This is a genomic window from Streptomyces sp. Y309, assembly GCF_056712025.1.
On record NZ_CM160048.1, the window covers coordinates 7,851,959 to 8,072,678 of the forward strand.

The 220,720-nt window shown below is 72.8% G+C and carries 211 protein-coding genes, 5 pseudogenes and 1 riboswitch (2 of these 217 cut by a window edge); of the genes and pseudogenes, 107 read left to right on the top strand and 109 right to left on the bottom strand.

The features are described from left to right. Positions 1–453, bottom strand: partial view of a pyridoxamine 5'-phosphate oxidase family protein gene (locus AC0KTA_RS32720; RefSeq protein WP_481051797.1) — the 5' portion only. 15 nt of this gene lie to the left of the window's left edge; the window shows 453 of its 468 coding nt (coding positions 1–453); its start codon is at positions 451–453; its stop codon lies off the left edge, out of view. Between the two features lie 191 nt (positions 454–644). On the opposite strand from AC0KTA_RS32720, the gene AC0KTA_RS32725 reads away from it, so the two are divergent. After that, entirely contained in the window at positions 645–1,289 is a 645-nt protein-coding gene (locus AC0KTA_RS32725) for a cysteine hydrolase family protein (RefSeq protein WP_481051798.1), read from the top strand. Positions 1,290–1,354: 65 nt separating this feature from the next. On the opposite strand, the gene AC0KTA_RS32730 is transcribed toward AC0KTA_RS32725, so the two are convergent. Both AC0KTA_RS32730 and AC0KTA_RS32735 read right to left on the bottom strand, forming a co-directional pair. After that, positions 1,355–1,909 (bottom strand): Rieske (2Fe-2S) protein, encoded by a 555-nt coding sequence (locus tag AC0KTA_RS32730; protein ID WP_481051799.1) that lies wholly within the window; start codon positions 1,907–1,909, stop codon positions 1,355–1,357. 32 nt (positions 1,910–1,941) lie between these two features. Further along, positions 1,942–4,089 (bottom strand): prolyl oligopeptidase family serine peptidase, encoded by a 2,148-nt coding sequence (locus AC0KTA_RS32735; protein ID WP_481051800.1) that lies wholly within the window; start codon positions 4,087–4,089, stop codon positions 1,942–1,944. A 153-nt stretch (positions 4,090–4,242) separates the two neighbouring features. Between AC0KTA_RS32735 and AC0KTA_RS32740 the strand changes: the two genes are divergently transcribed. The 7 genes from AC0KTA_RS32740 to AC0KTA_RS32770 all read left to right on the top strand — a co-directional run bounded on the left by AC0KTA_RS32740 (position 4,243) and on the right by AC0KTA_RS32770 (position 10,496). After that, complete coding sequence (locus tag AC0KTA_RS32740) at positions 4,243–5,019, top strand: HipA family kinase (RefSeq protein WP_481051801.1); 777 nt, start codon at positions 4,243–4,245, stop codon at positions 5,017–5,019. Positions 5,020–5,162: 143 nt separating this feature from the next. Next, a complete protein-coding gene (locus AC0KTA_RS32745) occupies positions 5,163–5,516 on the top strand; it encodes a DUF3037 domain-containing protein (protein WP_481056646.1) in 354 nt (117 codons plus the stop codon). A 247-nt stretch (positions 5,517–5,763) separates the two neighbouring features. Then, positions 5,764–6,525 (top strand): 3-oxoacyl-ACP reductase FabG, encoded by a 762-nt coding sequence (fabG, locus tag AC0KTA_RS32750; RefSeq protein WP_481051802.1) that lies wholly within the window; start codon positions 5,764–5,766, stop codon positions 6,523–6,525. 47 nt (positions 6,526–6,572) lie between these two features. Beyond that, positions 6,573–7,328: an SDR family oxidoreductase gene (locus tag AC0KTA_RS32755; protein WP_481051803.1), complete on the top strand. Its 756-nt coding sequence runs from the start codon at positions 6,573–6,575 to the stop codon at positions 7,326–7,328. 151 nt (positions 7,329–7,479) lie between these two features. Further along, entirely contained in the window at positions 7,480–9,066 is a 1,587-nt protein-coding gene (locus AC0KTA_RS32760) for an ABC transporter substrate-binding protein (protein ID WP_481051804.1), read from the top strand. 67 nt (positions 9,067–9,133) lie between these two features. Continuing rightward, on the top strand, positions 9,134–9,817 hold the full coding sequence (ung, locus tag AC0KTA_RS32765) for a uracil-DNA glycosylase (RefSeq protein WP_481051805.1): 684 nt from the start codon (positions 9,134–9,136) through the stop codon (positions 9,815–9,817). Positions 9,818–10,001: 184 nt separating this feature from the next. Further along, a complete protein-coding gene (locus AC0KTA_RS32770; protein ID WP_481051806.1) occupies positions 10,002–10,496 on the top strand; it encodes a hypothetical protein in 495 nt (164 codons plus the stop codon). Positions 10,497–10,573: 77 nt separating this feature from the next. On the opposite strand, the gene AC0KTA_RS32775 is transcribed toward AC0KTA_RS32770, so the two are convergent. Further along, the gene (locus AC0KTA_RS32775; RefSeq protein WP_481051807.1) at positions 10,574–11,095 is read right to left on the bottom strand and encodes a hypothetical protein; all 522 of its coding nucleotides are present in this window, start codon (positions 11,093–11,095) and stop codon (positions 10,574–10,576) included. A 282-nt stretch (positions 11,096–11,377) separates the two neighbouring features. After that, the gene (locus tag AC0KTA_RS32780) at positions 11,378–11,971 is read right to left on the bottom strand and encodes a TetR/AcrR family transcriptional regulator (RefSeq protein ID WP_481051808.1); all 594 of its coding nucleotides are present in this window, start codon (positions 11,969–11,971) and stop codon (positions 11,378–11,380) included. A gap of 161 nt (positions 11,972–12,132) precedes the next feature. Between AC0KTA_RS32780 and AC0KTA_RS32785 the strand changes: the two genes are divergently transcribed. Next, a complete protein-coding gene (locus AC0KTA_RS32785) occupies positions 12,133–13,371 on the top strand; it encodes an FAD-dependent monooxygenase (protein ID WP_481051809.1) in 1,239 nt (412 codons plus the stop codon). A 10-nt stretch (positions 13,372–13,381) separates the two neighbouring features. Continuing rightward, on the top strand, positions 13,382–14,287 hold the full coding sequence (locus AC0KTA_RS32790; RefSeq protein WP_481051810.1) for a Gfo/Idh/MocA family protein: 906 nt from the start codon (positions 13,382–13,384) through the stop codon (positions 14,285–14,287). On the opposite strand, the gene lnt is transcribed toward AC0KTA_RS32790, so the two are convergent. Continuing rightward, positions 14,211–15,893, bottom strand: a complete 1,683-nt coding sequence (gene lnt, locus AC0KTA_RS32795; RefSeq protein WP_481051811.1) for an apolipoprotein N-acyltransferase — start codon at positions 15,891–15,893, stop codon at positions 14,211–14,213. The genes AC0KTA_RS32790 and lnt overlap by 77 nt on opposite strands. 69 nt (positions 15,894–15,962) lie before the next feature. Then, positions 15,963–16,553, bottom strand: a complete 591-nt coding sequence (locus tag AC0KTA_RS32800) for a nuclear transport factor 2 family protein (RefSeq protein ID WP_481051812.1) — start codon at positions 16,551–16,553, stop codon at positions 15,963–15,965. 81 nt (positions 16,554–16,634) lie between these two features. Between AC0KTA_RS32800 and AC0KTA_RS32805 the strand changes: the two genes are divergently transcribed. Then, the gene (locus AC0KTA_RS32805; RefSeq protein WP_481056647.1) at positions 16,635–17,306 is read left to right on the top strand and encodes an HAD-IA family hydrolase; all 672 of its coding nucleotides are present in this window, start codon (positions 16,635–16,637) and stop codon (positions 17,304–17,306) included. Between the two features lie 83 nt (positions 17,307–17,389). Here AC0KTA_RS32805 and AC0KTA_RS32810 read toward each other — a convergent pair whose 3' ends face one another. The 3 genes from AC0KTA_RS32810 to AC0KTA_RS32820 all read right to left on the bottom strand — a co-directional run bounded on the left by AC0KTA_RS32810 (position 17,390) and on the right by AC0KTA_RS32820 (position 20,128). Further along, a complete protein-coding gene (locus tag AC0KTA_RS32810; RefSeq protein ID WP_481051813.1) occupies positions 17,390–17,539 on the bottom strand; it encodes a hypothetical protein in 150 nt (49 codons plus the stop codon). A 242-nt stretch (positions 17,540–17,781) separates the two neighbouring features. After that, positions 17,782–18,369 (bottom strand): DUF2165 domain-containing protein, encoded by a 588-nt coding sequence (locus AC0KTA_RS32815; RefSeq protein WP_481051814.1) that lies wholly within the window; start codon positions 18,367–18,369, stop codon positions 17,782–17,784. A gap of 256 nt (positions 18,370–18,625) precedes the next feature. Further along, a complete protein-coding gene (locus tag AC0KTA_RS32820) occupies positions 18,626–20,128 on the bottom strand; it encodes an MFS transporter (protein WP_481051815.1) in 1,503 nt (500 codons plus the stop codon). 91 nt (positions 20,129–20,219) lie between these two features. On the opposite strand from AC0KTA_RS32820, the gene AC0KTA_RS32825 reads away from it, so the two are divergent. Continuing rightward, positions 20,220–20,906, top strand: a complete 687-nt coding sequence (locus AC0KTA_RS32825; RefSeq protein WP_481051816.1) for a TetR/AcrR family transcriptional regulator — start codon at positions 20,220–20,222, stop codon at positions 20,904–20,906. Here the strand turns inward: AC0KTA_RS32825 and AC0KTA_RS32830 are convergent. Beyond that, entirely contained in the window at positions 20,818–21,861 is a 1,044-nt protein-coding gene (locus AC0KTA_RS32830; RefSeq protein ID WP_481051817.1) for a LysR family transcriptional regulator, read from the bottom strand. The two genes, AC0KTA_RS32825 and AC0KTA_RS32830, sit on opposite strands and share 89 nt — an antisense overlap. A 156-nt stretch (positions 21,862–22,017) precedes the next feature. Here AC0KTA_RS32830 and AC0KTA_RS32835 point away from each other — a divergent pair, with 156 nt between their 5' ends. Beyond that, a complete protein-coding gene (locus tag AC0KTA_RS32835) occupies positions 22,018–22,554 on the top strand; it encodes a cupin domain-containing protein (protein WP_481051818.1) in 537 nt (178 codons plus the stop codon). Here AC0KTA_RS32835 and AC0KTA_RS32840 read toward each other — a convergent pair. Beyond that, entirely contained in the window at positions 22,526–25,360 is a 2,835-nt protein-coding gene (locus AC0KTA_RS32840; RefSeq protein WP_481051819.1) for an alpha/beta hydrolase, read from the bottom strand. The genes AC0KTA_RS32835 and AC0KTA_RS32840 overlap by 29 nt on opposite strands. Positions 25,361–25,586: 226 nt before the next feature. On the opposite strand from AC0KTA_RS32840, the gene AC0KTA_RS32845 reads away from it, so the two are divergent. The 4 genes from AC0KTA_RS32845 to AC0KTA_RS32860 all read left to right on the top strand — a co-directional run bounded on the left by AC0KTA_RS32845 (position 25,587) and on the right by AC0KTA_RS32860 (position 29,757). Then, complete coding sequence (locus tag AC0KTA_RS32845) at positions 25,587–26,144, top strand: GNAT family N-acetyltransferase (RefSeq protein ID WP_481051820.1); 558 nt, start codon at positions 25,587–25,589, stop codon at positions 26,142–26,144. Positions 26,145–26,599: 455 nt separating this feature from the next. After that, the gene (locus AC0KTA_RS32850) at positions 26,600–27,619 is read left to right on the top strand and encodes an ATP-grasp domain-containing protein (RefSeq protein WP_481051821.1); all 1,020 of its coding nucleotides are present in this window, start codon (positions 26,600–26,602) and stop codon (positions 27,617–27,619) included. Between the two features lie 151 nt (positions 27,620–27,770). Beyond that, a complete protein-coding gene (locus AC0KTA_RS32855; RefSeq protein WP_481051822.1) occupies positions 27,771–28,937 on the top strand; it encodes an acyl-CoA dehydrogenase family protein in 1,167 nt (388 codons plus the stop codon). Between the two features lie 247 nt (positions 28,938–29,184). Next, positions 29,185–29,757 (top strand): hypothetical protein, encoded by a 573-nt coding sequence (locus AC0KTA_RS32860; RefSeq protein ID WP_481051823.1) that lies wholly within the window; start codon positions 29,185–29,187, stop codon positions 29,755–29,757. A 387-nt stretch (positions 29,758–30,144) separates the two neighbouring features. Here AC0KTA_RS32860 and AC0KTA_RS32865 read toward each other — a convergent pair whose 3' ends face one another. Both AC0KTA_RS32865 and AC0KTA_RS32870 read right to left on the bottom strand, forming a co-directional pair. Further along, on the bottom strand, positions 30,145–31,662 hold the full coding sequence (locus AC0KTA_RS32865; protein ID WP_481051824.1) for an aminotransferase class I/II-fold pyridoxal phosphate-dependent enzyme: 1,518 nt from the start codon (positions 31,660–31,662) through the stop codon (positions 30,145–30,147). Positions 31,663–31,757: 95 nt separating this feature from the next. Beyond that, positions 31,758–32,303: a phospholipase A2 gene (locus tag AC0KTA_RS32870; protein WP_481051825.1), complete on the bottom strand. Its 546-nt coding sequence runs from the start codon at positions 32,301–32,303 to the stop codon at positions 31,758–31,760. A 334-nt stretch (positions 32,304–32,637) separates the two neighbouring features. On the opposite strand from AC0KTA_RS32870, the gene AC0KTA_RS32875 reads away from it, so the two are divergent. Further along, entirely contained in the window at positions 32,638–32,820 is a 183-nt protein-coding gene (locus AC0KTA_RS32875) for a hypothetical protein (protein WP_481051826.1), read from the top strand. Between the two features lie 24 nt (positions 32,821–32,844). Next, positions 32,845–33,108 (top strand): hypothetical protein, encoded by a 264-nt coding sequence (locus AC0KTA_RS32880; RefSeq protein ID WP_481051827.1) that lies wholly within the window; start codon positions 32,845–32,847, stop codon positions 33,106–33,108. A 76-nt stretch (positions 33,109–33,184) separates the two neighbouring features. Here AC0KTA_RS32880 and AC0KTA_RS32885 read toward each other — a convergent pair whose 3' ends face one another. After that, entirely contained in the window at positions 33,185–34,060 is an 876-nt protein-coding gene (locus tag AC0KTA_RS32885; RefSeq protein WP_481051828.1) for an undecaprenyl-diphosphate phosphatase, read from the bottom strand. A gap of 643 nt (positions 34,061–34,703) precedes the next feature. Beyond that, entirely contained in the window at positions 34,704–35,411 is a 708-nt protein-coding gene (locus tag AC0KTA_RS32890; RefSeq protein WP_481051829.1) for a TVP38/TMEM64 family protein, read from the bottom strand. Positions 35,412–35,460: 49 nt separating this feature from the next. Between AC0KTA_RS32890 and AC0KTA_RS32895 the strand changes: the two genes are divergently transcribed. The 3 genes from AC0KTA_RS32895 (at position 35,461) to AC0KTA_RS32905 (ending at position 38,780) form a co-directional block, all read left to right on the top strand. Then, complete coding sequence (locus AC0KTA_RS32895) at positions 35,461–36,165, top strand: DNA alkylation repair protein (protein WP_481051830.1); 705 nt, start codon at positions 35,461–35,463, stop codon at positions 36,163–36,165. Between the two features lie 355 nt (positions 36,166–36,520). Continuing rightward, a complete protein-coding gene (tuf, locus tag AC0KTA_RS32900) occupies positions 36,521–37,696 on the top strand; it encodes an elongation factor Tu (RefSeq protein ID WP_481051831.1) in 1,176 nt (391 codons plus the stop codon). A gap of 211 nt (positions 37,697–37,907) precedes the next feature. Further along, on the top strand, positions 37,908–38,780 hold the full coding sequence (locus tag AC0KTA_RS32905; RefSeq protein ID WP_481056648.1) for a spermidine synthase: 873 nt from the start codon (positions 37,908–37,910) through the stop codon (positions 38,778–38,780). A 122-nt stretch (positions 38,781–38,902) separates the two neighbouring features. On the opposite strand, the gene AC0KTA_RS32910 is transcribed toward AC0KTA_RS32905, so the two are convergent. The 3 genes from AC0KTA_RS32910 to AC0KTA_RS32920 form a co-directional block, all read right to left on the bottom strand. Continuing rightward, positions 38,903–40,024: a DUF8017 domain-containing protein gene (locus tag AC0KTA_RS32910; protein ID WP_481051832.1), complete on the bottom strand. Its 1,122-nt coding sequence runs from the start codon at positions 40,022–40,024 to the stop codon at positions 38,903–38,905. A 201-nt stretch (positions 40,025–40,225) separates the two neighbouring features. Further along, entirely contained in the window at positions 40,226–41,248 is a 1,023-nt protein-coding gene (locus AC0KTA_RS32915; RefSeq protein WP_481051833.1) for a DUF8017 domain-containing protein, read from the bottom strand. Positions 41,249–41,305: 57 nt separating this feature from the next. Continuing rightward, the gene (locus AC0KTA_RS32920) at positions 41,306–42,250 is read right to left on the bottom strand and encodes a DUF8017 domain-containing protein (RefSeq protein ID WP_481051834.1); all 945 of its coding nucleotides are present in this window, start codon (positions 42,248–42,250) and stop codon (positions 41,306–41,308) included. A 115-nt stretch (positions 42,251–42,365) separates the two neighbouring features. On the opposite strand from AC0KTA_RS32920, the gene AC0KTA_RS32925 reads away from it, so the two are divergent. Then, the gene (locus tag AC0KTA_RS32925) at positions 42,366–42,824 is read left to right on the top strand and encodes a DUF4442 domain-containing protein (protein WP_481051835.1); all 459 of its coding nucleotides are present in this window, start codon (positions 42,366–42,368) and stop codon (positions 42,822–42,824) included. A gap of 91 nt (positions 42,825–42,915) precedes the next feature. Then, positions 42,916–43,377: a DUF6234 family protein gene (locus tag AC0KTA_RS32930; protein WP_481051836.1), complete on the top strand. Its 462-nt coding sequence runs from the start codon at positions 42,916–42,918 to the stop codon at positions 43,375–43,377. A 7-nt stretch (positions 43,378–43,384) separates the two neighbouring features. Here the strand turns inward: AC0KTA_RS32930 and AC0KTA_RS32935 are convergent, their stop codons facing one another. Further along, positions 43,385–44,566 carry an MFS transporter gene (locus AC0KTA_RS32935; RefSeq protein WP_481051837.1) on the bottom strand — a complete coding sequence of 394 codons (1,182 nt, stop codon included), beginning with the start codon at positions 44,564–44,566 and terminating at the stop codon, positions 43,385–43,387. A 266-nt stretch (positions 44,567–44,832) separates the two neighbouring features. On the opposite strand from AC0KTA_RS32935, the gene AC0KTA_RS32940 reads away from it, so the two are divergent. From AC0KTA_RS32940 to AC0KTA_RS32960, 5 genes are all read left to right on the top strand, one after another. After that, the gene (locus AC0KTA_RS32940) at positions 44,833–45,285 is read left to right on the top strand and encodes a winged helix-turn-helix transcriptional regulator (RefSeq protein ID WP_481051838.1); all 453 of its coding nucleotides are present in this window, start codon (positions 44,833–44,835) and stop codon (positions 45,283–45,285) included. A 205-nt stretch (positions 45,286–45,490) separates the two neighbouring features. Beyond that, entirely contained in the window at positions 45,491–47,986 is a 2,496-nt protein-coding gene (locus tag AC0KTA_RS32945) for a beta-glucosidase family protein (RefSeq protein ID WP_481051839.1), read from the top strand. After that, entirely contained in the window at positions 47,983–49,656 is a 1,674-nt protein-coding gene (locus AC0KTA_RS32950) for a carboxylesterase/lipase family protein (RefSeq protein ID WP_481051840.1), read from the top strand. Before AC0KTA_RS32945 ends, AC0KTA_RS32950 begins: the two co-directional genes overlap by 4 nt. 81 nt (positions 49,657–49,737) lie before the next feature. Further along, positions 49,738–50,460, top strand: coding sequence for a DedA family protein (locus AC0KTA_RS32955; protein ID WP_481051841.1), 723 nt, complete (start codon positions 49,738–49,740; stop codon positions 50,458–50,460). A 134-nt stretch (positions 50,461–50,594) separates the two neighbouring features. Further along, the gene (locus tag AC0KTA_RS32960; RefSeq protein ID WP_481051842.1) at positions 50,595–52,214 is read left to right on the top strand and encodes an alpha/beta hydrolase; all 1,620 of its coding nucleotides are present in this window, start codon (positions 50,595–50,597) and stop codon (positions 52,212–52,214) included. A 62-nt stretch (positions 52,215–52,276) separates the two neighbouring features. Here AC0KTA_RS32960 and AC0KTA_RS32965 read toward each other — a convergent pair whose 3' ends face one another. Beyond that, entirely contained in the window at positions 52,277–52,807 is a 531-nt protein-coding gene (locus tag AC0KTA_RS32965) for a gamma carbonic anhydrase family protein (RefSeq protein WP_481051843.1), read from the bottom strand. 178 nt (positions 52,808–52,985) lie between these two features. On the opposite strand from AC0KTA_RS32965, the gene AC0KTA_RS32970 reads away from it, so the two are divergent. After that, a complete protein-coding gene (locus AC0KTA_RS32970; RefSeq protein ID WP_481051844.1) occupies positions 52,986–53,759 on the top strand; it encodes an acyltransferase in 774 nt (257 codons plus the stop codon). Positions 53,760–53,899: 140 nt separating this feature from the next. On the opposite strand, the gene AC0KTA_RS32975 is transcribed toward AC0KTA_RS32970, so the two are convergent. Beyond that, complete coding sequence (locus AC0KTA_RS32975; RefSeq protein WP_481051845.1) at positions 53,900–54,766, bottom strand: EamA family transporter; 867 nt, start codon at positions 54,764–54,766, stop codon at positions 53,900–53,902. Between the two features lie 102 nt (positions 54,767–54,868). Between AC0KTA_RS32975 and AC0KTA_RS32980 the strand changes: the two genes are divergently transcribed. Both AC0KTA_RS32980 and AC0KTA_RS32985 read left to right on the top strand, forming a co-directional pair. Continuing rightward, the gene (locus AC0KTA_RS32980; RefSeq protein ID WP_481051846.1) at positions 54,869–55,453 is read left to right on the top strand and encodes a helix-turn-helix domain-containing protein; all 585 of its coding nucleotides are present in this window, start codon (positions 54,869–54,871) and stop codon (positions 55,451–55,453) included. Between the two features lie 14 nt (positions 55,454–55,467). After that, complete coding sequence (locus AC0KTA_RS32985) at positions 55,468–56,022, top strand: YbaK/EbsC family protein (RefSeq protein WP_481051847.1); 555 nt, start codon at positions 55,468–55,470, stop codon at positions 56,020–56,022. 82 nt (positions 56,023–56,104) lie between these two features. Here the strand turns inward: AC0KTA_RS32985 and AC0KTA_RS32990 are convergent, their stop codons facing one another. Next, positions 56,105–57,304 (bottom strand): CaiB/BaiF CoA transferase family protein, encoded by a 1,200-nt coding sequence (locus AC0KTA_RS32990; RefSeq protein WP_481051848.1) that lies wholly within the window; start codon positions 57,302–57,304, stop codon positions 56,105–56,107. Position 57,305: 1 nt separating this feature from the next. Next, a complete protein-coding gene (locus tag AC0KTA_RS32995) occupies positions 57,306–57,719 on the bottom strand; it encodes a VOC family protein (protein WP_481051849.1) in 414 nt (137 codons plus the stop codon). 378 nt (positions 57,720–58,097) lie between these two features. Between AC0KTA_RS32995 and AC0KTA_RS33000 the strand changes: the two genes are divergently transcribed. The 3 genes from AC0KTA_RS33000 to AC0KTA_RS33010 all read left to right on the top strand — a co-directional run bounded on the left by AC0KTA_RS33000 (position 58,098) and on the right by AC0KTA_RS33010 (position 60,920). Continuing rightward, entirely contained in the window at positions 58,098–58,913 is an 816-nt protein-coding gene (locus AC0KTA_RS33000; RefSeq protein WP_481051850.1) for a GNAT family N-acetyltransferase, read from the top strand. Further along, positions 58,910–59,701, top strand: a complete 792-nt coding sequence (locus AC0KTA_RS33005) for a lysophospholipid acyltransferase family protein (protein WP_481051851.1) — start codon at positions 58,910–58,912, stop codon at positions 59,699–59,701. Before AC0KTA_RS33000 ends, AC0KTA_RS33005 begins: the two co-directional genes overlap by 4 nt. Positions 59,702–59,882: 181 nt before the next feature. Then, positions 59,883–60,920, top strand: a complete 1,038-nt coding sequence (locus tag AC0KTA_RS33010; RefSeq protein WP_481051852.1) for a phytase — start codon at positions 59,883–59,885, stop codon at positions 60,918–60,920. Between the two features lie 12 nt (positions 60,921–60,932). Here the strand turns inward: AC0KTA_RS33010 and AC0KTA_RS33015 are convergent, their stop codons facing one another. Next, positions 60,933–62,321 carry a hypothetical protein gene (locus AC0KTA_RS33015; RefSeq protein ID WP_481051853.1) on the bottom strand — a complete coding sequence of 463 codons (1,389 nt, stop codon included), beginning with the start codon at positions 62,319–62,321 and terminating at the stop codon, positions 60,933–60,935. A 206-nt stretch (positions 62,322–62,527) separates the two neighbouring features. On the opposite strand from AC0KTA_RS33015, the gene AC0KTA_RS33020 reads away from it, so the two are divergent. Further along, on the top strand, positions 62,528–63,880 hold the full coding sequence (locus tag AC0KTA_RS33020; RefSeq protein ID WP_481051854.1) for a molybdopterin-dependent oxidoreductase: 1,353 nt from the start codon (positions 62,528–62,530) through the stop codon (positions 63,878–63,880). A 115-nt stretch (positions 63,881–63,995) separates the two neighbouring features. Here AC0KTA_RS33020 and AC0KTA_RS33025 read toward each other — a convergent pair whose 3' ends face one another. Genes AC0KTA_RS33025 through AC0KTA_RS33040 form a run of 4 tightly spaced genes read right to left on the bottom strand, consistent with a single transcriptional unit; the run spans position 63,996 to position 66,603 of the window. Then, positions 63,996–64,226 (bottom strand): hypothetical protein, encoded by a 231-nt coding sequence (locus tag AC0KTA_RS33025; protein ID WP_481051855.1) that lies wholly within the window; start codon positions 64,224–64,226, stop codon positions 63,996–63,998. 15 nt (positions 64,227–64,241) lie between these two features. Next, a complete protein-coding gene (locus AC0KTA_RS33030) occupies positions 64,242–65,126 on the bottom strand; it encodes a class I SAM-dependent methyltransferase (RefSeq protein ID WP_481051856.1) in 885 nt (294 codons plus the stop codon). Continuing rightward, positions 65,123–65,785: a TIGR04282 family arsenosugar biosynthesis glycosyltransferase gene (locus AC0KTA_RS33035; protein WP_481051857.1), complete on the bottom strand. Its 663-nt coding sequence runs from the start codon at positions 65,783–65,785 to the stop codon at positions 65,123–65,125. Before AC0KTA_RS33035 ends, AC0KTA_RS33030 begins: the two co-directional genes overlap by 4 nt. Continuing rightward, a complete protein-coding gene (locus AC0KTA_RS33040) occupies positions 65,782–66,603 on the bottom strand; it encodes a glycosyltransferase family 2 protein (protein ID WP_481051858.1) in 822 nt (273 codons plus the stop codon). The genes AC0KTA_RS33035 and AC0KTA_RS33040 overlap by 4 nt, the downstream gene beginning before the upstream one ends. Positions 66,604–66,718: 115 nt before the next feature. Here AC0KTA_RS33040 and AC0KTA_RS33045 point away from each other — a divergent pair, with 115 nt between their 5' ends. After that, positions 66,719–67,567 carry a response regulator transcription factor gene (locus AC0KTA_RS33045; RefSeq protein ID WP_481051859.1) on the top strand — a complete coding sequence of 283 codons (849 nt, stop codon included), beginning with the start codon at positions 66,719–66,721 and terminating at the stop codon, positions 67,565–67,567. Next, positions 67,564–68,679, top strand: a complete 1,116-nt coding sequence (locus AC0KTA_RS33050; RefSeq protein WP_481051860.1) for a sensor histidine kinase — start codon at positions 67,564–67,566, stop codon at positions 68,677–68,679. Before AC0KTA_RS33045 ends, AC0KTA_RS33050 begins: the two co-directional genes overlap by 4 nt. Before the next feature lie 109 nt (positions 68,680–68,788). On the opposite strand, the gene AC0KTA_RS33055 is transcribed toward AC0KTA_RS33050, so the two are convergent. The 3 genes from AC0KTA_RS33055 to AC0KTA_RS33065 all read right to left on the bottom strand — a co-directional run bounded on the left by AC0KTA_RS33055 (position 68,789) and on the right by AC0KTA_RS33065 (position 73,448). After that, complete coding sequence (locus AC0KTA_RS33055) at positions 68,789–69,838, bottom strand: NAD-dependent epimerase/dehydratase family protein (RefSeq protein ID WP_481051861.1); 1,050 nt, start codon at positions 69,836–69,838, stop codon at positions 68,789–68,791. 53 nt (positions 69,839–69,891) lie between these two features. After that, on the bottom strand, positions 69,892–71,085 hold the full coding sequence (locus AC0KTA_RS33060; RefSeq protein WP_481051862.1) for a winged helix-turn-helix transcriptional regulator: 1,194 nt from the start codon (positions 71,083–71,085) through the stop codon (positions 69,892–69,894). A gap of 368 nt (positions 71,086–71,453) precedes the next feature. Next, positions 71,454–73,448, bottom strand: coding sequence for a P-loop ATPase, Sll1717 family (locus AC0KTA_RS33065; protein ID WP_481051863.1), 1,995 nt, complete (start codon positions 73,446–73,448; stop codon positions 71,454–71,456). A 325-nt stretch (positions 73,449–73,773) separates the two neighbouring features. Between AC0KTA_RS33065 and AC0KTA_RS33070 the strand changes: the two genes are divergently transcribed. Both AC0KTA_RS33070 and AC0KTA_RS33075 read left to right on the top strand, forming a co-directional pair. Next, entirely contained in the window at positions 73,774–74,511 is a 738-nt protein-coding gene (locus AC0KTA_RS33070) for a hypothetical protein (protein WP_481051864.1), read from the top strand. A gap of 155 nt (positions 74,512–74,666) precedes the next feature. After that, positions 74,667–75,734, top strand: coding sequence for a PucR family transcriptional regulator (locus tag AC0KTA_RS33075; protein WP_481051865.1), 1,068 nt, complete (start codon positions 74,667–74,669; stop codon positions 75,732–75,734). 19 nt (positions 75,735–75,753) lie between these two features. Here the strand turns inward: AC0KTA_RS33075 and AC0KTA_RS33080 are convergent, their stop codons facing one another. Next, positions 75,754–76,167: a CoA-binding protein gene (locus AC0KTA_RS33080; protein ID WP_481051866.1), complete on the bottom strand. Its 414-nt coding sequence runs from the start codon at positions 76,165–76,167 to the stop codon at positions 75,754–75,756. Positions 76,168–76,269: 102 nt separating this feature from the next. After that, positions 76,270–76,845 (bottom strand): TerD family protein, encoded by a 576-nt coding sequence (locus tag AC0KTA_RS33085; protein ID WP_481051867.1) that lies wholly within the window; start codon positions 76,843–76,845, stop codon positions 76,270–76,272. A 234-nt stretch (positions 76,846–77,079) separates the two neighbouring features. On the opposite strand from AC0KTA_RS33085, the gene AC0KTA_RS33090 reads away from it, so the two are divergent. Both AC0KTA_RS33090 and AC0KTA_RS33095 read left to right on the top strand, forming a co-directional pair. Continuing rightward, entirely contained in the window at positions 77,080–77,487 is a 408-nt protein-coding gene (locus tag AC0KTA_RS33090; protein ID WP_481051868.1) for a BlaI/MecI/CopY family transcriptional regulator, read from the top strand. Between the two features lie 8 nt (positions 77,488–77,495). Beyond that, positions 77,496–78,467 (top strand): M48 family metalloprotease, encoded by a 972-nt coding sequence (locus AC0KTA_RS33095; protein ID WP_481051869.1) that lies wholly within the window; start codon positions 77,496–77,498, stop codon positions 78,465–78,467. A 60-nt stretch (positions 78,468–78,527) separates the two neighbouring features. On the opposite strand, the gene AC0KTA_RS33100 is transcribed toward AC0KTA_RS33095, so the two are convergent. Continuing rightward, positions 78,528–78,983: a tellurite resistance TerB family protein gene (locus tag AC0KTA_RS33100; protein WP_481051870.1), complete on the bottom strand. Its 456-nt coding sequence runs from the start codon at positions 78,981–78,983 to the stop codon at positions 78,528–78,530. Positions 78,984–79,115: 132 nt separating this feature from the next. On the opposite strand from AC0KTA_RS33100, the gene AC0KTA_RS33105 reads away from it, so the two are divergent. After that, positions 79,116–79,823, top strand: coding sequence for a transcriptional regulator (locus tag AC0KTA_RS33105; RefSeq protein WP_481051871.1), 708 nt, complete (start codon positions 79,116–79,118; stop codon positions 79,821–79,823). Between the two features lie 58 nt (positions 79,824–79,881). Here AC0KTA_RS33105 and AC0KTA_RS33110 read toward each other — a convergent pair whose 3' ends face one another. Then, entirely contained in the window at positions 79,882–80,571 is a 690-nt protein-coding gene (locus tag AC0KTA_RS33110; RefSeq protein ID WP_481051872.1) for a 4'-phosphopantetheinyl transferase family protein, read from the bottom strand. Between the two features lie 127 nt (positions 80,572–80,698). Between AC0KTA_RS33110 and AC0KTA_RS33115 the strand changes: the two genes are divergently transcribed. Genes AC0KTA_RS33115 through AC0KTA_RS33130 form a run of 4 tightly spaced genes read left to right on the top strand, consistent with a single transcriptional unit; the run spans position 80,699 to position 85,468 of the window. Next, a complete protein-coding gene (locus AC0KTA_RS33115) occupies positions 80,699–81,325 on the top strand; it encodes a YigZ family protein (protein WP_481051873.1) in 627 nt (208 codons plus the stop codon). Positions 81,326–81,381: 56 nt separating this feature from the next. Further along, a complete protein-coding gene (locus AC0KTA_RS33120) occupies positions 81,382–83,790 on the top strand; it encodes an FHA domain-containing protein (RefSeq protein WP_481051874.1) in 2,409 nt (802 codons plus the stop codon). An 11-nt stretch (positions 83,791–83,801) separates the two neighbouring features. Next, positions 83,802–84,449 (top strand): hypothetical protein, encoded by a 648-nt coding sequence (locus AC0KTA_RS33125; RefSeq protein ID WP_481051875.1) that lies wholly within the window; start codon positions 83,802–83,804, stop codon positions 84,447–84,449. After that, positions 84,449–85,468 carry a serine/threonine-protein kinase gene (locus AC0KTA_RS33130; RefSeq protein WP_481051876.1) on the top strand — a complete coding sequence of 340 codons (1,020 nt, stop codon included), beginning with the start codon at positions 84,449–84,451 and terminating at the stop codon, positions 85,466–85,468. The genes AC0KTA_RS33125 and AC0KTA_RS33130 overlap by 1 nt, the downstream gene beginning before the upstream one ends. Positions 85,469–85,473: 5 nt before the next feature. Here AC0KTA_RS33130 and AC0KTA_RS33135 read toward each other — a convergent pair whose 3' ends face one another. Next, positions 85,474–86,775: a streptophobe family protein gene (locus AC0KTA_RS33135; protein WP_481051877.1), complete on the bottom strand. Its 1,302-nt coding sequence runs from the start codon at positions 86,773–86,775 to the stop codon at positions 85,474–85,476. Positions 86,776–86,973: 198 nt separating this feature from the next. On the opposite strand from AC0KTA_RS33135, the gene AC0KTA_RS33140 reads away from it, so the two are divergent. From AC0KTA_RS33140 to AC0KTA_RS33150, 3 genes are all read left to right on the top strand, one after another. Next, on the top strand, positions 86,974–88,179 hold the full coding sequence (locus AC0KTA_RS33140; protein ID WP_481051878.1) for a DUF6777 domain-containing protein: 1,206 nt from the start codon (positions 86,974–86,976) through the stop codon (positions 88,177–88,179). A 145-nt stretch (positions 88,180–88,324) separates the two neighbouring features. After that, entirely contained in the window at positions 88,325–89,491 is a 1,167-nt protein-coding gene (locus AC0KTA_RS33145) for an exonuclease SbcCD subunit D (RefSeq protein WP_481051879.1), read from the top strand. Beyond that, entirely contained in the window at positions 89,488–92,517 is a 3,030-nt protein-coding gene (locus tag AC0KTA_RS33150) for an AAA family ATPase (RefSeq protein ID WP_481051880.1), read from the top strand. The genes AC0KTA_RS33145 and AC0KTA_RS33150 overlap by 4 nt, the downstream gene beginning before the upstream one ends. Positions 92,518–92,587: 70 nt before the next feature. On the opposite strand, the gene AC0KTA_RS33155 is transcribed toward AC0KTA_RS33150, so the two are convergent. Next, positions 92,588–93,034 (bottom strand): Lrp/AsnC family transcriptional regulator, encoded by a 447-nt coding sequence (locus AC0KTA_RS33155; protein ID WP_481051881.1) that lies wholly within the window; start codon positions 93,032–93,034, stop codon positions 92,588–92,590. Between the two features lie 217 nt (positions 93,035–93,251). Between AC0KTA_RS33155 and AC0KTA_RS33160 the strand changes: the two genes are divergently transcribed. After that, a complete protein-coding gene (locus AC0KTA_RS33160; RefSeq protein ID WP_481051882.1) occupies positions 93,252–93,722 on the top strand; it encodes a rhodanese-like domain-containing protein in 471 nt (156 codons plus the stop codon). A gap of 90 nt (positions 93,723–93,812) precedes the next feature. Further along, positions 93,813–94,658, top strand: a complete 846-nt coding sequence (locus AC0KTA_RS33165; RefSeq protein ID WP_481051883.1) for an SDR family oxidoreductase — start codon at positions 93,813–93,815, stop codon at positions 94,656–94,658. 94 nt (positions 94,659–94,752) lie between these two features. On the opposite strand, the gene AC0KTA_RS33170 is transcribed toward AC0KTA_RS33165, so the two are convergent. Beyond that, positions 94,753–96,465, bottom strand: a complete 1,713-nt coding sequence (locus AC0KTA_RS33170; RefSeq protein ID WP_481051884.1) for a DUF885 domain-containing protein — start codon at positions 96,463–96,465, stop codon at positions 94,753–94,755. Between the two features lie 145 nt (positions 96,466–96,610). Between AC0KTA_RS33170 and AC0KTA_RS33175 the strand changes: the two genes are divergently transcribed. Then, entirely contained in the window at positions 96,611–97,195 is a 585-nt protein-coding gene (locus tag AC0KTA_RS33175) for a TetR/AcrR family transcriptional regulator (protein ID WP_481051885.1), read from the top strand. A gap of 166 nt (positions 97,196–97,361) precedes the next feature. Continuing rightward, positions 97,362–98,246, top strand: a complete 885-nt coding sequence (locus tag AC0KTA_RS33180) for an NAD(P)-dependent oxidoreductase (RefSeq protein WP_481051886.1) — start codon at positions 97,362–97,364, stop codon at positions 98,244–98,246. Between the two features lie 58 nt (positions 98,247–98,304). Here the strand turns inward: AC0KTA_RS33180 and AC0KTA_RS33185 are convergent, their stop codons facing one another. Further along, complete coding sequence (locus AC0KTA_RS33185; RefSeq protein ID WP_481051887.1) at positions 98,305–99,837, bottom strand: GNAT family N-acetyltransferase; 1,533 nt, start codon at positions 99,835–99,837, stop codon at positions 98,305–98,307. Between the two features lie 185 nt (positions 99,838–100,022). Continuing rightward, on the bottom strand, positions 100,023–101,603 hold the full coding sequence (locus AC0KTA_RS33190; RefSeq protein ID WP_481051888.1) for an alkaline phosphatase D family protein: 1,581 nt from the start codon (positions 101,601–101,603) through the stop codon (positions 100,023–100,025). A 333-nt stretch (positions 101,604–101,936) separates the two neighbouring features. Between AC0KTA_RS33190 and AC0KTA_RS33195 the strand changes: the two genes are divergently transcribed. Continuing rightward, the gene (locus tag AC0KTA_RS33195) at positions 101,937–102,347 is read left to right on the top strand and encodes a VOC family protein (RefSeq protein ID WP_481051889.1); all 411 of its coding nucleotides are present in this window, start codon (positions 101,937–101,939) and stop codon (positions 102,345–102,347) included. A 28-nt stretch (positions 102,348–102,375) separates the two neighbouring features. On the opposite strand, the gene AC0KTA_RS33200 is transcribed toward AC0KTA_RS33195, so the two are convergent. Further along, entirely contained in the window at positions 102,376–103,224 is an 849-nt protein-coding gene (locus tag AC0KTA_RS33200) for an alpha/beta fold hydrolase (RefSeq protein ID WP_481051890.1), read from the bottom strand. A 207-nt stretch (positions 103,225–103,431) separates the two neighbouring features. Here AC0KTA_RS33200 and sigJ point away from each other — a divergent pair, with 207 nt between their 5' ends. Further along, positions 103,432–104,322, top strand: coding sequence for an RNA polymerase sigma factor SigJ (gene sigJ, locus AC0KTA_RS33205; RefSeq protein WP_481051891.1), 891 nt, complete (start codon positions 103,432–103,434; stop codon positions 104,320–104,322). A gap of 288 nt (positions 104,323–104,610) precedes the next feature. After that, complete coding sequence (locus AC0KTA_RS33210) at positions 104,611–105,372, top strand: GntR family transcriptional regulator (protein ID WP_481056649.1); 762 nt, start codon at positions 104,611–104,613, stop codon at positions 105,370–105,372. Positions 105,373–105,476: 104 nt separating this feature from the next. Here AC0KTA_RS33210 and AC0KTA_RS33215 read toward each other — a convergent pair. Together AC0KTA_RS33215 and AC0KTA_RS33220 are read right to left on the bottom strand one after the other, a co-directional pair. Then, positions 105,477–106,635: pseudogene (locus AC0KTA_RS33215) on the bottom strand (ROK family transcriptional regulator). 155 nt (positions 106,636–106,790) lie between these two features. Next, positions 106,791–107,532: pseudogene (locus tag AC0KTA_RS33220) on the bottom strand (transposase); the annotation flags it as partial. Between the two features lie 464 nt (positions 107,533–107,996). Here AC0KTA_RS33220 and AC0KTA_RS33225 point away from each other — a divergent pair. Beyond that, a complete protein-coding gene (locus AC0KTA_RS33225; protein WP_481051892.1) occupies positions 107,997–108,827 on the top strand; it encodes a transglutaminase-like domain-containing protein in 831 nt (276 codons plus the stop codon). Positions 108,828–109,244: 417 nt separating this feature from the next. On the opposite strand, the gene AC0KTA_RS33230 is transcribed toward AC0KTA_RS33225, so the two are convergent. Beyond that, the gene (locus AC0KTA_RS33230; protein WP_481051893.1) at positions 109,245–110,405 is read right to left on the bottom strand and encodes an alkene reductase; all 1,161 of its coding nucleotides are present in this window, start codon (positions 110,403–110,405) and stop codon (positions 109,245–109,247) included. After that, on the bottom strand, positions 110,402–110,827 hold the full coding sequence (locus AC0KTA_RS33235) for a RidA family protein (protein WP_481051894.1): 426 nt from the start codon (positions 110,825–110,827) through the stop codon (positions 110,402–110,404). The genes AC0KTA_RS33230 and AC0KTA_RS33235 overlap by 4 nt, the downstream gene beginning before the upstream one ends. Before the next feature lie 146 nt (positions 110,828–110,973). Between AC0KTA_RS33235 and AC0KTA_RS33240 the strand changes: the two genes are divergently transcribed. Next, positions 110,974–111,570 carry a TetR/AcrR family transcriptional regulator gene (locus tag AC0KTA_RS33240; RefSeq protein WP_481051895.1) on the top strand — a complete coding sequence of 199 codons (597 nt, stop codon included), beginning with the start codon at positions 110,974–110,976 and terminating at the stop codon, positions 111,568–111,570. A gap of 444 nt (positions 111,571–112,014) precedes the next feature. On the opposite strand, the gene AC0KTA_RS33245 is transcribed toward AC0KTA_RS33240, so the two are convergent. The 3 genes from AC0KTA_RS33245 to AC0KTA_RS33255 all read right to left on the bottom strand — a co-directional run bounded on the left by AC0KTA_RS33245 (position 112,015) and on the right by AC0KTA_RS33255 (position 114,231). Continuing rightward, entirely contained in the window at positions 112,015–112,401 is a 387-nt protein-coding gene (locus AC0KTA_RS33245; RefSeq protein ID WP_481051896.1) for a hypothetical protein, read from the bottom strand. Positions 112,402–112,799: 398 nt separating this feature from the next. Continuing rightward, positions 112,800–112,952, bottom strand: a complete 153-nt coding sequence (locus AC0KTA_RS33250; RefSeq protein ID WP_481051897.1) for a hypothetical protein — start codon at positions 112,950–112,952, stop codon at positions 112,800–112,802. Between the two features lie 655 nt (positions 112,953–113,607). Then, the gene (locus tag AC0KTA_RS33255) at positions 113,608–114,231 is read right to left on the bottom strand and encodes an HAD family hydrolase (protein ID WP_481056650.1); all 624 of its coding nucleotides are present in this window, start codon (positions 114,229–114,231) and stop codon (positions 113,608–113,610) included. A gap of 180 nt (positions 114,232–114,411) precedes the next feature. Here AC0KTA_RS33255 and AC0KTA_RS33260 point away from each other — a divergent pair. After that, positions 114,412–115,167: pseudogene (locus AC0KTA_RS33260) on the top strand (transposase); the annotation flags it as partial. A gap of 27 nt (positions 115,168–115,194) precedes the next feature. Here AC0KTA_RS33260 and AC0KTA_RS33265 read toward each other — a convergent pair. Continuing rightward, complete coding sequence (locus AC0KTA_RS33265; protein WP_016639509.1) at positions 115,195–115,857, bottom strand: response regulator; 663 nt, start codon at positions 115,855–115,857, stop codon at positions 115,195–115,197. Between the two features lie 73 nt (positions 115,858–115,930). Next, positions 115,931–117,169 carry a sensor histidine kinase gene (locus tag AC0KTA_RS33270; protein ID WP_481051898.1) on the bottom strand — a complete coding sequence of 413 codons (1,239 nt, stop codon included), beginning with the start codon at positions 117,167–117,169 and terminating at the stop codon, positions 115,931–115,933. A 108-nt stretch (positions 117,170–117,277) separates the two neighbouring features. On the opposite strand from AC0KTA_RS33270, the gene AC0KTA_RS33275 reads away from it, so the two are divergent. From AC0KTA_RS33275 to AC0KTA_RS33285, 3 genes are all read left to right on the top strand, one after another. Continuing rightward, complete coding sequence (locus AC0KTA_RS33275) at positions 117,278–118,216, top strand: ABC transporter ATP-binding protein (protein ID WP_481051899.1); 939 nt, start codon at positions 117,278–117,280, stop codon at positions 118,214–118,216. Then, positions 118,213–118,956, top strand: a complete 744-nt coding sequence (locus AC0KTA_RS33280) for an ABC transporter permease (RefSeq protein WP_481056651.1) — start codon at positions 118,213–118,215, stop codon at positions 118,954–118,956. Before AC0KTA_RS33275 ends, AC0KTA_RS33280 begins: the two co-directional genes overlap by 4 nt. Before the next feature lie 187 nt (positions 118,957–119,143). After that, positions 119,144–119,599 (top strand): hypothetical protein, encoded by a 456-nt coding sequence (locus AC0KTA_RS33285; RefSeq protein ID WP_481051900.1) that lies wholly within the window; start codon positions 119,144–119,146, stop codon positions 119,597–119,599. A gap of 7 nt (positions 119,600–119,606) precedes the next feature. On the opposite strand, the gene AC0KTA_RS33290 is transcribed toward AC0KTA_RS33285, so the two are convergent. The 8 genes from AC0KTA_RS33290 to kdpB form a co-directional block, all read right to left on the bottom strand. Beyond that, positions 119,607–120,656 carry an enoyl-CoA hydratase/isomerase family protein gene (locus tag AC0KTA_RS33290; RefSeq protein WP_481051901.1) on the bottom strand — a complete coding sequence of 350 codons (1,050 nt, stop codon included), beginning with the start codon at positions 120,654–120,656 and terminating at the stop codon, positions 119,607–119,609. Next, the gene (gene meaB / locus AC0KTA_RS33295) at positions 120,649–121,716 is read right to left on the bottom strand and encodes a methylmalonyl Co-A mutase-associated GTPase MeaB (protein ID WP_481051902.1); all 1,068 of its coding nucleotides are present in this window, start codon (positions 121,714–121,716) and stop codon (positions 120,649–120,651) included. The genes AC0KTA_RS33290 and meaB overlap by 8 nt, the downstream gene beginning before the upstream one ends. A gap of 12 nt (positions 121,717–121,728) precedes the next feature. Further along, the gene (gene scpA / locus AC0KTA_RS33300) at positions 121,729–123,969 is read right to left on the bottom strand and encodes a methylmalonyl-CoA mutase (protein WP_481051903.1); all 2,241 of its coding nucleotides are present in this window, start codon (positions 123,967–123,969) and stop codon (positions 121,729–121,731) included. Continuing rightward, complete coding sequence (gene mutA, locus AC0KTA_RS33305; RefSeq protein WP_481051904.1) at positions 123,966–125,822, bottom strand: methylmalonyl-CoA mutase small subunit; 1,857 nt, start codon at positions 125,820–125,822, stop codon at positions 123,966–123,968. Before mutA ends, scpA begins: the two co-directional genes overlap by 4 nt. Positions 125,823–126,027: 205 nt before the next feature. Continuing rightward, positions 126,028–126,927, bottom strand: a complete 900-nt coding sequence (locus AC0KTA_RS33310) for a GNAT family N-acetyltransferase (RefSeq protein WP_481051905.1) — start codon at positions 126,925–126,927, stop codon at positions 126,028–126,030. A 204-nt stretch (positions 126,928–127,131) separates the two neighbouring features. Next, complete coding sequence (locus AC0KTA_RS33315) at positions 127,132–127,209, bottom strand: 50S ribosomal protein bL37 (protein WP_376729081.1); 78 nt, start codon at positions 127,207–127,209, stop codon at positions 127,132–127,134. A 17-nt stretch (positions 127,210–127,226) separates the two neighbouring features. Then, entirely contained in the window at positions 127,227–128,036 is an 810-nt protein-coding gene (locus AC0KTA_RS33320; protein WP_481051906.1) for an SDR family NAD(P)-dependent oxidoreductase, read from the bottom strand. A gap of 361 nt (positions 128,037–128,397) precedes the next feature. Next, on the bottom strand, positions 128,398–130,563 hold the full coding sequence (gene kdpB / locus AC0KTA_RS33325; protein WP_481051907.1) for a potassium-transporting ATPase subunit KdpB: 2,166 nt from the start codon (positions 130,561–130,563) through the stop codon (positions 128,398–128,400). Between the two features lie 665 nt (positions 130,564–131,228). Between kdpB and AC0KTA_RS33330 the strand changes: the two genes are divergently transcribed. The 3 genes from AC0KTA_RS33330 (at position 131,229) to lysA (ending at position 134,476) form a co-directional block, all read left to right on the top strand. After that, entirely contained in the window at positions 131,229–131,921 is a 693-nt protein-coding gene (locus AC0KTA_RS33330) for a response regulator (RefSeq protein ID WP_481051908.1), read from the top strand. Positions 131,922–132,217: 296 nt separating this feature from the next. Continuing rightward, positions 132,218–132,793, top strand: coding sequence for an SAV_915 family protein (locus AC0KTA_RS33335; RefSeq protein WP_481051909.1), 576 nt, complete (start codon positions 132,218–132,220; stop codon positions 132,791–132,793). Between the two features lie 312 nt (positions 132,794–133,105). After that, positions 133,106–134,476: a diaminopimelate decarboxylase gene (lysA, locus tag AC0KTA_RS33340; protein ID WP_481051910.1), complete on the top strand. Its 1,371-nt coding sequence runs from the start codon at positions 133,106–133,108 to the stop codon at positions 134,474–134,476. Between the two features lie 153 nt (positions 134,477–134,629). Here lysA and AC0KTA_RS33345 read toward each other — a convergent pair whose 3' ends face one another. Beyond that, positions 134,630–135,265, bottom strand: a complete 636-nt coding sequence (locus AC0KTA_RS33345; protein WP_481056652.1) for a response regulator — start codon at positions 135,263–135,265, stop codon at positions 134,630–134,632. Continuing rightward, complete coding sequence (locus tag AC0KTA_RS33350; protein WP_481051911.1) at positions 135,265–136,416, bottom strand: sensor histidine kinase; 1,152 nt, start codon at positions 136,414–136,416, stop codon at positions 135,265–135,267. Before AC0KTA_RS33350 ends, AC0KTA_RS33345 begins: the two co-directional genes overlap by 1 nt. A gap of 156 nt (positions 136,417–136,572) precedes the next feature. Here AC0KTA_RS33350 and AC0KTA_RS33355 point away from each other — a divergent pair, with 156 nt between their 5' ends. After that, on the top strand, positions 136,573–137,364 hold the full coding sequence (locus AC0KTA_RS33355) for a DedA family protein (RefSeq protein WP_481051912.1): 792 nt from the start codon (positions 136,573–136,575) through the stop codon (positions 137,362–137,364). Positions 137,365–137,489: 125 nt separating this feature from the next. On the opposite strand, the gene purB is transcribed toward AC0KTA_RS33355, so the two are convergent. Together purB and AC0KTA_RS33365 are read right to left on the bottom strand one after the other, a co-directional pair. Continuing rightward, positions 137,490–138,932, bottom strand: a complete 1,443-nt coding sequence (gene purB, locus AC0KTA_RS33360; RefSeq protein ID WP_481051913.1) for an adenylosuccinate lyase — start codon at positions 138,930–138,932, stop codon at positions 137,490–137,492. Between the two features lie 125 nt (positions 138,933–139,057). After that, positions 139,058–139,921 carry an SDR family oxidoreductase gene (locus tag AC0KTA_RS33365; protein ID WP_481051914.1) on the bottom strand — a complete coding sequence of 288 codons (864 nt, stop codon included), beginning with the start codon at positions 139,919–139,921 and terminating at the stop codon, positions 139,058–139,060. Between the two features lie 176 nt (positions 139,922–140,097). Between AC0KTA_RS33365 and AC0KTA_RS33370 the strand changes: the two genes are divergently transcribed. Together AC0KTA_RS33370 and AC0KTA_RS33375 are read left to right on the top strand one after the other, a co-directional pair. Beyond that, a complete protein-coding gene (locus AC0KTA_RS33370) occupies positions 140,098–140,664 on the top strand; it encodes a TetR/AcrR family transcriptional regulator (RefSeq protein ID WP_481051915.1) in 567 nt (188 codons plus the stop codon). A 152-nt stretch (positions 140,665–140,816) separates the two neighbouring features. Next, positions 140,817–142,175: a carotenoid oxygenase family protein gene (locus AC0KTA_RS33375; protein ID WP_481051916.1), complete on the top strand. Its 1,359-nt coding sequence runs from the start codon at positions 140,817–140,819 to the stop codon at positions 142,173–142,175. Positions 142,176–142,185: 10 nt separating this feature from the next. Here AC0KTA_RS33375 and AC0KTA_RS33380 read toward each other — a convergent pair whose 3' ends face one another. Next, the gene (locus tag AC0KTA_RS33380) at positions 142,186–143,031 is read right to left on the bottom strand and encodes an SGNH/GDSL hydrolase family protein (RefSeq protein ID WP_481051917.1); all 846 of its coding nucleotides are present in this window, start codon (positions 143,029–143,031) and stop codon (positions 142,186–142,188) included. 59 nt (positions 143,032–143,090) lie between these two features. Then, entirely contained in the window at positions 143,091–143,747 is a 657-nt protein-coding gene (locus AC0KTA_RS33385) for a maleylpyruvate isomerase family mycothiol-dependent enzyme (RefSeq protein ID WP_481051918.1), read from the bottom strand. Between the two features lie 70 nt (positions 143,748–143,817). Between AC0KTA_RS33385 and AC0KTA_RS33390 the strand changes: the two genes are divergently transcribed. Further along, entirely contained in the window at positions 143,818–144,837 is a 1,020-nt protein-coding gene (locus tag AC0KTA_RS33390; RefSeq protein WP_481051919.1) for a LysR family transcriptional regulator, read from the top strand. A 49-nt stretch (positions 144,838–144,886) separates the two neighbouring features. Then, on the top strand, positions 144,887–145,135 hold the full coding sequence (locus AC0KTA_RS33395) for a holin (RefSeq protein WP_481051920.1): 249 nt from the start codon (positions 144,887–144,889) through the stop codon (positions 145,133–145,135). 27 nt (positions 145,136–145,162) lie between these two features. Here AC0KTA_RS33395 and abc-f read toward each other — a convergent pair whose 3' ends face one another. From abc-f to AC0KTA_RS33430, 7 genes are all read right to left on the bottom strand, one after another. Further along, complete coding sequence (gene abc-f / locus AC0KTA_RS33400) at positions 145,163–146,773, bottom strand: ribosomal protection-like ABC-F family protein (RefSeq protein ID WP_481051921.1); 1,611 nt, start codon at positions 146,771–146,773, stop codon at positions 145,163–145,165. A 74-nt stretch (positions 146,774–146,847) separates the two neighbouring features. Then, positions 146,848–147,861 carry a hemolysin family protein gene (locus AC0KTA_RS33405; protein ID WP_481051922.1) on the bottom strand — a complete coding sequence of 338 codons (1,014 nt, stop codon included), beginning with the start codon at positions 147,859–147,861 and terminating at the stop codon, positions 146,848–146,850. Beyond that, positions 147,858–149,198, bottom strand: a complete 1,341-nt coding sequence (locus AC0KTA_RS33410) for a hemolysin family protein (protein WP_481051923.1) — start codon at positions 149,196–149,198, stop codon at positions 147,858–147,860. The genes AC0KTA_RS33405 and AC0KTA_RS33410 overlap by 4 nt, the downstream gene beginning before the upstream one ends. 254 nt (positions 149,199–149,452) lie before the next feature. Beyond that, the gene (locus AC0KTA_RS33415) at positions 149,453–149,878 is read right to left on the bottom strand and encodes a GNAT family N-acetyltransferase (RefSeq protein ID WP_481056653.1); all 426 of its coding nucleotides are present in this window, start codon (positions 149,876–149,878) and stop codon (positions 149,453–149,455) included. Positions 149,879–150,005: 127 nt separating this feature from the next. Continuing rightward, the gene (locus AC0KTA_RS33420; RefSeq protein ID WP_481051924.1) at positions 150,006–150,896 is read right to left on the bottom strand and encodes a TIGR03621 family F420-dependent LLM class oxidoreductase; all 891 of its coding nucleotides are present in this window, start codon (positions 150,894–150,896) and stop codon (positions 150,006–150,008) included. Positions 150,897–151,018: 122 nt separating this feature from the next. Next, entirely contained in the window at positions 151,019–153,583 is a 2,565-nt protein-coding gene (locus AC0KTA_RS33425) for an ABC transporter permease (RefSeq protein ID WP_481051925.1), read from the bottom strand. A gap of 10 nt (positions 153,584–153,593) precedes the next feature. Next, on the bottom strand, positions 153,594–154,448 hold the full coding sequence (locus tag AC0KTA_RS33430; protein ID WP_481051926.1) for an ABC transporter ATP-binding protein: 855 nt from the start codon (positions 154,446–154,448) through the stop codon (positions 153,594–153,596). A gap of 174 nt (positions 154,449–154,622) precedes the next feature. Here AC0KTA_RS33430 and AC0KTA_RS33435 point away from each other — a divergent pair, with 174 nt between their 5' ends. Next, positions 154,623–154,850 carry a hypothetical protein gene (locus AC0KTA_RS33435; protein WP_016643343.1) on the top strand — a complete coding sequence of 76 codons (228 nt, stop codon included), beginning with the start codon at positions 154,623–154,625 and terminating at the stop codon, positions 154,848–154,850. Positions 154,851–154,886: 36 nt separating this feature from the next. Beyond that, entirely contained in the window at positions 154,887–155,225 is a 339-nt protein-coding gene (locus AC0KTA_RS33440) for a fic family toxin-antitoxin system, toxin component (protein ID WP_481056654.1), read from the top strand. A 60-nt stretch (positions 155,226–155,285) separates the two neighbouring features. On the opposite strand, the gene AC0KTA_RS33445 is transcribed toward AC0KTA_RS33440, so the two are convergent. Continuing rightward, positions 155,286–155,636 (bottom strand): VOC family protein, encoded by a 351-nt coding sequence (locus AC0KTA_RS33445; protein ID WP_481051927.1) that lies wholly within the window; start codon positions 155,634–155,636, stop codon positions 155,286–155,288. Positions 155,637–155,833: 197 nt separating this feature from the next. On the opposite strand from AC0KTA_RS33445, the gene AC0KTA_RS33450 reads away from it, so the two are divergent. Then, positions 155,834–156,196, top strand: coding sequence for a VOC family protein (locus AC0KTA_RS33450; RefSeq protein ID WP_481051928.1), 363 nt, complete (start codon positions 155,834–155,836; stop codon positions 156,194–156,196). Between the two features lie 53 nt (positions 156,197–156,249). Here the strand turns inward: AC0KTA_RS33450 and AC0KTA_RS33455 are convergent, their stop codons facing one another. The 4 genes from AC0KTA_RS33455 to bioB all read right to left on the bottom strand — a co-directional run bounded on the left by AC0KTA_RS33455 (position 156,250) and on the right by bioB (position 160,296). After that, entirely contained in the window at positions 156,250–156,975 is a 726-nt protein-coding gene (locus AC0KTA_RS33455; RefSeq protein ID WP_481051929.1) for a class I SAM-dependent methyltransferase, read from the bottom strand. A 117-nt stretch (positions 156,976–157,092) separates the two neighbouring features. Next, complete coding sequence (gene bioD, locus AC0KTA_RS33460) at positions 157,093–157,800, bottom strand: dethiobiotin synthase (protein ID WP_481051930.1); 708 nt, start codon at positions 157,798–157,800, stop codon at positions 157,093–157,095. Continuing rightward, positions 157,797–159,140, bottom strand: coding sequence for an adenosylmethionine--8-amino-7-oxononanoate transaminase (locus AC0KTA_RS33465; protein ID WP_481051931.1), 1,344 nt, complete (start codon positions 159,138–159,140; stop codon positions 157,797–157,799). The genes bioD and AC0KTA_RS33465 overlap by 4 nt, the downstream gene beginning before the upstream one ends. Beyond that, positions 159,133–160,296: a biotin synthase BioB gene (gene bioB, locus AC0KTA_RS33470; protein ID WP_481051932.1), complete on the bottom strand. Its 1,164-nt coding sequence runs from the start codon at positions 160,294–160,296 to the stop codon at positions 159,133–159,135. The genes AC0KTA_RS33465 and bioB overlap by 8 nt, the downstream gene beginning before the upstream one ends. A 197-nt stretch (positions 160,297–160,493) precedes the next feature. On the opposite strand from bioB, the gene AC0KTA_RS33475 reads away from it, so the two are divergent. Beyond that, on the top strand, positions 160,494–161,630 hold the full coding sequence (locus AC0KTA_RS33475; protein WP_481051933.1) for an 8-amino-7-oxononanoate synthase: 1,137 nt from the start codon (positions 160,494–160,496) through the stop codon (positions 161,628–161,630). A 57-nt stretch (positions 161,631–161,687) separates the two neighbouring features. Here the strand turns inward: AC0KTA_RS33475 and AC0KTA_RS33480 are convergent, their stop codons facing one another. Together AC0KTA_RS33480 and AC0KTA_RS33485 are read right to left on the bottom strand one after the other, a co-directional pair. Then, positions 161,688–161,912, bottom strand: a complete 225-nt coding sequence (locus AC0KTA_RS33480; RefSeq protein ID WP_481051934.1) for a DUF397 domain-containing protein — start codon at positions 161,910–161,912, stop codon at positions 161,688–161,690. 9 nt (positions 161,913–161,921) lie between these two features. Continuing rightward, a complete protein-coding gene (locus AC0KTA_RS33485) occupies positions 161,922–162,782 on the bottom strand; it encodes a helix-turn-helix domain-containing protein (protein ID WP_481051935.1) in 861 nt (286 codons plus the stop codon). Between the two features lie 262 nt (positions 162,783–163,044). Here AC0KTA_RS33485 and AC0KTA_RS33490 point away from each other — a divergent pair, with 262 nt between their 5' ends. Beyond that, entirely contained in the window at positions 163,045–163,476 is a 432-nt protein-coding gene (locus tag AC0KTA_RS33490) for an ATP-binding protein (RefSeq protein ID WP_481051936.1), read from the top strand. 75 nt (positions 163,477–163,551) lie between these two features. On the opposite strand, the gene AC0KTA_RS33495 is transcribed toward AC0KTA_RS33490, so the two are convergent. The 4 genes from AC0KTA_RS33495 to AC0KTA_RS33510 form a co-directional block, all read right to left on the bottom strand. Further along, entirely contained in the window at positions 163,552–164,187 is a 636-nt protein-coding gene (locus tag AC0KTA_RS33495; protein WP_481051937.1) for a DUF6328 family protein, read from the bottom strand. A 100-nt stretch (positions 164,188–164,287) separates the two neighbouring features. Continuing rightward, positions 164,288–164,761, bottom strand: a complete 474-nt coding sequence (locus tag AC0KTA_RS33500) for a C40 family peptidase (protein WP_481051938.1) — start codon at positions 164,759–164,761, stop codon at positions 164,288–164,290. Between the two features lie 3 nt (positions 164,762–164,764). Further along, positions 164,765–164,934: riboswitch (cyclic di-AMP (ydaO/yuaA leader) on the bottom strand. A 473-nt stretch (positions 164,935–165,407) separates the two neighbouring features. Next, entirely contained in the window at positions 165,408–165,740 is a 333-nt protein-coding gene (locus AC0KTA_RS33505; RefSeq protein WP_481051939.1) for a hypothetical protein, read from the bottom strand. A gap of 7 nt (positions 165,741–165,747) precedes the next feature. Continuing rightward, entirely contained in the window at positions 165,748–166,377 is a 630-nt protein-coding gene (locus AC0KTA_RS33510; protein WP_481056655.1) for an ATP-dependent Clp protease proteolytic subunit, read from the bottom strand. Positions 166,378–166,539: 162 nt separating this feature from the next. Between AC0KTA_RS33510 and AC0KTA_RS33515 the strand changes: the two genes are divergently transcribed. Beyond that, a complete protein-coding gene (locus AC0KTA_RS33515; protein WP_481051940.1) occupies positions 166,540–166,845 on the top strand; it encodes a type II toxin-antitoxin system Phd/YefM family antitoxin in 306 nt (101 codons plus the stop codon). 72 nt (positions 166,846–166,917) lie between these two features. Here AC0KTA_RS33515 and AC0KTA_RS33520 read toward each other — a convergent pair whose 3' ends face one another. Continuing rightward, complete coding sequence (locus AC0KTA_RS33520) at positions 166,918–167,928, bottom strand: ABC transporter permease (RefSeq protein WP_481051941.1); 1,011 nt, start codon at positions 167,926–167,928, stop codon at positions 166,918–166,920. A gap of 121 nt (positions 167,929–168,049) precedes the next feature. On the opposite strand from AC0KTA_RS33520, the gene AC0KTA_RS33525 reads away from it, so the two are divergent. The 13 genes and pseudogenes from AC0KTA_RS33525 (at position 168,050) to AC0KTA_RS33585 (ending at position 179,022) form a co-directional block, all read left to right on the top strand. Continuing rightward, positions 168,050–168,670, top strand: a complete 621-nt coding sequence (locus AC0KTA_RS33525) for a TetR/AcrR family transcriptional regulator (RefSeq protein ID WP_481051942.1) — start codon at positions 168,050–168,052, stop codon at positions 168,668–168,670. A 254-nt stretch (positions 168,671–168,924) separates the two neighbouring features. After that, positions 168,925–169,227, top strand: a complete 303-nt coding sequence (locus AC0KTA_RS33530) for an urease subunit gamma (protein ID WP_481051943.1) — start codon at positions 168,925–168,927, stop codon at positions 169,225–169,227. A 106-nt stretch (positions 169,228–169,333) separates the two neighbouring features. Continuing rightward, complete coding sequence (locus tag AC0KTA_RS33535) at positions 169,334–169,645, top strand: urease subunit beta (RefSeq protein ID WP_481056656.1); 312 nt, start codon at positions 169,334–169,336, stop codon at positions 169,643–169,645. Continuing rightward, on the top strand, positions 169,638–171,359 hold the full coding sequence (locus tag AC0KTA_RS33540; RefSeq protein WP_481051944.1) for an urease subunit alpha: 1,722 nt from the start codon (positions 169,638–169,640) through the stop codon (positions 171,357–171,359). The genes AC0KTA_RS33535 and AC0KTA_RS33540 overlap by 8 nt, the downstream gene beginning before the upstream one ends. A gap of 14 nt (positions 171,360–171,373) precedes the next feature. Next, positions 171,374–172,048, top strand: coding sequence for an urease accessory protein UreF (locus tag AC0KTA_RS33545; protein ID WP_481051945.1), 675 nt, complete (start codon positions 171,374–171,376; stop codon positions 172,046–172,048). 484 nt (positions 172,049–172,532) lie between these two features. Beyond that, on the top strand, positions 172,533–173,243 hold the full coding sequence (ureG, locus tag AC0KTA_RS33550; RefSeq protein WP_481051946.1) for an urease accessory protein UreG: 711 nt from the start codon (positions 172,533–172,535) through the stop codon (positions 173,241–173,243). Positions 173,244–173,266: 23 nt separating this feature from the next. Continuing rightward, positions 173,267–174,067: an urease accessory protein UreD gene (locus tag AC0KTA_RS33555; protein WP_481056657.1), complete on the top strand. Its 801-nt coding sequence runs from the start codon at positions 173,267–173,269 to the stop codon at positions 174,065–174,067. 595 nt (positions 174,068–174,662) lie between these two features. Then, positions 174,663–175,061, top strand: coding sequence for a DUF5994 family protein (locus AC0KTA_RS33560; protein WP_481051947.1), 399 nt, complete (start codon positions 174,663–174,665; stop codon positions 175,059–175,061). A gap of 126 nt (positions 175,062–175,187) precedes the next feature. Continuing rightward, positions 175,188–175,739 (top strand): DUF5994 family protein, encoded by a 552-nt coding sequence (locus tag AC0KTA_RS33565; RefSeq protein ID WP_481051948.1) that lies wholly within the window; start codon positions 175,188–175,190, stop codon positions 175,737–175,739. Between the two features lie 348 nt (positions 175,740–176,087). Continuing rightward, positions 176,088–176,297, top strand: a complete 210-nt coding sequence (locus AC0KTA_RS33570; RefSeq protein WP_481051949.1) for a hypothetical protein — start codon at positions 176,088–176,090, stop codon at positions 176,295–176,297. A gap of 5 nt (positions 176,298–176,302) precedes the next feature. Beyond that, positions 176,303–176,575: a hypothetical protein gene (locus AC0KTA_RS33575; RefSeq protein WP_481051950.1), complete on the top strand. Its 273-nt coding sequence runs from the start codon at positions 176,303–176,305 to the stop codon at positions 176,573–176,575. Positions 176,576–176,672: 97 nt separating this feature from the next. Continuing rightward, positions 176,673–177,137: pseudogene (locus AC0KTA_RS33580) on the top strand (GNAT family N-acetyltransferase). A gap of 265 nt (positions 177,138–177,402) precedes the next feature. Then, positions 177,403–179,022: an alpha/beta hydrolase gene (locus AC0KTA_RS33585; protein ID WP_481051951.1), complete on the top strand. Its 1,620-nt coding sequence runs from the start codon at positions 177,403–177,405 to the stop codon at positions 179,020–179,022. Positions 179,023–179,051: 29 nt separating this feature from the next. Here AC0KTA_RS33585 and AC0KTA_RS33590 read toward each other — a convergent pair whose 3' ends face one another. Both AC0KTA_RS33590 and AC0KTA_RS33595 read right to left on the bottom strand, forming a co-directional pair. Further along, complete coding sequence (locus AC0KTA_RS33590; RefSeq protein WP_481051952.1) at positions 179,052–179,537, bottom strand: YbaK/EbsC family protein; 486 nt, start codon at positions 179,535–179,537, stop codon at positions 179,052–179,054. A gap of 95 nt (positions 179,538–179,632) precedes the next feature. Continuing rightward, on the bottom strand, positions 179,633–180,376 hold the full coding sequence (locus AC0KTA_RS33595; protein ID WP_481051953.1) for a lysophospholipid acyltransferase family protein: 744 nt from the start codon (positions 180,374–180,376) through the stop codon (positions 179,633–179,635). Between the two features lie 274 nt (positions 180,377–180,650). On the opposite strand from AC0KTA_RS33595, the gene AC0KTA_RS33600 reads away from it, so the two are divergent. Next, positions 180,651–181,049: a subtilase-type protease inhibitor gene (locus AC0KTA_RS33600; RefSeq protein ID WP_481051954.1), complete on the top strand. Its 399-nt coding sequence runs from the start codon at positions 180,651–180,653 to the stop codon at positions 181,047–181,049. Between the two features lie 41 nt (positions 181,050–181,090). Here AC0KTA_RS33600 and AC0KTA_RS33605 read toward each other — a convergent pair whose 3' ends face one another. The 5 genes from AC0KTA_RS33605 to AC0KTA_RS33625 form a co-directional block, all read right to left on the bottom strand. Next, a complete protein-coding gene (locus AC0KTA_RS33605) occupies positions 181,091–181,249 on the bottom strand; it encodes a hypothetical protein (protein WP_037656815.1) in 159 nt (52 codons plus the stop codon). Between the two features lie 97 nt (positions 181,250–181,346). Then, a complete protein-coding gene (locus tag AC0KTA_RS33610) occupies positions 181,347–182,306 on the bottom strand; it encodes a cytochrome c oxidase assembly protein (protein ID WP_481051955.1) in 960 nt (319 codons plus the stop codon). Between the two features lie 111 nt (positions 182,307–182,417). Continuing rightward, positions 182,418–183,443 carry a 6-phosphofructokinase gene (locus tag AC0KTA_RS33615; protein WP_481051956.1) on the bottom strand — a complete coding sequence of 342 codons (1,026 nt, stop codon included), beginning with the start codon at positions 183,441–183,443 and terminating at the stop codon, positions 182,418–182,420. Positions 183,444–183,604: 161 nt separating this feature from the next. Beyond that, on the bottom strand, positions 183,605–184,336 hold the full coding sequence (locus AC0KTA_RS33620) for a type 1 glutamine amidotransferase (RefSeq protein ID WP_481051957.1): 732 nt from the start codon (positions 184,334–184,336) through the stop codon (positions 183,605–183,607). Positions 184,337–184,375: 39 nt separating this feature from the next. Further along, complete coding sequence (locus tag AC0KTA_RS33625; RefSeq protein WP_481051958.1) at positions 184,376–185,623, bottom strand: MurT ligase domain-containing protein; 1,248 nt, start codon at positions 185,621–185,623, stop codon at positions 184,376–184,378. A 169-nt stretch (positions 185,624–185,792) separates the two neighbouring features. Here AC0KTA_RS33625 and def point away from each other — a divergent pair, with 169 nt between their 5' ends. Then, positions 185,793–186,338 carry a peptide deformylase gene (gene def / locus AC0KTA_RS33630; RefSeq protein ID WP_481051959.1) on the top strand — a complete coding sequence of 182 codons (546 nt, stop codon included), beginning with the start codon at positions 185,793–185,795 and terminating at the stop codon, positions 186,336–186,338. Positions 186,339–186,375: 37 nt separating this feature from the next. Here def and AC0KTA_RS33635 read toward each other — a convergent pair whose 3' ends face one another. Continuing rightward, positions 186,376–187,032 carry a TetR/AcrR family transcriptional regulator gene (locus tag AC0KTA_RS33635; protein ID WP_481051960.1) on the bottom strand — a complete coding sequence of 219 codons (657 nt, stop codon included), beginning with the start codon at positions 187,030–187,032 and terminating at the stop codon, positions 186,376–186,378. 165 nt (positions 187,033–187,197) lie between these two features. Here AC0KTA_RS33635 and AC0KTA_RS33640 point away from each other — a divergent pair, with 165 nt between their 5' ends. From AC0KTA_RS33640 to AC0KTA_RS33660, 5 genes are all read left to right on the top strand, one after another. Continuing rightward, complete coding sequence (locus AC0KTA_RS33640; protein WP_481051961.1) at positions 187,198–188,433, top strand: acyl-CoA dehydrogenase family protein; 1,236 nt, start codon at positions 187,198–187,200, stop codon at positions 188,431–188,433. A 119-nt stretch (positions 188,434–188,552) separates the two neighbouring features. Next, complete coding sequence (locus tag AC0KTA_RS33645) at positions 188,553–189,701, top strand: isoaspartyl peptidase/L-asparaginase family protein (RefSeq protein ID WP_481051962.1); 1,149 nt, start codon at positions 188,553–188,555, stop codon at positions 189,699–189,701. Positions 189,702–189,773: 72 nt separating this feature from the next. Beyond that, complete coding sequence (locus AC0KTA_RS33650; protein ID WP_481051963.1) at positions 189,774–190,223, top strand: MarR family winged helix-turn-helix transcriptional regulator; 450 nt, start codon at positions 189,774–189,776, stop codon at positions 190,221–190,223. Between the two features lie 17 nt (positions 190,224–190,240). Next, positions 190,241–191,731, top strand: a complete 1,491-nt coding sequence (locus AC0KTA_RS33655; protein ID WP_481051964.1) for an MFS transporter — start codon at positions 190,241–190,243, stop codon at positions 191,729–191,731. Between the two features lie 95 nt (positions 191,732–191,826). After that, positions 191,827–192,381 (top strand): isochorismatase family protein, encoded by a 555-nt coding sequence (locus AC0KTA_RS33660; protein WP_481051965.1) that lies wholly within the window; start codon positions 191,827–191,829, stop codon positions 192,379–192,381. 47 nt (positions 192,382–192,428) lie between these two features. On the opposite strand, the gene AC0KTA_RS33665 is transcribed toward AC0KTA_RS33660, so the two are convergent. The 6 genes from AC0KTA_RS33665 to AC0KTA_RS33690 all read right to left on the bottom strand — a co-directional run bounded on the left by AC0KTA_RS33665 (position 192,429) and on the right by AC0KTA_RS33690 (position 198,028). Next, positions 192,429–193,214 carry a GNAT family N-acetyltransferase gene (locus tag AC0KTA_RS33665; protein ID WP_481051966.1) on the bottom strand — a complete coding sequence of 262 codons (786 nt, stop codon included), beginning with the start codon at positions 193,212–193,214 and terminating at the stop codon, positions 192,429–192,431. A gap of 41 nt (positions 193,215–193,255) precedes the next feature. After that, positions 193,256–193,882 carry a trimeric intracellular cation channel family protein gene (locus AC0KTA_RS33670; protein ID WP_481051967.1) on the bottom strand — a complete coding sequence of 209 codons (627 nt, stop codon included), beginning with the start codon at positions 193,880–193,882 and terminating at the stop codon, positions 193,256–193,258. Further along, positions 193,882–194,349, bottom strand: coding sequence for a hypothetical protein (locus tag AC0KTA_RS33675; RefSeq protein ID WP_481051968.1), 468 nt, complete (start codon positions 194,347–194,349; stop codon positions 193,882–193,884). Before AC0KTA_RS33675 ends, AC0KTA_RS33670 begins: the two co-directional genes overlap by 1 nt. Positions 194,350–194,653: 304 nt before the next feature. After that, a complete protein-coding gene (locus AC0KTA_RS33680; RefSeq protein ID WP_481051969.1) occupies positions 194,654–195,694 on the bottom strand; it encodes a PhlD in 1,041 nt (346 codons plus the stop codon). Between the two features lie 115 nt (positions 195,695–195,809). Then, positions 195,810–196,631 (bottom strand): MmyB family transcriptional regulator, encoded by an 822-nt coding sequence (locus AC0KTA_RS33685; RefSeq protein ID WP_481051970.1) that lies wholly within the window; start codon positions 196,629–196,631, stop codon positions 195,810–195,812. Between the two features lie 452 nt (positions 196,632–197,083). Beyond that, a complete protein-coding gene (locus AC0KTA_RS33690; RefSeq protein WP_481051971.1) occupies positions 197,084–198,028 on the bottom strand; it encodes a Gfo/Idh/MocA family protein in 945 nt (314 codons plus the stop codon). 497 nt (positions 198,029–198,525) lie between these two features. Here AC0KTA_RS33690 and AC0KTA_RS33695 point away from each other — a divergent pair, with 497 nt between their 5' ends. Continuing rightward, entirely contained in the window at positions 198,526–199,122 is a 597-nt protein-coding gene (locus AC0KTA_RS33695; protein ID WP_481051972.1) for a TetR/AcrR family transcriptional regulator, read from the top strand. Here the strand turns inward: AC0KTA_RS33695 and AC0KTA_RS33700 are convergent. Then, positions 199,070–200,077, bottom strand: a complete 1,008-nt coding sequence (locus AC0KTA_RS33700) for a DMT family transporter (protein ID WP_481051973.1) — start codon at positions 200,075–200,077, stop codon at positions 199,070–199,072. The two genes, AC0KTA_RS33695 and AC0KTA_RS33700, sit on opposite strands and share 53 nt — an antisense overlap. A gap of 140 nt (positions 200,078–200,217) precedes the next feature. Here AC0KTA_RS33700 and AC0KTA_RS33705 point away from each other — a divergent pair, with 140 nt between their 5' ends. Both AC0KTA_RS33705 and asnB read left to right on the top strand, forming a co-directional pair. Then, on the top strand, positions 200,218–200,877 hold the full coding sequence (locus AC0KTA_RS33705) for a TetR/AcrR family transcriptional regulator (protein WP_481051974.1): 660 nt from the start codon (positions 200,218–200,220) through the stop codon (positions 200,875–200,877). Positions 200,878–201,194: 317 nt separating this feature from the next. Further along, the gene (asnB, locus tag AC0KTA_RS33710) at positions 201,195–203,036 is read left to right on the top strand and encodes an asparagine synthase (glutamine-hydrolyzing) (protein ID WP_481051975.1); all 1,842 of its coding nucleotides are present in this window, start codon (positions 201,195–201,197) and stop codon (positions 203,034–203,036) included. A 55-nt stretch (positions 203,037–203,091) separates the two neighbouring features. Here asnB and AC0KTA_RS33715 read toward each other — a convergent pair whose 3' ends face one another. Further along, positions 203,092–203,403 carry a hypothetical protein gene (locus AC0KTA_RS33715; protein WP_481051976.1) on the bottom strand — a complete coding sequence of 104 codons (312 nt, stop codon included), beginning with the start codon at positions 203,401–203,403 and terminating at the stop codon, positions 203,092–203,094. A gap of 426 nt (positions 203,404–203,829) precedes the next feature. Here AC0KTA_RS33715 and AC0KTA_RS33720 point away from each other — a divergent pair, with 426 nt between their 5' ends. From AC0KTA_RS33720 to AC0KTA_RS33730, 3 genes are read left to right on the top strand one after another with little or no spacing between them, the layout of a single operon-like run. Further along, on the top strand, positions 203,830–204,720 hold the full coding sequence (locus AC0KTA_RS33720) for an ABC transporter ATP-binding protein (RefSeq protein WP_481051977.1): 891 nt from the start codon (positions 203,830–203,832) through the stop codon (positions 204,718–204,720). A gap of 3 nt (positions 204,721–204,723) precedes the next feature. Next, positions 204,724–206,061 (top strand): FtsX-like permease family protein, encoded by a 1,338-nt coding sequence (locus tag AC0KTA_RS33725; protein ID WP_481051978.1) that lies wholly within the window; start codon positions 204,724–204,726, stop codon positions 206,059–206,061. 39 nt (positions 206,062–206,100) lie between these two features. Further along, on the top strand, positions 206,101–207,096 hold the full coding sequence (locus AC0KTA_RS33730; protein WP_481051979.1) for a LysR family transcriptional regulator: 996 nt from the start codon (positions 206,101–206,103) through the stop codon (positions 207,094–207,096). A 6-nt stretch (positions 207,097–207,102) separates the two neighbouring features. Here the strand turns inward: AC0KTA_RS33730 and AC0KTA_RS33735 are convergent, their stop codons facing one another. Together AC0KTA_RS33735 and AC0KTA_RS33740 are read right to left on the bottom strand one after the other, a co-directional pair. Continuing rightward, entirely contained in the window at positions 207,103–208,341 is a 1,239-nt protein-coding gene (locus tag AC0KTA_RS33735) for an RNA polymerase sigma factor (protein ID WP_481051980.1), read from the bottom strand. A gap of 45 nt (positions 208,342–208,386) precedes the next feature. Then, positions 208,387–208,815, bottom strand: coding sequence for a YciI family protein (locus AC0KTA_RS33740; RefSeq protein ID WP_481051981.1), 429 nt, complete (start codon positions 208,813–208,815; stop codon positions 208,387–208,389). 161 nt (positions 208,816–208,976) lie between these two features. Between AC0KTA_RS33740 and AC0KTA_RS33745 the strand changes: the two are divergent. Then, positions 208,977–209,790, top strand: a pseudogene (locus AC0KTA_RS33745) (peptidoglycan recognition protein family protein). 32 nt (positions 209,791–209,822) lie between these two features. Here AC0KTA_RS33745 and AC0KTA_RS33750 read toward each other — a convergent pair. Further along, positions 209,823–210,494, bottom strand: coding sequence for a class F sortase (locus AC0KTA_RS33750; RefSeq protein ID WP_481051982.1), 672 nt, complete (start codon positions 210,492–210,494; stop codon positions 209,823–209,825). 126 nt (positions 210,495–210,620) lie between these two features. Further along, the gene (locus AC0KTA_RS33755) at positions 210,621–211,121 is read right to left on the bottom strand and encodes a hypothetical protein (protein WP_481051983.1); all 501 of its coding nucleotides are present in this window, start codon (positions 211,119–211,121) and stop codon (positions 210,621–210,623) included. A gap of 255 nt (positions 211,122–211,376) precedes the next feature. Between AC0KTA_RS33755 and AC0KTA_RS33760 the strand changes: the two genes are divergently transcribed. Together AC0KTA_RS33760 and AC0KTA_RS33765 are read left to right on the top strand one after the other, a co-directional pair. Next, on the top strand, positions 211,377–212,204 hold the full coding sequence (locus tag AC0KTA_RS33760) for an isocitrate lyase/PEP mutase family protein (protein WP_481051984.1): 828 nt from the start codon (positions 211,377–211,379) through the stop codon (positions 212,202–212,204). Positions 212,205–212,265: 61 nt separating this feature from the next. Continuing rightward, a complete protein-coding gene (locus AC0KTA_RS33765; RefSeq protein ID WP_481051985.1) occupies positions 212,266–213,588 on the top strand; it encodes an MFS transporter in 1,323 nt (440 codons plus the stop codon). Positions 213,589–213,663: 75 nt separating this feature from the next. Here AC0KTA_RS33765 and AC0KTA_RS33770 read toward each other — a convergent pair whose 3' ends face one another. Next, positions 213,664–215,838 (bottom strand): MMPL family transporter, encoded by a 2,175-nt coding sequence (locus tag AC0KTA_RS33770; RefSeq protein ID WP_481051986.1) that lies wholly within the window; start codon positions 215,836–215,838, stop codon positions 213,664–213,666. Between the two features lie 147 nt (positions 215,839–215,985). Beyond that, positions 215,986–217,389 (bottom strand): dihydrolipoyl dehydrogenase, encoded by a 1,404-nt coding sequence (gene lpdA / locus AC0KTA_RS33775; protein WP_481051987.1) that lies wholly within the window; start codon positions 217,387–217,389, stop codon positions 215,986–215,988. Positions 217,390–217,690: 301 nt separating this feature from the next. Here lpdA and AC0KTA_RS33780 point away from each other — a divergent pair, with 301 nt between their 5' ends. Further along, positions 217,691–218,644 carry a TauD/TfdA dioxygenase family protein gene (locus tag AC0KTA_RS33780; RefSeq protein ID WP_481051988.1) on the top strand — a complete coding sequence of 318 codons (954 nt, stop codon included), beginning with the start codon at positions 217,691–217,693 and terminating at the stop codon, positions 218,642–218,644. A gap of 225 nt (positions 218,645–218,869) precedes the next feature. On the opposite strand, the gene AC0KTA_RS33785 is transcribed toward AC0KTA_RS33780, so the two are convergent. The 3 genes from AC0KTA_RS33785 to AC0KTA_RS33795 form a co-directional block, all read right to left on the bottom strand. Next, positions 218,870–219,427, bottom strand: a complete 558-nt coding sequence (locus AC0KTA_RS33785) for a GNAT family N-acetyltransferase (RefSeq protein ID WP_481056658.1) — start codon at positions 219,425–219,427, stop codon at positions 218,870–218,872. A gap of 23 nt (positions 219,428–219,450) precedes the next feature. Further along, entirely contained in the window at positions 219,451–220,227 is a 777-nt protein-coding gene (locus tag AC0KTA_RS33790) for a cupin domain-containing protein (protein ID WP_481051989.1), read from the bottom strand. 210 nt (positions 220,228–220,437) lie between these two features. Next, positions 220,438–220,720, bottom strand: partial view of a subtilase-type protease inhibitor gene (locus AC0KTA_RS33795; protein ID WP_481051990.1) — the 3' portion only. The gene runs 167 nt beyond the window's last position; the window shows 283 of its 450 coding nt (coding positions 168–450); the start codon falls outside the window, past its right edge; it ends in the stop codon at positions 220,438–220,440.

The window sequence follows — 220,720 nt, forward strand, 5'->3', positions numbered from 1 at the left end:
CTTGCGGAAGTCCCAGGAGGCGACCGCGTCCGGAGTGAGCCGCAGCCACGCGTGGCGGCCGTCGTGCACCATCTCCTCCAGGCCGAAGTTCTTGCGGGCGAACAGCCGCTCCGGCGCGTCGAGTTCGGGGCAGGGCTCCCCGGTGCGCGGTGATTCGCCCACGAAGTGCGCGGTGCCGGTCAGCTCCACGCCGCGCAGTTCCCCGTACTGCTCGCCGGCGTCCACGACCACGGCGATCCGCGGGTCGCGCCGCAGCTCGGCCCAGCGCCTGCTGCGCGTGATCGAGTACAGCCACAGGGACGTGCCGTCCCACGCGAACCACAGCGCGCTGACGTGCGGGGCGCCGTCGGCGGACACCGTCGCGACCCGGCAGGTGCGCTCGGCGGCCAGGAAGGCGTCCAGCTCGCCCGGCGTCATCATGATCCTGCGGCCGCGGCGCTGTGTGGTGGCCATGCGTCGTCCTCCCCTTGCCCGTCCCGTGACTGACTACGCGTCATAGCTGACTACGCGTCAGAAGAGCATGGGGCGTCTTCCGCCGCGACGCAATGCCGGTTAGCCTCCCGCGCACCGCGATCGCCCGCACCGCGCGGGGAACAGCTTCCGGCGGGCCCGGCTCGGGAGCCATGACGTCGACAGGGAGAGCCATGCCGTCGCACGAACAGCTCAGGGACATCCTCGACCCCGCCACCACCGTCCTGATGACGGTCGAGTGCCAGCAGGGCGTCGTCGGGGCGGAGAGCGCGCTGCCCGAACTCGCCGCGGAGGCACGCTCGTCCGGCGCGCTCGCCAACGTCGCCCGCCTGGTCGCCGCGGCCCACCTCGGCGGTGTCCAGGTGCTGCACGCGGTCGCCGAGCGGCGACCCGACGGGCGCGGCGCCAACCGCAACGCGCGGCTCTTCCGCGCCGCCGAACGGCTTCCCGTGCAGCAGCTCTCCGGCACGAAGGCCGTGCGGATCGCGCCGCCGATCGAGGTCGCGGAGGAGGACTTCGTCGTACGCCGCCTGCACGGCCTGTCGCCGATCGCGGGCACCGACGTGGACGCGCTGCTGCGCAACCTGGGCTGCCGCACGCTGATCGTCACCGGTGTCTCGGCCAACGTGGCGATCCCGAACGCGGTCTTCGACGCGGTGAACCTCGGCTACACCGTCGTCGTGCCCGCCGACGCCATCGCGGGAGTCCCCTCCGACTACACCCCCGCGATGGTCCGCCACACCCTCGCCCTGGTCGCCACCGTCACCTCGACGGAGGAGGTCCTGGGCGCGTGGAAGCGACCGCGCCGCGCCGGGTGAGACCCAGTGCGGCGCGGCCAGTGGCCCGTCGCGCCCAGAGAGAACGCGGGTCGGCGCGGAGCGCGTCAGGCCAGCTTGATGGAGTCGCCGTCGACCGTGATGTCCTTTGCGGGCAGCGGCTTCGGCGCCGGCTTCTGTTTCACGCTGCCGTCGGTGATGTCGAACTTGCTGCCGTGACAGGGGCAGTTGATGGTGCCGCCCTCGACGCTCGACACGGGGCACTGCTTGTGCGTGCAGATGTTGGAGAAGGCCTTGAACTGGCCCTCCGTCGGCTGTGTGACCACCACGCCCTCGTCCTTGAAGATCTTGCCGCCGCCCACGGGGATGTCCGCCGTCTTGGCGAGGACGGCACCGCCGCCGCCCTCCTTCTCCGAGGCCTCGCCGGCCGGTTCCGAGTCCTTGTCGTCGTCCGAGCCGCAGGCCACGAGCGCGGCGGCCAGGCCCGCGGCACCCACCGCGGTGACGACGGTGCGGCGGGTGGGGCTCGGGGAGCGGGTGGGGTGGGAGGAGGTGCTCAGGCAGAGACCTGAGGGGCGTGCGGAGAGGGCTGTGGTGGGGCTGTCCGCCGTCGGCAGGAGCGGCTCGGCGGTGTCTGCCCTGTCTTCCCTGGAAGCAGTCATGCCGGATGGTACGGACGGCGGCTGCGTGTTGTTCAGGCGTTCAAGGACTTTTTCAGGAAGTCGAGCTCCAGATTCAGCAGATTGGCGGCCACGTCCTCCCGCGCGACCATGTGGCTCGCCCCGGGCAGCGGCAGGACGGTGTGCGGTCGGCCCGCGGCGAGCAGCGCCGCCGAGAGCCGCAGGGTGTGCACGGGCAGGACGTTGTCGTCCGCCAGGCCGTGCACCAGCATCAGCGGCCGCGTGAGGCGGTGCGCGTCGGCGAGCAGGGAGCAGCGCTCGTAGTGCTCCGGCTGGACGTCCGGGTGCCCCAGGAAGCGTTCCTTCCAGTGGGTGTCGTACAGCCGCAGGTCCGATGGCCCCGCCCCGGCCACGGCCGCGTGGAAGACGTCCGGCCTGCGCAGCACCGCGCCCGCCGCGAGATAGCCGCCGAACGACCAGCCGCGGATGCCGACCCGTCCCAGGTCGAGATCCGGGTGCAGCTCGGCCGCGGCACGCAACGCGTCCACCTGGTCGTCGAGAACGGGCGTCAACTGATCGCCGTACACCGCGTGTTCCCAGCCCCGCCCGCGCCCCGGCGTGCCCCGCCCGTCCGCGATCAGCACCGCGAAGCCCTGCTCGGCGAACCACTGGGCGACGACCGTCCACCACGCGCGCGCGTGCACCACGAGCTGGATCCCCGGCCCCGAGTAGGGGCACAGCAGGACCGGCAGCTTCCCGGATCCCGGTGTGTGCCAGGACGGCAGGAACAGCGCGCCGCGCACCGCGCGCTCCCCGAGCGTGAGGTGGCGGGGCGCGGGCGTCACGACGGGCTCTTCGGAGAGCACGGTTATGTGCCCGTCCGGCTTCCCCGCGCGCAGCACGGTCACCATGTGTCCGTCCGGCGTCCTGCTGTCGAGGACCACGGTGTCGCCGCCGACCGCGGCGGTGTGCACGCCGGGGCCCGCACTGACACGCTCCGGTTCGCCGGTGCGCGGGCTGCCCGGTTCGCCCCGCTCGTCGAGCGCCGACAGCGACCACACGTGGACGTCCGTGGGCTCGTCCGACGCGGTGAACCACACGCGTTCGCCCACGACGGCGAGCACGTCGCGCACGTGCAGCCCGGGCGGCGTCAGCACGTCCCCCACACGCAGGCCCGCGGTGTCGCCGTCGACGTGCCAGTGCTGGACGGGCCGGCCGCTCGCCAGGCGGGCCGGGGTGCCGGGCACGAGGTCGAGCCACGGACTCTCCCGCTGGTGGCCGGCCGGGGCGGACTCGCCGGTCTCCGGGTCGACTTCGAGGACGTACGCCGATCGCTGGTCGCGGGTCTGGAGCGTGACCAGCGGTCCGTGGGCGTCCCAGTCCGCCCGCAGGACGTACTCCGGTGTGGCGTCCGTCCACACGCCCGCCGGGTGGTGTTCCGGCACCTTCTCCGGCGTCAGGACGGCCACGCGCGAGCCGTCCGTGCGCAGGATGTGCAGCGTCGTCTCGGCGTTGGCGGTGCCCGCCGCCGGGTAGGGCACGGAGCGCGGCGGCCGCTCCGGGTGGGCGGGGTCCGACAGCCACCAGCGCCGCACGCGCGCGGTGTCCACGCGCGCGACGAGCAGGGCGTCCCCGTCGGGCGACCACCAGAACGCCCGGTGCCTGCCCATGGATTCGGCGGCCACATGATCGGCGAGTCCGTACGTGACGCCGTCGCCCTCGGGCTCGGCGAGCGCCCGGTCGTCCGTGCCGTCGGCGCCCACCACGCGCAGGGCGCCCCCGGTGACGTACGCGATGAGCGAGCCGTCGGGCGAGGGGCGCGGGTCGACCACGGGGCCCGCCGTGTGGATGCGGCGGGGCGCGCCGCCGTCCGTACGCACCGTCCACAGGGCGCCGGACACCGCGAAGGCGACCACGCGCGCGTGGGCGTCGGCGGCGAAGGCCACCACTCCTTGAGAGGCCTCCCGCGCGCGTTCCCTGCGGACGAGTTCGGCCTCGGGCACCGGGCCGGTGGCACCGAGCGCCGGCGGATCCACGAGCAGCCGCTCGGCGCCGTCGGTGTTGGTTTCGTACAGCCAGAGCCTGCTGACCGGGTCGTCGCCCGCTGTCGAGCGCAGGAACAGCACGCGGTCGCCGTCCCGCGACACCGTGAAGCCGCGCGGGACGCCGAACGCGAAGCGGTGCGTGCGGGCGAACTGGGTCGGGAGATCAGGGGAGTTCATGGGGTGACTGTAGGCACCACGGAGGCCGGTGCGGCAAGGTCGGGCTGCCGCTGCACGGCGGCCGGGCGGGACGCGGGTGGGGCGCGGCTGGGGCGCGGGTCGCGCCTCGGGGGAGCGGTCGGGTGTGTCGGACCCCGGCAGTAACCTGGGGCAATGCTCACCGAAGTCACCGCCGTCCGCTATGTCACGCCCCTGCGTGAGGGCGGATCACTGCCCGGACTCGTCGAGACGGACGACGGCCGGGGGACGTACGCGACGTACGTCATGAAGTTCACCGGCGCGGGCCAGGGCCGCAAGACGCTCGTCGCCGAGGTGATCTGCGGGCGGCTCGCGCACCGGCTCGGCCTGCGCGTGCCGGGGCTCACCGGGATCCGGCTCGACCCGGTGCTCGGCCTCGGCGAGCCGGACCAGGAGGTGCAGCAGCTCCTGAAGTCCAGCGGCGGGCTGAACCTGGGCATGGAGTACCTGCCGGGCGCCCTCGGCTTCGACCCGCTGGCCTTCGTGGTGGACCCGCTGGAGGCCGGACGCGTCGTCTGGTTCGACGCGCTCATCAACAACGTGGACCGCTCCTGGCGCAACCCCAACCTCCTGGTGTGGCACGGCGACGTCTGGCTCATCGACCACGGCGCGACGATGATCTGGCACCACAACTGGCCCACGGCCCCCGCCGCGGCCGCCAAGCCGTACGACGCCGCCGACCACGTCCTCGCCCCCTACGGCCCCGACGTCGCCGCCGCGGCCGCCGAGTTCGCGCCCCTGGTCACCAAGGAACTGCTCGCCGAGGTGACGGCGGACGTCCCCGACGCGTGGTTGGCGGGCGAGCCGGGCTTCGACAGCGCCGACGCCGTGCGGCGCGCGTACGCCGACGCGCTGCTCCCGCGCGCGGAGAGCATTCACGAACGGATCACCCTGGAAGGCGCCGCGAAGTGAGCGACATGACTGACGCGAACGATGCTCCTGGGCGGGAGGTCTCCGAGCGGGCCGTCTCCGAGAGCGAGGTCCCCGCGCGGGAGGCCCCCGCGAGCGAGGTCCCCGCGAGCGAGGTCCCCGCGCGGGACGTCTTCGAGTACGCCCTGCTGCGCGTCGTGCCGCGCGTGGAGCGCGGTGAGCAGTTCAACGCGGGCGTCGTGCTCTACTGCCGCGCCAAGTCCTTCGTGGCCGCACGCACGCACCTGGACGAGGCGAAACTGCGGGCCCTCGACCCGGCGGCCGACGCGGCCGGCGTGCGGGCGGCGCTGCGGGCCGTCGAGGGCGTGTGCGCGGGCGGGGACGCGGCGGGGCAGGCGGCGGGGGACGACGCGGGTCGGCGCTTCCGGTGGCTGATCGCGCCGCGCTCCACCGTCGTCCAGCCGGGACCCGTGCACACGGGCCTCACCGGGGATCCCGCGGCGGAGGTGGAGCGCCTCATCGAGCTGCTGGTGCGCTAGGGCGGGTCCGCCGAGGCCGTGCGGCGTTGTGGCATCGGGATGCCGGGGCATTGCGCTCCGGCCCTCCGGGCGACGTAATGAGTCACAGCACGCCCGGGGTGCCCGTTGACACCGCGTGCCAGGGCTTCTAGCGTCTCGTCTGCTGAAGGTACTAAGCGGTCGCTCACCCGAGGTCACGTCGTGGAACCGCGCCTCCGGAAGATCCGTACCGCACAAGAGCCGCATCCCAAGGGCGAGGAGAGCCAGCATGTCCACCACTGAGCAGCGCGTCGCGGTCGTGACCGGAGCAGCGCGAGGCATCGGCGCGGCGACCGCCGTCCGGCTCGCCGCCGAGGGCCGCGCCGTCGCCGTGCTCGACCTCGACGAGGCCGCCTGCAAGGACACCGTCGAGCAGATCACCGCCGCCGGCGGCAAGGCCGTCGCCATCGGCTGCGACGTGTCCGACGAGGCCCAGGTCGAGGCCGCCGTCACCCGGATCGCGGCGGAGCTCGGCGCGCCCACGATCCTGGTGAACAACGCGGGCGTGCTGCGCGACAACCTGCTGTTCAAGATGAGCGCGAGCGACTGGGACACGGTCATGAACGTGCACCTGCGCGGCGCCTTCCTGATGTCCCGCGGCTGCCAGGCGCACATGGTGGACGCGGGCTTCGGCCGCATCGTCAACCTCTCCAGCTCCTCCGCGCTCGGCAACCGCGGCCAGGCGAACTACGCGGCCGCCAAGGCCGGCATGCAGGGCCTCACCAAGACGCTCGCAAAGGAGCTCGGCAAGTTCGGCATCACCGCCAACTCCGTGGCGCCCGGCTTCATCGTCACCGAGATGACCAAGGCCACCGCCGAGCGCGTCGGCATGGGCTTCGAGGACTTCCAGGCCGCGGCCGCCACCCAGATCCCGGTGCAGCGCGTCGGCAGGCCGGAGGACATCGCCAACGCCATCGCCTTCTTCACCGGCGACGCCGCGGGCTTCGTGTCCGGCCAGGTCATGTACGTGGCCGGCGGCCCGCTCAACTAGCGCCCCCCGCTCGAACCGGCACCAGCACCAGCGCAAAGGACACACAGATGGCAGTGCAGGACAGCGGCAAGGCGGCGCTCATCACGGGGGCGAGCCGCGGCATCGGCTACGGCATCGCGGAGGCCCTGGTCGCCCGCGGCGACCGGGTGTGCATCACCGGACGCAACGAGGACGCGCTCAAGGAGGCCGTGGAGAAGCTCGGCGCCGACCGCGTCATCGGCGTCGCGGGCAAGGCCCACGACGAGGCGCACCAGGCCGTCGCCGTGGAGCGCGCCATGGAGGCGTTCGGCCGCGTCGACTTCCTCGTCAACAACGCCGGTACGAACCCGGTGTTCGGGCCGATGGCCGACCTCGACCTGAACGTGGCGCGCAAGGTCTTCGAGACCAACGTGATCTCGGCGCTCGGCTTCGCCCAGCTCACCTGGAAGGCCTGGCAGAGCGAGCACGGCGGCGCGATCGTCAACATCGCCTCGATCGCCGGGATCGCGCCGTCCCCGTTCATCGGGGCGTACGGCATGAGCAAGGCCGCCATGGTCAATCTGACCCTGCAGCTCGCGCACGAGTTCGCGCCGAAGGTACGGGTCAACGCGATCGCCCCGGCCGTGGTCAAGACCAAGTTCGCGCAGGCGCTCTACGAGGGCCGCGAGGAGGAGGCCGCGGCGGCCTACCCGCTCGGCCGGCTCGGTATGCCCTCCGACATCGGCGGCGCGGCGGCCTTCCTGACCTCCGAGCAGTCCGACTGGATCACCGGCCAGACGCTCCAGGTCGACGGGGGCATGTTCCTCAACGCGGGCGTCGGCTGACTGACCCGGACGAAGCCGCGCACAGGCTGAGGAACCGTACGTATGTGACGTTCTCGCCCATGAAGTGCCCCGCCGGTGAGCCGAGTTGGCATGGCGGGGCACTGCGGTATGGTCTGCCGACCCATGGCACGGCAGACCGAGGAGCGTGCACGTGTTCAGAAGAGTTCACCTGCGGGGCCTGCGGCCGTTCACGCTGCTGGCGTCCATGTCCCTGGTCGCGGGATGCGGTGTGCTGTCCTCCGAGGGCGCGGACGGCGAGGACGCGATCACCGTCGGCACGACGAGCGCGCCGAGCACCCTCGATCCCGCCGCGGCCTACGACGGCTCCTGGGAGCTGTACCGGAACGTCTTCCAGACGCTCCTGAGCTTCCCCTCCGGCGCCACCCAGCCCCAGCCCGACGCGGCGGAGCGCTGCAGGTTCACGGACGGCTCCAGCATGGTCTACACGTGTACGTTGCGCGACGGGCTGAAGTTCTCCGACGGCGACGAGCTGGACGCGCGGGCCGTGAAGTTCTCCATCGACCGGATGCGGCGCATCGACGTCAAGGGCGGTCCCGCCGGGCTGCTCGGCGCGCTGCGGACGGTCGAGACCAAGGGCGACCGGACCGTCGTCTTCCGGCTGCGCAAGCCCGACGCCACGTTCCCGTTCGTGCTCGCCACGCCCGCGATGTCGATCGTCGACCCCAGCGAGTACCCGGCCGGCAAAATACGCGAGGGCAACGAGATCAGCGGCTCCGGGCCGTACGCACTGAAGGACTACCGCGCGGGCGACCGGGCCGAGCTCGTCAGGAACAACCACTACGAAGGCGCGGCCGACCGCAAGAACGACGCCGTGACCATCCGCTACTTCCGCGACTCCGACGCCATGGTCGACGAGCTGCGCGCCAAGGAACTGGACGCCACCTTCCGCGGCCTCGGCGCCCAGGACATCGTGGAACAGCAGGGCCCGGAGAAGAAGAGCGGCATCCGGCTCGTCGAGGGCGCCGGAACCGAGATCCGCTACCTGGTGTTCAACCCCGAGGACCCGTGGGCGCGCAAGCCCGCGGTGCGCAAGGCGTTCGCCCAGGTGATCGACCGCGGAGCCATCGCCCACAAGATCTACAAGGACACCGTCGAGCCGCTGTACTCGATGGTCCCGCGCGGAGTCACCGGGCACGCGACGAGCTTCTTCGACGAGTACGGCAACCCGAGCGCCGCCAAGGCGAAGCGGATCCTCACGGCGGCGGGCATCACCGAACGCGTACCGCTCACCCTCTGGTACACCACCGACCGCTACGGCTCGGCCACCGCGCCGGAGTTCGCCGAGATCAAGCGGCAGCTCGAGGCCTCGGGCCTGTTCCGGATCACGATCAAGGGCGTGCCGTGGCAGCGGTTCGACAAGGGCTACAAGAACGGCGAGTACCCGGTCTTCGGACGCGGCTGGTTCCCGGACTTCCCGGACGCGGACAACTTCATCGCGCCCTTCGTGGGCGAGCGCAACGTCCACAACCTGCCCTACCCGTCCCCGGAACTCACCGAGGAGGTGCTGCCGCGCTCGCGCCGCGAGGCCGACCGGAGCAACGTCGTGGACCAGTTCGAGCAGGCACAGCGGATCCTCGTCGACGACGTGCGGCTGCTGCCGCTGTGGCAGGGCAAGCAGTACGTGATGGCGAGCGAGGAGATCTCCGGCGGGGAGCGGGCCCTCGACCCCTCGGCGATCATGATGATGTGGGAGCTGGGGCGCAAGACGAGCTGGTAGGCCGATTGTCAGTGGCCGCCGGTAGGTTCTGTGGTGCAGAACTGAACGCACCCCGGAGGTTGTTGACGTGACCGACATCGCCATGCTGCCCGCGTCCTGGCGCGGAGTCCTCGGCGAGGAACTGCAGAAGCCCTACTTCAAGGAGCTCGTCGAGTTCGTCGAGGAGGAGCGGGCGAAGGGGCCGGTCTATCCGCCGCGCGAAGAGGTGTTCGCCGCGCTGGACGCGACGCCGTACGACGAGGTCAAGGTCCTCATCCTCGGCCAGGACCCGTATCACGGCGCGGGCCAGGGCCACGGCCTGTGCTTCTCGGTCCGCCCCGGAGTGAAGACCCCGCCCTCGCTGCGGAACATCTACAAGGAGATGAAGGAGGAGCTCGGCCACCCGGTGCCGGACAACGGCTATCTGATGCCGTGGGCCAAGCAGGGCGTGCTGCTCCTGAACGCGGTCCTGACCGTCCGCGCCGGCGAGGCCAACTCCCACAAGGGCAAGGGCTGGGAGAAGTTCACGGACGCGGTGATCCGCGCGGTGGCCGAGCGGCCCGACCCCGCGGTCTTCGTCCTGTGGGGCAACTACGCCCAGAAGAAGCTGCCTCTCATCGACACCGAGCGGCACGCCGTGGTCATGGGCGCGCACCCCTCGCCGCTGTCCGCGAGGAAGTTCTTCGGCTCCCGGCCCTTCACGCAGATCGACAAGGCGGTGGCGGCCCAGGGACACAAGGCCATCGACTGGCGCATCCCCGACCTGGGCTGAGCAGGCGGGAGCGCCCCGCTGCGCACCGCGCCTGACCGTGATTGTCAGTGGTGCCCGCTAGCGTCGGCATCGGCTCGTGGGACTGCCGACGGCAGCCCCACGGGCGACGGACGGCTGACATCCGATGACTGACATCTGACGACGGACCGGCGCCGGTGGTCCGGCGGACGTGGAGGGCGACGCGGTGGCGGAGCAGCAGGAACAGACGGCGGAAGACGAAGACGCCACGATGACCCGGATCGGGCAGGCGGTCATGCTGCAGCACGCGGGCGACCGTGAGGAGGCCCAGGCGCGCTTCCTCGCGCTCTGGTCGGAGATCGGTGAGGACGGCGACCCCCTGCACCGCTGCACCCTCGCGCACTACATGGCCGACACCCAGGCCGACCCGGCCGACGAACTCGCCTGGGACCTCAGGGCGTTGTCGGCGGCGCACGAGCTCACGGACGAGCGCGTCGGCGCCCACGACCAGTCCCTCGCGGTGCGCGGCTTCTACCCCTCGCTGCACCTGAATCTGGCGGCCGACTACGTGAAGCTCTCCCGCCCGGCGGCGGCCCGCAGCCACCTGCGGCTGGCGCGCGGCGCGGTGGGCGCGCTCGGGAACGACGGTTACGGAGACGGCATCCGGGCGGCCCTGGACCGGCTCGAGGCGCAGGTGGGGGAAGGGGCGGTCGAGGAGTAGGCAGGGGAGGGGCTGCCGAGGGTCAGGTGGGGGAGGAGGCTGCCGGGTGCAGGGCGAGCCTCGGCGGCTTCCCCGGCTCAACGCCCGTACGCCTCCAGGCAGATGACCGCCTGCTTGCTGTCCGGCTCCCAGCGCCCGTGCCTCTTCCCGAGGAGGCACAGATCCACTTCGGTGCGCGTGCGCGGCGGCGCGGCATGCCGGGATGCCGACTTGTCGCCGTGACCATGGTGGCGCCCCCGGTGGCCGCCGCCGTGCCGGGGCCGGTCCGGGCGTTCGCGGTGCGCGGGGCGTGTGCGCGTGGAGGTGGCGTCGGCGCTGGGCGAGGCGGACGTGGCCGAGGGGCGGGCGTCCGGGCTGCCCGTCGCTCGCGGGGACGCAGCGAGGGGCGGCGCGCCCGGAGGGCCCACGCGCTCCAGGGAGTCATGGCCCGGGGCCTCCACGGCTCGCGACGGCCGGGGCGACGGCGTGGACGTGGGAATCGCCGGATCCGCGGCCGCCCTGCCGTCGGCCGCCGTGCCCCGCCAGTCCGTGCGCTCCACGCCGGTGCATCCGGAGAGCGTCAGCACGGCCACGGCCACGGCCACGGTCGCGAGGAGCACGGAGGTGGATGTCCGAAGCGCTGCGGTGGTCGTCGATCGCTGCACCCGCGCCACTCTGCTGCGCCCGGCGCACCTCGCGGCGATGAACCATCCCGTGTCCCCCGCACGGGTGACACCGGCGCGCGCGACACCAGGTCACGCGCGCCCCCCGGGAGGCCCGGCCGCCCCCGCGCCAGCCGTCCGCGCGGCCCCCCCCACGAACGCCGTCGCCCGCAGCACCTCCGGCGGACACAGCGGCCCCCGAGGCACCAGCGGCCTCCGAGGCCCAGCGGCCGCGTCGTCCTAGTCGAGCATCCCCCGCAGCAACTCCCGGAACCCGTCCCGCAGTTCGTCCAGCGTCGGGTCCGCCGCGTGGTAGGAGCCCGCGACGCACGAGAACATCATGCCGTCGCACCACGCCACCAGCGACAGCGTGTGCCGCTCCGGCTCCGTGGAGCCCGCCGCGACCATCAGCGCGGCCAGCGGCTCACGGAACAGGGCGCCCCGCGCGTCGTAGTACGACCGCAGCTCGGGGCGCCGGGTCGCCTCCAGGGCCAGCTCGTAGCGGGACAGCAGCAGGTCGCGGTGGTCGTCGTCGGTGAGGAAGCGGTGCAGGGCCTCGGCGAGGCCGGTGGCCAGGGAGTCGCGGTCGCCCGCCGGGGCGGGTAGATCGCTCGGGGCGAGGACGTCCTGCTCCCGCTCGGCCTGCCTGCGGACCGCGGCCTCCAGGAGGGCCTGCCGCGTCCGGGCGTGGTTCGACGTCGACCCCGGCGGCAGCCCCGCCGCCTCGTCGACCGCGCGATGGGTGAGGCCCCGCATCCCGCGCTCGGCGAGCAGGGCCAGGGCGGTGTCGGCGATGAGTTCGGTGCGGGCTGACCCCGTGGCGCGTACGGACATGAGCCGCAGCCTACCGCTGAAACTACAGGTGTAGTACCGTCATGTCGCAGGTACTACACCTGTAGTTGCCGGTATCGGTCTCCGCGTGGTTGCCGATATCGGGCCCCGCCTCACATATGTGCGCGACCCCGCTCCACATCCGCGCGCGACAAGGAGAGATCATGGCCGAAACAGCGAATCCTCCCCGGCCCCACGCCGTCGTCATAGGCGGCGGCATAGGCGGGCTCACCGCAGCCATCGCCCTGTATCAGTCCGGCTGGCGCGTCACGGTCCTGGAACGTGCCGAGACCCTGGAGCCCGTGGGTTCCGGCATCGGCCTCGCCCCCAACTCCCAGCGCGCCCTGGACGTCCTCGGCCTCGGCGACCGGGTGCGCGAACTCGCCGCGTGGCAGGGGGCGGGCGGGATGCGGGCGCAGGACGGCCGCTGGCTCGTGCGGACCAGCGCCGCCGCGGCGGAGCGGGCGTTCGGCGGCTCGCTCGTGCTGCTGCACCGCGCCACCCTCGTCGACCTGCTCGTCGCCGCCCTGCCCGGCGACTGCCTGCGCACCGGCGCCGGGGCCCGCCTCACCGACCCCGGCGGCCCCGGCCGCAAGGCCGTCGTCACGACCGGCGACGGCGACATCGAGGCCGACCTCGTCGTCGGCGCCGACGGCATCAACTCCGCTGTCCGGACGGCCCTGTTCCCCGCCCACCCCGGGCCCGCGTACACCGGCTTCACCGCCTGGCGGCTCATCGTGCCCGCGCCCGAGCGGCCCTTCGAGCCGCACGAGACGTGGGGCCGCGGCGGCGTCTGGGGCACCCAGCCGCTGAAGGACGGCCGGGTGTACGCGTACGCCACCGCGCTCGTCCCCGAGGGCGGCCGCGCGCCCGACAGCGAGCAGGCCGAGCTGGAACGCCGCTTCGCGCGCTGGCACGATCCGATCCCCGAGATCATCGCCGCCGCGCGGCCCGAGGACGTCCTGCGCAACGACGTGCGCCACCTCGTCGAGCCGCTGCCCGCCTACCACCGGGGCCGCACGGCCCTCCTGGGCGACGCCGCGCACGCCATGGCGCCGACGCTCGGTCAGGGAGGCAACCAGGCCATCGAGGACGCCGTCGTGCTCGCCCACCACGTGCATCCGCGCGGCGACCTCTTCGCCGGCCTGGCCGCGTACAGCGCGGTACGGCTGCCGCGGACCATGGCGATCGTGCGGCAGGCCGCCCGCACCGCCCGCCTCAACCACCTGACCAACGGCGCGCTGCTGACCGTACGCAACACGCTGATGAGCACGGCCCACCGGCTCGGCCCGGACATCGTCATGCGCGGGTTCGCCTCGATCGCCGACTGGCAGCCGCCGGGGCCCCCGTATGCTGCGGGAACGGACGCGGGGGCGCAGCGGCGTCCCGCCGCACGACGGTAGGGAGACAGTGGTGAAGGTCGGCTGCATCGGACTCGGAGACATCGCGCGAAAGGCGTACCTTCCGGTGCTCGCCTCGCAGCCCGGCGTCGAACTGCACCTGCAGACACGCACGCCGGCCACCCTGGAGCGGGTCGCGGAGGCCCACCACATTCCCGCACCGCGCCGCCACGCCGACCTGGACTCGCTGCTCGCCCAGGACCTCGACGCCGCCTTCGTGCACGCGCCCACCGCCGTCCACCCCGAGATCGTCACGCGCCTGCTCGAGGCGGGCGTGGCGACGTACGTGGACAAGCCGATCGCGTACGAACTCGCGGACTCCGAGCGTCTCGTGGGCCTGGCCGAGGAGCGCGGCGTCAGCCTCGCCGTCGGCTTCAACCGCCGCCACGCGCCCGGCTACGCCCAGTGCGCGGAGCACCCGCGCGAGCTGATCCTGATGCAGAAGAACCGCGTGGGCCTGCCCGAGGACCCGCGCACCATGATCCTCGACGACTTCATCCACGTCGTGGACACGCTGCGGTTCCTCGTGCCGGGGCCGGTCGACCACGTGGGCGTGCGCGGCCGGGTCGCCGACGGCCTGCTCGAACACGTCGTGCTGCAACTCGCGGGCGACGGGTTCACCGCGATCGGCGTGATGAACCGGCTGAGCGGGTCCACCGAGGAGATCCTCGAAGTCTCCGGGCAGGACACCAAGCGGCAGGTGCTCAACCTCGCCGAGGTCGTCGACCACAAGGGCCAGCCCACCGTGCGGCGGCGCGGCGACTGGGTGCCGGTGGCGCGGCAGCGCGGGATCGAGCAGGTCGTGCTCGCCTTCCTGGACGCCGTGCGCGCGGGCAAGGTGCTCAGCGCCCGGGATGCGCTGGAGACCCATGAGCTGTGTGAGCGGGTGGTGCGGGCCGTTCAGGAGCAGGCCTCCTGAGGCGATACGCCCGCACGCCCTCGGCCAGGCACAGCAGGGCGAGGACGCCGAGCGCCGCGTGCACCGGCCAGTCGCCGTACCGCACGTACGGAGTGGTGCCCGTGGCCAGTGGAACCTCGTACTCCGCGGTGCTCGACGCGGAGGTGCCGAGCGGCTCGCCGACGGGCTCGCCGCTCGGGCCGTAGACGGCCGAGACGCCGGTGAGCGTGGCGTGCACCATGGGGCGGCCGGTCTCGGCGGCCCGCACCGCGGCGAGTGACGCGTGCTGCTCCGGCGCCCAACTGTCCTGGAACGTCGACGTGGCGGACTGCGCGAGCAGCACCTGCGCGCCCTCGCGGGTGAGGTGGCGGCTCATGTCGGGGAACGCCGACTCGAAGCACACCAGCGGGCCCACCCGCAGTCCCTGCCCGACGTTCATCACGACGGGCCGCTCGCCCCGCCTGCGGTCCTCGCCCGCGGCCTTGCCGACGGACGTCGCCCAGCCGAGCAGCGAGCGGGCCGGTACGTACTCGCCGAAGGGGACCAGGCGCATCTTGTCGTAGCGTTCGCCCGTCGGTCCTTCCGGGCCCACGAGCACCGTGCTCTTGAAGATGCCGGGCCGGTCCGAGCGGCGCGCGTCGACGTTCACCAGGATGTCGGCGTCGACCCGCCGGGACAGCGCGGTGATGCGCTCGGCCAGGTCGGGCCGGTCGGCCAGGTCGTGGGCGACACTGCTCTCGCCCCACACCACGAGGTCCAGGTCGCGTCCCGCCAGCGCGCGGGTCAGGTGCTCCTCGCGGGCGAACCGCTGGTCGGCGGCGGCGCCCAGGCCGTTCATGACGCCGGGCTGGACGACGGCGACGCGGACGTGTCCTGCCGGGTCGGGGCGCGGGGACCAGGCCCAGGCCGCGGAGGTGGCGGCGGCCACGGCGACGAGGCCGGCGAGCGCCGGGACGCGGGCGGCGCGGCTCGCGACGAGCGCGGCGACGCCCGTGTTCACGGCCACGACCAGGGCGCTGACCAGCCATACGCCGCCGACCGAGGCGAGCCGCAGCGCGGGCTCGACCTGCCACTGGCTGGAGCCGAGCAGCCCCCAGGGCCCGCCGAGGCCCTCCCAGGACCGCACCAGTTCCACCATCAGCCAGCCGGACGGCAGCACGAGCAGCGCGGCGGCCGCCCGCCCCGGCGAGGGCACACCGCCCAGGAGATGGCGCACGAGCCAGCCCCACGGCGCCCACAGCAGTCCGAGCAGCGCGGCGATGACGAGCGTGAACACGTGCAGGCTCGGCAGCAGCCAGTGGTGCACCGCCACCATGAAGCCGAGACCGCCGAGCCAGCCGTCGAGCGCGGCCCGGCGGCCCGTCGGCGCCGAGCGGGCGAGCAGGAGCCACGGCACGAGCGCCACGTACGCGAACCACCACCACGCGAGGGCCGGGAACGCCAGAGCGGGCAGCGCGCCGCACAGGGCGGCGAGGACGCCGCGCCGCCACGGCGACGCGAGGACCGCGGTGAGCACCGCGCGCCCCCGGCGCGCGTCAAAGACGGGTCCCGGGCGCCGGCGCCGGACCACCGCGTCCACCCGGAACGGCACCCACCGGTGCCGCCGGCTGCCGCCCAGCACATCCATGCAGCGCGCCTCCCTGCCCCGACTCGGCTCCGAGTCCGCCGTACGTCCAGTGTGCGCGTCCCCGACGATCTAGGACAGGGGGCGCCCGGTTCGCGTCGCCGGGGCGGACCAGTGCTGTCTGCGCCACTTCTCCTGTACGAGGACCTGGCGCAGCCGCCAGCCGCTGTGCGTGCGCACGGCGGTGAACTCGTAGCGGCCGCCGCATTCGAAGTCCGGCGCGGTGTCGGCCGGCGTATCGGGTCCGTCGGACTCGGCGGCCTGGTCCGTGGCGTCGGCCTCGTGCGTTCCGTGGGTCCCGTCCGTTCCGGGGGTCCCGTCGGGCCGGTGCCGGTTCGCGAGCCGCATGGGGTTGGCGTAGTCCGCCTGTATGTGCGCGGTGTCGCCCACGTCCTGCTCGCGGATGCCGAAGCGGATCCTGCGGTTGACGACGAGGTGCTGGCGCATCGCGAACATCCGCAACATCTCCGCCAGCCAGTCGGCGACCTCCGCGCCGGTTCCTTCGATGCCGCCCGCCGAGCGGTAGTCGGCGCGGCCGCCGGGGGCGAACAACTGGCGATAGCCGTCCCAGTCGCCGTCGTCGACGGCGATGGCGTAATCGGTGATGAGGCTGTCGATGGCCAAACGGTCAAGGACTGCGGCGAGTTCCACGCGCTGCGTCATCGGCTCAGTCTTGGGTACGGGGAGTGCGGAGCCAAGAGGCAGTACGACAGTCGTCGTCCCGGGTGAGGTGGGGGTGGCTTGATGTGTCCGTCCGGAGCGCGTCCTGATCCGTCCGGTGCGAGCGCTGAGCGGTCCGGGACCTGTAGGGCGTCGCGGGCGCTGCTCGTCGACGTCGGCGGCGTGCTGGTACGCGAGTACCTGCCGGCGGCCGCCGCCGACTGGGGCGCGCGGTTCGGCCTCACGCCGGGGCGGTTTCTGGCCGCGCTGTACGACGGCGGCGACGACGGCGTGCTCATCGGGCGCGTCAGCGAGGAGGCGTGGTGGAAGACCGTGGGGCAACGGCTCGGAGCGGATCCAGGGGTGATCGCCGAGCTGCGGCGGGACCTGGACGCGCGGGAGACATGGGACGGCGAACTGGTCGGCCGCCTGCGGAGGCTGCGCGGGACGCCGGGGGTGCGGACGGCGATCGTCAGCAATACCTGGCCACGGCTGCGTACGAGGATGGCGCGGGCCGGGCTGCTCGATCTGGTGGACCACCTCGTCCTGTCCTGCGAGGTGGGCTGCGCCAAGCCGGACCCGCGCATCTTCGAGCTGGCGCTGCGCGGGACGGGTGTGGCGCCGTCGAGGGCGCTGTTCGTCGATGACACGCCCGGTTATGTGGCCGCGGCGCGGGAGTTGGGACTTGTGGGTCATGTGCACACGAGCGTGCGGGGCACGCTCGCGCGCGTGGATGAGTTTCTCGACGAGGGATGACGTTCTCGACGAGGAGCGACCGACCTCGCGGGTCGACTGGCGGCCTGCACAAGGAAGACTGTGGCTGTTCCCCCGCCCGCCGCTTACGCGGCCTGCACGATCTCCGCGCGCACCGCCTCGGCCCACTCGGTCACGAGCTGCTCGTACTCCCGGCGCTGCTCGACGGAGAGTCGGCCGCCGGCGCGCAGCCAGAGGCCTCGTATCCGCTCGTTCAGCTCGGCTGACGACCGCACGGAACCATGGGGTTGAGGGGTTAAGGGCATGCGGTCAAGCCTAGGGGATAGCTCTCACAATCGGAACTGTCAGCTACCGCATACCTGCGGCACGTGATCGCGCCGCGGCGCCGCAAGGCGCGTGCGCCCGGCGCGAGTTGACGCTTGCGCGCTGGTCAGCGGGGCGGGTGGGGGCCACTGGGGCGGCACGTGTTCCGGCCTGCGGGACGTCTGTTGCCGTTTGGCAGTGACGGACGGCACGTCTACTCGTGGGGCGGTGCCGAGCCGGGTGCGGGGGCGGCCGAGGTGCGCGCCGTGAACGGCAGGTGGATGAAGAGGAGCACGATGCCGCAGAGGGTGAACACGCGGGTGGCGGCGTCGAGGCCGTTCCAGTCCTTCGACTGCCACATGGCGAACCACTCGCCGCCGACGCCGATGAAGCCGCCGCCGAAGAGCAGCATGAGCATCAGCAGGCCCACGGTGCTGAGCCGCCGCGCGCGGCCGTGGCCGCCGCCCCGGCCGCGCAGCGCCATGCCCCACAGGACCGTGGCGGTGATGAGGACGAGCGCCGCCAGCGTCTCCCAGGCGATGATGGCGACGTACGCCGTGTCCTGGAGGGCGCGTGACTCGATGGCGCGCCACATGACGTCCTCGTCCTTGAAGGTCGTGTCCATCGCCAGGACGTGCCGTACGAACTGCTGGTTGCTGTCGAAGTCGGTGATGTTGCCGAACGCGACGAGGGCGATGTAGAGGGCGACGACTCCGGTCAGCACGGCCGCCGCCACGGCCGGCGCGCCCAGGGCGGGGCCCCGGTCGTGTTGTTGCTTGCGATTGGCTGGCGTGGCGGTCATGCCGGGGCTCCCTCTGGGACGGTGGGTGCGGCTGGTCGGGCCGGACGGGTGGTGCCGGTGGACCTGGTAGTGCCGGTGATTCTGGTGGTGCGGATGGTCATGGTGGTGCGGATGGTCGGTCGGCACATGATCTCAGGGACCGGGGGCCGGTACGGGGGCGCGGTCCGGTTTCGCGTGCCCCCTTTCGCGTGCCCCCGCCCTGACGCCGCTGTCGCGACACCCCTCGCGCAACGCCCCTCGCGCAACACCCCCTGCGTCAGGCCGTGGTGGGCCGGATGCGCCGCGCCGCGAGCACTCCGGCGGCCGCCAGTGCGGCGGTGAGCGCGAACGTCGCCGTGAGGGCGACCGACACCGAGCCGCCATGGGTCGAGGACAGGGACACGGCCGCGCCGCCGAGCCCGCTGAGGACCGCGACCGCGAGGGTCTGCGCGAGCTGCATCGAACCGCTGGCCTCGCCCTGCCGGTCGGCCGGTGCCTGCTCCATGGCGTCGGTGGTCGCCGCGTTGAAGGCCACGCCCATGCCCGCGCCACCGATGGCCCAGCCCGCCACCGCCGTCAGCGCGGGCACCGCGTCGACGAGGACGCCGAGCGCCATCACGACGATGCCCACGAGCAGCACCGCGAACCCGGCCGCGATCGGCACGGCACGCGAGCGCCCGCTCCACCGGCCGTCCGCCCTGCCCTGCCACGCCGCCCCGAGCACCCACGTGATGGCCCCCGCGGAGAGCCCCAACCCGGCCTCCGAAGCGCTCAGTTCGCGCAGCCGGACGAGCCCGAGGGGCAGGAACGCCTCGCTGCCGAAGTAGGCACCGCAGAGGAGGAAGCGCAGGACCACGCCCGCGGGCAGGCCACGGCGTACGGACAGGGTGCCCGCCGGTGTGACCCGGCGCAGGGCGACGACCGCCGTCACGGCGCCCAGCACGACCAGCGGCACCAGCAGGGCGAGTTGGCGCAGTTGCAGTCCGGCGAGGAGGATGCCGGTGCCCGTCGCGAGCAGGACGCTCCTTGCGACCGGGGTGGACCACCACCGGTCCTTCTCGGCGGCCGGGTCCGGAGCCGCGTACGGGCCCGCGTCCGGGTGCCCGGTGCCGCCCGGGCGGCCGAGACGCCGGAGCTGCGGCAGCGCGAGCACGGCGGCGACCGCGATCAGGGGCAGCAGGAGCACGAACACGCCCCGCCAGGAGACGTGGTCGGAGATGACGACCGCGACCGTCGGGCCGACCAGCGACGGCACGGTCCAGCCGCCCGACACGAGCGCGAACATCCGCGCGCGCAGGTGCTGCGGATAGGCCAGCGAGATCGCCGTGTAGGCCAGCGCCATGACCGCCCCGACACCGAGCCCCTGGAGGAACCGCCCGGCCAGGAAGAGGGGCCAGTTGCCCGCGGAACCGGCGACCGCGCAGCCGACGGCGAAGACCGCGAGGCCGACGGCCAGCGGCCGCGCGGGGCCGCCGCGGTCGGCGGCGCGGCCCGCGGCGACGGTGCCGATCAGGTTGGCCAGCATCAGCGCGGACAGCCCCCAGCCGTAGGCGTTGAGGCCGCCGAGCCGTCCGGCGATCTCCGGCAGCACGGTGGCGACGCCCATCGACTCGAAGGCGACGAGCGCGACGGACAGCACGATGCCCCAGGTCAGCGCGGTGTAGGGGGCGCCGAAGACGCTTTCGGGGCGGGTGGCGGGACCGGGCGGGGATTCTTGCGCCGCCGCTTCGTGCCCGGCCCCCTCCTGTCGGGCTGTCGCTCCCGCGGTCGATTCCTGCACGGACGCTTCCTGCTCGGACGGCAAGGTCGGCCCCCTTCTTCTGTTTCGATCCGGAACGGAACGAAAGTAGATGCTACCTATACTTGCCGTCATGGCAACCCCGGACCCCACAGCCAGCGCCGCCAACTCCTCCCGCACGACGGGACGGACGGGCCGCCCCCGAGACGCACGGCTCGACGAGGCGATCCTGAAGGCGACGCTGGAACTCCTGGAGGAGGCCGGTTATCCGAACCTGACGATGGAGGGCGTCGCGCGCCGCGCCGACACGACCAAGCCGGCCATCCGCCGCCGCTGGCCGTCCCGCCAGCACCTCGTGATCGCGGCGCTCGCGGAGAGCATGGGCACCGCGCCCACCCCCGACACCGGCTGCACGCACTGCGATCTCATCCTGGGCATCGAGACCCTCAGCCAGGCGTTCGGCGGCACGCTGGGGCGCCGTACGCTGCCCGCGCTGGTGGCCGAGCTGGCCGACGACCCGGAGCTGGACCGGGTCTTCACCGAGACCCTCTTCCGCCCCCGCAGGGCCACGACCGAGGCGGCGCTGCGGCGGGGTATCGAACGGGGCGACATCCGGCCCGACGCGGACATCGACCTGCTCCTGGACATGCTCGGCGCCACCACGTACCACCGCGTGCTGTTCGGGCACCTGCCGGTCACGGACTCGCTCGCCCACGACGTCGTGATGGCGGTCATGGAAGGGGCGGCGACTCCCCGTTGGCGCGGTCACTATCAGCAGCATCACGAGGCGGAGCGGACGCCGTCTCGCGCAGCGCGCTGAGGAGCTGCCGCAGCGCTGGACTCGGCGGCCCCGGCGGTGCGGCCAGCGACGTGGTGAGGGCCGGGGCGGCGAGGCGTCGTACGGTCACGTGGGGGACCGGCGGCAGTCCCGTGACCTCGTAGAAGACGGTCCAGGACGGGGAGTCGACGCCCTGCTCGGCGAGCCCGGTGAGGGTTTCCTGGAGGGTGGTGAACGGCGGGCCGAGCAGCGGTTCGGTACCGGCCGCCGCCCGCACCGCGCCCGTCACCAGGTCGTGGAAGGGCGGGTTGTGCTCGCGCGGGGCGAGGCGCAGAGGCAGGTGGGCGAGCTGTGCGAGGCGCAGCGGCGGAGCGCTGCTCGTGGTGCCTCCGGACGTGGGCCCTCCGGTGAGGCCGGACCCGGCTTCCCGTCCGTCGCCTGACCCGGCCTTCCGCCCGTCGCCCGACCCGCCCGCCACCGGATGCTCCGCGGGCAGCGCCACGTACAGCGGATCGCTCCACACCGGCAGCAGCTCGAGCCCCGGCGCCGTCCGCGCCGCCCGCACCAGCGCCGCGTCCAGTTCACCGGAACGCACCGCGGCCAGCCGCTCGGTGAGGGGCAGCCTCCGCAGCCGTACACGGAGTTGAGGAGCCGTACGCCGCAGCGCCTCAAGGAGGCGGTACGTCCGGTCGCCCGGCCCCTGGACGGTGCCCAGGCGCAGCAGCCCCTCGGTGCCCGCGGCGATGGCGGACGCGACGTCCCGCGTGCGGCGCGCCGCCGCGAGCACGGCGTACGCCTCGGGCAGCAGCCGCTCCCCGGCACCGGAGAGCCGGACGTGCCGCGTGGAACGGTCGAACAAGGAGATCCCGAGCTCCCGCTCCAGGCGGCGGACCTGCTGGCTGACCGCCGACTGCACGATGCCGAGGCGCTCGGCGGCACGGCTGAAGCCGCCCTCTTCGGCGACGGCGGCGAAATACTGGAGCTGGCGCAGTTCCACGAGGTCCCCTCCTGCCGCACCGATCCGAGACTCATCACGATCGGTGATTTCTGCAGGGAACAACTGCTTCTGGTTCGCGCCTTCTTCCCGGGCTCGAATGGGAGCCGCGGACAGACAGCGGTTCGCGGAACGAGACTCCCAAGGAGAGCGACCGACATGACGACCTATGAGACCCGGAACGCCTCAGCCCTGATCGTGCCGCCCGGCGCGGCCGAACACGTACCCCTGCCGCACGGCGGCGGCTTCGACCTGCTGGCCGACGCCGCGGACACCGGCGGCGCCCTGGGCGCCAACCGCCTCACCCTCGGCGAGGGCGCCGACGGGGCCAGGCCCCACCAGCACGCGCGGTCGACGGAGCTCTTCTACGTACTCGACGGAGTGGTGGAGTTCTTCCTGGACGGCGGGATGACGACGGTGGCGCGTGGCGGACTCGTCGTCATCCCGCCCGGGATGCCGCACGCGTTCGGCGCGGCACCGGGTGCGACCGCCGATCTGCTGGCGGTCCTGACACCGGGCGTCGACCGGTTCGGCTACTTCCGTGCCCTGGGCCGCATTCAGCACGGTTTGGACACGTTCGACAGCCTCCTGCCCGAACAGGACCGGTACGACGTGCACTTCCTCGGCGGCGCGGTCGCCGCGGACTGGGCGACCGCGCGCGGCCGGGCTACGACGGGTCGCGCACGGTCCCGGTGACCTCCGGGCCCGGGTGCGGCTCCCACGCCTGGTCGTAGGTGACCAGGCGCAGCCGCAGGGTCTCCTTCGGCTCCCGCACCCGGTCCTTGACCGTGGGCACGGTCACCTCGACGCTCCGCTTGCCCGCAGCGATGGCCGCCGGGATGTACGGCATCTCCGAGACCTTGGACAGCGGGCGGGCCGGGTTCGGCGAGCTCCCGAAGACGTCCTTCAGCCAGCGCTTGCCGACGTCCTTGGTGGACAGCTCCTTGCCGCCGCTCACACGCCGGATGTCGAAACCGGCCTCGATGTCCGTGTCGGCCGCGGCGGACAGCGTGACGCGCCACTTGAGGGCCTTCCCCTCCGTGACGCGGTCCGCGACCGGCTTCACGGTGACCTTGGGCATCGGGTCGTCCTCGGTCACCCGCACACCGCCGTGGTACGAACCGACCACCGCGCCGCGGACCGCCTTGGCCAGCACGTCGTGCGAGACGTCGGCGCCGTAGCGCTTGTTGCCCCGCACCGTCACCGGCACGTCGACGGGCTCGCCGCCCGGACGCACCGTCACCGTCCTGTGCGCCGTCTTCTGCGTCCGCGGGTCCGTCACGAACAGGCGCACCTTGCCGCTGCCCTGCCCCGACACCCGTACCGGCACCTGGTACTTCCGGACTCCGGAGTCGCCTTCCTTCACCTTGAGCTGCCCGATGTCGACGCGCGCCAACTCGGCGGCCCCGGCATCCGGGGTGCCCGGGCGCCAGCCCCACGCGTCCATCAGCCAGGCACGCCCGGACCGGCTGCGCGGGGTGAGCTCCAGGGAGGTCACGTTCTTGAGGTCGAGCCCCGCGCGGGCGGCCGCGGACAGCGGCACGCGTACCTCACGCCCCCAGTAGGACGCGGTCATCTCGGTGCCGGGCAGGCCGTCGACGCGGACCTTGCCGAGCGTGGCCCGGCGGCCCGAGGCGTCGGTGACCGCCACGTCGAGCTTGGTGCCGGAGCTGTTGGGCGGCACGATCACGCGCAGCGCCAACGCGTCGGCGCCCGCTAGGGAGACGGGCTTGTGGGGACGTATCTTCGTCGCGGCACCCGCCTGCGACCAGCGCAGCGCGACCGCGTGGCGGCCCGGCTCCGGCGAGGTCTCCCAGGCGGCGAAGTGGGGCGAGGCGCCCCGCGTCCCGGAGGGGAGACAGGCACGCGACGCCCTGTCGTCCACCTGCGCGCACAGCCGGCCGCCGGACACGGCCGTCGAGGAACTCGGCACGAACCCGGGCGTGCGACGGCCGCCGACGGCGTGGGTCAGCACGCGCGCGGGCTTCGCCGAGGGGGCGCGGCGGCCGGAGCCGTCGAGGAGCGGGCGCACCCGGTCGTCACCGCCGACGAACAGACGGGCCGCCGCGGCGATGTACGTGGAGCCCGCCGTCTGCTGCTGCTTGGCGGTCAGGCGGGTGTCCTTGCCTGGCGCGCACACCGGGTCGGGCCGCTCGCCGGACTGGAAGTCGTCGTCGGCCGGGGCCTGCGCCTGCCCCGGCGTCCACTCGGTGTTGAAGAAGTTGTGGTTGGCGCCCACCACATAGACCGCGCTGTGCAGGGCGGTGCCGCGGCCGACGCCGCGCGTCCCGTCGGCGTAGATCTGGCCCTGGAGGTCGGACACGTCGCCGTCGCAGCCCGGCAGGATCGTCGTCGACGGCACGTCGGGGACCGGGTTCTGGCCGAAGATCGTGGGGCCGATGAGGACGGTGCCGCGGATGGTCCAGCGCGCCGGGCCCGGGGCGCCGTCCTCGGCGGCCGGCGGCGGCGTCAGGCTGTCGAGCGCGGCGCGGTTGACGCCTTCGCCGCCTCGCGAGTGGCCCACGAGCAGGACCCGGGACAGGTCGGCGGGCGCGGTGGCGCGCACGGCCTTCGGCGCGTCGCCGCGGCCGGCGGACCAGTCCGCCCAGCGGGCGAGGTGCTGACGCACCAGCGACGAACGAGCCTGCGCGCCGCCGTCCTGGACGTCGCCGTCCTGGCCGTTGATGCCGTTGGCGGAGATCGACACCGTCACATAGCCCTGTGAGGCGAGGAGTTTCTGGTCGTGCAGATAGCCGCGGTGGCTGGGCACCGGCTTCATGCCGGACTTGCAGGGCCAGCCGCCGTCCCGGGCGCCGCCGGACTTGAAGCACGTGTAGTGGCGGCCGTGCAGGAACAGCGCGAGCGGCCGCTTGCCCGGCGCGTCGGCCGGGCCCACCACGGCGGCCCGCATCTCCACGGGCTCGGGGAAGCCGGGCAGGCGCACCGACTTCTGGGTGTACTCACCGCTGACGGTGCGGTACTTGCCCGGGACACCGGGGTCGACGCGGTTCGCGGGCTGGGGGGCCGCCGACTCGGCGGGCGGCGCGATCCGCAGCGGCGGGGCCGTGTCGTCCGCGCCCTCGTCGAGACGGCGGCCGCCGGCCTGTGCCTGCAGCTCCGCGGCCGGTCCGATGCGGGCGCCGTCGAGCCGTAGCCGGAACGTCCGCTGGTCGTCCGTGGGTACGGGAACGCCGAGGAGCCGGTCGCCGGCGTAGAACTCGACGCGGGCGTCGCCCATGGGCACCGGCTCGGGGGCACGCCAGACCAGGTGCTTCTCGGCGCCGGACCCGTCGACCCGCCAGCCCTTGGGTAGTTGGCCTTCGGCGTCTCCCGGCGGTGTGGGGTCTCCCGGTGCCGCGGGGCTTCCCGACGGCAGCGCGTCTCTCGGTGACGCGGACGGTATTCGGTCGCCGGACGGCTGCGCGTGCGCCAGGCCCGGCACCCCCACCGCCAGCGCGAGGACCGCCGTGGCGGCGGTCACCGAGCGCGGGACATGGATCAAGACGTTCTCCAGTTCATCCAGTTGCTCACTGCGTTGGCAGTTGCTGCAGTGCGTTGGTCGTTGCTGCACTGCGTTGGCAGTTCCACTGCATGGGCCGCCCCAGAAACCCGGAAAGATCGCTGGGCCCCCGGACCTGGAGGATGCCGACGGGCGCGCGGGGGTTGCTTCGTGGGGCTAGTTGGGACTCCCCTTGTCCCCGAGTTCCGCCGCCGCGCATGATGCCTGGATGGCTGATCATCTTTCCGCGCCCCTGACCGCGGTCCGGCTCACCGCGTACACGCGGGCCGACCAGAACGAGATACTCGGCGACGGCCCCGACCCCTTCGGCGTCGCGGAGACCGGTTTCACGTGGCTGCCCAAGGACGTGCACTTCGGTGTCAGGGCGGAGGGCCGACTCGTGGCCCACGCGGGCCTGTTGAGGGTGCCCGTGTCGATCGGCGGTACCGAGGCGGAGGTGGTCGGCGTCGGCGGCGTGGCCGTCGCGGCCGGTCTGCGGGGCCGCGGCCTCGCCAGGACCGTCATGACGGCGGCACTCGACCACGCGCGCACGATGGGCCCCCGGCACGCGCTGCTGTTCTGCCGCCCGCCCCTGGTCGCCCTCTACGAACGCCTCGGCTGGCGGACGCTGGAGCAGGAGGTCCACGTCGAGCAGTCAGGGGGCCCGGTGGTCATGCCGCTGCGGACGATGTGGACGCCGCTGGTGGAGGGGACGGAGGGCACGGAGGGCATGGAGGGGTCGGCGTGGCCCGCGGGGGAGGTTCGGCTGCTGTCGTTCCCGATGTGAGCGCGGATTCCCCCGACGCCGAGGGGCCGCCGCCCCGGCAGAGCCGGGGCGAGGCACTGCGTGACGCACAGGGCGCACGAGGGAGGCAGGCGGCGCAGACTTGGAGCAGGAGCAGGGCGCGCCTGCGCCCTGGCAGGGTGTTGGGCCCGCGCCTACAGTGTGGGCCCAAGGCTCTGCGGCACGGCAAGGCAGGGCCTCGGCCCTGCGGCACGGATCGCGGAAAGGGCGCAGCGGCAAGGGCGCGGCCCCGTCCCGTGGTCACCAGCATCCCCGGCCGGGCGTCGCCCCGGTCCGCCACCGCCGGGACGACCGGCGGGCGCGGCCGACGCGGCGCCGTACGGGGCGCGGTGGCCTCCTGCCGCGGGGCAGACACCATCCCGCCGTGATCTCCACCCGGGTCCGCGCCGCGACGTGCGCGCGGGCCGAGTGCGCGTCGAGAGCCGCTGGAGGCAGCCGTGTCCGGACCGTGCGTCGCCCTGATCGCCGACCCCACGTCCCCCGAGGGCTGCCGGGAGTACCTCGCCCGGGCCGTCGAAGTCCTCACGGGCGCCCCGCCCCACCGCATCGACGCCCGGCACTTCGCCCCCTGCGGCACCGGCCGCGTCCGGGACCGCGACGGCGTCCGCTTACGCCTTCACGTCCCCGACCAGGGCCTGGAGGTGGTGCCTGACGTGGTCGTGCTGTACGAGATACCGCCGCACCGGCGCCGCGCCCTCGCCGCCTTCCAGCGCCTCCTCGCCCACCACCACGCGGTGACGCTGGGCGCCGGTGTGACGGCGTGGCGGACGGCCACCGAGAAGGACCGCACGGTCGCCCACTTCGAGCGGGACGGCGTCGCCCACATGGACACCGTCGTCCTGTCGCGGCCGGACCCGCGCGAGGCCGCCGCCGCGTTCGAGCGGCTCGGGCGCGACGCATGGGCCCGACCCGTCGTCGGCACCGGCGGCAGCGACACCTTCCACATCACCACCGAGGCCCAACTGGCCGAAGCCACCGAGTACTACGCGCGTCGGCGCAGCGCCTGGCTGCTCTCCCGCGACGCGGGCAACATCACCGCCGACGGCGACCGGCACCAGTTCCGCGTGTTCGTGCTCGGCGGCCGCGTCATCCACGCCCGCGAGCACATCCAGCCCGCGACGGACACCCCCTGCAACACCTGCCAAGGGGCGACGGCCATCCCCATCGCCCCGCCCGACCTGCCACGGCGCCTCACCGAACTGGCCGTGGCCGCCACCGCGTCGATGGGGCTGCCCTTCGCCGGGGTCGACCTCGCCATCGAGAACGGCGGGGTCGTCTTCGAGGTCAACGTCCAGCCGGCCTTCATCGACGGCGAGTTGGAGACGGTAGCCGTCCCCTACATCCAGGCCCACCTCGACGCCCTCGCCCAGACGGCGGCCGGCCGCCGCGGCCGCCATCCGGCACGGGGCAGGCGGCGCGGCAGCCAGGTCCACGGACACTCGCCCCGGGTGGCGTAGGCCCGGCCCGGCCGGCGCCGCCGACTGCCCCAGCGGCCACTTCTGCATCTGGGCCATGACCTGCTGAACGAACGCGTCCCGTACGGGCCTGCCGCCTTCGGGCGGCGGGCCCGTACGTTTGGCGGACCGTCGCGAGAAGGAGCGTCCCAGCGTGAGCACTCTCGGCATCCTGCCCCCGGACGAGCAGCTAGTCGTCACCACCGTGCGCGACTTCGTGGACAAGGAGGTGAAGCCGGTCGTACGGGAGTTGGAGCACGCGGACACCTACCCCGAGGCCCTGATCGAGCGGATGAAGCAGCTCGGGGTCTTCGGTCTCGCCGTCCCGGAGGCGTACGGCGGCACTCCCGTCTCCACCTCCTGCTACGTCCTGCTCACCGAGGAACTCGCCCGCGGCTGGATGAGCCTGGCCGGTGCGACGGGCGGCCACACCGTGGTCGCCAAACTGCTGCAGCACTTCGGCACCGAGGAGCAGCGCCGCCGCTATCTGCCCCGGATGGCCACGGGCGAGATCCGCGCGACCATGGCGCTCACCGAGCCGGGCGGCGGCTCCGACCTCCAGGCCCTGCGCACCGTCGCCCACGGGGACGCGGACGGCTATCTGGTCAATGGTACGAAGACGTGGATCACGAACTCCCGCCGCTCGGGGCTGATCGCCCTGCTGTGCAGGACCGACCCCCGGGCCACCCCGGCGCACCGGGGCATCTCCCTCCTGCTCGTCGAGCACGGCCCCGGCCTGACGGTCTCGCGCGACCTGCCCAAACTCGGCTACAAGGGCGTCGAGAGCTGCGAGTTGACCTTCGAGGACCACCGGGCCCCGGCCGACGCCGTGCTCGGCGGTGTCGAGGGCCGCGGCTTCGCCCAGATCATGAAGGGCCTCGAGACGGGGCGGCTCCAGGTCGCCGCCCGCGCGCTCGGAGTCGGCCGGGCGGCTCTGGAGGACGCGCTGTCCTACGCGCGCGAGCGGGAGTCGTTCGGCAAGCCGATCTGGCAGCACCAGTCGATCGGCAACTACCTCGCCGACATGGCCACCTCCCTCACCGCCGCCCGCCAACTCACCCTGTACGCCGCCCGCGAGGCCGACGCGGGCCACCGCGTCGACATGGAGGCGGGCATGGCCAAACTCTTCGCCTCCGAGACCGCCATGAAGATCGCCCTCGACGCCCTGCGCATCCACGGCGGCCACGGTTACTCCACCGAGTTCGACGTCGAGCGCTACTTCCGCGACGCCCCTCTGATGATCGTCGGCGAGGGCACCAACGAGATCCAGCGCAATGTGATCGTGAGCCGGCTCGTGGAGCGGGGCGGCCTGGACGTCTGACGCGGAGTACGAGCCGAGGGCCACGGCAGCGCACGAGTGGGGTCGGGCCGCGCACGAGCGGAAGCGGACCGCGCATAAGCGGAGCCGGACCGCGCATAAGAGAAGTAAGGCGTCGTGGCCTTTCGGCCGACGGCGCACAGTGCCCCGGACCCTGGCGCGCCCCCTCGTGGGGGCGTCATCCCTGTCCGTCCGCGACCCTTCCGGGACGTGCGGCAAGAGGAGGTCGGCTGTGGGGAATGTGCGCTGCATGACGGAGGCGGAGTGCCGTGAGGTGCTCGCCCGGGCGTGGGCAGGGCGGCTGGCGGTGGCGCGGCGCGGGCGCCCGTATGTGGAACTGGTCAGCCTCGTCGTCCGTGACGGGGCGCCGGTGGCGCTGGTCTCGGACGCCGGGCCGGTCGCCCGGGCGCTGCCTCCCGTGGTGGCCCCCCGGCAGTTGGTCGTCCTGGAGGCCGACGACGCCCAGGACATGGACGGCGCCCGCCGCGCGGTGCGGGCGGTCACCGCGCTGGGCAGGCCCCGCTGGGTCGTGGCGGCCGACGAGGTCGGCGCGTGCCGCCGTGCCGCGACGGCGCGCGGCCTGGACGTCGCGCCGGACATCGGGTTCCTCACGCTGACCGGGCCGGTCCTGAGCGGCGAGCAGCATCTGCTGCGGTGCGGCCCCGGCCAGGAAGCACTCGCGAGCGAGGCGCCTGCGAGCGTGGGTGAGGCGCCGGTGAGCGGCGGCGCGACCGGTGGAGCGGGCCAGCGCGGACGCGTCGGCCGCCGCCGGGGCATCGCCTCCCGTATGCGCCCGCGCTCTTCACCGCGCGGCCCGGGGTGACAGCCGCGGTGGCGTACGAAACCGTCGGCGGCGTACGAAGCCATGGGCGGCGTACGTAGGGGGGGGGCAACAGGCAGCCGGGGCCGCGCTCCACGGCGGCGGACACCGCGGTCCCGGCTCCTCCTCTCCTCGGGGGTGGCTCCCGCCCGCCCCCGAGGAGAGGGCAGCGGTGCGAGGACGCCCGGCGGAGGGGGAGCCGCCACGTCCTCGCACCTGCGGCCGCCGCCCCCGCCGACGAACCGGCGGCGACCGACCGGGGGATACGCCCGTCCCACCAGCGTGCACCCATTCGGCGGAAAAAGCGCCACCCTTGCCTACACAACGTGCTGAGACGGCCTTTTTAGGTAAGACGGGGGCTGATGGGGCGTAAGTGACTACATACCGTGACTAGTTGGAGGCCTGCTCGGCGGCCTTGGGGGCTCGCCCGGCGGTCGCGCCGTCCGCGACGACACGTACGCGGCCGAGGCGCGGATCCGCGGGATCGGGGAGGTTCATGCCGGCGGCGACGCCCGAGCGGAGATAGTTCAGGACGGGCTGTGTGAGGCGCTCGCCGGGCAGGACGGCGGGGATGCCGGGCGGGTACGGGGTGAGCATCTCGGCGGCGACGCGCCCGTCCGCCTCGGCGATCGGTACGTCCTCGACGGGCCCGAAGAAGGCGTCGCGGGGCAGAGCGGCCTGCTCCAGACGCAGCTCGGCGGGGGAGGGGACCTCGACGGGGACCGGGCGCGGCAGCTGGTTCGCGGCACGGGCGAGCGCGCCGAGCGCCTGGATCAGCGGGCGTGTGGTCTCGTCGCTGTCGGCGTGCGTGAGCTGCGTGCTGATGCGCCGGTGGTCGGCGATGTGGGCGTCGACGGCGTGGTGTTCGCGCAGCCAGTCGGCCGCCTGATAGCCGCTGATGCCGAGGCCCGTGACGTCGATGACCACGGGCAGGGGGTCGAAGTCGTCGGCGAGGCCGGGGCCGCAGAAGTCGGCCCGGTCGTTGACGTGCAGGCCGTCGATGTCCTCGATCTCCGCCCGCACGTCGTGGGCGAGCCGCAGGGCCCGGCCGATCAGCTCACGGCCGTGCAGCGCCATCTGGCGGCGCCAGCCGTCGAGCCCGGCGTAGAGGAGGACGGAGGGGCTGGTCGTGCCGAGCAGGTCCGCACGGCTCTCCAGGACGTGGGGTTCGATCAGGTCGCCCTGGAGGTGGAAGACGGACCCCTGCTCCAGGCCGCTGCCCATCTTGTGGATGCTGGTCACGCAGACGTCCGCGCCCGCGTCCATGGCCCAGGCCGGCAGCTCCGGGTGGAAGGGCAGATGCGCGCCCCAGGCCTCGTCGACGATGAGGGGCAGGGAGCGGCGGTGGCAGACCCGCGCGATCCCCTCCAGGTCGGCGCAACTGCCGTACGGAGTGGGGCTGGTGACCAGGGCGCCCCGCGCGTCTGGGTGGGCGTCGAATGCCTTCTCGAAGTCGGCGGGCGCGGGCGGATGGGCGAGGTGGCGCTCCGCGTCCCAGCGCGGCTCCACCCACACCGGCCGGATGCCGGACAGGACCAGGCCGGAGACCACCGACTTGTGGGCGTCCCGCCCGATGAGGAGCTCGGTGTGCGGGCCCGCGGCGGCGAGCATCGCGGCCTTCACCGACAGCGAGCTGCCGCACGTCGAGAAGAACGTGTGGGACGCGTGCACCGCGTGCGCCATCAGCTTCTCCGCGCGCCGCAGCACTCCCGCCCGGGTCAGCCGGTCGTCGAGGCCCCCGGAGGCGAGCAGGTCACCGTGGAAGACGGCGTCGCCGAGCACCGAACGCACCGCGGGGTCCGCGCCCCGGGCCTGCTTGTGGCCCGGGGGCGTGAAGGCCACGTGCCCGCGTTCGCGGTAGTCGGCGAGGGCCTCGAGGACGGGCGCCTGGGTGTGATCGACCGGCATGCCGTACGCCTTCCCTGACGGCGCCGCGCACAACCAGGCCGTCACCCCGACCCCACGGTGCGGGTCCGCTGATCAGGCCTGCCTGCGGCGGACGGTCAGAAGAAGGAGCTGTCGCCGCCGAACCGCACGGCGAGGTAGTACGCCTCGGCGGCGTTGGTGCAGTTGAGGTGGGCGAGCGGGGTGCGGTAGCGGTCGTCGCAGACGCGTCGCATCTCGGTGCGGAACCGGCCGTCGATCCAGTTCTTCGTCGCCCTGGTCGGATCGAGCTTCAGCTCGTACTTGGCGCCGTAGTTGCGGTACCCGAAGTCGTGCAGGACACAGGCGGGGCGGAACACCTCGCTGTACGGGGCGTAGCCCGTGGGCACGGAGCAGCCGTCGTTGGTCCAGTTGAACGGCGGGTTGTGCGGGGTGGTGGAGAACTGCTGGTACGTCAGGTTCATGATGCGGTCCGCCTCTTCCCTGACCGTCGGTTCCGCGAGTCCGCCCGCCGCCGGTTCCGCGGGCGGGATCGGTGCCGCGGCGGCGACGGGCCGTTCAGGGGCGGCGGCCGCGGCCGTTCCCGCGGTGCCGGCCGACACACCGAATCCGCCGACGGCGACGAGCGTCAGGGCGGCGGCGGTCGTCGAGATTTTCCTGCGCATGAGGGTCTCCGGATCACGAGTCGCTGGGGCCGACTTGGCCTTCCAGACCGGGCAACGAGCCAGGTGGCCGGGGGTTGCAGAGGGTCCCCTGAACGGACGGCGGTAAATCCGTGAAAGGTCTCGGCGACAGGGATCACGTAATGACTCGCACAAGGGTTCGCCAATTCGGGTGACTGCCCGTGCATTTGATGGTCGACGGCCGTGGAGTACGGGTCCAATTGCGCCTGCCGAGTGTGGCCATTTATCGGTGTGGACGAAGCGACTTCACGGCGGGACCATTGAATTCGACCGGTCATGTCCGGTGATCGGAAATGCCGGAGAAAGAGAGGTCCGAGTGAGCGGCACGGAGGCAGGAAGCGGTGCTCCGAGGGTGGTCGCCGTCGGCCAGGACGAACCGGCCGACCATGGTGCGGCCCCGGTCAGGGCGTCGATGGCGGCCGACGACCGGGCCGCGGTCGCCGGCGAACCGGGCGCGGCGCCGCAGGTGCGCGAGGCGCAGGACGATGAGGAAGCGTGATCGGCTCTTGGCCAGGGAGGGCAAGTGAGCACAGTCATCCGGCGTGTTTTCAACGGCAGGGGACACGGCAGTTTCGTCCAGCCGATTAACTCGCCCGTCGCTTTCACGACGAGCAGCATCGTCGCATCGATCTCCGAAGTCGACGGGAGCGGAAATCCATTCGTCGGCAGTGCCCGGATGACGGTGCACAACGTGGCGGCGGGGAACCAGCAATACGTCATCTGGGTAAATATCGAATGGCCCGACGACTTGAACTACCGGCTCAACGTCCTGGTCAGCAACGACTGAGCCGCGCGGCGCCGGAGCCCACGCGTGGTCGACCGACTCGTGGTCGACGTGCGGGGACTCCGGCGCCGCCGCGCCGTCAGCCCGCCGACTCGCCCGCGTGCGGGCTCAGCGTGCCCGCCCCGACGAGGATGAACAGCACGATGCCGAGCAGGATGCGGTAGTAGACGAACGGCATGAAGCTCTTGGTCGTAATGAACTTCATGAACCAGGCAATTACCGCATAGCCGACCACGAACGCGATGATCGTGGCGAAGATCGTGGGGCCCCAGGAGACATGGCCCCCCTCGCCCGCGTCCTTCAGCTCGAAGACACCCGAGGCGAGGACGGCCGGGATGGCGAGCAGGAACGAATAGCGGGCCGCCGCCTCGCGGGTGTAGCCCATGAGCAGGCCGCCGCTGATGGTGGCGCCGGAGCGGGAGACGCCGGGGATGAGCGCCATGGCCTGGCAGACGCCGTAGATCAGGCCGTCCCTGACGCCCAGTTCCTTGAGGCCCTTGCGGTCGCGTACGGCACGGTGCTTGCCGCCGGTCTCGTCGCGCGCCGCGAGGCGGTCGGCGAAGCCGAGGACGATGCCCATGACGATCAGCGTCGTGGCGATCAGGCGCAGGTCGCGGAACGGCCCCTCGATCTGGTCCTTGAACGTGACGCCGAGGACCCCGATGGGGATCGAACCGACGATCACGAGCCAGCCCATCTTCGCGTCGTGGTCCGACCGCGGCACCTTGCCGAACAGCGAGCCGAACCACGCCGAGACGATCCGGCCGATGTCCTTGCGGAAGTAGATCAGGACGGCGGCCTCGGTGCCGATCTGAGTGATAGCGGTGAAGGCGGCACCCGGGTCGTGCCAGCCCGCGAACGCCGCGGTCAGTCGCAGATGCGCGCTGGATGAGATCGGAAGGAACTCGGTCAGTCCCTGGACGAGTCCGAGAATGAACGATTCGAGCCAAGACATGAAAACTGCGCCGTCCAGTAACTGATCGTGCGCTGACCCGTGAGATGGCGGTCAGAAGCGTTGGAGGGGGACCAGGAGCGGCGAGGCGTGGTGCGTGCGTGCGCGGGTCGTGTGGTGGGCCGGGGAGGGGTGATCACGTGCCTCGCCGGGGGCAGCGTAGCGTCACAAGATGAAGGCCTTGCGTCAGGGCTGTCGGTTACGGCTTGCCACTCCTGGTCGTCGGCCCTCCGGTGGTGCTGGTGAGTTCGGGACCGGCCCGCGCGGCGGAGCTTGAGGATGGCGTCGGCGCGGGAGCCGGGCCGGCCGTCGGGGCCGGGCACCTCGCGGGTGAGGAGCTCGTCGCTCTCGACCGTCCACCCGTCCGGCGCGAGCCCATCCCGCCCGAGCCCGAGCCCCTCGCGGATCTCCGCGTTCGTCGGGAAGTGGTAGTCGAACGGCGGCTCCTGCTGCCACGACGGCCATCCGGCATGGCTGACGCGAGTCCATCCTCGCCCGGGCGTCCCGCGCCGCCGCGCCGGGCGGTGTCCTGCTGGTCGTCCCTTTCCCTGCCCTTTCGGCGCTCCGCGCCTCGTCCTCAAACTCCCCCAAGCTCTTAAGGAGCAGGGGGTACCCCCTCGACGGGCTGAATCCAGCGCGTCCGGCGCTATGGGTGACCGCGAAGACCGTGGCGCTTGCGCCATGCCACCGTTGCGCCCGCCGCTGCCGTCACCGCGATGAAGCCCATCGCGATGAGGAACGCGGGCGACGTGGGCGTCGACGCGCGGGCGCCCGCTATGACGTACGCCGCCGTGTTCGGGATGGAGCCGACGGCCGTGGCGAGCAGGAACGGCAGCCAGCCCATGCGGGACACCGCCGCGCAGTAGTTGGCGGCCGCGAACGGCACACCCGGGAACAGCCGGGCCGCCAGCATCGAGCGGAACCCGTGCCGGCTGAGCTGGCCGTCGGCCGCCTTCAGCCAGCGGCCCCGCAGCAGCGGCCGCAGCGCGTCCTGCCCGAGGACCCGGCCGAGGCCGAAGGACACCCCGGCCCCGACGACCGTGCCCACGATGGCCGCGGGCAGCCCGGCCTGCGAGCCGAACAGCGCGCCCGCCGCCAGGTTCAGCAGCGGCCGCGGCACGAACGCGACCGTGCACGCGCCGTACGCCGCCGCGAACACGCACACCGCGGCCGTGCCGCCGACCTGCGGCGGCCAGCCGTCCGCGAGGAGCCGCTGCGGCTCGAAGAGCAGCACGCACGTGGCGGCCGCGGCGAGCAGCAGCACGAGCAGGGACAGCCGCGCCCACGGCGATAGGAGCGCCCGCGTGCAGCGCACGGCGAGGCCCGGCGTCGGGGCGGCGGCGGTGTCGAGCATCCGGAGAGACTAACCGGCTCATGTGTCTGATCGCCGTATGGTGCGTCTCATGGGCGTCACAGTGCCGAGAAGTGCTCTCGCCGACACCGTCGTCGGGCGGCTCACGACGACGTACACGGAAGCGGCCGATCCGGTGCGGGCCGCGGACATGCGCGCGTACATGAAGGACATCGCGCCGTTCCTCGGCCTCACGTCCCCGGTCCGGCGGGACCTGGCCCGCGCCGTCCTCGCGGGGACGCCGCGCCCCGACGAGGCGGACTGCGCCGCGATCGCGCTGCGCTGCTGGGAACTGCCGGAACGCGAGTACCAGTACTTCGCCGTGGACTATCTGCGGCGGCACGTGAAGCGGTGCTCCTCCGCGTTCCTGCCGGTGGCCCGGCACCTGGTGACGACGGTCCCCTGGTGGGACACCGTCGACGCGCTCGCCGCGCACGTCGTCGGCGGGCTCGTCGCCGCCGACCCCGGGCTGCGGGCGGCCATGGACGAGTGGATCGAGGACGACGACCTGTGGGCCGCCCGCACCGCGCTGCTCCACCAGCTCCGCTTCAAGGACGCCACCGACACCGACCGCCTCTTCGCGTACTGCCTGCGCCGGGCGGACCACCCCGACTTCTTCATCCGCAAGGCGATCGGCTGGTGTCTGAGGGAGTACGCGAAGACGGACCCGGACGCGGTACGGGAGTTCGTGGGGCGGCACCGGGACGTGCTGGCGCCATTGTCGGTGCGGGAGGCGCTGAAGAACATCGGTGACTGACGAGGCGCCACTGGCCTGATGAGTCTGGCGAGTCTGACGAGGCGCAACTGTCGTACGCGGCCCCTGTGTCAGGGAAATTCACTCGACGCCGGGCAGGGCGTCGGCAATGATCGGCGGCATGTTCCGGCACGCCTTTCACACAGCTTTGTCCGCAGTCGCGGACGCTGTTCGGGCTGCCGTCCTTCCGCTCGCAGCACAGCACGCCGCCCTTCCTTGCGACGGCGCCCGAAGCTGACCCTCCCCGGACACTCCGGCGGACCCCGCAGGGGGAGGGTCGGCCAGGCCCCAGGGGTCCCCGTCCGCCGGCCGTCCGTGCCGCGGGCCACACCTTTCGAGTTCCGGAGCAGGAACCACCATGTCCAAGACGGCTTACGTCCGCACGAAGCCCCACCTCAACATCGGCACGATGGGCCACGTCGACCACGGCAAGACCACCCTGACCGCCGCCATCACCAAGGTCCTCAGCGAGCGCGGCACCGGCACGTTCGTGCCGTTCGACCGCATCGACCGCGCGCCGGAGGAGGCGCAGCGCGGCATCACCATCAACATCGCGCACGTCGAGTACGAGACCGACACCCGGCACTACGCCCACGTCGACATGCCGGGCCACGCGGACTACGTGAAGAACATGGTCACGGGCGCGGCCCAACTGGACGGCGCGATCCTCGTCGTGTCCGCGCTCGACGGCATCATGCCGCAGACCGCCGAGCACGTCCTGCTCGCCCGGCAGGTCGGCGTCGACCACATCGTCGTGGCCCTCAACAAGGCGGACGCGAGCGACCCCGAGCTCTCCGACCTGGTCGAGCTGGAGGTCCGCGAGCTGTTGTCCGCGCACGGGTACGGCGGGGACGCCGTGCCCGTCGTCCGGGTCTCCGGCCTCAAGGCCCTTGAGGGGGACCCGCGTTGGACGGCGGCGGTCGAGGCGCTCCTGGACGCCGTGGACACGTACGTCCCGATGCCGGAGCGCTATGTGGACGCGCCCTTTCTGCTCCCGGTGGAGAACGTCCTCACGATCACCGGCCGGGGCACGGTCGTCACGGGCGCGGTCGAGCGGGGCACCGTCCGCGTCGGGGACCGGGTGCAGGTCCTCGGCGGCGCCGACGGCACGGAGACGGTCGTCACCGGCCTGGAGACCTTCGGCAAGCCGATGGACTCCGCGCAGGCGGGCGACAACGTGGCGCTGCTCCTGCGCGGCATGGCGCGCGACGCCGTCCGCCGCGGCCATGTGGTCGCCGCGCCCGGCAGCGTCAGTCCGAGCCGTCGCTTCACCGCGCAGGTGTACGTCCTGTCCGCCCGCGAAGGAGGCCGCACCACGCCGGTGTCGACCGGCTACCGCCCGCAGTTCTACATCCGCACCGCGGACGTGGTCGGTGACATCGACCTGGGCGGGGCGGCCGTCGCCCGGCCCGGCGACACGGTCACCCTGACCGTCGAGCTCGGCCGCGACATCCCGCTGGAGCCGGGGCTCGGCTTCGCGATCCGCGAGGGCGGGCGGACGGTGGGGGCGGGGACGGTTACGGAGGTCGGCTGAGGTCGGCCTGTGGTGAGGCGGGGCACGCCGACTGCGGCGCGCCCCGCCGCCCCGCCCGGGGCGGAACCGCCTCCACCGGGCAGCGGTCCGGGGGGGAGGCGGGCACAATGGACCGGTGAACGAGCCCGCCGACCGAACCATCCCCGAGGGACCCGAGTCGCCGAAGGAGCCCGCAGTGCCGCCCGAGGCGACAGCCTCAGCGCCGCCCGCCGTGCTCCCCGAAGCGGAGCCGATACCCGTCACCCGCGTCGTCGACCACGGCACCGCCAAGCTGCTTCCCGACGTGGACCGGCCGCGCGCCTGGCTGCTCACGGTCGACGGGGCGCCGCAGTCGTACGTCGATCTGGACGCGCCCACGCACCTGGAGTTCGAGTACGCCCGCAGGCTCGCGCACATACTGGACACCGTCGCCGCCCCGGGCAGGCCGCTGGACGTCGTCCACCTCGGCGGCGGCGCGCTCACGCTGCCCCGCTATGTCGCCGCGACGCGGCCCGGTTCCCGGCAGGACGTGGTCGAGGCGGACCGGGGACTGCTCCGGCTCGTCCTGGAGAAGCTGCCGCTGCCCTCCGGATCGGGGATCACGGTGCACGGCGCCGACACCCGGACCTGGGTGGAGGCGGCGCCCGCGGCGAGCGCCGACGTGTTCGTGGGCGATGTGTTCGGCGGCTCGCGGGTGCCCGCGCACCTGACGTCGGACGCGTACGCCCGCGCCGTCCGCCGCGTACTGCGCGCGGGCGGCTGCTACGCCGCGAACCTCGCCGACGGCGCGGGCAGTGGGTCCGGCGCCCGGTTCGCCTTCCTCCGCTCCCAACTGGCCACCTTCGCCGAGGCTTTCGACGAGCTGGCGCTCATCGTCGAGCCCGCCGTGCTGCGCGGCCGCCGCTTCGGCAACGCCGTGCTGCTCGCCGCGCACGCGCCGCTCGACGTGGCCGCGCTCGTCCGCCGCACCGCGGCGGACGCGTTTCCCGCCCGGGTGGTGCACGGCGACGCGCTGCGCAGCTTCATCGGTGACGCCCGTGCCGTACGGGACGCGGACGCCGTGGCGTCGCCGGAGCCACCGGACGGGGCGTTCAGCGTCGGCTGATCGGGGCTGAGCGGGCTCGGCTCGGGGCGGGAAACGGTTTCCCCGGCCGCGAAGGGGCGACCGGGGAAACCGACTTACGACTCAGGAGTCACGAGTCAGGGCTCATGACCACGACCCGCCGCTCAGGACTCCTCGGGGTCCCCGTGCAGCCGCACCGTCGCGAGGATCTTCTTCACCTGGGCGTCGGAGACCTCTTCCTTCACGCCCTTGGCGCCGTACAGCGTCCACGCCACGTAGTCGCCCGCCGCGTTCTTGAACGCGAACGTCGTCGCCTTGCCCTCGGAGTCGCACTTGTCCGAGCCGGCGGCACCGGACGTCGTGGACGTCGTGACGCTGCCCTTGATGCCGGACTTGGTGGTGTACGACTCGATCTTGCCGATCTTGATCTTTTTCTTGTCGGACTTCTTCTGGTCGGTGTAGCCGCCGAAGACCCACCACGCCGAGTCGTTGCGGGCGACGTCCTTGGTGTTCTTGGCGCCGTTCTGGCCCTTGGTGCCGACGGTGGCGAGCGAGGTGTCGTCCATCTGCCCGTCCTTGTCGTCGTCGGACGTGCACCACTTCTCTTTGAAGATGGCGGGCGCGGACATGATGATGAGCGGCTTGGTGCCGTCGCCCTTGTTGTCCTCGAAGCCGATGAACGTGTCCGGGGACTTCACCACCCAGTCCGGCGGTACGTCGAATGCCGTGCCCCACTTGGGGTTCACCACGACCTGCCAGCCGGGAACGGTCGGCTTGGGGTCGCCGCCGGTGCCGCGCGGGTTGTCCTCCTCCGACGGCTTGGGGCTCGGCTTCTTGGAGACCGACTTGGACGGCTTGGTATCGGCCTGGTCGGACTTGCCGCCCTTGTCGTCGCCGTCACTGCCGAGGACCAGGAAGCCGGTGACGCCAGCGGCCACGACCACGGCCGCGGCGGCGACGATCGCCGTGATCTTCGTCTTGTTGCCGCCGCCGTTGCCGCCGCCGCTCGGGTCCGACCCGCCGGCCTGGGGCGTACCCATGGGGAACGTGGGCGCGCCCCACTGCGGCTGCCCGCCCGTCGGCTGCCCCGGCTGGCCGGGCTGGCCCGCGGGGGGCTGCCCGGTGGGCGGCTGCTGGTACGGATTGGGCTGCTGGTATCCCGGCTGCTGCTGGTATCCAGGCTGCTGGTACGGATTCGGCTGCTGGTACCCGGGCTGCTGGTACGGGTTGGTGCTCGGGTCCTGCGGGTTCTGCTCGCCCCCGGGCGGCTGCTGTTCTGGCCACATGGCCAGTAACCATAGAGGGGCGGGGGCCCCGGTGCCACGCCCGGCCACCAGCCGGACCGGGTCCGGGGCAGGGGGCGGACGCAGCGGTGACGAAGTGGTGAAGAAGTGGGGTGGGCGGTGGGGTGGGGGCGCGTGGTGCGCCGTCGTGAACCCGTGCGGCCCCGTCGTGAACCCGTGCGGTCCCGTCGGCCCGTGGGCGCGTCAGCCCGTGGGTTCGCCGTACAGCCGCACCGTGGCGAGGATCTTCATGATCGTCGAGTCCGGGACCTCTTCCTTGACGTCCCTGGCGCCGTACAGACTCCAGGACACGAATTCGCCCTCGGAGTTCTTGAAGCCGAAGGTGATCGCCTTGCCGTCGGACGCGCACTTGCCCTTCTGCGGCGTATTCGTCGAACGGCCCCAGGCGATGCTGCCCTTGACGCCCGACTTGGTGGTGTAGGGCTTCGCCTTCTCGTCGTACGTCATGGTCTTCTTGTCCGGCTGGGTGTAGGCGCCGTAGATCCACCAGCCGACGGTCTTCACCGCGACCTCGTCGGTGTTCTTGCCGCCGCGCGCGCCCTTGGTGCCCGCGGCGCTGAGCTCGACGTCCTCGGTCCGGCCGTCCTTGTCCTCGTCGGAGGTGCACCACTGCGGCTTCAGGACCGCGGGTGAGCCCATCGTCGCGATCGGCTCGCCGGTCTTGTTGTCCTCGAAGTTGATGGCCCTGCTCGGCCCCTCCACCTGCCAGTCGGGCGGTACGTCGAAGGCGGTGCCCCACTTGGGGTTCACCACGACCTGCCAGCCCGGGACGGTCGGCTTGGGCCCGCCGCCCGTGCCCCGCTCGTCGTCGTCGCCGTCCGACGGGGCCGACGGCTTCTCGGACGCCTGCTCCGAGGAGCCTGCCTTGTCGCCCTTGCCTGCTGCCTTGTCGTCGTCATCGCCGCCGAGCATCAGAAAGCCGGTGACGCCCGCGGCCACGACCACGGCGGCCGCGGCGACGACGGCGATGACCTTGGTCCTGTTCCCGTTCCCGCCGCCGCTTCCGCCCGTCGGCTGCGGCGCGCCCAGGGGCGTCGGGGCGCCGCCCCACTGCCCCTGCTGCCCGGGCTGCTGCTGATACCCGCCTTGCTGATATCCCGGCTGCTGATAGGGATTCGGCTGCTGGTACCCGGGCTGCTGGTACGGGTTGGCGCTCGGGTCCTGCGGGTTCTGCTCGCCCCCGGGCGGCTGCTGTCCTGGCCACATGGCCGACAACCCTACGGGTGCTGCCCGCGGGTGATCACAAGGCCCCTCTGGAGGCGGTCAGTTCTCGCCCGAAGCCTTGTACTCGCGCACTGTGCTGAGGATTTTCCGGACCGTTGTGTCCGGGATCTCCTCCTTCACGCCCTTGGCGCCGTGGAAGGCCCACGAGACGAATTCGCCTCCGGCCTCCTTGAACGCGAAGACCGTCGCCTTGCCGTCCGTGTCGCACTTCTCCCGTTTGGTGACACCGGACGACTCGGCCGACGCGAGGCTGCCCTTGATGCCGGACTTGGTGGTGTAGGACTCCACCGCACCAGCCTTGATCTTCTTTCGTTCCGGTTGCGCGTACGCGTACACCCACGCGGTCGAGTTCTCCCGCGCGATGTCCGCGGTGCTCTTGAAGCCTCTGTTGATCCTGGTGCCCGCGCCGCCGAGAGGCGCGTACTCGGTGGTGCCGTCCTTGTCCTCGTCGACGGCGCACCACTGCTCCTTGAGGTAGGCGGGCGCGGCTATCGCGGCGAGCTTGTTGTCCTCGGGGCCGGCGTCGTCCGAGACCCACGAGACCCAGTGGACGGACTTCAGCGACCACTGCGGGGGAACGTCGAACGCGATGCCTCGCTTGGGGTTCACCACCGTCTTCCAGCCCGGGACCGTGGGCTTCGGGTCGCCGTCCGTGCGGCGCCGGTCCGTGTCGGTCGGCGTCGGTGACGAGCTCGACCGTGCCGGGCCCGGCTTCGCGGAATCGTCCTCGTCGCCGCCCAGCAGCACGAAGCCGGTGACGACCGCGGCCACGACGACCGCGGCCGCCGCGATCACGGCGATGACCGTGGTTCTGTTCCTGCCGCTGCCACCCCCGCCGGGCGATTGCGGTACGCCCGCAGGCACCGTCGCGGCGTTCCACTGTCCCGGCCGGCCGTCGGCCGGCTGCTGGTATCCCGGTTGCAGATAGGGGTTCGGCTGCTGGTGGCCGGGCTGCTGATACGGATTCTGATCCTGCGGGTTCATGGCAGTCCACCCTATGGCCGGGAAAAGTGGGGGAGTTGAAAGGGCGGGCCGGTGAAGGATGTGCCGGTGGGGACGGGGGCTGGCCGGGAAGGCTACCCATGGGTAACATCTCGGTATGAGCGCAGACCAGATGTCGATCGGCGAGATGCTCGCCGCCACCGTGCCGATGGCCCGGACCCTGAACCTCGAGTTCGTGGAGACCACGCCCGAGCGGGCCGTGGTCGTGCTGCCCGATCAGGGTGACTACCACAACCACGTGGGCGGGCCGCACGCCGGAGCCATGTTCACGCTGGGGGAGTCCGCGAGCGGTGCCATCGTGATCGCGGCCTTCGGGGCGGAGCTCTCGCGGGCCGTGCCGCTCGCGGTGCGCGCCGACATCGCGTACAAGAAGCTCGCGATGGGGACGGTGAAGGCCACCGCCACCCTCGGCAGGCCCATCGCCGACGTGATCGCCGAGCTCGACGCGGGGCAGCGCCCGGAGTTCCCCGTCGCCATCGCCATCACGCGCGAGGACGGCGCCGTGACCGGCGAGATGACGGTCGTGTGGACCCTTCGGCCCAACGACCCGAAGTAGTACGGCGGTTCCGAGGCGTCGTACGGTCCGGACCCGGCGAATGAGTAGGCGTACTCAGGCGGTGTGAGGCGTTCGCGGTGAGTATGGCGGCATGAGTGGTCTGCCGTCCGCGCCTCCCGCCTTCGATGCCTCCGAGTCCTCCGCCGATTCCCGGGCCGACCTCGGCCCGGACGTCGCCACGGCCGTCGGGCTCTTTCTGCTCGAAGGGGCCTTCCTTTTCGTGGTGTTCGCGGCGTGGGTCCTGTCGGGCTTCACCCTCGACGCCGCCGACGACGTCGAGCCCGATCGCCTCGGTGGCTATCTCCTCACCACCGGGGCGGTCGGGCTCTTCGCTGTGCTCGCCGCCGTCGCCGCCCGCCGCATGCGCGCCGTCGTGACCCTGTGGACCCAGGCGGTGATGGTGGGTCTCGTCGCGGTCGCGGTGTTGGGCGGCCTGGCGCATCAGGAGCGGGAGGACCGGCGGTCGCAGCCGGATCCCGCGCCCACCTGGACGGGGCAGGTCGGGTGCCGCAGCGGCGGCGACAGCGACGAGTGTGCCTCCATGGGAGGTTGACGCTTCGTCAGGTCACGTTGGCGGCGGGGTCCGGGGTGCTGTGCCGCGTGAACGCCCACAGCGCGAGTCCCAGGCAGCTGAACGCGGCACCCAATGCGCAGACGGCGCCCCAGCCGGCCGCCTCGTAGAGGGAGGTCGCGGCGATGGCGCCGGTGGCGCTGCCGACGGAGTAGAAGACCATGTATCCGCCGATCAGCCGGCTGCCCGCGTCCGGGTGCAGCGCGTAGATCAGGGTCTGGTTGGTGACGTGGACCGCCTGCACGGCGAGGTCGAGCAGGATCACCCCGACGACCAGAGCCCAGAGCGAGCTGCGGGTGAAGGCCAGGGGCAGCCACGAGGCGGCGAGCAGGGCCAGGGCGATGCCGGTGGTCCGGTGGGACAGGCCGCGGTCGTTCAGGCGGCCCGCCACGGTCGCGGCCAGCGCGCCTGCGGCACCGATCAATCCCAGTGCCCCGATCGCGCTGTGGGACCAGAAGTACGGGGCCTCGCTGAGCGGCAGCGCGACGCTGCTCCACAGAGTGCTGAACGAGGCGAAGATCAGCAGGCCGAACAGGGCCCGCAGTCGCAGTAGCCGCTCCCGTGCGAACAGAGTGACCGTGGAGCGCAGGAGCTGTCCGTAGCGCAGGGTTGTCGGCGCGACGCCACTGTGGCGCGGCAGCACGCGGTACAGGACCAGGGCGAGCAGCGCCGTGAGCGACGCCGAGGCGAGGTAGACGGAGCGCCAGCCCGCGAGATCGGCCATGACGCCGGAGGCGGTGCGGGCGAGCAGGATTCCGATGACCACGCCGCTGGTGACCAGGCCGACGACCCGGCCGCGCCCGGCGGGCGGGGCCAGTGAGGCCGCGAAGGCCACCAGCGTCTGCGTGACGACCGCGAGCAGCCCCGTCGCCGCCATGCCCGCGAGCAGGATCGCCGCCGTGTGGGCGGCGGCCACCACGGCCAGCGCCACCACGAGGAGCAGCAGTTGGGCCACGATGAGCCGTCTGCGGTCGGCCACGTCGCCCAGCGGCACGAGGAAGAACAGGCCGAGGCCGTACCCGACTTGCGTGAGGGTGACAACGCTGCCGACGAGTGCCGGGCTCATGGCGAGGTCGTGGCCCATGGTCACCAGGAGCGGCTGGGAGAAGTAGACGTTGGCCACCGCGGCCCCGCAGGCCACGGCGAACAGCATGACGACGCCACGGGACATAACGAACGCGGGACTCTCCCCGCTCGGCGCGGAAACCTCCCCGCGGAGCGCGGAATCCTCCCCGCCCAGCCCGGGATCCTCCCCGCCCACCGCGGAACCCTCCCCGCTCCGGGCCCCGCTCCGGGCCTCGCCCCGTCGTGTCGCAGCCGCACAGTTGCCGGACATCGGCACCCCTCCGCATTCTGGTTGCATCTTGCTACCAATAACGACGGCGACGCTAACCCGTTTGGTAGCATGTTGCAACCAGAATGAGAGTGAGGGACGCCATGGTGACCAGGACGCGCTTCGACGACAGTGAATGCCCCGTCGCCCGGTCGGTGGACGCGATCGGTGACTGGTGGTCCCTGCTGATCGTGCGGGACGCCTTCGACGGAAGCCGGCGCTTCGGGGAGTTCCAGCGCAGCCTCGGCGTCGCGAAGAACATCCTCACCGCGCGGCTGCGCACCCTGGTCGCCGGCGGTGTCCTCGAATCCGTCCCCGCCTCGGACGGCAGCGCCTACCGCGAGTACGTACTGACTCCGAAGGGCAAGGCGCTCTTCCCCGTCATCGTGGCCCTGCGGCAGTGGGGCGAGCAGAACTTCTTCGAACCCGGCGAAGCGCACTCGGAGTTGGTCGACCGCCGACAGGGACAGAGCCTCCGCGCACTGGAAGTGCTGTCCGCGGACGGGCGACGGCTGAACCCCGACGACACCGCCGTCCACAAAGTCTCCACCCAGTGATCTGAGCCGGAGGTGCGGTGCCGGTACGCCGCCGCTCTTGTTCAAGTCATTGACACGAGTCACCTCCAGTCATAGTTTTCCCGCCGCACCGGTGGTGTCCCACGGTGCGTCAGCTCCACTTCTTCGCAGAGTTCGTTCAAGGCCCGAAGGCCTGCCCCGAATTGGCACGTGTACGTCATTCGCGCACCGAAGGAAGTGACGGCCCATGTCCGACACCGTGTCCCGGCGCACCACCCTGCGGCTGATGGGAGGGGCGGCCGCGGTGGCCGCCGCTGCCACCGCCGGACTCCCGGTCCCCGCGCACGCCCACGCCCACCGGAGGCAGGGCCCGGCGGCCGGGCCCCGCGTCGAGTCCCTGGTCCGCAGGCTCACGCTCGACGAGAAGATCTCCCTGCTGCACGGGGCGAGCGACCCGAAGAGGCTCGGGCAGGCCGGGTACGTGCCCGGTGTGCCGCGGCTAGGCATCCCGGAGCTGCGGCTCGCGGACGGCCCGGCGGGCGTACGCGTCACGGCGCACGCCACCGCACTGCCCGCCCCCGTGCTGCTCGCCGCCGCCTTCGACCCCGAACTGGCCCGCCGCTACGGGCGGGTGATCGGGCGTGAGGGGCGGGCGCTCGGTCAGGACGTCCTGCTCTCGCCGATGGTCAACCTCATCCGCACCCCGTACGCGGGCCGCAACTTCGAGACGTTCAGCGAGGACCCGCTGCTCGCCGCCGACCTGGTCGCCCAGGAGATCAAGGGCATCCAGGAGGAAGGGCTGATCGCGACGGTCAAGCACTTCGCGATGAACAACCAGGAGAAGGACCGCATGTCCATCGACGTGCGCGTCGACGAGCGGACCATGCACGAGACGGAACTGCGGGGCTTCGAGGCCGCGGTCGCCGTGGGCGTGGGCTCGGTCATGGGGGCGTACAACAAGGTCAATTCGACCTTCGCCTGCGAGAACAAGGAGCTGCTCGACGAGGTGCTGCGCGAGCGGTGGGGGTTCGACGGGTGGGTGATGACCGACTGGTTCGCGGCCCACTCGACCGCCGCCGCGATCGGCGCGGGTCTGGACATGGAGATGCCGGACGGCACGTACTTCGGCGCGGCGCTGAAGAGGGCCGTGGAGAGCGGCGGTGTGCCCGAGGGGCACGTGGACCGGTCGGTGCGGCGGCTGCTCGGTGTGCTCGACCGGTTCGGGCTGCTCGACGGGAGCGCGCCGCCGCGCCCGGCCCGGGACCCCGACGCGGGCGCGGCGGTCGCGCTGGAGGTCGCCAGGGCCGGTGCCACCCTGCTGCGCAACCGGCGCGGCGCGCTACCGCTCACCGGCCGCGCCGCCCGCTCCCTCGCCGTGATCGGCCCGACCGGTGCGCTGCCGTTCGTCAGCGGAGGCGGCAGCGCGCACGTGATCCCGGACCGTGCCGTGAGCCCGCTGGACGCGATCAAGTCCCGTGCGGGGCACGGCGCGCGCGTCCGCCACGCGCTCGGCGAGGACCTCTTCGGCAAGGCGATTCCCCGCGCGGCGCTCTCGCCCGGCGGCTTCGACCCGGAGGGGCAACACGTCGGCGCGGGCGAGGAGTGGACGTACGAAGGGACCCTGACCGCGGACGCGGAAGACGAGTGGACGGTCGTCATCCACTACTCCGGCGCGCGGCCGACGGTGCGGCTCGACGGCGTGGAGCTGTTCCCGCCCGCGCCGGGCTTCGGCGAGTACTTCACCGGCGGGCTCGTGTCGACCGCGCCCGACGGACTCTCCGTCCGCAGGAAGACGGTGCCGCTGACGCGCGGCGGGCACCGGCTCGAGATCTCCGCGAAGGGCGGGGCGAAGGGGCAGACGTTCCGGCTGCGCCGGATCACCTCCGCGACCCGCGCGCTGGACGTCGCCGAGGCGGTGCGCGCCGCCCGGTCCGCGCACAGTGTCGTGCTCTTCGCGTACGAGGACGCCACCGAGGGCCAGGACCGCACGACCGTCGCCCTGCCCGGCCATCAGGAGGCCCTGATCGAGGCGGTGGCTGCCGCCAATCCCCGTACCACCGTCGTCCTCAACACGTCGTCGGCCACCTCGATGCCCTGGCTGGAACGCACCGCCGCCGTGCTGCAGATGTACTACCCGGGGCAGGAGGGCGCGGCCGCCACCGCCGCCGTCCTGTTCGGCGACTGCGATCCGGGCGGCCGACTCACGCAGACCTTCCCCGTCGACGACGACCGGCATCCGACGGCGGGCGACCCGCGCCGCTATCCGGGTGTCGACGGAGTCGAGGAGTACTCGGAGGGCATCCACGTCGGTCATCGCTGGTACGACGCGGAGGGCGTGCGGCCGCTGTTCCCCTTCGGGCACGGGCTGTCGTACACGACCTTCGCCTACGAGGATCTGGAGACGCGTCCGGCGGGGCGCGGCGGCGGGTTCGATGTGAGCTTCCGGGTGCGCAACACCGGGCGGCGCGACGGGGTCACCGTGGCTCAGGTGTACGTCGGGGCCTCGCCGGACGTGCGGCTCAAGCAGGCGGTGCGCGTGCTCGGCGGCTATCGGCGGGTGGCCCTGCGGGCGGGGGAGGAGCGGCGCGTCACCGTGCGGGTCGCGGCGCGGACGCTGTCGCTGTGGGACGTGCGGCGGCACGACTGGGTGCTCGGTACGGGGCTGCGGACGGTTCAAGTGGGGGTGTCCTCACGGGAGTTGCTGCTGTCCGGGTCCGTTCATGTGAAGGGGGCGCGCGGATGAGGAGCGGATGCGGATGGCGGGGGCGCGGGCGGCGCGTTGTCGCGGTCGTCGGTGTGCTGGCGGCGACCGGCGCCGCGGGGCTCGCGCCCCAAGCGGCGCAGGCGGAGACCGGTGGGCAGGGGGATCTCGCGGGTGGCGCGTCCCTGGTGCGTACTGACGCGGGCTGGGTGCGTGGACAAGTCACCGGCGAGGGACGGCAGTTCCTCGGGATCCCGTACGCGCGTCAGCCCGTCGGCGAGCTGCGCTGGACGGAACCGCGCCCCGCCGAGCCGTGGCACGGCGTGCGCGACGCCACGGAATTCGGCAACCGGTGTGTGCAGGGGACGAGTTGGGATCCGGGCTACGAGAAGCCGACGCACACCGAGGACTGCCTCGATCTCAATGTGTACGTTCCCGAAGGGCGCGCCGGGACGGCTGCAGCCGGAGCGCGCGAGGGGCGGCGCCCCGTCATGGTGTGGCTGCACGGCGGCGGGCTCACCGCCGGCGCGGGTGCGGACATCGTGCCGGACCGCTTCGCCCGCACCACCGGCACGGTCGTCGTCACCGTCAACTACCGCCTGGGCGCCATGGGTTTCCTCGCCGGACCGCAACTCGACGGCGAGGCCTCCGACCGGGTGTCAGGCAACTACGGGCTGCTCGACCAGCAGGCCGCGCTGCGCTGGGTGCGCGCCAACGCCGGGCGGTTCGGCGGCGACCCGCGCCGGGTGACCCTCGCGGGCGAGTCCGCGGGCGGCCGCTCCGTGTGCACGCACCTCGCCTCGCCCACCGGCCGCGGCCTGTTCCGCTCGGCCGTCGTCGAGAGCGGCGCGTACGACGACTGCGCGGGCCGCGAGCGGGGGCGGGCGGCCGAGGATGGCGCCGCGTTCGCGCGGAAGGCGGGCTGCCCGGACCCGGCGACCGCGTTGGCGTGTCTGCGTGCCAAGCCTGCGAAGGACATCCTCGCCGCGCAGGCCGGGTTCGACTGGGGGCCGGTCGTCGGCGGGCGCTTCCTGCCGGTCCAGCCGGAGGAGGCCTTCGCGCGGGGCGGCTCGGCGGGCGTGCCCGTCCTGAACGGCGCCAACACCGACGAGGGCACACTCTTCGCGTTCGCACAGCACGACGGCCAGGGCAGGCCGCTCACCGCCGAGCAGTACCCGGCCGTGCTCGACCGTACGTACGGCGCAGAGCTCGGGGAGCGGGTGCTGCGGCGCTACCCGCTCGCGCGCTACGCCACCCCCACACACGCCCTCGCCGCGACTCTCGGCGACGAGATCTTCGCCTGCCCGGCGCTGCGCCTCGGCGGCTCGCTCGCGCGGCGCGGCCCCGTCTACGCCTACGAGTTCGCGGACCGTACGTCGCCGCCGTTCGCCAGTCTGCGCAATCTCGGCACGGACTTCGTCTTCGGCGCGACGCACGTAAACGAAGTGCAATATCTCTTCAAACACTTCGGCCTCGAAACGCCGCTGAACGCCGAACAGCGCGCCCTCGCCCGGCAGATGACGCGCTACTGGGGCTCCTTCATCCACACCGGCGTGCCCCGCGCGGACGGCGAGCCGACGGCTCCCGACCAGCGGATCCGACCCGGCGACGTGCTCGCGCTGCGCACCGCCTCGGCAGGCGGGAACGCGGTCGTCGGCACCGCGCACCGCGCGCACCGGTGTGATCTGTGGGACGCGGCCGCACCCCGCTGAACAGGTAGTCTTCACCGGCGTGCGTGATCGACCAGGACGCGTACGCCGGGGGAGCGGCCAGCACAGCGGAAGGAACCGGGGTTGCACGTCCAGGAGTGGCTGGAGAACGTACCGGCCGTCAGCGTCTACGCGCTCGTCGGACTGGTCATCGGCCTGGAGTCACTGGGCATCCCGCTGCCCGGCGAGATCGTCCTCGTCTCGGCCGCGCTGCTCTCGTCGCAGCACGGTGAGGTGAACCCGGTGATCCTGGGGGCGTGCGCCACCGCGGGCGCGGTGATCGGCGACTCCATCGGGTACGCGATCGGGCGCAAGGGCGGCCGGCCCCTGCTCGCCTGGCTGGGGCGCAAGTTCCCCAAGCACTTCAGTGAGGCCAACGTCGGCAGTGCCGAGCGGTCCTTCCAGAAGTGGGGCATGTGGGCGGTCTTCTTCGGCCGCTTCGTCGCGCTCCTGCGCATCTTCGCCGGGCCGCTCGCGGGCGTCCTGCGCATGCCGTACTGGAAGTTCGCGATCGCCAATGTCCTCGGCGGCATCGTGTGGGCGGGCGGCACGACCGCCGTCATCTACTACATCGGCGTGGTCGCGGAGGACTGGCTCAAGCGCTTCTCGTACGTCGGTCTCGGCATCGCCGTCCTGATCGGCATCGGCTCGATGCTGCTGGTCAAGCGGCGGGCGAAGAAGGCGGCGGAGGAGCATGCCGCTCGCGCGGAGGCGGACGCAGGGGCGGAGGCCGAGGTGGGGGCCGCGGAGGAGGCGGCCGTCGGGTCCGCCGCCATGGAGAGCGAATCGGCAGCCGCCGTACGGTGAGCCGCCGTACGCGTGGCTGGTTCCTCACGGTGAGGTGGAGCCTGCCCCCGTAGCCCTGCGGGGGACCGCTCCCCGGGGGATCCGGGTGCGGGCCCCAGTGAGTGCGGGGGCCTTCGCCTCTAGCGTCGGACGACATGACATGTGTACGGCGCACCGAGAACAGGTCCCTCTTATCAAGGCCCCGGCGAGGGCGGGGTGCGGCCGTGCTGGCCGTGGTGTCGGCGGCGACGCTCGTCCCCTCCGTGGCCTCGGCGACCACGCACTCCGCCGCTCCACGCGACAGCGGCGCCGCGGCCTCCACGACCGGCCTCGACCGCTACTACGACCAGCGCCTGGACTGGCGCAGTTGCGTCCTCGGCCCGGACGACGAGACGGGCAACGCCCTGGAGGAGGCGGGCGCGCGCTGCGCCGACGTGACCGTACCGCTCGACTACTCCGATCCCGGCGGCCGTACGATCACCGTCGCGATATCCCGGCTCAAGGCCACCGACACCCGCCACCGCGTCGGCCCGCTGCTGCTGAACGGCGGTGGCCCCGGCGGGCCCTCCCTCGGTGACGGGCCGGACATCCGCAAGGCGATGAAGGCCGTCGGCGCGCGCTACGACATCGTCGGCGTCGACCCGCGCTTCGTGGGGCGCAGCACTCCGCTGGACTGCAAGTGGCCCGTGAGCTCCGCCATCTTCTCCTCGGGAGCGGGCCGGGCGGGCTTCGACCGGCAGGTCGCCCTGCACAAGGACCTGGCCGCCAAGTGCCGTGCCACCAACGGCTCGGTGCTGCCGCACGTCACCACGCGCAACACGGCCCGCGACATGGACGTCATCAGGGGCGCCCTCGGCGAGAAGAAGATCTCGTACTTGGGCTACTCGTACGGCACCTACCTGGGCACCGTCTACACGCAGATGTTCCCCGGCCGCTACGACCGGGTGGTCCTCGACGGCGCCATCGACCCGCGCCGCTACGGGCCCCGCCTGCTGCGCGGCACCGAAATCGAGAACGAGCGGGCGCTCGCCGGATTCGCGGCCTGGGCGGCACAGCGGCACGACACCTACGGCCTCGGCCGCACCCGGTCCCGGGTGCTCGCCACCCTCGACCACGCCATCGACGTGTCGGCGCGGCGCGGGCTCACCGTGGGCACCGCCCCGGACGTCTTCCGGCTCGACGACACCCAGGTGCCGACCCTGCTGTTCATGGGCATATCCGACGACACCGACGAGGCACGGGCGGTCTTCGGCGAGCAGATGTCCGTCCTGGCCAAGGCGGCGGAGGGCCGGCCGACGCGGGTCTCACCGGAGTTCAAGTCGGACCTGGAAAGCCTCACAACGGGCAAGGATTCGCACTACGGCAGCGTGCAGACGGCCATCCTGTGCGGCGACAGGGCCGCCCCGCGCGACCCCGAGCGGTACTGGCGCGACATCCAGCGCAGCCGCGCCGCCCACCCGGTCACCGGGCCGCTGACCAACAACATCGGCCCGTGCGCCTTCTGGGACCGCCCGAGTGAGCGGCCCACCCAGGTGCGCCACGACACCCCGGCGCTGCTCGTGGGCGCGACCGGTGACCCGCGCACCGACTACCAGGGCACCGTGGCGCTGCACGGCATGCTGCCCAGCTCCAAGCTGATCACCCTGAAGGGCGCCAACCGGCACGCGGTCTACGCCTACTACGGCAACGCCTGCGTGGACGCGAAGGTCAACTCCTACCTGGACACCGGCAAACTGCCGGGCAAGGACCGGACCTGCGTGCAGCGGGACGGCTGACGCGCCGAGCGGCACCGTCGGCACCAAGCCTGCCCGGGTCACCGCCTCGGGCAGGCCGTGCGTCAGGACGCGTGCGCCTCGCGGTGGGCCTTCGCCAGTTCCACGTACAGCGTGCCGTTGAGGGAGATGCCCGCGCGCTCCTCCTCGGTGAGCTCCCGCTTGACCTTCGCGGGCACGCCCGCGACCAGGGAGCCCGGCGGCACCACCATGCCCTGCGGCACCAGCGCCTGCGCGGCGACGAGCGAACCGGCGCCGATCACCGCGCCGTTGAGCACCGTGGCGCCCATCCCGATCAGGCAGTCGTCCTCGACCGTGCAGCCGTGCAGGACCGCGTTGTGGCCGACCGAGACGCGCTCGCCGACGGAGATCGGGAAGCCCGGGTCGACGTGCAGGCTGCAGTTGTCCTGGATGTTGCTGTCGGCGCCGACCTCGATCGGCCCGCAGTCGGCGCGGAGCACCGCGCCGTACCAGGTGCTCGCGCCCGCGCTCAGCGTCACCTCGCCGATCACCACCGACGTGGGTGCCGTGAAGGCCTCTGGGTCGACCTTCGGGTCCTTGCCGCCGAAGCCCATGACGAGTGCCTGGTGGCTCATCGGCTCTCTCCCTCTTTCCCGTGCCGCCGTGGCGTCGGCCGTCACCGGCGGCATCGCGTCGTCACGTCGTCGCGCCTGAGCGAACCGTACGGGACGGCGGGGCCACCGCCGCGGCGTGGGGTGAAGATCACAGCCGGTGGATGTGCTCGGCGCGCGCCCGGCTGAGTACCGTGAACGGGTGCCCAGGAACAAGAACGTGTTCTCATCGCTGGCCGCCTGGCGGCGCGGCGCGGCACAGCGTGCCGTCCACGCAGGGTGGGACTGGGTGCAGCGCACGGGCGCGGTGACCGCGCGGCGGCCCGGACGGCTGCGGTTCGGCGCGATCGGGGAGGGCACGAAGCTCGCCTTCCCGCAGGGCACGATCTTCGGGGCGCCCTGGATCCGGCTCGGCGCGCACTGCATCGTGGGCGAACAGGTCACGCTGACCGCCGGGTTGATGCCCGACCTCGACCTCGGCCCGGACCCGATCCTGCGCATTGGCGACGGCGTGGTGCTCGGCCGCGGCAGCCACGTCATCGCGGACACGACGGTGACCATCGGCGATGACTGCTACTTCGGGCCGTATGTGTACGTGACCTCGACGAACCATTCGTACGACGACCCCGAGACGCCGATCGGCAAGCAGTGGCCGCGGATGGAGCCGGTGGAGATCGGGCCCGGCTGCTGGATCGGCACGGGGGCCGTGGTCCTGCCCGGCGCGCGGCTCGGCCGCAATGTGGTGGTGGCGGCCGGCGCGGTGGTGCGGGGCGAGGTGCCCGACCATGCGGTGGTGGCCGGGGCGCCCGCCCGGGTCGTGCGGACGTGGTGCGCGGAGCGGGGGTGGGAGCCGCCGCTGCGGACGCCCCCGCCGGTGCCCATTCCGGAGGGTGTCACGCCGGAACAACTCCTCGCGTTGGGTGAGTTGACCGACCTGGAGGTCGCGCGGTTGGTCGACGTGGAGGGGAACGTCTGAGCGCCGCTTGCTGGATGTGCGGTGCTTTGCCTGCGGGCCGGTGGGGGCTTGCCGCGCAGTTCCCCGCGCCCCTTTGGGGCGCGCTTCGTACCGCAGCAGGCTTCGTCGCGCCCGCTGTGTGGCGCGCTACAAGTTGCGGCTCAGCCCGTCGCCAGCAGTACCGTGCCGACCAGAGCGAGGCTCGCCCCCGCCGCCTGCACCCCGCGCAGCCGCTCCTTCAACACGCCGCGTGCCGCTAGTGCCGTCACGACCGGGTAGAGCGAGGCGAGGACCGCGGCGATGGTGACGGGGCCGCGCTGCGCCGCGATGGCGTACGTGCCGTTGGCGGCGACGTCCGCGAGGCCCACGAAGGCGAGCGCGGGGAGCGCGGACCAGATCACGCCCATGCCCGCGCCCTCGGGGAGCGCCGCGGCGCCGCGCCGCACGGAGACGTACAGCGCCGTGCCGCCCGCGACCACGTTCGTCACGCGCTGCACGAACAGCGCGAGGAACAGGCCGGTGACCGTGCTCGACGCCTCCGCGATCAGGGCCATCACCGCGCCGAAGCCGAACGCCGCGAGCAGCGTGAGCAGCACCGCCTGCCGCTGCACCGGGGCGCCGCGCAGCTCCGGGCCGCCCGCCAGGACGATGCCCGCGACGGCCACCGCGATGCCCGCGAACTGGGCGAGGCCCGGCCGCTCGCCGAGGAAGAGCCCGACACCCACGGGCACGGCGACGCCCAGCGACCCGAGCGGTGAGACCACGCCCATCGGGCCGAGCGCCAGGGCCTTGTAGAAGGCGAGCATCGCGACCGGCCCGACGAGTCCCGCGCCGACCGCGAACCAGAGGTCCGGCCCCCACTCGGTCCACCCGCCCGTCGCCACCACGATCGCGCCGAGCACGACGACGGCGACGCACTGCGAGGCGACGACCACCGTGAGCGCCGGGATGCGCCGGGTCAGCAGTCCGCCGCCGAAGTCGGCAAGGCCCCACATCAGGCTGGTGGCCAGGGCGAACAGTGCTGTCATCGGAGCCTCGCAGTACAGTGTGGTGAACCCTCGGGAACCATCAGGTGCACCACACCGTAGTTCAGTACAGTGAACTCTGTCATCCAAAATATTGGACGGAACGTGTCGGACCTCGACCAGCTGACTCAGTCGCTCGCGCGCAACCTCAAGCGCTGGCGCACCGAACGGAACTTCACGCTCGACGCGCTCGCGGCCCGCGCGGGTGTCAGCCGCGGCATGATCATCCAGATCGAGCAGGCCCGCACGAACCCCAGCGTCGGCATCACGGTCAAGCTCGCGGACGCGCTCGGCATCAGCATCACCACACTGCTCGACTACGAACAGGGGCCGCACGTCCGCCTCGTGCCGCCCGAGCAGGCCGTGCGGATGTGGTCCACAGAGGCGGGCAGCAGCACGACCCTGCTGGTCGGCACGGAATCGCGGGGCCCCTTCGAGCTGTGGGCGTGGCGCCTGATGCCGGGCGACGGCAGCGACTCCGACGCGCACCCGCCGGGGACGCTGGAGCTGCTGCACGTCAGGACGGGCGAGCTGACGCTGGTCGTGGACGGCGAGGAGCACCTCGTGGCGGCCGGGTCGGCGGCGACGTTCGAGGCCAATGTGACGCACGGGTACCACAACAAGGGTGCGGAGCCCGTCGAGATGACGATGGCGGTGTCGGTCCCGCCCGCTCACGCGGGCGCGTACTGAGTTACCGTGCGGGCATGCGTGCTCCTCTCGGTGATTTCGATGTCGTCCGCCCCGCCCCGGAAGCCCTCGATCTGCTGGTCGCCCCCGTGGCCGACGCCGTGCGCGGCTGGAGCGGGGCCGTGTCCGCCGACGAGTTGATCCATGTCGACACCGATCCGGCGTGGGCCGACACCGCCACGTTCGTGGAGCACTACGGCCCCGAACTGCTCGCGCAGTCCGCGAACTGCGTCGTCGTCGCCGGGAAGCGGGCGGGCGAGACGACGCTCGCCGCGTGCCTGGTCCTGTCCGCGACGCGCGTCGACGTGAACGGCGTCGTGCGGCGCCAACTCGGTGCCCGCAAGGCGTCGTTCGCTGCCATGGACACCGCCGTCGGCGAGACCGGCATGGAGTACGGCGGCATCACCCCCATCGGCCTGCCCGGCAGTTGGCCGGTCCTCGTCGACGCCGCCGTGGCCGACCTGCCGTACGCCCTGATCGGCAGCGGCAGCCGCCGCGGCAAGCTGATCGTGCCGGGCAAGGTGTTCGCGGGGCTGCCGAACGCGGTGGTGATCGAGGGGCTCGGCGCCTGACAGGCCGAGGGGTCGGCGTGTGACGGGCCGAGGGCTCGGCGCCTGACAGGTCGACAGGCTCGGCCTCCGACCCGGGGCGCGCTCAGCGGCCGATCACGCCCTGGACCCGCAGCCGTTCGATGTCCGCCGCTTCCCGGCCCAGCTCGGCCAGGATCTTCTCCGTGTGCTCGCCCGCGCCCGGGACCGGGTCCATGCGGGGGCGCACGCCGGACAGTTGGGCGGGCGGAAGCAGCGCCTGGACGTCGGGGGCCGCCCCCGGCAGGCCCACGTCGCGCCAGCGGCCGCGCTCGGTGAGCACGGGGTGCGCAAGGAAGTCCGAGACGGTGTTGACGCCCGCGTTGGCGATGTTCGCGGCGTCGAGGAGCGCCGTCGCCTCCTCGCCGTCGAGGAGCGCGAAGCGCTCCGCGATGATGGCGTCCAGCTCCTCGCGGTGTGCGACCCGCGCGGATCCGGTGGCGAAGCGCCGGTCGGCCACCAGCTCCGGACGCCCCAGGAACCGCTCGCACAGCGCCGCCCACTCCGGCTCGTTCTGCACGGCGAGCAGCACCTCCTTGCCGTCGGCCGCGGTGAACACGCCGTACGGCGCGACCGTGGCGTGCCGGGCGCCGACGCGCGGCGGCTGCGTGCCGCCGTACCGCGTGTAGTACGCGGGCTGGCTCATCCACTCCGCGAGCGCGTCGAAGAGGGACACCTCCACGGCGGGCGCGCGGCCGGTCGTCGCGCGCGTGAACAGCGCCGACAGGATGCCGCTGTAGGCGTACATCCCCGCCGCGATGTCGGCGACCGAGATGCCCACGCGCACGGACTCCTCTGGCGTGCCGGTCAGTGAGAGCAGGCCTGTCTGGCACTGCACGAGCATGTCGTACGCCTTGCGGTCCGACCACGGGCCCGTGTTGCCGTAGCCGCTGACGGTGCAGGTGATCAGGGAGGGGTGGCGGGCCTGGAGGTCCGGTGCCGCGAGGCCGAGGCGGTCGGCCGCGCCCGGCGCGAGGTTCTGTACGAACACGTCCGCGCCGGCGAGGAGTTCGCGCAGGATCTCCTGGCCCTCCGGTGACTTCACGTCCAGGGTGAGCGACTCCTTGGAGCGGTTCAGCCAGACGAAATAGCTGGCCTCGCCGTGCACGGTGGTGTCGTAGCGGCGGGCGAAGTCGCCCCCGCCGGGCCGTTCCACCTTGATCACTCTGGCGCCCAGGTCCGCGAGATGGCGGGTGGCGAAGGGGGCGGCGACGGCCTGTTCCAGGCTGAGTACGGTGATGCCGGTCAGCGGCAGCGCGTGCTCCATGTCAGCCTCGCCCGCCGCGGTACTCCTCGTGGAACTGCTCGAACGACACCTCGTAGCCGTCCGGGTCCAACCCCACGAAGACCCGCGCCCAGTCCGTGTCCTCCGGCTCCGAGACGACCGGCAATCCCTCGGCGCGCCACAGGTCGTAGGCGGCGTCGAGGTCGGGCGTCGGCACGGCCAGCGTGAAGCCGAGGCCGAGCGGGCCCCGGCGCGCCGCCTCGCCGCGCTCCTCGTCGTAGAAGCCGTGCGCGTGCAGGGCGGACAGGATCAGCCAGGTGTGGCCGAAGGTGAGATAGCGCAGGTGCGGCTGCTCGTCGTTCGGCAGCTCGCGGAAGCCGAGCTTCAGATAGAGGTCGCCGGAGGCCTTGAGGTCCCTGACCCGCAGACCGACCTTGAGCTGTTTGCTGCCCATCATGCGGTGCGCTCCCTCCCGTGGCGCCGCCCGGCGGGGTGGCGGCAGGCGTGGGACGACCGTACCCGGCGGGCCGGGCCGGAGTCCGCGGCGCCCGTGCCGGGCGGGGGCGCGCGGCGCCGTTCCGGCCACCGCCGTTCACCTGATGCTCACGAGGGTCGGCACGATCGGTCTCGCGGACCTTGTGCGCAGTTCAGCCGGGGCGGTCACCGTGCTGAACGGGCGCCCTTCCCGCTTGTCGGCCGCAGTCTCCTCCGTACGTCCGCGCTTCCGCTCCCGGCTCCTCGGCTCCGTACCTCCCCACCGGCTCCGCCTCCCCGCACTCCTGCCCGTCGGTTCCAGCGGACTCCCCGTCCGTCCCCATCGAACGGAGAACATGTCATGCCCGCGACACCCGTCACTCCCGCCCCCGCCGCCCCGACGGCCCCGGACGCACCCGCGTACGTACCCTCCATCGCCCACTCCGAGGAGCAGATCCGGGCCGCCCAGCGCCTGCGCTTCCAGGTCTTCGGCGAGGAGATGGGCGCCGCCCTCGACACGCCCCTGCCCGGGCACGACATCGACGCGTACGACGAGCTCGCGGACCACCTGATCATCACCGACACCGCGAGCGGCGACGTCGTCGGCACCTACCGGCTGATCCCGCCCGGCCGCACCGGCCTCGCCTACTCCGACGGCGAGTTCGACCTCGTCGCGCTGCGGCCGCTGCGCTCCGCCACCATCGAGGCCGGGCGCTCCTGCGTGCACCCCGACCACCGCTCCGGCGCCGTGATCAACCTGATGTGGTCGGCCCTCGCCCGCTACGTCCTGCTCTCCGGCCACCGCTACCTGGCCGGCTGCGCCTCCGTGCCGCTGAGCGACGGCGGCACCGCGGCCGCCAGCGCCTGGCTGCTCGGCGACGCCAAGCACGCCTCGCCGCCCGAGCTGCGCGTGCACCCGCACCGCCCGTGGACGCCCGGCGACCGCGCGGGCCACCGGCCGACGTACGCCGACCTGCCGCCCCTCCTGCGCGGCTACCTGCGCCTCGGCGCCTGGATGTGCGGGGCGCCCGCGCACGACCCGGACTTCGACTCCGCCGACTTCTTCGTGCTGCTCGACACCGAGCGGCTGAGCGAGCGGCACCGCCGGTTCTTCCTCGGGGACGCGGAGCGCGGGCACGCCGAGCGCGGGGCCGCCGTGCCCGGGAGGAGCGCGTGAACCCCTGGGCCGTGGACGCGGGCTGTCCACGGTCCTGCGCGGTGCGGCCGGCGGCCCGGGTGGGGCCCGCCGTGACCGCGGGGCGGTACGCGGCCCTCGCCCGCGAGCTGACCCGGAGCCTGCTCCTGGGCGAACGCCTCGCCGGGGACGTCGCGCCCCGCCTCCAGGCGCGCCGCGTGCTGCGGGCGCTCGGCGTCGAACTCGAGGCGGCCCGGGCGCCGTTGAGCGTGCCCGGTACCGACACTGGCACGCTGATCGTCGCCAACCACATCTCGTGGCTGGACGTCGTCGCGCTGCTCGCCGTCGAGCCGGTGTCCTTCGTCGCCAAGAAGGAGGTGGGCCGGTGGCCGGTCGTCGGGACGCTCGCCCGCCGCCTGGGCACGCAGTTCATCGACCGGGAGGGTGGTCGGCGTGAACTGCCGCTGATGGTCGGTGAGTTGGCGAAGGCGCTGGCGTCCGGCCGGTCCGTGCTGGTGTTCCCGCAGGCCACGACGTGGTGCTCGGTCCCCGAGGGGCGGTTCCGGCGGGCCGCGTTCCAGGCGGCGGTGGACGCGGGGGTGCCCGTGCGGCCGGTGACGGTGGGGTACCGGCAGGGCGGGACGGCCAGCACGTCGGCGGCGTTCCTCGGGGACGAGGGGTTCGGGGGCTCGCTGCGGCGGGTCGCGGCCGCGCGCGGACTGACGGTGCGGGTCACGGCCCATACGCCGCTGTACGGGACCGACCGGAAGACGCTGGCGGCGGGGGCGTGGGCGGCGGTGTGCACGGGGGAGGCGACGACGCACGGGTGAGGTGGTGTGCCGGACGTGACACATGCACGCGGGAGGCGACGGGTGCACCGCGGCGGGGCCGCGACCCTCACCACGGTGTGTGACTGCACACGTTCAACTCGCGTTCACGGCGCGCTCGCGCACCGCTGGCACGCTCATTCCGCTTCGACCCGACCACCCCCCCGACGAAGAGGACACACTCGTGCCCGGCACCTCAAAGCTGCGTACCTCCCTGCTCTCCGCGAGCGCCCTGGCCGGCGCCGCCGGACTCGTGCTCCAGGCCGCGATACCCGCGCACGCGGCCGCGGACTTCGACGTCACCGCGACCGTGGAGACGACGCCCGTCGCGCACAGCGGCGACGCCGCCGACGACCCGGCGATCTGGGTGCACCCCAGCGACCCGGCCAAGTCCGTCGTGGTGGGCACGGACAAGAAGGGCGCGCTCGAGGTGTACGACCTCAAGGGCACCCGGATCCAGCGGATCAGCGGGGACTACGGCAACAACGTCGACGTACGCGGCGACATCGTCGTGTCCGCGGACGACGAGGCCGCGGGCGGCGACGGCGCGATGCACGTGTACCGGATCGACCCGGTCACGCGGCAGCTCAAGCACCTCAAGGACGTGCCGACCGAGGTCACCGCGCACGGCATCTGCCTCTACGCCTCGCCGCGGTCCGGCAAGCTCTACGCCTACCCGAACTCCACCTCGGGCCGCGTCGAGCAGTGGGAGCTCGCCGTCGACGGCGACGCGGTGACGGCGACCTCCGTGCGGCTCTTCGACGCCGGGTCCGCCGTCGAGGGCTGCTATGCCGACGAGACCACCGGCAAGCTGTATCTCGGCGAGGAGGACGTCGGCGTCTGGGTCTACGGCGCCGAGCCCGGCGCCGGAACCGCCCGCACCAAGCTCGACTCGACCGGCTCCGGCGGTCACATCACCGCCGACACCGAGGGCATCACCGCCGCCGGGAACCGGCTCTTCGTCTCCTCGCAGGGGAGCAACGACTTCACCGTGTACGACCGCCGCGGCGGCGCCTACCTCGGCCGCTTCGGCGTGGCCTCCGGCACCGCCGCCGACGACTGCGAGGACACCGACGGCATCGACGCCACCGCCACGGCCCTCGGCTCCGCCTTCCCCCAGGGCGTGTTCGTCTGCCAGGACGGCTCCAACGGCGCGCCCGGCGGCAGCGGCAACCAGAACTTCAAGTACGTACCGCTGGAGCGGATCACCGACAAGGTGTGAGCCGCACCGCGCTCACCAGCCCGTGAACAGCACGTGGTTGACGGCGAGGGCGAGCACCGCCTGCGCCGTCAGCCACGCCCGCGCGGCCGGACGCGGCAGCAGCGCGGCGGCGGGCAGCAGGAAGAGCGCGAACGGCAGCCAGATGCGTTCCGTCTCCGCCTTGCTCATGCCGGACAGATCCGCGGCGGCGACCGCGAGCAGGGCCACGAGCACCACGCCCACCAGCCGGTCCGTGGCCGTGGTTTCCCGCGTGTGCCAGCGACGTACCGCGCCCGGTGCCGCCGCGAGCGTCCGCCGCAGACCCGCCACCGTCGCCAGCCCGACGATGAAGACCGTGCAGGCCGGATTGGCCCAGACCCAGTACCAGTACGGGCGCACCCCGGCCGCTCCCTGGTAGTAGCGCTCCACCAACAGGTGGTACGCCTCCCACCAGTTGAAGCCGAGCGCCGTGAACACCAGCGGCACCACCACCGCGCCCGCCACGAAGTACGGCAGCGGGCGCACCGTCCGGGCGATCAGCAGCACACCGGCGACGATCACCGCGAAGAGCGTCAGGCCGTACGACAGGTAGCAGGTCAGGCCGAACAGGAGCCCGGCGCCGGCCGCGGCGAGCGCGGGCACGCGGACCGCGCGCGTCGCGGCCAGCGCCAGCAGCGCGATCATCCAGGCGGCGACGGCGGCGAAGTAGCCGTCCGCCGACGCCCCCATCCACACCGCGGCCGGCGCGAGCACCAGGAACGGCGCCGCACGGCGGGCCACTGCCTCATCCCCGAGGGTCCGCAGCGTGATGAGCACCGCCGCCACCGCCGTGCTGCCCGCCGTGATGACGAACGCGCCCGCCCACCCGCCGCCGCCCAGGCCGATCCGGTCCAGGAGGACGAATGTGAGCGGCGCGGCGGGCGGATGGCCCGCGGTGTGCGCGGGCCAGTGGTACTCGCCGGGGACCTGCACGATGTGCTGGGTGAAGTCGCGCAGCGTCGCCGGGATGTCGTCGAAGCGATCGACGACCCGCAGGTACTCGTACTTCGTGGTGAGGCGTTCGGCGACGCCCCGGTGCCAGCCGTCGACGAGCGCGAGCGACCAGATCCAGGCCGTGGACGCCGCCCACGCCGACACCAGGAGCGCCCGCCAGGGCAGGCGGGCCGCGAGCACGGGCCCGTACGCGACGACGGCGACGGCCACGGCGAGCGCGGCCGGGGTGCCCGGACCGATGTGCGGATCCCACTTGGCGTACAGGGGCGGCCAGTTGACGTGCAGGCTGCCGTCGCGGTCCTCCAGGACCCGGCCGACGACGACGGCCGCGGCGACGAGGAGGACCGCGAGCGCGGCGACGACGAGGTCCCGGCGCAGGCCGGGCGTGCGTGGTTCTGCGCCGGGTGGGCGTGGTTCTTGGCGGTTCACGCTGGCACGGTAGGCCGCCGGAGGGGCCGGGAGGCGGCTGCGCGGCCCCGCGTCACCGAACCGTCAGATCTGGCCGGGCGCGCGGTGACCGGCGACGCGACCGTCAGCGTTTCGTCATGAGTCGTGGCCGCCGGACCCCAGGTCGGGCGGCTTACGGTCGGGGCAAGGCGACGGACCCACGTCGCGCGGACCGTCGAGGACGCACCATGGGCCACCCACCCACCCTTTCCTTCCTGAGCAGGCTCAAGGCCCGCAGGCCGTCGTCACCGGTGTCGCCGTCGTCGCCGGGCTTCTGGCGCAGCCCGGTGCGCGGGCCCTGGTTCACCGCCGTGCTCGGCACGGTGCTGCTGTTCGGGATGACGCTGCTGTTCGTCACCGGACTGCTGTCGTACGCCGCGTACAACCCGGATCTCGCGTCGGTCAACGACAAGACGCCCGACAAGGGCCTGCTCGGCTTCTACCTCTTCGACTGGCCCACCGATCCGCACTGGCTGTACCGGCTCAACCAGGGTCTGCACGTCACCGTCGGGATCGCGCTGATCCCGGTGCTGCTCGCCAAGCTGTGGTCGGTGCTGCCGAAGCTGTTCGCGCTGCCGCCGGTGCGGTCCGTCGCGCACGCCCTGGAGCGGCTCTCCCTGCTGCTGCTCGTGGGCGGCGCGCTCTTCGAGTTCGCGACGGGTGTCCTCAACGTCCAGTTGGAGTACCTCTTCCCCGGCTCCTTCTACCCGCTGCACTTCTACGGCGCGTGGGTGTTCTTCGGGGCCTTCGTCGTGCACGCGGCGCTGAAACTGCCGACGACGGTGCGGGTGCTGCGCGAGCGCGGGCTGCGGCAGCAACTGCGCACCCACGACAAGCGGACGCCCGGCGAGCAGCGCGTGTTTGTCGAGCCCGACGAGGGCTCCGGGCTCGGCACGCCCCGGCCCGCCGAGCCCACCGTGTCCCGGCGCGGCGCGCTCGGCCTGGTCGGCGGCGGCTCCCTGCTGCTCTTCGGCACCACCGCCGGGCAGAACTTCGACGGCTGGCCGCGCGCCACCGCCCTGTTCGCCCCGCACGGCGGCGACGAGCCGGGCCGGGGTCCCGGCGCCTTCCAGATCAACAAGACCGCCCGGTCCGTGGGCGTCGGCCCGGACCGCACCGGCGAGGCCTGGCGCCTCGTCGTCGAGGGCCCCGGCCGCACCCTGCGCCTCACCCGCGCCGACCTGCTCGACCTCGCCCAGCACTCCGCGGACCTGCCCATCGCCTGCGTCGAGGGCTGGTCGACGTCCGACCAGGCGTGGAGCGGCGTACGGCTGCGGGACCTCGCCGCGCTCGCCGGATACGACGGGTACGCAGCCGAGCCGCCCGGCGTCCTCGTGGAATCCCTCCAACTGCGCGGCGCCTTCCGCAGGGCGGCCCTGCGCGACAACCAGGTGCGCGACGCCCGTTCGCTGCTCGCGCTGCGCGTCAACGGCGCCGATCTGACGCCCGACCACGGCTACCCGGCGCGCGTCATCGTGCCCGCCGCACCGGGCGTACTGAACACCAAATGGGTGACCCGGCTGACCTTCGGAGAACTGTGATGACGCATCCGCCCGCCCCGCCGCCCGCCGCCCGTCCGTCCTCCCGCGTGCGGCGCTGGTACGGCGAGGGGCCGCTCCATCTCCTGCTGCTGCTCGCCTCGTTCGCGCTCGCGCTCTACGCGGGCGTACGGCTGCTCGCCGACGACTGGGTCATGGTCGCCGTGTGGTTCGTCGGCGCGGCGCTGCTGCACGACCTGGTCCTGGTGCCGGTGTACGCGGCGGCCGACCGGGCGGTGACGGCGCTGCTGGGCCGTCGCGAACAGCGCCGCCGGGCCCTGACGGTGTTCGTCCGGGTCCCGGCGGCGCTGTCGCTGCTGCTCCTGCTGGTCTGGTATCCGCTGATCATGCGTCAGGTTCCGCGCTACGAACGGTCGACGGGACTGCCGGCCGACGTGTTCCTCACGCGGTGGCTGCTGGTGACGGCCGCGCTGTTCGCGGGCTCGGCGCTGTGGCTCTCGCTCCGTACGTGGTCGGCTTCGCGTGCGGGGCGGGTGCCGGGTACGGGGCGGGTGTGGCGTACGGCGCGCGTGTCACGTACGCCGGGTACGTCACCTCCGGCGCGGGACGCGCGTCCGTCCCGGCGGCGCAGCGCCACGAACGAGCGGCCGCCCGCCGACCACTGATCGGCGGCCTGCCAGCCCGCCGCGCGGGCGTAGCCGAGCAGAGCGGGCGTGCCGAGCCGGGCCCAGGGGAACACCTCGTCCGGCTCGGCGCGCCCGCTTCCGTCGTCGACGTGGACGCGCACCCGCTCGTCGATGTCGACCGGGGCGGTCTCCGCGATCAACAGGCCGCGCGGAGCGAGGAGTTCGGCGACCCGGGCGAGCAGGGCCGCCGGGTCGCCGCCGATGCCGATGTTGCCGTCCATGAGCAGCGCGGTGCCCCAGCGGCCCTCGCCCGGCAGCGCCTCGAACACCGAGCGGCGCAGCGCCGTGCCGCCGAGGCGCAGGGTGTGCTGGACGGCCGCCTCGCTCACGTCGATCCCGAGCACCCGGCGGCCGAGCGCGGCGAGCCCAGCCACCAGGCGGCCCGGGCCGCAGCCGATGTCGAGGACGGGCCCGGCACAGCGGCGCAGCGCCGACAGGTCGGCCGGGTCCGGCGCGGCGCACCAGCGCTCCACGTCCAGCGGGAGCAGCCAGCCGTCCGTGCGGCGCAGGAACAGCGGGCCGCGGCCGGTGCGGAGCGCCTCCGCGTACGGTCCCGCGCACCAGGAGGGCGCCGCGTCCGGGGGCGGTACGACCGTGCTCATCGGCGCCCGGCCCGGGCCAGGAGGGCGAGTTCGGCGGCGAACCGGGTGTGCGGGGCCTCGGCCGCGACCGCCGCCGCGTCGGCCGCGGTGTCGACGTCCCGCAGGACCGGCAGGTCGCGCACGCGCAGGCCCGCGGCGGTGAGGCGGGCGCGCTGCACGGCGCCCGTCGTCGGCGTGGACATCGGCACGCCCCGCAGCAGCCCCGGATCGGGCGCCGCGAGACCGAGCGCCCAGAAGCCGCCGTCCGCCGCAGGACCGAACCAGGCGTCGGCGCCGCGCCACGCGTCCGCGGCGAGCACGGGGGCGAGCAGCGCGGGGGAGATCTGCGGGGTGTCCATGCCGACGAGCAGCGCGGGCCCGTCGCAGCCCCCGAACGCCGCCGCGAGCCGCTCGTCGAGCCCGCCCGCGCACTGCGGCACCACCTCGACGCCGTCCGGCAGCCACGGACCGGGTACCCCGTCGAGCACGAGCACACGCCGCCGCGCGGGCACGGCACGCACGACGCGCAGCGTGTCGACGAGCGAGGCCTCGGCGAGCCGGGCGGCCTCCTCGGGCGAGTAGGGCGGCGTGAGCCGGGTCTTCACGCGACCGGGGAGCGGGGCCTTGGCGATGACGAGGAGGGTGAGGGGGCTGTTCTGTCCGGCGGGGGTGGGGGTCATCGTTGTGCCCCCGCCCGGTGCGTGGGGGACCCTGTCGCCGGTGGCTCTGCCAGGACCGCGCGCATGTCGCGTACCGCGTGCCAGGTGCCGCGCCACGTGCCGGTGACCTTCGACTTGCCCGCGCGGGGCAGGTACGGCACGTCCCGCTCCTCGACGCGCCAGCCCGCGTCGGCCGCGCGCACCACCATCTGCAAGGGGTAGCCGCTGCGCCGGTCCGTCAGGGCGAGGGACAGCAGGTCCTCACGGCGGGCCGCCCGCAGCGGGCCCAGGTCGTGCAGGCGCAGGCCGGTGCGGCGGCGCAGCATGCGGGCCAGCGCGAGGTTGCCCGCCCGGGCGTGCGGCGGCCAGGCCCCGCGCGCCTGGGGGCGCCTGCGACCGAGGACGAGGTCGGCGCGGCCCGCGGCCACGTCCCGTACGAAGCCTTCGAGCAGGCCGGGATCCAGGGACGCGTCGCAGTCGCAGAAGCACACCACGTCCGCGTCGGACGCGGTGAGCCCGGCGTGGCAGGCCGCCCCGAAGCCGCGCCGCGGCTCGTGCACCACGGTCGCGCCGAGCGAGCGCGCCAGCTCGGCGGAACCGTCCGTGGAACCGTTGTCCACGACGATGGTGCGCCAGCCGGCCGGGACCCGCGCGAGCACCCACGGCAGCGCCGCCGCCTCGTTGAGGCAGGGGAGGACGACGTCGGCCGGGGCCGGGCCTCGTCCTGAGCGGGGGACGTCGGAGGAGTCCGGGAGGTCCGGAAGGTCCGGGAGGTCCGGAAGGTCCGGGCGGTCCGCGGGGTCGGGGAAGTCGGGGGATGAGTGGGTCACGTCACTCACCCTACGAAGCGAAAACGGGCAAAACGGGCGACGGGTCCTTACGAAACACGGACGTCGGCGGGCCCGCGCCGCTCCCGAGGACTCGTGCGCGCGGACGCGGTGCGACGCTTGGCGCATGGACACACCGCCCCCGGACCCCGGCCCCCGCGTGCTCGTCGTGGACGACGACAGCACCGTCGCCGAGGTCGTCACCGGCTATCTGGACCGCGCCGGATACGAGGTCGAGCAGGCGCAGGACGGCCCCGCCGCCCTGGAACGCGCCGCCGCCCGCAGGCCCGACCTCGTCGTGCTCGACCTGATGCTGCCCGGCATGGACGGCCTGGAGGTCTGCCGCAGGCTGCGCGAGCGGGGGCCCGTCCCCGTGATCATGCTGACGGCGCGCGGCGACGAGGACGACCGCATCCTCGGCCTGGAGGTGGGGGCCGACGACTACGTCACGAAGCCGTTCAGCCCGCGCGAGCTGGTGCTGCGGGTGGAGTCGGTGCTGCGCCGCAGCCAGGCGTCCGCACCCCGCCCCCGGCCCGGCTCGCTCCTGCGCGCGGCGGGTCTCACCGTCGACCCCGCCGCCCGCCGCGCCTCCAAGAACGGCGCCGAACTCGCCCTGACGGTGCGCGAGTTCGACCTCTTGACGTTTTTCCTGCGGCACCCGGGCCGGGCCTTCGGCCGGGAGGAGCTGATGCGGGAGGTCTGGGGCTGGGACTTCGGCGACCTGTCCACGGTGACGGTCCATGTGCGCAGGCTGCGCGGGAAGGTCGAGGACGACCCGGCCGCGCCCCGCCTGGTCCAGACGGTGTGGGGCGTGGGGTACCGGCTCGACGCGGAACCGGAACCAGAACCGGTACCAGGACGGGAAGCGGTACCAGGACCGGAAGCAGCGCCGGAGCCGACCCCGAGTCCGGAACCGGCACCGGAACCGGCGCCCGTACCGGACGGCCTCGACGGCGAAAGCGGCCCCCGCCCGTGAACGACTTCCTCCTCATCGCCGTCTACGCCTTCCTCGGCGCGGCCGCCGCCGGACTCCTCGGCGCCCTCCTGCTGCGTTTCCTGCGCCACCGCTCGCTGGTCGTGTCGCTGACCGTGGTCGTGGCCGTCGCCGTCACCGCGATGCTCGCCGGGACGCTGGCCGTGGCGTACAAGATGTTCCTGTCGCCGCACGACCTGACCGTGGTCACCGTGGTCGTGGCGATGGCCGCCGTGGTGGCGACGGCCACCGCGCTGCTGCTCGGCCGGTGGGTGGTGGCCCGCAGCAACGCGCTGACGCTGGCCGCCCGTTCCTTCGGCGCGGGCGGCAGCTTCGCCGCGCCCCACGAGCCCGCCACGGCGGAACTCGCCGCCCTCACCCGGGAGTTGGAGACGACCAGCGCCCGGCTCGCCGAGTCCAGGGAGCGCGAGCAGGCGCTGGAGAGCTCGCGCCGCGAACTGGTCGCGTGGATCTCGCACGACCTGCGGACGCCGCTCGCGGGCCTGCGGGCGATGGCGGAGGCCCTGGAGGACGGCGTGGCGGCGGACCCCGGCCGGTATCTGCGGCAGATCCGCACGGAGGTGGAGCGCCTGAACGGCATGGTCGGCGACCTCTTCGAACTCTCCCGCATCCACGCGGGCGCCCTAGCCCTCTCGCGGGCGCGGATCTCCGTGTACGACCTCGTGGGCGACGCGCTCGCGGGGGCGGACCCGCTGGCGCGCGAGCACGGCGTACGCCTCGTGGGGCAGCGCATCGACGCGGTGCCCGTCGAGGTCGACAGCAAGGAGATGAGCCGGGTCCTCGGGAACCTGCTCATCAACGCGATCCGGCGGACCCCGGCGGACGGCACGGTCGCGATCGCGGCGGAGCGCTCGGACGACGGGGTCGTGCTGTCCGTGACGGACGGCTGTGGCGGCATCCCCGAGGAGGACCTGGGCCGCGTCTTCGACACGGGCTGGCGCGGCACCCATGCCCGCACGCCCCCGGCCGGCGCGGGCCTCGGCCTCGCCATCGTCCGCGGCATCGTCGAGGCCCACCAGGGCCGGGCGGCGGTACGCAACGTCTCCGGAGGCTGCCGCTTCGAGGTGGTGCTGCCACCGGCGGGGACGGCATGAGCGTGGTGCTGCCGCAGGCCGGGGCCCGCGTGAGCGTGAGTGTGGTGCTGCCGCAGGCCGGGACCGCGTGAGCGTGATGCTGTCGTCGGCCGGGGCCGCGTGAGCGCCCCTACCGCAGCGCCGCCCGGGCGAACTCCCGCATGCCTTCGGCGAAGCCGACCTCCGCCTTCCAGCCGAACGCCGCCCGCAGCCGGGCCGAGTCCGCCGTCACATGGCGCACGTCCCCGAGCCGGTACTCCCCGGTGACCACCGGCTCCGGACCCCCGTACGCGTCGGCGAGCGCCCGCGCCATCTCGCCGACGGTGTGCGGCTCACCGCTGCCCGTGTTGTACGCGGTGAACGTCCCGGCCCGCGAGCCCCGCACGGCCTCCAGCGCCGTCGCCACGGCGGCCGCCACGTCCCGTACATGCACGAAGTCCCGCCGCTGACCGCCGTCTTCGAAGACGCGCGGCGCCTCACCGCGGGCGAGGGCCGAGCGGAACAGCGCGGCCACCCCGGCGTACGGGGTGTCGCGCGGCATGCCGGGGCCGTAGACGTTGTGGTAGCGCAGCGACACCGCCCGGCCGCCCGTCGCGCGGGCCCACGCCGCGCTCAGGTGCTCCTGCGCGAGCTTCGTCGTGGCGTACACGTTGCGCGGGTCGACGGGCGCGTCCTCATCCACCAGGCCGGGCGTCAACTCCGCCCCGCAGGACGGACAGCGGGGCTCGAACCGGCCGGCCGCGAGGTCCGCCTCGGCGCGCGGCCCCGGCCGCACCACCCCGTGCGACGCGCACGCGTACCGCCCCTCTCCGTAGACGACCATCGACCCGGCGAGCACCAGCTCCCGCACCCCGGCCCGCGCCATCGCGGCCAACAGCACGGCCGTGCCCAGGTCGTTGCAGCCGACGTACTCGGGGGCGTCCGCGAAGTCCTTGCCGAGCCCCACCATCGCCGCCTGGTGGCACACCGCGTCGACACCGCGCAGCGCCGACGCCACGTCGTCGGGGTCGCGCACGTCGCCGACGACGAGCCGTTCCCCGGCGCGCGCCGCGCGCGGCGGCCCGCTGTGCGCCGACGCGAGCACCGCGTCGTACGAGACGACTTCGTGCCCGCGCGCCAGGAGCGCGTCGACGACATGTGTTCCGATGAACCCGGCTCCGCCGGTGACCAGTACCCGCATGCCGTCCACGCTAGGCAGCCCGGCCCCCGCCCGCCCCGCGTCGCGGCCTCGCGTCACCGTTCCGTAAGACCTGGCAGACCTCCATGGCCCGGAAGACCCGGAAGACCCGGCAGGCCAGGAAGCTCCTGCCCCGGGCGCCCGCCGTCCTCGTGGCCGTACAGCGCGGTCGTGCGGACCCCCGCCTGGAACCGTGTCCTGACCCCGAGCACGGTCATGATCCGGCTCATCCGGCGCTCCACCGTGCGCTGGGCCACGCCGAGGCGGCGGGCGATGGCGCTGTCGGTGAGCCCGGCGCGCAGATGGGCGAGCAGCAGTTCGTCGTCGGGGGAGAGGGTGTCGTGCGCGACGGGGCCCGCGGGCCACAGGGGTGTGGCGCGCTGCCAGAGGAGTTCGAAGAGGGCGATCAGGCCGTCGAGGAGCGCGGACGGCTGGAGGACCAGGATCTCCTCCTCGCTGGGCAGCACGAACGGCACGAGCGCGACCTTGCGGTCGGCGACGACCAGCTTCAGCGGCACGTTCGCGAGCACCCGGCTCTCCTCGCCGCGCGCCGCGAGGTCCCGGGTGGCCTCGACCCGGCCGGGGCCGTCGAGCCCCGCCTGGTCGTAGATCGCGCGGTAGCGCAGGCCCTTGTCGAGACGCTCGCGCTGCAGGCTGTCCTGGCGCCGCACCGGTTCCACGACGTACGGCGGCTTGTCCAGGATGAGGATCTCGCTCTTGGCCGTCTGCTGCGTCTGGAAGAACTGCTGGGCGATCGCCTCCCGGCCGCGCAGCACCTGCACCGGCGAGCCCCCGCCGCGCAGCCGCCCGGCCCGGAACTCCTCGGCCAGACCGGCCGCGGCGAGCCGGGCGTGCGCGATCTCCTCCTGGCGGCGCAGCGCGAGGACTTCGAGCGCCACGTCGGGCGGCGCCGGGGTGTACCGCTCGGCGCCCTCCGCGCCTGCCTCGCCCTTCGCGCGCGCCCCGCCTGCCTCGGCCTCCGCGCCTGCCCCGCCCGTCGCGCCTGCCGTGCCTGCCGTGTCCTCCGCACCTTCCGCGGCGCCCGTCAGCAGGCCGAGCCGGGCCAGCGAGGCGGCATGGCGCCGCACGCGCGCCTCGGTGAGGCCGGTGGCCTCCGCGAGGTCGGCGGGCGTGGCGCCGGGTGCGGCCAGGAGTGCCCGGTACACCCGCTCGTCACCGGGGCCGACGCCGAGCCCGGAGAGCACCGGGGCGCCCGGCGGGGGCGGGGTGGCATCCGGTGTCGCGTCCATGCTTCCCGTTCCCTTCCTCGCGTCGGAATGCCGACAGTGGCGGAACTCCGACGTACGCATACGCCCGGACCCCGGTACGGTCTTGCCTGGCGTGGAGTTCTGTTGTCATGCACGCAAAAGTCGCATGCCAGATGCGGCAGTTTGCCCGAGAACGTTTTCCGCGTCCACGGTGTCTGCCCGCTCCCGGCAGCCCCGGGTCGCGGGCCCGCGGACGGAGCGCCACCCGGGACCGGCACGGGATGCCCCGGCCCCACGCCCCCCATGTGGGGCGGCAACCCCCCACCCGGGGCATCCCGTGTCACACCCGGAACCCGCCGCGTGCCCTTCGGGAATGCCCGCCACGTGCCCTTCAGAGATACACGTCCCCTTCAGAGATACGCGCCGCCGGTGCTGCCGGACGCCCCGCCCGCGAGCCGGCGCAGGCGCCGCGCCTCGTCGTCGATGCGGTGCGCGACCCCGCCGGTGCCCAGGGCGCCGTCGAGCCCGGTGGCCAGGAGCTGGGCCGCGAGCGTGTTGAAGTAGCCCGCCACCGTGAGGACATGGTCGACGACGTCCACGAACTCGTCCCGGCGCAGCCGGTTCTGCGCGTCCGTGGCGTCGGCGAGCACCCGGCCCACCTGCTCGGCGATCTCGTCGCGGACGTCGTGCCCCAGGCCGACCGCGCGGCCCACCTGGCCGAGCACGGACCGGCAGGACCGCGTCACCTGCTCCAGGAGTTCGTACTCGCGCACCCCCAGCGACTGGCCCTTGAAGTGCGCGTAGCCCATGTTGCCGGAGCTGATGCGGGAGGCGACCACGCCGGGTTCGTACCGCCGCAGGTCGATGGGGCTCGTCGCCCCCAGCGCCTCGCGGAAGCAGGGGTGGACGTGGAACTCGCTCTCGTGCGGCTGCACGGGCAGCTCGCCGCCGCCTCCGTAGACGACGTCGTTGCCGCGCCGCACGCCGAGGAAGCCGACCGCGAAGAGGGTGTCGACGACACCGGTGAGGTCGAGGGATTCGACGTACGCGGGGAACAGGCGCCGCAGCGTGGGTGCCGCCTCCGCCAGGCGTTCGCCGAGGACTTTGCGGGTGACGGTGTAGCCGGTGTTCTGGAAGAGCGGGTAGAGCCGCTCGAGGAACGGGTGGGCGATCAGGTACTCCTGCACCAGGTCCTTGAGCTTCCACTCGGAGAACTGCCAGGTGGCTTGGAGGACGTCCGCCTCCTCGATGCGGTCGTGGCACTGGTCCGCGGCCGTGTCCCGGCACAGGTTGAGGAACTGGATGGCGTCGCGCGGGCGCGGCAGCGAGCGCGTGAAGAGGTACGTGGGCGTCGGCTCGCCCGCCACCGTGGGCGGGAAGATCTCCTGCCACAGCCGGGTGTCGTCGAGCTCCGCGCCGCCGAGCGCGTCGCCCACCGACGCCCGGGCGCGGGTCCGGGCCAGCTCCCGCAGGGCCGACTCCGTCCAGGCGATGCGCACTTCGTCGCCGCGGAACTTGTCGCCCTCGCCGAACGACAGCGAGTCGTAGATGTCGGAGCGCAGGAACAGCAGACAGCGCAGCGCCCGGCCGTAGGCGCCCGCCACGTGCTTGGCGGCCAGGAGCAGGCCGATGACCATCGAATTGCTGTCGGCCTCGGCGGACCACACCTGCTCCAGCTGGTCGACCAGGAGCAGCAACGGCGGATGCGCGTCCGCGCACCCGAGGTCGGTGAACGCCCGTGCCACGCCGTGCTCGACGAGTTCGAGCTGGCGTGCGGCGCGGGCGCCCTCGGAGCCCGCGGGCACCAGATCCATGGCGGCCCGCACCCCGAACGCCTCCAGGGACAGCGACGTCTGGAGCCCGCGCGCGCTCTGCGTGAGGCGGTCGCCGAGCCGCCCGCCGGGCAGCGCCGCCCCCGCCCCGTCCACCGCCTCCACCCCTTCCTCTTCGTTCCGCTTCAGGAAGCGGCGCAGCGCCTTGACCGAATCGGGCTCCCTGCGGCCGTGCGCGCCCTTGGCGTGCGCGGTGAGGTGGCGCGCGGCGTGCACGGCGAAGACGTACCGCCAGATCAGGGACTTGGCGGTGTCGCCCGCCAGGCCCTGGAGTTCGAAGCGGCGGATCTCGTCGCCCGCCGCGTCGTCCGGCGTGATCAGGAGGGCGCCGCCCGCGTGCGCGCCGTCCTCGCCGCCCGCGTGCGCGCCGTCCTCCATGAGCCGCATGCAGATCGCGCTCTTACCGGACCCTTTCCTGCCGATGATCAGCATCTTGCGGCCCGACAGCGCCGCACGGAACGCGGCCGTGGGCAGGAATCCCGCCCGCAACAGGCCGTCGGTCACGTCGCGTTCCGCGTCCTCGCGCCCGAAGTACAGACGGTCGAGCGCGGCCACGGACACGTTGCCCCACATCGTCGGCTCCTCGTCGTCCTCCGCGCCTCGCGGCGTCCTCCGGCGCGGTGCATGGGCTGAAGACGACCGGGCGGCCCGAACAGTTCCGAGCCCGTCCCGCACGGGTGACATACGCGCGCTCCGCGTACACGCGGCGCCCGCGCCCGGCTCGGCATCAAGAGCGCGTAAAGATTGCCGGAAAAAGGCAGTGCGCGGAAGGGGCGGGGCGCGTCAGGATGAGGGGGCAGGAACGGGGGGCGAGGTCCCGGGTGCCGGATCACGGAAACGAGAGCCGGCACCCGGGTGGACGACGCACCCCGGCTTGATCGGTCAAGGGGGCGGGGGCATGGGGGAGTTGGTCGACGCGGCGGTGGGGTTTCCAGGAGTGGCCTTCAGCTCCGCGCTGGCGGTGGTCGTGTGCTTCTGGCTGCTCGTCGCGCTGGGGCTGGCCCGCGTGGACAGTTTCGACGAGGACGCCGATCCGGGCGCCGTCGGGCTCGGCGGGGTACCGGTGTCCGTGGCCGCGTCGCTGCTGACCGGAATCGGCTGGGCCGTGAGCGTGGCCGGGACCGTCGCGGCCGCGCGGACGGGCTGGACCGGACTCGCGCACGCGGCGGGCGACGTGGGCCTGCTCGCCGCCTCACTGCTCGTCGCCTGGGCGGTGACGCGCGCGCTCGCGCCTGCGCTGGCGCGGGCCTTCCGGGGCCGGACCGGCCCCGTGCCGCGGGATCTCGTCGGCTCCGTGGGCACCGTCCGCACCGGATGGGTGGACACGGAATCGGGCAGCGCCGAAGTGGCCACGCGGGAGGGCGGCGTCACGATCGTCGAGGTCCGACAGGACCCGTCGGCTCCGGGCGAGCCGCTGACCGTGGGCAGCAGCGCTGTCCTGTACGCGTACGACGACACCGGCGCGTTCTTCTGGGCGGCGCCCTGCGCGGTGGCGTTCGCCCCCGGCCGGCGCCGCACCCCACCCGGGCCCGACACGGACGGGCGTGCCCCCGAGGCCGGCCGGCCCGCCCCCGCCGCGCCCAGGCCCACCACCACGCCCGAAGACGACAACTGGCCGCACGCCGACTGCGCATGACCGGCGCCCTGTCCGGACCTCTGTCCGGCTCCCTGTCCGCTTCCCTTCCTGCCCCGGAACCACCCGGGGCGGCGCAGCCGTCACCTCCGACGGGGCAACCGCCACGCCATGCGTTAAAAAGGCGCAAGGGCTTGATCAGAACGTCGGGGGCACAGGTGGCGAGTCATGACATACCGGGTGACTACCTGGACGGGTACGCCCGGATACTCGCCGACGCCTCCGCCACCGGCCGCGGACTGACGCGCACGGAACGGGAGTCACGGTCCGCGCTCGGCGAACGCGCCGCCGACGCCGGGTACGGACTGCGCGCCCTGGTCGGCGCGCACCTCGCGGCGACCCGCGCCTACGGGGCCGATCCGGCGGCCGCGCCGGTGTCCGCCGAGGCACTGCTCGCCGCCGTCGAGCAGGCCGTCGACGCCTTCGCCGAGGGCTACGAACGCGCCCAGCGCCTGGCGGTCCGTCAGGAGGAGGCGGCACGGCGGGAGTTCATCGACGACCTGCTGCACGGCCGCAGCGACCTGGGCCTGCTCGCCGAGCGCGCCGAACGCTTCGGCCTGCGCCTGTCCTTCGCGCACACCGTCGCCGTCGCGCAGGGCGACAGCGCCCACGAGGAGGGCGACAAGGCGCCGCGCGCCGTGGAACACGCCCTCGCGGGCCGCTTCGGCGACCGCAGCGTCCTGGTCACCACCAAGGACGGCCGGCTCGTGTGCGTGGCACCGGGCGACCAGGACGACGTGCTCGACTTCTTCGCCGCGCAGGCGCTCGCCGTGATGGACGGCGGCCGCGTCGCCGTCGGCCGCCCGCAGCCGGGGCCGGGCGGCGTCGTCCAGTCGTACGAAGAGGCCCTGAACGCCCTGGACCTGGCGGATCGGCTGGAACTGGCCGCCCCCGTCCTGCGCGCCGCCGACCTCCTCGTCTACCCCGTCCTGACCCGCGACCGGCAGGCCATGGCCGACCTGGTCCTGAACGCGCTCGGCCCGCTGTGCGCGGCACGCGGCGGCGCCGGCCCCCTCATCGGGACCCTGACGGCCTACTTCGACACGGGCTGCGTCGCGGCGCAGGCGGCCCGCCGCCTGAACCTCAGCGTGCGCGCCCTGACGTACCGCCTGGAACGGATACACCGCCTCACCGGCACCAACCCCGCCGACCCGATGCACCGCTACACACTCCAGACGGCGGTGATCGGAGCACGCCTCCTGGACTGGCCGGGGCGGCCGCTCTGAGCCGCGTGCGGCCCTACGCCTACGCCGCGCCGAGCCGCGGGATCTCGATGGCCGGGCACCGGTCCATGACCATCTCCAGGCCCGCCGCCCGGGTCCGTTCGTACGCCGCCTCGTCCACGACGCCGAGCTGGAACCACACGGCCTTCGCCCCGATGGCGACGGCCTCGTCCGCGACGGCCCCCGCGAGTTCGCTGTTCACGAACACGTCCACGACGTCGACGTCGAAGGGGATCTCCGCGAGCGATGCGTAGCCCCGCTCGCCGTGCACCGTCTCCGCCTTGGGGTGGACCGGCACGATGCGCTTGCCGTACCGCTGGAGCACCTCGGCGACGCCGTGCGCGGCGCGCCGCTCGTTGGTGGACAGGCCGACGACGGCCCACGTGTCACCGAGTCCGGTGAGGATCCTGCGAACGGTGGCGGGGTCGCCGTACATCTCGGGCCTCCAGGGCTGTGGGTGGTCTGCTTACGCCAACGGCGGGGCCGGCCGGGGGATTCCCGGTCGGCCCCGCCGTCGTGCGTCGACGCCGGAGGCGGTTCAGACGTTGACGCCGAAGTCCGACGCGATGCCGCGCAGGCCGCTGGCGTAGCCCTGGCCGACGGCGCGGAACTTCCACTCGGCGCCGTGGCGGTAGAGCTCGCCGAAGACCATCGCGGTCTCCGTGGAGGCGTCCTCGGAGAGGTCGTAGCGGGCGATCTCCTGGTTGTCCGCCTGGTTCACCACGCGGATGAAGGCGTTGCGGACCTGGCCGAAGCTCTGGCCGCGGTTCTCCGCGTCGTGGATCGACACCGGGAAGACGATCTTCGTGATCTGCGGGGGCACGGTGGCGAGGCTGACCTTCACGGCCTCGTCGTCGCCCTCGCCCTCACCGGTGAGGTTGTCGCCGGTGTGCTCCACCGAGCCGTCGGGGCTCGTCAGGTTGTTGTAGAAGATGAAGTGCTGGTCGGAGACGACCTTGCCGGAGTCGTCGCAGAGCAGCGCGCTGGCATCGAGGTCGTAGTCCGTGCCGGTGGTCGTCCGCACGTCCCAGCCCAGGCCGACCAGTACGGCGGTGAGGCCGGGTGCCTCCTTGCTCAGCGAGACATTGCCGCCCTTGGCGAGGGAAACTCCCACGGTGTCCTCCTGTGGTCCTCTGCGGAAAATCGGTCCCGGCCGTGGTCGGGACCGGGACTTAGAATCTACATGAGTGTAGAACTGTCCGGGGGTGGCCCTGCCCCTTCCGGCCGTTACGATGTGGCGCTCCCTGCGCGACGTACGCGACATACGTGACGAGTGTGATGTTCGGGAGTGCGAGGTACGAACCGCGATGGCATGCGCACCGCGACGGACGGGAGGCGAGGACACGGCATGACGCAGCACGACGGCGGCGGGCGGGAGCCGCGCCTGCGCAGGCGCGGGCAGGGCGAGCTGGAGGCCCAGGTGCTCGCGGCGCTGCACAGCGCGCGCGGCCCGGTCGGCGCGGCCTGGGTGCAGGAACGCATCGGCGGCGACCTCGCGTACACCACCGTGATGACGATCCTCACCCGGCTGCTCGCGAAGAACGTGGTGACACGTGAGCGTGCGGGCCGCTCCTTCGTCTGGCGGTCCACCGCCGACGAGGCGGGGCTCGCCGCGCTGCGCATGCGCAAGGTCCTCGACGGCGAGCGGGACCGCGAGGCCGTGCTCGCCAGCTTTGTCACCACCCTGTCCGCCGACGACGAGCGGCTGCTGCGCGACCTCCTCGGCGAGGCGGGCGGCGACGCCGCGGAGGACTGACCGTACGCATGGGGGTCTTCGTCTTTCTGCCGCTCGTGCTGCCGCTGAGCGCCTGGCCGGTCGCCCGGCTCGCCGACCGGCATCTGCACCCGCGCACGGCCACCCGCCTGCTCACCGTGCTCGCCGCCGTGATGGCGCTGTGCAGCACGCTGTGCCTGGCGCTGCTCATGGTCGTCGGCACCGCCCAACTGCCCGGCAACCCGCTGCCCGACGGCTGGTCCGACCCGGAGGTCCGCGCCGCCCTGCCCTTCGACGAGATCGCCGGCACGGCCGCGATCCCGGCGCTGACGGCGGTGTGCGGGGCGCTCGCGCACACACTGTGGCGGCACACGGCGGTACGTCGCCGGGGTCGGCGCGCGCTCGCGGGGCTGCCCGCGAGGTCGGTGACGGTGTTGCCGGACGAGGGGGAGGCGTACGCGTACGCGTTGCCGGGGAGGCCGGGGAGGCCGGGGAGGCCGGGGAGATCGGGGAAGGGGCGCGGGCGCGTCGTCGTCAGCCGTGCTCTGCTCGACCGGCTCCAACCCGCCGAGCGCCGCGCCCTGTTCGCCCACGAGCGGGCCCATCTCGCCGCACGCCACCACCGGTTCCTGCTGGTGACGCAGTTGGCCGCGCGGGCCAACCCGTTCCTGCTGCCGCTGCGTACGGCCACCGCGTACACCGCCGAGCGGTGGGCCGACGAGGAGGCCGCCGCGGTGGTCCGGGACCGGCGCGTGGTCGCGCGTGCCATCGGCAAGGCCGCGCTCGCGCCGAGGCGGGCGCCCGCGCCGGTGCTCCCGGGGCTTGCCGCGGCGGGTCCGGTGCCGCGCCGCGTCGCGGCCCTGCTCGCCCCGGCGCCCGCCGCCCGCACCCGGCCCTCGCTGTTCACGGCGGTGGGCCTGGCGCTCTGGGGCGCCGCGTGCGGCACCGCCGTGTCCGCGATGTCCTCGGCGAACGCGACGGTGACGATGGTGCTGGTCCTGCGGGCGGCCACACCCCTGTGAGGCCGCCGCTGTCCTGCGAGGCCGCCGTCTGTCAGGCCGCCGCCTGTGAAGCCGCTGCCGTCAGAGGTCGAACTCGTGCGGCGGCAGCTCCAGCGCGAAGCACGCCTCCCGCACCACGGCCTGCTCGTCCTTGTCGAAGTCGCCGTCGGCGCCGCCGATGACGATGCCGATCTGGATCACCGCACGCGCCTCGGCCGGCTTCTTCTTGGCCTTCGCGACCTCCTGCAACACGCTCACCTTGCCGAACGCGAAGTCGGCGGTCAGCTTGTCCACGTTGGCGTCGAAGCGGCGCCGCAGGTCGTCCGCGTCGAAGTTCCGCAGCACCTCATTCGTCGCGATGAGCTGCGCCACCCGCTGCCGCTCCGCCGCGTCCACGGTGCCGTCGGCGGCCGCGACCAGCGCGCACATCGCCATGCTCGCGTCGCGGAAGGCCCCGCTCGTGAGGTCGTTCTTCTTCGCTGTCAGCTGCGCCTGCATCGTCGACGCGGATTCCTTCAAGCGGTCCCACAGGGCCATGGAAAAACTCCATCAGTTGGTGCGCGCAGTTGTTGTTGCCCGCCACTTTCTACAACACTGTAGAAGCTAGCATCCGAAGCATCCGGACCAAAAAGTACCCAAAAGTTGCGTACGCACGGAAAGGTTGCCTCTATGACCCGGACACCCCGTGAACAGCCGGCCGGCACGGCACGCGGACTGACGGCACGCGGACTCCTGGAGGACGCGGCGGCGCAACTCGCCCCGAAACCGGGCGCGAACCCCTTGGTCCCGCTCGTCGCGGACGGCCGCGCCGACCGGCGCGCGCTCGCCGCGCTGGCCCTGGAGCAGTGCCGGATCGTCCCGGCCGACCGCCGCTCCTTCCTGCATCTGGCCGCCCGCTCCGGCGCATCGGGCCTGGCCGCGTGCGCCGCCTTCTTCGGTGCGCTCGCCGAGGGCGAGGCGGTGGCGCTCGACCGGCTCGGCCCGCTGCTCGCGGCGTGCGAGGTGAGCGCGGAGCAGGTGGCCGCGTACGTCCCCATGGCGGGCTGTCAGGCCTATCCGGCGTACGTCGCGTGGCTGGCCCTGAACGCCGAACCGGCCGACGCGGTGCTCGCGCTGACCGCCAACTTCGCGGCGTGGGGCGGCTGTTGCGCCACGCTCGCGGAGGCGCTGCGCGCGCGGTACGGCTTCTCCGACGAGGCCTGCGGCTTCTTCGACTTCTTCGCCGAGCCCGCGCCCGACCTTGACCGCGCGGGCCTCGCCGCGCTCCAGGAAGGCATCGACCGGGAGCGCCTCACGCCCGCGACGGCGCTGCGGCACGGGCGGCTGCTCCAGGACTACGAGGAGATGTTCTGGGGGAGCCTGGCCAGTTCGGCGTGAGCCGCCGAGCCGGGGGCTTCCCCGGGAGCTCCCCCGGGGTCCTACCGGGCGGAGGTCCTCACTCCGCCCGCAGCACGATCGCCGTCACGAGGACCCCGTCCCGTACCAGCCATGTACCGGAGAACCCCGTGAGCTCGGAGCCCGCGACGACCGGGCCCTCCACCAGGAACTTGGCCGTGAACGTGCCGTCGGCGCGGATGTCCAGGTGCGCGTCCTCGAAGCCGAGCCAGCGCTTGGCGAGCGGGAACCACGCCTTGTAGACGGACTCCTTGGCGCTGAACAGCAGCCGGTCCCACGGAACGGCGGGCTGCTCGACGGCGAGCGCGGCCAGCGCCGCGCGCTCCGTCTCGTCGCTGACCAGCTCGAGTACGCCTTCTTCCGACAGCGGCTCGGCGGGCTCCGCGTCGACGCCGAGCGAGGTGACGGCGCCGGTGCGGGCGACGACCGCGGCGCGGTAGCCCTGGCAGTGCGTCATGCTGCCGACCACTCCGTCCGGCCACAACGGCTCGCCCTTGTCGCCGCGCAGGATGGGCGCGGGCGGCACGTCGATGCGGGCGAGCGCGAGGCGGGCGCAGTGCCGCGCGGTGGTGAACTCGCGCTGCCGCTTGAGCACCGCCTTCGCCACGAAAGCGGCCTCTTCGGGAAACAGGACGGCGTCGGCCGGGTCCTCGCGGGTCTCGGCCACGAAGACGGGCTGCCCCGCCAGGAGCGTGCCCAATATGCCGGTCTCTCCGGACACTTCGTCCATGCACTTCGAAGGTGACGTCACGGTCGATCACTTTACCGGCGGGCCGCGCCACGCGGTCCCGAAGGCCTCGACCGGACCCGACGGCAGGGGCAACGGCCCAGGTGGGCCGAGCGCATAGGGTGGCCTGATGCAGGACGAGTACCGCACAGTGGCCCGTGAGGGCGTGCACGAGACCGAGGTCAACCGCTCGCGCTTCCTGTGCGCGCTCGCGCCCGCCGCCACCGAGCAGGAGGCCCAGGACTTCGTCGCCCGCGTCCGCAAGGAGCACCCGACGGCCACGCACAACTGCTTCGCGTACGTCATCGGCGCCGACGCCTCCGTACAGAAGGCGAGCGACGACGGCGAACCGGGCGGCACCGCGGGCGTCCCGATGCTCCAGATGCTGCTGCGCCGCGACATGCGGTACGTCGTCGCCGTCGTGACCCGCTACTACGGAGGCGTCAAGCTCGGCGCGGGCGGGCTGATCCGTGCCTACGGAGGAGCGGTCGGCGAGGCGCTCGACGCGGTCGGTACCTTGACCCGCAGGCGCTTCAGGCTCGCCACCGTCACGGTCGACCACCAGCGCGCGGGCAAGATCCAGAATGATCTGCGGTCGGCGGGGCGCGAGGTGCGCGACGTGCGGTACGCGGACGCGGTGACCATCGAGATCGGCCTGCCCGACGCCGACGTGGAGGCCTTCAAGGCGTGGCTCGCGGACGCCACCGCGGGCAGCGCGGCCTTCGAGCTCGGGGGAGAGGCGTACGGGGACGCCTGACGCCGGGTGGCGCCCGACCTCAGGCGCGAATGTGTGCGAATAGGTAGAATTTGGGCATGGGAGAGCGGCCCGTGGCGCCGACTGCGCCCGAACTCGTCCTCGAGACCGACACCGGCTCCACGGTGCTGAGCCCCAGCCGGGAGTATCACGTCGGCCGCGACCCGCTGAGCGACATCGTCATCGACGACGCCCGCGTCTCCTGGCACCACGCCGTCCTGCACGCCGAGCGCGACCACTGGACGATCGAGGACGAGCACAGCACGAACGGCACGTACGCCGACGGCCGGCGCGTCCACGAGGGGGACGTCGGGCCGGGCAGCGTCCTCTGCTTCGGCAACGCCACTGACGGCCCGCGCGCGGTCCTCGTCGGCCGTGAGCCGCCCCCGCCCGCCGCTCCTGAGCGCCCCTCCGCCGTCCGGGCGCCGCTGGCCACCGGCACCTTCCGGCAGCCGACGACCGTGCGCCCGCTGCCCACCCGCACCGTCCGCATCGGCCGCGCCCCCGACAACGACCTGGTCATCGACGACTTGGTCGTCTCACGCCGCCACGCCGAGCTGCGGGTCCTCGCGGACGGCACGTACGAGATCGTGGACCTCGGCAGCCACAACGGCACCTATCTCAACGGCCGGCCGGTCGCCCGTGCCCCGGTCGTGCCCGGGGACATCGTCGGCGTCGGCCACCGCGCGTACTGTCTCGTCGGCGACCAGCTGCAGGAGTACGTCGACACGGGCGAGGTGTCGCTCGACGTGCAGGAGCTGACGGTCGCCGTCGACCGGGGCCGCAAGACGCTCCTCGACCGGGTCTCGTTCCCCGTCGGCGAGAAGTGCCTGCTCGCCGTCGTCGGCCCCAGTGGCGCGGGCAAGTCCACCCTCCTCAACGCCCTCACCGGCCTGCGCCCCGCCGACGGCGGCACCGTCCTCTACGACGGCCGCGACCTCTACCGCGACTACGCCGAGCTCCGTCAGCGCATCGGTCTCGTGCCGCAGGACGACATCCTGCACGCGCAGCTCACCGTGCGCAGGGCCCTCGGATACGCCGCCGAACTGCGCTTCCCTCAGGACACCGAGAAGGCGGAACGCCGGGCCAGGGTCGACGAGGTCATCCGCGAACTCGGCCTCGAGCAGCGCGTCGACCAGCCCATCCACAGCCTCTCCGGCGGACAGCGCAAGCGCGTGAGCGTCGCCCTCGAACTGCTGACGAAGCCGTCGCTGCTGTTCCTCGACGAGCCGACGTCCGGGCTCGACCCCGGCATGGACCGCTCGGTGATGCACATGCTGCGCGGCCTCGCCGACGACGGCCGGACCGTCATCGTCGTCACGCACAGCGTGCTCAGCCTCGACGTGTGCGACCGCCTCCTCGTGCTCGCCGCGGGCGGCAGGATCGCCTACTACGGGCCGCCGCGGGAGTCCCTCCCGTTCTTCGGCTTCGAGCAGTGGCCCGAGGCGTTCGAGGCCTTCGAGGGGGACCGCGACCGGGACTGGGCGGGGGACTACCGGCAGTCGCCGTTCCACCAGCGGTACATCGTCGACTCCTCCGCGCAGCCGCATCTCCCGCAGCAGGGTGGCGCGGGTCTCCCGCAACAGGGCGGTGCGGGTCTCTTGCCGCAAGGCGGCCCTGGTCAGGTCGCCGCCTTCGCACCGCCGCCGAAGTCGCAGAGCTGGGGGTCCCAACTGCGCACCCTGGTGCGGCGGTACGCGGCCACGCTCGGCGCGGACCGGACCTTCCTCGCGATCATGATCGCGCTGCCGTTCGTGATGGGCGCCATGGCCCGCGCGCTGGCCGGGAGCAGGCTGACGCAGGAGACCGCGATGAACGCGCTGCTCATCCTCTGCGTGGGCGGAGTCCTGACCGGCGCCGCCAACGCCGTGCGGGAACTGGTCAAGGAACGCGTCATCTACCGGCGCGAACGGGCCGTGGGGCTCTCCAGATCGGCGTATCTGATGTCCAAGGTCGTCGTGCTCGGCACGATCACCGTGCTGCAGGCCGTCGTGCTGACCCTGGTGGCCCTGCTCGGCGTCGACCTCAACGCGCCCGGCGGCGAGGGCGTGTTGCTGTCGCCGCTGGTCGAGATCACCGTGGCGGTGGCCCTGCTGGCCTTCACGGCCATGATGCTCGGGCTGCTCGTCTCGGCCCTGGTGCGCAAGGAAGAGGTGACGATGCCGCTGCTCGTGCTCCTCGCCATCGTCCAAGTGGTGTTCTGCGGCGCACTCCTGAAGCTCCACGGGGTGCCCGGCGTCGAGCAGTTGGCGTGGCTCGTGCCCTCGCGGTGGGCGCTGGGCGCGATGGCGGGGACCGTCGGCCTCGGCAGGATCGTCCCGGGGGAGCTGGCGGCGGATCCGCTGTTCCGGCACTCCGCGGGTGTCTGGCTGATCAACGTGGGCATGCTGGTGGTTCTCTCGGTCGTCTTCGGATACGCCGTCGCCAGGCTGCTGCGACGGCACGAACCCGCGGTCATGCGGAAGTAGGGGCAGGTGCGATGACCACTGCGGACTTCCGCCCCACACACGTCGTCCCCCCGGACGGGCTGCCCGCCTGGGAGGCGCCGGACGCGAACCGGCCGACGACGCCGCTCGACGCGCTGCTGCCCGTGCAGCTGGTCGACCGGCTCGGCGACTGGGGCCGGATCGTCTGCGCCAACGGCTGGTCGGCCTGGGTCGACGGCCGCCTCCTGGTCGCCGTGCCACGCGATCCGCCGGCCGCGGGCCACCCGCCGACCCGCACGGCGGACCCACGCCCGCTCCTGGCGCGGGCCGAGGACGCACTGGCGCGCTACCGTCGCGCGGCGGAGGAACTGGCGGCCGGCGGGACGGACGGCGAGTCCTTCCGCCGCCGGACGCACGGACTGCGCGTGGGCATGATCGTGGACGGCGAGTCGGTGTGGCTCTACGACGCCGAACACGAGCGGTGGGTGTACTGCGACGGGACGCGGCTCAGTACGTACGCGGCGGGCGACGGGCCGAGCGTCCACGGCGAGGGGGCGGGCGGGGCGCCGGAGCCGACGCAGGTGGTCGAGGCGGCGCCTGATCCGGATCGGGCGCATGCTCCGTACGGCGAAGAACCCACCCGTCGCATCCCGCCCGTCACGGTCGACCCCGACTCGCCTGCCCGGCCCGGTGACGCCTGATGGGGACCGCTCCGCGTGACGCGCCGTCGGGACAGGGGCCGCAGTTCGGGCGGCCCTCCGATCTGATCGGGAAGCAGATAGCGGGATACCGGGTCGAGAGCGAGATCGGGCGCGGCGGCATGGCCGTCGTGTATCGCGCCAAGGATCTGCGTCTGGACCGGACCGTCGCCCTGAAGCTGCTCGCCCCCGAGCTCGCGCGCAACGACACCTTCCGGCAGCGCTTCACGCACGAGTCGCGCGTGGCCGCCGCGATCGAGCATCCGCACATCGTGCCGGTCTTCGAGGCGGGCGAGACCGACGGCGTGCTCTACATCGCGATGCGTTACGTTCCCGGGCTCGACCTGCGTCACCTGCTCGACCGCTCGGGCCCGCTCCCCGTCGGGGCCGCCCTCCGCATCGCCGCGCAGGTCGCGTCCGCGCTCGACGCGGCCCACGACCACGGCCTCGTCCACCGCGACGTCAAACCCGGCAACATCCTTGTGGCCAAGGGCACGGACAGCGACCGCCCGGAGCACGTCTACCTCACGGACTTCGGCCTGACGAAGAAGTCCCTCTCGCTGACCGGGTTCACGACCGTCGGCCAGTTCGTCGGGACCCTCGACTACGTGGCACCGGAACAGATCTCGGGGCGCCCCGTGGACGGCAGGTGCGACGTCTACAGCCTTGCCTGCGTCGTCCACGAGACCATCGCCGGCGGGCCGCCCTTCCAGCGCGACGACGACATGGCGCTGCTCTGGGCCCATCAGTACGACCAGCCGCCCCGCCTGACCGAGAAGCGCCCCGGCATCCCCGAAGCCCTCGACGGAGTCCTCGCGAAGGCGTTGGCCAAGAGCCCCGACGACCGGTACGGCTCCTGCCTGGAGTTCACGGCCGCTTTGCGCTCCGCGGTCATGGGCGGTGGCCAGGGTCACCCTCCGACACAGGTGGACGTCCAGGTCGTGGGAGCCTCCGCCGACCCCGGAGCGCCGCCGGAGCCTCCCGGCTGGGCGCGGCCGGTCTTTCGGCGGTTGCCGGGCTAGGCCTGTCAGGGCCCCTCGTCCCCCACCTCGCCGCGCCGTCGGACCCGCCGCGCGAGCACGCCCCCGATGAACCCGGCGACCAGACCCCAGGCCACGGCGAGGAACAGCGCCCGACCCAGGTGCGGCCGCAGCTCCACGACGCCGGACAGGCCGCCGCCGAGGTCCCCGATGCCCAGGAGCGACAGGCCGTAGCGGGCGGAGACGCGGGCGAGCAGGCAGACGGCGAGCACGGTGAGGGTCAGCGCCACCGCCATGTGCACGGCGTGCTGCCAGGCCCGCATCCGGGTCGGCGAGCGTGCCGCCATCAGGAACGCCGCCCCAAGGACCATGACCGCCGCGACGACCAGCAGCCACCACACCCGGCCGTCGTGTTCGGAGAGCGTGCGCAGACTGAGCGTGGAGTCGTTCGGAGTACGCAGCACGTCGTCCAGCACGCGCGGCATGGGCAGTCCGAACGGCCCGTCCACGCGGCCTTCCCAGGACGCGCCGAGCCCGAGGGTGAAGGCTAGCCAGACGAGGTTGGGAAGCCCGAGAAGCAGCACCGCGACCGTCTCGGCGGCGTGCCCCTTCGTCGCCGCCACGACCACGCCGATGACAAGCCCCAGGGCGACGTACGCGAGCAGCAGGACCACCATGGCGTATGCCGCCGGACGTACCGACTCCTGGAAGCGCACCAGGCGGGCGGGGAGCGGAGCCCCGCGCGCGACCAGCAGCGCCACGGCGAGTACGCCGATCAGCCACAGCAGGCCGAACACGAGCGTCAGCGGCAGATCCGTCTCGAAACCGACTTCGGGCGAGGCACCCAGCAGGTCACCGATGTCGTCCGCGGCCCCCTCCCCGAGCGTGACGGTGAACCGGTGGCGGGCCAGCAGGCCGAGGCCCACGAGGAGCAGGGCCCACAGCAGCGCGATCCGGGCGGCCCAGCCGGTCAGTTCCCTGGTGTCGGCGACGGCCCGGTGCCGCAGCGGCCTGAGGAATCCGGCGGCGATCACCAGAGCTCCGGCCAGGGTGACCGAGAGGGGCAGCACGGAGAGCCCCGCGTCCGTCTCGGCGAGCGCCCCGGCGTCGCCGGAGAGCCCGACGGAGCCGCCGACCGCCATGACGACGACCGCGGCGACGACGCTGGGGAACGCGCCGTCGGGCAGGTCCGCGGCCCCGGCGGCCCACAGCCCGAGCGCGGCGACGACGGCCATGGCCACCAGCGCGGCGAGCACGGCGACGAGGGCGTGGGGCCAGCCGTGGGGGGCCCGTCGGCTCTGCGGCGCGCGCTGCGTGCCTGCCCGGCCGGGCGGCGTCTGGTGACTCACGTTGTCACGCTAAGCAGCCCCGCGTCGGCCCGCCCCTCGGGAGGGCCGACCGCGTCGGCTTGCGGGCCCCCGGGACGCGTCGGCTTGCGGGCCTCCAGGAATCGGGACACACAATAGGCGCGTAACGAAACAGATCGTGCAGAACGCCCCAAAGCGTGACCGATTCGTACGTCGCACCTACGCAGGGAAGAAGTCTTCGTGAGCGTCGAACCGCCGTCGTCAGGTCGCCCCACAGGACCCCCTTCAGGTCCGCTCTCGGGCCCTTCGCAGCCGGGCGCCACTCAGCCGGGCACCACCCAGCCGGGTGAGACCCCGTCCGACGCGACGCCACCGCCCGGCGGGGATCGGCCGTCGGGCCCGCCGAGCGGTCCGCCGGGCGGTGGCGGCTCGGGCGGGGGAGCGAACGAGCCGGACGAGGGCCCCGGCGGGAGCCCGGAGCCGGGCCGCCCCTGGTGGAAGTCGGCGCCGCGCGTCGCGGTGCTCGCCCTCGCCGTCGTGGCCGCCGTGGCGCTGGCCGTCGTCCTCACCCGGCCCGACGGCTCCGACGGCAAGCCCGACGGCGAGGTCCTGCTCCAGGCCGCGGGGAAGTCGGGCCCCGATCCCTTCACCGAGTCGACGGCCCGGGACGACGACACACCGCCGTCCCCGGAGGCGCTGCCGAGTTCCTCGGAGTCGGCCAACGTGACGCGCGGCGTCGACGGCGCCGCTCCCGGCCTCTACGGCGGGACGCGCAAGGTCGGCAGTTGCGACGTGGAGAAGCAGGTCGCCGTCCTCCAGAAAGACCCGGCGAAGAACAAGGCGTTCGCCTCTGTCCTCGACATCGACGCGTCCGCCGTCCCCGCGTACCTGCGCGCGCTCACGCCCGTACAGCTCCGCATGGACACTCGCGTCACCAACCACGGCTACCGTGACGGCGCCGCCACCAGCTACCAGGCGGTTCTGCAGGCCGGCACCGCCGTGCTCGTGGACGACCGGGGCGTGCCGCGCGTGCGCTGTGCCTGCGGAAACCCGCTGCTGCCGCCCGTCGCGCAGAAGGGCACCCCGAAGCGGACGGGCGACGCGTGGCCCGGGTACCGGTCGTCGAACGTCGTGGTCGTGGCGCCCGCCGCCCACGTCGTGAACGTGTTCGTCATGTACGACCCGAAGAGCGGTGAATGGTTCGAGCGCGACAAGGGCGACACGGGCGCCGGCGACAAGGAGACGCAGCCGCCGGTGAACCAGCCGTCCCCGTCGCCGTCCCTGTCCTTGACCCCGTCCCCTTCCTCGCCGTCGCCCGGTGAGACGTCCCCCGGCGAGCCGTCCTCACCGTCCCCCTCGACCGCGCCGCACACGCCCCCCTCGGAGCCGGAGCAGCCGCCCGCGTCCGAGTCCCCGCAACCGCCGTCGTCGCCGGTGCCCTACTGAGGCTCGTGATCGAGACCGAGGCTCGTGATCGAGCAGGTGCCGGCAGGCGCTAGCGTGGTGGCTGCTGTCGGCGAGGCCCGTGCTGGGGCGGTGCTGGATCCGGCGCGCAGGAGGGGAGAGCGAGCATGCGGGCCGGAGCGGCGTCTTGAGAATTCTGCACACGTCCGACTGGCATCTGGGCCGGGCGCTCCACCGCGTGAACATGCTCGGCGCCCAGGCCGAGTTCATCGGCCACCTCGTCGCCACGGCGCGGGAGCACGAGGTGGACGCCGTCGTCGTGTCCGGGGACGTGTACGACAGGGCGGTGCCCCCGCTCGCCGCGGTCGAGCTGTTCGACGACGCCCTGCACCGGCTCGCGGACCTCGGCGTGCCCACGGTGATGATCTCCGGGAACCACGACTCGGCACGCCGCCTCGGCGTCGGCGCCGGACTCATCGGCCGCGCGGGCATCCACCTGCGCACCGACCCGGCCGGCTGCGCGGACCCCGTGGTGCTCACCGATGCCCACGGGGACGTGGCGTTCTACGGCCTGCCGTATCTCGAACCGGCCCTGGTGAAGGACGAGTTCGGCGTCGGGCGCGCCGGGCACGAGGTGGTGCTCGCGGCCGCCATGGACCGCGTCCGGGCCGACCTCGCCGCGCGCGCGGACGGCACCCGCTCCGTCGTCCTCGCGCACGCCTTCGTGACCGGCGGCGCTGCCAGCGACAGCGAGCGGGACATCACGGTCGGCGGCGTCGCCTCTGTGCCGGCCGGTGTCTTCGACGGCGTGGATTATGTGGCGCTCGGCCACCTGCACGGCAGCCAGGTCATCGGCGAGCGCGTGCGCTACAGCGGTTCCCCGCTGGCGTACTCCTTCTCGGAGGCCGAGCACCGCAAGAGCATGTGGCTGATCGATCTCGGCCCCGCTGGGGAGCTGGCGGCGGCCGAGCGGATCGACTGCCCGGTGCCCCGTCCGCTCGCCCGCATCAGAGGCGCCCTTGAGGACCTGCTTGTGGACCCGGCCCTCGCCCGCCACGAGGAGGCGTGGATCGAGGCGACCCTCACGGACGCGGTCCGCCCGGACGAGCCGATGGCCCGCCTCACCGAGCGGTTCCCGCACACCCTCAGCCTCGTCTTCGACCCGGACCGCGCCCCCGAGGACCCGGACGTGTCGTACGCCCAGCGCCTCAAGGGCCGCGACGACCAGCAGATCGCGGAGGACTTCGTGACCCATGTGCGCGGCGCGGGCCCGGACGAGCGCGAACGGACCGTGCTGCGCGACGCGTTCGACGCCGTCCGCACCGAAGAGACGGTGCGCGAGGTGGCCCGATGAGGCTGCACCGCCTGCGGATCACCGCCTTCGGGCCGTTCGGCACCACCCAGGACATCGACTTCGACGACCTGTCGGCGGCCGGCCTCTTCCTGCTGCACGGCCCCACGGGCGCCGGCAAGACCTCCGTCCTGGACGCCGTCTGCTACGCGTTGTACGGCTCGGTCCCAGGTCCGCGGCAGGGCGGCGGCCAGGGGGTGACCCTGCGCAGTGACCACGCCCGGCCGGACACCCGCACGGAGGTGCGGCTCGAACTGACCGTGGCAGGGTGCCGCCTGGAGATCATCCGGCAGCCGCCCTGGGAGCGCCCGAAGAAGCGCGGCACGGGCACCACGACGGACAAGGCGCAGAGCTGGCTGCGTGAGTACGCGGCCGGGGGCGCCGATGGCGTCGGCGGCTGGAAGGACCTCAGCCGCTCCCACCAGGAGATCGGCGAGGAGATCACGCAGCTCCTCGGCATGAGCAAGGAACAGTTCTGCCAGGTCGTGCTGTTGCCGCAGGGCGACTTCGCCCGTTTCCTGCGCGCCGACGCGGAGGCCCGCGGCAAGCTCCTCGGGCGGCTCTTCGACACGCGCCGGTTCGCCGCCGTCGAGCAGCGCCTCGCCGAGCAGCGCCGCGCCGCCGAGGCGCGGGTGCGCGAGGGCGACGCGGACCTGCTCGCGGACGCGCACCGCATGCAGCAGGCCGCGGGCGGGGGCGGCGACGGCACGGGCGCCGAACTGCCGCTGCCCGATGCCGCACCCGGCGACCCCGGGCTCGCCGACTCCGTGCTCGCCTGGGCCGCCGTCGCCCGCGCGGGCGCCCGCGAGCGCCTCACCGTCGCCCGCAGCGCCCTCGCGCACGCGGAGTCCGCCCACGTGACGGCGGTCGCCGAGCTGGACGACGTACGCGAACTGGCCCGCCTCCAACGGCGGTTCGCCGACGCCCAGGAGCGCGCCGCCCGCCTCGAGGAGCGCGCCGACGATCAGCGGCGCCTCGCCGCGCGCATGGAGCAGGCCCGCAAGGCGGAGACCGTCGCCCCGGCGCTCGCCCTGCGCGCCGACGCCGACGAGGACCACCGCCGCGCCACGGCCGACGAGGCACGCGCGCGTGCACAGCTCCCCGCCGCGTACGCCGACGAGGGCGCCACCGGCCTCGCGGGCGCCGCGCGCCGGGCCAGCGAGGAACTGGGCGGCCTCGCCTCCGCCCGCCGCGCCGAGCGCCGCCTCGCCGAACTGACCGCGCAGCGCGCCGACCTGGACCGCCAGGAGCGGGCCGACGACGAGCTCCTTCAGGACGCCGCGGGCTGGCTCGCCGACTGGGACACCACCCGGTCCCGTCTCCAGGACGGCATCGAGGCGGCCCAGGAGGCCGCCACGCGCACCGAGCACCTGGCCGGCCGGCTCCAGCCCGCCCAGGAGAAACTGGACGCGGCCCGCCGCCGCGACCGGCTCACCCAGGAGGCCGCCGCGGCCCAGGAGCGCCTGATCGCCGCCCGCGAGCACGCCACCGCCGCCCACGAGCGCTGGCTCGGCCTCAAGGAGCAGCGCCTCGCGGACATCGCCGCCGAACTCGCCGCGCACCTCGACGACGGCACCCCCTGCGCCGTCTGCGGCGCCACCGAACACCCCGCCCCCGCGCGGAAGTCCGCGGGCCACGTCGACCGCGCCGCCGAAGAGGCCGCCCTCGCCGCCCACCAGCGGGCGGACGAGGCCCGGGCGGCCGCCGAGCGGGACCTCGGCACCGTACGGGAATCACTCGCGGCCGCCACCGCCGCCGCGTCCGACACACCGGTCGACGAACTCGCCGCGGCCGTGGAGGAGTTGCGGCACGCCCACACCGAGGCCCGTCACCGCGCCTCCGGCCTGCACGCCGCTCGCGAAGCGCTGGCCCGTGCCGAGCGGGAGCACGACCGCCGGGTCGCCGCCCAGCAGGAAGCGGCCCGCCGCGTCGAGTCCCGCGCCGCCCTGAGGGACGCCCTGGCCGCTGAACAGGCGGGCCTGGAGGAGGAGTTGAGCCGCGCGCGCGGAGCGTCCGCGAGCGTCGCCCAGCGCGCCGCGCAGTTGGAGCGGCAGACCACGCTGCTCACCGAGGCCGCCGACGCCGCCCGCGCCGCCGACGAGTCCGCCCAGCGCCTGAAGGACGCCGACGCCCGGCTCGCCGACGCCGCCTTCCGCGCCGGGTTCGACACCCCGGCCGCCGCGTCCGCCGCGCTGCTCGACGACGCGGGCCACCGCGAGCTCCAGCACCGCATCGATGCCTGGCAGAACGAGCAGGCCGCGGTCCGCGCGCTGCTCGCCGAACCCGACGCGGCCGCCGCCGCGCAGCGGCCCCCCGCGCCGCTCACCGAGGCCGAGGCCGCCGCCGAAGCGGCCGGCCACCGGGTGCGCGCCACCGCGTCCGCGTGCGACGCCGCCGCCCGGCGGTGCGCCGAACTCGACCGGCTCTCCGCCCGCTCGGCCGCCGCCGCCCGGCGGCTCGCCCCGCTGCGCGAGGCCCACGACCGCGTGGCGCGGCTCGCCACGCTGGCCGCCGGGACCTCGGCCGACAACGAACGCAGGATGCGCCTGGAGTCGTACGTCCTCGCGGCCCGCCTGGAACAGGTCGCCGCCGCGGCGACGGTCCGGCTGCGCCGCATGTCCTCGGGCCGCTACACCCTCGTCCACTCCGACGACCGCACCGGCCGCGGCCGCTCGGGCCTCGGCCTGCACGTGGTCGACGCGTGGACGGGCCGCGAGCGCGACACGGCGACCCTCTCCGGCGGCGAGACGTTCTTCGCCTCGCTCGCCCTCGCCCTCGGCCTCGCGGACGTCGTCACGGACGAGGCGGGCGGCGTGCGCCTCGACACGCTCTTCATTGACGAAGGCTTCGGCTCCCTCGACGACCAGACGCTCGACGAGGTCCTGGACGTCCTGGACTCGCTGCGCGAGCGGGACCGCAGTGTCGGCATCGTCAGCCACGTCGCGGACCTGCGGCGCCGGGTGCACGCGCAGCTGGAGGTCGTGAAGGGCAGGGCGGGGTCGGTGGTGCGGCAGCGGAGGGAGGCCTGAGCGCCGGGCTCTCCGGCGCGGGCGCCCGACTTCCCGGCGCGGACGCCGGCTGACCGCCCGGCGACCGGTCTCACTGCGCCAGCGGGCGCCCCGTCAGCGGTGACGAGTAGACGACGCTCGTCGTCACCGAGCCGAGGGCGCCGATCTTGCCGGAGACCTCCTCCAGGTGCCGCATCGAGCGCGCGGCGACCTTGATGACGAAGCAGTCGTCGCCGGTGACATGGTGCGCCTCCAGGATCTCCGGGGTCGCCTCGACCAGATCGTGGAACGGCTTGTAGTTGCCGTTCGGATAGCGGAGCCGTACGAAGGCGAGCACCGGCAGGCCGAGCCGCTCCGGGTCGACCACGGCCGCGTACCTCTGGATGACCCCGGCTTCCTCCAGGCGCCGCACCCGCTCGGTGACGGCGCTCGCGGACATGGAGACGGCGCGCGCCAGCTCGGCGTAGCTGGCGCGGCCCTGCCGCTGGAGGACGTCGAGGATGCGCCAGTCGGTGGCGTCCGTGGAATAAGCGGTCATGTCCGAGAGGAAACAGGGAAAACCCCGGCTGATCAAGAGGTGGACCGGGAATCGCCTCTTCAGGACCGAGGCCCGCGCCCATAGATTTTCAGCCATGAACGCCACGACTTCGACGTCCACGATTTCGCAGACTGGCCCGAACGCTGCAAACGCGACAAATGCTGCGAGTGCTGCGAGTGCTGCGAGTGCTGCGAGTGCTGCGAACGCCGCAAACGCCGTGAACTCCGCGAACCCCGTCCTCCGCGTCCCCCCGGCCGCCCCCGCCGCGGCCGCCGCCCACTTCGCCGCGAGCCTCGCCTTCCACGCGGACGTGTCCGACGTCGCCGCCGCGCTCGCCGCCGACGGCGACCCTGGCTTCGTCGTCCTCGACTCCCGCTCCACCGAGTCCTGGGACCAGGGGCACATCCCCGGTGCCGTGCACCTGCCCACCGCGCTCATCCCGCTCCAGGCCGAGCAGCTCCTCGACAAGGCGGTCCCGGTCGTCACCTACTGCTGGGGCCCCGGCTGCAACGGCGCGACCCGCGCGGCCCTCGCCCTGGCCCAACTGGGCTTCCAGGTCAAGGAGATGCTCGGCGGCTTCGAGTACTGGGCCCGTGAGGGCTTCGCGTACGAGACGTGGGAGGGGCCCGGCCGCCGCGCCGTCGACCCGCTGACGGCCCCCGAAGGGGCGGCGGACTGCGGCTGCTGAGCCGGCGCGGAGGACGGGCTCTGCCTGAAGGTGACACGCCCCCGGTTAATCCCGTGCGCCGCGAGCCGTGAGCCCGCATCATGAGCTGTCATGCCCCGACTTCCCCAGCCCACCGCCGCCGAACTCCGCCGCGATCCGCTGCCGTTGCGGGGGCGCACCGCCCTCGTCACCGGCGCGAGTCGCCGCGGGGGCATCGGCCACGCCGTCGCCCGCCGCCTCGCCGCGTACGGGGCGAGCGTCTATCTGCATCACCACGTGCCGCACGACGCCGAGATGCCCTGGGGCGCCGACCGGCCCGAGGACGTCGCCGCCTCCGTGCGCGAGGCGCTGGCCGACCCGGACGCCCGCGTCGAGCACGGCCCCGCCGACCTCTCCGACGCCGACGCGCCCGCCGAACTCGTCGCCGCTGCCGCCGAAGCGCTCGGCGGGCGCCTCGACATCCTCGTCGCCAACCACGCCCGCAGCGGCCGGGACGGCACCCTCGACGAGATCGACGCCGCCATGCTCGACGCCCACTGGACCGTCGACACCCGCTCCGTGATCCTGCTCGTGCAGGCGTACGCGAGGCTGCGCGCCAAGCTGCCGCCGCGCACACCCGGCGGACGCGTCACCATGATGACGTCCGGCCAGGACATCGCGGGCGGCATGCCGGACGAGCTGGCGTACGCCCTGCAGAAGGGCGCCCTCGCCTCGGTGACCCGCTCGCTCGCGACGGGGCTCGCCGACCTCGCCGTCACGGTGAACACGGTCAACCCGGGCCCCGTGGACACGGACTACATGACGGGCGACGCCTACGAGGAGATCGCCGCCCTCTTCCCGGCCGGACGGTGGGGCATGCCCGACGACCCGGCCCGCCTCATCGCCTGGCTCGCGACGGACGAGGCCGAGTGGATCACGGGCCAGGTCATCGACTCGGAGGGCGGCTGCCGGCGCTGACGCGGCACAGGGGCAGAGTCGCTGACGCCGCACAGGGGCGGACGCGGGGAGGGCGGCGACCGCCGGTCGGCCGCCGCCCGTTCACCCGTTCACCTCAGAGCGCCGACAACTCGTCCACCAAGTCGTCGAGCCCCAGCGACCCCTGCGACAGCGCCGCCATGTGCCACGCCTTCGCGTCGAAGGCGTCCCCGTGCCGCCGCCGCGCGTTCTCGCGGCCCAGCAGCCAGGCGCGCTCGCCGAGCTTGTAGCCGATGGCCTGGCCGGGGATCGTGAGGTAGCGGGTCATCTCGCTCTCCACGAAGTCCGCGGGCCGGCTGCAGTGCGCGCCGTAGAACTCCTGCGCCAGGCCGGGAGTCCACCGCTCGCCGGGGCGGAACGGCGAGTCCGCCGGGATCTCCAGCTCCAGGTGCATGCCGATGTCGACGATGACCCGCAGCGCGCGCATCATCTGCGCGTCGAGGTAGCCGAGCCGCCGCTCGGGGTCGCTGAGGAAGCCCAGCTCGTCCATCAGGCGCTCCGCGTACAGCGCCCAGCCCTCCGCGTTGGCGCTGACGAGGCCGACGGTCGCCTGGTAGCGGGACAGGTTCTCCGCGACGTGCGCCCACTGCGCGAGCTGCAGATGGTGACCGGGCACGCCCTCGTGGTACCAGGTGGACACCAGGTCGTACACCGGGAAACGGGTCTCGCCCATGGTGGGCAGCCAGGTCCTGCCGGGCCGTGAGAAGTCCTCGGAGGGCATGGTGTAGTACGGGGCGGCCGCACCGCCGGGCGGAGCGATCCGGGACTCCACCTTCCGCACCCGCTCGGCGAGTTCGAAGTGCGTGCCGTCCAGCGCCTCGATGGCCTCGTCCATGAGGTCCTGCAGCCACTGCCGGACCTCTTCGACGCCCTCGATGTGCGTGCCGTGCTCGTCGACATGCGCCAGCGCCTCCCACGGCGTGGCCGCGCCCGGCAGGATCTTCTCCGCCTCGGCGCGCATCTCGCCGAGCAGCCGGTGGTACTCGGCCCAGCCGTACGCGTACGCCTCGTCGAGGTCCAGGTCGGTGCCGTTGAAGTACCGCGAGAGACGGGCGTACCGCTCGCGTCCCACCACGTCCGGCGCGCCCTCGACGGCGGGCGCGTACACGTCCCGCATCCAGTCGCGCAGCGCCACCACCGCGCCGGTCGCCGCCTTCGCCGCCGCGTCCAGCTCGGACCGCAGCGCCTGCGGGCCGTCCGCCGCGAACTCCTCGAACCAGCCGGGACCGCCCTCGGGCCCCGCCCACTGCGTGAGCTGCTCGATGAACGTGGCCGTCGGCCGCGGTGGCCCGAACAGCTTGCGCTCCAGGCCGAGTTCGAGCGAGGCGCGGTAGCCCTCGTACGCGGCGGGCACCGCCCGCAGCCGCTCGGCGATCGCCGCCCAGTCCGCCTCCGTCTCGGCCGGCGTCACCGTCAAGATCTCGCGGACCGCGTGCGGGGCCGTGTGCAGATTGCCGACGGCGCGCAGGCCCTCGTCGGCGTCGTGCACGGCCAGCTCCGCCGTGAGCCGCTCGCGCAGCAGCCGCGCGCAGCGCCGCTCCGCGTCGGTGTCGGCGCCCGGCCGCGCCTCCGCCTCGTCGAGCCGTGTCAGGGTCGTCCGCGCGAGCTCCGCGAGGGCGTCCAGGCCCGCGGGCGAGAGGTCGGGAAGCTTGCTGTGGCTCTCCTTGACGCCGAGGAAGGTGCCGGTGACGGGGTCCAGGGCGATGAGCTCGTCGACGTACGCGTCGGCGACCTGGCGGGGCAGCGGGCCCGGGCCCGCGTCCGTGGGGGTGATCTTCGTGTCTGACATGCGGACATCCTGATACGAGACAGGGGTGCGCGTCACTGCCACGTCGTCGCGGCGCCGGGTACGGAGGCCACGGCCCGACCCTTGGTGGAGGCTCTGGCAGATCCTTAATTGACTGATCGTTCCAGTTGGGGTTAGCGTCTGCGTCATGGCCAGGACCAAGGAATTCGATCCCGACGCCGCGCTCACGGCCGCGCTCGAACTGTTCTGGAGCCGTGGGTACGAGGCGACGTCCATGGCCGACCTCGTCGAGCACCTGGGCATCGGCCGCGCCAGCGTCTACGCGACCTTCGGCAACAAGCGCGAGCTGTACCTGAAGGCGGTGGACCGCTACACGGAACTGCGCCGGCCGCTGCTGGTCGACGAACTGTCCCGGCCCGGCCCGGCGTTGCCGGGCATCCGTGCCGTGCTGCACCGGTTCGCCGCCGAGTCATCGGAGCGGGACACCCGGCTCGCGGGCTGCTTCGTCACCAACACGGCGGCCGAGCTGGCCCCGCACGACCCCGCGGCCGACCGCAGGGTCGAGCTGAACTGGGAGCAGATCGAGACCCTGCTCCACTCCGCGCTCACCCGCGCCCGGACCCAGGGCGAGATCCCCGAGGACCGCGACCCGCGGGCCCTCGCCCGCATGCTGCTCGTGCTGCTGCAGGGGATGCGGGTGGTCGGAAAGGTGTCCGGCGGGGAGGCGCGCGTCCGGGACGCGGCGGACGCGGCGCTCGCGCTCGTGGGCTGACGCCCGCCCGGGGCCCGGCGGGGCCGACGTCTGCTCAGGTCTGGCGGGACCGACACCCGGCCCGGTCGTCCGGAGCGGTTTCCGTGCGCCGCTTTCCGGGTGCATCAGCACCCGTCGATAACAGAATGATCGGTCAAGAAAATTCGTCTCATGGAGGAGATCGCACATGGCGGAGAAGAAGGTCGCCGTACTCGGCACCGGGATCATCGGCGCACCCGTGGCGCGCCACCTGCGCGAGCACTTCAATGTGCGCGTCTGGAACAGGACCCGCGCGAAGGCCGAGCCCCTCGCCGCGTTCGAGGGCATAGAGGTGTGCGGCACACCGGCCGAGGCGGTCGCGGGTGCCGATGTGGTCGTGACCGTCCTCAAGGACGGACCGGCCGTGCGCGAGGCCATGGAGGCGGCGGCGCCCGGGCTCGCCGAGGGCGCGGTGTGGGTGCAGTTGAGTACGGTCGGCGGGGACGCGACCGACGAGCTGGCGCGGTTCGCGGACGAGCACGGGCTCGTTCTGTACGACGCTCCCGTACTGGGCACCAAGCAGCCCGCCGAGAACGGCCAGTTGGTGGTCCTGGCGTCGGGCCCGCGTGCGGCGGGGGAGCACACGGAGTCGGCGCGGCTGGTGTTCGGCGCGATCGGCGGCCGCACCCTCTGGGTCTCCGACGAGCCGGGCGCCGCGAGTCGCCTCAAACTCGCCCTGAACAGCTATGTGTTCACCCTCACGCACGGTGCCGCCGAGAGCCTCGCCATGGCCAGGGGCTTCGGACTGGACCCGGCGCTGGTCGTCGAGGCGGTCGCGGGCGGCCCCTTGGACAGCGCGTACTTCCGGGCCAAGACCGCCGCGATGCTCGCGGACGACTACGCGACCAGCTTCTCCGTGAGCAACTCGGTGAAGGACGCCGAACTCGTCGTGGCCGCCGCGGACGAGGCGGGCGTCGCCGCCGACGTCGCCGCCGCCGGACTGGACCGGTTCCGGCGTGCGGCCGAGGCCGGCCACGGCGACAAGGACATGGCGGCGTCGTACCTGGCCGGGCCGGGCGGCACCGGGGCTTGACGGCGGCGGCGCCTGCGTTCCCTGCGTGCGGGGCGGCGGGGGAACGCAGGCGTCGGCGCTACTGGCGGCTGTCATACGGCAGTTGGGACCGCACCGGCGTGGCGTCGAGGCGGGCGGTGATGACCAGCGTGCCCTCCTCGATCTGGAAGTCGAGGGGCAGGTTCAGTCCGCGCATCGCGGCGACCATGCCGGTGTTGGACGACTGGGTGACCGCGTACACGCTCTCGCAGCCCGCCTCGATCGCCATCGTGACCAGGCGGCCGAGCAGTTCGCCGCCGATGCCGCGGCGCTGCCACTCGTCCTCGACGAGCAGCGCGATCTCCGTCTCGTCGCCGTCCCACAGCAGATGGCCGAGGCCGACGACGCGGCCGGAGGCCGTGCGGGCGGCGAGCGTGCGGCCGAAGCGCGGGCTCAGGAGGTGGTTGAGGTAGCGGTCGGCGTCGTGCACGGGGCCGTGGTACCGCATGCCCAGGGTGCGCTTCGAGCAGCGGTCGTGCATGGCCTTGGCGGCCCGGAGGTCGCCCGTGTCGGCGCGGCTGACCGTGATGTCGCTGCCCTTGGGAAGTGACAGCACGTCCTTTCCGCGCGGGATGCGCGGGCCGAGCCGGGCGTCGAGTTCCACGAGCGCCCGCGCGCGGGCGAACTCCGTGGGGGTGAACGGGAGATAGGGCCGCTCGACCGTGATCACACCGCCTTCGGGGGCCCGCAGCCGCAGCACGGTCCCTTCCAGCGCGCCCTCGACGGGCACCGGCTCCTCGCTCGTGCGCCCGGAGCTCGTGGGTCCGGTGCTCGCGCGCCCCGTACTCGTGTGCTCCGTGCGCCCCGGCGTGGCGGGCAGTGAGCGGATGGTGCAGCGGCCCAGCAACTGGCGGAGCGCCAGCGGCAGTTCCGCCGCGTCCAGGGCCGTGCGGGTGGCCAGGCCGAGGATGCGCGTGGGCGCGTCCACCAGGTCGTGCGCGTCGGCCCGCTCGATCCAGGTGCCGGAGCCGCCCGCCCGCGAGACCGTGCGCGTGAGGTGCGCCGTGGGCAGCGTGGCCGGGGCCCGCAGCAGGAACTCGTCGACCGTGCCGTCGGCCAGCGGATGGGTCTGCAGGCTCAGGATGTCGACGCGGTCGTGCGCCAGCGCCGTGCACAGCGCGGCGAGCGAGCCCGGCTGGTCGCGCACGGTCGTCCGCATGCGCCACAGCGTCGTCGGCGCGCCCTGGGGGTCGACGACCTGCGGGTCGACGGCCGCATCGGAAACCGGCTCCGGCGCGGCTTCTGCGGCCGCTCCGGCGCGGTGTCCCGCGGGGTGCCCGGCCTCGTCCTCGCTCCGGGACGGCCGGGTGCCCGTATCGGACCCCTCGCCGCCCGGCGGCGCATGCGTGTGGCGCCGTGCCCACCATGTGTGGAACCCGGCCGTGGCCACCAGGATCACGGCCGAGACGAGGAGGAGCTCGGGCCCGTCCGGGCCGTGCCCCACGAGGTTCGCCACGGCGTCGGCCACGGCCACGGCCGTGAACAGCGCGGCGAGTTCGACGACATCCCGGCGCCAGTGGTGGGCCGGCCTGCCGTGCTTCTTGCGCGTCAGATCAGACATGTCAGCACTCATGCAGTCACTGTGACCGAAGGGTGTTGCGTGATCACGAACGGTTTGTGACTGATGGGTTAAGAGCGGTTCTGTCCGTTTCATTACTCTTTGCTCACCCTGGTTGCCCGTCGCTGTCCCCCGTACGCCCGCAACGGTCCACGCGGGTGCCGGCGGGCCCGACGGCCGGCCCGCACCCGCGCCGGCCGTCACTGGCCCACGCGTCCCGGCTGCAGCACCTTGGTGAAGAGCACGCCTCCGCCCTGCTGCCGCAGTCGCACCGTCAACTCGCCGCTGTCGCCGTCGATGTCCACCTCTCCGTAGTAGGGCGGTGTCTCCGCCGGCGACGTATTGGGACGGTCCGGCGCCTTGACGAACGTCTGGTCCGGGCCGAAGGTTCCATCCAGTTTCACGGCCGGGAAACCACCCGCGGCAAGCGGCCCCGACACGAACTCCCAGAATGGCGCGAAGTCCTTGAAGGCGGCTCGCGCCGGGTCGTAGTGCTGCGCCGAGGTGTAGTGCACATCGGCGGTCAGCCACACCGTGCCGGTGATCCGGCGGTGTTTGATGTGCCGCAGCAGCTCGGCGATCTGCAGCTCGCGGCCGAGCGGCGCGCCCGGGTCGCCCTGCGCGACGGCCTCGAAGTTCGTACGGCCGTCGGCCACCACCAGGCCCAGCGGCATGTCGGACGCGATCACCTTCCACACCGCGCGGGACCGCGACAACTCCCGCTTCAGCCAGGCGAGCTGCTCGGCGCCCAGGATGCCGATGGCGTCCTCGGGCTGCCGGCCCGGCGAGTTGGCGTTGCGGTACGTCCGCATGTCGAGCACGAAGACGTCCAGGAGCGGCCCCTGCCGCAGCACCCGGTACACCCGCCCTTCGCGGTCGCCGGGGCGCTGCGTGGAGATGGGGTAGTACTCGCTGAACGCCCGCAGCGACCGCCCCGCGAGGACGTCGACGTCCTTCTCCGTGTACCGGGGGTCGTCCAGGATCTGCCCCGGGTACCAGTTGTTGCGCACCTCGTGGTCGTCCCACTGCACGATGGACGGCACCTGCGCGTTGAAGCGGCGTACGTTCTCGTCGAGCAGGTTGTAGCGGAAGTTGCCGCGGAATTCCGTGAGGGTCTCGGCGACCTTCGACTTCTCCGGTGTGGTGATGTTCTTCCAGACACGGCCGTCGGGCAGCGTCACGCTCGGCTGGATGGGGCCGTCGGCGTAGATGTTGTCGCCGCTGCACAGGAAGAAGTCCGGGTTGCGGCCGCGCATCTCCTCGTACACCCGCCAGCCGCCGAGCTCCGGGTTGATGCCCCAGCCCTGGCCCGCGATGTCCCCCGACCACAGGAAGCGGACGCCGTCGCGGCGTCTGCGGGACGCCGTGCGGAACGTACCGGTGACGGGCCGCCCCGTGCGGCGCGGGTCGTCCGGGTCGGCGAGCAGCACGCGGTAGTGGATCTGCTCGCCCGAGGGCAGCCCGCGCAGCCGCGTCGTCCCCGTGAAATCGGTACCGGGGCCGAGCAGCGGGCCGTGCCGGCGGGTGGCCCGGCGGAACGACTCCGTGGCGGACGTCTCCACGATCATGCGGGCGGGCCGGTCGGAGCGGACCCACACCAGGCCCGAGTGGGCGCCCACGTCACCGGCCTGCACACCCCAGTCGGCGCTCGGGCGCCCCCTGAGGGCGAGCGCCGGGGCCGCACCGGACAGCGTGGGCACGGCGAGCGCCGCGGGCACGGCGAGCGAACCGCGCAGCAGGCTCCGGCGGCGCGGGGAGGGGCTCGACGGACGGTGTGACATGAAGACGCCTCCAGGGACGGCCGGTCGGTCGGTGTGCGGTGCCACGTGTTCGGGTTCGCGATGCCACGTGTACCCGCGATGTGCAGTGCCACGTGTACTGCCGCGTCACGGCGCTCACGCGAACCACAAGTGAACAACTGCCCCGGGGCGCGGGGGAACTGCCGCGCGGGCGCGGGGCACCTGGGGCCGAGGTCCTACGGGGGCACCTAGGGCCGAGGTCCTACGTCGCGGGCCGCGCGCAGGAGGACCGATGGCCGATGTTTTCAAGATCGGCCGATGTCTAGAGTGGCAGCCCGGTGCGCGACAGGGCGTGCTGCAGTCAAGGAGGACCCCGTGCCCGTGAACGGTCAGAGCCACATCCGCATCGCCCGCCCCTCCCGTGACCTCGCCGCCGCCGAGCGCTTCTGGGTCGGCGGCCTCGGCCTCGGCGTCCTGTACCGCCACGACGAGGGCGGCGGCCCCGGAGAGCACGCGCTCCTCATGGTCGGCTGGCCGGACGCCTCCTGGCACCTCGAACTCGTCCATGAATCCGCCGCCCCCGTAGAGCCCAGGCCCACCGAGGAGGATCTGCTCGTCATCTACGTAGACGGCGAAATTCCGCAGGACCTGGTCGACCGCCTGGAAGAGCACGGCGGCAAGCGGGTGCAGTCGCCCAACCCGTACTGGAACGAGTGGGGCGTCACCGTGCAGGACCCCGACGGCTACCGACTCGTGCTCAGCACGCGCGCGTGGTCCAACTCCTGAACCGGCGCGCGGCGCCGGGCTGGTGAGGTCAGCGGCTCGTGTCCAGGATGACGCGCGCGACGAGCGCGGGGTCGTCGTGCATCGGCACGTGCCCGCAGCCGGGCAGCCGCACGAGCCGCGCCCCGGGGATCGCGTGCTTCGCGCGGACGCCCTGGCGGCGCAGCAGCAGCCGGTCACGGGTGCCCCAGGCGACGGTGACCGGCAGCTCCGGCACGTCGTCGCGGAAGAGCACGTTCTGCCCGGCCACGAGCGTCTCGTGGAACCCGGTGGCCTCGCGCAGCGCGAGCGTCTCCGCGACCACCGCCTCCGGCGAACGGTGGCCGGGGCGGGCGTAGATGGTGCTCGTGAGTGCCGTCCGGCCGACCGCGCTCCGCGAGAGCCGCTCGATCATCGGCAACGGCATGAGCCGCGCCATCCGCCGCATCGCCAGGAGCGTCGTGAACGCGTACCGCCGCTCCGCCTCGTTCCAGAACCCGGCCGGGGACAGCGCGGTGACGGACCGTACGAGCTTCTCCCGGCCGAGTTCGAGGGCCAGCAGGCCGCCCAGCGAGTTGCCCGCCACGTGCGGCCGGTCGACCCCCAGGGCCTCGCACAGGGCGTGCAGCGCGGGCACGACCGTCGTCAGGTCGTACGCCAGGCCGTCCGGCAGGGCCGGGGAGGCGCCGAAGCCGGGCAGGTCCACGGCGATCACGTCGCGCTCGGCGGCGAGGATGCCGATGACGGGGTCCCAGGCCTGGCGGTGGTGGCCGATGCCGTGCAGCAGGAGCAGCGGGTCGCCGGTGCCCGTGCGTTCGTAGGAGACGGTCACCGTGCGCGGGCCACGGGGCGACTCGACGCCGAACGACACCTCTGCGACCTCTGCCACCTGTGCGGGCATGACTGCTCCTGACTTAGACATCCTGTCAGGAACAATTACCGCCCAGTAGCGACGAGTTCAAGAGGGCGACGGCACAGACTTGCGGCGAGCACCCGGCACAGACTTGCCGCGAGCACCGGACCCGCGCTCGCGGCCGGGCCGGTGTGATCCTCGTCCGGTTGCCCGGCGCGGGTGGACACGGGCAGATCCGTCGGCTGGGATGGTGAGGTGGCTACCGACACCGCGACCGACGTCTTCGAAGAGCACCGGCCCGTCCTGATGGGCGTCGCCTACCGCATGCTCGGGCGTGTGGCCGACGCGGAGGACGTCGTTCAGGACGCCTGGCTGCGCTGGTCCGCGGACGAGCGCGGGGAAGTGCGCGAACCGCGCGCCTACTTGGTGCGGATCACCACCCGCCTCGCCATCGACCGGCTGCGCCAGGCCCAGTCCCGCCGCGAGTCGTACGTGGGCCCCTGGCTGCCCGAGCCGCTGGTCACCGACTTCGGGCCGACCGTGCCCGACACCGCCGAGCAGGCCGTCCTCGCCGACTCCGTGTCGCTCGCCGTGCTCGTGGTCCTGGAGTCCCTGTCGCCGCTGGAGCGCGCGGTGTTCGTGCTGCGGGAGGCCTTCGGATTCCCGTTCGGGGAGATCGCGGCCACGCTCGACCGCAGCGAGGCCGCGGTGCGCCAGCTCGCCGGCCGGGCCCGCAAGCACGTGGAGGAGCGCAGGCCCCGCTACGAGGTCGACCCGGCCCAGCGCCGCGACCTCACCGAACGCTTCCTCGCCGCCGCCACGGACGGCGACCTCGACGGCCTGATGTCCCTGCTCGCGCCGGACGTCCACCTCGTCGGCGACAGCGGGGGCAAGGCCAGGGCGCCGCTGCGGGTCCTGGAGTCGGCCGACAAGGTGGGCCGCTTCGTCATCGGCGCGGCGCGCAAGGGCGTGCCGGGCGCGGCCGACGTCGAGTTCCGCGTCCTGGAGCTGAACGGAGCCGAGTCCGTCCTCGTCCTCGTCGACGGCAAGCCCGACAGCATCATCCAGCTCGAGGTCGCCGACGGACGCGTCCAGCGCGTGTTCATCGTGCGGAATCCGGACAAGCTCGTGGGGCTCGCCGACTAGGCCACCGATCAGGCCACCCGGCCCCCGCCCGTGCACTGGGCGGGGGCCTTGCCGTGCCCGCGCGCCCGCTGGACGTATCGGATTGCGTCACGTCGGCGCGCCCGGTGTCGACCACGCGCGAACAGCGCGTGAATGCTCTGTGGCATCACTTCAGTGCGGGCTGTAACGGACACAGGATTGGTCTTGACCAAGGGTGGGCGCGGCTCTATGGTCGCTGAGATAGTGCAGGAACCTTTAATAAACAAGGCGCGAAAAAGCCGCCTGCGCACGGCGATTGCGGAGGACAGGGTGGGGACCACGCAGCTGGAATCGGTGCCGGAGCCGAAGTACTGGCATCTCAAGACCGTGCTCAGCGAAGCACTGGACTCCGAGTTCGCCGTGGGCGAGATCCTGCCCAACGAGCGCGACCTCGCCGCCCGGTTCGGCGTCGCCCGCGCGACGCTCCGCCAGGCACTGGAACAGCTCGAGCTGGAGGGACGGCTGCAGCGCCGCCGCGGCGTCGGCACGACCGTCGCGCCGCCGCGCGTGGGCGTGGCCGTCGGCTCCGCCCAGGGCAGCTGGCCCGGCGCGGCCGGTGACGCCTGGCAGCCCGCGGACAGCGAGCTCGCGAAGGCGCCCGCCGACGTGGCCCGCACCCTCGGCGTCGACCCGGACGAGCCGGTGCACACGGTGCGCCGCACGCGCGTCTCGAACGGCCAGCCCGTCGCCGCGGAACTGCTGTACGTCCCGGCGGCCTCGGTCCCCGACCTCTCCGCGATCGACGCGCCCGCCGGCCCCGCCCGCGCGCGTGCCGTGCTGCGCGAGCTCGGCCGCCTCGACCTCGAAGGACAGGACCGCGCCGTCGAGCTCGGCTCCGCCCGCGCGGACGACGCCAAGGCCCTGGACCGCCTGCCCGGCGCGCCCGTCCTGGTCGTCACCACCCGCTTCCTCGCCGACGGCCGCACGGCGGCGCTCTCCATGGCCACGTACCGCGCGGACACCTGCCGCCTCACCTTCGGCGACCAGGGCTCGGTCGAGATCCACCACGGGCCGGAGCAGCGCGCTTCCTGAGGTCCTGCGAATCCTGAGGTCCTACGAAGCTCCGGGAAGTCCTGCACGGGACTTCCCGGAGCCTGCCGGGCGTTCGCGGATGGAGCCTGCCGGGCGTTCGCGGCCTACTGCCGTGCCGTCACCGTGCCCTCCACCGCGAACAGCTCCTCCTCCACGTGGTCGAGGGCGAGCCGCAGCGCGCCCGTGGCCACCGCGGCCTCACCGAGCATCGACAGGGTCACCCGCGGCGGCCTGAGGCAGTAGCGGGCCAGCTCGCGCCGGAGCGGCTCCAGGACGCCGTCGAGCCCCGCCGCCCAGCCGCCCACCACGACCAGCTCCGGGTCGAGCGCGAGGACCAGCGCCCCCACGTCGTGCACGAGACGGCGTATGAACCGGTCGACCGCCGCCAGCGCCCGCTCGTCGCCCTCGCGCGCGTGCGCGAAGACCTCCGCCACCGCCTGCTCGTCCAGCGGATGCAGCGGCTCGTCCGTGGTCGAAAGGAGCGTCCTCCGGCGTCACCTCGCGGCCCAGCAGGTGCAGCGCGCCGATCTCGCCCGCCGCCCCGCCGTACCCGCGGTGCAGCCGCCCGCCGATCAGCGAACCGGCACCGGGGCTCAGGCCGGCGAGGACGAACACCACGTCGTCGGACTCCGTCGCCGCGCCCTTCCAGTGCTCGGCGACCGCCGCCGCGTTGGCGTCGTTCTCCACCAGGACCGGGCACTTGAAGGACCGCCGCAGCCGCTCGCCGAGCTGCAGGCCCGTCCAGCCGGGCAGCGCCGTGCCGAGCCGCACCGAGCCGTCGGCCTCCACGATGCCGGGGCTGCCGACGCCGACGGCGCGCAGCGAGCCCCGGGAGACGGCCGCGCGGCGCAGCAGATCGGCGACGGCACCGCGCAGCCGGTCGAGGCGTTCGTCCGCGGGCGCCGTCTCGGACACGTTCTTCGCGGCGGTTCCGATGATCTTGCCGTCGAGGTCGGCGAGGACGGCGGCGACGCGGTGCGGACCGATCTCCAGACCGAGCAGATGCCCCGCCTCCGCCCGGAACCGGAACTTCCGCGCCGGCCGTCCCTGCCGGCGGGCACCGCCCTCGTCCGCGTCCGTCTCCACCACGAGCCCGGCCTCGCTGAGCCCCTCCACCACGCCCTCGACGGTGGGCCGGGAAAGCCCCGTCACCCGGGTGATCTCCGTGAGTGTCGCGAAATCCGCCGCACGCAGCGCGTGCAGCACCACCGCGGAGTTGATCCGCCGCAGCAGAGAAGGATCCCCGCCGGTCAGCCGCCCCAACGTCCGTCCTTCCGTCCCATGCGCATGATGGGCGAAGGGTACTCGGAAGGCGCCGACCGGGGCGAGTGCCGATCAGGCCGCCCGGACCCGGCCCGCGTGCGTGCCGGGCGTCGGGGTGCAGGCGGGGGTTCAAAGACAGGCTCTCGGCTTGTTATTTAACCTTTGCGAGCGTTCAGCCGATTACGTTCGGTGATGCTCTCGGGTCGTCTGGTCGATTTGCCCACGTCGTGATGGGCGGAGGTTCGGAAACCCCCGGCGGACCCTCGCGGGGGTGAGGCGGGCGGGCTCGGCCGGCTTCTCCCAGGGGCGCCGGAGGTCGGCGGCGGCCTCGCGAGTCAGCCGGAGCTGGGTGTGGGCGGCGATCACGAACCACGTCCACCGGTCGGCGGCCTCAGGGGTGCGGAGCTTCGGCCGGGTCCAGGCCGAGCGGGTGGTGAGCCTCGGGCGGATGCGGTCCCAGGCCATGGTCTGGGCGGTGCCGTAACGGTCGGTGGCCTGCGCCGTCTCCGCGTCGGGCTCGCCCCAGGTCTCGGGCTTGGCGAAGCGGAACTCCTTGCCGTGCTTCGGCGGTCGCCCGCCCTGGGGATAGGCCAGGGCGTACGCCTTGAGCGAGGGTGTCGGCCGTCGCATGACACAGTCCGCACGCATCCGTCCCAGCACCTCGACGGGCAGGCCGTCGAGGAGATAGGCCATGCGCGGGGCTTCGTATCCGGCGTCGAAGACGACCAGGACGTCCGGATCCCCCGGCTCCCACTGGCCGCCCTCGATCAGGTCGGCCACGACGCGGCGGACCTGGGCCGCGGTGACCTCGGCGACGTCGTCGTCCGGGCCGAGGCGGACCGCGTCCAGCAGTTGGCACCAAGAGGTGCGGCCGGTTTCCAGAGCGGCGACGAACGAGTCGCCCCTGCATGGCCCGCCGCCACGTCCGCGGTCTCGTCATCCGCGGCACACCGCACCATGAGGGCGTCTGCCACCGGCACCGCCGATGGCTCCTCGGAGACGAACAGCACAGACTCACGCGACTGCCTGAGGTTCTCCAAGCCAACCGCCAACATCAGCGGATCGCTCGCCGAGGAACCCACCCCTCCACCGCGCTGGCTTACGTCGGTTCCCTCCGAGGCCCGGATCGAACTGGTCACCTATCCCGACGTCGTCGTTCTCACCGGCCTGTTCGCCTCACCCCACTGGCGAAACCACCCGCGGCTGCCGGCCGAGACGGCACAACGCTTCGGTATCGCGCTCCGCGCTCCCCAGCAACTCCCCTCGGACCTGGGCCGGAAACGTGGCTGAGCGCCTCATGGCCACGGGGCCCGGGATCGGCTGGGCCGGTGTGTCAGACCCAGCCCTTACGATGCTCAGCTGTGACCGATGACGTGCTCAACTACGCGCGGCCCGGCCCCTTTACGACTTTGGATGCGGCGCAACTCCCGCTCATTGAGGGACTGCCGGACGACCCCGTCGGCATCTGCGCCGCCGTTCAGGGACTGGTCATCCAGCCCACAGACGCCGCGGCGTTAGGGATTCCCGAGGACCGGATCGCAGAGAAAAACATCCGGCCGGTCAACGAACTGATTGCCGCGCTGACTGCCCTGGATCCGGCTCCACTGCACCGGCCTCGAACACCCGAAACGCGGGTGATCGGCACCTGCCGGCACTTCGCCACGATCGCCTGCGCGATCCTGCGGGCGCGAGGTGTCGCCTCCCGCGCCCGGTGTGGTTTCGGCACCTACTTCCAGGAAGGGCGCGGCTTCGACCACTGGATCACCGAGTACTGGGACGATGACCAGCGCCGCTGGGTGCGCGTCGACACCGAACACCTCGGCAAGGACTTCGTCACTCGCCCAGACGACCTCGCTCCGGGCGAGTTCCTCACGGGCGGCGAGGCATGGGCCCAATACCGAAGCAGCATGATCGATCCGCACACATTCGGGGTGGTCGGCACCGATCACGCCTGGGGTCCGCATGAGATCAGCGGCAACGTCGTCCGCGACCTCGCCGCACTCTGCAAGCGGGAGACACTGAACTGGGACGAGTGGGGCCGCATGACCGCGGCCTACGAGGGCAAGACCGGACCGGACTACGACCAGCTGATCGACGTGGTCGCCGGCGCCTGCTCCAAGGACGATCCGTCGGCCTTGATCCGTCTGTCCGCCAACCCGGACCTGGCCGTTCCCCAGCACATCATCGGTTGAGCGAGGTCGGGAACCGACTGGCGGCGGTTCAGTCGACGCCGAGCGCCGCAGTGGCCAACTGCGGCGCGCAGCCACAGGAAACTGTCACCTTGAGTGCGAACCCTGAAAGCAGGCGTCTCACCATCCTGGCGATTCCCAGCTCAGGAAGCACCACCCCGCCATGATCGATGAGACGCGCACTCGGCGCTGGCCGCAGCCCTTCCGGGACGCCTTGTCTCGCCCTCCGTGAGTCGCGACTCAACCTGTCACCTCGCAGGTCAGCGGCCTCACTTCTTCAAGATCTAATGAGACGGGACACCCGGGCCCGCATCAGCCCTCTGACAGCGCTTCGCCCCGCCGCATGGCGGCGGGGCGAAGCAACCAGGTCCGGATTGGCCCACAGCATCCCTGTGGGGGCCGGTCCGGGCATCGGGCGACTTATGCGACTGCCGGGACCTTGGGGGTGTCCGTCGCGGCCGGGTAGTCGATGTACCCCTCCGCCCCTCCTCCGTACAGGTTCTCCGTCGGCGGCCCCGCGAGCGGGGTGCCGTTGGCGAGGCGGGCGGGCAGGTCCGGGTTCGTCATGAACAGGCGGCCGAGGGCGACCACGTCCGCGTGCCCGTCCCGCACCAGCCGCGCCCCCGCGCCGGGGCTGCTCGGCGCCGGGCCGTTCGTGTTGGCGACGAGCGTTCCCGACCAGCGCGTCCGCAGGTCCGCGATGGCTCCGTACGCGCCGTTCTCCAGCACGTGCAGATAGGCCAGGCCCAGCGGGTCCAGTGCGTCGACCAGCGCACGGTACGTGGTGCGTGCGTCGGCCTCGGCGAGCTGGTTCTCGGCGTTGTCCGGCGAGATGCGCAGACCCACGCGGTCCGCGCCGACCTCGGCGACGACCGCCTCGACGACCTCCGTCGCGAACCGCAGACGGCCGGTGATCGAGCCGCCGTACTCGTCCGTGCGCAGGTTGGTGTTGTCGGCGATGAACTGCTGGATGAGGTAGCCGTTCGCGCCGTGGATCTCCACGCCGTCGAAGCCCGCCTCGATCGCACGCCGGGCTGCGGACGCGAAGTCCCGTACTGTCTGGGCGATTTCACCGACCGTCAGCTCACGGGGGGTCACGTGGTCGAGCAGCCCGTCCCGGGTGAAGATCTGCTTCCCCTCGATGGCGACGGCCGACGGGGCCACCGGCAGCTCGCCGTCCGGCAGCGTCAGCGGGTGGGTCATCCGGCCCACGTGCCACAGCTGGGCGAAGACCGTGCCGCCCTCGGTGTGCACCGCGTCCGTCACCTCTCGCCAGCCACGCACCTGCGCGTCGGTCACCAGCCCCGGGATGCCGGGGCCGCCCTTGGCGAGCGCGTTGACGTAAACGCCCTCCGTGATCAGCAGCCCGGCTCCGGCGCGCTGCCGGTAGTACGTCGCCGCGTGCGGGCTCGGCACCCCCGTCACGTCGTCGGCCCGGCCCCGCGTCATCGGGGCCATCGCCACCCGGTTCGCCAGCTCAAGGCGCCCCGCCCGGTACGGCTCCAGCAACTCCCGCATTCCCACACCCTCTTCCGGCATTTCCGCGTCCCGCGTCCGTCCCGTCACGACCCCGGCGCTCATGCGGCGCTCCGGTCCAGCGCGATGACCTCGACCTCGATCTGCCAGTCGGGCTGGGCCAGCGAGACGACCTCGACGAGGGTGTCGGCGGGATAGGGCTCGGCCAGGAACTCGCCGCGCAGCGTGATCACGTGCGGGAGGTTCGTCGTCATGTCCCGTACGAAGATGCCGACCTTGATCACGTCCGTGAAGGCCAGACCGGCCGCCTCCAGCACCCGTCCGACGTTCCTGAACGCCTGCCGCCCCTGCGCCAGGAACCCGCCCTCGACGGTCGTCCCGTCCTCCTCGAAGCCCGCCTGCCCTGACACGTACACGAAGCCCCCGGCCCGGACGGCCTGCGATATCCGGTACGGCGCGTACCAGTCCGGCGTGGTCGCGATCTTCTCGACGCGCCCCACGGTGGCCGCGCTCTCGTTGCTGGACATGCCTCTCCCCTTGTCTCGGCGGGGACCGGCACCGGCCCCCGCACGACTGCGTTACGAAACGTTCCGTAACGTCACCGGAAGCTAGATCACCCCGGGCGCCTTGTCAAAACGAAACGTAACGTCACGTGAGCGGTAGAGTGAGGCCCATGACCCCCGACCCGAAAAGTGAACGGCGCAGCGAACGCGCCCGACGGGCAATCCTCGACGCGGCGTTCGACCTGGTGAGCCGCAAGGGCTTCGCGAAGTTGACGATCGAGGCCATCGCCGCCCAGGCCGGCGTGGGCAAGCCCACGATCTACCGTTGGTGGCGCTCCAAGGGTGCGGTGGTGCTGGAGGCGATGAGCGGGGAACTCGGCGACGACTTCGCCTTCCCCGACACCGGTGACATCGCCGCCGACCTCACGACCCAGATCACCGCGGTGAGCCAGCGGCTGATCACCGGCAGGATCAGCGAGGCCTTCAAGGGCGTCATGGGCGAGGCCCAGAACGACCCCGCGCTGATGAAGGCGTTCCGCGAAACGATCCTCGAGCCCAGCATCGCGGAATGCCGGGCCCGCCTGGATTCCGCCGTCGCCGCCGGGCAGCTGCGCTCCGACGTGCCCACCGACGTGATGGTCGACCTCTTCTACGCGCCGATCCACTACCGGCACTTCCTGGGCTTCGGCGACGACGCAGTCAGGCGCAGCGCCGATCTCGTCCAGGACGTCCTGCTCGGCCTGCGGCCCCGGCCGGACGCGGGGTGAACGACCGGGGCCCGGCCATTCGTTGAGGATGCTGTTGGCCAATCCGGGTCCGGTTGCTTCGCCCCGCCGCGATGCCGCGGGGCGAAGCGCTGTCAGGGGGCTGGTGCGGCTGCGGGCCCGTGGGCCGGCCAGGGAGTCTGGCCTCGACGCCCAGTCGTTCTACCTGTTGACCACGGCTGAACTCGCGCGCCGCCACACCACCCTCGGCACCCGCGCTCCGCTCCACCACTACTTCTGCAACAGCCGTGTCGTTTGAGAAGGTGACGTCGACGACACGGGCGGCGAGCTGAAGGATGCGCGGGTCGTCGGTGAGCAGCTGGAGTTCGGTCATTGCCTCACCGACGGCGGTGCGCGCTTCGAGGGCAGCCTGCTTGGCGGCCGCATGCTCCGTGGCGGGAACATCGGCCTCCCGCAGGACGGAGCGCTCGTTCTGCAGGCCCTCGGTCACCCGGGGTGGCGTCCGCGTTCCGGTAGCCGACCTCCGCCGCCCTCGCGAGGGCCGTGTCGTAGGCGTCCGGGGCAAGGGTCGTCTCCGGCTCGGGCTCCGGCGCGCAGCTGGCCGGAGAAGGCGTCGGCCGCGGCGCGGTCGGCGGCGCGCGCCGACTGGTTCGCGAGGTGGACATCGACCTGGGCCTGCTCAGCGCCCTCGCGGGTGCGGAATCCCATCTGCAGGCCGGCGGGCCCGTAGGACGCCCACCGCTCACCGTCCTTGATGTCGCGGCCCGAGCGCCAGTAGGTGCCGCCGATGCGCTCGCCGTCGACCAGGAGGTAGTAGTCCTCGCCCCAGTTGTCGGCGTCGCCGAGGCTGCCGTGGCCGGGGTGCTCGGGCACGCGGGTGACGGCTGGCTCGGCGGGGGGTTTGGTGGTGCGGGGCGCCCGCCACGCTCAAAGCGGACGCCTAGCAGGAACTGAGCGACCGGGGCCGCGAAACGCAGGCCTTCGTCATCGCCTGCCTGAAGGCCCTGGTCGCCGACCCGGACGGCTTCCTGGAACGGCTCGCCGTGCACTGGCCCGAGGACACGCCCCGCGGCCGGCCGCGCCGAACCCCGCCCACTTCCACGCAGGACTGACGCGAAGCGCGTGGCGGAGCGCCTGTCGGCGAGACCCGGAATCAGCCTGGGCGCCACCCGCTCCACGCGTCGCCGCTTCCCAGAGCCGCCGAGCAGGCGTAGCCGTCGAGTGCCGTTGCCCCTGGCCGGCTTCGGCTTCGCTCTTGGCAGGGTTGGCGTTCAGCTCCGGCGCAAGCACCGGACCTTCTGCTGCGCGATGCTGATGGCCCGCTCCAACTCGATACGGGCGTACTCCTGCTTCATGGCGCACTTCATCAGGGCGTAGTGCTCCGCACACGTCACCCGCGCACTGGGGCGCGGTTCGGGGAGCACCGTGTTGAGGTAGGCCTCGACGCGCTCGACGACAGCGAGCAGCTCTCCGGAGGCCCCGAGGGTGGTTCCCCGGGGCCTCTGACAACATCACAAGCCCCGCAGCGCCAGACAACGAGGTGATACACCGTCACACCACAAGGCGCCCTCCACTCACGCGTTTTAAAAGACACCTCACGATGCCACCACCCCAGGCACCGGCCCGCGCATCGATCTACGTTGAGGCGTTACCGCCCGGCTGCCCTAGACGTCACGATCCGGCACTCGAACATCCCGAGATCCACTCGCTCCCTCGGAACGCCCTTAACTACGGATTAGCTGTGCGAGAACTCAGAGGAATCCCGCGAAGCCAATTGTGTTGTTGACCGTCTCATTGGACTGGTCGAAGGTGTGGATAACAGGGTCCGTGCTACCGCAGTGGTTCAGCGGGCCTGTCGCTGGCGTCTTAACGGCATGGCCAGCAAGGGCGCCACTGCCAAGCACCGCCCTGCTGAGCTGACAATGCCATCTCCGCCCAACATCAGATTGCCGTTACACGGTGAACGATGACCAGGCCGGACTGGACATCAATGCTCTCGTGATCAGTTCTCGTACAGGAACTTATAGAAACGGGCCCGCGAATGAGGGCCGAGGGGGGGACTGCCCGGGCCTGTGGCGTTCAGATGGAGCATGAAACCGCCCTGTTCAGATGGTCCGCGATGCGCGCGATGGTCCCCGTGTTCTCCTCGAACAAGTGGGCCTGCATGCCGACTGCCTGGGCGGCCTCGACGTTTGCCGCGACATCGTCGACGAACAGGCAGCCCTGCGGGCGCACTCCCAGCCGGGCACAGGTCGTGTCGAAGGCACGCGGGTCGGGCTTGCTGACGCCGATCTCGTGGGAGTAGATGATCTGATCGACCAGTTCGTCGAAGTGGTACGCGGCTACCTCCCGCTCCCGGGCCCCGACAAAGCTGTTGCTCAGGATGCCCAGCTTGCAACGCGCCCGCAGGCCCCGCACATATGCGATCAACTCGTCATTCGGCGTTCCCAGATACTCAGCCCACAGGTCAGCCATGAAGGCTTCCGTCTCAGCGGCGTCGAGACGGAGGCGGTCAGCCACCCGATCGTGCACCTCTCGCTCGCTGACCGCCCCGACACTGCCCGCCTGCCAGACCTCTCCCAGCCGCTCGTGTACATCACCCGTCGGCAACCCGAGCAGCTGTTCCCAGCGTCCGACCCACCCCGTCTTGGGAGTGAACTCCAGCACTCCACCGATATCGAGAATGACGCAGCGCGAGTCCAACGGATTCCCCCTCGTGCATTGCGTGGCCGAGTCACCGGCACGCAGTTCGCTCATGTGATCCATGCACACTGTCGGCCTTCGCCCCACCCGTTGGGGAGTTCGCCGGGCATGCTGACGGCCCTCGCATGACCATGCGTTCCGCCACGGAATCACGTTTATACGAAGGCCGTAGAGGTGAGCTTGCTGCACGACGATGCCCGGCGGGACGCGTTCGACTTCACGTCACACTTCCGGGACGACTTCTATGCGTGCCTCACCGCACGCGGTGACACCCTGTTCGAGATCACGGACGCGATGCTGTGTGAGAACGGGCCGGTGACCTCGCCGGTCGATCTGACGCTGCTGGCCGAGCACCGGCGTGGGCACGGCGCGTTGTACGACGCGCTGAACTGCGGGCGTATCGATGTGGCCGGGCTGCGCCGCGCGCTGGCGATGCTGCCGCAGCCCAAGGCCGCCGACAACCGGCTGGTCCTCGCAGCCGACGTGAGCAACTGGCTGCGTCCCGACGCGCCGACGAGCCCGGACCGTCTGTTCTGCCACGTCTACGGACGCTCGGGACGCTCCAGCGACCTGTTCATTCCCGGCTGGCCGTACTCCTTCGTCGCCGCCCTGGAGACGGGCCGCACATCGTGGTGCCAGCTCCTGGTCGTCTTCGACGCTGGCAATGACGCCCCGTGCATGCCCTACCTCCTTGCCGGCCTGCCCGTCGAGGTGCTGGGACGGATGCGTGCGGACCGTGTCATGCGACGGCCGACACCCTCGCTCAAGGAGTACGCCCCGGCCTATCTCCAGGGCGGGCGACCACCGAAGCACGGAAAGGAGTTCCGCTTCACCAGGCCCGATACCTGGGGCGAGCCCGACGCGGCCACCACGCGGGTCACCGACCGGTACGGCACCGCCCGCGCAATGGCCTGGGACCGCATCCACCATCAACTCAAAGCTCACAAACCATAAAGAACAAGCTCAGCCCGGGGCGACAAAACCGGATTCGTACGCCGTGATCACGGCCTGGGTCCGGTCGCGCGCCCCGAGCTTCGCGAGCAGCGAGCTCACGTGCGACTTCACGGTCTCGGTGCCGACGACGAGGCGCGCGGCGATCTCCGCGTTCGACAGGCCGCGCGCCATGAGCCGCAGCACCTCCTCCTCACGGCCGGTCAGCGCGGCCCGCTCCAGCGCCGCCACGGCGTCCGGATTGCCGCGCAGCCGGCCGTGCGCGCCCGCCAGTTCACGCACCGCCGCCGGGAAGAGCAGCGACTCGCCCTCGGCCACCAGGCGCACGGCGTGCACGATCTCCGCGGGCCTGGCCCGTTTCAGCAGGAACCCGTCGGCTCCCGCGCGCAGCGCCTCGTACACGTACTCGTCGTTCTCGAAGGTCGTGATCACGACGATCTTGGGCGGGTCTGCGACCGTGCGCAGCACCGCGCGGGTGGCCTCGATGCCGTCGAGGAGCGGCATGCGGACGTCCATGGCGACCACGTCGGGCCGCAACTGCCGCACCAGGGGGATCACGGCGGCGCCGTCGGCCGCCTCACCGACGACCTCGATGTCGGGCTGCGCCTCCAGGACGGCGCGCAGGCCCGCGCGGACGAGGGGTTCGTCGTCGACGAGAAGGACGGTCACGGGCATCCGGTCAGCGTAGATCACGGTTTCTCTCCGTAGGCCACGAGTGCCGAAGCGCCGCTCTTCGTAGAGCACGCCCTCACACCAGGGGCAGTTCGACGCGGACCCGCCAGTCGCCGTCGTGCGGTCCCGTGTGCGCGTGGCCGCCGAGGAGCGTCGCGCGCTCCCGGATGCCGCGCAGGCCGCTGCCGCCGCGGCCCGTCGGTGCCGTGGGCGCGGGCAGTGCGTTGCGTACGTCGAGGGTGAGCAGCCCGTCGTCGGCGGCGACTTGGACGCGTACCGGAACCGCGCCCGCGTGCCGCAGGACGTTGGTGAGGGCCTCCTGGAGCATGCGGTAGCCCTCGCGCGACACCGGCCCCGGCAGCCGGTCCACCGGGCCCGTCACCTCCGCGTCGACCTTCGCGCCCGACGTGCGCGCGGAGTCCAGAAGGCGCCCGGCGTCGGCGAGCGTCGGCCGCTGCCGCGCGGGCTGCCCGTCCTCACGCAGGACCCGCAGCACCCGGTCGAGATCCTCCAGGGCGTGCCGGCCGGTGTCCTCGATGGCCTCCAGCGCGCGGTCGGTGAACTCCGGGTCGGCGGCGGCCCGCGCGGCGCCCGCCTGCACGACCGCGACGGTCAGCGCGTGCCCGAGGGAGTCGTGCAGCTCGCGGGCGATGCGGTTGCGCTCAAGGAGCTGTTCGGTGCGCTCCTCCAGGGCGGCGAGGCGCTGGGCGGGGGAGGGGCCGAGGAGGCGGCGGGCGGCCGCGGCCATCAGGAGTCCGGTCACCACGACGAGGGCGTAGAGCGCCATGAGCGGCACAGGCACGAGCAGTGCGCTGAGCCACCAGGGTCCGTCCAGGGAGAACAGCGGGCTGTGCGGATCCGTCGGCGCGTCGTTCGCCGCCGCGCCGATCAGCGCCAGCGTCTGGCTGATCAGGTTGACCGACGCGATGGCGACCGCGCCACCCATCTCCAGGCGCAGCAGGAGCCATAGCGCGGTGCGGGCCCGGTCGTGCCACGACGCCGACGGCGTCACGGAGACACCGGAAGCGGCGTCGTCCTCGTGCGGATCGGCGCCCACGCGCGCGTGGGCACCCGGAAACAGCATCAGGCGCGCCTGGAGGCCCTCGGCCCGGCGCATCGCGGGCAGCAGCGCGGCCGCCGTCACCAGCGGCACCGGGACGACGAAGAACATCAGGATCCAGTCGGCCGCCGTCGCGTTCGTGATGCCGATGATCGACGCGCACGTCAGCCCGACGACGGCGCCCACGACCAGGTGGAGCCAGCGGGTGTACGTGACCGCGCGCGTGAGCGCCCCGAGGAGCCAGGACAGGGACATGCCGTCATCGTGCCAGCACCCGCGCCGGGCCCGGCTCCCCCGCACGGGGGAGACGATCTCCCCGGGCGGGGGAGGCCCCGCACCCCTCCGCGCCACGACGCTGTCCCCATGACCAGCATCGACGTCCAGCAGCTCACCAAGGAGTACGGCACCACCCGCGCGGTGGACGACCTGACGTTCAGTGTCCGCCCCGGCCAGGTCACCGGCTTCCTCGGCCCCAACGGCGCCGGAAAGTCCACCACGTTGCGCCTCGTGCTCGGCCTCGACCGGCCGACCGCCGGCACCGCCACCGTCGGAGGGCGCCCCTACGCTACGTACGACGAGCCGCTGCGGCAGGTGGGCGCCCTGCTCGACGCACAGGCCGCGCACGGGTCCCGGACCGCCCGCAACCACCTGCGCGCGCTCGCCGCCAGCAATCGCATCGCCGCCGCGCGCGTGGACGAGGTCCTGGAGGAGACCGGCCTGTCCGCCGTCGCGGGGCGCCGCGTGAAGACGTACTCCCTGGGCATGCGCCAGCGCCTCGGCATCGCCGCCGCGCTGCTCGGGGACCCCGCCGTGGTGCTCCTGGACGAGCCGTCGAACGGGCTCGACCCCGAAGGCATCATCTGGATCCGCGAGCTGATGACGGGCCTGGCCCGCGAGGGACGCACCGTCCTGGTGTCCAGCCACCTCATGAACGAGACGGCCACATTTGCCGACCACCTGGTGGTCCTCGGCCGCGGCAGGCTGCTCGCGGACACCCCGATGCGGGAGTTCATCGCGGGGCACAGCAGGCCGCGCGTCCGGGCCCGCACCACCGACCCGGCCCGGCTGCGCGCGGTGCTCGCCCGCGCGGGGCACGAGCTGGCCGAGGCGGACGACGGCCGCTGGACGGTCGACGGCGTCCGGGCCGAGGAGATCGGCAGGCTCGCCGCCCGCGACGGCGTGCCGATCCTCGAACTCGCCGATGAGGAGGCCTCCCTGGAGGAGGCGTACCTCGCACTCACCGCCGCCGAGACGGAGTTCTCCGCGTCCTCCGCGGCTCCCGCACCCCTCCAGGAGGCCTGACCGTGTCCACGTCCGCCGTGCTCCACTCCGAATGGATCAAGATCAAGTCGCTGCGGGGGAGCGTCGGTTCGCTCGTCGCGGTGTTCGTCGTGACCGTCGCCATCACGGTCCTCGTCTTCGCCACCGTCGGCCGCGCGGAAGCCGACAACGCCGACGCCGACCCCCTCTTCGGGGCCTTCTACGCGTTCAACTTCGGGCAGGTCGCCGCCATCAGCTTCGGTGCCACCGCCGTCAGCTCCGAGTACGTCAATGGCGCACTGCGGGTCTCGCTGGCCGCCGTGCCGCGCCGCGGGCTGTTCTACGGCGCGAAGACGGCCGTCCTGGGTGCGGCGGCACTCCTGGTGGGCCTCGTCACCAGCTTCACCACGTTCCTCGGCGGACAGGCCTTCCTCGGGGAGGACGCGATCGGACTCGGCCACCCCGGAGCCGTGCGCGCCTGCTTCGGGGGCGGCGTCTACCTCGCGCTGATGGCGCTGCTCGCGGCGGGACTCGCGGCGGTGCTGCGCAGCGGGGCCGCCGTGCTCGGCGTGCTGATCCCGTTCACCCTGATCGTCCCGTTCGTGATCGGGGACATGGCGGGCGGCGTGGCGCAGTTCCTGCCCGACCGGGCCGGTCAGCAGATCCTGCGCGAGGACCCCAGCGGGATGCTCGGCCCGTGGGCGGGCCTCGGCGTGACGGCGGTGTGGGCCGGGGCGGCGCTGGCGGCGGGGTGGTGGGCGGTGCGACGGCGGGACGCGTGAGGGCCCGGCCGCCGGGGTCAGGTCCAGTCCTGGCTGACGCCTCGCCGGTCGAGGGGTCAGGCCCAGGCCCGGCTGACGCCTCGCCGGTCGTCGGCCACGGTCAGGGGCAAAGCCTGGCTGACGACCAGCCAGTCGTCGGATGCCTGACGGGCAGCCAATTGTCAGTGGCGGCGGCTTTACTGGACACATGAGCAGCGCAGACCACATCGCCGCGATCGACCTGCTGCGCGCCCGGGATTTCCCCGCGGCGCCCGGCAGGTCGGAGCACGGCCATGGCGGGCCGGGTTTCCACATCGCGGAGTTATCGACGCATGACCAGCTGTGGGACGACGACGCCACGGCTCACGAGGAGACCGAGGAGGAGTACGAGGCCGAGCGCGACGCCCTGACCGTCCTGCTGTCGCAGCGCTGGGGCGAGCCCCAGATCTTCAGTCTCACCAGCGTCCTCGTCCGCCTCCTGGCCCAGGAGGCAGACGGCGAGGGCGAGCCGGTCCCGGAGCCGTGGGCCACGCTCAGCGAATCCGTCCCGGACCTCCACCTGTGGCGGGCCGACGGCCGCTGGATAGCCCTGGGGGTGGCCCACTGGGGCGAGCGGCGGGCCCTACAGCTCCTCGCCGTGATCACGGAGGTGGACCCGCCGTAAGGGGCTGTCAGGAGCCGAGCCCCAACTCCCCAAACGCGCAGGGCCCGAAGAAGCGCTCCACGTCCGCCTCCGACACCGACGCGAGATCGGCGGGCGACCAGCGCGGCCTGCGGTCCTTGTCGACGACCTGGGCGCGCACCCCCTCGGGGAAGTCCGGCGCCGTCAGGCACGCGCACGACACGCGGTACTCCTGGTTCAGCGCCTCCTCCAGCGAGTCCAGCGCACGCGCCCGGCGCAGGGCGGCGAGCGTGACCTTCAGCGCCGTGGGGGAGCGCGAGAGCAGGACCTCGGCCGCCTCCTTCGCGGCCCGCTCACCACTGGACTGCAGGCGGTCGACGATCTCCTCCACCGAGTCGGCGGCATAGCAGGAGTCGATCCACGCGCGGCGCGCGGCGAGTTCGCCCTCCGGCGCCGCCTGGGCGTACGTCCGCACGACGTCCGTCGCGTCGGCGTCCGCGAGCGCCGCCGTGAACTTCGCGAGGCGCTCCGAGGGAACGAAGTGGTCGGCGAGGCCGCACAGCAGCGCGTCGCCCGCGCCCGCCGCCGCGCCGGTCAGCGCCAGATGCGTGCCGAGCTCGCCCGGCGCCCGCGACAGCAGATACGTGGCGCCGACGTCCAGGACGAAGCCGATGATCGTCTCCGGCATCGCGACCTGCGACCGCTCGGTGACGATCCGCACGTCGCCGTGCGCCGAGATGCCGACGCCACCGCCCATGACGTAGCCGTCCATCACGGCGACGTACGGCTTCGGGTAGCGCGCGATCCGGGCGTCGAGCAGATACTCGGCGTGCCAGAACGCCGCCGACGCCGCGCCCCCGCCCGCGAGGATGTCGTCGCGTACGGCCCGGATGTCGCCGCCCGCGCACAGGCCGCGCTCGCCCGCTCCCGTCACGACCACTGTGCGGACCGCGTCGTCGTGCTCCCACGCGGTGAGCGCCTCGTCGACGAGGCGGACCATCGGGTGGTCGAGCGCGTTCAGGGCGCGCGGCCGGTTCAGGACGATGTGGCCGGCCCGGCCCTCGACCCTCGTCAGAACCGGCGGTGCGTCGTCACTCACTGGGCTGTTCCCCTCCCTGGATCCGGCCGCTTCCCTCTCCCTGGGGCCGAGTTGTCGCTTCCCCCTGGTCACTCCGGTCGCCCTGGAACGCGCCGAGGATCCGCTCCGCCGCCATGGTGGCCGTGAGCGTCCCCTCCCGCACCCGCGCTTCCAGGTCCGGCGTGAGCCGCCGCACGTCGGGGTGGGCGTACAGCCGGCCGAGCAGTTCGTCGCGGACCATCGTCCAGGTCCAGTCGACCTGCTGGTCGCGGCGCTTCGCGGCCAGGCGCCCCGTGGAGTCCAGGAGCGCGCGGTGCTGTTCGAGCCGGTCCCAGAGGGTGTCGAGGCCCTTCGACTCGCGGGCGCTGCAGCTCAGGACCGGCGGGGTCCACGCCGAGTCCGGAGGATGCATCAGGCGCAGGGCAGCCGCCAGTTCGCGGGCCGCCGAGCGCGCGTCCCGCTCGTGCGGGCCGTCCGCCTTGTTGACCGCGATCACGTCGGCCAGCTCCAGGACGCCCTTCTTGATGCCCTGCAGCTGGTCGCCGGTGCGGGCGAGGGTGAGGAGCAGGAACGTGTCGACCATGTTCGCCACGGCCGTCTCCGACTGGCCGACGCCGACGGTCTCCACGAGCACCACGTCGTACCCCGCTGCCTCCATCACCACGATGGACTCGCGGGTCGCCTTCGCGACGCCGCCGAGCGTCCCCGCCGTGGGGGAGGGCCGCACGAACGCCGAAGGATCCACCGACAGGCGCTCCATGCGGGTCTTGTCGCCCAGGATGGAGCCGCCCGTCCGCGTCGACGACGGGTCGACGGCGAGCACCGCGACCCGGTGGCCCATCGACGTCAGCATCGTGCCGAGCGCGTCGATGAACGTGGACTTGCCCACGCCCGGCACCCCGCTGATGCCGATCCGCCGCGCCCGCCCCGAGTGCGGGAGCAGCTGCGTCAGCAACTGCTGGGCGAGCGCCCGGTGTTCGGCCTTGGTGGACTCCACGAGCGTGATCGCGCGCGCGATGTGCGCGCGCTTGCCGTCGAGCACGCCCTTCACATAACTGTCGAGATCGATCCTCGGTGCCATGGAGTCAGCGGCTCACAGCTCGCCACTGCCGGCAGCGGCCTCGGCGGCGTCGGGCAGTTCGTGGCCGAGCCCGGAGGCGAGCCGCCGCACCAGGTCGTACGCCGCGTCGGGGATGACCGTGCCGGGCGGGAACACCGCCGCCGCGCCCGCCTCGTGCAGCGCGTCGACGTCCTGCGGCGGGATCACACCGCCCACGACGATCATGATGTCCTCGCGGCCCTCGGCGGCCAGCTCCGCGCGCAGCGCCGGTACGAGTGTCAGGTGCCCGGCCGCCAGCGAGGAGACGCCGACGATGTGCACGTCCGCCTCGACGGCCTGCCGCGCCACCTCACCGGGCGTCTGGAACAGCGGGCCGACGTCGACGTCGAAGCCCAGATCGGCGAAGGCGGTCGCGATCACTTTCTGGCCGCGGTCGTGGCCGTCCTGGCCCATCTTGGCGACCAGGATGCGCGGCCGGCGCCCCTCGGCCTCCTCGAAGGACGTGACCAGCGCGCGGGTGCGCGCCACGGACGGCGACGGGCCTGCTTCGGTGCGGTACACACCAGAGATCGTACGGATCTGGCCCGCGTGCCGCCCGTACGCCTTCTCCAGGGCGTCCGAGATCTCCCCGACCGTGGCCTTCGCGCGGGCCGCGTCGACCGCGAGGGCCAGGAGATTGCCTTCGAGGCCGGGGCCCGAGCCGCGCTCGGCGGCCGCCGTCAGCTTGGCGAGGGCGTCCTGGCACACCGTGTCGTCGCGCTCCTCGCGCAGCCGCCGCAGCTTCTCGATCTGCTGGGTGCGCACGGAGGAGTTGTCGACCTTCAGGACCTCGATCTGCTCGTCGGTGTCCACCCGGTACTTGTTGACGCCGATCACCGGCTGCCGCCCGGAGTCGATGCGGGCCTGCGTGCGCGCGGCGGCCTCCTCCACGCGCAGCTTCGGGATGCCCGCGTCGATGGCCTGCGCCATGCCGCCCGCCGCCTCGACCTCCTGGATGTGCTGCCAGGCGCGGCGCGCCAGGTCGTACGTCAGCTTCTCCACGTACGCGCTGCCGCCCCAGGGGTCGATGACCCGGCAGGTGCCCGACTCCTGCTGGAGCAGGAGCTGGGTGTTGCGGGCGATGCGGGCCGAGAAGTCGGTGGGCAGCGCCAGCGCCTCGTCGAGGGCGTTCGTGTGCAGGGACTGCGTGTGGCCCTGCGTCGCCGCCATCGCCTCCACGCACGTGCGCGTCACGTTGTTGAAGACGTCCTGGGCGGTCAGCGACCAGCCCGACGTCTGCGAATGGGTGCGCAGCGACAGGGACTTGGCGTTCTTCGGGTCGAACTGCTTGACCAGCTTCGCCCACAGCAGGCGCGCCGCGCGGAGCTTGGCGACCTCCATGAAGAAGTTCATGCCGATCGCCCAGAAGAACGAAAGCCGCGGCGCGAACGCGTCCACGTCCAGGCCCGCCTCGCGCCCCGCCCGCAGATACTCGACGCCGTCGGCGAGCGTGTACGCCAGCTCCAGGTCGGCCGTCGCCCCGGCCTCCTGGATGTGGTAGCCGGAGATCGAGATGGAGTTGTAGCGCGGCATCTTCTGCGAGGTGAACGAGAAGATGTCGGAGATGATCCGCATCGACGGCTTCGGCGGATAGATGTAGGTGTTGCGGACCATGAACTCTTTGAGGATGTCGTTCTGGATGGTCCCCGCCAGCTTCTCCGGCGGCACACCCTGTTCCTCGGCGGCGACGATGTACAGCGCGAGGACGGGCAGCACGGCGCCGTTCATCGTCATCGACACCGTCATCTTGTCCAGCGGAATGCCGTCGAACAGCTGACGCATGTCGTAGATGGAGTCGATGGCCACGCCCGCCATGCCGACGTCGCCGGTCACGCGCGGGTGGTCGCTGTCGTAGCCGCGGTGCGTCGGCAGGTCGAAGGCGACGGAGAGGCCCTTCTGGCCCGCCGCGAGGTTGCGGCGGTAGAAGGCGTTGGACTCCTGCGCGGTGGAGAATCCCGCGTACTGCCGGATCGTCCAGGGCTGGTTGACGTACATCGTCGGATAGGGGCCGCGCAGATACGGCGCGACGCCCGGGTACGTCCCCAGGAAGTCCACGCCCGCCAGGTCCGCGTCCGTGTACAGCGGCTGGACCGCGATGCCTTCCGGGGTCTCCCACAGCAGGTCGTCGGCGTCCTTGCCGGTGGCCGCCTCGACCGCGGCGCGCCACTGCTCGGCGGAACCCCGCGGGGCCGCGTCCGGCTCCAGGCCGATGCCGGAGAAGTCGGGGATCGTCATGGCGCCACTCCCATGAGGTCGAGGGTGGAGGAGAGCACGGCCACGGCGTCGCAGCCGGCGAAGACGTACGCGTCGACGGCTTCCCCGTACTCACCGGGCCGCCCCGCGAGGAACACCCGTTCGGCGCCCGCCGACTTCAGCGCCGCGGCGACCGGGGCCGCCTCGTCCGCGTACAGGGCGTCGCTGGAGCACAGGCACGCGACGCGGGCGCCACTGGCCCGGAAGGCGTCGGCGGCGCTCGTCGCGTCCACGGACACCGGGTCGTGGACGGCCTCGACGCCGCCGGCCTGGAAGAGGTTCGACGCGAACGCGGCACGCGCGGTGTGCGCCGCGGCCGGGCCGAGCGCGGCCAGGAACACCTTCGGGCGGGTGCCGCTCTCGGCGAGATGGGCGTCGGAGCGGGCGCGCAGGGCTTCGTACGCCTCGTCGCGACGCACCCGCGGCAGGCCGCCCGTGGGTCCTGCGGGCGCGGGCTCGCGCTCGACCGGCCTCTCCGTCAGGTTCGGGAACTCGCTGACGCCCGTGATCGGTTCGCGGCGCTTGGCCAGCTTCTTGCCGCGCTCGGCCCAGGTCGCCGCAAGGCGGTCGCCGAGCATGCCGGAGCGCAGGGCCGCCGCCTGGCCGCCCGCACGCTCGATCTCCTGGAAGAACTCCCAGGCGGCGTGGGCCAGTTCGTCGGTGAGCCGCTCCACGTACCAGGAACCGCCCGCCGGGTCGATGACCCGGGACAGGTGCGACTCCTCCAGGAGGATCGTCGAGGTGTTGCGGGCGATGCGGCGCGCGAAGGCGTCCGGCAGGCCCAGGGAGTGGTCGAAGGGCAGCACCGTCACCGCGTCGGCGCCGCCGACACCGGCGCTCATGCAGGCCACCGTCGTGCGCAGCATGTTCACCCACGGGTCGCGGCGCGCCATCATCACCGGCGACGTCACCGCGTGCTGGAGCTGCGCGCCCGCTGCGGCGTCGCCGCTGGCCTCGGCCACCCGGGCCCAAAGGCGGCGCGCCGCTCGGAGTTTGGCGATGGTCAGGAACTGGTCGGCGGTGGCCGCGTACCGGAACTCGAGCTGCGCGCACGCCTCCTGGAGGGTGAGCCCCGCGCCGGTAAGGAGGCGCAGATAGGCGACGCCGGTCGCGAGCGACGCGCCGAGCTCCTGCGCGGGGGAGCCGCCCGCCTCGTGGTAGGGCAGCGCGTCCACGGTGAGCGCGCGCAGGCCGACGTACTCACGGCCGCAGAGCCGGGCGAGCTCGACGGCCGCGTCCGAGCTCAACTCCTCGCCCGTGCGCGCCTCGTACGCCAGCGGGTCCGCGCCGAGATTGCCGCGCGCCGCGTCCTTCGCGACGCCCGCGGCCGCCACCAGGCGCAGCAACTCCCGCGCGGCGGGCTCGACATCGGCGCCTGCGTCGAGGACGACGGGGGCCAGGTCCAGATACACGCCGTCGAGCGCCCGCTCCAGACCCGACACCGGCAGCGCGTCCGGGCCCAGGGTGAGCCACAGCGACGTCACGCCGTTCTCCAGGTCGGCGAGGACGGACTCGTTCGTGCGCGCGGGGTCGTTCGTCGCGTGCCGCTGCCGTACGTCCCAGCCGGTCGCGGCGCCGCCTGCCGCGCGGCCGCCGCGTACGAACGGGGCGAAGCCGGGATGGCCCACGTCGGCCACGGCGTCACGGGCGGTGTACAGGGGGCGGGTGCTGAGCCCGTCCTCGAGCGCGGTGGACAGCGCTTCCTCGGCCGCCGCCCCCGATACGTCCTTACCCGACTTCCGCAGTACGCCTTCCACCAGGCGCTGCCACTGCTCATGGGTCGCATCAGGGAACTCGGCGGCCAGCGAAAGCCCGTCATCAGGCAGGACCGTCATGTTCCGATGCTAGGGCGGAATGCGGCCCCGGTGCTGAGGCACCGCTGTGACCTTGCACTCTTCCCGTCGGTCTTGATCTGAGGCGGCCGAGACGTTATTACCCGGGGGTAATTTATAGGGGTGGGGTTCTGTTGGAACAGGGGTGTGACAGGGGGGGCGACAGGCCGCCTTGTCGGCGGGGTGGGGCGGGCTCCCGGGCGGCCTGTCAGGCCGGGGTCCTCGCGGAGGCGGAGGCGGACGCGGACGCGGACGTGGGGGTGGAGACGGTCGGGTGCGCGGGCGTCGGGTTCGGCGCCGTCGCGGCCGGGACGCGGGTGTCTGGTGTGGCCGCCCGTCCCGATGCCTCGGCGGCGCGCGGGGCGCCCGCCACGTAATGGGTGTACTCGCGCTCCAGACGGAAGCCCGCCGTCCAGGCCAGCAGGCGGCTGGGGCGGTTGTCGCGGGCGCACGACCAGCTCGCGGTGCGGCCGCGGGCCGCGACGTCCGCGGTGAGCGCGGCGACGCAGGCGTGCGCGAGGCCCTTGCGGCGGTACTCCGGCGCGGTGGCGACGGCCACGTCCTCGTACGCCTCGCCCGCGAAGTAGGAGCAGGCCACGGAGACGACCCGGCCGCCGCGGTCGAACGCGGCGACGGCGTGCCCGGAGGCGGCGAGCGCGGACGCTCCGCCCCAACTCGCGTGCAGCCAGCCGGAGTCCGGCGACAGCGCCGCGAACGCGAGCGCGTCGTCGCCGGACACGCGGCGTACGCGCACTCCGCGCGGCGGCCGGGGGGCGTCGACGTGCACCCGGTGGACGTACACCATGCGTTCGGCCGGAACGAGGCGGTCGAAGGCGGCGCCGAGCACCGGCAGGAAGTGCGCGGGCGCCTCGACGCGCTGGGCCGCGAACGGCGCGAGGCCGCCCGGCGACACGGCGCGCGGGTCGCCGCGCAGCAGCACATGGCCGGCACAGGACACCGCGAGGGCACGCGGCGCGTCGGCCCGGTCGGCCCACCACTGGCCGACGCCGTGAGCGAAGACGTGCTCGGGCAGCGCGGCCGTTCCGGGGCGGGCTGCCGTGAACCAGCTGGAGAGGGCGGGCAGTTGGCACCGCTGAAGCGGGATCACGGGCGGTTCTCCTGAGGGGGTGGTGGGGTGGGTGCGGCCCTCCTGCGTGGGAGGGCCGCACCGCTGACCATGCGGGGGGTGCTGTACCGCGCCCCGCAAGGGGCGCGGGGCGCTGCCCATGTGCGGCTCCGCCGCGTGGGCGCGACCAGCCACGACGGTCCCGCAGACAAGCGACGACCCATCCCGGCACATCCAGCGGAGCGCCTAGCGCTGACCCGCTTTGCTGCCGTGGTTCGCCTTCTTCTTGCGGCGTGCCTTCTTCTTGCGTGCGCGCTTGGACATCTAGGCGTTCGATCCCTTCAAGATGAGTGGCCGACCAGCAGGGCGGCGAGCTTGTTGAGGCGCTTGACGGTGCGGTCCTCCGTCGCGGCCGCGGCGGGTTCGACCCGCTCGGCGCGGTCGTAGTACGCGCCGTTGACGATCTCGACGGCCGGGTCGCACAGGCGCACCACGTGGGCGGCGCCCTCGGCGGCCGACGTGCCCTCGTGCGCGTACAGCGGCAGGAGCGCGGTGTCGCACACACCGGGGTGCACGGACACGGCGGTCACGCGCGGGTCGGCGGCGAAGACCGTGAGGGCGAGCTGCGACTGGGCGTAGGCGGCCAGACGCGAGTAGCGGCGGGCCCGGTTCGGGTCGCTCCACGAGATCGACGCCGTGCGGTGCAGCGACGACGACACGTTGACGACACGACCGCCCGGATCGCTGGTGAGGGCCGGCTCGAGCAGGCTGGTGAGGAGGTAGTGCGCGAGGAAGTTCACCTGGAAGGCGATCTCGTTGCCGTCGGCGGTGATGGTGTGGCGCTCGGGGGCGGCCATGCCCGCGTTGTTCACCAGCACGTCCAGGTGCGGGTGTTCGGCGACGACGCGGCTCGCGAGCTGCTCGACCTCCTCGAGGTGGGTGAAGTCGGCGGCGTACGTACGCAACTTCGCGACGTCGATGCCGGCCGTGGCGACGAGCTTGTCGACGGCGGCCTGGGCCTCGTCGGCGGTGCGGCCGTGCACGAGCACGGTGACGCCGCGCTCGGCGAGGAGACGGGCGGTCTCGTAGCCGATGCCGGAGGTGGCGCCGGTGACGAGCGCGGTGCGCCCGGACAGTGAGGCAGAAGACATGAGCGGTTCCTGTGTCGAGGCACGCCTCGGCAGCCCCCGGCGAGGGCGCGCGGCATGCGATACGAAGAGTGGGATACGTGAGGTACGAAGGGTGCGATACGAAGAGGCCGTGGGGGCTCGTCAGGAGCGCCGGTCACGGCGGGGAGGGATGTGGTGCGGCGTCAGCGCACCGTGACGTGAACAGGGCGCGAGACCGGCACCACCGTATGAGGCGGTCGGTCGTCATGGCGCACGAAGCTGTTCACGTCGTCCATCTAACTGGCCCGTGAGCTGGGCTTCAAGCGCCGCTCACGGTCTTTGACGGCCTCCTGATGCCCTTGACGGGGCCCTGATGCGAGGGCCCCGTCAAGGGGGAGTGCCGTCAGCTCAGTCCCGGCAGCGTCGAGACCACCAGGTCGATCAGCTTGATCCCGAGGAAGGGCAGCACGAGCCCGCCGAGTCCGTACACCGCCAGGTTGCGGCGCAACAGGTCGTGCGCGGACGCGGGCGTGTAGCGCACGCCGCGCAGGGCGAGCGGGATCAGCACGACGATGATCAGCGCGTTGAAGATGATCGCCGACGTGATGGCCGACTTCGGGCTGTGCAGCCCCATGATGTTGAGGGACTCCAGGCCCGGGTACGCACCCGCGAACATCGCCGGGATGATCGCGAAGTACTTGGCCACGTCGTTGGTGATCGAGAAGGTCGTCAGGGCGCCACGGGTGATCAGCAACTGCTTGCCGATCTCCACGATCTCGATGAGCTTGGTCGGGTTGGAGTCCAGGTCCACCATGTTCCCGGCCTCCTTGGCGGCCGAGGTACCGGTGTTCATGGCCACACCGACGTCGGCCTGCGCGAGCGCGGGCGCGTCGTTGGTGCCGTCACCCGTCATCGCGACGAGCTTGCCGCCCTCCTGCTCCTTCTTGATCAGGTCGATCTTGTCCTCGGGCGTCGCCTCCGCGAGGAAGTCGTCGACGCCCGCCTCCCGGGCGATGGCGCGCGCCGTGAGCGCGTTGTCACCGGTGATCATGACGGTACGGATGCCCATGCGGCGCAGCTCGGCGAACCGTTCGCGGATGCCGTCCTTCACCACGTCCTTGAGCTGGACGACGCCGAGAACGCGCGGCCCGTCCCAGTCGTGCACCGCGACGAGCAGCGGCGTCCCGCCCGCCGCGGCGACGGAGTCGGCGAACATCCGTGCCTGTGGCGGCACTTGACCGCCGCGCAGCTCCACCCAGGTGATCACCTGGGCGGCGGCGCCCTTCCGGATGGCGCAGGTCGCGCCGTTGTCCCAGCGCAGGTCGATGCCGCTCATCCGGGTCTGCGCGCTGAACTCCACGAAGCGCGCGTTGGCCAGCTCGCCCTCCGCCGGCGCGCGCAGCCCGTACTTGTTCTTGGCGTGCACGACGATGGAGCGGCCCTCGGGCGTCTCGTCGGCCAGCGACGAGAGCTGCGCGGCGTCCGCGAGGTGCAGCTCGTCGACACCGGGCAGCGGCATGAAGGAGTCGGCCTCGCGGTTGCCGAGGGTGATGGTGCCGGTCTTGTCGAGCAGCAGGGTGTTCACGTCGCCCGCCGCCTCGACCGCGCGGCCGGACATGGCGAGCACGTTGCGCTGCACGAGCCGGTCCATGCCCGCGATGCCGATCGCGGAGAGCAGCGCGCCGATCGTGGTGGGGATCAGCGTCACCAGAAGCGCGACGAGCACGGTCGTGGGCTGCGCCGCGTCCGCGTACGAAGCCATCGACTGCAGGGTCACGACGACCAGGACGAAGACGATGGTGAGCGCGGCGAGCAGGATGTTCAGGGCTATCTCGTTGGGCGTCTTCTGCCGGGACGCGCCCTCGACCAGCGCGATCATGCGGTCCAGGAAGGAGTGCCCGGCGCGCGAGGTGACGCGTACGACGATCCGGTCGGACAGCACCGTCGTGCCGCCCGTGACGCCGCTGCGGTCGCCGCCCGACTCCCTGATGACGGGGGCCGATTCGCCCGTGACGGCGGACTCGTCGACCGCCGCGACCCCGTCGACCACGTCGCCGTCCGCCGGGATCAGCTCGCCCGCCTCGACCAGGACGAAGTCGAAGGGCCGCAGCTCGGTTGCGGCCACCGCCTCCGTCTCGGCGCCGCGCACGTCCGTGCCCACGCGCCAGTTGTGTCGCAGGCGCAGCGCGACCGTGTCGGTGCGCGCCTTGCGCAGCGCGAGCGCCTGCGCCTTGCCGCGGCCCTCCGCCACCCCCTCCGCGAGGTTCGCGAAGAACACCGTGAGCCACAGCCAGAGACTGATGATCCACGAGAACACGGACGGATCGAACACCGCGGTCCCGGTCGTGATCACCGCGCCGCAGCCGACGACGAAGAGGACGGGGTTCTTGACCAGCGCGCGGGGGCGCAGCTTGTGCAGCGCGTCGGGGACCGACCTCAGGAGCTGCCCGGGCTCGACGCCGCCGCCGGGGCGGACCCGTCGGCGGCGGCCGGGACGGTTCTCGGGACTGCGCCCGGACGACTGGCTCTCGGGCACGTGCGGAGCCTGCTGCGGGGCGGCGGGAAGCATGGGTGAAGGTGACTTTCCGGTGGGGGAGCGGCCACGGAGCGCGGCCGTGCGGACAGGAAGGTAGCCGCCCCAACCTCACCAAATCACCTTCGCGGCAGGGAATTTATGACCTCCTGACAGGCCGTCCCGAACGCCCGTCAAGCCTTCGTCAAGAAGGCCTGATGGTGCATAAGGGCGGCGTCAACAAAAGCGGAAAGCGCCGGAACGGACCCAAGACTGATCACTACGGGGGGACGGACGACCGACTCCGTGATGTGCGGTTGCAGGGCGTGTGACGGACACCGCCGGCAGTACGCACAGTTCGGATGCGGGGGCCGGGGCTGTGCCCGCCGCACATCCGGTTCCGGTCGTCCGTCCGGACGGGCGTCCCGGCCCGCGGCTCAGAGGGGGGTCGCGGGCCGGGACGCCCGCAATTGCCTGACGTACAGCGGGGGTTGCGGCGCGGCTTGCGGCGCGCGCGGCGGGCGGAATGATCAGCTCCCGCCGGTCGTCGGGCTTGGTGAACGAGGCATGGCCAAGCCGTAAGAGAGCCGTCAACGCCGTCCCGACCGCCGTATGAGAGACGTCAAGAGAGACGGCGAATCCGCTGGTGGGCGCTTTGCTTCACAGGACCGCACAATTCTCGCGGGCCCGGCCCGCACGCACTTTCAGGAGGCGGCACACCGATGACCCGGGTGCTGGTGGTCGAGGACGACCCACAGCTCGTACGGGCTCTGGAGATCAATCTCAAGGCACGCAAGTACGAGGTGGACGCGGCGGTCGACGGGGGCACGGCCCAGCGTCTGGCGTCGATGCGTCCGCCGGACGTGGTCCTCCTTGATCTCGGGCTGCCCGACATGGACGGCATCGACCTGATCCGATGGCTGCGGGGCTTCAGCCGCGCGCCCATCCTCGTCGTGTCCGCCCGCCAGGCCTCCGACGAGAAGGTCGCGGCGCTCGACGCGGGCGCCGACGACTACATCACCAAGCCGTTCAGCATGGACGAGCTGCTCGCCCGGCTGCGGGCCGCCGCCCGCAGGACCCGCTCCGCGGAGCGCGGCGAGACCACCGCCGCCGCCGCCGTCGTCGAGACCGAGGGCTTCACCCTCGATCTGCTCGCCAAGAAGGCCTTACGGGACGGCCGCGCCGTGCGCCTCACCCCCACCGAGTGGCACCTCCTGGAGGTCCTGGTCCGCCACCGCGGCCGCCTGGTCAGCCAGCAGCAGCTCCTCGGCGAGGTGTGGGGCCCCACGCACAGCACGCGGACCAACTACCTGCGGGTCTACATGGCCCAGCTCCGCCGCAAACTGGAGCCCGACCCGGCCCACCCGCGGCATCTGATCACGGCGCCGGGGATGGGGTATCGGTTCGAGGGGTGATCGCTGGGCGGGCGGGGCGGCGCTGCAGGGCCCACCTGGTCTGGAACGGCGGGTGCCGTACGGTACCCAGCAGCCGTACGCGCCCTCACTCGTTCGGGCGCGTGAGCCGGGCCGCCGCGCGTCAGCAGAGTGTCAGCGTGCGCCACATCTCCGTCAACGGCTCGTCATGGCCGGTCGGTTGACACCCCGTGCCGGGCATAACGTCACCGTGTGCCCGGTGCGCGCCCGCTCGCCACCGGGCCCACGGCGACCGCCCGACCGACGAGGGCCTGCGAGGCTCCTCAAGGAGGATTTCCATGACCCAGCAGATGGTGTACGGAGAAGACCCCGAGCCTTCCGAACGGGGCCCGGCCGGACCCCTGTTCGTTCCCGTCCGGCCGGGACCCGCGGGCTGTGTCGCCCGCCTGTTCCGCACTCCCGTCGGCGGCCGCACCGCCGTCGCCTTCACCACGTCGCAACGTCTCGCCGCCGAACTCGGTGCGCGGCAGTCGTGGATCCGGCTCTCCGAACCGGCGCTGCGTGCGCTCACCGAACCGCTGGGCGTCGCCCGCGTGACGGTCGACCCGCGCCTCATGCCACGCACGCCCGGTCCGACGGCCACCGACCACTCACCCGGCTCCCCGGCCGCGGGCCGCACCCCGGGGTCCCCGTCCCCGGTCCAGGGGCGCACCTCCGGCTCCTCGGACCCCCGGCGCGCCCCCGCCTCGCCCGCCCCACGGCTCAAGCCGGCCGCACCCCGGCCCGCCGCCGCTGCCGCAGGCACCGCTCGGCGCGCCTCCCGCTGGGAGGACTGGGACCCCCAGGCCGTGGGCGCGTTGCGCGTCACCGGAGCGGCGGCGCTCGTCGGCGCCCTGACCGCCTGGATCGGCTGAAGCTGCCCGGACCGGACCCGGACCGGTGAATCCGGCGCTGGGACACGGGGTGCCGGGCTGCCGGGGTGCCCGAGGAGCCGTGCGACGGCGCGGACGCCGGTGACGGCGGGGACCGGAGGACGCCGGTGACGGCGGGGGCCCGAGGACGACAGTGACGGCAGGGGCCCGAGGACGTCGGTGGACGGCGCGGCCCCGAGGACGACGGTGACGGCAGGACCCGAGGGCGCCTTCGGCGCCGAGGATCGCGCTGACGCCCACAGCGCTCGAGACGAGGACGACGTGAAGACGACGAGGCGAAAAGAGAAGCTTGCCATGACCCTTGCGGACATCCCCGCAACACCCGGCCACACCACGGCCCCGGTCGGCGCCCCGCCCATGGACGCCTCCGACGACCTGACCGTCTGGCCTCACTCCACCACGCGGCTCGCCCACGGCGACCTCGCCGTCGGCGGCGTACCCCTCACCGAGATCGCCGACCGCTTCGGCACCCCGGCCTACCTCCTCGACGAGGCCGAGGTGCGCGAGCGCTGCCGCACCTACCTGCACGCCTTCCCCGAGACCGACGTCCTGTACGCGGCCAAGGCGTTCCTCTGCCGCGCCATGGCGCACTGGGTCGAGGAGGAGGGCCTGGGCCTCGACGTCTGCTCCGCCGGCGAACTCGAACTCGCCGTCACCACCGGCTTCCCCGCCTCCCGCATCGTCCTGCACGGCAACGCCAAGAGCCCGGACGACCTGCGCTCCGCCCTGCGGCTCGGCGTCGGACGCATCGTCATCGACAGTGCCTCCGAGATCGCCCGCCTTGCGGCCGCCGTGCCGCCCGGCAGCCGCCAGAAGGTCCTCGTCCGGGTCGTCCCCGGCATCGCCGCGGGCGGACACAGCAAGATCCAGACGGGCACCGAGGACCAGAAGTTCGGCCTGTCCATCACCGACGGCTCCGCGCAGCACGCCATCGCCCGCATCCTCGACCAGCCCGGCCTCGAACTGGTCGGCCTGCACTGCCACCTGGGCTCCCAGATCACCACCGACAAGCCGTTCCTGTGCGCCGTACGCCGCCTCGTCGGACTGATGGCACGCATCAAGGACCACCACGGCATCACCCTCCCCGAACTGGACCTCGGCGGCGGCCACGGCATCGCCTACCGGCCCGGCGAGGACGCCCTCGACATCACCACCCTGGCCCGCAAGGTACGCGCCGAACTCGCCGAGAGCTGCGCCGCCGCAGGCCTCGCCGTGCCCCGCCTGGCCGTCGAACCCGGGCGCGCCATCGCCGGCCCCGCGGGCGTCGCCCTCTACCGCGTCCTGTCGGTCAAGCGCACCAGCGACCGCACCTTCGTCGCCGTCGACGGCGGCATGAGCGACAACCCGCGCCCCGCGCTCTACGGCGTGCGTTACCTGCCGCGCCTCATCGGCCGCCGCTCCACCGCCGCGCCCGCACCCGTGACCGTCGTCGGACGGCACTGCGAGGCGGGCGACGTGCTCGCCTCCGACATCCAACTCCCTTCCGACACCCGCCCCGGCGACCTGCTTGCCGTCCCCGTTGCGGGCGCCTACCACCTGTCGATGGCCTCCGGCTACAACCTCGTCGGACGCCCCCCGGTGGTCGCCGTCGCCGACGGCCACGCCCGGCTTCTCGTACGACGCGAGTCCCTGGAGGACTTCCGCAGCCGCGACGTCGGCCTCTAGCCACCTGCCCACGACGACCTCCGACGGGCCCCGACAGCGACCTCCGACAGACGTCTTCCGGCAGACTCCCCGGATTCCGGCAGACGTCCCCAGACGCGGTCCTGCGCTCTCAAGGCCGGACGGCGGCGCTACGCAGCGCCCCCTCCGCCGGCGTCACGAGCCGAGAAAGCGCAGGATCGCCAGCACCCGGCGGCTGTAACCGCTGACGTCGGTCAGCTCCAGCTTGTCGAAGATCGCGTTGACGTACTTCTCCACGGCGCTCTGCGACACATGCAGTTGCTCCGCGATGGCCGCGTTCGTATGCCCCTGCGCCATCTTGGCGAGCACCTCACGCTCCCGCTCCGTCAGCCGCTGCAGCGGGTCCACATGGCTGCTGAACGTCAGCAACTGGCGTACGACCTCCGGGTCGAAGGCCGTCCGGCCCGCCCCGACGCGGTCGAGCGCGTCCAGGAACTCGTCGACCTGGACGACGCGGTCCTTGAGGAGATAGCCCACCCCTTCCGTGGCTGTGGTCAACAGGTCCGTGGCGTAACGCCGTTCGACGTACTGCGAGAGCACCAGGACGCCCGTGTCCGGCCAGGTCCGGCGGATCTCCAGGGCGGCCCGCAGCCCTTCGTCGGTGTGCGTCGGCGGCATCCGCACATCCACGACGGCGGCGTCCGGCGGGTCGGTGGCGATCGCTTCGAGCAGGGCCTGCGCGTCCCCCACGGACGCCGTCACCTCGTGTCCCTCGTCGGCGAGCAGCCGGGCCAGGCCCTCGCGCAGCAGCGTCGAGTCGTCGGCGAGCATTACGCGCATGGCAACTCCGCGGTGATGACGGTGGGACCTCCGGCCGGACTGGCCACCGTCAACTTACCGTCGAGCGCAGCGACCCGGCGGGTCAGACCGAGCAGGCCGCTCCCGGACGGGTCGGCGCCGCCGCGGCCATCGTCCTCGACGCGCAGCCGCAGCAGCGCGCCCGCACGGTCGGCCCGCACCGTGACGTGGCCGGCACCGGAGTGCTTGACCGCGTTCGTCACGGCTTCTGCGGCTACGAAGTACGCGACTGCCTGCTCCGTCGGCGGGGGTGTGTCCCGCAGGTCGCAGGCGAGCCGCACGGGTATCGCGGCGCGCTCGGCGACCGATTCCAGGGCGGCGGCGAGTCCGCCCTCGTCGAGCGCCGCCGGATATACGCGCCACGCCACGTCCCGCAGCTCCTTCAGCGCCTGCTGCGACTCCTCGTGGGCCTGGCGGAGCAGCTCCGCCGACTTGCCGGGGTCCGGGGCGCGGCGGGCCCGGCCGAGCAGCATGCCGAGGGCGACCAGGCGCTGCTGCACGCCGTCGTGCAGGTCCCGCTCGATGCGGCGTCGCTCGTCGTGGACGGCCTCCACGACTCCGGCCCGGCTCTTCGCCAGCTCGCCGATGCGGCGCTGCAGGCTGTGGCGGTCGCCGGGGCTGAGGAAGTGGCGGGCCAGCTGCTCGTCCATCAGCGCCACGGCGTGCACTCCCTGTGTGGACAGGAAGAGCAGGAAGAGGCCGCCGAGCCCGGAGAGCCCCATGGTCACCGGCCACCGGTCGAGGTCGACCAGGAACCAGCCCCACATCAGCAGCGACGCATAGCCCGCGCCGATGGCCGCGGCCAGCAGCACCACGCCGCCCAGCATCCCGACCGTCCAGCGGGTGGCCACATAGGCGAGGGCGGGCATGCCGGTCAGCGGTGCGGTCATCTCGGCCGTGCCCGTGTCATAGCAGCGAGCCATCCGGCGCCGCTGCAGCTCGGACCACCAGCGGGCGGCCGCCAGTATCCGGGGCTCGCCGCGGGCGGCGTCGGCGGAGCGCCCGAGTGTGACGAGCAGCCACAGCCCGGACACGAGCGTCATGGCCAACTCGGCGACGCCGCTGAGGAATCCGAGCAGGACTCCGGCGGCGACGCGCAGGCGGCGGGCGAGAAAGTTTCGCATGATCAATCACGCTAGCCGAGCGGTGCGCGCGGCGGACTGCGGAAAACCGTAAAGCTGCCTGCGGTCGACCGCAGGGCCGGTCTGCGGCGGTCCGCAGTGGAACTCTGCGGCCGCCCTCATACCGCCGTGGCCTGCGGGTTTCGTACCGTCGAAGACATGATCCTCATCGCCGAGCACGGCATTGCCGAGCACAGTTTCGCCGCCGCGTCCGAGCCTGTCGCGTCGGCCGCCACAGCCGCCACGTCCGCGTCCGCGACGGCCGCGGAATCCGTGCGCTCCCTCCAGTCCGTTGTATACGCGGCCGCGCCCGCCGACGCCCCCGCGGGCGGTATAGCGGGGTGGGCGGCCGACCTCATGGACTCGCTGGGCGCGCTCGGCGCCGGCGCGGCGATCGCGCTGGAGAACCTGTTCCCGCCGCTGCCCAGCGAGGTGATCCTGCCGCTCGCCGGCTTCGCCGCCAGCCAGGGCAAGTTCAGTCTGCTGTCCGCCCTGCTGTGGACCACGGTCGGCTCGGTCGTCGGCGCCCTCGCGCTGTACTGGGTCGGCGCGCTGCTCGGCCGTGACCGCACCGTCGCCATCGCCGCGCGCCTGCCGCTGGTGAAGACGGCGGACATAGAGAAGACGGAGAACTGGTTCGCCCGGCACGGCACCAAGGCCGTGTTCTTCGGCCGCATGATCCCGATCTTCCGCAGCATGATCTCGATACCGGCGGGCATCGAGCGCATGCCACTGCCCGTGTTCCTGGGCCTGACGACCCTGGGCAGCCTGCTGTGGAACAGCGTGTTCGTGCTCCTCGGCTACGGACTCGGCAGCCGCTGGCACGAGGTCACCGACGCCGTCGGCCTGTATTCCAAGGCGGTCCTCGGCGTGGTCGCCCTGGCCGTCGCGGCGTTCGTGGTGGTCCGCATACGCAAGGCGGGCCGCGGCTCGCACCGGGCGAGGAGCTAGCACTCCCAAACCCGAGCCACGGCCCGCCTCACCGAGGCCGAGCCCCGAGGCCGAGCCCCAGGGGGCACGCCCGAGCCGCCCGGAGCCGTGCCGATACCGGCGGCCCCGGGGGCGAGCGATACGCCTCAGAGAATGGCGCCCGGCGTGTACGCCGCCGCCTCCGGGTGCTCCTTGAGCACCGCTTCGATCTGGGCGACGACCGCGGCGACCTGGTCGCTCGCGGCGCCGGTGAACGACAGCTTGTCGGCCATCAGTTCGTCGAGCTGGGCACGGTCCAGCGGAATGCGGGAGTCGGCGGCCAGCTTGTCCAGGAGCTCGTTGCGCTCGGCGCCCTGCTCGCGCATGGCGAGCGCGGAGGCGACAGCGTTCTCCTTGATGGCCTCGTGGGCCTCCTCGCGGCCGACGCCGGCCCGCACCGACGCCATGAGCACCTTGGTCGTGGCGAGGAACGGCAGATAGCGGTCCAACTCACGGGCGACGACGGCCGGGAACGCGCCGAACTCGTCGAGGACCGTCAGGAAGGTCTCGAGCAGGCCGTCCAGAGCGAAGAACGCGTCGGGCAGGGCCACACGGCGCACGACAGAGCAGGAGACGTCGCCCTCGTTCCACTGGTCGCCGGCCAGCTCGGCGGTCATCGAGGCATAGCCGCGCAGGATGACGGTCAGGCCGTTGACACGCTCGCAGGAACGGGTGTTCATCTTGTGCGGCATCGCGGACGAGCCGACCTGGCCCGGCTTGAAGCCCTCGGTGACCAGTTCGTGGCCGGCCATCAGGCGGATCGTCTTGGCCAGGGAGGACGGCGCGGCGGCGAGCTGGACGAGCGCCGTCACGACCTCGTAGTCGAGGGAGCGGGGGTAGACCTGGCCGACGGAGGTGAAGGCGCGGTCGAAGCCGAGGTGGGTAGCGATGCGGTCCTCGAGCTCGGTGAGCTTGTCGGCGTCGCCGCCCAGCAGGTCCAGCATGTCCTGGGCGGTGCCGACGGGGCCCTTGATGCCGCGCAGCGGGTAGCGGCCGAGGAGGTCGTCCAGGCGGCGGTAGGCCACGAGGAGCTCGTCGGCGGCGGTGGCGAAGCGCTTGCCGAGGGTGGTGGCCTGCGCGGCGACGTTGTGGGAGCGGCCGGCCATGACCAGCTCGGCGTACTCACCGGCGAGCCTGCCGAGGCGGGCGAGGACGGCGACGGTGCGGGAGCGGACCAGTTCCAGGGAGAGCCGGATCTGGAGCTGCTCCACGTTCTCGGTCAGGTCGCGGGAGGTCATGCCCTTGTGGACGTGCTCGTGACCGGCGAGGGCGTTGAACTCCTCGATGCGGGCCTTCACGTCGTGGCGGGTGACCTTCTCGCGCTCGGCGATGGAGGCCAGGTCGACCTGGTCGAGCACGCGCTCGTAGTCGGCGATCGCGGCGTCCGGCACGTCGATGCCGAGGTCCTTCTGCGCGCGCAGGACGGCGAGCCAGAGGCGGCGCTCCAGCTTCACCTTCTGCTCGGGCGACCAGAGCGTGGCGAGCTCGGTGGAGGCATAACGCCCGGCGAGGACGTTCGGGATACGGGGCTTTGCAGGCGCAGCAGTCACAGTCGGCCATTCTACTGGCGGTTTCTGCAGGCCAGCGCCGCAGCCATGGTCGTCGGAAGCTACAAAGGCCGGGCCCGGGGAGCGCGGTCCGGGCCCGGCGCCGATGGATCGGGGTGGTGGTGGCGTCAGCGCAGGGTGTAGCCGCCGTCGGGGTAGAGCGTCGAGCCTGTCGTGTAGCCGTTGCCGAAGAGGAAGAGGACCGCGTCGGCGATCTCGTCCTCGGCGGCAAGACGGTGCAGCAGGGTGTCGCGGCGGTACTGGGCGAAGGCGGCCTCGCGGACGTGTGCGGGGCGCTGCTGCCAGAGGTGGCCGTCGACGGTGCCGGGGGAGACGACGTTGACGCGGACGGGGGCGAGCTCGACGGCGAGGCCGCGGGCGAGGCCTTCGAGCGCGGCGTTGCAGGCGGCGTAGGCGGGGGCCGGGCCGGGAGGCCGCGCGCCCGCGGCGCCGGACATCAGGACCACGGAGCCGTCGGCGGAGAGCTTCGGCGCGGCGAGGCGCACCGCGTGGTACTGGCCCCAGAACTTGGACACGAACGGGCTCTCGGCGTCCTCGTCGCTCAACTCCCGCATGGGGCCGACCTGGTAGGTCGCGGCGGTGGTGAGGAGGTGGTCGACGCGCTCGACCCGGTCGAAGAAAGAGGCGAGGGAAGGGCGGTCGGTGACGTCGACGGTGTGCCACGTCGCGGCGTCCCCCAGCGGCTCGGCCGCCGCGGCCAGCCGCTCCGGGGACCGCCCGCCGAGCACCACCCGGGCCCCGGCCGCGACCGCCTGGTGCGCGACGCGCAGGCCGATGCCGGAGCCGCCGCCGATGAGGACGACGGTGCGTCCGTCGAGGCGGCCGCGGTCCGCACGGTTGCGGGCGACCCCGGTCTTGGTCCCGGCCTCGCTCCCGGTCCTGGCTCCGGACCCGCTGCTGGACCGGGCGCCGGTGTCGCTGTCGGGGCGCGTGTCGGGATCGGCGTCCGGGGCGGGAAGTGGCGTGCTCACGGTGTGGCTCCTTCGCGGGCGGGCCGGTCCGCTGTGGGGCGGGATCGACTCATGATCAACAACTGGGTCTCGTCAACCCGCCGGCGCCCGCGGCGTATTCCGTCCGCACGGGCGGCCTGGACGCGACCCAGGAGTGAGTCTTGACGCACCGCAAGTGTGAGTGGTCTATTACTCACATGGCAACGACGAAGGCGCGCCGGCTCTCCACGGCGGACGCGCGCAGAGGCGAGGTGCTGGCCACCGCGGCGGAGGTGTTCGCGGCCCGGGGGTACTACGGCACGTCCACGACGGAGGTCGCCAAGGGCGCCGGGATCTCGCAGTCGTATCTGTACCGGCTGTTCCCGGACAAGCGGGCGCTGTTCGTGGCCGTGATCGAGGACGTCTCGCGGCTGATCCGGGAGCGGCTCGGCGAGTCGGTCGCGAAGGTGGGCAGCGCGGATCCCGTCGACGTGCTGCGCGCGATGGGGGATGAGTATGCCCGCCTCATCGCGGACCGGGAGGACCTGCTGAAGGTCCTGATGCACGCCAACTGCGCGGCCGGTGAGCCGGAGATCAGGCAGGCGGTGCAGGGGATGTACGCCCGGCTGGTGGAGTACGTGCGGTCCGCGTCCGGTGCGCGGGACGACGACGTGCAGGAGTTCTTCGCCCGGGGGTTCCTGTGCAATGTCGCCGTCTCCATCGGCGCGCTCGAGGTGGACGCGCCGTGGACCAGGACGCTCCTGGCCGGTATCAGGCACTACTGAAATCACCCCCGTTCGGAAGGCCGCGCCCGCGCGGCCTTCTCTTCGGGGTCAAGTGTGAGTGATCGACCACTCTTTCACGGGACGATCGTATTCACGCTCGCCTCACTCGCCGCCCTCGGCACCCCCACCGACCGCACCAGGAGGCAGCAGTCATGACCGCCAAGCCCTACCTCACCGGCCACTACACGCCCGTCACCGACGAGACCACCGCCCACGGCCTGACCGTGCGTGGCAGCCTCCCGCCCGAGCTCAACGGCCGCTACTTCCGCAACGGCCACAACCCCAAGCCCGGCATCACCCCCACCCACTGGTTCAAGGGCAGCGGCATGATCCACGGCGTCCGGCTGCGCGACGGCCGTGCCGAGTGGTACCGCAACCGCTGGGTGCGCACCCCGGCCCTGGACGGCGTGCCCTACCTGGGCCCCGACGGCGTACCGAACCTCCGCGCCAGCGACGCCGCCACGCACGTCGTCGAGCACGCCGGCCGCATCCTCGCCCTCCAGGAGGCCAATCTCCCGTACGAGATGACGCCCGACCTCGAGACCGTCGGCGCCCACGACTTCGGCGGCCGCCTGAAGACCGCGATGACCGCGCACCCCAAGACCGACCCGGTCACGGGCGAGCTGCACTTCTTCGGCTACGGGCCCTTACCGCCGTACCTGACGTACTACGTGGCCGACGCCAAGGGCGACATCGTCCGCGGCGAGGTCGTCGAGGGTGCCGGGCCGTCCCTGATGCACGACTTCGGGATCACCGAGCGGTACGTGGTGTGGCTGGACTTCCCCGTCGTGTTCGACCACGAGGAGTACTCCGGCATCCCGTACCGCTGGAACGATCGTTACAGTCCGCGCATCGGTGTCATGCCGCGCACCGGGCCCGCGAAGGTGCGCTGGTTCGAGGTGGCACCCGGCGCTCTCCTGCACGTTGCCAACGCGTACGAGGACGAGCGCGGCCGCGTCGTCCTGACGGGGCCGCGCTACGACCGCGGTGCCTGGGAGCAGACCTGGAAGTTCTGGGTCGGCGCGCCCGGCCACGCGCCGCAGCCCGTGGTCGGCGCGACCGGTCACCGGTGGCTCCTCGACCCCGCCACCGGCACCGCGACCGAGGAGCCGGTGGACGACCTCGTCACCGAATTCCCCACCGTCAACGAGGATGTGGTGGGCCGCCCCCACCGCTACAGCTACGCCGTGGCCTTCCCCGGCCCCGAGCTCGACGAGTACGCGATCGTCAAGCACCACCACACAACCGGCACCCACGAGCTGGTCCGCATGGGGCCCGGACGGATGCCCGGCGAAGCCGTCTTCGTACCGGCCGAGGGCGCCACCGGCGAGGACGAGGGCTATCTCCTCACCGTCGTCAGCGACATCGCCGAGGACGCCTCGCAACTCCTCGTCATCGACGCCTCCGCCCCGACCACCGGCCCGCTCGCCGTCGTCGAGCTGCCGCGGAGGGTGCCGAGCGGCATCCACGGTTCGTGGATCGCGGACGCCGACGTCCGGCCCGCCGAGTGACGGGGTTCACTCAGGCCGCGTCCGGCTCCACGCGCCGCCACGTCCGTACGGGGCCCGGGGCCGCCGTGTCCTCGGGCGTCACCCAGAATGCGCGTCCCGTCGCCGGGTCCACGTGGGCGCCCGTGCGGCCGTCGCCGGACGAGCGGCCGGTGAGGCGGCGGCCGATCCACGGGCCCAGGTGCTGCCGGGCGAAGCGGACGTCGCTCACGCGGCGGGCGACCCAGGCCGGGCGGGCGGAGGCGGGCATCGGCGTGCGCCAGTCGTCCTGGGGCGCGTGGCCGAGCGTCTGCCACACCGCCTCGGCGACCCGGCGGTGCCCCTCCGCCGTCAGGTGCAGCCGGTCGACGTCCCACAGCCGCTGGTCGCCGAGCGCGGCGGCCCCGTACAGATCCACGACGACGGCGCCATGCCGTGCCGCGAGGTCGTCGACGTACCGGAAAAGCTCCTCCATGCGCGGGCGGAACCGTTCGAGGACCGGGCCCTGGCGGCCGGGACTGCGCATCAGGACGAGCTGCTTGCACGCCGGGGCGAGCGTCTCCACCGCCTGCTCCAGGAGGCCCCGCACCCGGCCCATGTCGCACTTGGGCCGCAGCGTGTCGTTGAGGCCGCCGACGAGGGTGATCACGTCGGCGCCGAGCGCGGCCGCCATGGGGGCCTGCTCCTCGGCGATCTGCCCGATGAGCTTGCCGCGTACGGCGAGGTTGGCGTACCGGAATCCGGGGGTGCGGGCCGCGAGGCGCTCGGCGAGCACGTCGGCCCAGCCTCGGTAGCTGCCGTCGGGGAGCAGGTCGGACATGCCCTCGGTGAAGGAGTCGCCGACCGCGACGAGGCTCGTGTGGGTGGGATCGATCTGCATGGCGATGCGATGGTATCCCGCCGCCCGCGAGCCCGCCCGGGCCCGTCCCGCGGGGTTCCTCAGGCCCGTGTGAAACGTTCCGCGCCCTCGCCGCGCAGCCGCCCGGTCGGCAGCCCGCGGCCGAACGCCACCAGCAGCAGGTCCTGTGCGGCCCCGCGCAGCGGCGTCCCCGACCCGAAGGACCAGTCGACGTCGTCGGCGCGCAGCTCCAGGCCGGTGAGGTCGGCGCCGAAGAACTTCGCGGACTTCGGTGTGACGTGGTCGAGAAGGATCCCGACGCGGTCCTCCGGTACGCGGCGGGGGATCCCGAGCGCCACGGTGATGTCGAGGCCGTGCACGACGTCGTGGCCGAGCGCGCTCGCGAAGCCGCCGACCGGCGGGGTCCACGGGTGCTCCGCGTTGTCCCGCAGGAACCCCGCGAGGACCTCCGGCGAGAACGCCTCGGCGTCCGTGCGGGCGCGGCGGTCCGTCATGCGGTGCAGGCGCCCGCCCGCCGTGGCGAGCTCCCACAGGACCCGGGGGAGGGAGAGGCGGAAGCCCATCGACATGTGGGCGGCGACCTCGCGCACGCGCCAGCCCGCGCACAGCGACGGCGCGTCCCACTGCTCGGGCGCGAGACCGTCCAACAGGTCGGCCAGCTCCCGGCGTTCGGCCGCGATGGCGGAGCGGATGCCCGTGGTGGCGTGCGCCGCGTTGTCGTTCCCCGTGTCAGCCATGCTCCAAAGATCGTCCCGGCGTGGCGATAAGTCCAAGAGCCGGTACGTCTCGTGGCTAGCATCCCGGGTTATGGAACTTCGCCAGCTCCGGTACTTCCTCGCCGTCGTGGAGGAGGCCAACTTCACGCGCGCGGCCGCCGCCCTGCATGTGGCGCAGCCCGGTGTCAGCGCCCAGATCCGGCAGCTGGAAAGGGAGTTGGGGCAGCGGCTCCTGGACCGCTCGGGCCGTTCGGTGACTGTGACGGAGGCGGGCGCGGCCGTGCTGCCGTACGCGCGCGCCGCGCTCGCCGCCGTCGACGGGATGCGGCAGACCGCCGACGAGTTCGCCGGGCTGCTGCGCGGGCGGGTCACGATCGGGCTGGTGTCGGGCGCGGCGACGCACGAGTACGACGTGGCGTCGGTGCTCGCCGACTTCCACGACGACCACCCGCACGTCGAGATCGCCCTCACCGAGGACACGTCGGACCGGATGCTGGCGGCCGTGCGCGAGGGGCGGCTCGACATCGCCCTGGCCGGTCTCGCCGAGGACAACCCGCCGCAGGGCGTCACCTGGCAGATCGTGGTCGACGAACCGCTGGCGGCGCTGGTGGCGGCGGACGACCCGCTCGCCGAGCTGGCCGGGGCGGCGCACGCGGGCGAGGGCCGCCGACGGGACGGCTCGCTCCTCGGCACCGTCCCCCTGACGGCCCTCGCCGACCGCCCCCTCATCTGCCTGCCGCGCGGTACGGGACTGCGGGCCGTGCTCGAACGGGCCTGTACGCAGGCCGGGTTCACGCCGCGCGTCGCCTTCGAGGCGGCCGCGCCGCCGTTGCTGGTCCAGCTCGCCGCGCGCGGGCTCGGCGTGGCCGTGTTCCCCGCGCCGGGCGCGACGGCCGCCGCCGCGCACGGCCTGCGGGTGGTCGGGTTCGAGGAGCCGTGCCCGCGCGGGCGGCTCGGCATCGCCTGGCGGACGGACGGGCCCGCGGGTCCCGCGGCCCGCGCGTTCCTCGCCCGGCTGCGGGCCGCCCTGGCCGCGTCCGCGGGCGGCGAACCAACCCCGGCCCGCATCTCGACGCCGGTCACCGACCGGCGCGAACATAACGGTAGTTGAGGACTCATCGAAGGGCTCCTCGCTCCTCGCTACCGGAGAGGGGTCCGCCATGTGGACCGCTGCCTTCTGGAAAGCCACCGCCGAGCGCGCGGTCCGCACCTTCGCGCAGGCGCTCGCCGCCGTCCTCGTCGCCGGGGCGACGAACCTCCTCGACGTGGAGTGGGCCGCCGCCCTCGGTACGGCCGGGATGGCGGCGCTGCTCGCGGTCCTGACCGCCCTCGGCTCGGCGAAGATCGGCCCACCCGGCCCGGGGCTCACCGAAACCCCGGACGGCCGGAGGCGCGAACCCGTGCTCTGACGCGGGCGGCGCAGCGTACTTCCAGGGCTACTCCGCCCCCAGCCGCCCCCCGGCCATCCGCACCCGCCGCCCACCGAACCGCTCCCTGAGCCGCCGGTCGTGCGAGACCACGACCAGGGTGCCGCCGTAGCCCGCGAGGGCCTGATCCAGTTCCTCGACCAGGGCGGGGGAGAGGTGGTTCGTGGGCTCGTCGAGAAGCAGGAGGTCGGCGGGGGTCGTCACGAGGCGGGCCAGGGCGAGCCGGCGGCGCTGGCCGGCGGAGAGGTCCCTCACCGGGACGGCCAAGTCCGCCTCCCGGAACAGGCCGAGGGCGAGGAGCGCGTCCGCGTGCTCCTCGGGCAGCCCGGGCCGCCCGGCCGCGAACGCGTGGAGGAGCGGCTTGCCGTCGTCTTCGTGGGAGATCTCCTGCGGCAGGTGCCCGATGCGCGGCGGCAGCCGGACGTCGCCGGAGTCCGGCGTGAGCACGCCCGCGAGGACCGCGAGGAGCGTGGACTTGCCCGCCCCGTTGGGTCCGGTCACGAGCGTGCGCGAGCCGGGTTCGAGGACGAGGCGGTCCACGGCCAGGCGCCCGCCCACCGTGACGTCCGCGAGCTCCACGTCGCGTACGAAGTCGTGGTCGCCGCCCTCCAGGTCCGCCGCGAACCGCAGCGGATCCGGCGGGCGTGGCACCGGCTCGGCGTACAGCCTGCGCAGCCGCTCGCGCGCGTTGCGCACGACACCCGACAACTGGCCCTCCACGGACCGCTGGTGACCCGCGAAGCGGGGCCGCTCGCTCATCCGCCAGCCCGTGGACAGCTTGGCGGCGCCGCCCTCGGCGAGGCGTTCCTGGCGCTCGACCTCGTCGCGCCACTCGCGGTACCGCTCCTCCCAGCGGCGCCGCGCGGCCTGCCGCTGCGCCAGGTAGCCGTGCCAGCCGCCGCCGTAGCGCGCGACGGTCCTGCGGTCGCCGTCGACCTCGACGATGGTGTCGGCGACCCGGTCGAGGAACACGCGGTCGTGCGTGACGGCGACGACCGTGCCCCGGTGGCCGCGCAGCCGCTCCTCCAGCCAGCCGAGCGCCTGGTCGTCGAGGTGGTTGGTCGGCTCGTCCAGGAGCAGCAGCTCGGGCCGCGGCGCGAGGACGCAGGCGAGCGCGAGCCGGGCCGCCTCACCGCCGGACAGCGAGCCCAGGGTGCGGTCGCGTGCCAGGTGGGGCACGCCGAGGCCGTGCAGGGCGGCGTCCACGCGCGCGTCGGCGCGGTAGCCGTCGCGGGCCTCGAACGCGGCCACCAGGTCGCCGTACGCCGTCAGTTCGGCGGCGGAGGCGTCGCCCGTGAGCGCCGCCTCCGCCTCCTTGATCCGCCGTTCCAGCTCGCGCAGCTCCGCGAGCGCGTCGTCCACCGCGTCCCGCACGGTGGCCCGCGGCGGCAGCCGGAGCGTCTGCGCGAGATAACCGGTGCCGCCGTCGGACACCACGGCCACCTCGCCGTCGGCGGGCGCGTACTCACCCGTGATGAGCTTCAGGAGCGTCGACTTGCCCGAGCCGTTCTCGCCGATGACACAGGCCTTGTCGCCCGGCCGCACCGTCAGCGAGACCCGTTCGAGCACGGGCCGCTCCGGATGGCCGTACGACACGTCGCGCAGGACGAGCTGGCTCATGGCACGCCTCCCCTCGGCCGCTCACGCGGCTTGCTCACACGGGTTGCTCACGCGAGTTGCCTCACGCGGCTTGCTCACACAGGCTGGCCGAACAGCTCCCGCAGTACGTCCTCCATGGTGACCATGCCGGCCAGTCTGCCGTCGCTGCCGAGCACCGCGGCCACATGGGTACGGCTGCCCCGCATGGCCGTCAGGACGTCGTCCAAGGACGTGGTCTCCCGCACTCGCGCGATGGACCGCATGTCCGACACCCGGAACGGCAGGTCCCGGGGCGAGACGTCGAGCGCGTCCTTCACATGGAGGTAGCCGACGATGCGGCGCCCCTCGTCCACGACCGGGAAGCGCGAGAAGCCGGTGTCGGCCGAAAGCCGCTCCAGCTGCTCGGGCGTGACCCCCACGCGCGCGTAGACCACGCGTTCCAGCGGCAGCACCACGTCGCGCACCGGACGGCGGCCCAGCTCCAGGGCGTCGTGCAGGCGTTCCTGCGCGCGGTCGTCGATCAGGCCGGCGTTGCCGGAGTCCTGGACCAGGCGGGCCAGTTCGGCGTCCGAGAAGGTCGCCGAGACCTCGTCCTTCGTCTCGACCCGCAGCAGCTTCAGGATCGCGTTGGCGAACGCGTTGATCGTGAAGACCAGCGGGCGCACCGCCCGCGCGCACGCCACCAGCGGCGGCCCGAGCAGCAGCGCGCTGCGCACCGGCTCGGCGAGCGCGATGTTCTTCGGGATCATCTCGCCGAGCAGCATGTGCAGATACGTCGCCACGGCCAGGGCGATGACGAACGAGATCGGGTGTACCAGGCCGTGCGGCACGCCCACCGCGTCGAACAGCGGCTCCAGGAGATGCGCGATCGCGGGCTCGGCGACGACACCGAGCACCAGGGTGCACAGGGTGATGCCGAGCTGTGCCGCCGCCATCAGCGCGGACACGTGCTTGAGGCCCCACATCACGCTCTTGGCACGGCGGTCGCCGTCCTCGGCGTACGGCTCGATCTGGCTGCGGCGCACGGAGATCAGGGCGAACTCGGCGCCCACGAAGAAGGCGTTGACGACGAGCGTCGCCAGGCCGATCAGCAACTGGATGACGGTCATCGGTCGTTCTCCTCCGCCTCGTCACCGGACGGTGCGGCGGGCGCGTGCAGTGTCAGGCGGGCGGCGCGGCGGCCCGTGGCGTCCACGACGTCCAGGCGCCAGCCCGTGACCTCGACGCTGTCGCCGACGGCCGGAATGCGGCCGAGCTCGGTGGCGACCAGGCCTGCCAGCGTCTCGTACGGCCCGTCCGGCACCCGCAGGCCCACCCGGGCGAGCTGGTCGGTGCGGGCCGCGCCGTCCGCCGTGTACAGCGCGCGGCAGTCCTCGTCGGTGCCGGCCGGGGCCAGGTCGGGCGTCTCGTGCGGGTCGTGCTCGTCGTGCACCTCGCCGACGACTTCCTCGACGATGTCCTCCAGGGTCGCGACGCCCGCCGTGCCGCCGTACTCGTCGATGACGACGGCCATGGTGCGCTTGCCCGAGAGCCGGTCCAGGAGCCGGTCGACGGTCAGCGACTCCGGTACCAGCAGCGGCTCGCGCATCAGCTCGCTCACGGACTGGCGCGGCCTGCGCTCGGCGGGCACGGCCAGCACGTCCTTGATGTGCACGACGCCGACGACCGAGTCGAGATTGCCGCGGTGGACCGGGTAGCGGGACAGGCCGGTCGCGCGGGTGACGTTGGCGACGTCCTCGCAGGTGGCCTGCACGTCCAGCGAGACGACCTGCACGCGCGGTGTCATCACGTTCTCCGCGGTGAGGTCGGCCAGGTTCAGGGTGCGCATGAACCGCTCGGCGGTCTCGGCCTCCAGGGCGCCCTCCCTCGCGGAGTGCCGGGCCAGGGCGACCAGTTCCTTGGGGCCGCGCGCGGAGGCGAGCTCCTCGGTGGGCTCCATGCCGATGCGGCGCACCGCGCGGTTCGCGGTGTTGTTCAGGTGCCTGATGAAGGGGCGGAACGCCGCGCTGAACACGCGCTGCGGCGTCGCCACGCGCTTGGCGATGGGCAGCGGCGAGGAGATCGCCCAGTTCTTCGGCACCAGCTCGCCGACGACCATCAGGAAGACGGTCGACAGGGCGGTGCCGATCATGAGGGCGACGGTCGAGGACGCCGAGTCGGGGATGCCCGCGGCGTTCAGCGGGCCCGCGATCAGGTCCCCGATCGCCGGTTTGGCGAGCATGCCGACGACCAGGCCGGTCACGGTGATGCCGAGCTGGGCGCCGGAGAGCTGGAAGGTGAGGTTCTTGACGGCCTTGAGGGCGCTGGCGGCGCCCCGCTCACCGCGCTCCACGGCGCGTTCGAGGTCACTGCGCTCGACGGTCGTGAGCGAGAACTCCGCCGCGACGAAGACGCCGCACGCGAGCGAGAGCAGCACCGCCACGAGGAGCAGGAGCACTTCGGTCATCGGGTCACCTCCGTCCCATGATCGGCCAGGGGCGTGGTGAATGCGCGATGTCGGGTACTAGGAGGCTCGCCCATGGGCGGACGCTCACACCTTTCCGTCAGGTTCGAGTGGTCCGTCCATGTTAAAGGACCGGCAAAACCATCCGCTCCACATAACTCTCTGTTACGAGGTGCTCTCGCTGCCTGAGCGCGGCGCCCTCTGGTTAGGGGGCGGGCTCGCGGTTGTGCACGGGGCGGGCCCGTCGTCGCGTCGGCTCAGTCCGCGAGCGGCTTGACCCAGCGGCTCCACTGCGGCTCCGGGGCATAGCCGGCCGCGTGCCAGGCGTGGTGGGCGAGCTCGTTGCGGTTGAGCACCATGGCGTCCGCCCGGCGCCCGCCGAGCGCCACGAAGCGCTCCTCGGCCCCGGCGAGCAGGGCCGAGCCCACGCCTCGGCGCCGCTGGTCGGGATGCACGGCCAGCCGGTAGAGGTGGCAGCGCCAGCCGTCGAAGCCGGCGATCACCGTGCCGACGAGTTCCCCGTCGGACTCGGCGAGCAGCAGGGCCCCGGGGTCCCGCGCGACGAGGCGTTCCACGCCGGAGCGGTCGTCGCTGATGCTGGTGCCCTCGGCGGCCACCTTCCAGAAGGCGAGTACGGCGTCCAGGTCGTCGGGCCCTGCGGCCCGTATGCGCAGTTCGATCATGCCGCCATCCCAGCACCGGGTGACGCTCCGCTGCCCGGATTTCCAGAATCCGGACAGCGGCGTCACGGGGCCGGACAGCGCCGTCACGGCGTGGGACAGCGCCGTCACGGGGCGGGGCGGCCGCGTCTCACTCGCCGCGCAGCTCCTCGATGACGGCGCCGAACGCCTCCATGCCCGGCTCCAGGACGGTGAGGTACGAGAAGCCGTACCGCTCCCGCTGCGCGCGCAGCTGCTCGGCCATCTGCCGGGCCGTGCCAAGGAGCAGGATCGGCAGGTCCAGGGCCTCGTCCTCGGTGAGGTGCGGGACGCGTTCGAGGGAGGGCCGGATGGCGGCCCGCCGGTCCTCGGTCACCTCCACCATCTGGATCAGGAGGTTCAGTTCGGCCGGTTCGGCGCGGGCCGCGGCGAACTGCCGGTACGCGGCGACGCGCTCGTCGAGGCCCTCCGCCGTGAGGACGTCCAGCTTGCCGTCCGGGTCGCCCGGGACCGCGCGGGCGCCGGTGAACGCCGCGATGTCGGCGTGCTCGGCGACGATCTTCAGGACGCGGTCGCCGTTGCCGCCGATCAGCAGGGGCGGGCGGGGGCGCTGCAGGGGCTGCGGCTGGTGCTCCGGCGAGGCGAACAGGCGGTCCAACTCCGCGATGGTGCGGCTCAGATGGGACACGCGCTCGCCGGGCGTGCCCCAGGGGAGGCCCGCCGCGTCGAACTCCGACTTCACGTACCCGGTGCCGAGCCCCAGTTCGAGCCGGCCGCCGGTGAGCGCGTCCGCCGTGGCCACCTCGCGTGCGAGCAGCGTGGGGTTCCAGAATCCGGCGTTCAGGACGAATGTGCCGACCCTCGGCCGCTCCGTGGCCTCGGCCGCCGCGACGACCGCCGGGAACGGCGCGGGCATGCCCAGATGGTCGGGGACGAGGATCACGTCGTAGCCGAGTTGCTCGGCCCTGCGGCACTTCTTGCGCCACTCGTCTCCCGCCGAGGGGGCCATCATGTTGACACCGAACCGGAACGGCCTGGCCATGAACTCTCCTCATGTGTCGAGCGGTTGGCTGACGGGACCGGCCGCCCCCTCCGCGGCGGCTTCCGCGGACGGCTGCCCCGGGTGCCGGTCTGCCCGCGGAGGCTGCCCCGGGTGCCGGTCCCTCACTCGTGCGCGATCGCCTCCAGTACGTTCATGCGTGACGCCCGCAGCGCCGGCAGCAGCGCCGCCACGATGCCGACCACCACCGAGCCGATCACGACCGCCACGATCGTCGACCACGGCACCGCGAACGCCTTCAGCCCCTGCAGCTCCAGGACCTGCTGCATCGACACCCCCCACACCAGGCCGAGCGTGAGCCCGAGCACCGCGCCGAACACCGCGATCACCACCGACTCGAGCCGGATCATGCGCCGCAACTGGCGCCGGGCGAGCCCGATCGCGCGGAGCAGACCGATCTCGCGCGTGCGCTCGACGACCGACAGGGCAAGGGTGTTGACGACGCCGAGGACGGCGATGACGATCGCGAGGCCGAGGAGCGCGTACACGAGGTAGAGCATCACGGCGATCTGCTCGCGGATCAGCTTCTTGTAGTCCGCCTGGTCGCGCACCTGCACCTGCGGATACGGGTCGAGCGCGGCGTCGAGCCGGTCCCGCAGCGCGTCGGCCTCCGTGCCCGGCGCGGCGTTGACGTACACGGCGGAGTCCTGGCCGTCGGGCACGTGCTTCTCCAGCGTGCCGAGCCCCATGAAGAGCCCGCCCTGCATGCCGGGCCCCTCCGGGCCGTCGTTGTCGGTGAGCGCGGCCACCGTCAGTTCCGCCTTGCGCTTGCCGGGGAACTCCACGGGCAGCACCGAACCGACGCGTACGTCATGGTCCTTGGCGTAGTCCCGGTCCATCGCGAGCCTTCCCGGGGCCAGTGCCTGCGCCGAACTCCCCTGTGCGTACGTGGTCTTCACGACCTCGTCGAGCTGCTTCCCGAAGCCGGCCGCCGTCGACTCCACGGTCCTGCCGTCGGGCGTCCGCAGCTTCAGGGGCGTGAAGCGGCTGCGTACGACGAGACCGGCGCCGTCGGTCGCCTCCACCTTCTTGGTGACCTCCGGCGGGAACGGCATGAACGCGTTGTTCTGTACGACGAAGTCGGCGCCCAGCGTCTTGTCGATCTGGTCGTCGAACGACTTCGTCATGGAGGCGCTGGCCACGGACAGGCCCCCGACCAGGGCGAGCCCCACCATGAGCGCGGCCGCCGTGGCGCCGGTGCGGCGTGGGTTGCGGAGCGCGTTGCGCTGGCTCATCCGGCCCACGGAGCCGAACAGGGCAGGGAAGGCGCCGCCGAGCACCCGGATCACCGGCCGCACCAGGAGCGGGCCCGCGACGACGGTGGCGATGAGGCTGAGGACGACGCCGAGCCCGAGCAGCGAGGCCGACGTGGCGGTGTCGGAGGAGGCCGCGCACCCGACGAGCGCGGCCGCGCCGACCAGCGCCACGACCGAACCGGCGATGGCCCGCAGCCGCAACGGCCGCCCCACACCGGCGATCTCGGCGTCCGCGAGCGCGGCCATCGGCGAGACCTGCGCGGCCCGGCGTGCCGGCAGATACGCGGCGACGAACGTGACGCCCACCCCGACGACGTACGACACGACCGGCGTCACCCAGCCGATCACCATCTCCGTCGACTTCAGGTTCATGCCGAACAGGCCCATCAGCTCGATGAGTCCGGCGGCGAGCCCGATCCCGGCCGCGAGGCCGAGGGTGGAGCCGACCACGCCGAGCAGCACCGCCTCGATCAGCACGGAGCGGCGCACTTGCCGGCGGTCGGCGCCGAGCGCGCGCAGCAGGCCCAGCTCGCGGGTGCGCTGCGCGATGAGCATCGAGAAGGTGTTGACGATCAGGAAGATGCCGACGAGGACGGCGACACCGGCGAAGCCGAGCATCACGTACTTGATGACGTCCAGGAAGCCGCCGAGCTCGGAGGCGGCGGACTCGGCCTGCTCGTCGGCGGTCTTGAGGTCGTAGGTGGTGCCCAGTTCGGCGGCGACGCGCCGCTTGAGGTCGGCGTCGGCGACGCCCGGGGCGGCGTCGATGGAGATGGAGGTCGCCGCGTCCTTGTCGCCGAGGAGCTTGGTCTGCGCGGTCGCGGTGTCCAGGAAGACGAGCGCGGCACCGGGGTTGGTGGTCGTGAACGTGACGATGCCGACGACCCGCACCTTGAACGAGCCCGGCGCGGCGAGGACCGAGAGCGTGTCCCCGATCGCCACGTCCTTCTTGTCGGCGGTGTCCGCGTCGATCAGGGCCTCGCCCGGACCGCGCGGGGTGCGGCCCGAGGTGAGCTCCACGGGGCTGCGGTCGCTTTCGTACCAGTTGACGGCGATGGTGGGCGCGCCGGTGGTGGGGCCGACCGGGTCGTTGTCGCGGTCGACGACCGTGATGTTCTCCACGGAGGCGTCGACGTGCGTGGCCGCGACGCCGTCGACCTTCGCGACCCGCCCCGCGACATCCGCGGGGAGTGTCGGCGTGCGCCCGGTCGGCACGCTCTCGTCGAGGTCGTCCTTGGGTGCGACGGTGACGTCGGCGGAGGTGGAGGCGAACAGCCGGTCGAAGGTGCGCGTGACGGTGTCCGAGAAGATCAGGCTGCCCCCGACGAACGCCACCGAGAGGATCACGGCGAGCGCGGACAGGGCGAGCCTGCCCTTGTGCGCGAGGAAGCTGCGGAGCGTGGCCTTCAGCACAGGAGCCGCCTCAGTCCTGGGGGGACGGGTCGTCGGGCGCGTCCGAAGGTACCCAGTGCGACGGGTCCTCGGGGGCGTCCGAAGGCACCCCGTGCAGGACGTCGAACCGCTTCATCCGCTCCAGCACGGCCTCCGCCGTCGGCCGCGGCATCTCGTCCACGATCCGGCCGTCGGCGAGGAAGAGAACCAGGTCGGAGTGGGCGGCGGCGCCCGGGTCGTGCGTCACCATCACCACCGTCTGGTCCAGCGAGTCCACCGCCTCGCGCAGGAAGCCGAGCACTTCGAGCCCGGACCGGGAGTCGAGGTTGCCGGTCGGCTCGTCGGCGAAGATCAGCTCCGGGCGGGAGGCCAGCGCACGCGCGCACGCCACGCGCTGCTGCTGACCACCGGACAACTGCGCGGGCCGGTGGTGGAGCCGGTCGCGCAGGCCGAGGGTGTCGATGACGTGTTCCAGCCACTCGGCGTCGGGGCGCCGGCCCGCGATGTCCATCGGCAGCGTGATGTTCTCGCGCGCGTCGAGCGTCGGGATCAGGTTGAACGACTGGAACATGAAGCCCACCCGGTCCCGCCGGAGCTGCGTCAGCTCGCGCTCCTTGAGCCCGGTGATCTCCGTCTCGCCCAGCCACACCTGGCCCGCCGAGACCGAGTCGAGTCCGGCGAGGGTGTGCATCAGCGTGGACTTGCCGGACCCGGAGGGCCCCATCACGGCCGTGAACCGCCGCCGCGCGATGTCCACGTCGACCGCGTCCAGGGCGATCACGGCCGTCTCGCCGGAGCCGTAGGCCTTGGTCAGCCCGCGTGCGCGGGCGGCGATGCCCGGCGGTTCGGCGTGCTCCGTGTTCGGCGTAGCAGCAGGTGTGGACAAGGCCGCCTCCCGGGTTGTGGCCGTCCCGACTCGCGTATGCCAGCAGAGAGTAGAGGGTCGGGGCAGGTGGCTGGTATCCCTCGCAGGTCGGTCCCTTAGACGCGTGTAAGGGGCACCGGGCCGGTGCTCCCGGGCCCTCTATCGGTGCTAGCGATTCGGCGCTAGCTTGAGGGCATGGCGAAGACTCAGTTGAACGTGCGGGTGGACGAGGACACCGCGCGGGCCGCGCGTGAACGCGCCCTGGCCCGCGGCATGAGCGTGAACCGCTACATCGAAGAACTCGTCAAGCAGGACGCGGGCGAGCTCGGCCACACCTTCGTGGAGGCCGCCGCCGACTTCATGAAGCAGTACGAGTCGGTCTTCGCCGAGGAGTTCGGCGCGGAGCGCGAGGGTCGTCGCTGACCCTTGAACCTCAGAATCGACCTCGCCTGGCTCCTCATGATCGCCGAGCACAAGACGCCGGGAGACCCTCAAGTCACCGACTGGGGCGCCCTGGTGGCCGCCGTCGCCCGCCACCAGGCGGAGATCTTCGACGTCCCCGTCTACGAAGGCCCGCACGACCGCGCTGCCGCCCTGCTCCAGCTCCTGCTGCACCTGCCCGCCCTCGAACGCTCGAACGCGCTCTTCGCCACGTCGGTCGCCTACGCCTATCTCGTCGCCAGCGGCGTGAAGGTGGTGACCTCGCCCGAGCAGGTGCGGGACCTGGCGCGGCTGATCAAGGAGGACGGGGCGAGCGTCCACGACATAGCGCGTGAGCTGCGGCAGTGGAGTCTGTGAGGGGTCACGCAGGCGTCGGCTGACGGGCGGCTGTGGCCCTGTGCGCGACGGCGTTTCCGGTCAGAGGTCCGTGGCCCGCTCGTGGCGGGGCTCGTACATGCCGATCTCGCCGCCGCCCGGCAGCCGGAACCGCGTCAGCAGCCCCCACCCGGCGTCGGTGACCGGCTGCGTGAACGTGATGCCCTTGGCGGTGAGCTCGGCCACGGTGGCCTCGACGTCGTCGCACATGAGGTAGAACTCGTGTGCCTCCGGGCCCACGGTCGGGTGGACGGCGATCTCGGCGGGCGGCAACTTGAAGATCAGCCAGCCGCCGCCCGCGTCCACGTGCGGGTAGTCGAGGACGTCGCGGAAGAAGGCCCGGTCCGCCTCGGCGTCACGGCTGTACAGGATGACGTGCGCTCCGTTGACCATGCGGCGAGGATAAGCGTGGCGGTCGGGTCCGGCGACCGGCGCGGTTCCGCTTTGCGGTCGACAGGGCTCTGCCCGGCGGCCGACGGTGCTCTGCCTTGCGGCCCACGCGGGTACTGCCCGGCGAGCGGCCGATGAGTTGCGGGCCGTCCGCCGGTCAGCACCAGGTATCCGGTCGCGACCACAAGGAGGACGGCACCATGCCCGCCACCATCCAGCCCATGCTGATCACCCCCGACCTGGACCGCCTCGTCGCCTTCTACCAGCAGCTCCTCGGCGCCGAGGAGACGGCCCGGGTACCGGACGAGGGCCCCACCTTCTTCGTAGACCTGCGGATCAAGGAGTCCGACCTCGGCATCGTCGCCGACAAGAGCGTCGAGCCGGGCACGCCGCAGCGCTCGCTCCTGAGCGTGACGGTCGACGCCGTGGACGAGCTGCTGCCGCGCGTCGAGGCGCTGGGCGGCACGGTGCTCGGCCCGGCCAACGACATGCCCTGGGGCCAGCGCGTCGCCCACATCCAGGACCCGGACGGCAACGCGGTCAATCTCGCGCAGCCGATCTGAGCGCGGCGGCGCGCCTCAGGTGCGGCGGCTCGGCTCACGTGCGGCGGCTCGGCTCAAGGGTGCGCGTCGTCCGACGGGACGCCCGCAGGGCCGCCTGTCGTGTCGTCCGCGGCCGCCGGTGGGCGCCGTGCCGAGCCCAGGACGCAGTACGACGTGGGCAGGCGCGGCCCCCGCGCGGGCACCAGGACCTGCCGGTAGGGGCCCAGCTCGAACCCGGCGGCGCGCAGCGCGCCGACCGTGTCGCGGCCGACGTGGCAGCCGCCGAACAGCGGCGGCCACACCGTGCGGTCCAGGGCGCGCTGGACCGTCGCCATCGCGCCGCCCGGGGCCCGGCCGTGCTCGAAGAACCTCAGCTCACCGCCCGGCCGCAGCACCCGCCGCAGCTCCGCGAGCGACCTCCGTACGTCCCGCACGCTGCACAGCACCAGCGACGCGACCGCGAAGTCGAACGCCTCGCTCTTCACCGGCAGGGCCTCCGCCGCGCCCGGCACCACGTCGACCGGAACGTCCGCGCGCAGCGCCGCCGCCACGGCGAGTCGGCGCAGCACGCGCTCCGGCTCGATCGCCACGACCTCGGCGACGGTGCCCGGGTAGTGCGCGAAGTTCAGCCCGTTGCCCGCGCCGACCTCGATCACTCGGCCCGTGACCCCCTGGAGGAGCTCCTTGCGGTGCGGGGCGATCACGCGCTCCGCGGCGACGCTCTGGCGGGCGTAGAAGCGGGCGAAGAGGGGGTGGTGGACCGGGTCTCGGGGGGTGGGGCTTGCGGAGGGCTTGGGCATGGCTGGTTCTTCCCCAATCCCGCCCCTTCCCGAAACTGGGGGCCCTGCCCCCAGGCCCCCCTTTACGCCGGCCCGCAGGCCCCGTGGGCCCCCGCCGATCGCGCTTCGCGCTCGTCCTCAAACGCCGGACGGGCTGAAATCCCACCTACCTCCGAGTTCTGGTGCGAGCCACTCGCCCGCCCTCGCCCTGAACTCGCCGGGTTCCCATGCCCCCGCCCCCTCCGGCACCGCCCCCAGCAGCGGTGCCCCCGCCGCCTCGTCCAGCTCGGACAGGTTGCAGCGCGAGGCCAGGTCCGGGGTGGTGGGCCAGGAGCCGATGACCACGCCCCGGGCGGTGAGGCCCCGGGTGCGCAGGGCCTCGCCGGTCAGGGTCGTCGCGTTGAGGGTGCCGAGGCCGGCCGTGGTCACGACGAGGACGGGGGCGTCGAGGAGGCGGGCCGCGTCCGCGAGCGTCCTGCCCTCCTCGTCGAAACGGACGAGCAGGCCGCCGGCCCCCTCCACCAGGACCAGATCGTGCGCGGCCGCCAACTTCGTGGCGGCCTCGGCGACTTCGGCGGGCGTCACCGAGGGCAGCCCGGCCCGTCGCGCGGCCGTCGCCGGGGCCAACGGCTCGGGGTAGCGGGCGAGTTCGACCGCAGTCACCCGCTCGCCCGCGAGCCGCACCACCTCGTCGGCGTCACCGGGCTCGCCGGGGCCGACGCCGGTCTGGGCGGGCTTGAGCACGGCGACGCTGCGCCCGGCGGCGACGGTCACCGCGGCGAGGGCCGCCGTCGTCACCGTCTTGCCGATCTCCGTCCCCGTACCGGACACCATGAGCACGCTCACGCGGACACCTCCGCGCGCGCCGCCCCCGTCGCGGCCGTGCAGGCGTCCGCTGCCGCGCACACCGCGCGGCCGATCCGCGCCACGTCGTCGTCGCCCGTGATGAACGGCGGCATCGTGTAGATGAGGTCGCGGAACGGCCGCACCCACACGCCCTCGCGCACGGCGGCGCCGGTCGCCGCGGCCATGTCGACCTGGTGGTCAAGCTGTACGACACCGAGCGCGCCGAGGACCCGTACGTCACGTACGCCGGGCAGCTCCGCCGCCGGAGCGAGCGCGGCCCGCAGGCCCGACTCGACGCGCTTGACCTCCGTCTGCCAGGCCTGGCCGACAAGCAGGTCGATGGAGGCGTTGGCGACCGCCGCGGCGAGCGGATTGCCCATGAACGTCGGCCCGTGCGCGAGCACCGGCACCTCGCCGCGCGCGATGCCCGCCGCCACCCGCGCGGTGCACAGCGTCGCGGCCATCGTGAGATAACCGCCGGTCAGGGACTTGCCCAGACACATCACATCGGGCGTGACGCCCGCGTGCTCCGCCGCGAACAGCGTGCCGGTGCGGCCGAAGCCCGTCGCGATCTCGTCGAACACGAGCAGCACGTCGTGCGCATCGCAGGCCTCGCGCAGCACCCGCAGATACCGGGGGGAGTGGACGCGCATGCCGCCCGCGCCCTGCACCACCGGCTCGACGATCACGCCCGCGAGCTCGTGGGCATGCCGCTCGATCACGTCGTGGAGATGCTGCGCGTACGTGTCGTCGTACGCGTCGAAACCGGCCGGAGGCAGGTCCGCGAACACCTGCTGGGGGAGTACGCCCTGCCAGAGGCTGTGCATGCCGCCGTCGGGGTCGCACACGGCCATCGGCTGCCAGGTGTCGCCGTGGTAGCCGCCGCGCCAGGTCAGCATCCGCCGCTTCTCGGTGCGGCCGACGGAGCGCCAGTGCTGGAGGCACATCTTCACGGCGACCTCGACGGACACCGAGCCGGAGTCGGAGAGGAAGACGTGCTCCAGGCCGTCCGGCGTCAAGTCGACAAGTCGCTTCGCCAGGCGGACGGCGGGCTCGTGCGTGAGCCCGCCGAACATGACGTGGCTCATGCGGCCGAGCTGGTCGCGCGCCGCCTCGTTCAGGACGGGGTGGTTGTAGCCGTGGATGGCCGACCACCACGACGACATGCCGTCGACCAGCTCGCCGACGCCCGCGACGCGCAGCCGCACGCCGCTCGCCGACTCCACGACCAGCGGGTCGTGGCGGCCGGGCATCGGGCCGTAAGGGTGCCAGACGTGGGCGCGGTCGAGGTCGAGGATCTCCTGTACGTCCAGGTGGGGGGCCGTTCGTCCGTTACGCATTGGGCGCCAGATCCGTCCCCGCGCCCCGGCGGCGCACCGCCACCAGGTCCGTGCGCGCCTCCGGCACCTCAGCCTCGGCCGCGGGCACCTCTGTCTCCTGCGACCCGCACTCCGAGTCCTCCGAGCCGCAGACCGAACCGCAGCCACCGGCCCTGCGGTGCTCCGGCAGCGTCACCTGCTCCGTGGTCTCCACCTCGAACCCGGCGTCCGCGATCATCTCCAGGTCCGCCTTGCCCGCCTGGCCCTCACTGGTCAGGTAGTCGCCGAGGAAGATCGAGTTGGCGAGGTGCAGGGCGAGCGGCTGGAGCGTGCGCAGGTGCAGCTCGCGGCCGCCCGCGATGCGGACCTCGGCGTCCGGGCGGACGAACCGGACCATGGCGAGAATGCGCAGGCAGCGCTGCGGGGTGAGGTTCCACTCCTTGGCGAGCGGGGTGCCCTCGAAGGGGATCAGGAAGTTCACCGGCACGGAGTCCGTGTCCAGGTCGCGCAGCGCGAAGACGACGTCGACCAGGTCCTCGTCCGTCTCGCCCATGCCCGCGATCAGACCCGAGCAGGCGGAGAGCCCGGCTGCGTGCGCCTTCTGCACGGTGTCGACGCGGTCGGCGTACGTGTGCGTCTTGGTGATGTCGCCGTACGTCGCCTCGGACGTATTGAGGTTGTGGTTGTACGCGTCCGCGCCCGCGCCGCGCAGCCGCTCCGCCTGGCCGTCGGAGAGCAGGCCGAGGCAGGCGCAGACCTCGACGCCCTCGTTCTGCTCCTTGATCGTCTTGATGGTGTCGGAGACACGGTCGACGTCCCGGTCGGTGGGCCCGCGGCCGCTCGCCACCAGGCACACCCGCTTGGCACCGCCCGCCAGGCCGGCCGCCGCGGCCTTGGAGGCCTCGTCCGGCTTCAGCCAGGTGTACTTCAGGATGCCGGTGTCGGCGCCGAGCCGCTGCGAGCAGTACGAGCAGTCCTCGGGGCACAGGCCCGACTTCAGGTTGACCAGATAGTTGAGTTTCACCCGCCGTCCGAACCAGTGGCGCCGCACCTTTCCGGCCGCCGCCACCACGTCGAGCAGGTCCTCGTCGGAGGTCGCGAGCACGGCGAGCGCCTCGTCACGGGTCGGCAGCTCGCGCCGAAGCCCCTTGTCCACCAGCGTGTTGAGCAGATCCATGGCGCTGATCCTGGCGTACGCCAGTCTCTCTGACCATGGAGACAGTGCACAACAGAACCGCCGGGAGGTGTGGGTATTGCCACACCATGGCCCGGTGGTGCGGCGGCTAGGGTCTGTGCACTGTCTACAAACTCTGTGTCCTCACGCTCCGTGCCCGCACCGCGGGTACGGCGGCCCACGACGTCCTGGAGGCCCCCATGGCGAGCTCGCCGTTCGACTGGATCGACGAGCAGGCACGGCTGCGTGAGCGCGCGGGTCTGGTGCGCACGCTGCGCCCGCGCCCGGCCGAATCCGACCTGCTGGATCTCGCGGGCAACGACTATCTGGGGCTCGCCCGGCACCCGGAGGTCACCGAAGGCGCGGCGGCCGCCGCGCGGCGCTGGGGCGCAGGCGCGACCGGCTCGCGCCTGGTGAGCGGCTCCACCGAACTGCACGCCGAACTGGAGCGTGAGCTGGCCGCGTTCTGCGGCTTCGAGGCGGCGCTCGTGCTGTCCTCCGGGTACGCGGCGAATCTCGCGGCGGTCACCGCGCTCGCCCCGCACGGCTCGCTGATCGTCTCCGACGCGGGCAACCACGCCTCCCTGATCGACGGCTGCCGCCTCGCGCGCGGGACGACCCAGGTGGTGCCGCACGCGGATCCGGACGCGGTGCGCAAGACGCTCGGCACGCATGCGGGCGGGGCGATCGTGGTGACGGACTCGGTGTTCTCCGTCGACGGGGACGCGGCGCCGCTGCGCCAACTGGCCGCCGTCTGCCGGGAGTCGGGCGCGGGGCTCGTCGTCGACGACGCGCACGGGCTCGGCGTGCTCGGGGCGGGCGGCCGGGGCGCGCCGTGGGCCGCGGGGCTCGCGGGCGCCGCCGACGCCGTGATCACGGTCACCCTGTCCAAGTCCCTGGGCAGCCAGGGCGGCGCGGTGCTCGGCCCGGCCAAGGTCATCGACCACCTGGTCAACGCGGCCCGCACGCTCATCTTCGACACGGGGCTCGCCCCGGCCGCCGCCGGTGCGGCGCTCGCCGCGCTGGGCGTGCTGCGGCGTGAGCCGGAACGGGCCGCGCGGGTGCGCGCGGTGGCGTCCGGGCTCCACCAACTCCTCACCGGGGAGGGGCTTTCGGCGGTACGCCCCGACGCCGCCGTCGTCTCTGTGCGCGCCCCGTCGCCGGAAGCGGCGGTGCGCTGGGCGGCCGACTGCCGTGGCGCGGGCCTCGCCGTGGGCTGCTTCCGCCCGCCGTCGGTCCCCGACGGCATTTCGCGGTTGCGGCTGACCGCACGGGCCGATCTCGACGACGCGCAGGTCGCCGAAGCCGTCCGCGTGATCAGCCGCACCGCACCCTGACTCCTGAGATCTGGCACCTGAGACCTGGGTCCAGGGTCCGGCGCACTCACCCGGGCTTCACCGAAGGGCGTCGGTGAAGTCCTCCCAGGCGGCAGGGGAGAAGAGCACGGCCGGGCCCGCCGTGTCCTTCGAGTCGCGCACGGCGAGCAGACCGGCGAGCGGTCCCGAGCCGAGCGGTGCTGTTTCCACGCAGTTGTTCATCCCGTTGCTGCGGCTGCTGCGCCGCCACCGCGCGTCCCTGAGAGACGTGCTGGAGGGAACGTACCGAGGCAGTGCAGTCATGGTGCCTCCTTACGCGCCGTCACCTAACCCGGCGATGAAATCCATTGAATCCTGAACGGAAAGCGCCTGTCCCTGAAGAGAGTTGAAGGCGTCGGTGTATGCCTTGAGGTCTTCTTTCCGTTCGAGGTAGAGGCTACTCGTCAAGTGGTCGAGAACAACCACATCCAGATCAGAAATGTTCGGAAAGGAGAGAATAACGAAAGGCCCGATCAGGCCGATGTGCTCCCCCGCGGCGAACGGCAGTACCTGGAGCCGGACTTGGGGGAGCCGCCCCGCCTCAAGGAGTCGCCGCAACTGCCCGGCCAGCACCTCGGGCCCGCCCACCTGGCGCCGGAGCACCGCCTCGTCGAGGATCACGCTCAGCCTGAGCGGCGGGTCGTTGCGCAGCACGTCCTGGCGGGCGAGACGCACCTGGACCAGGGCCTCCACCTGCTCTTCCGGCAGCCCGCCGAGCGCGGCACGTGTCACCGCGCGGGCGTAGTCCGGGGTCTGCAGCAGGCCCGGGACGACGGTGGTCTCCAGCGTGCGCACCCGGCAGGCCTGCGACTCCAGGCTGATGAAATCGCGGTAGGCGGGCGGCAGCAGACCGCGGTACGCGTGCCACCAGTGGTGCCGTCCGTTCTCGTCCTCCCCGCCCGCGAGCGCGACCAACAGCTCCCGCAACTGCGGGTCCTCGACCTCGTACGCCTCAAGGAGCAGCCGCACGTCGGACGCGCGCACCCCGGAGCGTCCGGTTTCGATTCGGCTCACTTTCGACTGGTGCCAGCCGACGCGTGCGGCCGCCTCGCCGCTGGTGAGTCCGGCCTGCCCGCGCAGCGCCCGCAACTCCGCGCCGAGTTTGCGGCGCCGCACCGCGGGACCGTACTGCATGTCCGTCTCCTTCCGGACGTCCGCGCCCCCCGTACGGGACAGTGGCAGACAGTAGGGGAAGCGCCAGTGTTGCGCCCAAATACGGTCTGCCGTCGCAGAGTTCACCGCTTCGAGCGACAGATATATGCACATCTCGGTGGATCGCCGCGCGTCACCTGCCCAGGAGTGGCAGTCTGTCGCGAAGCACCAGTTCCGGGACTGTCCTCGAGTTCTTCCGCCACGAGTCGGAGTCCGGTCCCGGTGGGAAAGGGACAGCGTCGCCATGGCAGATCACCAGGAAGCATCCGTCACTCTGCCGAGCGATCCTGTCTCGGTCTCCGCCGCTCGCCGGTATGTGGCCGACGTTCTCTCGGAGTGGGGTCTGCCGGCCGGCGCCGACGTGGCCGACTCGGTGCGGCTCATCGTCTCAGAGCTCGCCACGAACGCCGTGCAGCACACCCTCGGCCAGTCGCCCACCTTCACCGTGGACGTCCACCTCGACCGGGACGAGCGGCTGCGCATCGGCGTCACCGACAGCCACCCGCGCTACCCCAAACGCCTGCCCGCCGCCGTCCAGCAGGACAACGGCCGCGGCATGGTCATCATCAGATGGCTCACCGCCGAGTGCGGCGGCAGGCTGTCGGTCTGTCCCACGGCGGAGGGCGGGAAGACGGTGTGGATCACGCTGCCCTGGTCGGTGCCCGTACAGAGTTGACGGAGCGGTCGGACGGCGTTGACGGGGGTCACCGCCGTCGGGCCGCGTCGGCGGACGGCGTTGACGGGGCCGTCGTCAGGTGGGCCCGGCACCCTTGCCGTCGGTGTCGGCGGGACCCTCGCGCCGGTTCCGATTCCGGTCGCTGTCCGCGTCCGTGTCCTCGACGGCCGGTGCCACCGTGCCCGAGACCTCCCCGACCCGCGCGATCACCCGCGGCAGCACCCCCCACAGCCCGCCGCACGCAAGCAGCGTGCCCGCCGCGGCGATCACCGCGCCGGTGCGGCTCGCCGCGACGTCCACGACGAGCAGGACCGAACCGGTGAGCGCGAGGACCAGGACGGCGAGTCCGACCCCGGCGAGCCGCGACGACACCCGGACGATGAGCGGCTTGGCGCCCCGCTGGAACAGCCCCCGGTGCACCGCGGCGGGCGCGGTGAACAGAGCGGCGGCCAGGACGGCGAGCAGCAGCGTGGTCACGTACGTGGCGCGCTGCATCGTGTCGAGCGAGGGGAAGCGGGGGGTGAAGGCGAGCGTGAGCAGGAACGCGAAGAGGATCTGGACCCCGGTCTGAGTGACCCTCAGCTCCTGCAGGAGTTCGTTGAAGTTGCGGTCGGCGCGCTCGAGCGGGGTCTCGTTGCGGCCGTTGTGCGCGGTCGCGCCCGCCGGATGTGACGTGCCCGCCCGGTGTGGGGCGTGGTCGGAGTCGGACATGCAGTACGAGTAACCCGAGCGGGCGCGATCCACGCCTGGGGCCGGCCGAGCCGCCCCCGGACGGCGGCAGCCGCCTCGCGGCCGCCGCCCGCCCGCCGGGTCAGCGAACCCGGCCGTACCAGACGTTCTTGGTCCAGATCTTCTCGAGCCGCACCACCGTGCCCCGCTTCGGGGCGTGCCATATCTTGCCCTTACCGGCGTAGATGCCGACGTGGTAGACGTTCCGGCCGGAGTGGAAGAACACCAGGTCGCCGCGGGTGCGGTTGCCCTTGGATACATGGCGGGTCTTGTTGTACTGCTGCGCGGCGGTTCGCGGCAGCTTCTTGCCCACGCGCTTGTACGAGTAGAGCGTGAGGCCCGAGCAGTCGAACCGGTGCGGCCCCACGGCTCCGTAGCGGTACGGGGAGCCCTTCTTGGAAGCCGCGATCTTGAGCGCCTTCGTCCCGTGTGTGGCGGCCTCGGCCTCGGAGGTGAGCCCGGGGGCCACGATGGTGCCGCCCACGGCGGCGAGCGTGAGAGCCGATGCCGCACCGGCCCTCGTCAGCAGCGACGGAACACGATTCAGCGCAGTCATGCGCAACCCTTCGTCAGCCGCCTGTGAAGGATGACCTGTCGGGTTCGGGCAGGCGAAGATGCCCGGTCGCGTCGCGACTTCACCCCAAGGACCGGCCGGTCTCCCGGACGGCCCGCCTTACTGGGTCCTCCACTCCTGCCGATGCACAGATGTCGACCGGGCATCCGGGTGGCGGCAGGACTCGGCGTCCGCCCGGACCGCCCCGCCGCTTGTGGCGGGGGCTTGTCGTCGGAAGGGATCTTCACCCGAGAGTGGCGAAAAAACCGAGCCGAATCGGCTGTATGTGAGGCTCCTCACGGCTGACCCGTTCGGGTGGACAGCACCCGAAAAGGACTCAGATCACATCCGGAGACGATTGCCCGAACAGCACCGGAACGTCCCGTTCCGGGTGCCGCGTACGGGAGTTGCGCAACTCCGGAGGCTCGCATGTACGAGCGATTCGTCCGCCGAAAGGGCTACCTCGTCTGGTCGTACTTCCGGCCACGCCGGACGCCGCGCCCCTCGCGTCCGCACCCGTCCGCACCCTCAACGGGCGGATGGCGCGGGCGCGCTGCGGCCGGGGCGCTCCCGCGGGCAGCCGGTGTGACGGCGCACCCTCGGCGCGGCACCACGACGGCGGGGGCCCAACCCGCCGTCGTCGCCCGGCTCAACCGGCCGTCGGCGGCGCGTCCTCGCCGACGGCGGGCGGCGGCACGGTCACGCGCGCGGACCGCCGCTCGCCGTCCAGGACCCGCAGGGCCCGCGCCAACGTCGCCGTGTGGACCTCCGTTTCGCCTCTGCGGTGCATCAGCGCCAGCGCGTCCCGCAGGTCCGTCGCCCTGCTGACGAGCGCCTGCGCGGCGCGCAGCCCGCCGTACGTGTGCTCGGCGCGCGCCGGATTGATCCGGCCGACGAGATCCACCACCGCCAGATAGGCGTCGATCACCTCGCCCTCGGCGCGCGTCAGGGCGGGCAGCGGCGGCAGTTCGGGCGGCAGCACCGCGGCCTCACTCGGCCTTCGTGCGCGAGACCTTGCGGCTCGGCACGACCTGGTCCGCGAGGCCGTACTCCACCGCGGCCGCGGCGTCCAGGATCGTGTCGCGCTCGATGTCCGCCGCCACCTGCTCGGGGTCGCGCCCCGTGTGCCGTACGAGCATCTCCTCCAGGAGCTCACGGGTGCGCCGCAGTTCGTCGGCCTGGATGGCGAGGTCGGTCGGCTGGCCCCGCACTGCCTCCGGGAGCGCGGGCTGCTGGAGCAGCACGCGGGCGCCGGGCAGGATCGACCGCTTCCCCGGCGTGCCCGCGGCGAGCAGCACCGCGGCGGCGGACGCGGCCTGGCCGAGGCAGACGGTCTCCACGTCGCAGGTCGTGAAGCGCAGCGTGTCGTAGATCGCCGTGGTCGCGCTGAACGAGCCGCCGGGCGAGTTGATGTACAGCGAGATGTCCCGGTCCGGCGCGACGTACTCCAGGTGCAGGAGCTGTGCCATCACGTCGTTCGCGGACACGTCGTCGACCGGTGTGCCGAGGAAGACGATCCGCTCGTCGAGGAGCTTGGAGTACGGATCCAGCGTGCGGAGCCCCGCGCTGGTGCGCTCGGTGAACTCCGGCAGGACGTGGCGGGCGAGGGGTTCCCGCATGGCGGGTTTCGCGGTCCGCGTGACGGGCTTCCCGATGTGCATGGCGTGCCTCCCGGTGGGTGTGGCATGCGTGCGGACGCACGGGCATGCCTGCGGGCGCCGTCGTCGGGCGACGGCCTCTGTAAAAAATGTACAGGACGTACATGACGTTATGATGGGGGTATGGCCTACGAGATTCCGGTGACGCAAGCCCGCGCAGAGCTCGCCGATCTGATCAACCGCGTTGTCTACGGCAATGAGCGCGTGGTCGTCACACGGCACGGCAAGCCGCTCGTGGCCCTGGTGTCCGCCGATGACCTGCGGCTGCTCGAAGAGGTCGAGGGGATCGACGGGATCGCGGAGGCACCCGCCGCCGCGGAGGAGCAGGTCATCAGCTCCGTCTCACGCATCGGCTCCACGTCGTCCGGCGCGGGCGAGCGGCAGCGCTTCGGCATCGCGGCCGAGCATCGTGGGCCCCATGTGAGCTGAAGCCACGACAAAACGCCGTGTGCCCCCGTCCGCTACAGCGGGGGCACACGGCTGTTCTGATGGGGCGCCGGGTCAGCCGACCGGCGCCGGCTCCCGCGCCGTCGACGACGCCGACGCCTCGGGCTCCTTCGGGCCGCGCCGGGCCCCGGCGAGCACGGCCGCGAGACCGAGCGCCGCCCAGACGGAGAGCGTGACCGCGGGCCCCGTCGCCGCCGCCCCGTCGAAGAACGCGGTCGAGCGGAGCAGCGAACCACCCGCGCCGGGAGGCAGCAACTGGCCGATGATCCCGGCGGGTTCGGGCAGGAGCTCCGGCGCCGATGTCACCCCCGAGAACGGGTTGCCGAGCAACACCATCACGAGCGCGCCCACCCCGATGCCCGCCGGGCCGAGGAGGGCGGCGAGCCCGGCCACCGGCGCGGCGACGGCGAGCGCGGACAGGGCGAGTACTCCGGCTTCCGCCCACCAGTCGCCCGTCAGGATGCCGAGCCAACTGTCGGCGAGCGCGGCGGCGGCCAGGCCCACGAGCGCCGTCGCCAGGGCCAGCGTGCCCACGGCGCGGACGCCGCGCAGCCCGAGCAGTGTCACCAGTGCGCCCGCGGCGACGCCCGCGATGGCCATCGGCAGCACGCTCGACCCGAGGGCGGCGCCCCGCGGGTCGGCGGCGGGCGCGGGCACCACGTCGACCGTCGTGACCCGCGCGCCTTCCGGGGCGTTGCCCGCCACGGCCTGTTGAAGCAGCTGGGCGACGACCGGGCTCGCGGCGGTGGCGGTCAGGAGTTTGGGTTCCTTGCCGGTGACGACGACCGCGCCGTACACGGTGCGGGCCTCGATGGCGGAGCGGGCCTCGGCCTCGTCCGCGTACCGATGAATGTCGAACGCGCCCTCGCGCCGCTCGAGTTGCTCCTGCACAGGTGCGGTGGCGGCGGTCGGGCCCGCCACGCCGAGCGGCAGATCGCGCGGCGCGTTCCGGGCGGCCGGCCAGGCGAAGGCCCACAGGGCAAGGGTCACGACGAGCGGGACCAGCAGGGCGACCGTCAGCATGCGGCGGGCCTGCGGGGGCGCGGCAGGGGACGGCGTGGACATGGAGTTCTCCAGAGCGAAGGGGGAAGTTTTAAAGAGAAGGATCGTTCGTTTTAGTTCTGTCCCCACTGTGTTCCGGCCTCGGTCAGTTGTCAAGAAGGAACGTTCGTTTTACATTGAGCGCATGGCCCGCGTATCCCAGGAACATCTCGACGCCCGCCGCCGTCAGATCCTCGACGGCGCCGCCCTCTGCTTCGCCCGCAACGGCTTCCACGCCACGTCGATGCAGGACGTGCTCAAGGAGGTCGGCCTGTCGGCCGGGGCGGTCTACCGCTACTTCAGCGGCAAGGACGAGCTGATCCACGCCATCGTCTCCGAGGTGCTCGGGGAGATCCGCGCGATCTTCGAGGAAGCGGCACGGCAGACGCCGCCCCCGCCGCCGGACGTCCTGGTCGGCCGCGCGTTCGGCCAGGTGCTCGGCCTGAAGCCCGAACTCGCCGAGAACGGCAGGCCGTACTTCCCGCGGCTCCTCGTGCAGGCCTGGACCGAGACGCTGCGCAACGACGAACTGCGCGCCGTCATCCAGGGCGGGTACGACGGGGTGCGGGCGGCCTGGGTGCGGATCGTCGAGGGCTATCAGGCGGCGGGCATGATGCGCGCCGACGTCCCGGCGGACCGGGTCGCGCGGACGATGATCGCCGTGGCGCAGGGGTTCGCGGCCCAGGTCGCCCTGTTCGACGACGTGCCGGTGGACGCGCTGGGGGACGGGCTGCGCGGGCTGATGAGCATGGGGGAGCCCGGCTGATTTTGGAGGGCTCGCTGGGCAGCGGGAGCCGGGCCGGGTATGGGGTAGCCCCGCTGACGGTCATGGCGGGGTCAAGGGCTGGTTAACCTCACTGAAACTCCGTCCAACTAGCCTGCCGTGCCACGCCACCTGGGGATTCCGTAAGCCAAGGTGTACACCGGCAGGTAATTCACTGCCCGCTACATCTATACCCGTCGCGGTGGCCGCGGCAGCCGGACCCCGCACGGTCCGGAGCGAGGACTGTGAGGTGGGACGTGCAACTGACCCCGCACGAGCAGGAGAGACTGCTCATCCATGTGGCCGCCGACGTGGCCGAGAAGCGCCGTGCCCGCGGGCTGCGCCTGAACCACCCCGAGGCGATCGCGCTCATCACGTCGCACATCCTCGAAGGCGCCCGTGACGGCCGCAGCGTCGCCGACCTGATGTCGTCGGGCCGCGAGGTGCTCACGCGGGACGACGTCATGGAGGGCATCCCCGAGATGATCCACGACGTGCAGGTCGAGGCGACCTTCCCGGACGGCACCAAGCTCGTCACCGTCCACGAGCCGATCGTCTGACGGGGGTACGAGTCGTATGCAACCCGTGCATTCCGTGCAACCGACGCACCCCGCGCACCCCGAAGGCGGCGGCGCCGACGGTCCCGTCCGCCTCGACGGCCCCGGCCTGGTCCCGGGCGAGATCTTCTTCGCGGACGGTCCCGTCGCCTTCAACGAGGGCCGCGCGACCACCTCCTTGACCGTGCTCAACGCCGCCGACCGCCCCGTCCAGGTCGGCTCGCACTACCACTTCGCCGAGGCCAACCCCGGCCTGGAGTTCGACCGCGCGGCCGCGCGCGGCAAGCGGCTGAACATCGCCGCGGGCACCGCCGTGCGCTTCGAGCCCGGCATCCCCGTAGACGTGACGCTGGTCCCGCTCGCCGGGGCACGCGTCGTACCGGGTCTGCGCGGCGAGACCGGAGGTGCCCTCGATGCCTGAGCTCTCCCGCGCCGCGTACGCCGACCTCTTCGGCCCCACGACCGGCGACCGCATCCGGCTCGCCGACACCGGCCTGCTCGTCGAGATCGAGGAGGACCGCTCCGGCGGCCCCGGGCGCTCCGGTGACGAGGCGGTGTTCGGCGGCGGCAAGGTCATCCGCGAATCGATGGGCCAGTCCCGTACGACGCGTGCCGAAGGCGCGCCCGACACCGTGGTCACCGGCGCCGTGATCATCGATCACTGGGGCGTGGTCAAGGCGGACGTCGGCATCCGCGACGGCCGGATCACCGGCATCGGCAAGGCCGGCAATCCGGACACGATGGACGGCGTGCACCCCGATCTCGTCATCGGCCCGGAGACCGAAGTCCTCGCGGGCAACGGCAAGATACTCACCGCGGGCGGTATCGACACCCACATCCACTTCATCTCGCCGACCATCGTCGACGAGGCGCTGGCCTCCGGGGTCACCACGCTCATCGGCGGCGGCACCGGCCCCGCCGAAGGCAGCAAGGCCACCACCATCACGCCCGGTGCCTGGCACCTGGCCCGGATGTTCGCCGCGATGGAGAACGCCCCGGTCAACATCGGCTTCCTGGGCAAGGGCAACACCACATCGGCCGCGTCCATGCACGCCCAGCTCCGCGCGGGCGCCGTCAGCTTCAAGATCCATGAAGACTGGGGCGCGACGCCCGCCGTGATCGACGCCTGCCTCACCGTGTGCGAGGACACCGGCGCCCAACTCGCAGTCCACACCGACACATTGAACGAGGCGGGCTTCGTCGACGCCACGTTCGCGGCCGTCGGCGGGCGTACGCTGCACGCCTTCCACGTGGAGGGCGCGGGCGGCGGCCACGCACCGGACATGATCACGGCGGTCTCGCTGCCCAACATGCTGCCGAGCTCCACCAACCCGACGCGGCCACACACCGTCAACACCGTCGAGGAGCACCTCGACATGCTGATGGTCTGTCACCACCTCAACCCCGCCGTGCCGGAGGACCTGGCCTTCGCCGAGTCCCGCATCCGCCCGACGACGATAGCGGCGGAGGACATCCTGCACGACCTGGGCGCCATCTCCATCATGTCCTCGGACGCGCAGGCGATGGGGCGCGTCGGCGAGGTGATCCTGCGGACCTGGCAGACGGCGCACGTGATGAAGCGGCGGCGCGGGGCGCTTCCCGGGGACACCCGGGCCGACAACCACCGGGCGCGGCGGTACGTCGCCAAGTACACGATCAACGCGGCTATCGCGCAGGGCATCGAGGGGGAGGTGGGCTCGGTCGAGAGCGGCAAGCTGGCCGACCTGGTCCTCTGGGACCCCGCGTTCTTCGGCGTGAAACCGCAGGTGGTGCTCAAGGGCGGGCAGATCGCGTACGCGCAGATGGGCGACGCCAACGCCTCCATCCCGACACCGCAGCCGGTCCTTCCGCGCCCCATGTTCGGCGGTCACGGCAAGGCGCCCGCGCGCAATTCGCTGAACTTCGTGACGCGCTCCGCGCTGGACGACGATCTGCCCGAACGCCTCGCCCTGGAGCGGCCGTTCGTGGCGATCGCCTCGACTCGCGGGCGTACGAAGGCCGACATGCGCGAGAACGACGCCCTGCCGCGCGTCGAGGTCGCCCCCGACAGCTTCGCCGTCCGGATCGACGGCGAACTCGTCGAGCCCTCGCCCGCCGCCGAACTGCCGCTGGCCCAGCGGTACTTCCTGTTCTGAGGCGGTGAGCGGACATGTCGCGAGCCGCGTTGCTCGTCCTGGCCGACGGCCGCTTTCCCGCCGGGGGGCACGCGCACTCCGGCGGGGCCGAGGCCGCCGTGAAGGCGGGCCGGATCACCGGGGCGGCGTCCCTGGAGGACTTCTGCCGGGGGCGGCTGCACACGACCGGGACGGTGTCGGCCGCCCTTGCCGCGGCCGCTGCGCTCGGCGTCGACCCCGTCGCCCTGGACGAGGCGGCCGACGCGCGTACGCCGTCGGCCGCGCTGCGGGGCGCCGCGCGCAGGCTGGGGCGGCAGCTGCTGCGGGCCGCGCGGGTCGCGTGGCCCGCTCCCGAACTCGACGCGCTGGCACGGGAGTTCCCCAAGGGCGCACATCAGCCGGTCGTGCTCGGCGTGGCGGCGCGGGTGGCCGGTCTCGGCGGGGAGGACGCCGCGTACTGCTCGGCGTACGAGAACGTCAGCGGGCCCGCCACCGCCGTGGTGCGCCTCCTGAGCCTCGATCCGTTCGACGCCACGGCTGTGCTGGCCCGTCTCGGACCGGAGCTGGACGGGGTGGCGCGGGGCGCCGCGGAGTCCGCTCGGCGGGCCGTGGGCGAGGGGGTGGACGCGTTGCCCGCCGCGTCGGCTCCGCTGTTGGAGGTGGGGGCGGAGGGGCATGCGGGGTGGGCGGTGCGACTGTTCGCGTCATAGCCGTTGCCGGGGGCTCCGCCCCCGGACCCCCGTATCGGCCTGAACGGCCTCGTCCTCAAACTCCCCCAAGCTCTTAAGGAGCAGGGGGGACCCCCTCGACGGGCTTTTCCCCACCCACCCGCCCTTACTACCTGCCGGAACAGCCCGCGCGGCTACCTGCCGGAACAGTCCGCGCGGGCTACCTGCCGGAACGGCTCGCGCGGACAACCTGCCGGAACGGCCAGTGCGGTCACGATCCAGACCACTCCGGCACATATTCAGCCCGTCCGGCGTTTGAGGACGAGCCGCGGAGCGGCGATCGGCGGGGGCTGTCCCACCCGCAGGGGACACCCACCCGGTGGGGGTCTGTCCCACCCACCCGGGACGCCTACCCGGCTGGGGTCCAGGGGGCGCAGCGCCCCTGGTTACGGGAAGGGGCGGGACTGGGGAAAGCCCCGCAGGGCCCCACACCCCACCACATCCACCCAAACAAAGGAGCCACCCCATGCACCTCGACCACACCCACGACGAAGGCGCGGCCGTGAGCGCGGACGCGCGGCGCCCCGACGGCACCCGCCGTGCGCTCCGCATCGGCCTCGGCGGCCCCGTCGGCTCGGGCAAGACGGCCACGGTCGCCGCCCTCTGCCAGGCCCTCCGCGACGAACTCTCCCTCGCCGTCGTGACGAACGACATCTACACCCGCGAGGACGCGGAGTTCCTGCTCCGCGAGGCAGTCCTGCCCCCGGAGCGCATCACCGCCGTGGAGACGGGAGCCTGCCCGCACACCGCCATCCGCGACGACATCTCCGCGAACCTGGAGGCGGTGGAGGACCTGGAGGACGAGGTCGGCCCGCTGGACCTCATCCTCGTGGAGTCCGGCGGCGACAACCTCACGGCGACGTTCTCCCGCGGCCTGGTGGACGCCCAGATCTTCGTCATCGACGTGGCGGGCGGCGACGACATCCCCCGCAAGGGCGGCCCCGGCGTCACGACGGCGGACCTGCTCGTCGTGAACAAGACCGACCTGGCCCCGTACGTGGGCTCCGACCTCGCCCGCATGGCCGCCGACGCGAAGGCCCAGCGCGCGGAACTGCCGGTGGTGTTCCAGTCGCTGCGCTCGGAGGAGCACGTCGCGGAGGTCGCCCGGTGGGTACGCGAACAGCACGTGGCTTGGACGGCGGACCCGGCGACGAGGGCGACGGCACCAGCACAGTGAGCTCCCGAACCCTCACCCCCTTCATCCCGGGTGAGCCCGCCGGCCCCGCCAGCCCCGTCGGCCCTTCCAGTCCCGCAGGCGTCCACGCAACGGCCCGCATCGGCGCCCGCGCCGACCCCCGCGGCCGCACGGTCCTGCCCGTGCTGGGCGGCGAGGGCCCGCTCGCCCTGCGCCGCACCCGCGCCGCGGGACCCGCGGCCCACGTCACGCTGGTGGGGGCGATGAGCGGGCCCCTCGGCGGGGACCGGCTTGCCGTGGAGGCGGACGTCGCCGCGGGGGCGCGGCTGAGTGTCGGGTCCGCCGCGGCGACGATCGCGCTGCCGGGTCAGGACGGTGCGGCGGCGCGGTACGACGTGTCGCTCACCGTCGCCGCCGGGGCGGAACTGCGCTGGCTGCCGGAGCAGTTGATCTCGGCGCGGGGCAGTGATCTGCGCGTCACGACGCGGGCCGACGTCGAGGCGGGCGGGCGGCTCGTGCTGCGCGAGGAGCAGGTGCTCGGGCGGACCGGCGAGGACCCGGGGCTGCTGCACAGCAGGCTGACGGTGCGCCACGCCGGCCGGACGCTCCTCGACCAGGAACTGGCGTGCGGGCCGGGCGCCCCGGCCGGCTGGGACGGCCCCGCGGTCCTGGCCGGCCATCGCGCCGTGGGTCAACTCATCGTCGTACGACCGGAGTTCGAGCACGAGAGTCCGTCCGCGGCGATGCTCGGCGAGTGCGCCGCCCTGACCCCCCTGGCGGGACCCGCCGCGCTGGTCACCGCCCTCGCCCCGGACGCCCTGCGGCTGCGCCACATCCTCGACGACGCCTTGAACCGTCTGACGTAGCCCACCGCGGAGGCGACAGCCCCGCCCCCGCCCCCGGCAGACGTCCCGGAATGCCACGGCCGCACAGCAGGGCAGGGATCGACGGATCGGCTCCACTTCGGCTGCGCCGGAGTTCTGTAGGAGTACGGTGAAGGAAGCGAGGACCTTCCGTATATCGGCGTTCGGGCCGGTCTCGGCCTTCGTGGTTCCACGACACCGGGTGCAGCGCGCTCGGAGGCAGGTTCCGCCTTATGACCGCCGAAACCCCTCCGCTGCCCGGGCGTGCCGAGGTCCGCATCGTCACCACCTCTCCGGAAGTGGCACGGTACGCATCCGCGTGAGGCGATGTGACCGTCGCGCCGCGGTACAGCACCAGGCAGTACACCACCCGCCGGCACCCGTCATCCGCACACGGGCAGCCCCTGACCCCGGCCGCGCCACCCGCACCGAGGCCTAGGAGTCCCCATCGTGTCGGCCATGACGCGCAGTTCCCCACGTCGGCCGACTGCTCCGCAACGACCGTACGCCCGCCCGGAGTTATGCCTTCGCGGCAGGCTTGGCGGCCATCGGCGGTACGTGCTCCCACCCACCGCACGACAACTCCGCAGGAGACCTCATGACCGCCGCACTGCAGCCCCTGCTCCCCTCACACCCCCTCCTCCGCCTGCGTCTCGTGCCCCGTGGGGGCGTGCCGCAGCATATCGACGGCGCGTGGTGGCCCCACTCGTACGACCTGCTCGCGGAACTCCCGCGGCTGCTCGCCGGACTGCCCAGGGCCTGGGGGCACATCAGCAGCGTCACGGTCAACGGCGCGACATGGGCCGCGACACCCGGCCGGATGCTGGTCTTCAACCAGGTCGTGCGCCTGCGCAGGTCCACCGCGGCGTCCGCTCCGCACACGGTCTGTCTGCTCACCCCCAACCGGGGCAGGTGGGACCTGCTGGTCGTACCGCCCGACACCGCGCAGAGCACGGCCGAGCCGCTCATGGCCGCCGCGGTGGGAGGCGATGCGTGACCGCCCTGCTCGCGAGCAGGGAGGAGTACCGTGAAATGAGGAAGATCGTGAGGTTTTCCCGGCGGCAGCACCGCCATCGCCGTATGCGCGTGTGAGCCGCCGAATCCTCGCAGACAGGCGAACACGATGTCCGACTCCGACCCTCGACGCGTGCCGAAGCTGCTGCCGGACGCCGTCCACAAGGCCGTCAGGCCTGGGACCGCCTTCCTGCGCCTGGAGACGACACATGAGCGTCAGGGAATCCTCGACGGCGCGTGGTGGCCGCGCTCCCGCGACGTCGGCGCCGAACTTCCCGGTCTGATCGCCGCCCTCACTGAATACATCGGGCCGGTCACGCGGGTGGGTCTGGACTCCAGTGCCTGGGAGAAGGCACCGCCACGACTGGTCGTCGAGGGCCGCGTCGTGCACCTCGACTTCTCTCCGATCGGCGACGACACCGTCCTCATCACCCGCGGCGACCGGGACCACTTCTCCCTGCTGGTGGTCCCCCCGCACGCGACGCCCGACGCGGCACGCGCCGCGATGGCGGCGGCCGTCCGCGCCGACAACCTCGCCGAGGCCGAACAGATCCTCATCGCCACCGGGACGGATCACGTCGCCACCGGCACCGCTCACGTCGACACCGGCACTGATCGCACGCGTCCGACGGCCACGGAGGGCCCGCGTACGACCCAATAGCGCCACGAGCGCCACGAGGGCTACGAGGACTACGAGTCCGGCGAGGACCACGAGGGGACGCCCCCGGTCGTACAACACGTCGGAGGAGTACTCTGAAACTACCGAGGACATTTCGCGCACCGGCCGCCATGCTTGTGTCGTTTTCGGCGATCGAATACGCCGGGCCGGTTGCAGTCGGCCCGGGGCAGGGTTCGCGTCATGACTGCGACCATCTCCTTCCCGCCGACCCCCGAGGCCCGGCCGAACCAGCCTTCCCCCTCCGGCTCATGGCCCTCTTCCTGTTCCCCTCCTCTCCGCCTGTCTCTCGCTCCCGCAGGCTCTCTAGGAACGTCCACCGCGAGCCGGTTGATGGCGGAGGCAGCGCGACTGCGGACCGTCGCGGAGGGCGACCGGGCCGTGGAGGAGGTCTGGGCCTCCGAAGGAGGGCGTGAGGCCCGCGATCCGGCCGCACGGCCACGGATCCCGGCCGTCAGGGCCGACGCCTCCAGCGACGCCCGCGACGGCGGCCGCCGAGCGGCTCTGTCCGCGGTGACACCGCAGCGACCGCAGGGGATGTGAGGACGATGGAGACCGTCGTGATCGTGATCGTGCTCCTGGCGATGATCGCTCTCGGAGTGCTCCTCATCCACCGACTCAACGCGCAGCACAACGAACGCATCGCCTCCTTCCACTACGGCCGCTCCCGGCCGACCGTGCGGGCACCCGCGCCGCCGGTCCCGCCGAAGTCGGGCGACCGGACGGCCGGGCCGAGCGGCACCGGTGGCCGCCGTGACCATCGCGACGGCGGCCGAGGCCGCTTCAGGCCACGGCGCCGGACCCGGAAGGGCTTGGGCTGAGCCCTCGCGTCTCGGTGAGCCAGGAGCGCGGGCTGAGGAAACGGCTTTGCGCCCCGTGTGATCGGCCATGGATGCTGGCTCGCCGGAGGTACTGAAGATGATCAACGTCGTGTTGAAGCTGTCAGCCCGTGACTTGGTGCATGCGGACCTGGCGTCGTGCGGGTGGGCAGGGTCCGACCACCACCTGGCCGGCGTCGCCAAGCAGTTGGAACGTGCCCGGATCGGTGAGGTCGACTACCTTGCGGTCTGCCCCGCAACCGACATCCCTGTGGCCAAGGGCGGCGTCGGCACTCTGTGACAGCTGGCAGTCCACCCCGCACTGCAGTCGTGTGGGATCGGCGCGTTTCTTGTCGAAGCCGCAGAACTGCGGATCAGGAACCGCGGTCTGCGCCAGGCCGAGCTGGCTGTGGAGGACAACAACCCCCGGGCACATGCACTGTACGAACGGCTGGGATATGTCGCGTACGACCGGCAGCCGGACTCGTGGGACGAGCAAGCCCCTGATGGATTGTTGCGCCGCTACGAAACGATGTGCACGTTGATGCGGAAGGAACTCGCTTAGCTCAGCCACCTTTACGGGATCTGCCGGGCAGGCGTCGTTCATAGTCACTCAGGCAGACACGCACCGAACGTCGAAGGCCCGATTCCGGGGAGGGATCGGGCCTCCGGTCTGCGGTAGCCGCTCACCGGTACCGGTCGGCCCGTTTATCGGATTGGCAAAAAACATCCGACACGTCTGTTGTCAGGGACCGCACAGACGGAAGTATCCCCGTACCGAGCGAACGACCGAATCGATGTGCGGGAGGCCCCACTTGAGTCGTACCCCGATGACCACGCGGACCAGACGGACGGTGACGTTCGGGTCCGCGGGCACACTCGTCGCGGCGACGCTGATAGCGGGGGCGCTCGCCGCGCCGTCCGCGAGCGCCGATGCCCAGTCCGGCCAGGGCGGCCCTGCCCACGCCGTGGCCGCCAAGGACCGGGAGGCGGTGGGTGCCGCCATCGCCGCCCGGCGCGCCGCCAAGAAGGGCATCGACTGGAAGGACTGTCCCGAGGACTGGGGCATCGCCAAGCCGATCCAGTGCGGGTGGGTCACCGTCCCGCTCGACTACGCCAAGCCGCACGGCAAGCAGATCAAGCTCGCGGTGGATCGGATCGGCAACACGGGGAGCAAGGAGGAGCGGCAGGGGGCGCTGCTCTACAACCCGGGCGGCCCCGGCGCCTCCGGCCTGCGCTTCCCCGCGCGCGTCACGAGCAAGAACAAGCTGTGGGAGAAGACCGCCAAGGCCTACGACTTCGTGGGCTTCGAGCCGCGCGGCGTCGGCCACTCCGCGCCCATCTCGTGTGTGGACCCGCAGGAGTTCGTGAAGGCGCCCAAGCTGGACCCCGTCCCCGACTCCGAGGCCGACAAGCGCGCCCAGCGCAAGCTCGCCGCCGAGTACGCGCAGGGGTGCAAGGAGCGCAGCGGCTGGATGCTGCCGCACATGACGACGCCCAACACGGCGCGGGACCTGGACGTCATCCGTGCCGCGCTCGGGGAGAAGAAGCTCAACTTCCTGGGGGTTTCGTACGGGACCTACCTCGGCGCGGTGTACGCCACGCTCTACCCGTCGCACGTGCGCCGCATGGTCTTCGACTCGGTCGTCAACCCCTCGACGGAGAAGATCTGGTACGAGGCCAACCTCGACCAGGACGTCGCCTTCGAGGTCCGGCTGAAGGACTGGATGGAGTGGGTCGCCAAGTACGACGCGACCTTCCACCTCGGCGACAGCTACGAGAAGGTGCGCGCGCAGTGGGAGAAGCTGCGGGCGACGGCCAAGAAGGCGCCGCTGAACGGTGTCGTCGGACCGGCCGAGCTCGTCTCGTACTTCCAGAACGCGCCGTACTACGACTCCACCTGGGTCTCGATCGCGACCAACTGGAGCAAGTACGTCGCCGGTGACCCGAAGCCGCTGGTCGAGGCCGCGAGCCCGGACATGTCCGACGTGGCCGGCAACAAGTCGTCGGAGAACGGCAACGCCGTCTACACCGCCGTCGAGTGCGCCGACGCCAAGTGGCCCACCAGCTGGCAGAAGTGGGACCGGGACAACACCCGGATCCACAAGGACCACCCGTTCATGACGTGGGCCAACGCCTGGATGAACCTGCCGTGCGCGACCTGGCCGAGCAAGCAGCACAAGCCCGTCGAGGTCAAGACCGGCAAGGGCCTGCCGCCCACGCTGATCGCCCAGGCCACGCGGGACGCCGCCACGCCGTACCCGGGCGGGGTCGAGCTGCACAAGCGCCTCAAGGGCTCCCGCCTGATCACGGAGAAGGACGCCGGTTCGCACGGCATCACCAACCTGGCGAATCCCTGCCTCAACGAGCGCGTCGACACCTACCTGCTCACCGGCAAGGTGGACAGCCGTGACGTGACGTGCACGCCGCACGCCACGCCCAAGCCGTAGCCGCGGGAATCACCGAGCTACCGGGAGAGCTACTGGGAGATCGCCGCCGGCTTCGGCTGGGCGATCTCCCGGTAGTCCGCGGTCCGCAGCGCCAGCGAGCGGTCCAGGCGCGCCGCGTTGAAGAACAGCTCCTCGTGCGCCAGCAGGTCCGGATCCACCACGAGTTCCAGCTCAGGGTCGAAGGAGAACGGCAGGATCGTGCCGCTCACGCTCCCCGAGAGCCGCTCCGCCACCTCCTGCGTGGCGAATCCCGCGTACACCCCGCCGAACAGGGCCTTGACCGCGTTCAGGTCCACGCGCCGGTCGCCGGGCACGACCGCGAGGACGTACCGCTTCGTCTTCTTGTCGAGCTTCACCATCACCACGATGCACTTCGCGGCCTGCGCGAGATCGTTGCCGCGCAGTGCGCTCACCGCCTCCGTGGCTCCTTCCGGAGCGTGCTCGATGACGCGGTACTCCGCGCCCCTCTCCTCCAGCAGTCCGATGAGCTTCGTGTACTGGGCGTGCTCGGTCACCTCAGGCCTCCCGCCGTGCCGTCCAGGCGTCCCCCGCCCGGTGGTCGAACAGATCGATCACTGGATCATAGGCGCGCGCCAGCGCCGGGAACGCCTCAGCTCAGCGGCATCCTCGGGAACTTCCGCTCCGGTAACGGACGCCGGCCGCCCGTGGCGCGCTCCGCCTCCTCCTCCGCCTTCACCACGGCGGCGTACTTGTCCACGTACTCCTGGCCGGACAGGCCGAGGATCGCGTACATGATCTCGTCCGTGACGGCGCGCAGGACCGCCTTCTCGCCGTCCATGCCCTCGTAGCGCGAGAACTCCAGCGGTTCGCCGAAGCGGATCGTCACCCGCCGGAAGCGCGGTACGACCTTCCCGGGCGGCTGGGCCTCGAACGTGCCGATCATCGCGCACGGCACCACCGGCACATGCGCCCGCAGCGCCATCGCGGCGACCCCGACCTTGCCCTTGTACAGGCGGCCGTCGTGCGAGCGGGTGCCTTCGGGGTAGATGCCGAGGAGCTCGCCCTTGCGCAGCACGCCGAGGCCTTCGCGGATCGCGGCCTGGCCGGCCTCCTTGCCGGAGCGGTCCACCGGGATCTGCCCGGCGCTGCGGAAGAACGCGGCCGTGAGCCGGCCCCTGATGCCGGGGCCGGTGAAGTACTCGGCCTTCGCCAGGAACGTGATGCGCCGCCTGATGATCGCGGGCATCAGGAAGTGGTCGGAGAACGACAGGTGGTTCCCGGCGACGATGGCCGCTCCGTGCTCGGGGATGTGCTCCAGACCTTCGATTCTGGGCCGGAACATCAGCCGGAGCAGGGGCCCGAGGATCACGTACTTGAGCAGTAGGTAGAACATGCGGGCGCCGCCTTCCCCCGGGGGTGGTGCCGACGCACAGTAGTCAATCGGCGGCGCATGCGCGAGAGCCCGTACGGGTCTTGTGGATCGTGCGGAGAGCGGTCGGTGCGGTCCCGGTCGTGCCATCCGTGCGGGGGAGCGGCAGGCCCCGTACGGGGGAGTGACCGGCGTGGCGGCTTGCCGGGCGTGGTGTTGCGAGGTGCTCTGACCGGTGCCCGACGTCCTTGACGCCACCGTCCGTGACCGGCGGTCCGGCGCAGCCCCCGGAGGTCCCATGCGCTCGCTCACTGTCACCTCGGCCGCCCTCATCGCGCTCGCCGCGGCCGCCGCGCCCGTCGCGGCGGCGCCCGGCGTCGACGCGCCGCCCCGTCAGCGCGGCGTCTTCCTGACCGTCTCCGGCGACGAGAACACCTGGATCCGGGGCGTGGTGCTGCGGTGCGCGCCCGAGCCCGGCGGTCACCACCCGCACGCGGCACGCGCCTGCGCGGAGCTGGACGCGGCAGGCGGCGACTTCGACAAGCTGGCGGGTGAGCCACGCCTGTGCACCAGGGAGTACGCCCCGGTCACCGTGAGCGCGACCGGGGAGTTCCGGGGCAGGCCCGTGGCCTGGCACAAGACGTACGGCAACGCGTGCGAGATGGGGTCGGGGACCGGGAACGTCTTCCGCTTCTGAGGCCGCCCGACCCTCACGGCCTGGCCCTCACGGCCCGCCCCTCACGTCGTCCGCGCGAACACCATCGCCACCGTGAGCAGCCCGAGCACCACCCAGCCGAACCACAGCCAGCCGTTGCTCCCGAGCGCCACCGTGTAGGCGGTCACCATCACCAGACCCCCGATGGTGAAAGCCCCCATCGTCTTCGTAGAACCAGGCATCGCCCTGCCTCCTCAAACGCAGGTCGGGCGTCCGGCTGGGCGCCGGCGCCGTGACCATGGGCCTGAGGCCATCCTCACCCGCGATGCGGTCCTGCCGCTAGCGTCCGCGCGCCGCCAGTGATGCCAGATAGGCGTTGTACGCCTCCAGCTCCTTGTCCCCGTCGCGGTCGGCGGCACGGTCCTTGCGGCGGCCTTCGCGCTGGTCGGAGCGGTACCACTGGAAGAGCAGGGCGAGCAGCACGAGCACCGAGGGGATCTCGCTGAAGGCCCAGGCGATGCCGCCGGCGGCGTTCTGGTCGGCGAGCGCCTCGACGCCGAGCGAGGCCGGCGGGTTCTTGTACGTGTCGATCATGGGCTCGGACGCCATCATCAGGGCGATGCCGAAGAAGGCGTGGAACGGCATGCCGGCGAAGAGCTCCAGCATCCGCATCAGGTAGCCGGGCCGGTGCGGGCCCGGGTCCACGCCCATGATCGGCCAGAAGAACACCAGGCCGACGGCGAGGAAGTGCACCATCATGCCGATGTGCCCGGTCTTGGAGCCCATCAGGGTGTCGAACAGCGGCGTGAAGTACAGCGCGTACAGGCTCGCGATGAACAGCGGGATGGTGAACGCGGGGTGCGTGATGATCCGTACGTAGCGGCTGTGCAGCAGCGCCAGGAGCAGCTCCCGCGGGCCCTTGCGGCCGCGGCCCGCGACCGGCAGCGCCCGCAGTGCCAGCGTGATCGGCGCGCCCATGAGCAGCAGGATCGGCGAGAGCATGCTGATGATCATGTGCTGCACCATGTGCACGCTGAACAGGACCATGCCGTAGTCGTTCAGCTTCGTGCACATCACGAGCAGGATGGTCAGGACGCCGATGACGAACGAGACGGTGCGGCCGACCGGCCACTTGTCGCCGCGCCGCACCAGGCGCACGACGCCCCACCCGTACAGGGCGAGGGCCACCAGGCAGCCGATGAGGAAGAAGGGGTCGGCCGAAGGCTCGAGCCCGCGCCCCAGCGTGAACGGCGGCAGATCCATGTTCATGCCATGCATGCCGTGCCCGCTGTGATCCATCCGCTGGCTCCTGTTTCGTGCAGATTGTGCGCTGTGTGTCCGCACCAGAGTAGAACCGCCCCCGGCCGCGCTTGCGACCGGGGGCGAGTACGTGAAATGCGGACTACCGGCTCAGAGCACGCACTCCGCTTCCGCGTACCGCTCCTCGGGCACGGTCTTCAGCGTCTCGACGGCCTCGGCCAGGGACACCATGACGATGTCCGTGCCGCGCAGCGCCGTCATCCGGCCGAACTCGCCGCGGTGCACGGCCTCCACGGCGTGCCAGCCGAAGCGGGTCGCGAGCACGCGGTCGTACGCGGTGGGGGTGCCGCCGCGCTGCACGTGGCCGAGGATCACCGGGCGGGCCTCCTTGCCGAGGCGCTGCTCCAGTTCGAGGGAGAGCTGGCGGGCGATGCCGGCGAACCGCTCGTGGCCGTAGACGTCCTTGACGCCCTCGTCGAACGCCATGCTGCCCTCACGGGGCTTGGCGCCCTCGGCGGCCACGACGATGGCGAACTTCTTGCCCGCCTCGAACCGCTCGCCGACCTTCTTCGCCAACTCCTCGATGTCGAAGGGCCGTTCCGGGACGACGATGGCGTGCGCGCCGGCCGCCATGCCGGAGTGCAGCGCGATCCAGCCGGTGTGCCGGCCCATGACCTCGACGATCAGGACGCGCTGGTGCGACTCGGCGGTGGTCTTCAGGCGGTCGAGGGCTTCGGTGGCGACGCCGACGGCCGTGTCGAAGCCGAACGTCACGTCCGTGACCGCGATGTCGTTGTCGATGGTCTTCGGTACGCCGACGATCGGCAGGCCCGCGTCCGACAGCAGGCGGGCGGCCTTGAGCGTGCCCTCGCCGCCGATCGGGATGATCGCGTCGAGGCCGAGGTCGGCCACGTGGCCCTTGGCGCGTTCGACGCCGTCACGCAGGTGGGCGGGCTGCACCCGCGAGGAGCCGAGGATCGTGCCGCCGCGCGCCAGAATGCCGCCCACCGCGTCCAGGTCCAGCTTGCGGTAGTCGCATTCGAGCAGTCCCTTCCAGCCGTCGTGGAAGCCGATGACCTCGTCGCCGTGGTCGACGACGGCACGGTGGACGACCGAACGGATGACGGCGTTCAGGCCGGGGCAGTCGCCGCCGGACGTCAGGACACCAATGCGCATAGCCCGGAATACCTTCGCTACGTGGGCCGAATCCCGGACCACGTCGTCCGGCTGGATCGCGGCCACCCTACCGGCGTGCGGTCTGTCCCCGCAGGGTCCGCCCACCCACTGGACACCCGCTCGGGGTGGGCTGGATTCCAGCCCGCCCGTTGTCCGAGGCGTTACGCGGGCTGCTGCTGCGCAGCGGCGATGCGCTCGCCGCGCAGGGCGTCGTACCACCGGTCGTCCGTCGGCGGCAGCGCGTTCACGTCGAGGGCCAGCTTCAGGAGCAGGTCCGCGATGAGCGGGTTGCGGGCGAGCACGGGCCCGTGCATGTACGTACCGAAGACCGTGCCGTTGTACGCGCCTTCGGTGCCGTCCCCCGTGCCGTTGCCCTTGCCGAGGCGGACGCGGGCGAAGGGGCGCGAGCCGGGGCCGATGTGCGTGATGCCCTGGTGGTTCTCGAAGCCGGTGAGCTCCGGCAGGCCGAGCTGCGGGTCGATGTCCGCGAGGACGTCGCCGACGCAGCGCTCGCCCTCGCCGCGCGTGGACACCACGTCGAGCAGGCCGAGGCCGGGCTCGCGCTGGCCGAGGTCGTTGATGAACTCGTTGCCGAGGATCTGGTAGCCCGCGCACACGGAGAAGACGATGGCGCCGTTGCCCACGGCCCGCTGCAGTCCGCCGTCGCGGCGCAGCCGCTCGGAGGCCAGGCGCTGCGGGCGGTCCTCGCCGCCGCCGATCAGGTAGATGTCGCCGGAGGTGGGCACCGGCTGGTCGCTGCGGACGTCGTACCGCTCGACCTGGAGGCCGCGCTGGTGGGCGCGGCGCTCGACGACGAGGGCGTTGCCCTGGTCTCCGTACGTGCTCAGCAGGTCGGGGTAGACCCACACCAGACGCAGGCTGTTGTCGCTCATGCTCATTGGTCCCTACGAAGGTCTCGAAGTCCGGTGGGGTCAGTTGCCGACGCGGCGGCGCAGGTCCTGGAACGCGGTGTAGTTCGCGATCGTCTCGATGCGGCCGGGCGGGGCGATCTGCACGGCCTCGTCGAGCGTCTCGCACACGCGGAAGTCGAGGCCTGCGACCTCCAGGCGGACGGCGAGGTCCAGCTTGCGGTCGCCGAGGACGAAGATCGGGTGACCGGCGAGGCGGGTGTAGTCGACGTCCCACAGCCAGGAGGTGTCGGTGCCGTCCGCGCCGCGGGCGTTCACGGAGAGGATCACCGGGGTGGGCGGCGGGTCGATGAGCGAAAACGTTTCGAGCCAGCCCGCCGGGTTCTTCGCGAGCAGCAGGCGCAGGTCGCGGCCCTGGAACTGCACGACGTCATAGCGTCCTGCGACCGCCTGCACCTGATACATCCGCTCCAGGGCGACCTGCGGGGGCACGCCGAAGACGGCGGCGACGGCGGCCGACGAGGTGGCGTTCGCCTTGTTCGCCCGGCCGGGGAGCTGGAGGTGGATCGGCCAGGCCGAGCCGTGCGGGTCGAGCACATAGTCCCCGGACAGGGCCCAGCTCGGCGCGGGGCGGCGGAAGCCGCAGTCGCCGCAGAACCAGTCGTCGCCGGGGCGCTGCATCACGCCGCCGCACGCCGGGCACGACCAGGCGTCGTCCTTCCACTCCTGGCCGGCGGCCACCCACACCACGTTCGGCGAGGAGGAGGCGGCCCACACGACCAGCGGGTCGTCGGCGTTGGCGATGACGACGGCCTTGGATCCCGACAGGCCCTCGCGCCACTTCTCGGCGAGCATGCGGGTCTCGGCGGCGCGGTCGAGCTGGTCGCGCGAGAGGTTGAGCAGCGCGATCGCCTTGGGGTCGACGTCACGGGCGACTCCCGCGAGGTACTTCTCGTCGACCTCGATCACGCCGAAGCGGGCGTCGGAGCCGCCCGCGAGCGCGGAGGTGATGCCGGCGGGCATGTTGGCACCGAGCGCGTTGGAGACGACCGGGCCGCTGGCGCGCAGGGCCTCGGCGATCAGCCGCGTGGTGGTCGTCTTGCCGTTCGTGGCCGAGACGAGCACCACGTCCAGGTGCGTGGCGAGCCGGCCCAGAAGCTCCGGGTCGAGCCTGAGGGCCACCTTGCCGCCGATCACCGAACCGCTGCCGCGGCCCGCCGCGCGCGACACCGCCGCGGCCGCCTTGCCCGCCGTCACGGCCAGCTTGGCCCGCGGCGACAGCGGGTCTGCACTGCCAGGGTGTCCTGCCATCAGTCTGGATCCTCCTTGCGTACGGCGCCGCGCCTGCCCGGCATCGTGTCGGGCCAGCCTATCGAGATCGACTGACAAGCCCGAATCACGGCACCCGTCACGGCACCTACGGCACCCGTCACGGCACCTGTCGACGGCACGGCTGTCCCTTGACCGTACTCTTGCCGCCATGCGACACGGCTCGATCCCGGGCGCCTCAGGGCGCGTACGACCCCTGACCCTGCTCGGTGACCCCGTGCTGCACACCCCCTGCGCGGAGGTGACCGACTTCGGCCCCCAACTGGCCGCGCTCGTGGAGGACATGTACGCCACGATGTACGCCGCGAGGGGGGTGGGCCTGGCCGCGAATCAGGTCGGCGTGGGCCTGCGGGTGTTCGTCTACGACTGCCCGGACGACGAGGACGTACGTCACCTCGGGCACCTGGTGAACCCGCGCCTGGTGGACGTGGACGGGGTGAGCGTGCGCGGACCCGAGGGGTGTCTGTCGCTGCCGGGCCTGGAGGCGGCGACCCCGCGCTTCGACCACGCCGTCGTCGAGGGCGTCACGCTGCGCGGGGAGCCGGTGCGGGTGCACGGCACCGGATTCTTCGCCCGCTGCCTCCAGCACGAGTACGACCACCTGGAGGGCGGGGTGTACACCGACCGCGTCACCGGGTGGCGCCGCCGCCGGGTGCTGCGCCAGGCGGCGCGGGCACCCTGGGCCGCCACCGCCTGAACCCGGGCGGTCCGGGGCGGACGCCGGTGACCGGACCTCAGAAGCCCGGCCCGCCCAGGCGGTTGCCCGCCGCCGCGAGCCGTCCCCACAGCAGGTCCGCCAGGCAGCGCACCAACTCGGCGCGGGAGCAGGGCCGTTCGCCGAGCCACCAGTCGCCGGCCGCGTGCATCATGCCGACGATGCCGTGGCCCCACACCCGCGCGAGCTGGGTGCTCTCCGGGCCGAGGTCGACCCGCTCCTCGATGACCTCGGCCAGCTCCTCGCCGAGCCGGCGCAGCAGGGGCACGGAGTGCAGGCCGACGTCGAAGCCGCCCTCGCCGCCCTGGTCGCCGGTCGGGCCCGCCTCCGACGGATGCATCAGGAAGCGGTAGACCTGGGGACGGGCCTCGATCGCCGCGAGGTAGGTGTCGAGCGTGGACTCCACGCGCTCCCTGCGCTCGGCGGGGGCATCCAGTGCGGCGCGCAGCGAGGCGAGCAGGGCGTCCGTGTGCCGCTTGGCGAGGGCCGCGTACAGGCCTCCCTTGTCGCCGAAGTGCCGGTACAGAATGGGCTTGGTGATGCCCGCCTCGGCGGCGATGGCGTTCATCGAGGCGCCGGGGCCGTCGCGGAGCACGACGCGGTCGGCCGCCTCGAGCAGTTCGCGCCGCCGTTGCTCGGCGGACCGTTGCTGATCGGTCCGCTGCGTGGTCTCCATGAAGTGATCTCTCCGCCCGATGCGATTGCTGACGCACGCGCAACGTAACACCCGCGCGGGGGTGCGCATCGAACGGGCTGCCGGGAGTTGACATCGGCTACCGGCCGGTAACAGACTCCAGTTACCGCAAGTAACGTAGCAGGTGTCCGCAGTCCTGGAGGGGTCATGGCCGAGTTCACCATGGAGCTCAACGACGAGCAGAAGGAGGTCCGTGACTGGCTCCACGGGTTCGCCGCCGACGTGATCCGCCCCGCCGCGGCCGAGTGGGACGAGCGCGAGGAGACGCCCTGGCCGGTGATCCAGGAGGCGGCGAAGGTCGGGATCTACTCCCTGGACTTCTACGCCCAGCAGTTCTTCGACCCCACCGGGCTCGGCATCCCGATGGCGATGGAGGAGCTGTTCTGGGGCGACGCGGGCATAGCCCTGTCCATAGTCGGCACCGGTCTGGCCGCGGTGGGCGTCCTTGCCAACGGCACCGAGGAGCAGATCGGCACCTGGATCCCGCAGATGTACGGCGACGTGAACGACGTGAAGGTCGCCGCCTTCTGTTCGTCCGAGCCGGACGCGGGCTCCGACGTGGCCTCCATGCGGACGCGCGCCGTCTATGACGAGGCCAAGGACGAGTGGGTCCTCAACGGCACCAAGACCTGGGCGACCAACGGCGGCATCGCGGGCGTCCACGTCGTCGTCGCGGTGGTCGACCCCGAGCTCGGCTCCAAGGGCCACGCGTCCTTCATCGTGCCGCCGGACACCCTCGGCCTGTCCCAGGGCCAGAAGTTCAAGAAGCACGGCATCCGCGCCTCGCACACCGCCGAGGTCGTCCTGGAGGACGTGCGCGTCCCCGGCTCCTGCCTGCTCGGCGGCAAGGGCAAGCTGGACGAGCGCCTGGCACGCGCGCGTGAGCGCGCGAAGAGTGCCGACAAGGACGGGGCGCGGTTGAAGAACGCCGCCATGGCCACGTTCGAGGCGTCCCGCCCGGCGGTCGGCGCGATGGCGGTGGGCACGGCCCGCGCCGCGTACGAAGAGGCCCTCGAGTACGCCAAGACGCGTACGCAGTTCGGCCGCCCCATCATCGACAACCAGGGCGTCGCCTTCCAACTGGCCGACATGCGTACGCAGATCGACGCGGCCCGGCTGCTCGTGTGGCGCGCCTCCTGGATGGCCACCACGGGCAAGAAGTTCGAGTCGGCCGAGGGCTCGATGTCCAAGCTGTTCGCCAGCGAGACCGCCAAGAAGGTCACCGCCCAGGCGATCCAGATCCTCGGCGGCAACGGCTTCACCCGCGAGTACCCGGTGGAGCGCATGCACCGGGACGCCGCCATCTACACCATCTTCGAGGGCACCAGCGAGATCCAGCGCCTGGTGATCGCCCGCACGCTCTCGGGGCTGCCGATCCGCTGACACGCGTGGGGAACCGCTACACGCGTGGGTAACCAGGGGGCGGTGTGACGCCGCCCCCTGGTTGACGTCATGTGCATGCCCTTACGGTGGGCCCGTCGCCGTCCTGCCAAGGAGTGCCCATGCGCATACGTCCCTTGACCTGGCTGATTTCCGCTGTTGCCGCCGCTGCCGCGGTCACGGCCACCGCGCTCGCCGTCCCGCAGGGGAGTGACCGGACGCCCGTGGACCGGGCGGCTCCCGCCGCCCTCGACGCGCGCCCCGCGGGCAAGGCCAAGCCCGACGCGCGCGACGTGGTGCTCGCCGTGCACGGCGGCGCCGGGACCGCGCTCGACCGGGACAAGACGACCCCGGAGCGCGAGAAGGCGTACCGGGACGGGCTCACCGAAGCCCTGAAGGCCGGGCAGAAGATCCTCGACAAGGGCGGCTCCAGCGTGGACGCCGTCCAGGCCGCCGTGCAGCGCCTTGAGGACAACCCGCTGTTCAACGCGGGCAAGGGCGCCGTCTTCACCGCCGACGCGGGCCATGAACTGGACGCGTCGATCATGCGCGGCTCGGACCTGAAGGCGGGTGCGGTGGCGGGCGTGAAGAGCCTGCGCAACCCCATCGCGGGCGCCCGCGCGGTCATGGACAAGTCCAAGCACGTCCTGCTCGCGGGCGAGGGCGCCGACGACTTCGGCGCGCGGCACGGCCTGAAGACCGTCACCCAGGACTACTACTGGACGCAGGCCCGCTGGGACGCCCTGATGGCCGCCAAGGAGCAGGAGAAGGGCGAGAAGGGCAAGAAGGGCAACAAGAAGGCCGCGGGCTCCCCGGCGGCGCTCGCCGACGCGCAGTCCAAGGGCACGGTCGGCGCGGTCGCCGTGGACGGCAGGCGCGACCTGGCGGCGGCCACCTCCACGGGCGGCATGACCAACAAGCTGCCCGGCCGCGTCGGCGACTCGCCGCTCATCGGCTCGGGGACGTACGCGAAGAACAGCACGGTCGCCGCGAGCGCCACCGGTGCCGGCGAGGTGTTCATCCGGGGCGCGGCCACCTCGACGATCTCCAACCTCATGGAGTTCAAGGGGGTCGGCGTCGCGACCGCCGCGTACGAGGTGATCGTCAAGCGGCTGCCGGGGCTCGGCGGCGACGGCGGGGTGATCGCGCTCGCGCCGAACGGGGAGTTCGACGCCCCGCACAGCAGCCCCGGCATGCTGCACGGCTATCTGACGAAGGACGGCAAGGTCGTCACGAAGATCTTCCCGGACGAGACGCCGCCGAACTCCTGAGCTGTGCTGGTGGCGTGACGAGTTAGACAGGCAACCTTGCAAGGTTGCCTGTCTAACTCGTACGATGATGCCATGACCGAGAAGCCCGGGAGTACGGCCAGGACCAGTCCGGAACAGCTCGCCGCCGATCTCACGGTGGCCGTCCGGCACGTCGTACGCAGGCTGCGCAACGAGTCGCCGGAGACCGGCCTGACCGCCTCGCAGAGGTCCGCGCTCGCACTGCTCGAGGAGGGGCCCGCCACCACCGCGGCCCTGGCCCGCGCCGAACACGTGCGGCCCCAGTCGATGCGGCTCACCGTCGGCGCGCTCGAAGCCGAAGGCCTGGTCGGGCGCGCGCCGGACCCGCATGACGGGCGGCAGTCCGTGGTGTCCATGACGGACGAGGGGCGCCGTGTGCTCGCCGAGGCGCGGGCCGCCAAGCACGGCTGGCTGTCGGCGGCCATCGCGGCCGACCTCGACGAGCGCGAGCAACGCCAACTGGCGGCCGCCGTCGAGCTGTTGGAACGGCTGGTCCGCAAGTGAGCGGGTTACGCCGCCGCATGGCACGGGCCCGGCCGGTACCGCTCCAGAAGCGGGACCCGGCGTCGTCTCAGGAGCGGGACCCGGCGTCAGCTCAGGGGCGGGACCTGGCGTCAGCTCAGGGGCGGGTCCCGGCGTCACGCGAGAACGAGAAGGGGGAACGGCGTGGCTTCGGCGCGCGGCTGACGGCGCCGCTGCTGCTCGGCTCCGTCCTCAACCCGCTCAACACCACCATGATCTCCACCGGTCTGGTGGCGATCGGGCACGACTTCGGCGTCGGACCCGCCGACACCGCCTGGCTGGTCTCCGTCCTCTACCTCGCGAGCGCCGTCGCCCAGCCCGTTCTCGGCAAGCTCGCCGACACCGTCGGCGCGCGCCGCGTCTTCCTCGGCGGGCTGATCGGCGTGGCCGCCTCGGGCCTCATCGGCGTGCTCGCGCCCGGGTTCGGCTGGTTGCTCGCCTCGCGGCTGCTGCTCGGCGTCGGTACGTCGGCCGCGTACCCGGCGGCGATGGCGGTCCTGCGCGACGAGTCCCGGCGCGTCGGCGTCCGCACGCCCCGCACCGTCCTGGGGCGGCTGTCCTTCGCGGCGCTCGGCAGCGCCGCCGTCGGGCCGACGCTCGGCGGGCTCCTCGTCGCCGCGGCGGGATGGCGCGGCATCTTCGCCGTCAACATCCCCGTGGCGCTGATCGCCTTCGCCGGGGCGCTGCGGTGGATCCCCGCCGACGGGCCCCGCGACCGCACGCGCCGCACTGCGCACCCTCTCGACTCACTCGGCATCCTGCTCTTCACCGGCGCCCTGAGCTGCCTCGTCTTCTTCCTGCTCGACCTCAGGAACCCCCTGTGGTGGCTGCTCGCCCCCGTGGCCGTGCTCGGCGCCCTCCTCACCCGGTGGCAGCTGCGCCACCCGCACCCCTTCATCGACCTGCGCATGCTGGGCCGCAACCACGCCCTCACCCGCACCTACCTGCGGCACGGCCTCAGCTACCTGATCGTGTACTGCGTGATGTACGGCTTCACCCAGTGGCTGGAGGAGGCGCGCGGCCTCTCCTCGCTGGGCACCGGGCTCGTGCTGCTGCCCATGTCCCTTGCCGCGCTCGGCTGTTCGCTGCTCGGCGCGCGCACCAAGGGCATCCGCGCCCCGCTCACCGTGTCGGCCGTGCTGCTCGTCGTGGGCAGCGCGGTGCTGTTCCGCACCACCGGCGGCACACCGCTCGTGGTCCTGCTGCTCGCCGGAGCCTGCTTCGGCATCCCGCAGGGCCTCATCGGCACCGGAAACCAGGCCGCCGTACAGGACTTCGCCCCCGCCGACGCCATCGGCTCCGCCGCGGGGCTCCAGCGCACCGCGCAGTACATCGGTGCCATCGCGGCCACCGGCCTGATCGGCCTCGCGTACGGTCAGCGCGCCACGGACGCCGGCCTGCACCTGATGACCGGGGTCGGCGCGGTGCTCGCGCTGGCCCTGATCGTCCTGACGGTCACCGACCGCGCACTGCGGACCCGGTCGCCCTGACGGCGATGGGCCGCGCACCGCGGGCCCGGCAGAAACCGCCCCCCTCCACCTACTTGACCCCGGCCACCCGCGCCGACACGACAGAGAGGCACACCATGACCGCCACCACCCTCGACCCGAACACCGCACTCGTCCTCGTCGACCTCCAGAAGGGCATCACCGCACTGCCCTCCGTCCACCCGTCCGAGCAGATCGTCGAGCGGGGCGCCCGGCTCGCCGAGGCCTTCCGCGCGCACGGACTCCCCGTCGTCCTGGTGCACGTGGTCGGCGGCGCCCCCGGGCGCACCGAGAGCGAGCTCCGGGGGCGCGGTGAGGTGCCCGCCGACTGGGCCGAGCTGCGTCCGGAGCTGAACCGGCAGGACAGCGACATCGTCGTCACCAAGCACCAGTGGGGCGCCTTCTACGGCACCGACCTCGACCTCCAACTGCGCCGCCGCGGCGTCACGCAGGTCGTCGTCGGCGGCATCGCGACGTCCATCGGCGTGGAGTCCACGGCCCGTGCCGCCCACGAGCACGGCTACCACGTCACGGTCGCCGTCGACGCGGTGACCGACCTCGACGAGCAGACGCACCGCAACAGCGTCGAGAAGATCTTCCCGCGGCTCGGCGAGACGGACACCACAGACGCGATCATCAAGCTGCTGGGCTGAGCTTGGGCTGCTGGGCCGAGCATGGGCCGGGCCGCCGGGCCGCCGGGTCAGGGCCGGTACACGTACGGCGTCGTCGTGCCCAGCTCCGCGAAGCCGAGGCGGCCCAGGATGGGGCGGCTCTGGTCGGAGGCGTCGACCTGGAGATAGTGCACGCCACGGGCCTGGGCGAGGCGGGCGCGGTAGGCGATCAGCGCGCGGTACACGCCCCGGCCGCGCCACTTCTCCACCGTGCCGCCGCCCCACAGCCCGGCGAAGTCCGTGCCCGGCCGGAACTCCAGGCGCGCCGAGCTGATGGGTACGTCACCGGCCAGGGCCACGACCGCCGCGATCGACTCCGGCGCCGAGGTGAGCTGGTCGAGCAGTTGGCGGCCGAGCGCGGTGCCGTCGGTGCCGAAGGCCTGCTCGTGCACGTCGATCACGAGCCGCACGCCGTCCGCGTCCGTGACCGGGAGCAGCCGGACGCCCTCGGGCGGCCCCGCGTCCAGGGGCAGTTCGTCGACGGCCGCCACCATCAGGGTCTCGGCGGGCTCGGGCGTGAATCCGGCCGCGAGGAGTCGGTCGGGCAGGTCGGCGGGGAGGTCGTAGGAGTACACCTTCCACTCGCATTCCAGGCCGAGGGCGGTGAAGTGGCGCACCTGGGCGGCGATCGCCTCGTCGGCGGTGGTCTCGTCGAGCCCGGACCAGAGGACGCCGTTCCAGTCGTGGGCGGTGCCCACGCGCCGTACGACACCGCCTGTCCGCTCGATCTGCACGCCGGGCCCGTCCGGCCCGTCCGTGTCCAGGTTTCGCCGTATCTGCCGGTCGTACGCCGCGAGCACCGCTGAGTGATCCATGCGGGTCACTTCAGCAGGGGTGCCGGGGTGGGGCAACGGAATTACGTTGGGGGCTGCCTGTCCGCTGCCCGGGCGAGCGGCGGCAGGTGCAGCGACTTGGTGATCGCGGCGAGGCGCAGGGCGAGCACGAGTCCGGCCGAGGTGACCGTGGTCGCGGTCGGGGACGCTCCCGCGTGGTGCAGGCCGAGGTAGCACAGGGCGCCCGCCAGGGCGGCGGTCGCGTACACCTCCTCGCGCAGCAGCAGCGGCGGGAACTGACCGCACAGCACATCGCGCACGACCTCGCCGGTCACGCCCGTGAGCACGGCGAGGATGACGACGGCGAGCGGTGTGACGTGCGCGTCGATGGCGGCCTGCGCGCCCATGACCGTCACCACGGACAGGCCGACCGCGTCCACCACCATCAGCGAGCGCTGGGGGAGTTCGCGGTGGCGCAGGTACAGCATCGTGGCCGCGCCGGTGCAGGCGACGACCGTGAGCAGGACCCAGTCGTGCGTCCAGTACAACGGGTGCCGGTCGAGGATGAGGTCGCGCAGGGTGCCGCCGGAGATGGACGCGACGAAGGCGAGCACGAGCCCGCCGAACGGGTCCATCCGCGCGCGGTGCGCGGCGAGGACGCCGCTGGCGGCGAAGGCGGCGATGCCGACGAGGTAGAGCGTGTGCAGCATCAGCGGGCGGCCGTGCTTTCGGTGACGGCGGTGTCGGCGGCAGCGCGGGGGGTGGCGCCGGTGGTGGCCATGGCCTTGGCCGTGTCTGCGCTGTCTTCCGTCGGGCGGGTGTCGTGGCCCGCGAGTGCGCGCACGGCTGCGGGTGCGCGCTCGCCCGCGGATGCGTCTTGGCGCGCTTCCGTGCCCACGCCCCGCGCGCCCGTGCCGACGCCCTGCCCGCGCGCTTTCCGCGTGCCCGCGCCCCGCGAGGCCGCGCCCCGCAGCGCCACGAGGACCGCCGCCGAGGCCACCACGGCGATCGTCAGGGCGAGGGCGTCGAGCCGCGGGTCCGCGCCGCCGTGCCGCGGCGCCGGACGGGGCTGCCCGCGCCGGGCGGGCGCGTTCGCGAGGAGGGCCGCGGTCAGCGCGCACACACCGGCGGCCCCCGCCGCCCTGAGCCACCACCTGGGATTCCGCGCCGTGAACATCCGTCCAGCTTGACCGCGGCGAGCCGGGGCGCACCATCGGTCACGTGGCCGGTTCGGGGTGGCCGAAAGGATGAATTGGGCCATACGAGTGACCAGGTCTCGCGCAAGCGCACGCAAACACCCGGCAAAGCCCTCCCCCTCCGGGCCACCGGTGGGGGAGGGTACGAGTGCGCCGAGGCGTGGTCACGACGGCGACACGACAAGCGACGGCGACACGACAAGCACAGACGCGGGCGCGGGCAGGAGCGTGAGCGGAAGCGGGAGCAATCGGTTGCGGGTCGGCTCGGGCGGGGCGGTGCCGGCGTCAGGCGTGCCAGCGGCAGCGCAGGGCCGCGGTCGTGAAGCCGGGCCCGAACGCGACGGTGTAGCCCCGGGCCCCGTCGGCGGGCGGCGCCGTGTGGGTGCGCTCCAGGACACGGAGGATGCTGACGCCGCCCAGGTTCCCCTCGTTGGCGAGGGTGTCCGTGGAGTGCCGCGCGTCCTCGGCACCGAGGCCGAGGGCGGCCGCGGTGTCGGAGATGATGCGCGGGCTGCCCGGATGGATGACCGCGAACTCGGCGCGCTGCGGGCCCACCCACTCCAGGAGCTGCGGCAGCACGTCGTCGGCCGCCGTCAACGCCTTCCGGGTGGAGTCGAAGTGGAACCCGTCCGCCGTGATCCGGCCGCGCTGGCGGTCTACGCTGCCCGGCAGCACGTACTCGTAGGAGTCCTCGATCACCAGGCCCGGGCCGAGGGGCTCGTCGGTGACGACCGCCGCGCCCGCGGAGTCACCGAAGAGGGCCTTGTAGATCATCGCCTCGATGCCGGTGTCGTTGTGGTGGTAGACGGAGGAGATGACCTCCGCCGCCACCACCAGCACTTTGCTGCCCGGTCGCACGGCGACCAGCTCCGCCGCCCGGATCAGGGCCATTGTGCCGCCGGGGCAGGCCAGCGTGGTCAGCGCGATCCTGCGCACCGTGGGCCGCAGCCCGAGCCGGGCCATGAGGTGGATGTCCAGGTTCGGCACGGACCAGCCGGTGGTGTGGGTGGTGACGATGGCATCGATGTCACCCGGGGTGAGGCCTGCCGCGTCCAGGGCCGCCGTGGCCGCCCGCTCCGCCATGACGAGGGCGTCGTCGAAGGCGGCGGTGGCGCGCTCGTGGATGTCCGCCGTGCCGGCCACGGTCGGTGAGTCCAGGGGGCGGGTGAAGTACCGGGTCTGGACGCCGCAGTTGCCGATGACACGCATGAACGCGCCGAGCCGGGGGTGCTCGGCGTGGTGCTTGCGTATGTCGTCGGTGATGTCGGTGGTCGTGACCTTGTGATCACCGACAACGGTCTGGGGTCTGAGGACATGAGCGGACACGAGATGGCTCCCACCGGCGCAGTCGTATGTGGAGGGCAGACACTAGGAAACGTACTGCACCTCGTCGAACGTGCGTCCAGTCGCGCCGGTTCCGGATACGGAATCCGCCGTGTGATCAGGTGGCCCGGAGCATGGGTGCTCTCGCGTGCACGCGCTCCCTTCCCGCGTGAAACACGAGGATCATCATCCGGGCGCCCGGAGCGGTCAAGGGCTGGGCCGCGCACATGATGACCCAGCCCGCGCCCTTCTCCGAGTGCAGCAGCGGCCGCTCGTCGCCGTCGGGGTGGGGGTAGGGCTTGTCCGCGCCGTACAGCGGCGCGGCCACGGGGTCGGCGAGCACTTCCTTCTCTATCTGCCGCAGGGTCTCGTCCTCCGGGCGCGAGGCCAGAGCCGCGCGCAACTGCGGCAGCAGCATGGGGGCCCAGGACGTGTCCCAGTCGAGCAGGATCTCGCGGGCGACCGGGTCGAGGACCATCCAGCGCATGATGTTGGCCGGGACCTCGCGGTCGGGGAACACCGCGGCGCACGCCTCGTTGTAGGTGAGCATGTCCCACGAGGCGTCCGTGACGTACGCGATGTGCGAGACGCCGTTGACCGCCTCCCGCCAGATCCCCGGCACCTCCTTGCCCGACGACAGATGCAACGGCCCAGGAGGATCCTGCAACAGGGCATACCTGCACAAGGACACCCACTCCTGCTCATTCAGCCCGAACAGGCGGGCCACATCGCGCAGCAGGGCGGTCGGGGGGTTCGGGTAGTTGCCGGACTCCAGGCGGTGGTACGTGCCCAGGGTGCGGTGGAGGAGCTGGTCGACCTGGTGTTGGGAGAGGCCGGGGGCGCGGCGGCCCTGGCCCGTCGTGCGGACGAACCCGTGCGATTCGGGGGCGATGAGGGCGCGTCGTTCGCGGAGCAGAGCGCGCAGCGCCGTCTTGTTCATGGTGGGTAATCCCTCTTCGTACACGCCGAGTTGAGCGTCAGCAGTCTAAATATTCGCAACTTCTTTGGGCATAAACATTGCCTGAAGAAAACGATCAGTCGATGCGGCATCATGGAGTACGCGAGACCACCGACCTGCAGGTTTGATCGTCGGCGGACTCGTGGGCACAACTCAGGGGCGTCCTGTTCGAGCAGCGTGAAATTGGCTGAAATTCCTCGGCGTCGGACACCCCCTACGCCTAGTGGGTCGCAGTCGGGCAGTGCGTGGGACCGGTTGTTCGTATTCCGATCTGTGTGGTCGGAAACTGAGCAGTGTGTACCTTCGCGGCAGTTACTGTCCGGTTCGGTTCCTGGGTTCACTGGCTGCGGCCGGTGCCGTCACTCGCCATTACGTAGCGGCCACGGTACCGGCCGCCCGTGTTGTTACGGGCGGCACGAGTGGCCCGGATTCGCTCAAGAGGCCCGAGTCGGCGCCTGGGCCGGAAGTTCCGTTCCCCTCCGCGCGTCCACTTGTCGTTCCGCGTCGGCGAGGATCTCCGTCACCCGGAGCCCGAAATGTACGTCGCAGGGATGCCGCTCTCCGCCGCCCGCCGCGCGTGCCAGCGCGCCGACCGCTGACCGGAACGCGTCGGTCGATTCTCCCCATCCGCTCGCGCCCCAACCCGGCGGCGCGGCCGTCCCGTTCTCGCCGCGGAACTCCAGCGTCAGGCCCGAGGCCGCGTGCGGCGCCCGCAGCGTGAGCGTCGCGGTGCTCGACGCGCCGCCCGCGTGCCGCAGGATCAGATGGACGGCGTCGGCGGGCCCGGGCGCCGCAGTCACCGACGTGACCTCGCCGAGCACCGTCGTGAGCACGGCCAGCGCGTGCGGGCCGACGTCCCAGAGTCCGCCCTTGTCCGCCCGCCACGGCGAGTCGAACGCGCCGGTGCCGTCCGCCGCGAAGAACGAGCTGTACCAGTCGGCGCGCGCCGTGAACCACGGCCCGTCCTGCGCCTGGAGTTCCAGCCACCGCGCCATGGGCGGCGCGAAGCGGAGCGTGAAGAACACGACGGACGCCACGCCGGCCCGGTCCACGGCCGCGGCGAGGCGGCGCGCCGCGTCCGGCGACGTGGCCACCGGCTTGTCGAGCAGCAGATGGCAGCCGGCCGCCGCGGCGCGTTCGGCCAGCGGTGCCTGGACGTCCGGCGGCACCGCGAAGGCGACCGCGTCGCTCGCGGCGAACAGCTCGTCGACGTCGTCGTACGCACTGACGGCGTACGACGACGCGAGCGCGGCCGCCGCCTCGGGGCGGCGGCCCCATATGCCCGACAGTGCGGCATCGGGGTGCGCGGCGAGCACCGGCGCGTGCGTCTGCGTCGCCCAGGGCCCCGTTCCGATCAAGCCCACTCGAAATCTGGTCATGCGCGCAGTATGGCGGAGCGGACTGTGGCTCCGGCCGTGCGGTGAGGTGGTCCCGGTCGTGCGGTGAGAGGGGGTGGTAAGGGGGGCGATGAGAGGTGGCAATGAGAGGAGGGTGCCTCCGGATGTTCCAGGTCTGGACCTGTTCGCTTTCGGGGCGCGACTTTCGACGCGCCGTCAACTCTCGTACGCTGAATGGCAATTCATGGCCACAGGTGAATTCACATTCACCTGTGGCTGATAGTGGGCGTCCGAAAGAGCGGGTGCGAGCTGTCCCGACTGTCCGGGAGTTTCCGACATCGGCCATTCCGGTGCGTGCGCGCCTCGGGGTCGTTCGTGGGTCTTCGAGGGGATCGGTGGCGCGGCGGCGGTCCCGGTCACGCGGACCGTGATCGGCGTCTCCATGTCCCGTCCGTCCGATTCGTGGTCCCCGCGGCGCCGCGCGCCATACGCTCGGACCCGGCCGCCCAAGTGGGCCGCCACCGACGGAAAGTGACGCCATGACCAGCTCGACCCCGCGTCCGGCGGCGTGTGCTCCGGGCCCGCCGCGCCGCGACGCCGAGGCGACGAAGGCCGCGATCGTGCGTGCCGCCCGCCATCTGCTCGCACGGCACGCGCACACCGACATCACGCTCAAGGCGGTGGCCGAACGGGCCGGCGTGAGCCCGCCGTTGGTCCTGAAGTACTTCGGCAGCAAGGACGCGCTGTTCGCCCAGGTCATGTCCTTCGAGGCGGACGCGGAGGCGGTGCTCGACGCGCCCCTGGAGGACCTCGGCCGCCACATGGTCCAGCACCTGCTGACCAGCCAGGCCGAGCGCGGCGCCGACCCCATCCTGCGCATCGTGTACGCACCACTGCACCGCGAGCACGGCTACGTCCTGCGCTCCAACTTCCGTACGCAGGTGGTGCACAGGCTCGGCCGGCGGCTGGCCGGACCGGACGCGGAGCTGCGCGCCGAGCTGGCCGTCGGGATGCTGCTCGGCCTCGGCGTGATGTACGGCATCGCGCGCGGCCAGCATCTGCGGTCCACGGCGATACCCGAGATCACCGACCGCTACGCACCCGCCGTGCAGGCCTGCCTGACGCCACCGGAGTGACCTCGGCCCCAGCCCCAGCCCCGGCCCCAGCCCCGGCCCCGTCCTCGGCCCCGCCGCCACGCCCCGCCGCGTCGCGGCCCCGCGCCCCCGAGGCCCCGCCCCGGTGCACCACCACGACCGCCCCGAGCCCGATCGCGAGCCCGAGGACCGTCTGCGGGCCGAACGGCTCCCCGAACATCGCCGCGCCCCACAGCGCCGTCACCGGCGCCATCAGGAACATCAGCGTGTTGACGCGGGTGACGCCGCCCCGGCGCAGGATCAGCCAGTACAGGCCGTACCCGCCGAACGTGGACAGCACCACCAGCCAGCCGATGGCCGCCCAGAACGACGCTTCGGCGGCGGGCGCCGCCGCGCCCAGGGCGAGCGCGAGCACGCTGAAGACGACCGCGCTGGTGACGCAGTGCACGGTCATCGCGGCAAGGGGTGCGACGGGCGTGCGGGTGCGGCGGTCCAGGAACGTCGCCGCGACCAGCGACAGCATGCCGAGGAACGGCACGAGGTAGGCCCACCAGGGCGCGCCCGTGCCGGCCGCCGCGTCGCCCGCCGTGACGACGGCCACGCCGGTCAGGCCGAGCGCGAGCCCCACCCACTGGGTGCGGGACACGTACTGCCCGAGCAGCGGCCCGGCGAGCGCGCCCGCGACGAGCGGCTGGGTGCCGTCGATCAGCGCTGTCGTGCCGCTGGAGACGCCGAGCTGGATCGCGTGGTAGACGGTCAGGAGATAGCCGCTCTGGGACAGTGCGCCGACGACCGCCTGGCGCGCGAGGTCACGGGCCGTGAGCCCGCGCCAGGACGCCCGGGCGACGGTCGCGGCGAGCAGCGCGAGGACGGCCGCCAGCGGCAGGAACCGCCACATCAGGACCGTCACCGCGGCCGCGCTGCCCGCGCCGAGCTTGGCGCCGATGAAGCCGGAGCTCCAGGTCAGCACGAATCCGATGGAGAGCAGGACGTTCACGACGCGCCTTCCACGGTCCGCCCGCGGGGGACCAAAAGTAGACCGATCTGTTTACTCCTTGGGAGTGAGTATACAGATCGGTTTACTATGGGGGAGGGCAGAGGCCAGTGGAGGCGGGTCCGTTGTGGTGAGGTGGACGCATGAGTGAGTACGCGAAGCAGGCATCGGAAGCGCCGCCGGTACCGGAAGCGCCGCCGGCGCCGGCGGCCGGGGGAGCGGGGCCGCGCCGCGTGCCCCTGACGCCCGGTGCGCGCCGCGTCCTGGAGGCGGCCGGGCGGCTGTTCTACGAGCGCGGCATCCATGCCGTCGGCGTGGACCTGATCGCGGCCGAGGCCGGCGTGACGAAGAAGACGCTGTACGACCGGTTCGGCTCCAAGGAGCAGATCGTCGTGGAGTATCTGGCGGACCGCGACGAGCGCTGGCGCGCCTTCCTCGCGGAGTATCTGGAGCGGGCCCGCGCCCCCAGGTCCCGGATCCTGGCCGTCTTCGACGCCTCGCGCGACTGGGCCGAAGAGAGCCTGCCCCGAGGGTGCAGCATGATCAACGCGCACGCCGAGATCACCGACCCCGCGCACCCCGCGTACGCGGTGATCACGGGGCAGAAGGCGTGGATGCTCGCGCTCTTCACCGACCTGGCCCGCGCGCTCGCGCCGCGCCGGGCGAAGTCCCTCGGCAGGTCGCTGATGCTGCTGCACGAGGGCGGCCTGGTCGCGTACGGCATGGGGATCTTCCCCGACGCGATCGAGCACGCCCGCCAGGACGCCCAGGCGCTGCTCAAGGCCGCGCGGCCGACCGCCTGAACCCTGCCCTTTGCGTCGACGCCGCAGATTTGCACATGTGTTGAGCAAGTCTTTACTCATGGCCGGAAGCTGACGTTCCACGCGACCCCGGTCCGGGGGTCCGGCGTGGTGCGGCCCGGTCGGCGGCCCCTGACGGTCTCTTGAACCGGGCCCCGCGGCGGCCGAAATTCCCCGGGTCGTGGGGCTCCGAGGTGTTACGGGCGCGTTGACCGTATGCGATCCGAGGGGGAGTCTGGGGAGATAGCTGCCTGTTACATCTAGTTCGGCCGTTCAGGGCGTACGACCGGGAAGGCAGCCGGACGGCAGGAGGAAACCGCATGTGTGGCATCACCGGCTGGGTCTCTTTCGACCGGGATCTGCGGGCGCACCCGCTGACCCTGGACGCGATGACGGAGACGATGGCGTGCCGCGGCCCGGACGACCGCGGCACCTGGGCGGAGGGCCCCGCGGCGCTGGGGCACCGGCGCCTGGCCATCATCGATCTGCCCGGCGGGCGCCAGCCCATGACCGCGGCGACGCCGGACGGCACGGTCGCCCTGGTCTACTCCGGCGAGGCGTACAACTTCACCGAGCTGCGCGAGGAACTGGCCGGGCACGGGCACGAGTTCACCACCGGCTCCGACACCGAGGTCGTGCTGCGCGGCTATCTGCAGTGGGGTGAGGGTGTCGCCGAGCGGCTGAACGGGATGTACGCGTTCGCCGTGTGGGACGGCCGCAGGCAGCGCCTCGTCATGGTCCGCGACCGGATGGGCATCAAGCCCTTCTACTTCCACCCGACGCCGGACGGTGTCCTGTTCGGCTCCGAGCCCAAGGCGATCCTCGCCAATCCGCTCGCGCGCCCCCGGGTGGGCGTCGACGGGCTGCGCGAGGTCTTCGCCTTCGTGAAGACTCCGGGGCACGCGGTGTGGGACGGCATGCGCGAGGTCGAGCCCGGCACCGTCGTCACCGTCGACCGCGACGGCCTGCGCAGCCGCACCTACTGGCGTCTTGAGACCCGCCCGCACCCGCACGACCGCGACGAGACCGTGGCCACAGTGCGCTCGCTGCTGGACGACATCGTGCGCCGCCAGCTCGTGGCCGACGTGCCGCGCTGTGTGCTGCTCTCCGGGGGCCTCGACTCGTCCGCGATGTCGGCCCTCGCCGCCGGTCAACTCGCCGGCGCGGGCGAGACGCTGCGCAGCTTCTCCGTCGACTTCGCGGGACAGAGCGACCACTTCGTGGCCGACGAGCTGCGCGGCACGCCGGACTCGCCGTACGCGCACGACGTGGCGCGGCTCGCGGGCACCGACCACCGCGACATCGTCCTGGACACCCAGGCCCTCGCCGACCCCGAGGTGCGCGCGAAGATGCTCACCGCTCGCGATCTGCCCGTCGGCTTCGGGGACATGGACGCCTCGCTGTACCTGCTCTTCCGGGCGATCCGCGAGCACTCCACGGTCGCGCTGTCCGGCGAGTCGGCGGACGAGGTCTTCGGCGGCTACCTCCAGTTCTTCGACGAGCAGGCCCGGCAGGGCGGGACGTTCCCCTGGCTGGTGCGGCACGCCGAGACCCTGGGCGACGAGACGGGGGTGCTGCGTAAAGACGTCCTCGACGCGCTCGACCTGGGGACGTACGTCGGCGACAGCTACGCCACGGCCGTCCGCGGTGTCGAACGCCTCGACGGGGAGAGCGACTTCGAGTACCGCATGCGCACCATCAGCCACCTCTACCTCACCCGTTTCGTGCGCGCGCTGCTCGACCGCAAGGACCGGGCGAGCATGGCCGTGGGCCTCGAGGTGCGGGTGCCGTTCTGCGACCACCGCCTCGTCGGGTACGTCTACAACGCGCCCTGGGCGCTGAAGTCCTTCGACGGCCGCGAGAAGTCGCTGCTGCGGGAGGCGGCGCGGGACAGCCTGCCCCGCTCCGTCTACGACCGCGTGAAGAGCCCCTATCCCTCCACCCAGGACCCCAAGTACGCCTTCGCGCTCCAGGAGCACGCCAAGGATCTCCTGTCGAACCCGGGGCACCCGGTCTTCGCCCTCGTCGACCGCGAGGCCCTGCGCGGCCTCGCGCACCGCGACACCCCGCAGATCAGGCAGGCCTCGCGACGCGGCCTGGAGCGGGCGCTCGACCTGGCGCTGTGGTTCGACCTGTACAAGCCGGAGGTGTCGCTGACCTGAGGCGCCGGGTCAGGGGGCCGCGCGGTGACGTCGGATCCGGGAGCGGGGCCGTCGCTCAGGGGCCCGAGCAGCTGCGGACCGCCGGCTGCTGCTGCGGGACCCGGGCGGCGGCGTCCGTGGTCGTGAGCGTGTCCAGGAAGCGCTGGAGCGCGGGCGCCTGGCGGGTGTCGGGGCCCCGGTGCACCGGTGGCACGACCACCGCGCGCCGGCCGCCGTCCGAGCCGCCGGTGTCGGGTTCCTGCCCGGCGTGGACGGCCGCCGCGCGTATGAACTCCGCGACCGTGACGCCGAGGCGGTCGGCGTGCCGGGCCACGACGGCGTACTCGTCGGGTGGGAACAAGACCTGCACAGGCTTGGCACCGTCCATGGACGCATGATGCCGCCCGGACCGGCCGCACGCGGTGCGGTTGGCATATTCGACCTCGAAGGGGTGGCAGCACCGCGAAGCGGTGGCGAACAGCGGGTGTACGGAGGAGAGCCCGGGAGGACAGAGGAGAGCCCCGGCCGGACGGGGGAATCGCGGTCGGGGCTCTCATCTTGTTCAACGATGAAATAGGGCTGCCCGTTCCAAGACGCCGTTCCGGACATGTGTGATCTGCGTTACATGGCTGGTTCGCCCGGCACCGGGGCGCGGCCCGTCGCCCGGTGTACTCAGCACCACCCCGCGTTCGGTGCGTACGCCCAATGTGTCCGTCCCCGCCCGTCCGTAGCTTCGGAAGGGAGGCGCAGAACGCGCCGGTGACAGGCAGGATCCGCCCGCTGTGAGCGGGGTCCGCCTGCTGTGAAGGGATGGATGACCATGTTCCGTCGTACGGGCAAGGCCACGGCAGAGCGCAGCCCCGAGGCTCTGCGGCTGGTCAAGGTGAGCAAGGTGTACGGGGCCGGGGACAGCGCCGTGACCGCGCTGGACGGGGTGACCCTGAGCCTGCCGGCCGGCAGTTTCACGGCTGTCATGGGGCCCTCCGGATCCGGCAAGTCGACGCTGCTGCAGTGCGCGGCCGGCCTCGACAGGCCCGAAGGCGGCATCGTCGTGGTCGACGGCGAACGGATGACGGGCGGCACGGAGGCGGAACTCACCAAGTTCCGGCGCAAGCGCGTGGGTTTCGTCTTCCAGCAGTACAACCTGATGCCCACGCTCACCGTGGAGCAGAACACCACGCTTCCGCTGCGGCTCGCGGGCCGTCGCGTCGACCGGGACCGCGCCCGGGAGATCCTCGGCCGGGTCGGCCTCGGTGACCGGCTCGGGCACCGTCCCGACGAGCTGTCCGGGGGCCAGCGCCAGCGCGTCGCCATCGCCCGGGCCCTGGTCGCCGAGCCCGCCGTGGTCTTCGCCGACGAGCCGACCGGCGCGCTCGACACCCGCAGCGCGCGGGAGGTGCTGCGGCTGCTCCGGGCCACCGTGCGTGACCACGGCAGGACCGTCGTCATGGTGACGCACGACCCGGTCGCCGCCGCTTTCGCGGACTCCGTGCTGTTCCTCGCCGACGGCAGGATCGCGGGCCGGATGGAGCGGCCGACGGTGGACGCGGTCGCGGAGCGTCTTGCGCACCTGGGCGACGCGGTCGCCTCGCAGGACGGAGTCGCCTCGCGAGACACGGGTGACGAGCAAGACGCGGGCGACGCGCACGACGCGGGCGGCCCCCACGACGTCACGTACCGCCACGACATGCCGGTGGGGGTGTGACCCATGTTCCTGCTCGCCCTGCGCTCCCTGCGGCAGCGTCCCGGACGCAGCCTCGCCACCCTCCTCTCCGCGTTCCTCGGTGCCGCCGTCATCATGACGTTCAACTCGCTGCACGACACGGCGGGCGCGAGCGGCGTCGACAGCACCAGCGCCGAGTCGCTGACCACCGCCGCGAGCGTCGTCGGCGGCTATGGCACCCTCCTGGTGTTCTTCGCCGTCGCCTCCACGCTCACCGTGAACGTCCGCCAGCGGACCGAGGAGATCGACCTGCTGCGCCGCACCGGTGCGACGCCCGCGCAGATCAAGCGCATGGTCGTCGGCGAGGCCGCCGTGATCGCGCTCATCGGCGCCGTGCTCGCGATCGGGCCCGCGATGCTCGGCGGGCGCCTGCTGCTCGGCCTGTTCCAGGACAGCGGGCAGGTCGCCACTTCCGTCGACTACTCCTTCGGGCCGATCGCGCTCATGTCGGGCCTCGACATCACCGTGCTCGCGGCCGTCGGCGCGGCGCTGCTCGCGGTGCGCCGCGCGATGCGGGCCGCCGCGGGCGCGCGTCCGCCGCGCGGCCGGGCCCGCACCGTCGCCGCGTACGCCGCTCTCGTGGCCGGTGCCGTGAGCGTCGGCTCGACCTTCGCCTTCAAGGCCACGGACGCCGCGCTGATGGCGCCCGCCGCCTACGGCTCGATCCTCCTCGCGGTCGGCTTCGCGCTGCTCTCGCCGCGCCTGCTGCACGCGCTGCTCGGCCGCCTGGAGCGGCCGCTCACCGCGCTCGCCGGGGCCGGCGGATACCTGACGGTGCACAACCTGCGCCGACGCGCCGACCAACTGTCCGGCGTCCTCATGCCGTTGATCCTCTTCACCGGCATGGCGACCGCGACGCTCTACATGCAGGCCGTCGAGAACGACGCCATCGACGCTTCCGGCCTGACCAAGTCCGTCGACGACAAGAACCTCCAGACCCTCAACCTCGTGGTCGTCGGCATCATCGTCGTCTTCGCCTGCGTCATGCTGATCAACAGCCTGTACGCCGCCACGTCCTACCGCGCCCGTGAGTTCGGGCAGCAGCGCCTCGCGGGCGCGACGCCCCGCCAAGTGCTCGGCACGGTCGGCATCGAGGGCCTCGTCCTGACCGTCACCGGCGTGTTCTTCGGCTCGCTCGCGGGTCTCGCCGGGATCCTGCCGTTCACCGCGGTGCGCACCGACGGCATCCTGCCGGACCAGGGCCTCGCCATCTGGCTCACGATCGTGGCCGTCGCCACCGCGGCGACGCTGGTCACCAGCCTGGCGACGGCGCGGCGCACGCTGCGGACCCCGGCGGTGGAGGCGGTGTCGCTGGCGGCGTGAGTGGGTGCCAGGTCAGCCCTTAGCTATAGCTTGGGGCCCGTGACGCTCGACGACCTCCGTGTATTCATCGCCGTCTGCCGCGCGGGCAGCCTCAGCGCCGTGGCGCGTGAACTCTCCTGTACGCAGTCGGCGGTGAGCCAGCACGTCAAACGCCTGGAGAAGGAGCTCGCCGTCAGCCTCCTGGAGCGGCACGCGCGGGGTGTCGTGCCGACGCCGGCCGGACGCATCCTGCAGGCCGCCGCGAGCGACGGCATCGGCGGCATCGACCTCGCCCTGCGCCGCCTGCGTGACCTCGTGCGAGGGGAGAGCGGCGCGGTGCGCGTCACCACCGGCGCGACGACCGTACGGCACTTCATGGCCGCGGCGGTCGTCGGCTTCCGGCAGCGCTTCCCGCAGGTCACGCTGGAGTTCCAGACGGCGAGTTCGAGCCGGGCCTGCTTCGACGCGCTGGCCGCCGACGACCTGGACCTGGCGTGGGTCACCGTCGGGGCGCCGGTGCGCGGCATCGAGCAGCGGCCCGTCGCCGACCTGCCCTGGGTCCTCGCGGTCCCGGCCGCCGATCCCCTCGCAGCAAAGCCGCACGCCGAACTCGCCGACCTCGCGGCCGCCCGGCTCATCCGCCCGCCGCAGGCCTCCACCTCCCGCGCCCAGCTCGACGCGGCCCTCGCCGACCTGGACCTCGGTCCTGCCGGACACACCAGCGTCGCCGACTGGGACACCGCGCTGCTGCTCACCGAACTCGGCGTCGGCCAGGCCGTCGTACCCGCCCTGCCCGGCTGGCGCGACCAGGGCCCGCCCGGCCTGCGCCTGCTGCCGGTCCCCGGCCTGCCCCCGCTGTCCGTCGGCTGGGCCGTACGTCGCTGGGACGCGCTCAGCCCGCTGGCCCGCGCCTTCGCGGACATGGTGGCCGCCGACTGCGGCCGGGGCGCGACGAGTTCGGTCCCGGCCCAGGTTCCGGCCCAGGTCACGCCCCAGGGCGCCGGACGGTCCGGCGCCGCGGGCGGCCGGGGTACGAGTAGCGCTGCCGAGCGCTGAAGACCGTCACGGCTTCAGGCGCGCCGCACGCATCTGCAAGTAACGCGACTCCGGCCGGCTGAGGGTGCGCTGCGCCGCCAACCCGTAGGCGGCACGAGCCCCTTCGCGGTCGCCCGCCCGCTCCAGGAGGTGACCGCGGACCGCCTCGAGACGGTGGTGGCCCGCCAACCGGTCCTCCAGCGCCGTCAGTTCACCGAGACCGGCGCGCGGTCCGCGCACCATGGCGACCGCGACGGCACGCCCGAGCTCGGCCATGGGCTCCGGCGCACGGCGCACCAGGATGTCGTACAGCGCGAGGATCTGCGGCCAGTCCGTGTCCTCCGCGCGCTCCGCCTCGTCGTGCAGCGCGGCGATCGCGGCCTGCAACTGGTAGACGCCCGCCGGGCCCTGGCCCAGCGCCTCCTCCACCAGGGCGGTGCCCTCGCGGATCGCCCCGGCGTCCCAGCGCGTACGGTCCTGCTCGTCCAGTGGGACCAGCTCGCCGTGCGGTCCTGTGCGGGCGGCGCTGCGCGCGTCGGTGAGCAGCATCAGCGCCAACAGGCCCGTCACCGCGCCCTCCTGGGGCAGCAGCCGGCGTACCGCGCGGGTCAGCCGGATCGCCTCACGGGCGAGGTCGGCGCGGTGCAGCGCGGGGCCGGACGTCGCCGTGTAGCCCTCGTTGAAGATGAGGTAGAGGACCTGGAGGACCACCGCGAGGCGCCGGTCGCGGTCCGCGGGCCCCGGCTGCCGGAAGGGCACGCCCCGTATCTTCTGCTTGGCGCGGCTGATGCGCTGGGCCATCGTCGCCTCCGGCACCAGGTGCGCGCGGGCGATCTCGGCCGTCGTGAGACCGCCGACGGCCCGCAGCGTCAGCGCGATCTGCCCGGCCGGGGTCAGCGCAGGGTCGCAGCACAGAAAGAGGAGGGTGAGCGTGTCGTCGTCGGACGGGGCGCGGCTCTCGCCGGGCGGGGGCGCGGTGAACGCGTCGCGCGGCGTCATCCGGGCGGCGTTCTCCTCGCGCCGCCGCCGGGCCGCGTCGCTGCGGAGCTGATCCGTCAGGCGCCGCGACGCCACCTTGATCAGCCAGCCGCGCGGGTTGTCCGGCGTGCCTCGGCCCGGCCACTCGCGGGCGGCGGCGAGCAGGGCCTCCTGCACGGCGTCCTCGGCCTCGTCGAAGTGGCCGTAGCGCCGCACCAGCGCGCCGAGGACCTGCGGCGCGTGCAGGCGCAGCAGGTCCTCGACGTCACCGGTCGCTCTCAGCGCCATCCGCGGGCCCCGCCGCCCCGCGCCGGTTCCGTGCGGCGGCCGGGTTCAGCCACAGTCCACGCCGCCTTCGCCGCCGCCCTCCTGGATGGGCCGGATCACCACCGGCGGGGTCGGGGAACCAGCGGGGACCGGGCACTCGTTGATGCGCTTGGCGATCTCCGTGACCCGCTCCAGGCTCTCGCAGTCGAGGACCCAGTAGCCGGCGAGGACCTCCTTGGTCTCGCCGTACGGCCCGTCCGTGATCACCGGGCGGCCGTTGTCGTCGATGCCGACGAGGCGGGTCTGCGCCGGTTCCGTCAGGCCCTGGCCGTCGATCAACTCACCGGACTCGGACAGGTCGTTGTTCAGATTGCCCATGAACGCGAACATCGCCTGCAGTTCCTGCTCGCTCCAGGCCGGGCTGTGCTCGGACGCCTTGCCGCTCATGGCCTCGTAATCGGCCTGGGAACCCTGGACCATCACCAGATACTTCATGACCGCACTCCTTGGCTGCGTCGTCACCCCTCATGGGCAACTCTCACAGGGGACGTCGGAGCGGGCGACTCGGTCTCGACAACTCCCACGAAGAATCTTTCGCGTCGCCCGACTGGCGCACCCCACGGGCGCCCCGCGGGGGCCGGCGCGAGAGTGGGCCCATGCGTGCCTTGCGGGAGACGGTGGCGGGGCGGCTGCCGCGTGCCGGGCGCGCCGTCCTCGTGTGTCTGCCGGGCCTCGTGGCCGTCGCCGCGCTGGTGCTGTGCGTCATCGGCGTGCAGCGCGCGGTCGACGGGGGCGGGCGGCAGGACGAGGCCCGGGCGGTCGCGCACCGGGCCGCCAGGCCCGCCATCGTGCCGCGCGAGCGGTGGCTCGGCGACACCCGCCCCACCGGGCCGCCCGCTCGCTACGGCGGGCCCGTCGTAGCGGTCTTCGTCCACCACACGGACTCGCCCAACGGCTACGACTGCGCCGACGCGCCCCGCATCATCCGCGCGCTCGCCGAGGGCCAGACCAGCGCCCGGCTGTTCGACGACATCGGCTACAACTTCCTCGTCGACCGCTGCGGCACCATCTACGAGGGGGCGCGCGGGCGGCGTCGACCGGCCCGTCGTCGGCGCCCACACACAGGGGTTCAACCACCGCACGGCGGGCGTCGCCGCGATCGGCACGTTCACGGCGGGCACCTCGGTCCCGGCACCGATGGTGGAGGCCATAGCCGCGCTCACCGCCTGGAAGCTCGGCCTCGCCGACGCCGACCCGCGGCGCACCGCACGCCTGGTCTCCAGCAACAGCCTCAGCCGATACCGGGCGGGCGCGCCCGCGGACTTCCAGGCCGTGTCCGGGCACGCCGACGGCCACTACACGCACTGCCCGGGCGCCGCGCTGCGGGCTGAGCTGCCCGCCATACGGGAGCGGGCGGCGGCACTCCAGGGACGGACGACGGCGCAGGCGGCGGCGGTCCGGAGCCGCTGATCCACGCAGGGGCCCGGGCCCCGGCCGCCGGTTCAGCGCGCGGTGGCGTACACGATGAGGTTGTCCACCGGATGCCCCTGCGCGTCGAAGGCGCCGTCGCATGTGATCAGGCGCAGGGCGCGCGCATTGGTGCTGCCGTACACCTTGTCCGTCGGGAACGCCTGCTTGTCGACCGTCTCGGTCCTGGTGACACTAAATAGAACGGTCTTTCCACTGGAGTTGCGTACCGCGACCTCCGCGCCCGCCCGCACCTTCTTGAGATCGTGGAAGACGGCCTTGCCGAAGCGGGTGTCGTTGTGGCCGATGATGACGGCCGCGCCGCGCTCACCGGGCACGGCCCCGCCGGTGTACCAGCCCGCGGTCATGCCCTTGTCCGGCGGCGGCACCTCGACCGTGCGGTCGGCGTTCAGGCCGAGCCGCATCAGGGAACTGCTGACGCCGATCGACGGGATGGACACGTGGACCGGGGCCGCGGCCGTCGCCGGGGCGCCGCGCCCCGCGGTCCGTCCGGAGCCCGCGCCGTCGGCCGCGTCCCGCGGCTCCTTCACGGCGTACGTGGTCGGGGACTCGGCCCGCGCGCCGCTCGCGGAGGAGCAGCCGGTCGCGGCGGCGCAGACGAGGGCGAGAGCGGACGCCACGAGCGCGGCGGCGCGCGGCGGGCGCCGGAGGTGCGTACGGGACATCCGGTGGTGCGTACGGGACATGAGGGCTCCATGCCGCGCGGCGGCGCCGCCCCGGGAGCTTGCGGAAGGGGACCGGGGCGGCGCCACCACGAGAGGGTCGGGCCCGACGGGGTGGGTCGGGCGGGGCCGGGCGGGGTGCGGGCCGGGTCAGCCCTGGGGGCGCCCGGCGGCGCGGCGGCGCAGGACCATCGTGCTCGCGCCCGCGAGCAGCGCGATGCCCGCGGCCGAGCCGACCAGAGTGCCCGTGCTGTCGCCGCCGGACGCCGGACGCTCGCCCGCGGCGACGCCGCCCGCGGGCGTCCGCTCGGCCTCGTCGGCGGCGCGCTTCTTGCGCTCCTCCGGGCTCGCGGGCTTCGGGGTGGGCTTGGTGCCCTCCTTGCGCACGACGGGCTTGTCACCGGCGGCGACCGCACCGCGCGGCGCCTTCGCCGGCTTGCCGTCCTTCATGGGCTCCTCGACGGCGGCCCGCTTCTTCTTCGCCCCGTCCTCGTCGGACGGATTGCTGGCGCTGGGCTTCGGCTTGGGCGTCGCGTCGTTCGCGAAGGCCGTGGCGGACGGAGCGGCGAGCACCCCGCCGGCCACGGCGGTGGCGACGACGGCGGCGCGCAGGGACGTGCTGCGCTGGGGACGACGGGCACGGTGGGACATGTGGGGCTCCATTCCAGCTCTGACTCGGACGGGCCCGGCGCCGTTGGTCGAGGGCGCCGGGCCTGCCGCACAGGCTGGCGCGAAGTTGTGAGGAAGCTGTCAGGTTCCTGTTGCCGTCCGATCAGCCTGCCGTTCGATAGCCTGCCGTCCGATCAGCGCGCGAGGCCCGGGCGACAGCCCTGCCCGCGCCGGCCGCGGCTCGCGTCCGTCCGCCCGCTCCCGGTCCGGCACCCGGCCGTCTGGCACAGTGCGCCCATGACCGACCGAACCGACCACGGCGCGCCCATGACCGACCGGTACGACGCCTTCCGCGCCCTGCACCGCACCGGCAGCCCGCTGCTCCTGCCCAACGCCTGGGACCACGCGTCCGCCGCCGCGCTCGCGGCCGCCGGATTCCCCGCCATCGGTACGACGAGCCTCGGCGTCGCGGCTGCCGCGGGCAAGGCGGACGCGACCGGCGCGGCGCGGGAGGAGACGGTGCGCCTCGCCCGCGGCATGGCCCGGCTGCCCGCGCTCGTCACCGTCGACATCGAGGGCGGCTTCGGCGAACGGCCCGACGAGGTCGTCGCGCTCGCCCGCGAACTCGCCGCCGCGGGCGTGGCCGGCGTGAACCTCGAAGACGGCAGGCCCGACGGGACACTCACCGCCACCGGCCCCCAGTGCGAGCTGATCGGCGCCGTGAAGGAGGCCGTGCCCGGCCTCTTCCTCAACGCGCGCACCGACGCGTACTGGCTGGACGCCGGGGGAGAGAAGGAGGCCCGCGAGCGCACCGCCGCCTACCAACGTGCCGGTGCGGACGGGGTGTTCGTGCCCGGGGTGCAGGACGAGGCCGCCATCACCGGGCTCGTCGGCGCCCTCGACGTACCGCTGAACATCCTCTACGCGCCCGGCGGCCTCACGCCCCGGCGCCTCGCCGAACTCGGCGTGCGCCGCGTGAGCAGCGGATCGCTGTTGTTCCGCGCGGCGGTGCGGCAAGCGGTCGACGTGGCACGGGAGTTCACCCGAGGCGCCGTGAGCCCCGAGGGGCTGCCGACGTACGCTGAGGCGCAAGCGCTCGCCGAGGCCTTCGACGACCCCGCCTAGACGCGGAAGCGGGAGGGGCGGAAACGGGGAACGGGCGGGAACGGGGAACAGGGGGAGAGGCATGGCCCGGCGCGACACGTCGCGGCGTACGCGGCGGGCGGAGGGCCACGGCCCCGGGCCCTCGTCGCCGTGGTCCGACCCCAACTACCGTCTCTTCGTGGGCCTTCAGGGCCTCACCGCGCTCGGTGACTCCTTCTCGCACGTGGCGATCCCACTGCTCGTGCTGCACCAGACGGGGTCGGTCATGCAGATGGGCTTCGTCACCGGCCTGACCGGCGTCGCCTCGATCGTCACGGGCCTGTTCGCCGGGGTCGTCGCCGACCGCGTGAACCGGCGCCGCCTGCTCGTGGTCACCGACGCCGCGCGCTGCGTGCTCTTCGGGCTCATCCCGCTGGTGTGGCTGTTCGCGACACCGGTCTGGCTGGTGTACACGGTCGTCCCCCTCGCCGGGGTCTTCGCGATGCTCTTCCAGGTGACGTACGTGACCGTGGTGCCCGGCATCGTCGCCCCCGGCCAGATCCTCAAGGCCAACAGCCACCTGTACGGGACGTACGCCGCCGCCGGCGCGGCCGGGCCCATGCTCGCGGGCCTGGTCGCCGCCTCCTTCGGTCCCGCCGCCGCCATCGGCATCGACGCCGCGACCTTCGCGGTCTCGGCGGTCGGCATCCTCTTCGTACGGATACGTGCCACACCCCGGCCGGACGAGGAGGCCAAAGGCGCGGCCTCGGGGAAGCCCGGGGCGGTCGAACAGGGCGGTGTGCGACAGGAGTTCCTCGCCGGGGCGCGCTTCCTGTGGCGGCATCCGGTGCTGCGGCCCCTGACGGTGCTGCTCGCGCTGCTCACCTTCCTCACCTACGGCCTGACCGACGTCCTCATCTACCGCGTGAAGCACGACCTCGGCCACGGCGACGGCACCGTGGGCTATGTGCTCACCGCCGGGACGCTCGGCACCCTCGCCGCCACGTTCGTGGTGGCCCGGCTGCGCGGGCGGCTCGGCTTCGGCGTGAGCTGGATCGGCGCCCACACGCTTTCCGGGGTGGCGGTGGCCTGCCTGGGGCTGACCGGGAGCGTGCCGGTGGTGGCGGTCCTCGCCGCGTGCGTGCTGTTCTGCACCGGCATCGGAGGCATCAACTCCATGTCCCTGCGCCAGGAAGTGACGCCCGGTCACCTCCTTGGCCGGGTCACCTCGTCGTTCTGGACGATCCACAACTCCCTGGGCCCGCTCGGCGCGGCCGCCGTCACCACGGCCGCCGCCGCGTGGGGCGCGCCGGCGGTGTGCCTGGCCGTCGGCCTGTGCGTGGTGGTGATCACGCTGAGCGGGGCGCTGACGGGGATCGGGCGGACGCGGGCGGGGCGCGTCGGGGGCGACGGGACCGATCTCTGAGGGGAGGCCGTTGAGGGGGAGGCCGCCCCCTGACGCGCGGCACCGCGTCCCCCTCAGCGCCGCCCGGCGCCCCGCTCAGCGCCACGTATCCGCGTCCACCCCCGCCTCCTTGCCCGGACGTTCGCCCGTACCGGCCCCCGGGCCCCCGCCGTTGCGCTTCTCGTCGCCGTGCCCCGGCCACCAGGCGGAGTGCCCGATCATGGCTGTCAGGGCGGGCGTGAACAGCATCGCCATCACGAACGCGGCGATCACGATGCCGAAGGAGAGCGAGAAGCCCATCTGGGACAGCGTGGAGTTGCCCGCGAGCATCAGCGTCGCGAACGTACCCGCGAGGATCACGCCCGCCGAGCCGATCGTCGGCCCCGAGTGCCGCACCGCCGTGCCCGCCGCGTCGTGCGGGTCGCGGCCCTCGCGGGCCTCCTCGCGTAGCCGGGACACCATGAGGATGTTGTAGTCCGTGCCCAGGGCGACCACGAACAAGTACATGATCACGGGCAGCATGAACATCAGGCCCGGCTGGCTGCCGATCTGCTGGAAGAGGATCGAGGTCGCGCCGAGCGTCGCGCCGAAGCCGAGCGCCACCGACAGCATCAGGTACCAGGGCGCCACCAGGCTGCGCAGCAGCAGGCCGAGGATCACCATGATGGCGATGGCGGCGACCGGGAAGACCACCGAATAGTCGCGGTCCACGGCCTTGTTGATGTCGACGTACACGGCCGTCGTGCCGCCGACGAAGGCCTCCGTGCCCGAGGGCGCGTCGTCGTGGGCGGCGGGCCGCAGCTGGTCCTTCACCGTGTCGAGTGCCTTGTCCGCGGCCGGGGGATCGGCGAGCACCACCGAGTACGAGGCCGTCGTGCCGTCCTTGCTGACGCGCGGCTTCGCCACCTCGCCCACGCCCTTGACGGACTGCAACTGTTCGCGGAAGGCGGCCGGTTGACCTGCGGCGAGCGGCTCGTCGCCGGTCGACGTCAGATACACGAAGGTCGGGTCCGTCGTGCCGGCCGGGAAGCCCTTCTCCAGGTTGTCCTGCCAGACGATGGACTCCTTGTCCTTGGGCAGAGAGGAGCCCGCGAGGTCGAAGTTCGCCTTGTAGCCGAGCGCGCCGAGCGCGAGGGCGCCCATGAACAGACCCGACACGACCGCCCAGACCGCGGGCTTGCGGGCGATGGACGTACCGAGCTTGGCGAAGCCGGTGCCGTGCGGCTCCCGCTGCCAGGACTTCGACGGCCAGAAGACCTTCGTACCGAGCAGCGAGACCACGGCGGGTACCAGCGTGAGCCCGGCGAGCAGCGTCAGGAACACCGCGATCGCCAGGGCCGGGCCCATCGACCGCAGCATGCCGAGCGTGGACAGCGTCAGCGCGGCGAAGGCGACGATGACGGCGCCCGCCGCCGACGTGATGGCCTCGCCGACGCGCTCGACCGCGTGCACCATGGCGCCCTTGGGTTCCTCGCCCGCGCGCAGCGCCTCCCGGTAGCGGAAGAGCAGGAACAGGATGTAGTCCGTGCCGACGCCGAACAGGACGACGGTCAGGAGCTCCTGGATGGAGGTGTCGGCCTTCATGTCGAAGGCCTCGTTCGCGGACGCGATCAGGCCCGTGGCCATGGGTGAGATGAGGCCGATGAGGACCACGGGCAGCAGCGCGATGATGGGGCTGCGGAAGATCACGAAGAGCAGCACGATGATGATCACGATGGTGCCGACGCCGACGAGGATCCCGGCCCGGTCGGAGGCGTCGCGCTCGTCCAGGGCCTGCGCCGCGGAGCCGGTGATGCCCGCCTTGAGGTCGGTGCCCTTCAGCTCCGGCTTCAGGTCCTTGCGGAGCTGTTCGACGGCGTCCTGCTGCGCGGTGTCCTCGGGGTTGGTGATCTTCGGCATGGCGACGACGGACGTCTGCACGAGCTTGTTCGGCGACACCTGTCCGGGCTCGACGGCCTGGACTTCCTTGATCTTCTTCGCCGCGAGCTCCTGGGAGACGCGGGCGACGTCCGCGGAGTCGGCGGCGGTGAACTTCGCGCCGTCGGAGCGCTGGAAGACGATGATCGCGCCGATGTTCTGCTGCTGCGGGAACTCGCGCTCCTGCAGGTCCGACGCGCGGATGGATTCGTAGTGGTCGGGCAGGAAGCTCGCCTCGTCCGTGCTGGACGTGAGCTTCGGCGCCAGCGAGATCACGGCTCCCGCGGCGATCACCCACGCGAGGATGATCCACCACGGGCGGCGGACCACGAACCGGCCCAGGCCAGAGAACATGGAAGCTGCCTCTCCTCGGCCCCCGAGGCACGTCACATCCTGCCCAGGATCGGCCGGAGTACTCGCCTCCGCCACCTGAGGGACTACGAGACAGCTCGTCGAACGGTGGCCCCGCCGCCCCCGCGGGCGCGACGGGGCCACCGGCCGTCAGAAGTTGATCATGTGTCCGGCCAGGCCGTGCACGGCCTCCTTGACGGCCTCGCCCAGGGTCGGGTGGGCGTGCACGTTGCGGGCCACCTCGTGCACCGTGAGGTCCCACTGCTGGGCCAGGGTGAGCTCCGGGAGCAGCTCGGTCACGTCGGGGCCGATCAGGTGGGCGCCGATGATCTCGCCGTACGTCGCGTCACTGATGATCTTGACGAAGCCGACGGTGTCGCCGAGGCCGTGCGCCTTGCCGTTCGCCTGGAACGGGAACTTGGCGACCTTGACGTCGAAGCCCTTCTCCCTGGCCTGCGCCTCCGTCCAGCCGAAGCTCGCGATCTGCGGCTGGCAGTAGGTGGCGCGCGGGATCATCGGGTAGTCGAGCTCCATCGTCTCGGCGTCCGCGAGGGTCTCGGCGGCCACCACGCCCATGGCCTCGGCGGTGTGCGCGAGCATCAGCTTCGCGGTGACGTCACCGATGGCGTAGATGTGCGGCACGGACGTGCGGCAGCGGCCGTCGACGTCGATCGCGCCGCGCTCGGTGACCGCCACGCCGGTGGCCTCCAGGCCGTAGCCGGTGACGTTCGGCGCGAAGCCGATGGCCTGCAGGACCTTGTCGGCCTCCAGGACCTGGCTCGTGCCGTCCTTGGCCGTGACGGTGACGCGGACCTGCTCGCCGGACTCGTCGATGGACTCCACGCGCGTCGAGGTCAGCACGTCGATGCCGAGCTTGCGGTACTGCTTGGCGAGCTCCTTGGAGACGTCCGCGTCCTCGAGCGGCGCGATCCGGTCCAGGAACTCGACGACGGTGACCTTCACGCCGTAGTTGTGCAGGACGTACGCGAACTCGATGCCGATCGCGCCGGCGCCCGCGATCACCACCGACCGCGGCAGCTCGTCCGCGAGGATCTGCTCCTCGAACGTCACCACGCGGTCGCTGCGGCGGGTCCCCGGCAGCAGCTTCGGCGTCGCGCCGGTGGCGATGATGGCGTTGTCGAAACCGATGGTCGTCGTCGTGCCGTCCGACTTCGCCACCTGAAGGGTGTTCGCGTCCAGGAAGGTGCCCCGGCCGTCGAACTCCGTGATCTTGTTCTTCTTCATCAGGAAGTGGACGCCCTTGACGCGGCCGTCCGCGACGGTGCGGCTGCGGCGGAACGCCTCGCCGTAGTCGAAGGACACCTCGCCGTCGACCTTGATGCCGTACGTCTTCGCCTCGTGCGTGAACAGGTGCGCCAGCTCGGCGTTGCGCAGCAGCGCCTTCGTCGGGATGCAGCCGACGTTGAGGCAGACCCCGCCCCAGTACTTCTCCTCGACGACCGCGACCCGCTTGCCCAACTGGGCGGCGCGGATGGCGGCGACGTATCCGCCGGGTCCTGCTCCGAGCACGACGACGTCGAAGCGCTCATCCATGGCGTGGTCCTCTCTGCCTTCTTCACAGCTTCTTGGTACGGATGCCACGATCATCCGTCATCCGGGCACCGCGGCGGCGGGCGGGTCGGTGTCCTGCCCGTCGGCGCGCGGCGGATCCGTTGACGTACGCGGGGTGGCATCCCACAATGACCACATGATCCAGCACCTGACCGCCGGCCTCGGACGTTTCAACGTCCCGTGGCGGTGCGGGTGCGAGCGCTCGGGCCGTTGACGCGACGCGGTGGCGCCGCGCCTTCGTGTCTCACCTCCGCCCGAATCCGCCCGACCCGAGGATCACCCCATGACGGCTGTGCCCGTTTCCCCCGCCCTGCCCGCCTCCCCGCCCGCCCTGCGTGAGGCCCGCGTCCCCGCCGACGGGATGTACGAGGGCCGCCGCGTCCTGCGCCGCCTCCCGGAAGGCCGGCCGGAGCTTCCGTACGTACACATCGACGTCGTGCCCCAGGGCCGCGTCATCGGCGCCGAGATCCGCGGCGCCGACCTGACCCGGCCGCTCGCCCCCGCCCTGCGCGAGGAACTCCACCGCGCCCTGCTGGAGTGGAAGGTGCTGTTCTTCCGCGGCGCGCACCTCACCTCCGACCAGCAGCGCGCCTTCGCGCGCAACTGGGGCGAGCTGGAGACCAACCCGCTGCTCGCGCGGGGCGCCGCCGAGGACGTCGCCCGCTTCGAGAAGGGCGGCGCCGCCGCGCCCACCTTCGAGAACGTGTGGCACACCGACGTCACCTTCCGCGAACGGCCCGCGCTCGGCGCCGTGTTGCAGCTCCGCGAGGTGCCGCCCGTCGGCGGCGACACGATGTGGGCGGACATGGCCGCGGCGTACGACAACCTCCCGGACGACATCAAGGCGCGCGTCGACGACGCCGTGGCCGTGCACGACTTCATCCCGGGCTTCGCCCGCTTCTACGGCCCCGAGCAACTCGCCCCGTTCCAGGACGAGTTCCCGCCCGTCACCCACCCTGTCGTACGGACGCACCCCGAGACCGGCCGCCGGATGCTGTTCGTCAACACGTCCTTCACCACGCACATCGTCGGCATGGACCGCGCCGAGAGCGACCGACTGCTGGCCCATCTGGTGCGCCAGGCCCATGTGCCGGAGTACCAGGTGCGCTGGCGCTGGCAGCCGGGCGACATCGCGTTCTGGGACAACCGGGCGACACAGCACTACGCCGTCGACGACTACGCGCCGCACCGGAGGGTGGCGGAACGCGTGGCGATCGCGGGGGACCGGCCGTTCTGAGCGGGGCTCGGGCCGCAAGGGCCCAGGCGTGGCCTCCGGCGCTCCAGGGTGCGGCCTAGACGGCCCGAGGCGCGGGCCTCGACGGTCTGGGTGCGGCTTCGGTGGTTCGCGGCGCCGCGTCAACGGCCCGATGCGTGGCTTGGACGGTCCGGGGCGCTGCCTCGGCGGTCCCGAGGTGCGGTCTCAGCGGTCCGAGGTGCTGCGGCAACGCTCTGTGGCGCTGCCTCAACCGTCCAAGGGGAGCAGCCACTTGATCTCTCCGTCGTGTCGGTCCCCGGTGGGTGTGAGTCCGGCGGCGCGGGCCACTGCGGCGGACGCGTCGTGGGCCGGGTGGATGTGCGCGAGGACGGACGTCACCCCCGGGCGTCCGCGCAGCCACTCCACGAGGGCGTGCGCCGCCTCCGACGCGATGCCCCGGCCCTGCCACGGTGTGCCCACGACCCAGGCGATCTCGGCCGCCAGGCCGCCGGAGGCGGGTCGCACCGTCGCCTGCACGGTGCCCGCGAGGCGGCCCTCGTCGGTCACCCTGATCACCCAGTTGCACCAGGACGTACGGGGCTCGGGGGGCCCGGCGACCATGCGCGCGTAGCGGGCCCGCAGGGCGTCCACGTCGTCCGGGGCGCCGCCGATGAACGTGTGCAGGGCCGGGTCCGCGAGCACGGCCGCCATCTCCTCGGCGTGCGCCACGCGCAGCGGCTCGAGGGCCAGTCGCGCGGTGGTGAGGGGCTCGGCCACCACCGTGTTGGCGTGCGGGCCGTCCGGGGCGTCGTCCGCGGTGCCCATGCTTCCGGTCTCGTGCACGGTGCTCATGCCCCGGTCTCGTACACGTCGAGCCGCCCGCACATCCCGAACCGGCCGCGCTCGGCGGGCAGTTCGGCGCGCAGCCGGGCGCGCGCCAGGTGGCTCGCGTCGCCCCGTGCCAGCGCGTCGAGCTGTGCGCCGGTGGCGGCGGCCGACGCGGCGGCGCCGGCGTGCCAGCGCTCGCGCCATGCCGCGGTCAGCGGCCGGACCAGCGCGGCGGCGGCCCGGTGGAAGACGGCGAGCGGCTCGGGGTCGCCGGCTTCCGTGGCGGCGCGCAGCGCGGTGAACCCCTCGACGGCCAGGTCGCGCCGGCGTCGGGCGGCGTCCTCCTTGGCCTGCTCGGTCCCGTCGGCGGGCAGCGCTGCGGCGGCGCGGTACGTCGCGGGGTCGGCGAGCAGGTGCGGCGGCAGCGTGAGCACCGCGTCGCCCGCCTCGGGCAGGCCGCTGTTCTGCATCAGGACGTGGATGGTCAAGTCGCCTTCGTTGACGAGCCGGTGGATGGTGCCGGGAGTGAACCACACGAGCGCGCCCGGCGCGAGCGGGGTCTGCCGGAAACCGGCCGATGTGAGGGTCTGCACTGCGCCGCGGCCGCTCACGACCGCGTAGCCCTCCGTGCAGGTGAGATGCAGGTGGGGCGTGCCGCCCCGGAGTCCGTCGGCGGCCGGCCAGTCGTACACGCGCAGCCGGGACACGCCGATGCCACCGGGCAGGCCGTCGTAGACGTCGGGGGCGGGGGTGCGCACGGGGGACCTCCTCGGGCCGGACGGGTTCCCGGACAGCATCCGACAGGTTCCGGGAAAACAGCACCGACAGGTTCGGGGAAATCCGACAGACTCCGGAGACGGCAGGTTCCGGAAAACGGCATTGTGCGGCCCCCGATGCTCGGGACATCGGGGGCCGCGTGCCTCGGCTTCCTCCCCCCACGAAAGGTTGCCGAGGTGTCCAGGGAGGACGGAGGGTCCGTCAGGAGCCGTGCGGGGACGGACGGTCCGTCAGAAGTTGAGCAGGGCGCCGTTCGTGAGGGCCGCGTTCTTCATGCACGGGTTGCCGAAGGTGGTCGACCACGCGACGTGCTTGCCCTGCCAGACGCCGGCCGCGGAGACCACGACCGGGTTCCATTCCTTGGTGCACATGCCCTTCGGCGCCTTGTCGACGAGCAGGTCGAACTTCGCCTTGACTGCGTCGAGTTCGGCGCACGCCGCGCGCGGCGCGGGGTGGGTGCCGGTGGCCTTGGGCGCGCAGCTGAGAACTACCGCGCGCTGCACCGTGGCCGTG

What these genes read in the sequence shown, in the direction of transcription:
- AC0KTA_RS33355 (WP_481051912.1), top strand. Translation starts at nt 136,573, where the DNA reads ATGATCCTCATCGCCGAGCACGGCATTGCCGAGCACAGTTTCGCCGCC.
- AC0KTA_RS33565 (WP_481051948.1), top strand. Translation starts at nt 175,188, where the DNA reads ATGTCCGACTCCGACCCTCGACGCGTGCCGAAGCTGCTGCCGGACGCC.
- AC0KTA_RS33495 (WP_481051937.1), bottom strand. Translation starts at nt 164,187, where the DNA reads ATGTCCGACTCCGACCACGCCCCACACCGGGCGGGCACGTCACATCCG.
- AC0KTA_RS33330 (WP_481051908.1), top strand. Translation starts at nt 131,229, where the DNA reads ATGACCCGGGTGCTGGTGGTCGAGGACGACCCACAGCTCGTACGGGCT.
- AC0KTA_RS33500 (WP_481051938.1), bottom strand. Translation starts at nt 164,761, where the DNA reads ATGACTGCGCTGAATCGTGTTCCGTCGCTGCTGACGAGGGCCGGTGCG.
- AC0KTA_RS33415 (WP_481056653.1), bottom strand. Translation starts at nt 149,878, where the DNA reads ATGATCGAACTGCGCATACGGGCCGCAGGGCCCGACGACCTGGACGCC.
- AC0KTA_RS33025 (WP_481051855.1), bottom strand. Translation starts at nt 64,226, where the DNA reads ATGATCAGCGGATACCAGACCAGCAGGAGCAGCAGCGACAGCGCCGCC.
- AC0KTA_RS32755 (WP_481051803.1), top strand. Translation starts at nt 6,573, where the DNA reads ATGGCAGTGCAGGACAGCGGCAAGGCGGCGCTCATCACGGGGGCGAGC.
- AC0KTA_RS33345 (WP_481056652.1), bottom strand. Translation starts at nt 135,265, where the DNA reads ATGCTCGCCGACGACTCGACGCTGCTGCGCGAGGGCCTGGCCCGGCTG.
- AC0KTA_RS33490 (WP_481051936.1), top strand. Translation starts at nt 163,045, where the DNA reads ATGGCAGATCACCAGGAAGCATCCGTCACTCTGCCGAGCGATCCTGTC.
- bioB (WP_481051932.1), bottom strand. Translation starts at nt 160,296, where the DNA reads ATGGATCTGCTCAACACGCTGGTGGACAAGGGGCTTCGGCGCGAGCTG.
- AC0KTA_RS33320 (WP_481051906.1), bottom strand. Translation starts at nt 128,036, where the DNA reads ATGTCTTCTGCCTCACTGTCCGGGCGCACCGCGCTCGTCACCGGCGCC.
- AC0KTA_RS33640 (WP_481051961.1), top strand. Translation starts at nt 187,198, where the DNA reads ATGGCCGAGTTCACCATGGAGCTCAACGACGAGCAGAAGGAGGTCCGT.
- AC0KTA_RS32835 (WP_481051818.1), top strand. Translation starts at nt 22,018, where the DNA reads ATGACGACCTATGAGACCCGGAACGCCTCAGCCCTGATCGTGCCGCCC.
- AC0KTA_RS32990 (WP_481051848.1), bottom strand. Translation starts at nt 57,304, where the DNA reads ATGGAGCACGCGCTGCCGCTGACCGGCATCACCGTACTCAGCCTGGAA.
- AC0KTA_RS32825 (WP_481051816.1), top strand. Translation starts at nt 20,220, where the DNA reads ATGGCAACCCCGGACCCCACAGCCAGCGCCGCCAACTCCTCCCGCACG.
- AC0KTA_RS33240 (WP_481051895.1), top strand. Translation starts at nt 110,974, where the DNA reads ATGACCCCCGACCCGAAAAGTGAACGGCGCAGCGAACGCGCCCGACGG.
- AC0KTA_RS33750 (WP_481051982.1), bottom strand. Translation starts at nt 210,494, where the DNA reads ATGTCCCGTACGCACCACCGGATGTCCCGTACGCACCTCCGGCGCCCG.
- AC0KTA_RS33000 (WP_481051850.1), top strand. Translation starts at nt 58,098, where the DNA reads ATGCCCGCGACACCCGTCACTCCCGCCCCCGCCGCCCCGACGGCCCCG.
- AC0KTA_RS33155 (WP_481051881.1), bottom strand. Translation starts at nt 93,034, where the DNA reads ATGACCGCTTATTCCACGGACGCCACCGACTGGCGCATCCTCGACGTC.
- AC0KTA_RS33520 (WP_481051941.1), bottom strand. Translation starts at nt 167,928, where the DNA reads ATGTCCACGCCGTCCCCTGCCGCGCCCCCGCAGGCCCGCCGCATGCTG.
- AC0KTA_RS33685 (WP_481051970.1), bottom strand. Translation starts at nt 196,631, where the DNA reads ATGAACAAGACGGCGCTGCGCGCTCTGCTCCGCGAACGACGCGCCCTC.
- AC0KTA_RS33765 (WP_481051985.1), top strand. Translation starts at nt 212,266, where the DNA reads ATGGCCCGGCGCGACACGTCGCGGCGTACGCGGCGGGCGGAGGGCCAC.
- AC0KTA_RS33375 (WP_481051916.1), top strand. Translation starts at nt 140,817, where the DNA reads ATGACCGCCAAGCCCTACCTCACCGGCCACTACACGCCCGTCACCGAC.
- AC0KTA_RS32865 (WP_481051824.1), bottom strand. Translation starts at nt 31,662, where the DNA reads ATGCCGGTCGATCACACCCAGGCGCCCGTCCTCGAGGCCCTCGCCGAC.
- AC0KTA_RS33740 (WP_481051981.1), bottom strand. Translation starts at nt 208,815, where the DNA reads ATGAAGTATCTGGTGATGGTCCAGGGTTCCCAGGCCGATTACGAGGCC.
- lysA (WP_481051910.1), top strand. Translation starts at nt 133,106, where the DNA reads ATGACCCTTGCGGACATCCCCGCAACACCCGGCCACACCACGGCCCCG.
- AC0KTA_RS33675 (WP_481051968.1), bottom strand. Translation starts at nt 194,349, where the DNA reads ATGTTCACGGCGCGGAATCCCAGGTGGTGGCTCAGGGCGGCGGGGGCC.
- AC0KTA_RS33410 (WP_481051923.1), bottom strand. Translation starts at nt 149,198, where the DNA reads ATGACCGAAGTGCTCCTGCTCCTCGTGGCGGTGCTGCTCTCGCTCGCG.
- asnB (WP_481051975.1), top strand. Translation starts at nt 201,195, where the DNA reads ATGTGTGGCATCACCGGCTGGGTCTCTTTCGACCGGGATCTGCGGGCG.
- AC0KTA_RS33170 (WP_481051884.1), bottom strand. Translation starts at nt 96,465, where the DNA reads ATGTCAGACACGAAGATCACCCCCACGGACGCGGGCCCGGGCCCGCTG.
- AC0KTA_RS32730 (WP_481051799.1), bottom strand. Translation starts at nt 1,909, where the DNA reads ATGACTGCTTCCAGGGAAGACAGGGCAGACACCGCCGAGCCGCTCCTG.
- AC0KTA_RS33510 (WP_481056655.1), bottom strand. Translation starts at nt 166,377, where the DNA reads ATGCGGGAACCCCTCGCCCGCCACGTCCTGCCGGAGTTCACCGAGCGC.
- AC0KTA_RS33035 (WP_481051857.1), bottom strand. Translation starts at nt 65,785, where the DNA reads ATGACCCCCACCCCCGCCGGACAGAACAGCCCCCTCACCCTCCTCGTC.
- AC0KTA_RS33390 (WP_481051919.1), top strand. Translation starts at nt 143,818, where the DNA reads ATGGAACTTCGCCAGCTCCGGTACTTCCTCGCCGTCGTGGAGGAGGCC.
- AC0KTA_RS33605 (WP_037656815.1), bottom strand. Translation starts at nt 181,249, where the DNA reads ATGCCTGGTTCTACGAAGACGATGGGGGCTTTCACCATCGGGGGTCTG.
- AC0KTA_RS32815 (WP_481051814.1), bottom strand. Translation starts at nt 18,369, where the DNA reads ATGACCGCCACGCCAGCCAATCGCAAGCAACAACACGACCGGGGCCCC.
- AC0KTA_RS33585 (WP_481051951.1), top strand. Translation starts at nt 177,403, where the DNA reads ATGACCACGCGGACCAGACGGACGGTGACGTTCGGGTCCGCGGGCACA.
- AC0KTA_RS33070 (WP_481051864.1), top strand. Translation starts at nt 73,774, where the DNA reads ATGGGGGAGTTGGTCGACGCGGCGGTGGGGTTTCCAGGAGTGGCCTTC.
- AC0KTA_RS33115 (WP_481051873.1), top strand. Translation starts at nt 80,699, where the DNA reads ATGCAGGACGAGTACCGCACAGTGGCCCGTGAGGGCGTGCACGAGACC.
- AC0KTA_RS33230 (WP_481051893.1), bottom strand. Translation starts at nt 110,405, where the DNA reads ATGAGCGCCGGGGTCGTGACGGGACGGACGCGGGACGCGGAAATGCCG.
- AC0KTA_RS32740 (WP_481051801.1), top strand. Translation starts at nt 4,243, where the DNA reads ATGCTCACCGAAGTCACCGCCGTCCGCTATGTCACGCCCCTGCGTGAG.
- AC0KTA_RS33370 (WP_481051915.1), top strand. Translation starts at nt 140,098, where the DNA reads ATGGCAACGACGAAGGCGCGCCGGCTCTCCACGGCGGACGCGCGCAGA.
- AC0KTA_RS32995 (WP_481051849.1), bottom strand. Translation starts at nt 57,719, where the DNA reads ATGATGGGCAGCAAACAGCTCAAGGTCGGTCTGCGGGTCAGGGACCTC.
- AC0KTA_RS33545 (WP_481051945.1), top strand. Translation starts at nt 171,374, where the DNA reads ATGTCGCGAGCCGCGTTGCTCGTCCTGGCCGACGGCCGCTTTCCCGCC.
- AC0KTA_RS32870 (WP_481051825.1), bottom strand. Translation starts at nt 32,303, where the DNA reads ATGCGCAGGAAAATCTCGACGACCGCCGCCGCCCTGACGCTCGTCGCC.
- AC0KTA_RS33095 (WP_481051869.1), top strand. Translation starts at nt 77,496, where the DNA reads ATGGGGGTCTTCGTCTTTCTGCCGCTCGTGCTGCCGCTGAGCGCCTGG.
- AC0KTA_RS33060 (WP_481051862.1), bottom strand. Translation starts at nt 71,085, where the DNA reads ATGGACGCGACACCGGATGCCACCCCGCCCCCGCCGGGCGCCCCGGTG.
- AC0KTA_RS33645 (WP_481051962.1), top strand. Translation starts at nt 188,553, where the DNA reads ATGCGCATACGTCCCTTGACCTGGCTGATTTCCGCTGTTGCCGCCGCT.
- AC0KTA_RS32930 (WP_481051836.1), top strand. Translation starts at nt 42,916, where the DNA reads ATGAGTGGTCTGCCGTCCGCGCCTCCCGCCTTCGATGCCTCCGAGTCC.
- AC0KTA_RS33690 (WP_481051971.1), bottom strand. Translation starts at nt 198,028, where the DNA reads ATGACCAGATTTCGAGTGGGCTTGATCGGAACGGGGCCCTGGGCGACG.
- AC0KTA_RS33480 (WP_481051934.1), bottom strand. Translation starts at nt 161,912, where the DNA reads ATGACTGCACTGCCTCGGTACGTTCCCTCCAGCACGTCTCTCAGGGAC.
- AC0KTA_RS33540 (WP_481051944.1), top strand. Translation starts at nt 169,638, where the DNA reads ATGCCTGAGCTCTCCCGCGCCGCGTACGCCGACCTCTTCGGCCCCACG.
- AC0KTA_RS32985 (WP_481051847.1), top strand. Translation starts at nt 55,468, where the DNA reads ATGCGTGCTCCTCTCGGTGATTTCGATGTCGTCCGCCCCGCCCCGGAA.
- def (WP_481051959.1), top strand. Translation starts at nt 185,793, where the DNA reads ATGCGACACGGCTCGATCCCGGGCGCCTCAGGGCGCGTACGACCCCTG.
- AC0KTA_RS33790 (WP_481051989.1), bottom strand. Translation starts at nt 220,227, where the DNA reads ATGCTGTCCGGGAACCCGTCCGGCCCGAGGAGGTCCCCCGTGCGCACC.
- abc-f (WP_481051921.1), bottom strand. Translation starts at nt 146,773, where the DNA reads ATGAGCCAGCTCGTCCTGCGCGACGTGTCGTACGGCCATCCGGAGCGG.
- AC0KTA_RS33475 (WP_481051933.1), top strand. Translation starts at nt 160,494, where the DNA reads ATGGCGAGCTCGCCGTTCGACTGGATCGACGAGCAGGCACGGCTGCGT.
- AC0KTA_RS33350 (WP_481051911.1), bottom strand. Translation starts at nt 136,416, where the DNA reads ATGCGAAACTTTCTCGCCCGCCGCCTGCGCGTCGCCGCCGGAGTCCTG.
- AC0KTA_RS32960 (WP_481051842.1), top strand. Translation starts at nt 50,595, where the DNA reads ATGACATGTGTACGGCGCACCGAGAACAGGTCCCTCTTATCAAGGCCC.
- AC0KTA_RS32950 (WP_481051840.1), top strand. Translation starts at nt 47,983, where the DNA reads ATGAGGAGCGGATGCGGATGGCGGGGGCGCGGGCGGCGCGTTGTCGCG.
- AC0KTA_RS33405 (WP_481051922.1), bottom strand. Translation starts at nt 147,861, where the DNA reads ATGACCGTCATCCAGTTGCTGATCGGCCTGGCGACGCTCGTCGTCAAC.
- AC0KTA_RS33485 (WP_481051935.1), bottom strand. Translation starts at nt 162,782, where the DNA reads ATGCAGTACGGTCCCGCGGTGCGGCGCCGCAAACTCGGCGCGGAGTTG.
- AC0KTA_RS33515 (WP_481051940.1), top strand. Translation starts at nt 166,540, where the DNA reads ATGGCCTACGAGATTCCGGTGACGCAAGCCCGCGCAGAGCTCGCCGAT.
- AC0KTA_RS33735 (WP_481051980.1), bottom strand. Translation starts at nt 208,341, where the DNA reads ATGGCGCTGAGAGCGACCGGTGACGTCGAGGACCTGCTGCGCCTGCAC.
- AC0KTA_RS33785 (WP_481056658.1), bottom strand. Translation starts at nt 219,427, where the DNA reads ATGGGCACCGCGGACGACGCCCCGGACGGCCCGCACGCCAACACGGTG.
- AC0KTA_RS33625 (WP_481051958.1), bottom strand. Translation starts at nt 185,623, where the DNA reads ATGGCAGGACACCCTGGCAGTGCAGACCCGCTGTCGCCGCGGGCCAAG.
- AC0KTA_RS33445 (WP_481051927.1), bottom strand. Translation starts at nt 155,636, where the DNA reads ATGGTCAACGGAGCGCACGTCATCCTGTACAGCCGTGACGCCGAGGCG.
- lnt (WP_481051811.1), bottom strand. Translation starts at nt 15,893, where the DNA reads ATGGATGTGCTGGGCGGCAGCCGGCGGCACCGGTGGGTGCCGTTCCGG.
- AC0KTA_RS33380 (WP_481051917.1), bottom strand. Translation starts at nt 143,031, where the DNA reads ATGCAGATCGATCCCACCCACACGAGCCTCGTCGCGGTCGGCGACTCC.
- AC0KTA_RS32725 (WP_481051798.1), top strand. Translation starts at nt 645, where the DNA reads ATGCCGTCGCACGAACAGCTCAGGGACATCCTCGACCCCGCCACCACC.
- AC0KTA_RS33665 (WP_481051966.1), bottom strand. Translation starts at nt 193,214, where the DNA reads ATGGATCACTCAGCGGTGCTCGCGGCGTACGACCGGCAGATACGGCGA.
- AC0KTA_RS33030 (WP_481051856.1), bottom strand. Translation starts at nt 65,126, where the DNA reads ATGAGCACGGTCGTACCGCCCCCGGACGCGGCGCCCTCCTGGTGCGCG.
- AC0KTA_RS33560 (WP_481051947.1), top strand. Translation starts at nt 174,663, where the DNA reads ATGACCGCCGCACTGCAGCCCCTGCTCCCCTCACACCCCCTCCTCCGC.
- meaB (WP_481051902.1), bottom strand. Translation starts at nt 121,716, where the DNA reads ATGGCACCGAGGATCGATCTCGACAGTTATGTGAAGGGCGTGCTCGAC.
- AC0KTA_RS33235 (WP_481051894.1), bottom strand. Translation starts at nt 110,827, where the DNA reads ATGTCCAGCAACGAGAGCGCGGCCACCGTGGGGCGCGTCGAGAAGATC.
- AC0KTA_RS33080 (WP_481051866.1), bottom strand. Translation starts at nt 76,167, where the DNA reads ATGTACGGCGACCCCGCCACCGTTCGCAGGATCCTCACCGGACTCGGT.
- AC0KTA_RS33180 (WP_481051886.1), top strand. Translation starts at nt 97,362, where the DNA reads ATGGCGGAGAAGAAGGTCGCCGTACTCGGCACCGGGATCATCGGCGCA.
- AC0KTA_RS32845 (WP_481051820.1), top strand. Translation starts at nt 25,587, where the DNA reads ATGGCTGATCATCTTTCCGCGCCCCTGACCGCGGTCCGGCTCACCGCG.
- AC0KTA_RS33335 (WP_481051909.1), top strand. Translation starts at nt 132,218, where the DNA reads ATGACCCAGCAGATGGTGTACGGAGAAGACCCCGAGCCTTCCGAACGG.
- AC0KTA_RS33125 (WP_481051875.1), top strand. Translation starts at nt 83,802, where the DNA reads ATGACCACTGCGGACTTCCGCCCCACACACGTCGTCCCCCCGGACGGG.
- AC0KTA_RS33090 (WP_481051868.1), top strand. Translation starts at nt 77,080, where the DNA reads ATGACGCAGCACGACGGCGGCGGGCGGGAGCCGCGCCTGCGCAGGCGC.
- AC0KTA_RS32860 (WP_481051823.1), top strand. Translation starts at nt 29,185, where the DNA reads ATGACGGAGGCGGAGTGCCGTGAGGTGCTCGCCCGGGCGTGGGCAGGG.
- AC0KTA_RS32940 (WP_481051838.1), top strand. Translation starts at nt 44,833, where the DNA reads ATGGTGACCAGGACGCGCTTCGACGACAGTGAATGCCCCGTCGCCCGG.
- AC0KTA_RS32965 (WP_481051843.1), bottom strand. Translation starts at nt 52,807, where the DNA reads ATGAGCCACCAGGCACTCGTCATGGGCTTCGGCGGCAAGGACCCGAAG.
- AC0KTA_RS32785 (WP_481051809.1), top strand. Translation starts at nt 12,133, where the DNA reads ATGGCCGAAACAGCGAATCCTCCCCGGCCCCACGCCGTCGTCATAGGC.
- AC0KTA_RS32975 (WP_481051845.1), bottom strand. Translation starts at nt 54,766, where the DNA reads ATGACAGCACTGTTCGCCCTGGCCACCAGCCTGATGTGGGGCCTTGCC.
- AC0KTA_RS33200 (WP_481051890.1), bottom strand. Translation starts at nt 103,224, where the DNA reads ATGCCCGCACAGGTGGCAGAGGTCGCAGAGGTGTCGTTCGGCGTCGAG.
- AC0KTA_RS33120 (WP_481051874.1), top strand. Translation starts at nt 81,382, where the DNA reads ATGGGAGAGCGGCCCGTGGCGCCGACTGCGCCCGAACTCGTCCTCGAG.
- AC0KTA_RS33600 (WP_481051954.1), top strand. Translation starts at nt 180,651, where the DNA reads ATGCGCTCGCTCACTGTCACCTCGGCCGCCCTCATCGCGCTCGCCGCG.
- scpA (WP_481051903.1), bottom strand. Translation starts at nt 123,969, where the DNA reads ATGACGATCCCCGACTTCTCCGGCATCGGCCTGGAGCCGGACGCGGCC.
- AC0KTA_RS33570 (WP_481051949.1), top strand. Translation starts at nt 176,088, where the DNA reads ATGGCGGAGGCAGCGCGACTGCGGACCGTCGCGGAGGGCGACCGGGCC.
- AC0KTA_RS33455 (WP_481051929.1), bottom strand. Translation starts at nt 156,975, where the DNA reads ATGCCCAAGCCCTCCGCAAGCCCCACCCCCCGAGACCCGGTCCACCAC.
- AC0KTA_RS33275 (WP_481051899.1), top strand. Translation starts at nt 117,278, where the DNA reads ATGACCAGCATCGACGTCCAGCAGCTCACCAAGGAGTACGGCACCACC.
- AC0KTA_RS32780 (WP_481051808.1), bottom strand. Translation starts at nt 11,971, where the DNA reads ATGTCCGTACGCGCCACGGGGTCAGCCCGCACCGAACTCATCGCCGAC.
- AC0KTA_RS32945 (WP_481051839.1), top strand. Translation starts at nt 45,491, where the DNA reads ATGTCCGACACCGTGTCCCGGCGCACCACCCTGCGGCTGATGGGAGGG.
- AC0KTA_RS32890 (WP_481051829.1), bottom strand. Translation starts at nt 35,411, where the DNA reads ATGCTCGACACCGCCGCCGCCCCGACGCCGGGCCTCGCCGTGCGCTGC.
- AC0KTA_RS33150 (WP_481051880.1), top strand. Translation starts at nt 89,488, where the DNA reads ATGAGGCTGCACCGCCTGCGGATCACCGCCTTCGGGCCGTTCGGCACC.
- AC0KTA_RS32895 (WP_481051830.1), top strand. Translation starts at nt 35,461, where the DNA reads ATGGGCGTCACAGTGCCGAGAAGTGCTCTCGCCGACACCGTCGTCGGG.
- AC0KTA_RS33725 (WP_481051978.1), top strand. Translation starts at nt 204,724, where the DNA reads ATGTTCCTGCTCGCCCTGCGCTCCCTGCGGCAGCGTCCCGGACGCAGC.
- AC0KTA_RS33760 (WP_481051984.1), top strand. Translation starts at nt 211,377, where the DNA reads ATGACCGACCGAACCGACCACGGCGCGCCCATGACCGACCGGTACGAC.
- AC0KTA_RS33780 (WP_481051988.1), top strand. Translation starts at nt 217,691, where the DNA reads ATGACGGCTGTGCCCGTTTCCCCCGCCCTGCCCGCCTCCCCGCCCGCC.
- AC0KTA_RS32915 (WP_481051833.1), bottom strand. Translation starts at nt 41,248, where the DNA reads ATGTGGCCAGGACAGCAGCCGCCCGGGGGCGAGCAGAACCCGCAGGAC.
- AC0KTA_RS33615 (WP_481051956.1), bottom strand. Translation starts at nt 183,443, where the DNA reads ATGCGCATTGGTGTCCTGACGTCCGGCGGCGACTGCCCCGGCCTGAAC.
- AC0KTA_RS33650 (WP_481051963.1), top strand. Translation starts at nt 189,774, where the DNA reads ATGACCGAGAAGCCCGGGAGTACGGCCAGGACCAGTCCGGAACAGCTC.
- AC0KTA_RS33435 (WP_016643343.1), top strand. Translation starts at nt 154,623, where the DNA reads ATGGCGAAGACTCAGTTGAACGTGCGGGTGGACGAGGACACCGCGCGG.
- AC0KTA_RS33185 (WP_481051887.1), bottom strand. Translation starts at nt 99,837, where the DNA reads ATGAGTGCTGACATGTCTGATCTGACGCGCAAGAAGCACGGCAGGCCG.
- AC0KTA_RS32910 (WP_481051832.1), bottom strand. Translation starts at nt 40,024, where the DNA reads ATGTGGCCAGAACAGCAGCCGCCCGGGGGCGAGCAGAACCCGCAGGAC.
- AC0KTA_RS33525 (WP_481051942.1), top strand. Translation starts at nt 168,050, where the DNA reads ATGGCCCGCGTATCCCAGGAACATCTCGACGCCCGCCGCCGTCAGATC.
- AC0KTA_RS32920 (WP_481051834.1), bottom strand. Translation starts at nt 42,250, where the DNA reads ATGAACCCGCAGGATCAGAATCCGTATCAGCAGCCCGGCCACCAGCAG.
- AC0KTA_RS33165 (WP_481051883.1), top strand. Translation starts at nt 93,813, where the DNA reads ATGCCCCGACTTCCCCAGCCCACCGCCGCCGAACTCCGCCGCGATCCG.
- AC0KTA_RS33695 (WP_481051972.1), top strand. Translation starts at nt 198,526, where the DNA reads ATGACCAGCTCGACCCCGCGTCCGGCGGCGTGTGCTCCGGGCCCGCCG.
- AC0KTA_RS32885 (WP_481051828.1), bottom strand. Translation starts at nt 34,060, where the DNA reads ATGTCTTGGCTCGAATCGTTCATTCTCGGACTCGTCCAGGGACTGACC.
- fabG (WP_481051802.1), top strand. Translation starts at nt 5,764, where the DNA reads ATGTCCACCACTGAGCAGCGCGTCGCGGTCGTGACCGGAGCAGCGCGA.
- AC0KTA_RS33105 (WP_481051871.1), top strand. Translation starts at nt 79,116, where the DNA reads ATGACCCGGACACCCCGTGAACAGCCGGCCGGCACGGCACGCGGACTG.
- AC0KTA_RS33265 (WP_016639509.1), bottom strand. Translation starts at nt 115,857, where the DNA reads ATGCCCGTGACCGTCCTTCTCGTCGACGACGAACCCCTCGTCCGCGCG.
- AC0KTA_RS33190 (WP_481051888.1), bottom strand. Translation starts at nt 101,603, where the DNA reads ATGTCACACCGTCCGTCGAGCCCCTCCCCGCGCCGCCGGAGCCTGCTG.
- AC0KTA_RS33715 (WP_481051976.1), bottom strand. Translation starts at nt 203,403, where the DNA reads ATGGACGGTGCCAAGCCTGTGCAGGTCTTGTTCCCACCCGACGAGTAC.
- AC0KTA_RS33020 (WP_481051854.1), top strand. Translation starts at nt 62,528, where the DNA reads ATGGGCCACCCACCCACCCTTTCCTTCCTGAGCAGGCTCAAGGCCCGC.
- AC0KTA_RS33315 (WP_376729081.1), bottom strand. Translation starts at nt 127,209, where the DNA reads ATGTCCAAGCGCGCACGCAAGAAGAAGGCACGCCGCAAGAAGAAGGCG.
- ureG (WP_481051946.1), top strand. Translation starts at nt 172,533, where the DNA reads ATGCACCTCGACCACACCCACGACGAAGGCGCGGCCGTGAGCGCGGAC.
- mutA (WP_481051904.1), bottom strand. Translation starts at nt 125,822, where the DNA reads ATGACGGTCCTGCCTGATGACGGGCTTTCGCTGGCCGCCGAGTTCCCT.
- AC0KTA_RS33385 (WP_481051918.1), bottom strand. Translation starts at nt 143,747, where the DNA reads ATGGCTGACACGGGGAACGACAACGCGGCGCACGCCACCACGGGCATC.
- AC0KTA_RS33055 (WP_481051861.1), bottom strand. Translation starts at nt 69,838, where the DNA reads ATGCGGGTACTGGTCACCGGCGGAGCCGGGTTCATCGGAACACATGTC.
- AC0KTA_RS33670 (WP_481051967.1), bottom strand. Translation starts at nt 193,882, where the DNA reads ATGCTGCACACGCTCTACCTCGTCGGCATCGCCGCCTTCGCCGCCAGC.
- AC0KTA_RS33610 (WP_481051955.1), bottom strand. Translation starts at nt 182,306, where the DNA reads ATGGATCACAGCGGGCACGGCATGCATGGCATGAACATGGATCTGCCG.
- AC0KTA_RS33635 (WP_481051960.1), bottom strand. Translation starts at nt 187,032, where the DNA reads ATGGAGACCACGCAGCGGACCGATCAGCAACGGTCCGCCGAGCAACGG.
- AC0KTA_RS33045 (WP_481051859.1), top strand. Translation starts at nt 66,719, where the DNA reads ATGGACACACCGCCCCCGGACCCCGGCCCCCGCGTGCTCGTCGTGGAC.
- AC0KTA_RS33595 (WP_481051953.1), bottom strand. Translation starts at nt 180,376, where the DNA reads ATGTTCTACCTACTGCTCAAGTACGTGATCCTCGGGCCCCTGCTCCGG.
- AC0KTA_RS33100 (WP_481051870.1), bottom strand. Translation starts at nt 78,983, where the DNA reads ATGGCCCTGTGGGACCGCTTGAAGGAATCCGCGTCGACGATGCAGGCG.
- AC0KTA_RS33720 (WP_481051977.1), top strand. Translation starts at nt 203,830, where the DNA reads ATGACCATGTTCCGTCGTACGGGCAAGGCCACGGCAGAGCGCAGCCCC.
- AC0KTA_RS33285 (WP_481051900.1), top strand. Translation starts at nt 119,144, where the DNA reads ATGAGCAGCGCAGACCACATCGCCGCGATCGACCTGCTGCGCGCCCGG.
- AC0KTA_RS33770 (WP_481051986.1), bottom strand. Translation starts at nt 215,838, where the DNA reads ATGTTCTCTGGCCTGGGCCGGTTCGTGGTCCGCCGCCCGTGGTGGATC.
- lpdA (WP_481051987.1), bottom strand. Translation starts at nt 217,389, where the DNA reads ATGGATGAGCGCTTCGACGTCGTCGTGCTCGGAGCAGGACCCGGCGGA.
- AC0KTA_RS32800 (WP_481051812.1), bottom strand. Translation starts at nt 16,553, where the DNA reads ATGACGCAGCGCGTGGAACTCGCCGCAGTCCTTGACCGTTTGGCCATC.
- kdpB (WP_481051907.1), bottom strand. Translation starts at nt 130,563, where the DNA reads ATGCTTCCCGCCGCCCCGCAGCAGGCTCCGCACGTGCCCGAGAGCCAG.
- AC0KTA_RS33705 (WP_481051974.1), top strand. Translation starts at nt 200,218, where the DNA reads ATGAGTGAGTACGCGAAGCAGGCATCGGAAGCGCCGCCGGTACCGGAA.
- AC0KTA_RS33465 (WP_481051931.1), bottom strand. Translation starts at nt 159,140, where the DNA reads ATGCGTAACGGACGAACGGCCCCCCACCTGGACGTACAGGAGATCCTC.
- AC0KTA_RS32805 (WP_481056647.1), top strand. Translation starts at nt 16,635, where the DNA reads ATGTGTCCGTCCGGAGCGCGTCCTGATCCGTCCGGTGCGAGCGCTGAG.
- AC0KTA_RS32735 (WP_481051800.1), bottom strand. Translation starts at nt 4,089, where the DNA reads ATGAACTCCCCTGATCTCCCGACCCAGTTCGCCCGCACGCACCGCTTC.
- tuf (WP_481051831.1), top strand. Translation starts at nt 36,521, where the DNA reads ATGTCCAAGACGGCTTACGTCCGCACGAAGCCCCACCTCAACATCGGC.
- AC0KTA_RS33655 (WP_481051964.1), top strand. Translation starts at nt 190,241, where the DNA reads ATGGCACGGGCCCGGCCGGTACCGCTCCAGAAGCGGGACCCGGCGTCG.
- AC0KTA_RS32925 (WP_481051835.1), top strand. Translation starts at nt 42,366, where the DNA reads ATGAGCGCAGACCAGATGTCGATCGGCGAGATGCTCGCCGCCACCGTG.
- AC0KTA_RS33175 (WP_481051885.1), top strand. Translation starts at nt 96,611, where the DNA reads ATGGCCAGGACCAAGGAATTCGATCCCGACGCCGCGCTCACGGCCGCG.
- AC0KTA_RS33755 (WP_481051983.1), bottom strand. Translation starts at nt 211,121, where the DNA reads ATGTCCCACCGTGCCCGTCGTCCCCAGCGCAGCACGTCCCTGCGCGCC.
- AC0KTA_RS33110 (WP_481051872.1), bottom strand. Translation starts at nt 80,571, where the DNA reads ATGGACGAAGTGTCCGGAGAGACCGGCATATTGGGCACGCTCCTGGCG.
- AC0KTA_RS33440 (WP_481056654.1), top strand. Translation starts at nt 154,887, where the DNA reads ATGATCGCCGAGCACAAGACGCCGGGAGACCCTCAAGTCACCGACTGG.
- AC0KTA_RS33130 (WP_481051876.1), top strand. Translation starts at nt 84,449, where the DNA reads ATGGGGACCGCTCCGCGTGACGCGCCGTCGGGACAGGGGCCGCAGTTC.
- AC0KTA_RS33450 (WP_481051928.1), top strand. Translation starts at nt 155,834, where the DNA reads ATGCCCGCCACCATCCAGCCCATGCTGATCACCCCCGACCTGGACCGC.
- AC0KTA_RS33270 (WP_481051898.1), bottom strand. Translation starts at nt 117,169, where the DNA reads ATGTCCCTGTCCTGGCTCCTCGGGGCGCTCACGCGCGCGGTCACGTAC.
- AC0KTA_RS33575 (WP_481051950.1), top strand. Translation starts at nt 176,303, where the DNA reads ATGGAGACCGTCGTGATCGTGATCGTGCTCCTGGCGATGATCGCTCTC.
- AC0KTA_RS32935 (WP_481051837.1), bottom strand. Translation starts at nt 44,566, where the DNA reads ATGTCCCGTGGCGTCGTCATGCTGTTCGCCGTGGCCTGCGGGGCCGCG.
- AC0KTA_RS33395 (WP_481051920.1), top strand. Translation starts at nt 144,887, where the DNA reads ATGTGGACCGCTGCCTTCTGGAAAGCCACCGCCGAGCGCGCGGTCCGC.
- AC0KTA_RS33065 (WP_481051863.1), bottom strand. Translation starts at nt 73,448, where the DNA reads ATGTGGGGCAACGTGTCCGTGGCCGCGCTCGACCGTCTGTACTTCGGG.
- AC0KTA_RS33420 (WP_481051924.1), bottom strand. Translation starts at nt 150,896, where the DNA reads ATGGCCAGGCCGTTCCGGTTCGGTGTCAACATGATGGCCCCCTCGGCG.
- AC0KTA_RS33660 (WP_481051965.1), top strand. Translation starts at nt 191,827, where the DNA reads ATGACCGCCACCACCCTCGACCCGAACACCGCACTCGTCCTCGTCGAC.
- AC0KTA_RS33620 (WP_481051957.1), bottom strand. Translation starts at nt 184,336, where the DNA reads ATGAGCGACAACAGCCTGCGTCTGGTGTGGGTCTACCCCGACCTGCTG.